The organism is Paenibacillus sp. FSL P2-0121, from assembly GCF_037975345.1.
Classification (GTDB): domain Bacteria; phylum Bacillota; class Bacilli; order Paenibacillales; family Paenibacillaceae; genus Paenibacillus_AQ; species Paenibacillus_AQ odorifer.
Genome location: NZ_CP150245.1, coordinates 3,861,537 through 4,092,222 on the forward strand (window position 1 = coordinate 3,861,537; position 230,686 = coordinate 4,092,222).

A 230,686-nucleotide genomic window follows, 5' to 3' on the forward strand; every position below is an offset into this window, starting at 1 on the left:
GAAGAGATATCTACACCCGTCATTGTTAAACCGGCTTTCGAGAGGGGGATCGTTGTTAAGCCTGTACCACAAGCAAGTTCCAACACTTCCCCAGGACTCGATCTGGCAAGCTCAAGATAGAACTGATATTTGTCCATTTCACCGTCAAATTCAAGATCGTAATTTACCGGATCTTGAAATTCTTCAAGATTGTTATGTTCAATCAATACCATTCTCCCTTTCATTCCTTGTTAGAATATAATCGAAATAAATGCTAATCGACAGCCATCGCGCTTAACAGTATTATTTTACTTTTTTTTTGATAACACGTTTGGTGATAAACGGTTATAATCAATTTTTATCAAACATACCAGTCCTCGTTAGTTCAACCCTGAACGTTCCATTTCATATTTTATAAAATATACTTTCACCATTGAGGAAGGGGCGACAATACTCAGCGCATAATTTGGGCATTCTTTCACGCATCCAGTCATGAACATGTACATTCTCTATCTGGAACACGTAATACCCAATAATAGCGACCAACATTAACCCTTCCAACTGCAGTAGATCATTCGCTGTATTTTCACACTCTCTGTAATAACCCTTTAGGAAAGTATCTCTTCGATCGGAAGGCAGCATCATAGCTCCCATGGCTACATCAAGTAAAGCATAACCTTTTCCGAAAAAGCCAAAATCGATAAAACGCACCTTTCCTTCGGTTGTGATGATGATATTACCCATACACAAATCCCCATGAATAAGGTCCGGGCCAGCCTCCCCGCCATGGTCATCTAACCGGGAGTTGATCAATTGCAGCGTTTGTTCAATGACATTAGCATCAGAAGGCGTAAATAAATTCTTTTTCACACCCGAATGAATCACACGGATCATCCGTTCATTATAAGCTTTGCCTTGACTCGGGCGAATCTCCATACCTGAATGTTCGTACTGCCGAAAAAAAGTATGCAGTTCTGCTATTTGCGATCCCAGTTCTTTTACCAGTTCAAGATTGTTAACATCATTCATATTCATGTCTCTTCCATCCAACCAGGTGAGGACGGAGCAGTTTAGCAGTTCACCTTCGTATTCAATGATCGTAATAAGTTCACCCTCATTGTTTCTTACGGGAGTCTGTATTTCGTTGGTGCTCCAGCTTCCCAGCTTCTCAAGCATTTGCAATTCTCCAAGAATGCCGCCGAATGTATGTTGCAGACCTTTCATGTCCTCTATAAAAGGTTCATGAATGCGGAGTCAATATGATTTTCCCGTTCTGTCATTAACACGATAGGTTGTACTTCTACAATATTTTCGAAATATCCTGCCTATAGCTTGACGAAGCTACCGGAATGATTTTTCGCGGCAGCTTCGTTGTGAAAGGATATTCAGCGCTCAGTTTCAATAGTCCAACCAAACTCTTTTATTTCTTAGTGATAGGCACCCATATTTCACTTTTAAAATTTGGCGATGTGATATCTTTGTGCTCATTCCATAGAATTTCAGGCCCTTTAATTAGCTCATATCCCGATGACGGAGCCCATTCCGAATATATTCGCCCCCAGATCTCTTGTAGCGCACTCGGAAAAGAGCCGACGACTGTGAATACAGCCCACATAGAGGCCGCCACTTCCAGCTGATCCAAGCCATTCCATGCGTCTTTCGTAGTGGCAACGCCAATATAATGATCGAACTCTCCTTTTTCCTCCATACGTCCTTCAGAGAAATTTGTAGAGGCGCTTATAAATCCTGAGGGCTCAACATCAGAAAATCTCTTCATCTCATCAATCATTTCCGGCGTCAACCCTTCATACATCGATGCAATCTCCGGATTAACCCCTTGGAAAATGATTGGAACCCGTTTTTTTATACCCACGATGCGAAAAGACTCTTTGTTTTCAATCCGGTAATTCATTTCATTTCCTCCTTTGATAGTCAGCTGAAACGACATCCGAGGGAATGCCTTAAGGGAATGTCCATGGACCCGAGCTTCCGAAGGACTAACCCCATGCATGCTATGGAAAGCCCTAGAAAAGGAATCCGGCGAATTATAACCATACTTCAGAGCAGCATCGATAATTTTGATATTACTTTGTGAAAGCTCGAGTGCTGCCAAAGTTAGACGTCGACGCCGGATGTATTCCGACAGAGTAATGCCTGCTAGGAAGGAGAACATACGAGTAAAATGATATTCCGAACAGCAGGCTATTTTCACAACCTCCTGATAATCAATGGGATTTGTTAGGTTCTCCTCAATATAGCTTATTGCTTTGTTCAGTTGTACCAGCGTATCCATGACGTTGCCTCCCCTCGTTAATTATAAGGTTATCAGAGATGGTTTTTATCTTCCCGACTTTATCTGCACGATTCTGTAGGGTTTTTTCATGTTTCGATGAACAGAGACTCAATACGAGGAAGTTACTCTCTTCTCACAAGAAGGACTACTTTTTTTGATTGTCAAATTATAGTTAACATAATCATAATTATGTTAACTATAATCCGAAGTGCGTTCAGAAGCTCGATCGTCCACTCACTTTCACAACCTTTTCATAGCAAGAGCAAAACGCTCGATCGTCTCTTTTGATAACCCATTTACGTTCTTATTTTTTCCTTTTACCATCCGCAGTACAAACCGGTCTAGCAAAGTTAGCTTCTCTTCATAGATCTCATCTCCAAAAACTTCTTTCGTCACCGATTGGTCATATAACACTTCTGGAAACGCAGATTTCAATTCTTGTGAGGCCTGTTCACCTGTTGCTCCTGTACAAACAAACAATCCTACTCGTTTTTTCCCTAGTTCATTTTGATATTTTGTTGTAAAATCAGTCATTTGTTTTTGGATTTTTCCATAATAAACAGATCCTCCTAAGATGACCGTATCATATCGTTCTAGTGTCGGCTCTTTAACATGCATCAAATTAACTACTTCGGTTTCTTCGCCCAGTTGAGATTTTAATAAATAAGCCGCTTTTTCCGCACACCCATATTTCGAGGTATACATAATTATTGTCTTCATTCTAATCACTCCCTGCCGCTTGCTGGTCACTTATTATCTTAAGGGTTCACGTACATGCTTTAACAAAATAACCATACAAGCAGCAATAGCTACAGTCATCGTCGGAAAAATTACACACTCGGCTATAGACACAGCCACACCGCTATAGATCATTGCCACCAGCATTGCCGTAATTGCTAGCAGTAATGTAACTCCTTTAAAAACAACGACAGTTGCCAGTAGGTACCCAAAAGGTTGTCTACGAATGACCATAATCCCCGTTACAATTGCTAATGGGACTAAGATCGCAAGATCCAAAACTTGAATTACCAACGTACTATAGTGCTCTAGCCCTTGTGGCGGTGTTCCCCCCAGTAGTGAATTCAGTATTTTCCCTAGCCAGAGCAATAAAATCATAAAAGCAATAACCATTAGGGAAAAGCCGATTCCTTTAGAAGGTAAACTGTTTTTAAAGTATGTATGAATGGATTCTTTGTCGAAGGAAAATAAGGCTAGGATGAATGCGAAAAAACTTAAAGAAAACAACAGCACATAAACTAAAAACAATGAATTGTACATCGTCAGAAAGCTGTAGGATGCGTAAGTATATAAAAAGTACCCCAGAGTACCCGTAAGGAGCATCCTCCCCTTTATCGAGCCTTTAATTGTCATGATGAGTGAACTGAGCAGTAAAGGTATGGCAAGAAATAATGTAACTCCATCCTGTGCTTTAGCTTGTGCCGCCGCAGAGACAGAATCATGGCTGTACACTCCTGACCCCTGAAGCTTTACATCCTCGCCCCATATTGACGTGAAAGTATATTTTGTTCCATCACTTATCCCATCTGAAAACAACCCAACTGCTGTTGCAAACACTGCAATAACCGAAATCAACACCGACAGCACTACGACTTTCCTTATATGTTTTATAACACCCTCCCCCTCCTCCATGAAAATATTTAGATTTCACCTGGAGGCAATAGCAACCATTGAATCCAAATGACATGAAATCAGAGCTTCGACCTGATCATTAGGCAGATCCTTTTCGACAAGCAACCGCATAATTAAACCGAACGCTGCACTCCATATCACCTGAGCTGTGAGTTCTACGAAAGCTTCTTCACGGTTTTTTTGTGCTTCAAATCTGAGCAGGCCCTGGCAGAGCATCCCAATCGCTTTACGTTCCTGTGCAGCTCCTCTAAATAGAACAGCCGTGTAACTAAGAACAGCCGGTGCATCGTTTAGCATGACATTCCGGTATTCTACACCCATAGAAAGAGACATCCTGATGAACTTCTCCAATGATCGTTTTAAAAGTGTATCTGGAGGTAATTCCTGCTGTACCTCTTGTTGCACAGACTGAAGCTCAGAAAGCATATCCGTATATTTTTGTTGCAAATAGTTCTCGATAATCTCTTCTTTGCCTTTAAAATAATGATAAATAATTCCCGGTGAATATTCGATTTTCTCAGCGATTTTTCGGATAGACAGCTTCTCTATTCCCTCTTCGGCAATCAATAAAGCTGCATTTTGCAGGATCAGATTTCTCATTTCTTCACGCTCACGTACTTTTCGTTGTTCTTTAGTCATAAATTCGTCTCCTTGTGGATTGAACACCGTTTAATATTTGAACATTGTTTAATATATATTTTGAATTATTTTATGTCAATCTCCTTAGTCACATGTATTCTCCTCCCCCAATGTACATATCGGACATAAAAAATCCGCCAGTCATTTAGACTGACGGAACCTTTAATTTGTGAAGTTAAAGGATTACAGACAGAGGGTTTTAGTAATGATAACCAACAGGATAAACAGAACCAGAATAGCTCCTGTGGAAGTGAAACCACCGTATCCTCCTGCAAATTCGCCCATTGTTGACTCCTCCTTTGTAATTGAGTACATCATAAGATATGCAATATTGCCCTCACTGACTGGGTATTTTGAACACAAAAAATAAACCAACGACCTTTTTTATGGTGAATGGTTTAATAGGTTGACATAATAAATGTTATGTTAACTACAATAGAGAGCATAAGATGCTCCCTACATCACAATTCGTATATGTTCTTAATAGCTAGCCAGTTTTATAAAAAATCACAATTTCCTGACCTTCCGTCTTGACGCTCTCTTTGTCATTCTCTACTGTCTAGCGCTCACTCGCTTAGCCCCTTTTTCAATCCATTTGCCGTTAGTAGCAAGCTCCATAGCTAAAAGAAACCAGCAATATAACGGTTTTTATTTCTTAATCCTATTAATAGTTAATGTGTTGAAGTATTGGCTGGGGTTGCCTTGCTGTGGATTAAAGCGCTCTTGAAACTCTCCATGGGTATAGTCCCCGATCACTTTATGCCAGAAATCACGAGCAGGTATATTCGCACGGACTTGTGAAACCTTCCATTCCCCAGAGTACATATCAAAGAGCTTATGCGCAGCCCATGTACCTACACCACTTCGGCGGTATTTTTGCATCACAAAAAACTCAGTCATATAAAACTGGCCTTCAGGATTACGCAATAACCTGTCCACCAAAGCAAAACCAGCAATATGCCCGTCCACCTTAAACAAATATGCGAATTTATTATTTCCGCTACTCCAATAAGCTTCTAGTCCCGGATAGGCCGGAAATACCCCGTCTTGATTGACATCAAATTCTAAATAACGGGTGAAATCATATAGGTAGAACTGCATTAATCTGCTTATAGTATGCTTACGTTCTTTGGGAACCAGCTCAATTTCAAGTTTCATTATGTGCACCTCTGACATTTATGTTTACTTCACATCATAAAGCTTAGCGGCATCAGGAGCAAGGCTCGGACCTAGTTTCCCCTTCATTCGAAGTCCAATCCGGGACAAAACATGTTAAGATAGAAGGAAGAGATTTTATGCAATCTATGGAAAAAGGTGAATCACATGAGCGTTCAAAAGAACGATGACCGTAAAAAACTTGATCAAAAGCTACCCCTCATGCCCTGGTTCGTTCAGCAGTTTATTGATTATAAACGCCCTGATCTCTCCCCTTCCACACTGCTGGAGTATATCCGGGATTATGAATCTTTTTTCGGCTGGTTGCGTGCAGAGGGCTTATCTCAAGCCGGCTCAAATACCGAGATCACACTTCTAGAATTGGAAACCCTACATATGGACAGTATTGTCGGATATCGGTTGCATCTAACTACTCGCGCCGAGGGAACGAACACTCGAGTTACTGTATCCCGTAAGTTATCTGCATTACGCTCCTTATTTCATTATTTAAGTCAAATCGCCGAGGATGAGAACTTTTATCCATTGCTTAAACGCAACATTATGGCTAAGGTTGAGGTCAAACGAACACATAAGCCAAAGGATACTGCCGCTAAGTTAAAGGGTAAGATTTTGGAAGATGAGGAATTACTGGAGTTTGTGGGGTACATTTATGAAGGTTATGGACGGGATGTGGAAGGTAACAAACAGGCTTATTATTCGTTTCAATTAAATCATGAGCGCGACGCCTGTATTGCCAGCTTAATTCTGAACTCTGGCCTGCGTGTGTCTGAGGTAGTCAATCTAAACGTAGACGATTTGGATGTTAACAACAAGCTGCTATATGTCACCCGCAAAGGGAATAATGACGAAACGTTCAAGACACCTGTCTATTTTCGAGAGCAAGCTAAAGATGATCTAGCTCTTTATCTTAGTCTGCGCCAATCTCGCTACAAAACACCCAAGAGAGAAAAAGCCTTGTTTATCTCTCTCCCTAACGGGCGTCAAGAAGGCAAACGTATGACCAAACGTGCGATTCAAGAAATGATTATTAAGTACGCTAAACGCTTTGGTAAACCGTATCTTACGGTTCATAAGCTGCGTCATTCTTTTGCAACAGATTATTATCTGCAAAATGATATTTATAAAACGAAGGAACAGCTCGGGCACGCATCCACCGAAACAACTGAGATCTACGCTCATCTAACGGATAAAACGATGTCCGAGGCGATCGAACGGCGTACCGATAATTAATCATCACCAAGGGGAGTTATACTTCGGATGAGTAGCCGCTCTTCGCTAGTGCAGAGTTGTTATCGGTCTCAGCGGACCTTAAACGCAGGATTATCTCACATTTGGGTGGCTAACGGACCCCAAGGTCGCTATTGGCCTGAAATACGTAAATATGAGCTCCATTCTATGAAATAGCGACGCTGAGGTCCGAAACCCCGCTTAAAAGGTGATAAATAAACAAATAAGATCATCTGAGTCCTTAAGCATCCGCGGGGGATTAATCTCGGCAGTGGTGCAGGCTAATAACTCCAACCAGCAGAGCAGCGACTCTTCCGATAGGAGAATTGCTATGATAGTGTCGCCTACCCGGACATTTCATTCTCGCTTTTTTTCAAATTTGAGTACAACCGGCGGGCACCCCTAACCCTTTTATTGTTGCACTAAAAACCCACTTACGGTACGCAAGTGGGTTTTCTTATTCTAGTTTCTGGGGTAAAATCTCCCTTTAAACCGGTTGTAAGCGACTATTGGGTTAGCGCGAAAACTGTTTTTTTGTTTGTCTATTGTGAATTTTTCATATGTTGAAATGTTGGAAATAATTCCGTTGACCCAGCAATTATATGTTGATTTCCGTACGTGCGTGGATATCAAATACCTTTTAATCATCGATGGCCAGAGTACCCTCCACATCTAGCCCCGAATCTCTCCTGGCAGTTTGATCACTGTTACCTTATCTCCGGCGGATAGCCCCTTTTCTTCTGGGGGTACAACTATCAAACAGTCGCTATCCTTGATCGTGACCGTTACGGAAGATTCATCAATGAGTGCCGGATAAGCAAACAGGCTGCCGTCTTTAATTTCTAACCGAGCTCGCACAAATCTAGTAAAATTATTCACTCTTTTATAATCTGTGCCGAGTGTAGCGCTCCATTCCGGTAAAAAAGGCTTAGAAGAACTTTGCATCAGTGAAATCACAGGTCGTGCAAACAGTTGAAACCCAACGAAACAAGCCCCCGGATTTCCTGATAAAGCTAACAGCAGCTTACCCCCTCTAACCGCAGCAGTAGTTACGCTTCCCGGACGCATCGTCACTTTGTTGAACAACATATTACCACTTTGTTCGCGAACCAAGTCGCCCATGATATCATAATCCCCCACAGAAACGCCACCCGTTGTAATCACAAAATCATAAGTTTCCAGCGCCATCTGTACTTTACTTCTAGCCAGCTCCAGATCATCCACAATAGAGCCTAACATTACTGGAACCCCCCCTGTTTCTTTGACTAGAGCTTCTAGCATAGGGGAGTTACTATTGCGGATTTTGCCAGGCTCCAGCGGCTCATGCACTTCCAGCAGCTCTGTTCCTGTGGCAAAGATGGCTACCTTGGGACGACGATAGACTTTCACGGTATGTAATCCAAACGCTGCAAGAACAGCTATATCCCCCGCAGAGATTAACCTTCCTGTAGGCAATACAAGATCACCTTGGCTTAATTCGAAACCTTGAGGTGTGATATTGCTGTTTGCTTCTAATTTTTTTCGAATACCAACGTAAGTCTTTCCTTCCTCTTCACGTCTCTCCGTGACCTCCAGCATCACCACAGCATCTGCACCAACCGGTACTTGTGCACCCGTCATAATTCTTGCGGCTGTTCCCGGAGTTATATCTACCGCAGGCACTGCGCCACACGGAATATTATCCACAATTTCTAACCATACCACTTGTCCATTAACACAGTTACGGGTATCCCCCGCGATAATCGCATATCCATCCATACTCGAACGATTAAACGCAGGAAATGGGTGTGGAGCAATCACCTTTTCAGCCAAATAACGTCCACAACACTCATCCAGCGATACGTCTTCTGATTCTAGCGGATTGGCATATTTGATTATTTTGGCCTGAGCTTCTTTTACTTGCAGTGCTTCACGCTGAAATTTATTATCCTTCATAAAGACCTCCGCTCTGAAACGTCGATTTTTGCAGTAATAGGTATTATTTTAACATGAGACCTCTTGAAGTAAAATTATAAACACAAAAGGCCACCATCCATGTTTATGGGCAGCAGCCTTTTCTACAATATTTTTTCCGGTATAGTGACCCGTTACTTCTCTACTAGTCTAGGATGCTCTAATTACCTTTACATCCCCAGGGATTATTTTCTCCCCTTCATAAAGCATAAACCGTCCATGTTGCCACTCTACACGCAGTAGACGTGAATCATCTGATTGATATTGCCACACATGCTGCTCTCCACCGTTCATAAATGGAGTCTGACCTGCAACAGCAACAAAACCTTCATATTCTTCCTCCAGGAAAAATGTATAGCCGTCGAGCTCAAGCGTTGCTGGAACCTCAGCAGGATTATCTAACCGCCCATCGATAGGTCTGTACAATCCATATTGCAGCTGTTCCCGCTCTTCTATATGAAGATAAGCTATCTGGCTTCCATCTCTAAGGGTCAGAACTACAGCATTACGGCCCCGATTATGTGTCCGGCCAGTAACTTCATAGGTGACAAGCGATACTTCACAAATGTCTCCGGGAGACAAATTAAGCATACTTTTTTGAACTTCCTGAGGCGCTGGCTTAGAGAAAAGGTTACCTATACGTTTCCACATACTCAACTTGATCGTTCCTCCTACATAAAGGCAGTAATAATTAAAGCACCCGTAATTTGCAGTGAACCTGATAGCAGGCCATATCCGATTTTACCAAGCTGTGTACCATGATCCAGATCCAGCTTCCCCCAATTTGCTAGTAGAAGTCGAACTGTTCTTTCTAAAATTAACAAAAGCAAAAATGATACCAACGAAATCAGCAACGCATCTAACAAACTATTAGAAGCCGCTATCGATGAAGATAAAATGAAGGCCTGAGCTAAAAGCTTCATTACAAACCGTGTAGTCACCGCCATATTTCCAGCCTTTAACTCTTCTATATCGTTATAACGAGTAAAAAGTGAATCTATATACATCAGTACAAACAGCAACACAGCGCCGCTCACCGTCCACACGACCATGGACACCAGAATATGGAGATCCATTCTATAGCCCCCGCTTAATCATTTTGCATGCCTTTCATAAGCATAGATAAAGCGAAGAAGAAACGAATTTCTGTCTCCCCTTCGCCTGTGAACACCAGCCGTGAACCGGCTAAAGATCAAATGTTATTGCTTCTCGTATTGTTTCATCAGAGCCGCCAGTTCATCTTCAACCGCTTGATCTTTGTTCAGCTTCTCGAATTCATCATCCAGAGATTTATTGCCTGAACTCATCTCATTGCTGGCTTCAGCCTGAGCTTCTGCTTGCAGCATTTTATCTTCCATACGTTTGAGTCCTGCAGACGCTGAATCGGAACTAAATCCGCTCATTGCCTTGTTGATCTCGGTTTGAGCTTTGGCAGCATTATAACGTGCAACCAATGTCTCACGTTTGTTCTTCATTTGGGTAAGCTGTTTGCGCATCTCTTCAAGCTTGCCACGAAGGTTATCCGCAGAGGCTTTGTTCTGATCAAAGCTGGCTTTGTATTCTACCAGTTTAGCTTCAGCAGCATTTTTCTCTTCCAGAGCGCGGCGAGCAAGGTCAACATTACCCGCTTGAGCTGCTGCATGAGCCTGTTGGGTACGTTTGTTAACAAGCGCTTCTTGTTCTTCATACAGCTGTTTGAATTTCTTCTCAATGGCGATTTGCGCCGCTACAGCTTTTTCTGCATCTTCTAAATCTTCGGTCATATCACGAATGTATTGATCTGTCATTTTAATCGGGTCTTCTGCTTTGTCAATAATCGCGTTCACATTAGACATGGTTAAATCGCGCAATCTTTTAAATATAGACATGGTTTCATTCCTCCAAAAGATAATTTAATTCCTCACATGCTATCTTTTACGTAGAATTGCCACTACCGTTTCATATTTGTTGCGCTAAATATTGATTTACTTTTAAATTCACAATTTCCACGACTTCCATAATACCTTCTTTCGTGAGATTGTCGTAATGAATCCCCATCACTACTGTGACCGTCTTGTTCAGCGCTTCAGCTACTCTGATCGCAATGGGCTCGCTTATCGTGTGCTCTTTATGATGAGGAACCGCTGAAGTCAGTACTTTAACCTGCTCCCCCTCCAGATAAGCAGTACTCGTCGCACCAATATGCCGAACACCTCCACTAATTAAGAGCAAGAGATCACGTCCGACAGCCGTCGCCTTCAGCTCAATATCCTCAGGATCAATCTGGTTAGTAGTCATTAGTATTCCCCTCACTACTTCACTTTATATAATGCCCCGTATTTCCTCCAGTGATTGAATATTTTCTTCAACCATAAATTGCTCAAGCTCTGCAACTAGCTGACTACCTGCACGCAAGTTCATGAAATTATAAGTTCCCACTTGGATAACTGCAGCACCTGCCATAATAAACTCGATGATATCCGTTGCTGAAGTGATGCCACCCATTCCGATCACGGGAATCGTTACGTTTTGTGCGACTTGATGCACCATACGCAGAGCGACAGGCTTAATCGCAGGTCCAGACAATCCAGCATATAAGTTATTGAATACACTGCTTCTGCGCCGGACATCAATCTTCATTCCTGAGATAGTGTTGATGAGCGAGACAGCGTCTGCACCCTCCTCCTGACACATTTGTGCCATTTCAACGATATTTTCGGCTCCCGGCGACAGCTTTACAGCGAGGGGCAGTTTAGTTGCGCGTCTAACAGCCTGTACTACTTTTTGAGCTTCTGAAGTTTGGATCCCAAACGCAATGCCGCCCTCTTTAACATTTGGACAAGAAATATTCAATTCAATCATGTCTACTGCTGTCTTACCTGCACTCGCACGAGCATCTGCATCCCGCTGAATCATCTCAGCTCCAAGAACATAATCTTCAAGTGTGCCTCCACCCAGGTTGACCAAACGAGCGGTATCGAGTGTTTCCCAATAAGGGCATTCTTTATCTAAAAATGCAGCTACACCCGGATTCTCGAGTCCCACACTATTCAGCATACCAGAAGCTGTCTCGTATACACGAGTGCCGGGATTCCCCGCTTTCGGATTGAGGGTTAACCCCTTGCCAGAGATTCCGCCCAGCAGAGACACATCATACAGCTTGCCATATTCACGGCCAAAACCAAACGTTCCAGAGGCCATTATAATTGGATTTTTAAAATGAACGCCAGCAATTGTTGTGTTCAACTTAGTCATGGAAAAGCACCTCCTCAGAAAGAAACACAGGTCCGTCTGCACAGGCCTTCTTTTGACCATCACGGCAGGATACACTGCAGACCAGACAGGCTCCAATCCCACAAGCCATTCGGTTCTCTAGAGAAAGGTATACTTTCGTTCTACTGCCTGCTTCTTCAGCAGCAATGCCTTTACGTTGAGCAGCTTTAAGCATAGGGTGTGGGCCGCAGACAAAGACATGATCATATTGGCTGAAATCCACACTATCCAAAATTAAACCGCCAACATCGACTACAAGTTCACTTGCAAGTGGGCGAAACGCTTCTGTCCGGTAAGCTTCACGGCTAAAGCCCAAAAAAATATCACTCCCCGGAAGCTGCTTCGCACAATAATAAAGCGGTGCAATTCCGATCCCACCGCCGATGAGTGCAACCTTCCCTTCGACCTGTGGAAATCCATTTCCAAAAGGGCCCTCAAGCTCTACCGAATCACCTGAACCCAGTCGTGAGAATATCTCCGTACCTTCCCCAACTACGTGATACAGAAATTCAACACTATCCTCGTGTACTTCATGTATACTTAAGGGTCTGGATAGGATGGGGTAAGCTCCCCATGCCCGTAACATGTAGAATTGACCCATTGCTCCGCCACTATTCGTCTCTACCTTAAGGTGATACACACCATCTGTCAGCCGTTCGTTACTTAGAACCGTCCCCACGTTATCAAGCTCCTTCAAATTTTATCTTTATTAAGATTGCCTTAGAAGGAGCATAAAATCTGTGACAAACTTCACACCGAAAATGGTCTAGCCTCTTTTCCAAATCCCACGTTCATAAGGTTTAGGTACATCATGTACGCCACCAAGCGCTTCTTCAGCATGTAAAGCCCAATAAGGATCACTTAACATCCCACGGCCAATAGCTACAAGCTCCGCCCTTTTTTCTGCAATGATGGACTGTGCCTCAGAATAGGCTTCAAGCCGTCCTACCGCAATTACTGGCACTTGTAATCCACTGCGAATATATTCTGCCAGATCTGCTTGGTAGGCTGGGCCCGCATTAGGTCCACCATTTGAGCCAATGGGACCTTCACCACCTGAAGACACATGGAACATATCCACTCCAGCATCCTTATATCGGCGGCAAAACGCCAGGGCATAGTCAGCATCATATCCACCATCAACATATTCTTTCGCGGAAACCCTCATGATCAAGGGCATATCTACTGGCACTACTTCTCGGATTGCTGTAACTACTTGTACTCCAAAAAGTGCTGGATCTTGTCCATATTCATCCAATCTGATGTTGGTCAGAGGTGAATGAAACTGGTGAATTAAGTAGCCATGCGCACCATGAATCTCCACAGTATCAAATCCTGCCTCCACAGCTCTACGAGCGGCAGCACGAAAGGCTTCTATCATCTCAAGGATGCCTTCCTTAGAAAGCGCCTGTGGCTGCTTAGAACGAGCATCAAATGGAATTGCAGAAGGGGCAACCGGCGGTTCAGCATCGACTGCTTTACGTCCAGCATGACCTAGTTGAATGGCTATTTTTGCCCCATAGGCATGTACACTATCTGTGAGCTTACGATAAGCCTCTATATGTGTATCACTCCAAATCCCTGTATCCCGGTTCGTTATTCTACCGTCTGGATGGACTCCAGTCATCTCGACAATGATTAGACCAGTACCTCCAACAGCACGGCTTACATAATGAACAAAATGCCAATCATTAGGAATTCCATCCTCTTTATCCACCGAATACTGGCACATAGGCGGCATAACAATACGATTTTTCAGCGTTAAACCCTTCAATTCATAAGGTGCAAACAATTCTGACATCCTTGTCCCCATCCTTCCACCTGTCTATAATTGGCCCGGGAATATCCCGTTCTATTTAGTATACACGCATTAGGGTGTGCAAGAAATCTTTACCAGAGCCCTTGAAGAAACGGCATAAATTCATCCTTCAATGGAGATAACAATGAAGAATATGGTGATGATCAGGTAGTAAAGGAGGCATAGGGGGATGTATGATCAACGGAGAGTCCAGAAACTGCTAGTAGTATTAGGATCAATCATTGTCCTGCTATTTCCAACCTCTTCAGCAGAGGTTGCTTCAGCCCCAGCTCAGAGTCAGAAACCCTCACAGGATCAAATTAAAAGCACGCAAACCACTGACGAAGACAAGGCGATATCTGCGGGAACTTCTACTACAAATAATTCAACGAGCAGCAACAATAAGAACACTAAGGGCTTGTCTCTGAGTCAGCTATTACACAAATATCCCGAGACCTTTAAGACCAGCGGTCCTCGGAATAAAGTCATCGCCTTAACTTTTGATGATGTGCCTGACCCAAGGTTTACACCCCAATTGCTAGATGTTCTTAAGAAATATCATGTCAAAGCTACCTTCTTCGTGGTGGGAAGCCGAGCTGAGAAACATCCCGCTCTAGTGAAGAGGATGATTAGAGAAGGACATGCTATTGGAAATCACTCTTATGATCATCCTCAGTTTGTGAAGCTAAAGATGCATGATTTCAGATCACAGATCATTGAGACCGAGAACATTATTCAAACCTTAGCCGGATATAAACCACGCTTGATTCGTCCACCCTATGGAGATATCTCTGAGCAACAGTTGAGATGGGCAAAAAATCATGGTTATAAGCTTGTAAATTGGAATGTGGATTCGTTGGACTGGAAGGGACTTTCCAAAACTCAAGTTAGAAATAACATCTTAGCTAATGCTGGAAAAGGAGCAATTATCCTTCAGCATGGTGGAGGTGGGCCGGGTAGTGATCTTCGCGGAACGATTCAGGCTTTACCTGAGGTTATCACGATTATGCGTAAACGTGGCTATTCTTTCGTTACCGTTCCTCAATTGCTGCAGGTCTCTAAAAATAAATAAACAAGAAACGGAGGCAGCCGCTAAGGACTCCCTCCGTTTCTTGTTTAACCTATTTAAAACCATTTCATATCTCTATATTTTTATCTAGCTATTTAACAATGTATAATTGTACATATTGATAACCAAAATCGGCTACAAAGCTTTGGCTGCCTGGGATAAAGATATCTATCCGGTTACCTTTAATGGCACTTCCCATATCGGTTGCAGTAGCCAGAAAAGCTTCTTTAGGCAATCCTGCGTGTGAATGTCCGGTAACCAATACTTTTGTTCCGAGAGGAATTACACTTGGATCAACTGCGATGGTTCCTAGCTTGAGTGGGTTCCCGAAATAATCAACGGCACCCCAGCCTCCATTCTCACTAGCCGCTGAGGAATAAGCAGAAGCCTTAACTTGTATCGATTTCTCGTAGTTAAAGGACTTGCCCCATGCTTCAACTGTTTTTGATTCTGGAGTAACATTCAGGCTTGGTGTAAGCACTGGAGTTTCTGTCGTAGCCACAGACTCTGCTTGCATTTTACTTGGGATCGTTATTTTAAGTCCATCGTAAATATTAAGAGCAGCAACGTTTGGATTAGCTTTCATTAAATCATTAACACCGACATTGTATTGCTGAGATAGAGTATAGAAAGTATTGCCTTCCTTTGCAATATGAACGCTGTCTGCAAAAGCAGGAGCGGTGTGCAGCAATGCACTAATTCCCATAACTGCAGCAAGGGTTTTAATGGTTCTGAACTTGTTCTTCATAAATGCCTCCTCTTTAGATGGGCGTAAGCGGTATGACTTCCGTATACGCTCGTGTACATTTCCTGTACTTATGTACATCTTGTGTGATGTCCTGATGTATTGTTGTCATTTGTAAAACTGACAGGACTTAATATATCACAATTTTGTAACCTATGCGTATGTAATTGTTACCATTCTGAAATAACATGTTTAATTATTGTCTTTTGTCCCTTAAGAAGTTAACGTAATTTTGATTATGTTAACTAAATAGCGACAATCACATCCTATTATATAAGATAATTAAATAATATTCTTTAAGATTTTACATAGATTTAACATTTCGTGCCTCATCCAATAGTAAAATGATAGAATATGATAAATAGATTTGAGATATAGACATCGAAGCATATTTGGAGGTCCCATGAATACAGAAGAGATTAAAAACAATCAGAGCAGTCCAGCCACTGCTTACCTCAATAGGGATTTGAGCTGGATCGAGTTTAACCGCCGCGTACTCAAGGAGGCGCAGGACCCTGATAACCCTTTAATGGAACGTGCCAGATTTCTGGCGATCGTCTCGAGCAATCTGGATGAATTCATAAGCGTTCGTGTGGCGGGAATTCAGGATCAGATCCGGGCGGGCTATACTAAAAAAGATTTCACAGGCTACACCCCTTCCGGGCTGTATAAACGCCTCATCAAACGCGTAACCAAAATCATTGCCGATCAATACCGGACGTTCCGTGATATTTCGCGGAGTTTGCATAAAGAAGGCATCGTATTTGTGGATTATGAGGATCTTACCCATGCCCAAGAGCAGTCCATAGAACAGTATTACCGGGATATCATCTATCCTGTACTAACGCCAATGGCTGTTGATCAGAGCCGGCCGTTTCCACTCGTGCACAGCCAGTTTATCTACCTAGCTGTTGTTCTTACTCGTAAGAATGGTCTTGAAGAGGAGCCTTATTTTGCTATCCTGCAAATTCCTTCGAATCTGCCAAGATGTATCCCTCTTCCCCACCGCTCTAATAGTAAGAAAAGACAATTTGTATTTATTGAAGATGTGATCCGCCATCACATTCAAACCTTATTCAGCGGTTACGAACCTGTTGCGGTTAGTGAGTTTCGTTTGACTCGTAACTCAGATCTTACGATCGATGAGGAAGGTGCAGAGGATCTGCTGGAAGAGATCGAAAAAGAGCTGCGCAAGCGTCGTCGCGGGGTGCCAGCCCGTTTGGAAGTACAAAAAGGTATCCATCCCTATGCTCTTGAGCAGCTGCAAGCGGAATTTGAGCTGGAGGACTTCGTATTTGAAATTGAAGGTCCGCTTGATCTAGGCTTTCTTCGTAATTTTGCCGGAAGCTTAAAAGGTTTTGGTTACATGAACTATCCACCTATTGAGCCGGTTTATCCTGCTGAATTTCAAGAAAATGAGGATTTCTTCGAGGTGCTGCGTGAACGGGATGTATTAGTCTACCACCCTTACGAGTCTTTTGATGCAATGACAGACTTTATCATTCAAGCTTCAGAGGATGAGCAAGTGATGGCGATTAAAATGACCTTATACCGTGTCAGTGGAAATTCTCCACTTATTACTGCACTAGCCAATGCTGCGGAGTCTGGTAAGCAAGTTACAGTGGTTGTAGAGTTAAAAGCTCGATTTGATGAGGAACGGAACATCGCTTGGGCACGCCAGCTTGAAAAATCAGGCTGTCATGTCGTTTATGGTCTGATCGGACTCAAAACGCATGCCAAAGTGACCTTGATTGTCCGCCAGGAAGGCCCTGAACTGCGCCGTTACGTGCATGTAGGCACAGGAAACTATAATGACAGTACAGCCAAGGCCTACACGGATCTCAGTCTATTCACCGCCCAAAGCGATATCGGACTGGACGCTTCTGAGCTGTTTAATCAAATGACTGGATATTCGGCTAATTTTGACTGGCATTCCTTCATTGTTGCACCGACGAATATGAGCTTATCCTTGCAAAAGCTAATGATGCGTGAAGCTGAACATGCGCGGGCAGGCAGACCCGCTCGCATAATCGCCAAGATGAACTCGCTCTCTAATCAGCAAGTAATAGACGATTTATATAGCGCAGCCCAAGCCGGTGTCTCCATTGACTTAATCGTGCGAGGGGTTTGCTGCCTACGTCCGGGAATAGAGGGCTTAAGCGAAAACATTACCGTACGCAGTATTGTAGACCGTTTTCTGGAGCACTCCCGGATCTATTATTTCGAAAATGGCGGCAAACCTGAGGTGTATTTATCCAGTGCCGACTGGATGACTAGAAACCTAACCCGCCGGATTGAGCTGATGTGTCCTGTCAGAGACAGCGGCATCCGTAAACAGATCGTCAAGATTCTAGAGTTGTCTCTAAAAGATAATGTTAAAGCCAGCTTCTTGCAGGCTAATGGATATTACGAACAACCAGACGACAAAAAGGCCCCTTTCCGGAGCCAGTTTGCTGCAATGGATGTTACACGTTGGAAGGGAAGCCGAGTTTTACCTTCACCGCCCAAGCATTCTTAAATGCTTTTATCGCGTTCTCAATGTCCTCTAGGCCAATTAGCAGTGACGATGCGCCCTCTAAGTCCAGATGAAGCGTATTGCCGTGCAGATTGGCCTTCAGGCCGCTTACAATTCCAATCTCCGTGCTGTCCAACGCAATGCTAAGCTGGACAAGCGACCCGAGCTTATGAATCCACTCTTCGTCGGATGGCAGCAAAATGTCCTTATGTTGTTGGGACAATTTCTGCTTCCGGCTTTTTGTGCTGTATGAGGCAATCATGGCGCAAAGAATAAGCTGACGGTGGGTAAGTCCACGAATTGGTGAATTCATCAACCAATACAAAGTATGTCTTTTGGATTGGTAATAGTTAATATTCGTTCCCGTACGATGCAGCATGATGGACACGTAAATTAACATCTCGTGCTCTGCTCTATTCGATTCATCTTTAAATGCGTCAAACAGGCTGAGTGCTAGCTTGTTGATATGATCTAAATACCGTTTAGAAGTATGAATATCAAAGCGAATGATCGTGTTTAAGCTATATTCCAATGCACTATCACGCACTGGCTGCTCCGGCTCCAGCAGATCATGCAGTAAGCCTTCTCTGAGCCCTTCCCCGCTGATTACCGCCTCACTCGCCCCAATATACTGATACACCGTATGGAAAATAATCAACCCGGATACAATGATATCCGCCCGACTCTTAGATAATCCATCTAAATCCTTACGTTTTTCGTAAGGCATTGAAGGTAAGGTGTTCATAAAGTGCTCGATCGTCTCACTGGTCATCGTATAGCCATGGGAGTTAGGCAATGAGTATGCTCGTGTCTTCTGATCCAGCTTCCCTAAGGAACGAACCGTCCCTCCTAAACCGAATAAAGGAAGCCCAGCTTTGGCATTTAGCCAATCATGCTCAACCAGTCTGCCGAGAACAAAAGTCTGCAGCTTGTGAATCTGCTCATCGCTCCAATTCCCACCTTGGCCAAACATTAGGTTGGTATTTACTGCCCCGAACGGGAAAGAAATGCTGTGTTGATAACGCCGCTCACAAAAAAGAGTGATTTCAGTACTCCCGCCACCAATATCAATGACATAACCATCCTCTACATTAAAGGCATTAATAACACCCAAGAAGCCATAATATGCCTCCTGGTGGCCACTGATCACCTCAATCGGAATGGAAGAGGATTGTGACAAAAAGCTTATTATTTCACTTGAGTTAGCCGCATTACGAATGGCTGCCGTTGCACCCGCCCGAATGGTTTCCACTGCAAAAGCGTTGCAGATTTCCTTAAACTGCCGCAAGACCGGAACAATCGTTTCCATGTCCTTTTGTTCCAGTCTATTCTCCTTCGTAATCTTCTCACTAAGGCGAGCGGAGTACTTACACTCCTTGATGATCTTATAGCCTCCTTCGCGCGTTGTATCATAAATTACAAGACGAATGGAGTTCGAACCAATATCAATAATGCCTATCCGGCGTAGATCATCTCTCATTATGTATGTACTCCTTTTCCTGTTGATTGACTGACCATCTATTATACATGGTTTACATAAATAAATGAACTCAGCCCCCAGCGATATATTCCCACATTACCCTCAGGACCCTATAACAAAACGGCCACTGGATACTTGTCCAGGGCCGTTTTGACGAATTCTTTATAATACTTTACTTAAAAAATCCTTAGTCCGAGCATGTGTAGGATTACCAAATACTTGTTCAGGAGTACCCTGTTCAACGATGAACCCGCCATCCATAAACAGAATGCGGTCACCCACTTCACGGGCAAAGCCCATCTCATGTGTAACAATAACCATTGTCATTCCGTCTTCGGCAAGCTTTTTCATAACCTCAAGTACCTCTCCTACCATTTCCGGATCAAGCGCTGAGGTAGGCTCATCAAAAAGCATCACATGGGGCTGCATGGCTAATGCACGAGCAATCGCGATCCGCTGCTTTTGTCCACCGGACAATTGAGCTGGATAAACATCCTTTTTATCTTCAAGCCCTACAGTCTTGAGGAGCTCCATTGCGAATTTATCGGCCACAGCCTGCTGCTGTTTTCTTACTTTAATCGGTGCGAGCGTAATGTTTTGCAGAACGGTTTTGTGCGGAAAAAGGTTGAACTGCTGAAAAACCATTCCCATCTTCTCACGCGTTGCATTGATATCATGCTTCTTTGAGGTGATCGATTCCCCTTCAAAAGTGATCTCGCCACCTGTAGGCTGCTCCAATAAATTCAAGCAGCGCAGAAAGGTACTTTTTCCCGAACCACTGGGCCCGATTACAACGACAACCTCACCCTTTTTAATCTCCAAATCGATTCCTTTGAGAATCTCCAGCTTTCCGTAATGCTTCTGCAGGTTCTTAACGGCGATCATCGGTATTCAGCCTCCTTTCGAGTCTACCTAGGATCTTGGAAAGCGTAAATGTTAGAACAAAATACATAAATGCAGCAATCACGAGTGGTGTCATGCCATCATACGAAATCGTTGTAACTGTACGAGCTTGAAACATCAAATCCGTTACTCCGATAAATGAAATAATCGATGATTCCTTGATAATGGTAATGAACTCATTACCGATTGCCGGAAGAACACTTTTAAGTGCCTGAGGAAGTACAATATGACGCATGGTCATCCCTTGTTTCATTCCAAGTGAACGTGCGGCCTCCGTTTGTCCACGATCGACACCCTGAATCCCGGCACGAAAAATTTCTGCCAGATAAGCAGAACTGTTAATGGAGAGTGTAATCGCCCCGGACTGAATCGGAGTAAACTCAATCCCAAATGTCGCCAGCCCGTAATGGATGAGAAACAATTGCACAAGCATTGGAGTGCCCCGCAAAAATTCAACCCAAGCTGTGGCTAAGAAACGTAACACTCTCCATTTTGACATGCGTAGTAGAGAGACGATAATCCCAAGGATGAAGCCAAATAATACACCAAGAACAGCAAGTAGCAAGGTATATTGTAGTCCAGTCAAGAAAAGATCACGATAATCATAAGCCATTCTAAATAAAGTAATATCCAATATCTTATCCTCCTATCTCCAAAAAAATAGAAAATAGCAAAGTTCCGCTATTTTCTGTAATACACATACAATTTACTTCAGCAGACCTAAAACAATATACATTCCTTACTTCGTGCTTTCAGCAAGCTCGCTGGCAGCCGCTACATATTCATCAATCTTACCTTCTGATTCTAGACGTTTAAGTGTAGCATTTACTTTATCCAGAAGCTCTGTATTGCCTTTTTTAATCCCAATTGCGTATCCATCATCTTCTACTTCAGGCTTAGCATCGGTGATTACAAGACCCGCTAAATTCTTAACAAAAGATTTGGCTACAGGTCCTTCAATAATTGCTGTATCGATACGGTTAGATTGCAATTGCAGAACGATCTCGGAGATTTTACCAAGAGAGGTGATCTTTGCGCCTTCAATCTCTTTGGCGATTTCTTCTTGAATAGAGCCTGTCTGTACACCAATTTTGGTACCCTTCACCGCGTCCATAGTAGCGTATTTATCTTTATCTGCTTCGCGTACTACAATAGCTTGTTCTGCTTTGTAATAAATATCTGAAAGTTCAACCGCTTTTTTGCGTTCTTCAGTCGGGCTAAGACCGGAAATCACCATATCTACGCGTCCACTGGACAATTCGTTAAGCAGTGAATCAAAAGGCAGATCCTTAACTTCAAGCTCAGCGCCCATGTCGGCAGCAATTTCCTTAGCGATGTCGATATCAAAACCTACGATGGTATCTTTTCCGTCCACTACTTTATGGAATTCGTACGGAGGAAAATCTGCACTTGTTCCCATAATCAGCTTTTTAGTAACTGCACCGGAATTTGCATTACCACTAGCAGCGGTATCATTATCATTTTTATTTTGACCGCAGCCTGAAAGCAGACCTACCGCTAATACCATTCCTAAACTAAGTTTACCCCATTTGTTCATTTCTATATCTCCCCTATTCATATGAAAAAATCTAAGTTGACCCAATGACTGACTTATTATAAATCAGAACGCATGAATATGCAAAGGCATAATTGTGACAATAACTTCCTTTTAATGGATTTCTATGAGGGGAATTCTATAATACGCAGCTAAAAAATCACTTTTATTCACGTTGAAGCTAAATTTATACATTTTTACTATCCCCTATACTGGCTAAATCATTCGACTGTTTATTCCTAATTTCATAAAAAAAGGACTGCTCCCAGAGTATTTACCATACTCCCAGGTGCAATCCCTTATTAACCCATTACAGAATTCGTTAAACTTTATCTGGTTATATCATCGTAGATATCCATGTACTGCTGAGCGGATACATTCCAGCTATAATCTCCCGCGAAAGCATTTTTTGTGATCTTTTTCCAATGTTCAGGCTGCTTGTAAAAAGAAAGCGCCCGGCGTAGCGTAAACATCATATCGTGTGCATTATAATTGCTGAACGTAAAGCCATTGCCTTCACCGGTTTCTTCATTATAAGCGTGCACAGTATCATTTAGGCCACCTGTCTCACGGACAACGGGTATGCTACCATACCGTAAAGCGAGCAGCTGACTGATGCCACAGGGCTCAAACTTAGACGGCATAAGGAAGATATCGCTGGCAGCATATATTTTTCGTGAGAGTGCATCATTAAATAAGATCTGTGAAGACAGCTTGGTCGGATACCGCCATGCCGCTTCCTTGAACCAACGCTCGTAGGATTCATCACCTGTTCCAAGCAGCACAAATTGAATATCATCGTGATATAGCAACTCATCCAGCACTCGGGTAAGCAGATCTAAACCTTTGGAGTCCACGAGACGCGTGACCATGGCTACCATTGGGATATTAGCATCCACAGGTAATCCCAGCTCTTCCTGCAAGGCTACTTTGTTCTCCGTCTTCTTGGTCAAATTAGAACGATAACGGGTAACAAGGCTCGAATCTGTCGCTGGATTATAACTTTTAGTATCAATGCCATTCACAATCCCACTTAAAACATCTGACCGTGCGTTCAACAAAACATCCAAACCGTAACCATAATAAGGTGTGCGAATTTCTTCTGAATAAGTCGGACTGACGGTCGTGACCCGATCACTGAATACAATCCCGCCTTTTAAGAAATTCACATTACCATAGTACTCCACACTACCAAAATAGCTGCTATCCAGACCTAACAGCTCTCCAAGTACCTCATAAGGAAACACCCCCTGATACAACAGGTTATGTATTGTAAATACACTCCGCATTTCACTGTAAAATGGATTGTGGCGATAATGCCCCTGTAGCAGCATTGGAATTACGGCCGCGTGCCAATCATGGCAATGCAGTACATCAGGCTGGAAATCAATGGCTGGCAGACACTCCAGCACTGCACGATTATAGAACGCAAACCGTTCACCATCGTCCATATAACCATAAATTCCATCACGGCCAAAATAATACTCGTTGTCGATAAAATAAACGGGGATACCCTCATAGATAATGCGTTCAATTCCACAGTATTGTTTTCGCCAGCCAATTGGAACATACACTTCCGTTAAATGCTCCATTTGAGCGGTGAACTTGTCAGGAATCCCACGATATTTAGGCAAAATCACTCGTACATCTACCCCGGCAGCCTTCAGCGCTTTAGGTAATGCTCCAATGACATCGGCCAAACCACCCGTTTTGACAAAAGGATGGGCTTCAGCTGCGGCAAATAAAACCTTCATGATTATTTCCCCCTTAAACTGTACGGATTCTCTATTCGTACTTAGATCTATAACTCTTTTGCCTCTTTATTCTTACCCATTCGTGACGTTTTTTTAAACACCAGAAAGCTAAGGGGCGGAAGAGTCAGCTCTATGCTGTTCACCTGATTGTGCCATTCCAGCTTAACGCTCTTTTGAGGGACATTGTGCAATCCGGAGCCACCATACTCTACATTTTCTGAGCTAAAGAGCTCTTCATAAGTCCCGGCCCGTGGCACGCCTATACGATAATTGTGCCGTTCTACCGGTTGAAAATTGATGACTATAAGCAGCGTATCTCCTGGTTTCTTCCCTCGGCGTATATACGAAATCACACTTTGATCATTGTCATCCGCATCAATCCACTGATAACCCTCTTGAGAATGATCCAGCTCCCACAACGCTTTTTCGGAGCGATACAGTTTATTAAGTGCAGCCGTGTAGGCAAGCATACGACGATGGCTCTCATAATCCAACAGCAGCCAGTCCAGCTGCTCCTGATCCTTCCACTCGATAAACTGACCGAATTCCCCACCCATAAACAGAAGCTTTTTACCGGGATGAGAGATCTGATATCCCAGCAGCTGCCTGAGACCTGCGAACTTTTGTTCATAAGCACCCGGCATTTTGTCTAACAAAGACTTCTTGCCGTGAACAACCTCATCATGCGATAGCGGCAATGCGTAATTTTCGGCATAAGCATAACATATTGGGAACGTAAGTAAATTATGATGATAAGGGCGCCCACCAAAATCATGTTCTATGTAGCCTAGCGTATCATTCATCCAACCCATATTCCATTTGTAATTGAAGCCAAGGCCCCCTTCATGCACTGGTGCAGTAACCCCTGGCCAAGCACTGGACTCCTCCGCCATCATCAATGCTTTTGGGAAATAATGAAAGATAGCCTTGTTCAGATTCTGGATAAATTTGATGGCCTCCAGATTCTCCAATCCACCATTAACATTCCGCCGATATTGATGATCCCGCTTTTCGAAATCTAATCGAAGCATACTCGTAACCGCATCTACACGCATTCCGTCGATATGATAATACTCGAACCAAAACAGCGCATTAGAAATAAGAAATGAAGAAATCTCCGGCTTACTGAAATCAAACGAAAGTGTCCCCCAGCCTGGTTTTTCAGCTAACATTGGATCGGCATATTCATAAAGTGGCGCTCCATCAAACATACGTAATCCGTGTGCGTCTTTGGCAAAGTGAGCGGGAACCCAATCTAAAATCACACCGATACCTGCCTGATGCAGCTGATCGATCAAATACATCAACTCATGGGGTTCGCCATAACGGCTGGTTGCCGCAAAATACCCCGTCCCTTGATAACCCCAGGATAGATCATATGGATGTTCTGCCAGCGGCATAAATTCCACGTGTGTATAGTTCATCTCCACCAAATAAGGAATCAACAGCTCGCTCATTTCCCGGTAGGTGTAGAACTCTCCATCCTCTTTTTGACGCCAGGTACCGAAGTGCATTTCATAAATGTTCATTGGTTGTTGATATGGAGCTTTGCTTTTCCGACGCCATGCTGCATCTCCCCAGCGGTAGCCATCCAGTTCTGCTACTACCGAAGCCGTTGCCGGTCGAACCTCAGCTTTAAAAGCAAAAGGATCCGCTTTAAGGAAACTTGATCCATCTGAGGCAAGAATCCTGTATTTGTAAAAAGTTCCCGGCTGTATTCCCGGAAAAAAACGACTCCAAAATCCTGAATCGGGTATCTTATATAACGAGTCCACGCCCTGTGTTCCGTCCCAATCATTATGATCACCAGCTAGTCCTACATATGTCGCATGAGGAGCCCACACGGTAAAGCGCACACCGGTAACGCCTTCTTCAGCGGCAGTGTGTGCACCCAGCATAGAATAGCTGCGATAATTGGTGCCCTCATGGAACAGATAGATATCAGCAGCTGACGGAAGGGTCTCGATTTTTGCTTTTTCAGCCAATTCTACACCACCTTTTTCAATGTGCTTGTACCTATTACCTTACCCGAATATTACCATTTTGAAAATGTTTTGATGTTAAAAGAAAAGATTTTCTGATAAAGAAATATTAATTGTAATTTTTCTGTTTACAAAGCAATATATTTCACCTATGTCGTTTCAAGCGCTTGTCGTAAGTTTATATTACAAGCATTGACAAAATAATGGGAGGGATAACAAATGAACAACAAAAAAGATTGTATCGCCATGTTATTGGCAGGAGGGGAAGGCCGCAGATTGGCTCCCTTGACTTCCAGTATGGCTAAGCCTGCAGTCCCTTTCGGTGGACAGTATAAAATTATTGATTTCCCGCTAAGTAACTGTGTAAATTCGAACATTGATACAGTAGGTGTTCTAACACAATACGAAGCTGACTCTTTGCATAATCATATCGGTGAAGGTGAGCCTTGGGGCTTAGTTAGTCAAAAGGATAAAGGTGTCACACTGCTTCCTTCAGGTGTTGAGGGCAGAGACAGTTATACAGGGACTGCTGATGCGATTTATAAAAACATTGACTTTATTGATAGCCGCAACCCAGAACATGTGCTCATTCTATCCGGTGACCATATTTACCATATGAATTACCGTAAGATGCTGAATTATCATATTGAAAAAGGAGCAAAAGCAACCATCTCCGTAATGGAGGTTCCTTGGGATGAGGCTAGTCGTTTTGGAGTAATGAACGTAAACGATGATCTGAAAATTTCCGAATTTGCGGAAAAACCTAAAGTACCAAAAAGTAATCTTGCTTCAATGGGTATCTACCTGTTCGAGTGGGCTTATCTGAAGGAACACTTGTTGCGGGATGCAGCTAATCCTAATTCCAGTCATGACTTTGGCAAAGACGTAATTCCTACCATGCTGGATCAGAACGATGATTTATTCGCTTACCGTTTCAAGGGTTACTGGAGAGATGTAGGTACAGTCGGCAGTCTCTGGGAAGCACATATGGACCTTCTGCAAAAAGACAATGGCATGAAGTTAGACAAGACTCATTGGCCTATGTATAGTCGGGTTCGCCGGACTAAGCTTGCAGTTCATAAACCACGTGTACAGAACCCAGCAACGGACTCTCTCGTGAATGAATCCTGCTCCCAAGAAGGTAGTCTACAACGTTCTGTAGTCTTTAATGGGGTAGAAATCGGTAAGATGAGCCAGATCAAACAAAGTGTTATTATGCCTGGAGTTCGCATTGGCCGTGGAGTGCTGATTGAGAATGCCATTATTGGTGAAGGGGCAATCATTAAGGATGGAGCAGTCATCAAGGGAAGCATAAATAATATCGTTGTCGTTGGACCACATGAGACTGTGGCTGCCAAGCCGGCGGTCCGAAACCAACCTTCCCGTCTGTTTCAGGATGTGTATGAGAAGACAGGACGTTTGCGTGAAGTTCTTCCTTCATAACAACCATTATATAGAAAAATACTTTATATAAAAAGGGGCTGTTGTCCTGGTCGATCATGACCAGAGCAACAGCCCCTTCGGTTGTAAAGAATTAGTGATTTTATGAATTACGGCTAGCCGTCCATTCTCTATCTAATATGCTCATTTCCACACAATCTACATATTGCTCACCGAATAAAGCAGACTCACGTTGAACACCCTCCCGCTTAAAGCCAACAGCTTCATAAGCTTTCAGGGCAGCCGTATTGAAATCGAAAGCACCCAGAGACAGACGATGCAGGTCCAGACCTTCAAATCCGATTCGAAGCATTTCTTGCATCATACGTTTGCCAATGCCTTTACCTTGAAACTCAGGATCTACTACTACCCTGCCGATACGTGCAGAACGATTAACCCGGTCAATGACTGAAAAGCTAATATGGCCCACTACCTGCTGCGTAGCTTCTTGAATTGCACAGAAGATAAGGCGATCGGATAAGCCTGGATGATTAGCATCCTTTAAGTATTTAACAAGCTGCTCATCATCTAAGGGATAAGTTAACGAAGGTCCTGCCCACTGCTTCAGATACTCTGGAGAAACACTCCAGCGCTTTAAGTGTTCAAAATCAGATTCCGATATAAACCTTAGGATCAGACGGTCTGACTCAGCACCTTCCTCAAAATGTTCATATAAGTTCACTAAACGACCATTTCCCATATCGTTAGTGCCCATGTAGTGAAAACCCATGCTCTGATAATAACGATTAAGCTTAATGTTATGTGCCACAGTGTCAAACCTAAGACTATTACAGCCTAGATCTTTGGCTAGAACTGCTGCATATTTAAGCATTTGCTGTCCAAGTCCTCGGCCGCGGTGGGAGTCTTTCACAGCCAATCGGTGCAAATAAGCGTAGGACTCATCATTTTTACTGCCCCAGTACTGTGGATCACTGAATTGCAACGTGAACATGCCAACTACAGCCCCATCGTCAAGGGCTAAATAAACATGTCTGTCAGCGAAATATCCTGCAATATCGCTCTCATTAAATTGTCCGGGTGTCCATTGGTTAATCCCGTTACGCTCCATCCATCCTGCCGCTTCTTGCAGTAGCCTCAAGATGTCGCTAACCCGATCTGGCTCTCCACGAACTATACGGATCGAATTCTTCGTTACCCCCATCTCACGTTAGGCCTCCCAATCATCTAATTCAGGAAAGGTAGCTGTCACTTGAGTTACCTCTTCTGTGATAACTTCCGGCTGTGGTTCTGTAAGAGGCAAGATGACGGTAACTTCCGTTCCTTTTCCAAGCTCACTTACCATATCAAGTGTCCCATTATGAAGTTCTACAAGTTGCTGTGAAATCGCTAACCCCAAGCCTGTTCCTCCATTAAGTGCATCCACTTGAAAGAAACGGTCCTTCACTCTGGATATATGTGCTTCACTAATCCCTATCCCGCTGTCTCGAACCATAATCGCTGTTTCTGTAGCAGACAGCCTCTTTGCTGACAGTTCAATACTGGAATCTTCATGTGAGAACTTCACTGCATTGTCTACCAAGTTTAAGAATACCTGTTTTAGCCGATTGGCATCCCCTTTAACAAAGATCGCATCTTCACATTCCAGCAACAGATGAATTCGTTTCTTTTCCGCTTTAGCCCAAACATTCAGTATGGTCTCTTGTAGCAGCACCTTTACATCTACAACCCCAATCGACAGCTTCATTTGGTTCTGCTGCAGCTTAGAAAAGTCGAGAATTTCCTCCACCAGCCCAATCAGACGTTCACTTTCTTTGGAGATGATGCTGACTCCAAGTTTTGTCTCCTCCGGATCATACCCGCCGGAAACCAAGGTTTCGCTCCAGCCCTTGATACTTGTAAGAGGTGTCCGCAGCTCGTGAGAAATGGACGAGATAAAATCATCCTTGATCTGATTACTGCGTACAATCTCCTGAGCCATATAATTCAGCGTTGAAGCCAAATCACCAATCTCAAATTTATAGTCTCCCTTAATCCGTACGTTGAATCTCCCCTTGGCCATCTGGGCTGAAACTGCCGTAATATTATTCAGCGGCTTCACAATCGAATTGGCCAATCCGAAGCTAAACCCAACAACTACAGCCATAACAGCTGCAGCAATAGCAGTAGACAATAAGGTAAGATTAAGCAAATCATTATTGATTTCTTCTAGTGAAGTAATATACCTTAGGACATACTTATCCTGTCCATGAATCTGCAGCATTTTGGAAACCGCCATTACGCTCTCATTCGTGCCTGCCTGACGCCCTACCCAGCGTCCAACGCTGCCGCCAACGGCTTCTGGTACATCACTGGTCGTAATGGTCCGATCCGGCTGAAAGCCAGTGGAACTAGTGATGATATCCCCATTTAGCGATAAGATTTCCAGCTCCGTCTTGCTCAATGAGAACCTCTCCAGTACTTCTTGTAGCAGATAGATGCTATTATCGCTGGGTATCATGTTCTTTTGAAAAAACGACTCTGAAACAGAAATGTGATTTTTAATCTTGCTGTATACACTGTCATAATAATATGTTCTGATGGCCAGCAGGAAGATAACTTCTACGAGGAGAAGCGCCAAAAAAACTACAAGAATGTAGTGCAGAACAATCTGTCTGCGCATCCCCTTCTTAATCATTGTCCTTGGCCTTTCCATCTATATCCGTGCCCCCATACAGTCTGCAAAAATTCCGGCTCCGAAGGATTGTTCTCAATCTTCTGGCGTAAGCGCCGGATATTTACATCTACAATTTTGGGATCACCCATATACTCCTTGCCCCACACATGATCCAACAGAAGATCGCGGCTAAGTGGAGTGTTTTCTTTTTCAAGAAAGAATTGAATCAGAGAGAACTCCGTAGGCGTCAGTTCAATGGCTACATTATCACGTTTGAATTGTTTGGTAATAAGATCCAAGCTGAAAGGCCCCGAATGAAAAGAAACCTTGGCCGACTGTTCACGATGCACATTTACACGGCGCAGCAAAGATTGAATACGCGCAATTAGCTCCGTTGGGCTAAATGGCTTACTAACATGATCATCTGCACCTACGGACAAAGCGTAAACTTTATCCTGCTCCTGAACCTTGGCGGTAAGAAAAATAATTCCCAAGCGTTCATTAGTCTCCCTAATCCGTCTACAAACTTCAAATCCATCAATGCCGGGAACCATAACATCCAATAACGCAATATCAATATCAGGTATAGTGGTTAATTTATGCAATGCTTCATTCCCGTCAGCAGCCTCCAGCACTTCGAAACCATTACGCTTCAAATTAATGACTATGAAACTGCGAATGGACTCTTCATCTTCCAATATCAGAACTTTACTCATCTATTCCCTTCCTTTCAATAGGGGAGGCAATCTTATTGCTTCCTTCTTTAGTTGTACTTTGTTCTAGCTCACCACGGTAGCCGATGACTTTATCTAAATCCCGTCCAAGCAGCTCCCAGCCTTCATTCTTAGCCTTATCCCATTCCGAAGGAGAAAAGAAGGAAACCTCAGCAAAAGTCTCTCCGGTATCAGTCATGATGAACTTAAGGTTTTTATCCAGAACAGATTTCGTATCAATACTTACCTTTCCATGCAGCTCTGGATCAAAATTAATAGTAAAGCGATCCGATGGATCACGATATAGCTGGACTGCAAAGGTTAGGCCATCTTTTCCATCCCATTTATAATAGGAGGTGAAATAAGGAATATCTGCGGGGTCGAAATACTCCCATCCTTTTGGCGCTTCAAGCAATCCAACTTCAATAATGCCATCATGATCGATATCTTCGCTTGCAATCAGACGATCTTTGTAAGTCCTCGTATCACCTGGCAAAACCACACGCAGCTTGTTATGCTCCATAAGAACAATTAAACTGTAGGCGGATTGGAAATCCACCGAAGCGTCCAATACGATTCCTTCTTTATCCTTGGCAATCTTTCCTGCGACAATATTGTAATAATTAAAAAAATACGGATCGATATCCTCAATCTTATCGAGCACCTTAAAGCCATCATTGTACTGATAGATCGAAATGGTTGCAAATTCATTTCTTTTAAAATAAACTACGGTGATGTCTTCAATTCCATCCTTGTTAAGATCATCAAGCATATATTTGGTGTAAGGAAGTGAAAGCACTTCTTCCAATGATCCGCTGGAATAGCTATACACGACGAGGCCTTTTTCTTCCCCGCGTGAATAACCTGTAATGATATTCAGCTTCCCGTCACCTGTCATATCTTTCAGATCGACGGACTCCAGCATAGTTCCATCCCCATCAAAAACAAGCTTTTTGACCCAGGCATCTCCTTGCTTCTCTAAGATCATCCCGTGAATCTCTACAGCTTCGCTTGGCGTTCTATAGAACACCAACGACTCCATAATTCCGTCGTTATTAAGATCCTCTGTGAAAATTGAGCTCTCATCATTAACCGGACGGATCAACTCCGTACCCGCTGGAATATGTGAATTAATAGCAGCCATAAGTGTTGCTTTGTCAGCAGACAGCTGCGGAGCTTTCATCTTCGAAACGGGATCACTGATGAAAGTACAACCCGAAAGTACGGATAACGACAGTGTTGCAGCTGCCAGGCACCTAAGACTTTTTATACTCAACCTCATCACTCTTTTCCTTATCCGTGTCCGAACTTTACAAATTCGCGCGTTCCTGAGACGTTAATCTACGTCCCTTTATATCATGCTTAATTCGTCCATCTTCTAGTACCCATATACGTGAAGCGAAACGTTCAGCCAGTTCAATAGGCAGCACCGTCACTACGGTAAGACCCGTCTCTTTACACAGTCTGCGCAAAGTTTCCAATACACTTTCTGCCGATTTGGGATCCAGACCCGTAACCGGTTCATCCGCTAGAATAACTTTTGCACCATGAGTTAATGCTCTAGCAATCGCTACACGCTGACGTTCACCACCGCTTAGCTGGCTAGTCTTCATCTTCGCTTTGTCAAGAAGTCCAAGGGCATCTAATTCATCCATCGCACCCATATAATCATCTGAACGAACCATCCCTGTAACCATACGCCACATTGGCGTCTGTGCGGACTGGCCGATCAGCACGTTTTTCAGCGCTGTGCGGTTAGGATTGAGCTCTGCATTCTGCTCCAGGTAAGCCCACTCCCGGCGAATTTTTCTTTTTCCGGAAAAGGCACTCGCCATAATATCCGTACCGTCCACTCTAAAATTCCCTCTGTCCCACTTCTCTCGCAGCGCTAAACAGCGTAATAAAGTGGTCTTACCGCTCCCACTCGCTCCGAGTATGGCTACGAGCTCACCCGACTCTAATTGAAATCCTATATCCTGCAGGACCGGATTTTTGTCTTCCCCAACTGCCTTGGCTAAGTGTTCAACTGTGATCATAGTTCAGCCTCTCCCTGTCTTCATCTATAATCTATAGTGTACTCTGAATGTGAGTTCAATTTCCATGCGAGCACTCGTTCTTATCTTACCTCAATTTCTAGGTTGTGGCGAGAATAATAACCCCAGCAAGCCGAACACGATATATAAACCACCCATCAGGGCGAAAATACCGCCGCTTAAGCCCACTTGCAGCAACAAACCACCAATGCCGGGGCCGATAATACTGCCAATACTAAAATGGAAAGAAGCAACCACATTGGCAGCAGGCAGTAGATGTCTTGGTAAAATATCCGCAGCCAGACTTAGACCTAAAGAGAAAAAGGAACCTACTAGTCCTCCTGCGATCATCAGAAGCACCATTGTCAACGTAAAATGATCACCTGCCAGCGGCAACATCGCAAAGGCGATCCCGCCTCCGATCCCGGCAATAATCAGTACCCGCTTGCGGCCAAACCGGTCGCTCCACAGACCTAATGGAAACTGCAGAAGTAGTCCTCCGATCCCTGCAAAAGGCAATAACGCTGCAATTTGATCTGTGCTGTAACCGATACGCAGACCATATACCGGAAAGCTGCTATTTAAGCTGGCTTCCATAAAGCCATATAAAAGGGCTGGAATTAAAGCGAACCAGGCTAAGCTGTAACAACGACCGAAACGGCGAACCTGGCTTTCACCACTCTCCGCTTTATCTGGCCGGGAATCCGGCAGAATTGTAGTCACAAGGATTAAGACTAACAAAAATAGAAATGCGAGAACAATAAAAGGCACGGCCTGTCCATAACGCAGCAGACTAATCCCAAGTGGTCCCAAGCTAAAACCCAGACCATAGGACATGCCATATAGTGAAAGATTACGCCCGCGATGCTCGGCAGGTGTCATAAGCAGAACCCAAAGCTGGGCCCCGTAATTAATCGCAGCATCGCCCACACCCACAAGCAGACGCAATACAAACCATACCTTGATCCCTGTAAAAAAGGGAAACATGAGCAAGCTTACTAAGACTAAACTAATCCCACCAGCTATCAATTTTTTAAATCCAACCGCTCCAAGAACACGTTCAGCAATCAAGGTCATTCCAAATGATCCTATGTATAGTGCAGCAGCATTCAATCCGTTCAGTGACGAGGAGACTCCTTTTTGCTCCAAAAGAATGGATAGAATAGGCAGCAACAGCCCTTGGCTAAGCCCTGCGGCTATAGTAGCGGTAATAAGAATCATGAAAGTCATTTTGCTATTACTTCGTATAGATACTTTAAGCCGGTCTGACACGGATGATATCCCCCTATAATAAAAACAATGATGTGATCTAACGCCAATTGGCAAACACCGAACATTATAGTGGACAACCCTCTTCAAAACAAGAGATAATATGAGAAGTTACGGATTTCTGGGGGTGCATGTTACATGGATTACGAATTAAAAATCGACGTATCGCCGGTTTATGAACTGTTGGACAGTTTTATGATATATGTAACCAGAAAATGGATCTCCAATTTAGACCTCGGTCCCCACTGGGTTAGTGATGTGGAAGATCGCATTACTCCTCATAAAGTAACAGCTCTCATGCAAGCTGCCGAGTGGCCATTTACAGATTATGATGTGTTATATGCTTGGGTTTACAGCCGGGGGCCCGCAACATCAGTGCTGCATTTCCTGGATGATCTGGATTCAGCTTCTAAAGAAGAGTGTTATCAGCAGATCGCACCGTTAATTCATGATTTCACCATAGATGAAGCTTCCCGGATCAAGAGCAGCTATAGTCCGCTTCTTAGACTCTGGTATGAGCAATATTTTCGTCATGTAGAACACAAGATTTTACCGTTATTAATTGAAGATGCCTCTGAGAAAAAAATGCTGGAAAGCAAAATGGACCCTATTTCTTTAATTGAATATGCATCCGGTGGTGTAGTTTTCGAGGATATACGGGATCTTAAGACTATAGTATTATTGCCTACCGTTCATAATCGACCAATTAACACCTACTGCTTCTACAAAACTATGGTGATTGTACAGTATCCTGTAGATGTGCCATTGGAAGATGAAAATGAACCCCCGATGGTGCTATTGCGCATGACCAAGGCACTGTCAGATCCAACCAGACTCCGATTGCTTCGGTATGTCGCCCATGAACCCAAATCTCTATGGGAGATGCAGTCCGATCTAAATCAATCCAGAGAAATGCTTATGCATCACCTAATGATCCTACGCGTAGCCGGTTTACTCCGTATCCATCTTCGCGGGGAACAAGACGAGCGCTTCAGTATCCGTCCAGACGGCGCTTCTGAGCTTCAAATGTTTCTAGAATCTTATATTCACCTATAGAACACTATACAGATACAGATCCAAGGAGTGAGAGATATGAAATACACAACTCAACAAGTAATTTTCGATCTAGATGATACGCTGGTTCATTGCAACAAATATTTCGATTTAATTTTAGGGCAATATTTCGAGCTCATGACTGATTGGTTTAATGAATTTGGTCCAAGCACCAGTGAATTACGCAGCAAGCAAATAGAAATTGATGTTGATACCGTCAACACAAGTGGCCTGGCCAGCGACAACTTTCCCAAATCCTTAATCGCCACCTACCGTTATTTCTGCGCCAAATATAACCGTCCGACAGATCGCTTTCAAGAGCAGCAATTACACAAGCTCGGCCTAAGCGTCTATGACCAAGAAATTGAAGCTTACCCTGGCATGGTTGAAACACTCGATACGCTGAAGCAAGAGGGTCACCATTTATTCTTGTATACTGGCGGGGACGACACCATTCAGCAACGTAAAATTGAACAAATGAAGCTGGATGCTTATTTTGACGATCGTATCTATATTCGGAAGCATAAAAATGTTGAGGCGCTTGAAAATATTTTGGCTACCCAAAGCTTTGACCGCAAACGTACCTGGATGATTGGCAACTCGTTACGTACAGATGTACTTCCCGCAGTTACCGCAGGCATCAACAGTATTTACCTGAAGCAGCAAAATGAATGGAGCTATAACCTTATCGAGCTGGAGCAAGAGATGCAGCAAGCCGTGATGACTATTTCGTCCATCCACGAGGTGCCCCCTGTCATTCGCTCAGCCGCTAAATTCAAAAACTAATAACTAGCTACAACGTTACGTAGCATTGTTACAAATGACATATCTTCACTACCTACTGGATGATTATACTATTTTTATAGTATTCCTATATTGTCTAGGAGGTGAGATATGAATAAGAAAGTGTCAGCTAAACAATCTCAGACCAAAAGACCTTTGCTTCCCATGATATTAGGTGTCGTTGTTGTAATCCTTCTCGCTGTAATTGTTTTCATCTTAAGCAATAAGACTGATGATACAGCAGATCTACCCAACTACACCGACGTAAAGGGAAGCATTGTTGTTGATGGGCTGAAATATGAGAAGCAACCTCATCTTGGAAGTCCTGATGCCAAAGTTAAAGTTATCGAATTCGCAGATTTCAAATGTCCCGCCTGCAAAATGTGGACTGAAAAGTATCTGGATACTTTTATTAAAGACTACGTAGATACCGGAAAAGTGGAACTTTTCTTCATGAACTTTGCATTTTTGGACCGGGACTCTTATCTTGCCGCTAGCGCCGGCGAAGCCATCTACAAGCAAAGCAACGAGAAGTTCTGGGAATACCTTCATAAGCTGTACGCTAATCAAGGCGATGAGAGTCAAATTTGGGCCACTCAGAAATTCATTTTAAAATTCGTTAAGAATAACATCGAGGGCATTGATTACGCCCAATTTGAAACAGATCTCAAGAATCATACCTATATGTTCGATGTAAAAGAAGACTTTAAGATCGCTGGTTCCTACGGAGTCAACGGTACTCCTAAATTTATGGTGAACGGAGTGCTGCTTCAGGATTCTTCGTATGAAGGGTTAGCAGCAGCGATTGACAAGCAGTAATCAGTCTTTAAACTGCGCCCTATAAGCTGTTCACTTTGAAAAAAGTGACCTTCTTACAGGGCTTTTTTGTGTGTATGAATTAAAAAAGATGACTTCTATGATATACAGAAGTCATCTGCTGATTACTTAATTAAGCCACTACTTATTCTACCAAATGACACACGGCACTATGGCCTTCTGACACGATTTTCCGTTCAGGCTTGACAGCCATACATACATCCGAGGCATAAGAACACCGCGGATGAAAAGTGCAACCACTTGGTGGATTAAGCGGTGATGGCACCTCGCCTTGAATCGATACCATCTGCTGCTTCTGTTCCACACTATCCGGAATCTTCAAAATCGAATTTAGCAGGACCTGCGTGTAAGGATGCGTAGGTTTCTTGAACAATTCATCCGCCGGAGCTTGCTCAACCACCTCTCCTAAATAAAGAACCGCGATATCATCACTCAAATACTCCACTACTGCCAAATTATGCGAAATAAAGATATAAGTCAGGTTAAACTCCTTCTGCAAATCCTTTAGTAGTTGAATGACTTGAACCTGAATAGATACATCCAATGCGGACACCGGTTCATCACAAATGAGCAATTTGGGATTCAGTGACAACGCTCTGGCAATCCCAACCCGCTGCAATTGTCCACCTGACAGTTCATGCGGATAAGCGTATTGGACTTCAGAAGGCAAACCGACCCGCTCAAGTAGTTCGATCACACGCTCATGCCGGCTTACTTTAGTTCCGATTTTGTGGATAGCCATTGCATCTTCAATAGCGTCTCCTACCGTCATTCTCGGACTGAGGCTCGCCTTGGGATCCTGGAAAATAATTTGCATATCCCGGCGCATCGCCCGCAGCTTCTCTTTATTTGCCTTTGAGAGCTCCACGTCCTCAAAAAATATCTTTCCTTTGTCAGATTCGAGTAGACGCAGAACCATTCGCCCTAAGGTTGATTTTCCTGAGCCACTTTCCCCAACAAGCCCCAGTGTTTTCCCCGCTTCCAGGGTAAAAGAAACATTCTCGATGGCATGCAGCTTTTTTCCTTGTACACGAAAAGTTTTCGAGACATTTTCTACGCGCAAGAGCGGATTATTGGGCACAGGAAGCGACCTCCTCAGCATGATGGCAGGCGATCTGATGATCGGTGCTAAAATCACGAAGCTTGGGAACTTCATTCTGACACCGTTCAGTTGTATAGAAGCAACGATCGGCAAATGGGCAGCCGGTCAATGTTTGTGTAAGTGTCTTTGCCGTCTTTGGAATAGGCATTATTTCTTTTCCCTTGTGGCCCACTTCGATAATGGAGCGTTTCAATCCAAGTGAATAGGGATGCGCCGCCTCACTTATGAACTTGTCCGTAGTGGCTTTCTCCATGATTTGGCCCCCGTACATCACGATGATTTTGTCACAAAAGTTGGTCGCAAGGCCAAAATCATGCGTTACCATAACTACGCTCATCCCATGTTTTCTGCGTAATTCCTGCAATAGTGCAAGAATCTGCATCTGCACAGTGACATCAAGCGCGGTTGTTGGCTCATCGGCAATCAATAATTGCGGTTCACATGCCAAAGCAATAGCAATCATGATACGTTGGCGCATACCACCGGAAAATTCGTGAGGATAACTTTTAAACCGTGATTTAGGATCCGGAATCCCCATTTCATGCAAGAGCTGAATGGTTCGGTCAAAAGCTTCCTTCCGGTTTGCATATTGATGTGTCAGCATGGCTTCCATTATTTGATCCCCGATACGCATGATCGGGTTCAAGCTGGTCATCGGATCTTGAAAAACAACGCCGATGTCACGCCCACGAATATCTTCTAATTGTTTGGGACGCATTTTAAGTAAGTCCTTACCATTAAACTGAGCTGTCCCCGATGTTATTTTTCCATTTTCACGGATGAGCCCAATTGATGACATCAATGTAACAGACTTACCGGAGCCACTTTCACCAACAATCCCCAAGGATTCATTTTCATTGATCGAAAAACTGACGCCGTTTACGGCATAAACTTCATCTTCACTGCGGGAGAACTTCACATGAAGGTCATCAATAGAAAGTAGCGGTTCACCCATATTAATTGCCTCCTTTCGGACTGAATGCTTCCTGGAGACCGTCTGCTACAAACAGAAACGAAAGCAAGGTTATTGCAAAGATACCTGCCGGAAAATACAGCAGCCATGGAAAGCCGAGAATATTCTCACTGGCTTGAGCAATCATACTCCCAAATGAAGGGATTGGCGGCCGAAGCCCCATGCCAAAAATACTTAAGCCTGCAATCTGGATGAGATCACCGGGAATCCCGAAGGCGAGAGAGACACCCATACTGCCGATAACATTCGGCAACATATACCGTCTGGCAATATGCGCCTGAGATGCGCCTAACGCTCTTGCCGCTTCTACCATCTCCCCGTCCCGCATACTTAGGACCAGACTTCGGATCAAGCGTGCATATCCCGCCCAACCCGGAATTCCAATTGCTAGAATCAAAGATAAATACCCACGTCCCAGCATAATGACTAATATCAAGGCGAACAAAAACCCCGGCAAGGTCATCATAAAATCCACAGCACGCATAATAATCATATCGGCGATTCCGCCGCGCAATCCGGCCCACAAGCCCAATATAATCCCGATAATGAAGCTGACCAAAGTCGCGCCAAAAGCAATAATCAGAGCGCTTCGAACACTGAACAGAATCTGGCTGAACATGTCATGCCCCACATTATCCGTACCAAAAATATGCTGCCAGGTCGGCCCTTGATTGATGGCCAAAAAATCTCCCGTGCGATAGTCATATGGGGCCACCCAAGGTCCAATGATCCCCGCGATCAAAAAAAGGATAACCCAGACCAAACCAATAACGGCAAGACGATGTCTTTTAAATCGCTTCCAACCTTGATAAAACTGGGATCTCTGAAGATTCTTTTTTCTCTTCAAAGCTACATCCGATTGAGTTGCTGCAACTGTGCCAGCCAATTGCTCCCCCTCCTAGGTTCGTATAGTCTGTGCCGCTTATAATCTGACACGCGGATCAATAAAGGCATAAATAATGTCAACGAGTAAATTCATAATCATAATCATGGATCCCAGCAGAAATACAGATGTGATGGCGAGCGGATAGTCGAAACTGGTAAATGCCGTCTGCATCACCTGACCAAGCGCTGGAATGGCGAAAATTTGCTCCACCCAGATCGTGCCCATCACGGTAAAAGCAAATTGTGGTCCGATGACGGTTATCATCGCAGTCAGCGAGTTTTTGACACCATGCTTAAAAATCATCGGCCAATATTTGACACCCTTAGCTTTTGCGGTTCGCATAAAATCCGACCTCATGGTTTCGATCAGACTGCCCCGCATATATCTGGCAACAACACCGACATTCGCCGCAGATAAACAAATAATCGGCAAAATTGCTTGCCTCCAGTGACCCCATCCCGTTACGGGCAGAATCCCTTGAAACACAACACCAAATAACAAAACCATAATCACCGCGAGAACAAATGCCGGAATAGCCTGACCCGTCAATGAGATGGTGCTTACCACATAATCAATCCAAGTGTTACGTTTGAGTGCTGCAATAATGCCAAGCGGAACCCCGATAATTACCGAAAGAACAACAGATCCAAAGGCCAAAAGTGTACTGATCGGCAAAGCCTGCTTCAGTTGAGTCGCAATTTGCAAAGACGGATTCTGCATCGAATTACCGAAATCGAAGGTTAATTGATGCCAAATATACTTCATGATTTGTTGCCACAGCGGTAAATTCAAACCATACCGGCTTTGAAACTGGTCCATGACTTGTTGATAGAGAACAGGGTTTTGCCCTTGCAGCGGAGCCAGTGCCGTAGCCATGGTATTCGTATTCATGAAACCGCCAGGTGAATAATACATCATGGTATAGCTAACTGAAATGACCAAGATTAAAGTGATAATAATTTGTAAAATGCGCTTTGAAATAAATTTCAATATGGTCAAATCCGACCCTCCTTTACCGATTCACGGGCACCATAATTGGCGCCCGTGATTGGTAATTATTCAACCCATTTAGGATTATTCTACAGATAAAAGATGTAGCCCATAGAAGTTGCCCCATGCCCAAGGATTTGATTGCACTCCTGTAATGCCGGGTTTTACCAAGAAGTATTGCTGTTGATAATACAACGGAACAGCATAAGCTTCTTCGAGCAGGTTATTAACTACCTTAGCCGCGATAGGAGCAGCGTCTTCGACGGTCAGCGCATTTACGAATTGCGCTTGCCACATTCTCAAATCTCTTAAGGTATCAGATTGATAACTGTTGTAATATACCTGTACATCAAGTGCATTTTGATTCAACTTGCCACCTGGCGCGTTTGGTGCTACGAAGGTCCAAGCGGTTACAAAGGCGGCATGTTTTTCATCGTTATTTTTAGCATTTTTCCAAAGGTCTACAATCTGTTGCCATTGTTCAGCGGCCGTTGGAAGCCCCGGTTGTTTCAAATAAGGCTGCCAATCTGCAGGCTGCTCTGCTGTCCATTTATCCAAAAAGGCGATATCCTCATTAGCAGCTTTTTCTAATGCTGCCCATTCGCTCCATTCCACACCGGCGTTCTTATTATCCGGATCCCCATATTTTTCAATGGCCGGTTTATAATAAGTTTCCTTGGTCCAATCCACGAATTGTTTCGTAGCTTCTAGCGGGGCATCCAGTGTTCCTATGGAATATAGTTGCTGCGTTGCACCCATGTCCAAACTTCCTGGTTCACTCCAGTTGGTTGCGCCCGACGCCAGAATAAAGCCTGGTTTTGCATCGCCCTGAGGTCCGCTGTACTGATAAGCGTTAAACTGCGCCTCATTGAGCTGAACTAGCTCTGTTTTGATACCAAGATTTTGTTGCAGTAATTGACCTAACGCCAAAGCGATTTGTTCACCCTGAGCATCTACTTGCTTGACCCCAACATACAACGATAGGGTTGGCAGACCTTTACCGCCTTCATAACCAGCATCCTTCAATAATTGTTTGGCTGCCTCGAGATCTTCCGGAAGTCCTTGCTCCAGTTTTTCCGTTGGCCAACCTGGTGAAGCAAAGATATTGGTCGCCCCGCCCATGCCGTTCAGCACCGATTCTACGATCGGTTTACGCTGGATCGCTTTGGCGATAGCCTGGCGCACCTCTTTTTTGTCATATGGAGATTCCGTTGTCGGGTTGCTCCAGAGCAAATATTTGATCGCATAAGTCGCTGCAGTATACAGCTGGGACTTTAGCTCCTCCGTTTTCTTCACGTATTGTAAATCAGACGCGCTTTGGATTAGAACGACATCTGCATGGCCGGACATATAATCCTCCACCGGCACGGTTGTCGCCGGAAGAACATGGATGGTCTCTACATTGCCGTGATTAAGCTGGCCGGCTGCACCTACATAATTCGGATTGCTCACCATGACGAGTTCACCGTTAGGTGTAAAAGATTTAACCATGTAAGGGCCATTGCTCACAAAATTCCCCGGTTCAAACCACTTACCAGGGTTCGCTTCGACCGCTTTAGGATTCATAGGCATCGACCCGGAAAGAACCATATCCCCCAGAATAGCGTGAGGCAGCGTGGTCGTAATTTCCAGCGTGTAATCATCAACTACTTTTAGACCAACTTCTTCTTTACTTACAGATCCGGCATGGTATGCATATCCGTTCTTCACAAAATTAAGTACGCTTAGCCAAAGTTGTGCGGTTGTGTTAGCTGGATCCAATTGATACATATAAGAAAAATAAAAATCATGGGCGGTTACTGGATCGCCGTTTGACCATTTGGCATCTTTACGGAGGGTAAATGTCCAAGTTTTTTTGTCATCGGAAACGGTATAACCTGTCGCAATTTTCGGAACGATTTCATTATCCTGATTGTAGCCATAAAGCCCTTCGAGCAAAGTTCCTTGCCCTACCAGAATTTGTCCTTGCCATTGTGTAGGATCGAGCGTCGGGATCTTTGGATTGAAAACGGTTACCGAACTTCCCGCTTTAATTTCAAGATCAGAAGCGCCCTCATTCTTAACTGCCGTTTGACCCACATCACTGGTTGCTTTTACCGAAGTATTGCTATTACCTGCAGCATTTTTACCGTTCTCATTGGCACTATTAGAGGAATTACTGCAAGCAGTCACAGATAACAAAGAAAATGACAGAAGTAGAGCTAAGAACGCGTTCTTTTTTTTCATCCTCAAGTGAACCCCCTCATACATAGTCTTGAAACAAAAAAACTAACATTTTATTATCTTGTTATCTATGATGTTATCCTTCACCTTTTCATGCTTTGCCCCCCTAAATTTAAACTCCGATGTTTGTTGGTGAACTTACGAATATCTTCTTTTGAATATCACTCAGGAAACTAAGAGTAATCGCTTACATTCTAAAATTTTCCACAAAGATTGTCAAGAAAAAATGTTACGTTAGTTAGCATAACTAGTTATTATTAATATAACTTAATCTTATAATATGAATTTTTCGTTAATTTTTTATTAGCTTTTTTAGTGTTATTTCGTAAATAACACTAACTTATTGACGAATTTTAGCTTATTTCTTGTAATGCTGATATAAATGCTATAGAAGAACTAGTTCTATGAGTTGAGTTCCTTAGGACATAATAAAAAGAGTGCATCCCGGCAGTCATTTTATGACCTTTGGGATACACTCTGAACCATTTAGATATGGGAATCGGAATAAAATACTGTTATCGATACAAATATCAGAATAGGTGGACTCTGCCTCTACCGGAAATTATCTACACACTCATGTAGAAAGGCGTCTAGTGTGCGTGGATCTCTGCCGAGTAAACGCTTCACAGTGTCATTTGGACTTTCTGGCACCATCCTAGACATGGTTTGAATTTCCACAACGTGGTTCGCGAGCCAAAGAGGCAGATTCCCATGCTCAATAAGATTACGGAGTAGTACTTGAGGGTCCATGTTGATGTAACTTATCGGCCGATTAAGCAGGGCAGATAGTCGACTCGCGATCTGGGGATAACTGAAAATCTCCGAACCAGTAAGCGTATATATATGGCCTGATACCTTGTCGTTGGTCAGAACTTCTGCGGCAACGTCTGCAATATCGCGACAGTCAATAAAGTTACACGGTGAAACGCCCATAGAGCCGAAGAAAACATTTTGGGTTGTGATCGTTGGTGCAAAGCGCATTAAATTTTGCATGAACGCATAAGGGCGCAATACGGTATGGGTGATACCCGATACCCTCAACGTGTTCTCAATTTCTTGATGCCAGCCCGCCACTGCCACTGGAGCGCTATGCTCAAAGGCTGGACTGGATATTTTTACGATATGTTTGATTCCAGATTCGGTGGCAATCTGAATGATTGAGGTTTCCAATTCGATTTGTCTTGGACTGTTGGACATGGCAAGGAAGAGCTGGCTAGCACCTGTAAACGCGCGGCGCACCGATGTAGGGTCAGAAGCATCCACAAAAGCGACCTCGATAATTGATCGGCTTTTTTCTCCGATTTGATCACGCAACTTCTCTGGCTCTCTGCTCAGCGCCCTGACAGGTACACCAAGATCAACCAAACGTTCCAAAAGCGCACTTCCAATCGTACCTGTTGCTCCCATAATAACTATCATTTTTATCTTCTCCTTTTGGATGAAAAATCAGTTGTGACGGCAAGTCGCCACCGCCATGTCACTATCGTGCTCGCTATGAATCCAGACAACGGGAAATCGATCCAGACACGATTTACCCAGACCAAGTGATTACTCGGAATCATAATTTCTACTACAACAGATGTCACCCATGCAGCGTATAGCCCAAATGAGGACCCGGCCATTGCGAATACCCCTACCACAACCAAGTGAGGTGCACCGATGACCCATCGCAAATGGCCCACTCGACTATGCAACAAAAGTCCAATCATCAAGGCCATCAAGGCGGATGCACCGCCAATAGTGGTCAATGCCGCTATTTGAAGCCCCCTATCTGCAGTAACCAATCCCCCGATACCTGCCATAATGGCAGGAGCAGCATAGGCCATTACAACTTCACGCCATAGTACAAAAGTCTTTTTCTTGGAACCAACAGCCTTGATGCTGTAAACATCATCTGTCTGATTCGGGTTTTTCATCTGGTTCATTTACTTGCTCCCTTCTTCTTTGAAATAGTTCAACGATTGATTTCAGCGAACTATAATTAGGCGCCTAACTATATAAGAGTAAAAATAGGCTAGCTTCACTAGCCCAATTCTACTCATTACTGATGTTTCCCCTTTGGTTTCGAGCCTAATTCGCCCGTAAGTGCTGAAATGCCTTGTGTAACTCGACCTAGCAAGTCGAGAAATACGCTGCGTTCTTCGATGTTGAGCAACCCCACCATAGCTTCCAGCCGAGCGAAATGCTCAGGAGCCATTTCACGGAGCTTCTTCGCTCCTTCTTCCGTTAAAACAACTGATTTCTGACGGCCATCGTCTGAGCTTAATCGCCGAGATACTAGCCCATCTCGTTCAAGAATGTCGATAAGACCAGTCACTGTAGCACGTGTAACTCCTAGATGCTCCGCTAATTGCGAAGGCAACTCTTCTCCTTCGTTATCTTCAAGATCTGCCAATAAACGATAACGCCCTGTTGATAAACCGAATCTAGAGAAATGAATCTCCGAGGCGTGTCCAAGCATGGCTCCCGCTGCCATTAGCCTAGACGCGACGAGTATAGCCTGTGCGTCTATGTCTAGGTTATAGCGATCAATCTGACGCTTGGATTGTACAAGCGAGGGAATAGCCTCAATGTCGTTTATTTTTTTATTATTGTTGTTCATATATGTAGTATGGTCCCTAACTACTTTTATGTCAACTCATTTTTTTATACCTCGGCAACCCTGGAGTTAAACAGTTGCATTTGGTTGTAACTCTATATTTCTCCCAAAGCTTGATCAATCGACCTTCAAGATCTTCAATCCGTAGTGAATATTCTGCTCTTATTTTCTAAAGTAGTAGAAGTTCTGTCCGCATCATTCTACTATTCAAATTTTAACTGAAGCGAATCACAGATTGGCATATAGCCTATCTTTTGATAAATGCTATTAGATGTGGGATTTGCTAAGTCGGTATATAAGACGCATCTAGTAAACCCTTTATCCAATGCAAGTTGGCTTATTTGCGCCACAATTGAAGTTGCGTAACCCTTTCCGCGCTCATATGGAGGGGTATATACAAATGCTACGCCAATAGCCGTCTGCATCTCCCTTGTATATCCTGCCATAGAAACGGGTATCCCGTTGTCCTCTAAAATATATAGTTTTTTCGATGCTATTCGGTAGAGGTAAGGGTCTGCATCTTGCGGGATGGACATTTCTGTTTTACCATAACTCCCCGCTGCATAAAATGCTTCAGCCCAGTAAGGGAAAAAGTGAATATCCTTTTTATCTAATAATCGAACGATACCAACCTTTTGAATGTCTGGGTTTACTGCCGTAAGTTCATATATACGTTGGGTCATGATTGTTTTAAAGGTTGTTCCCTTGCGCAAGGTATATTCTTTGGCAAAATACTCTGCCAAGGTTTTTTCGGTCATCACACCTGGAATTTCACGGTCTTTCAGCCCATCTATCAGACAGTTTATAGCTTCTGGGTTAATTATGTTGTCTGTTGCATAAAGCGTAATATTGTGTGGCGGTGTCATTATGGCGGTAAGTTGTATGCCCCTAGCATCCGAAATCGTTACCATAAGCCAATTTACAGGGTCACGCCAGTCTGTTTTGTCTTTTCCTTCATGTCCAATTATGATATTGCCAAGAGGAATCAAATTTTGTGCTTCATGACGCATCAGCATACCATAGGTATCATTGTAAAACTCATACACATCCGTATACAACTTGAATTGCATTGCAATATCCCCCTTTCATCTGCTCAACGTTTTACCGGATTTTCCGAACTAATCGTTCTTCTTACAGTTTGTTGATTTTTCGCCTGCCAATTTAATAATTAATTAATGAAGACGCAAAAAACCCCATCCCATTAGGGACGGAGTTGCTCCGCGTTACCACCCTGATTGACGTTTATAATAAACGTCCTCTAAGCCATCGTCCAACAACGATGCTTCTTTGTAACGGTAGAATCCCGGTCCCATCTACTATAATTCGGGGGACAGCTCTGAGGTGATTTTTGGATTCGGATATCCGCTGCCTCGCACCAACCGGCAGTTCTCTGAACGGCTTTTCCAGATCTATCTGTCAATAATTCAAACAACAATAAGGACCTTTAAACTTATATTGCTTCTAAAGCAGATAATCTAACTAATCATGCGACGATATGAATGCGGAGACTACACTCCAGTCTGCTTATTTTCTTCATCAGCACATAGCACCAACCTTTTACTTACCTGCTTAATCTGTTTCGATTAGCTTAGAGGTCAACTTCACTACTGGCCTGATATACTTCAAAAACCGCTCCGGATCGTGATAAACGTAAATGATTCTCCCAGCGGAAGTATCAAAGCAGTAACCAGTGTCTGCAAAATTAAAAGTTGCCATTGCCCTTTCCATCTTTTCCTCTACACTACGATTTTCCTGCTCATAATTGAATGGCCCATGTTCAAAAACAATATACTCGGCTTCGAGAACATCAATCATAAGCATTTGTGGAGGTACTTCACCTTTATAATCAAAAGGAAGACGTACACCAAAACACTCTGTACGTGGAATACCCCAATCGCAGAGTCTGCCATCCGGGTCATTAATGTAAGCCATAATCTGACCGCTGCCACCGTTAGATTCACTCCCGCCCTCGTCATCCAATTTGCCCTTGATACTATCGAGTAAGCCGCAAATTGTTTCGCAGTCCTGTCCTGTAATAAGACTTTGCTTTTGCCAAAAATCCCAATACCCATTACTCTCATAGTTTTTAATGTGCAAAAATTTGTGAGTGGGAATGGTTACAAAATAAATGTTAAGATCATCTGTAGATTTCATCATACCAATCTCTCCAAATCCGAAAAAGTAGCGGTCGAAAGAGTTTATTTTTGTACGAAGGGCGACAGGCATAGGCTTTTTCCGGTAATCACTTGGAGTTACACCATATGTTCCCTTGAAAGCCCTGGTAAAAGCTTCATGTGATGAAAAACCATAATCAAAAGCAATATCCAAAATGCTCTTTTCACTATCCCGAACCTCTTTTAGTGCAAAGGCTAATTTTCTATGCCGTAGATAATCCCTAAATTGCATTCCCGATATTTCCTTAAATTTTCTCGTAGTATGAAATTCGGAATAACCTAACTTGTGAGAAAGAAATCGTAGCGTTATTGCTTCACTGTTACGATTCTTAATACACTCGTCAATTTCATTAACGATTATTTGGATTTGCTTGTGCCACTCATACAATTGGTCTGTTCACCTCGTTTCAACCACTCTATAGTCATTGTAGAGTAATGGAATTTGCATTGCTTGATTCTACTTGCGGAAAAGAGATGACAATTCAAACGTTTTGGTCCTACTATTTCGGAATCTCATCATGAAACGGTACCACTATTTCGTTTGTATCGTTAAGGAATACATATTGAATCTCAGATTTCCTCTTTGCATTTAGTGGTCGGTGTATAACCCTATCGTTCTGTCAAAGTTATTTCCGCAAGCAGCTTAAGCGTGTCATGCATTCGCAGGATGGACAAGAAGCATGGAGTATCGGGAGGCATTAAACAAAAGGGCTCGGACCCGTTGAGACATGGGAGTGAAAATGACATGCCCCTACAGTTGTTCCAAGCCACCGCCTCCTCAATTTCCTTCTTATCTCACATTTAGCTAAAGGGTTAAATCCTACGAATTCATGAGCCTGCATGAGTAAACTAAATCATTTCGGAGGAGTTCAATGCCCATCTCATTCCGGGTAATGGTGATGATTAGGCCCTGTTAGAGTCTGGCGAACGTGATGTAATCGACTTGGACAGGTTCTGCCAATTCCATCCGAAGTGCCCGGTTGATCTGTCCCCGGTGATATTGCCCATGTAAAATGACCTGCGACAAGATATCCCGGACGGACGTTTGGAACGGGACTCCGTTCTGGTTCGCATAATCGACCATCACGTCCAAATCAGATTCCTCGAGCCCTTCGATATACACACGATATTTCTCGGCGTTTTCTTCGAACATCGTTCGGATCGCCGTCAGGTCCTCCGCTTCCTCCCACAACGAATATTGCGCACTACCCTTGCCCTGCAATCGGGACAGCCAGACTCGTTCCGCAACCGCAACATGCCGAACCAGCTTCAGAAGGTCCTTGTTCTTCATCTCACTCTCCTCGAGCGCTTCTAAGATTTGTGCGTCCGCCCAGTACAGGTGGTCCATCATACACTTGATCGTCTTCATTTTCGTTTCCCCCTCTTCGTCTCATTGATTAATTGAACCTACCGTTTCCCGTAATTGGTCATTTATTTCACAAATCATCATAATCTTCATCAGTCAAAGGTTCTATTTTTTATCGCGCTCAATGGAATCAGGAGACGTGTGTCGTCTTTTGGTTAGAATCAGAAAATATAAAAGATGAGACCTTTGCCCTCGGCTACAGTTTGGCTGTAGAAACGCCGGATTTCGTTAAAATGCTGTAGCAGGTAGGCAAAGAACGCATCCTTATCCTCGTCTGAAACAATATCAGGTTCAAGAGGATATACTTCTTCCTTAACCATGGCCGGGAAATCATACCGCAAGCGGAGCTGCGCTTCATCCAGCTCAGAAATAACCTGATGAGCTTCTGCAACTTGCTTGGCACGTAAGGAAAACGCCCCGAATGAGCCAAAATCGATGCCTTTGTCTGATGTCAGCGGAACAACATAACTAAGAGGGGCATCTCCATCGGAAATAACTCCACAAAGCAAGTAGTGAATCGCCTCCCAGGATCTATCAATGTCCAGTCCGGGATAATCGTCTATTTTCAAGCTATTCAATGCAATGTCGCCTGTAACAATTTGTTGCACTAGGTTGTCATCCATAGCAAAGTAATATCCACGCATTCCCATGTTGTCATCCTTCCTTCCATTCTAGTAGTGACTATACTGCCCTATCATAATGTAACCTCTGGATTTATCCCGCAGGATAGAAAAAGAGTGAAGATCAGCCCCCTACGTAATCATAATATCTTGTGCGCACAAGTTACTACATCCCGTTTAAGATAGGTATGTCCTACACTCTTTAACTAATGAATTTTATGTGTAAAATATATAGTCTCCCACAGCTGTCACCGAAACCATATCCCATATACGGCGAGTCCGACTAATAGTCTTGACTACGGACCCAGCTGACGCTATTGGCGAATTTATAGCCCTTGGAGCAAGTTTGCGGACTCCAGCGCTGCTATTCTCTCGCAAGCGGTGCATATATAGCCCTTTTCATGCAAATAACGACTATGCGGTCCGATAGCAGTCCAAAAAGGACGTATTCCCGCGTTTAGGGTCATCTGTGTCCGCTAGCGGCTTCGTACATGCAAATGTGATGTAATCACCCATGATCCATACAAACTTCCAGTTAGACTATGACTCCACTGTTAATTGACCCGTATCCATATTATTAAGCACAAGTTTCCCTTCCAGCGGGGTGCCATCTTCGCTCGCAAGCTTCAGCTTACCCGTACGGCCCTTTTCAATCAATGCCTTTACTTGTGTATCTGTAAGGGTACGCCCGTGGTTCTCTTTCCAGATCACGAACTTGCAGCCTTCTTTGTAATGAGAGCAGCCGTAGCCTTTTTTACCCATAAAAATCATCCCGCCACAGCCAGGACGCGGGCAGTTTCCGATAATTTTCGGACCTGAATTTGCTGATTCTTCTTCGTTAGCTGGTTTACGTTTTCTTGGCGCGGCAGGTTTATCGCTGGTTTTACGAGATGTACCTCCACCACTCCGACCTTTAGCCCCTGTGTTCACAGAAGGAGTTTCCCCTTCAAAAGAAGTTTTGGACGCCCGAGACTGCACACGAACCTTGTCCACGATCATGCAGGCAAATCTTTTTACATTCTCCATAAATTGTCCGTCCGACGCCGTTCCTCTTGATATTTCGTTCAAGCGACGTTCCCACTGGCCGGTCATTTCAGGTGAAGTCAACAGCTCGATGCCCGCTCCACGTATCAGTTCAATAGCCGTTCGTCCTTTTTGCGTGATGGCGATTTTTTTGCCTTGCATTTCAATGTATCCGACATTCTTAAGCCGTTCAATGGTTGCAGCACGGGTGGCGGGAGTACCCAGCCCTGAATCCTTCATAGCATCCCGAAGCTCTTCGTCTTCAATCTGCTTTCCGGCACTTTCCATCGCTCTAAGCAGCGTGCCTTCCGTATAGTGTTTTGGCGGCTGTGTATCTTTCTCTTTAACGATTGCGTCACTACAGATCACCTCATCTGCCGGAGCGATTGCGAACGGTTCATTCACTTCAATCTCTTCGTCTTCCTCATCATCCTTGTTTTTTCCCTTGGACGACTTCGCTTTATCTTTTTTCTGGTCCGCGTAAATGACCTTCCAACCGAGACTTAATAATTCCTTAACAGTAGTTTTGAACTTTTCGTCCTCTACATCAGTCATAACCGTATGCACTTTATATTCCGCAGCCGGATAGAACTGTGACAAAAAGCGCCGCACAATCAAATCATACAGCTTTCCCTCATCCGCACTAAGCCCTGTTGCTTTCCGATATGTAGGCAAAATCGCATGGTGATCCTCTACCTTGGAGGGATTGCAGATAAATTTGTTTCCTTTATGAACGAGATTACGATTCGCACCCTTCACCCATTCATCATAAGCCGTCCCTTGGAGCGCAGATAAAGTCTTATGCATCTCCGGAATATTTTGTTCTGTAACATAGTTAGAATTCGTCCGCGGATAGGATATCACCTTATGCTTTTCATATAAGGCTTGTGCGATATCGAGTGTTTTTTTAGCGGAAAAAGCGTACTTCCCATTCGCCTCCCGCTGCAACAGCGTTAAATCATACAGTTTATTCGGGTACTCTTTCGTTTCCTTAACCTCATAAGATTCAATACGTCCCGGTTTTCCTTTGACCTTGGCAGCCAGCGCCTCCGCCTTCTCACCATCAGTGAGGCGGTCACCCTGCCACATACCTTTATAAGTCATTTCATTTTGTGTAAAATGGCCCTCCACCTCAAAAAACTTAAGGGATGAGAACGCCTCAATCGTCTTCTGGCGATCATAAATAAGTGCAAGTACTGGGGTCTGAACTCTCCCCACAGACAGCAGAACATTATGTTTCGTAGTAAATGCACGTGATCCGTTCATACCGATTAACCAATCGGCTTCACTGCGCGCTTTTGCCGCTTTAGTTAGATTCTCGTACTCCGCCCCATCCTTTAGCTCTTGAAAGCCTTTGCGGATTGTCTCTGGTGTCAAATCGGAAATCCACAGCCGTTTCACAGGATGTTCAAGCTTCAAATGCCGCTGAATGAGCGAAAATATATGCTGGCCTTCTCGCCCGGCGTCACAAGAATTTACCAGCAGATCGCTTCGTTTAGCCAGCTCTCCGATTACCTTCAGCTGATCAATGGTCCGCGCATTAGGAACCAGCTTGAATTGGTCCGGAATAATGGGAAGATCATTAATATTCCATTTTTTGTATTTTACATCATATGCATCCGGCTCAGCCAATCCGATTAGATGCCCTATTGCCCATGTAATAATGTACTGCTCCCCTTCAAGATAGGAACGGTAATTTTTAGCCTTTGGTTCTATTGCGGCGGCGATATTCCGCCCCATGTCCGGTTTCTCCGCAATAATAAGTGTCTTCAAAAACATTCGCTCCTTACCTTCTCGTTCTTAAGTCCAAAACAGGTCCAGTACTCTATTATAACATTAACCTCGCTTTTTTTTAATCGACCGGACTTTTCATAATCTTTCGTTTGATTTAAAATAAGTTGGTATAAGCGTTCATATATCGGAGGGAAACAAACCTTGTATGAGAATCACAGATTTACAGAACCTTTTTCAGATCGAAACCTCGCCGCCCTGAAGGCGGATTGTGAGCAGTGCTTTGGCTTGTGTTGTGCCGCATTACCTTTTGCTGCTTCCGTAGATTTCGCTAGAGACAAAGACGCTGGACAGCCCTGTCACAATCTACAGTCGGACTTTCGCTGTGGTGTACATACAGAGCTAAGAGAATTAGGATACCGTGGTTGTACGGTCTATGACTGTTTTGGAGCTGGGCAAAAGATTTCTCAAGTCACTTATGCTGGAGAAGACTGGAGGAAAAATCCGAAAACTGCGAAGCAAATGTTCGAGGTATTTCCGATCATGTGGCATTTGCACGAGCTGCTCTGGTATTTACATGAATCTTTAAACTTAGAAATAACCCGTACAATCCATACGGAGCTGCAAACAGCTCTCGATGAAACGGAACAGCTCACTTTACTTAATCCTGAAGCACTTGCAAAAGTGGATGTTGCCGCTCATCGAGCAAAAATCAATATGTTACTGTTGCAGGTCAGTGAGCTTGTACGAACTGAGGCTCGCCGTAAACTAAAGAAATCAGCGAAGAATTTCAGTCGAGGTGCCGACCTTATGGGAGCTAAGCTCACAGGAGCCGATCTCAGAGGCGCCAATTTGAGAGGAGCCTATTTAATAGCCGCAGACCTTAGGGACGCTAATCTCAGAGGTGCAGACCTTATTGGGGCAGACTTTCGCGATACTGACCTCAGAGGTGCTAATTTAGCAGAAGCTCTCTTTCTCACTCAGGCACAGATCAATGCGGCAAAAGGCAATACTCTCACAAAATTACCAGCAACACTCTCCTGCCCTGATCATTGGCATTCCCATTAAATGAAAAAAGATCATTTATATCAGCTGTGAATAGAATTGTTTGATCCGAGACACAGCTTCCATAATTTCTAAGACTTCTTTCCCCGCTGTGTTTCGGTTCAGATACTCTACTCTTCCCTGTGATGCTTCCTTGCCCACAACAATTGATAGAGGTATCCCGATCAAGCTTGAATCTTTAAATTTCACGCCAGCGCGTTCATCCCTATCATCAATCAGCGTCTCAATACCAAGCTTGGTTAGTTGATCATAGAGATCTTCGGCAACCGTCCGCTGCTCACTATCCTTGACGGACATTATCAAGATATGAACCTGATAAGGTGCCAATGCTGCTGGCCACATTAATCCATCCTCATCATGATGCTGTTCAGCAATAGCGGATAAAAGCCGTGAGATACCAATTCCGTAACAGCCCATAATCATAGGTTGACTTTTGCCTGAAGAATCTAAGTAAGAAGCGCCTAGCTTTTCACTGTATTTAGTACCTAATTTGAAGACATGACCCACTTCAATCCCTTGATGAAAATGCAAAATACCCTCCAAACAATGCGGACAAACTTCACCTTCTGCTACATTCCGAAAATCCCCCACATGCCCAAGCGAAAAATCTCTGCCGGGTACGACATTACGGAAGTGATAATCTTTTTCTCCCGCCCCTGTAATCCCTTGAGTCATATCAGCTACTGCCGCATCTGCTAGGACAGTAAGCGTTAAGCCTACAGGTCCTACAAATCCACTTTCAACGCCCGCTAAGGATTTCACAGACTCGTAGTCAGCAAGCTTAATCTCATTCGTTCCTAAATATTTACTTACCTTTATTTCATTGACTTCATGATCACCCCGGACCAGTACAGCAAAAATCTGTCCGTCACCTTCATAGATTAATGTTTTGATAATCTGGTCTGGCCGGATATCTAGCTCCTGCTCTAGTTGCTCAATTGTGCGCAAATCAGGAGTGAGGAATTTCTCTATCTCCGGTACTTGTATGACAACTTCATTTTTTACAGGCCGCACGGACTCTGCCTGTTCCAGATTGGCCGCATAATCACAAACGGTGCATGCAGCAATCGTATCCTCCCCAATATCAGCCAGCGCCATAAATTCATGACTGCCGCCCTCGCCTCCAATCGCACCGGAATCCGCATGGACAGCACGGAATTTCAATCCACATCGCTCAAATATCCGGTGATAAGCCTCGAACATTTGGATATATGATTTATCTAGACCTTCCAGGTTTGTGTCAAAAGAGTAAGCATCCTTCATCAAAAACTCTCTGCCTCTCAGCAGTCCAAAACGTGGTCGGCGTTCATCTCGGAACTTGGTCTGAATCTGATATACGGTAATAGGAAGCTTTCGATAGGAGCTGATCTCATTCCGTACGAGTGTGGTTACTACTTCCTCATGTGTAGGACCTAGTATGAATTCCCGCTCATGACGATCCCGCAGCGTCATCAGCTCCTTACCGTATACCTCATACCGGCCTGATTCTTTCCAGAGCTCCGCAGGCTGCATAGATGGCATCAATACCTCCTGAGCCCCAGAGACATCCATCTCATGCCGCACAATCGCTTCTATTTTCCGTAAAACTCGTCTGCAAAGCGGTAAATAAGTATACACACCCGCTGCTAATTGGCGGATATATCCCGCACGCAGCAGTAGCTGATGACTGCTTGTCTCCGCCTCTGAAGGTGCCTCACGCAGAGTTGTTAATAAAAGATTACTTTGACGCATATTTGTACCCTCCCTAAAAAATGAACGCTCTAAACGCAAAAAGACACATTCGTCAGGGACGAATGTGTCGTGATACCACCCTTATTTAACCGCCAGCCCGTACATAGTCTACACTTGATTTGGCGATCCTCGATCGAATAACGGCCGATTCCGGCAGCGGTTATACGCTGCAGCTACCCAGGCAGGATACCATCCACACGTATTTGAGGAACCTTTCAGCCGGTGAGTTCCCTCTCTGTTCTAACGCTACTAGGATCGTAAGTCCTTGGTCAATGCTTTTGTCATTTAAATATTGTATTAAATCTATATGAAAATAATATTTCCGTCAAGCGTCAGCTCCAAAAAAAGCCGCTTCTCCAGCAGGTAAACTGCTTTTGAAACGGCTTCTTGAATTAATGCCTAGACAAGAACGCTTGAGCCCATCAGGTATTTATCCACTTCACGTGCAGCTTCGCGCCCTTCATTGATGGCCCAGACCACCAAGCTTTGACCACGACGCATATCGCCAGCAGCAAACACTTTATCCACGTTCGTATTGAATTTGCCGTAACGTGCTTTCACATTGGTACGACGATCAGTCTCCAGGTTAAGCTCCTCAACAATATCTTGCTCCGGTCCATCGAAACCAATAGCGATGAGAGCGAGTTGAGCAGGATATACAGCTTCCGTTCCAGGAACGGGCTGGTAGATTTTACGACCTGTCTCATCCACGATCCGGCGGATCTGCACCGTATGAAGCTCCTTCAAGTTCCCCTCTTCATCCCCAACAAATTTAGTGGTCATGATAGAGAATTCACGCGGATCATCGCCAAAAATAGCTTTCGCTTCTTCTTGCGCATAATCCAAGCTGTACACATTCGGAAATTGTGGCCAAGGATTAGCAATCGGATCCCGTTGCAGAGGCGCTTTTTCATGTGTACCAAATTGAGTGATACTGCCGCAGCCATGACGAAGCGCTGTGGCAACACAGTCAGATCCTGTATCCCCGCCACCCAAGACGATTACATCTTTACCTTCAGCGGATACATAGTTACCATCCTCCAGATTGGAATTCAAGTAACTCTTGATCGTGCCATTTAAATAATCCATGGCATACATAACGCCCTTAAGCTCACTGCCTTCAATGTTGAAACGGCGTGCTTTAGTAGCTCCACCACACAGAACGACCGCATCATACTCATCAACAAGCTGCTGAGCCGGAATGTCTTTACCAATCTCAGTGTTCACTACGAAGTTAATCCCTTCAGCAGCCAGCAAATCTACACGACGTTGTACAACTTTTTTATCAAGCTTCATAGTAGGTATTCCATATGTCAGCAGTCCGCCAATGCGGTCACTGCGCTCAAATACAGTTACAGAATGTCCAGCCTTGTTAAGCTGTGCTGCTGCGGCAAGTCCAGCAGGTCCAGAGCCTACGATTGCAATTTTTTTGCCAGTCCGTTTCTCCGGTGGATTAGGTACAACCCAGCCCTCTTCAAAACCCTTATCAACGATCGCAAGTTCAATTGTTTTGATGGTTACCGGCTGTCCGATCAGGCCCACTGTGCAAGAGCCTTCACAGGGAGCGGGACAAATACTGCCTGTGAATTCAGGAAAGTTGTTTGTCTTATGCAGACGTTCCAGTGCTTCTTTCCAGAGTCCACGATACACCAAGTTATTCCATTCCGGAATTAAATTGTGTACTGGACAACCTGAGGTCCCGCCAGCCATATCAATACCTGTATGGCAATAGGGGGTTCCGCAATCCATACAACGTGCGCCCTGTGTCCGAAGCTCGTCCTCGGATAAATGATGGTGGAATTCTTCCCAGTCCTTTACCCGCTGCTCAGGATCCCGATCACCTGGGAGCTGCCGTTTATACTCCATAAAACCTGTAGGTGTAGACATGTTTACGTTTCCCCCATCCGTTCTCTTCGTGTTGAAGTATAGTACATTGTAGCATATTGCGGCTTCGTATGGTTGTCAGCAACGCAATGAAGTACCTGCACATTCTATTCTATACCTATACATAATCATTTCTAATTTTAATTATAGTAACATTCATCACTTTTGCACAGTAATGGATAAATCTACTGATTATTTGTACTATTTCACATGTTATGTCAGAGAAAACGTTTTATTGCTATTCCGTACGTTCATAAACAAGGAATCGGTAATCATACGGATTCTTCTCATCACGAATTCCCTTGATATTGGAGACCTCTTTCCACATCCTCCAGTCAATCTCAGGAAACCGGGTATCTCCTTCAAAATCCTGTTCGATCTGCGTCAACATCAACTTGTCAGCATACGGCAACATCAACCGGTAAATTTCCGCACCACCGATTACCATCAGCTCATCTTCTTTTCTACCCTCGCTGAGAGCCTCTTCAAGCGTGTGTAGAACCTCTGCACCTTCAGCTGAATAATCAGTATCTCTAGTTAGAATTAGGCTCGTTCTGCCCTTCAAGGGCTTGCCTCCGAGCGAATCCCATGTTTTGCGGCCCATTAGCATTCTTTTGCCCAATGTTTCTGCTTTGAAATAAGCAAAATCCAGCGGCAAATGCCAAGGCATATCGTTATCTTTTCCTATGACATGATTGGCACCCATTGCCCATATTAAGCTAATACTCATGAAGTTCTCTCCTTCCTCCATACTAAAGTAAAAAACTATACTGCCAGAAATAATATTTGCGAATCTTCATTTACAATTACGTTATACTGCGATCGGCGCTTTTATCGAAGGATGCGGATTGTACCCCTCAATGACCAGATCTTCCAGTTCAATATCAAAAATTGATTTCTTCTGTGAATTAATAACCAGTGTAGGCAGTGCTCTTAATTCTCTTGATAATTGCTCTTTCACTTGCTCAACATGGTTTGAATAGATATGCGCATCACTAATGCTGTATACAAACTCGCCTACTTCTAGCCCACATTCGTATGCGATTAAATGCGTAAGCAAAGAGTAAGATGGAATATTGAAGTTTGCCCCGAGAAAAGAGTCCGCACTGCGTTGCAGCAAGTGACAGCTTAGTTTACCATTTGCAACGTAGAACTGGAACATAACGTGGCAGGGCGGTAACGCTGCTTTGCTTCCTTTCGTCCCAGCATTTATAACATCTTCCGGGTTCCATGCGCTGACAATTAAACGCCGAGAATCAGGATTTGTTTTGATCTGATGAATAACGTCTTGTAATTGGTCAATTGATTCGCCAGTTGAAGATGTCCAATTCCGCCATTGCTTACCGTAAACGTTTCCTAGCTCGCCATATTTCGCAGCAAACTCATCATCTTCTAAGACACGATCACAGAATGATTTCATCTCTGCTTGATATAATTGATTAAAATCTTCATCAACTAAACAACGATTCCCGAAGTCTGTCATATCCGTGCCTGCATATTCGTCCGATTCAACCCATCTTTTAAAAGCCCATTCATCCCAAATATGATTATTATTTTTCAATAAATAACGAATGTTGGTATCGCCTTTAATAAACCACAATAACTCACTTGCAATTAAGCGAAACGGTGTACGTTTTGTTGTAAACAGCGGGAAGCCTTTTGATAAATCAAATCGCATCTGATAACCAAATACACTAATTGTACCAGTTCCTGTACGATCTTCTTTTTTCACACCATGATCCAAAATATATTGTAAAAAATTCAAATAGGTTTGTTCTAACTCATTCGTCAAAGTATTGCACCTCCGTAATATTTCACCTCATATATTATATCTGAAAAATCCGATTTTTGTAGAAGGTAAGATAATTTTTAAATATATTTAATAATCGGGTTACCTATTCAATTATAAAGGATTGATTCAGCAATTGTATCTCTACTCTGCTATCCTAAGCTCCACTCTTGCCCCATAAGCCCGAAGGCTTGCTTGTCCACCCACAGGAAAGGTAATCATCGGCGATGTATGTCCAAAGTCCACGTCTGCAATCACAGGAATATCGGATAATTCTTCTTTTGAGCGGATAATTGTGGTAAGTAGCTTCTTTGACATACGCGATTCTTTTTGGAACCTGCCGATCACCAACCCTTTGACCTCTTCAAACTCAGGCTGATGAATTAGGGATTGCAGATCTCGATCAAAGGTTGCAGGTGCTGACTCATAATCATCCTCAATGAACAAGATAGAATTTTTTAAACTTGGCATATACTCTGTTCCCTGCAAAAGATTTAAAGTGCATAAATTGCCACCAATAATCGTTCCTTTCGCTTCCCCATCATTGATAATGAACGGACCTTCATTTTTAATAAATATCCGGTTTTCCTGATCCAGATACCACTCATCATCACTCCAATGCCTGGAAGGCTGCACTAGAATTTCTTTATTGTCCATCATCAGCTTGCGGAAATATTCGATGGTATATTCATTATCGTGGAGCATCGCAAATGTGGAAAAATGCGGTCCGGAGTATGTAACTAATCCTGTTTGAGCATAAATCGCATTACTTAGTGCAGTAATATCCGAATAACCACATAAACGCTTTGGATTCTCTGCAATGATTGAATAATCGATATAACGCAGGAGCTGGTTACTATTGAAGCCCCCAATGGTCGTTAATATTCCTTTCACTTTGGGGTCTAAAAAGGCTTCGTGCAAATCCTCAATTCTCGAATCAATAGAAGAGGAAACAAAATCATCCGTCTCAAAAGAATTTGTTGAAATGGATATCCGAAAACCTAACCGTTCAAGCTGCTCTTTAGCGATTTTTCTTTGCTGAGCATCGATTAATGACAAACTTCTGGAAGGAGAGATAATACGCAGCTCATCTCCAGGCTTTAATTTATCAGCTCTCATCATTGAACCTCCCTATATTTATAAAATACAGATTAAGTAATTGCTCTTCCTCCCAGTATATCTCTTTTCAAAAAAGTGGAAAACACAAAAAAAGGCGGAACGCATTTGCGTCCGCCTTTCTGTTGCCTGCTAGAGCAATTTTTGGAGAAAAATTATTTCATTACATGAATTGGGTGACCTTCAACCAATTCAGCAGCTTCCATGACGATTTCGCCAAGGGTTGGATGCGCATGAATAGTCAAAGCGATATCTTCAAGCGTTGCGCCCATTTCGATTGCCAAACCAAGTTCAGCGATCAAGTTAGAAGCTTCGATACCAACGATTTGAGCTCCCAGTACCAAATTATTCTCGGAGTTAGCAACAATTTTGATGAAGCCTTCTGGGCTGTTCAAAGATACTGCGCGACCATTTCCTGCGAATGGGAATTTGCCGCTTTTCACTTTGTAGCCTTTGTCTTTTGCTTCTTTTTCAGTCAAACCAACGCTTGAACACTCAGGATCTGTAAATACAACAGCTGGGATGACTTTGTAGTCAACAACAGATGTAAGTCCTGCAATTGCTTCAGCAGCGATTTTACCTTCGTAAGAAGCCTTGTGAGCCAAAGCAAGACCTGGAACAACGTCGCCGATAGCGAAGATGGTAGGAATGCTTGTGCGTCCTTGGTGATCAACTTTGATCAATCCGCGCTCGTCGAGCTCAAGACCGATCAGATCCAGACCAAGTTCACCGTCAGTGTTAGGACGACGACCTACAGTAACAAGCAAGTAATCTGCTGTAACTTCTTTGGACTCGCCACCAACAGAGTATTTCACGGTTACTTCTTTGTCGTTCTGAACAGCACTTTCAGCTTTAGCGTTAGTTACGATTTCGATGCCAGTTTTAGCCATGTTTTTCGCAACAAGACGAGTCATATCTTTATCGAAGCCTGGAAGTACAGTATCCAAACCTTCGATGATTGTTACTTTAGTGCCAAATTTAGAGTACATTTGACCAAGCTCGGCACCGATGTATCCACCACCGATTACGATCATGCTCTTCGGAATTTCTGGAAGTTCCAGAGCTTCAGTCGAAGACAGAATACGTCCGCCGAATGGGAAAGGTTTAAGTTCAATTGGACGGGAACCTGTAGCAATGATGCAGTGTTTGAAGCGGTAACGTGGAGATTCATGATCATTGAACACACGTGCTTCTGTGTCGCTGATAAACATGCACTCGCCGTTAAATACTTCAATTTTGTTGCCCTTCATCAAGCTAGTCACACCGCTAGTCATTTTTTTAACTACGCTGTTCTTGAATTCTTGAGTTTTGGCAAAATCCACTTTAACATTCTCAGCTGTAACGCCGAAAACTTCACCATGCTGTGCGGATTCAAATTGATGCGCAGCAGCGATCAAGGCTTTAGAAGGAATACATCCACGGTTCAAACATACACCGCCGAGTTCCGATTTATCCACGATGAGGACTTTTTGGCCGAGCTGGGCGGCACGAATTGCCGCCACATACCCACCAGGACCTGCACCAATGACCAATGTATCAATATCTAGTGAAGCGTCTCCTACTACCATAATTATACCTCCATAACCAGCAGCTCAGGATTATTGAGCAGCGATTTAATGTAGTTCATAAAGTTTTGAGCAGTCGCACCATCGATAATACGGTGGTCAAAGCTGAGTGACAACGCCATTACTGGAGCAACTACGATTTCACCATTTTTCACAACTGCTTTTTCACTGATACGGCCAGTTCCGAGGATAGCCACTTCAGGGAAGTTGATGATTGGAGTAAAGAACATACCGCCAGCAGAACCGATGTTACTGATGGAGATCGTGCTGCCCTTCATTTCGTTAGCAGACAATTTACCGTCACGGCCACGAACGGCCAAGTCAGTGATGCTGCTAGCAATCATCCAAATGCTCTTACGGTCAGCGTCTTTGATAACTGGAACGATCAAACCGTTTGGTGTATCAGTAGCGATACCGATATTGTAGTATTTCTTGTAGACAATTTCGCCTGCTTCTTCATCAATCATAGCATTGAGTGCTGGGAATTGACGGGAAGCTGCAACAAGTGCCTTAACGATGAATGGAAGGTAAGTAACCTTAACGCCTTTTTTCTCAGCAATAGGTTTCATACGTGTACGGAATGCTACCAGTTCAGTAACATCTACTTCATCCATGATGGTTACGTGTGGAGCAGTGTAAGCCGATTTAACCATTGCGTTGGAGATCGCCTTACGAATACCCTTGAATGGTACACGTTCTTCTTCAAGACTAACGTTACCGCTAGCTGCTGCAGGTGCTGCTTTAGCTTCGGTTTTAGCAGCCTTAGGAGCTTCAGACGACGCTGCTGCTGCAGGAGCTGCTGGTGTAGAACCACCTTTCAAGAAGGCTTCTACGTCTTCACGAGTGATTTTACCACCTTTACCAGTTCCGTTCACTTTGGAAATATCCACTTTTTGCTCACGAGCAAATTTGCGAACGCTTGGTGTAGCCAAAACATCGCGGTCAGGAGCTGGTGTTACACTTGCAGATCCGCCTTCTTTAGCATCAGCAGGGCTTGTTGCTGCAGGGGAAGAAGTAGTGTTTGCACTTCCTTTTGCTGCATCGGCTTCAGCAGATGCATGACCTTCTTGTTCAGGAACGTCGCCTTCAGCAGCGATAATAGCTACAACTTCGCCTACGCGGCAAACTTGGCCATCTTTAGTCAGAACTTCCAATACAGTACCATTCACTGGACATGGAACCTCAACTACCGCCTTGTCATTTTGAACTTCCATGATGATGTCATCATCCGTTACCTTGTCACCGGCTTTGATATGCATTTTGATGATTTCACCTTCATGCAGACCTTCACCCAGCTCAGGGAAGCGATATTCAAAATTCGATGCTTTGTTAGATGCTGGAGCAGCTGGTGCAGCTGGCGCTTGAGCAGCAGGAGCTTCAGTAGCAGTACCCTCTTGATCAGGCACGTCACCTTCTGCTTCGATAATAGCCACTACTTCACCGACACGGCATACTTGACCGTCTTTAGTAAGAACTTCCAATACAGTACCGTTTACTGGGCAAGGCACCTCAACTACCGCCTTGTCATTTTGAACTTCCATTACGATATCATCATCCGTTACCTTGTCACCGGCTTTGATATGCATTTTGATGATTTCACCTTCATGCAGACCTTCACCTAGTTCAGGAAATCGGTATTCAAACTTTGCCACTTTGAAAACCTCCTCGTGAAATTGGGACTAACCTTATGATTTAAACTTTATAAGATGAAACAACGTTGTCATCCATATGGATGACAACTGTTTCTCGTAAAAATATTTAGAATTCCAAAACTTTCTTTACGCCTGCAATAATACGTGCAGGGTTTGGAAGCCATGTATCTTCTATTTGTGCGAATGGATACACAGTATCAGGACCTGCGATACGAAGCACAGGTGCTTCCAAGTGCAGTAGTGCTTTTTCATTGATTTGTGCGATAACTTCAGCAGCTACACCCGCACTCTTTTGTGCTTCTTGCACCACGATAGCACGGTTAGTCTTCTTCACAGACGCTACAATAGTATCGATGTCGATCGGACTTACAGTACGAAGGTCGATAATTTCAACATTAACGCCTTCTTTTTCGAGTTGCTCGGCTGCTTTGGTAGCTGTATGTACCATCAGCCCGTAAGTAATGATCGAAACGTCAGAACCTTCACGTACTACGTTCGCTTTACCAAGTTCAACTGTATATTCACCTTCTGGCACTTCAGCACGGAATGCATGATAAAGGTTCAAGTGCTCCATGAAGAAGACAGGGTCATTGTCGCGAATAGACGCGATTAGAAGTCCCTTCGCATCATATGGGTTTGAAGGAATTACAACTTTAATCCCTGGGCTTTGTGCGATCAAACCTTCGAGTGAGTCAGTGTGAAGCTCAGCAGCCTTAACTCCGCCACCAAAAGGAGTACGGAATACTACTGGAGCGTTATATTTACCGCCAGAACGCCAGCGCAAACGTGCTGCTTGAACAACGATTTGATCCAGTGCTTCAAAGATAAAACCTACGAATTGAATTTCAGCAATCGGACGGAAGCCTTGTACACCAAGACCAAATGCCAGACCGCCGATCGCAGACTCAGCTAGTGGTGTATCAAAAATACGATCTTCGCCAAATTCCTTTTGCAGACCTTCAGTTACACGGAAAACGCCACCTACATTACCAACATCCTCTCCGAAGATAAGAACGTTAGGGTCACGATTCAGTTCAACGCGCATCGCGTCGCGAATCGCTTCTTTCATATTCATTTGTGCCATTGCCTGATATCCCCCTTATTCAAAATCGGCTTTTTGCTCTTCCAGATGTTTAGGTGTTACTTCGAACATGCTGTCGATCAAGCCAGGTATTGTCATTTTTTCGGTTTGTTCAGCTTTTTTGATCTGCTCGTTAACAGTAGCTTTCGCTTCATCCTTCACGCGCAGTGTATCTTCTTCAGTCCAAAGACCTTTCTTCTCCAAATACTTGGCAAGACGGGCGATTGGATCCTTTTCACTCCATTGTCCTTCTTCTTCTTTCGAACGATATTTACTTGCATCGTCAGAAAGGGAGTGTGGACGGAAACGGTAAGTTACAGCTTCGATCAATGTAGCACCTTCGCCGTTACGTGCACGTTCTGCAGCATCACGTACAGCACTGATTACTGCAAAGATGTCCATACCGTCAACCTTAATCCCTGGAATACCAGCTGCAACCGCTTTGTGAGCGATCGATTTGGAAGCCGTTTGTTTAGCGAACGGAGTCGTAATCGCATACCCGTTGTTTTGAACAAAGAAGATTACAGGCAGTTTAAAACGACCAGCAAAGTTCAAGCCTTCGTAGAAGTCACCTTCTGAAGAACCGCCATCACCAGTGTAAGTAATTGCAACATTCTTTTGTTTTTTCAATTTGAAGCCCATAGCAATACCAGTAGCGTGCAGGATTTGCGCACCGATGATAATTTGTGGCATCAATACATTAACCCCGTCAGGAATAGCTCCACCATGTTGGTGACCGCGGGAATATAAGAAAGCTTGGTACAATGGAAGTCCGTGCCATACTAGCTGCGGAATATCACGGTAGCCTGGGCATAAGAAGTCTTCTTTCTCCAAAGCGAACTCACTACCAATCATGGTAGCTTCTTGACCGGATACCGGTGCGTAGAAACCAAGGCGACCTTGACGGCCAAGGTTTACTGCACGATCATCCCAAGTACGGGTAAATACCATACGATACATAATTTCTTTCAGTTGATCGTCGGTTAAATCGGGCATCTTATCCTTATTGATAATTTCTCCATCCGGGGAAAGTACCGATAGAGCCTCGACGTCCTCTGTATACACTTCATAAGGAACTTTACTCATTATCTTCACCTCAATAAAAAAATTTGAATATCAGCTGCCTCTGTTATAATATTATTATACACCTGTTTAGTTACTTTCGTCAAAGAAATACTTATAAAATTTATATTCCTTCAAATTTTGTATGTATAACAGGTGAGAAAATTTTATATAACAGTTTAACACTTTTCCAACAAGTAAATGATTAATAACACAGTTACACATTTAATAATTTTAGCGTAACCCTGTGTGTATTGCAAAATTCGACAAGAAAGGTGACGTGACAACGATGAGCGATTCTGTTTTTCTGAAACGCACAATTGTAAAAGAAACGCTTTGGAGTGAACATCTGCAGGAGGAACGTAAATTACGTATCTATCTGCCCCCAGGCTACAATGAAGTTCTGAGTTACCCCGTGGTGTACTGCCAAGACGGAGAAGAATTTTTCAACTTTGGACGCATTGCTACACTTGCTGGACAACTTATTATAGAAGAAGATGTCGAGCCCTTCATTATCGTTGGTGTAGAAGTTAACGTCGCTGTTCGGACTCAAGAATACGCTCCGTTCGGCAGCCGATTCAAGGAGTACCTATCTTGCTTTTCCGAAGAGATTATTCCCTTCATTGAAAAAAATTATCCCGTACGCCGTACACCCGACGAACGAATCTTAGCCGGTGATTCCCTTGGAGGCAGCGTCTCCCTCCATCTCGCTCTTGCTTATCCAGCTATCTTCACACGTATCATCAGCCTATCCGGTGCATTCTATCCCGAATCACAAGCCATGCTGGCTAAAGAAGAAGATCTCTCCTGGCTCAACATTAATATGGTCGTTGGACTGCAGGAAACAGATTACCAGACTGATACAGGGACCTATGATTTTGTTCAGATGAACAGAGAAACAAAAGCATTGCTTGAAGCACGTGGAGCTACCGTATCCTACCGGGAGAAAGACGGTCGTCATCTCTGGGGCTTTTGGCAAAAGGAACTCCCTGAATCTCTACTCTATTTTTTAAACACATAATGCCTTATTGATAGAAGCAAAAAATGAACATCTAAAGAACGTATGTAGATTTCAGCCGTGTTTACGCTTACAGTTTAATCCAGCAAATTTCCTTAATTTACTTTAATACTAATCAGAGAGGCTGGAACCCAACCGGGTTACAGCTTTTCTCTTATCACCATTTCTAGCAAAACATCACAGCCTGCATTGATCAAATCATACACCTGTTCAAAATTACCTGTAAAATAAGGGTCTGGTACTTCTCTCAATTCTTCCTCAGGCAATAAACCCATGAAGAACAAAAGCTTAGCCTCTTCCCCACCAGGAACCTTTCGAACATTCTCTCCATTAGACTTGTCCATGCAGACGATATAATCAAACTTCTGAAAATCCTCGCTACTGACCAAACGCGCTGCCATATTTGCATAACTAATCTTGTTTTGATCAAGTATACGTCTAGTCCCTTCATGCGGTTCCTTACCTATATGCCAATCTCCAGTTCCTGCAGAGTCAACCAGAATCTTATGTGAAAGCTCTCGTTCATCAATCTTATGGCGCAGAACGGCCTCCGCCATTGGTGAGCGACAAATATTACCCAGACAGACAAATAGCACGTTTACGATTTCATTCACCTCCCAATTGTTAAAACATTAGTAAATATGAATTTATGCACATAAAAAATCGCACACTATCATTTTAGCGTTGTCATGGTCAATTGTGCAACTTTTCGATCTGCATTATACTGGGACAGGATAACCAACTAGAGTTTTAGAGGAGGAATGGATGTTATGCCATCCAAACGAGTCGTTATTTTTGCCGGTGGAGAACTATCTCCGGATTATTTCGCTCTATTAGATGAAGAAGATTTTATTATCGGTGCGGACCGGGGTGCATTATTCCTCATCTCACATGGATATATACCAGATATTGCGGTAGGTGATTTTGATTCTGTATCGCCTGAGGCTTTTCAGGATATTCAATCCAAAAGTAAAAAAACAATCACTTGTGACGCCGTGAACAAGGATTTAACCGACAGTGAGATGGCACTCGATATTGCAATGAATCAACAACCTGATTCTATTTTACTATTAGGAGTTACAGGCACTCGAATTGACCACTCTTTAGCCAGCATTCAAATGATGACAAGGGCTCTGCAACGGCAAATCAATTGCTACGTGATGGATTCTAATAACTATGTGACACTTACCGGATCCCAAACAGTCATTGAAGATTTGGGCTACACCTATGTATCTTTGCTTCCATTAACTCCTGAAGTAACAGGGATTACATTAGAAGGATTTCAATATCCTTTGAATGATGCTACTTTAAAGCTAGGGCAATCTCTAGGTGTAAGCAACAAACTGATTTCCTCCACTGGAACAGTTAGAATACGTAGTGGATTATTGCTGATTATTCAGAGCAAAGACTAAATACATAGTGATATAGAAACATCCTTGTAACTTTTGTTTCAAAATTAAAAAGCCGTTAAATCCTTTATATATCAAGGGGTTTACGGCTTATTTTATTGCTCAAAATATCAAGTTATTAATTTTTTGTAACTTTTAATGAATTTTTAATAAAACGTTTACAACCCAGGCCCAGCCTCACTTTATTGCTGCTCTACCAAATTTTATGACATAGATAACCTGCTATACTACGAATCAGGCAAGCAAGACAAGCCAAGCAAGACAGATTGATATACTAACTTTGGAGGTACTTACAACATGAATAAACAACAATGGATAAAAAAAGCGATTGTTATAGGAATGGTTACTACAATGGGCTTAGGAACAATGATGGCAACTGGTGTAGGTGCAACTAAAGTTGAAGCCGCTACGGTGTCCAAAGGACAAAGCGTTGTCAATTTCGGAAAAAACTTTATGGGAACTCCATACAAATTCGGAGCCTCTACTTCTACTACTAAGGTTTTTGACTGCTCTTCCTTTATGAAACATATCTTTAATAAATATAATGTATCATTACCCCGCACAGCTGCGGCTCAATCAAAAGTAGGAACTGCTGTATCCAAAGCTAACCTTCGTGTCGGCGATCTTGTATTCTTCTCCAGCGGCAGCAGAGCAACTGGTAAAAATGTAACTCACGTAGCTGTTTACGCTGGGAACGGTAAAATTCTGCACACTTATGGTAAACCAGGTGTTACGGTTTCTGATCTTAATTCTGGTACATGGAAAAAGACTTATCTAAAGGCTCGCCGCGTACTGTAAACAACAGCTCTATAGTAGAGTCTTTTCTATAAAAGAGAATTAGTCTCAGGATGTGGTGCTGCCTTCGGGCACCCTCATTACATATCCTGTTCCGCGAACAGTATGAATCAACTTGTTCCGGTACCCTTTATCAATTTTTAAGCGGATATGCCTGATGTATACATCTACAACATTGGTATCTGCATGGAATTGATATCCCCATACTTGTTTGAGTATTTCCTCGCGGGAACATATAATCCCTCGATTCGCAGCGAGATAATATAGAAGATCGAATTCTTTATGCGTCATCTTAAGCTCGATCCCTTCACGGGTGACCAGCCTGCGGCTGGGATCGAGCATTAAACCATCTACCTTTAACAGATGTTTTAAATTTCGACGCCGACCCGTGAGGGTTAATAAATTTAGAATTCTACATTTAAATTCACCGGTATGTAGTGGTTTTGTCATGAAATCATTCCCTCCGGCTAAAAAGGCCGCAACTGCTCCGTTACCAGATAATTCTTCGGAAATCACCATGACCGGAAGAATCATTCCCTCATCTCTTACTGCGGAAATGATTTTCCATCCTTCCCATGTTCCCACCTCGCCTAAATCAGCAAGCAGCAATACCGGTTCTACTTCAGAAATGGATAAGCGAAGATCTTCGGGATCTTCGCTTTTTGTTATTTGCAGACCGATATCATTAAACACTTTCGCAATAGCGTCTAGTTCTTCCTCTCCTCTTCCGTTTCCCGCAGACATGTACCATATCATTTGCTCACTCACGAAGATCCCCCGTATCCATCAGACATGCATCAGCATCCCATTAATAGATATAGAATCCCCGGAAAACAAAGAGACCATTCCTATGAAATGGCCTGAAGATCTGTTTATTATGCTTTTTATCCAAAATATCGATGATAAAAGCTACGGGCAGCGGCAATATCCTTCGTTCCATGGATCAATGCCCGGCCATCTGCGAAGATCACCATCCGGTAAGGACCTTCCTTAAAGGAAATTAGATAAGGATTGCTCTCTACCTCACCGTCTCCTAAACGAGACAGACGACTGGCTGTTTCCTGCAAGTTAAGTTTCTGCGGCCGGGCAGGGCGGATCTGTACGGTATCCCTGCCACAAAGCACATCACTTCGTTCCGTATTTAAGGCTGTTAGATAAGGGTAGATCGGATGAGTCCCACAAGATGGACAATTCTCCTTTTTAGCACTTTTCACGCCAATTTCTTGATGTTCATTACGCCATACATCGAAAGTCAGCAGTTTATTTCGTAATTGGTCCTTATGGTTACCGAGAAGCTTTAACGCCTCAGCTGTAGCATTTGCAGTGACCAATTGTACGGCCTGGGGAAGAATACCCGCTGTATCACAGGTATCTCCCCCTAGTGGAACTGTACCTAAAAGACAATGAAGACATGGCGTTTCTCCAGGCAAAATCGTATATGTAATTCCATAGCTTCCTACACAAGCTCCATAAATCCAAGGGATATTATTCTTTTGGGCAATATCATTAATGATGAGACGTGTATCGAAATTATCAGTCCCATCCATAATCAGGTCCACCCCTGAGATGAGTCCTTCCAGCTCTTCCTTCCGCACATCCATAACATGCGCTTCTATGACAACCTCAGAATTAATCTGCTGCAGTCTGTTCTGGGCTGCAATGGCTTTTGGAGCTCGCTCCTGCGCATCCATCTCGGTATATAGCTGTTGGCGCTGCAGGTTACTCCACTCTACATAATCGCGGTCAACGATAAGAACATGCCCAACCCCACAGCGGACTAATGTCTCTGCAATCCCTGTACCTAACGCACCCGCACCAACTACAAGCACTTTTGATTTTGCGAGACCCTGCTGTCCTTCAGTTCCAAACGGCGCGAAACGTATCTGTCGTGAGTATCGATCTTCTCGCCCAGCGTTATGAAACATACATTATCTCCTCCCCATATCCAAAAAGCGGAGAACAGCAGGATGTCTGCTATTCTCCGGATTTATGATTATTCTATACCTGTACAGCTGACCACTGCTCAACATCCCAAATTTTCGTAACCCAATCTTCATAAAAATCAGGTTCATGAGATACAAGCAGGACTGTGCCTTTATATTCTTGCAAAGCGCGCTTCAACTCTGCTTTAGCAATAACGTCAAGGTGATTGGTAGGTTCATCGAACAGTACCCAGTTGCTTTCGCGCATCAAAAGCTTACAAAGTCGCACTTTCGCTTGCTCCCCACCACTCAGCATACTAAGCGGACGTGTAATATGTTCATTTTTTAGGCCACAGCGTGCCAGATGCCCACGAACTTCGTTCTGAGTTAAACTGGAGAATTCATTCCAGACATCCTCAATGGGTGTAAGACTAGCTGCTTTCACTTCTTGTTGGAAATATGCAGGGTTCAGATAATCCCCAAGATAGGTTTTGCCGCTGTATGTTGGGATCACTCCCAGAATTGTCTTCAGCAGTGTCGATTTACCCACACCATTGCAGCCAACAATAGCAATCTTCTCTCCACGTTCAATGACCATGTTTAGCTGTGGCAGCAGCGGACGATCATAACCAATCTCAAAATCAATTCCTTCGAAGACGGTTTTGCCGCTTGCCCGGCTCTCTTTAAACTTAAAGGTCGGCTTAGCAGCTTCTTCAGGACGATCAATTCGGTCCATACGATCAAGCTGCTTCTCACGGCTTTTTGCCCGGCCTGAAGTTGAAGCACGCGCTTTATTCCGCTGGATGAAGTCCTCTTGTTTTTTGATAAAATCTTGTTGCTTCTCATAGGCATCGATATGCTGGTTTTTATTCATCTCCGCCATATCGAGGAATTTCTCATAGTTCGCCGTGTAACGGGTCAATTTACCGAACTCTAAGTGATAAACGACATTAACGACTTTATTCATAAACTCAGTGTCATGGGAAATCAATATAAATGCATATGGGTACTGTTTCAAATAGTTGGTCAGCCAATCGATATGCTCAACATCCAAATAGTTGGTAGGCTCATCAAGCAATAGTACATTGGGTTTCTCCAGTAGCAGCTTCGCCAGCAGCACTTTGGTTCTTTGACCACCGCTGAGAGAAGCAACATCACGATCTAGCCCAATCACGGACAGGCCTAAACCATTGGCCATTTCCTCTACTTTTACATCAATCAGATAGAAATCTCCGATATCCAGTTGTTCCTGAATGTCTCCCATCTGCTCCAGTAGTACTTCTAGTTCCTCAGGCGAAGCATCACCCATCTGCTCTGTGATCTTCAGCATTTCCTGCTCCAACTCAAGCAGTGGCAAAAAAGCGTCCTTTAGAACATCGCGAATCGTTTTGCCCGGTGTAAGAATCGTATGTTGGTCCAAATAACCGTAACGCACCCGAGGGGTCCACTCTACTTTACCATTATCCTTCAAAAGCTTTCCTGTCAAAATGTTCATTAGCGTCGATTTACCAACGCCATTTGCTCCAACAATTCCAACATGTTCTCCTGGTAACAACCGGAAAGACACGTTCTTGAACAATGTCCGATCCCCAAAATTGTGGGAAACGTCTTCTACAGTAAGTAAACTCATAAATTCTCCGCAAGCTCCTGTCTATACTTAAATAATGCGTAAATCAAATCACGTATAAATATATATTTTATCACACTTTAGCGGAACACTGAATTAAATGTTAGTCCCAATAGCCTATCTTAAGAAAAAACCACGGCGTTTTCCATCGTTTCGTTCGCCCTTAATGTCCCCTAACAGCTCAGCAATTACATCTGCCAACTTCCCTTTTTGTAAAAATGGATCTTGCTGACATGGTAAATTATAAACCCTATCTATACCTAAAGAATTTCGCAACAGTTCAACAGATTGGTGTTCAGCAAGTGGTAAACCCACTCTCCATTCCCGTTCAGGCTGCAGCCCCCTTCTCCTAATCCATAATAAAGATTCCTCCAATCGCCAATCGGCGCCAGAAGCAATTAGAATGGGAATATCGCTATGCTTGATTTCTTCCAGCGCTCCATCAAATCCACCCGTGCCCAGATCTAAGACAACAAATTGATAAGCTCCTCTCATAAGCTCTGCTACATCCCCATGGTGAGGTCGCTTCCAGTAATGAACCTTCCTCCAAGAAAATACAGACTCAGAGCTCTCATCAGGAACTGAAGCGCTCTGCACATCAACCATATTGTGCATGCGCTCATAAACCGATGAATCCGGTGATAGATCAACCCAAGCTGTTGAACCGATCTGTGCCAGATAACTGCTAATTGCAAATGAAGTATGTGTTGTTCCAAGTCCCGGCCCTACTCCAAGTAAGGCGATCACTTTAGCCTTCCGTTTATCAACCACTAGGGGCACAGACACTGCTAAAGAATTACCTTCATCCATATCATTCTCCACATGAACCAGTGCTTGAATAACAGCTGTTGCGTCCTGATATCTTTCCTCCGGATGTGGCCGTAATAAACGTCTAATTATAGGAATAAAAGCTGCGGGAACATGGTCACGCAACTTATTTTCCATTCCTGACTCCCAGTGGCTGCATAAGCCTCCGGTAGCCATATATAAAAGCAATGCACCAAGACCATATAAATCAGAAACCGGCTGACTCTGCCCGTTCCCATACTGCTCAGGAGCCGCAAACCCAACTGTACCAAGCTTCACCGTATCTTCAACGATTCCTTTTCTATAATTTCGAGCGATTCCGAAGTCGATTAACATCAATTCTTTTTGCTTAGTTAACATAAGATTAGAGGGCTTTAAATCACGATAAACAATGGGCGGATGATGACCATGTAAATATTGCAGGACTTCTAAAAGCTGTTTAGCTATTTGTAGGATGAACTCACAAGGTAAAGGTCCGGGATTATCCTTCATCAGCTGACTTAAAGTTATCCCTTCAATATAATCCATAACTAAATAAGAATACCCTTCTTTATCCGAAAGATAGTAATCAACAATACGTGGAAGCCGCGGGTGATCCAGACCCATTAGCATCTCCGCTTCCGCCTCAATGTCTGAAGGTAGTTCTTCTGAGCTTACACTTTCTTTTACAGCCCAGCGTTTCCCCTTTAAACGCAGATCCTCCGCAAGATAGACAATACTCATTCCACCTGTTCCAATCTGATCAATAATTCTGTATCTGGCGTCCATTATCTGCCCTACCCCAAGCTTCGATGCAAAATCCACCTGAACTTCCCCCTTTTTCACATAAAAAAAGAGAAAGCTTCCGCCATTAACGTTGTTACCGCAGATTACGATAACGTTAATAACGGGATGCTTTCCCTTAAGATTTTTAAATTAGGATCTAACTTAGTATTTAATCATATAAAGTGTTATTTCGTCACGATTATGAAACAGCTGCTTGGCCCGTTGAATCTGCATACGTTCGCCCTCAAACATTGCAATGATCTCTTTGATCATCGCTAGAGGTTTCTTATGCATCAGCTTTACGGTCACAATCGCTGTTCCGCCTGGGGACAGGCTGTGCAGCAGCCCGGTTACAAGCTTCGCCATCAGCTTAGGACTCCAGCTCATATCACATACAAGCAGATCAAATTCATTATCGCGGAATTTCACTTCTCCGGCATTTTTGCGCAGGATCTTCAGACCCGGGTAATTACGCAGCGATTCATGCATCAAAGCAGGGTCAACCGCTGTTACCTTCATTCCACGCTCCAGCAAGAAAGAAGTCCAGCCCCCTGGAGAGGCACCGATATCAAGCGCATTACGGAAGCTGTAAAAAGGAATAGCGAACTCCTTCTCCGCTTCCATCAGCTTGAACTTAGCACGTGAGATTTGTCCGTCTTCCTTGCGGAAACGGATTGCACCGCCATTCCAGCCGGACAGATTCTCTTCTGGTCTGGACACTCCTGCATATAAGGCATTCCCGTCTGCGTAGACAGAAATGACCCATGCCGGATCTTGTACTGTAAATTCTGCACCCAAGCTCTGCAATTGCTCCTGCAGCCATTCCCGAAGTTCGCCCGGACTTTCCTGCCAGAAGGAAGGATCCCCTTTACGAACATTTAGGGATACTTTCTCCCCCTCTAGCTCACTGCGGCGGCTTAAATACACAGCCAAACGCTGTAACGCATCCATGGTTCCTTCATCCTGAAACTGCACAGGCTGTATATGACGAAGGAAAATGGGCAGATTCTGTGTGAGCAATCGTGATACTTCCTCGGGTTCAGACTGCAAGGTGGCTAGAAAGATTTCTCCCGGCAGCAGCAGCGTACTCTTCACTGCGCCGAACAAGCGCCGAAGCTCTTCCTGAGCATATGGCGCAAAGCCGTGATTAGCTGTACAAATATATCGGGAGTACACCATTTCTTCCGGAGCAGTGGTCTGCTCTTCGTTATCATGTCTTAATTCGTTCAAATCGTTTTGCCTCCAGGTCTAATTTTAATCCAGGGACGACCGCTATCCCATTCTACATCAACAGGAATATCATAGGTGGCCAAGATCATTTCTTTGGTTAATACTTCTTCTTTCGGTCCGGAACCAGCTAGCTTACCGTCGCGAATTAAAGCAACATGTGTAAAAAGCGGGACAATTTCCTCCACATGATGAGTTACATATACAACGGAGACATTACGTTGTCTCAGCTTGTCTACTTCAGCCAGCATTTTTTCTCTTTCGTACAGATCAAGACCTGCACAAGGCTCGTCCATAATCAGTAGTTTGGGGTCAGCCATAAGACATCTTGCCAGCATTGCTTTTTTTCGCTCTCCCTGTGACAAGGTTCCAAAAGGATGAAGTGCCATATTGCCCAGATTCATATCCTCTAGCAAGCGGATTGCCTTCTCCTTCACTTCGTGTGGAATGCTCTCGTAGAAACGCAAATAAGCGTAAGCTCCTGTAGCTACAACCTCCCACACCGGATCATTTAAAGACATTTTCTCCATTAAGGAAGGACCAATATAACCAATCTCTTTACGAACCTCGCGTAAATCACATTGACCATATTTATTCCCCAATACCTCAACAGTTCCTTTGCTAGGGAATAAATAACCTGTCATAATCTCCAAAATTGTTGTTTTGCCCGAACCATTTCGTCCCAAAATGACCCAGTTTTCGCCTTCCTTCACTTCTAACGATACATCGTCCAAGATTAGGCTTTCTTCTCTGCGCAGAGATAAATGTTGTAATGAAATGATCATGATATAACACTCCTTATGTATTCCAGAATCCGCTCAACTGAAACCATTGAATAATAAATATGCGGATTCTCTATCCGGTCAGCAGAAGCCACAAGTAGAGCAGGGACACTGGTAATACGGTATTTTTGGACCAGATTAGGCAACATGTTCACATTTCCGGCAACCATTTGGAGTTCAGCAGGCAATAGATGTGCCGCTACTTCCAACATGCGTTCTGTAGCCTTACAGGTACCACACAGCGGAGTATGCAAAAATACTACCAGCGGTTCTCCAGGTCTCGTGAGTATCTCCAGTAAATCCGCTTCATTCATTTCCTTCATTTCAGACCCGTCTCCCCAGCGATATCATAAAGCTTATCAGAACTTAGGGGACCATTAAACAAGATCATCCCCTCAGGTTTAGCCGCGTATAAGATTTCATACATTTCTTTTCTCCCTAAAACACTGGAGGTGTGTAGATAGATTTCACGGGGGTACAGTCCTTCCAGAACAATCCGTCTAGCCACTTCCCCACCAGAATAATCATCCGGTCCCATATCATAATCTAACGATAAAATACCAACCTCACACTCACGCAGCATCAGAAGACATTCTTCTGTTGTCCTGGCTAAAGCAAATCCAAGCGGACCTTTACGGAGATCGTCCATATAGATATGAGTCACTTTCTAGCCCCCGCTTCAAACCAACTGCGAACAGTAGCTATTTCATTCCGATGACTGCCATCTGAACCCTTTTCAGTTTCCAAAACAACAGATTTTTTACGTAATGGATCAGAAGTTATTAAGCGCTTAAGACCCTCTTCGCCGATATAACCTTTTCCTATTCCAGCATGCCGGTCCCGTCTCGAATCAAAGGGAAACTTAGAATCATTTAGATGAACAGCTACAAGATGCGGCCAAAATCCAAGCTGGTTTCCTCGTTCAAGCAAGTCTTCCGTATGCTCAGGATTCCAAATTCCCGCCGCAAAAGCATGACAGGTATCCAGACAAAATCCAATCTTCTCGGGAAACTGGCTAAGCTCACGAACCTTCACCAATTCTTCAAGTGTAATCCCTTCGGTACCATGGTTGCCCGCTTGATTCTCGATTAGCAGCTTGGCGTTACCTTCCCAGGACTCCAGCGTCTCATTCATACATTGTATAATATTTTGATATCCTTGTAACGGCTCCATTCCAGCAAAATGTCCAAAATGAACAACAATGCCTAAGGAACCGCAGGCTTCAGCAATTTCCAGATCATTAAGTAGGGAGTCTACATACACCTTTCGCGGGGTAGCGTCATCCCTATTCGCAGCCATATTGATTGCATAAGGGGTGTGGGCGATAGAGGTGATCCCTTTTTCTTGGCAAAAGAGTGCACAATCCCTTGTATCTCGAATATCAACCGTCTTTAACTTCAGACTGCGCGGATTTTTCGGAAAATATTGAAAACTTGTTGCACCGCTCTCCCAAGCAAATCGGGCAGCTCTCCCATATCCACCACGAATGCTGACATGAGCCCCTATTTTGGGTTTAGGCTTCATGCTGACAGTCTGGGCAATAAAATACTTTGCGTCCAGACAGCTCTGTTTTGATAATCGTTCCCCCATCGCGTAGGCAGGGTTCACCCTCACGGTCATAGACTTTACATTGGTCATTATAAGAACCCGTAACCGTATCACCGGTCATAAAAGGCATTTCCATGTATCCGCCAATCTCTGTCGCATCAGTCAATACTTTTTGAATGCTTTGATACAGGCGGGAAATGGCTTCCGGTGATAAATTCTGCACTAAAACTGAAGGCAGAAGCCCTGCGTCAAAAGCAATCTCATCCGCATAACAATTTCCAATACCCGCCATTACATGCTGATTCACTAACAGACTTTTTAACGCACCACGCCGCCCTTTTAATATTCCTGCAAAACGTTCCGGCGTCATCCGTCGATCCAGCAGCTCAGGTCCAAGCTTACCCATCGTTGCTTCGCTTTCCTTCACGGATACTAAATGTAAGAACCCTAACCGCAGGCCCATAAAATAAAGGATCTGATCACCAAATGCGATTTCTACTTGCGTATTACGATCCGGCCGTTCTTCTTCTGAACCATAAAAAAGCAATCCACCCAGCATTAAATGCAATAGTAATCTTCGTCCATCATGGAGATGAAACAAAATATACTTGGCGCGCCGCTCTACAAAAACAACACGCGCACCGATCAAGGCATTAATGAAAGCTTCTGTTTCCATGTTAATTGTTTTTTCTCTGTTCACAATTACATTAGTTATCGGAACATTTATAATACGCTGGCTAAGCAGCTGTCTATAATTCTCCATTTCCGGCAATTCTGGCATACTCATCGTCCCCTCTAAGTTGGTGAAGTAATAAGACCCTAGCTATTATACACCGAGAAACATTTTAAGTTCAGCTAAATCGGCACATATTTCATCGGGAGTGATCCCTGTGATGCTTTTATAGTGCTCCAGGTTCTCTGTAGTGGTTAAACCGGTAAGAACAAGGATTGTACGACAGCCCGCATTAACACCGGCAGCGATATCCGTACGCATATTATCCCCAACAACAGCAGCATGTTCAGGTTGAATGTTCAGAAGATCTGTCGCATATTTGATCAGGTGGGATTCAGGTTTACCGATCACTACTGGCTTCACTCCACTGGCAGCCTCAATTGCTGCACCAATCGTACCCGCACCCGGCATAACCCCATCATCTGATGGTAACATTAAATCTGGATTGGTGAGCACAAACTTTGCCCCGCTCAAAATCCAACGCGAAGCTTGAGCTAACGAAGCATAATTAAAAGAACGATCGATACCTTGCACCACATAATCAGGGGATTCTGTGACGATTTGGAGCCCTGCCTCAATGCAAGCCATACGCAGTCCCTCTTCTCCAAGTATCGCCACTGTAGCCCCAGGTGATTCCTCAGCTATGTAACGTGCGGCTGCCATAGAAGAGGTACATACCTCCTCAGCTTTCGCCTCAATTCCCATTCCACTTAAGTGGGCAGCAACGTTAGCTGCCGTACGCGATGAGTTATTAGTAACAAATAAAAAAGGGATATCCGCTTCACGAAGAGCTTTTATCAGCAGATCAGCACCGGGAATCATTTTATGCCCATGGTACAATGTACCATCTAGATCAATCAATAATCCTTCAATTTGTTCCATCACTAACCCCTCAGTTTCCACAATAAATTTAATTAATATAATAAATAAATAATAGTATTAACAAACTTGTAGCCTTTGCCCTGCTTGGATTTACAGAAAAACTCAATCCCTTTAGGTGGAAGATATCACCTACTGATTTTCGGCAATATGTCCAGCCATTCGTTCGTCTTTTACTCCGTGATTACTTTAAATCTAACACACTTCGTCGAATGAAATCGAACAACCGTCCCATCCAGCATTTTTTAGCATAGCACTGTCATTTCCTGCGCTTTCCCGGAAAATAATCATTCCCCCTATTGCCCATTTAGTCTGCGAGGTACCGGATATGCATTAAATTCCTCAGCTAATAATGTCTCTGGGAATAGGAGTTCAGCTTCCTCAAGCAAAGGAATTAACTCTTCATGCGAGCTGTAACGAGAACTGAAATGAGTCAGCAACAGCTGTCCTGCTTTGGCTTCTTTTGCTAACTCTGCAGCCTGACGGGCTGTACTATGATGATATTGATACGCCATGTCAGCCAGATCATGGGCGAAGGTTGCTTCATGAACGATAAGGTCTGCATTAAGAGAGAGTTCTAAGGCTCCCGAACAAGGTCTTGTATCTCCAAGGATAGTAACAATACGTCCTCGTTTGGGTTCCCTGACAACATCAGCAGCACAGATTCGCACACCTTCATCCGTAACAACATCTTCACCTTTTTTTAATTTCCCATAAATCGGTCCCGGTTTTAAACCATAACTCTTAAGCAATTCCGTATTGAGGCTTCCGGGACTATCCTTTTCCGTTACCCGGTAGCCATAGCTGTCAATCCGGTGCTCAAGTAATGCAGCCTCAACTTTAAAGCTATCATCCTCGAATATAATTCCTCCTGAATGCTCTACAATCTCAATCTTATAAGGAATTCGGGATTGGCTCACAGCTAAGGAGATCTCTAAGTAAGCTTTTAATCCAGGGGGTCCGTACACCGTTAACGGCGCTGTCCCTCCCTGATAACCACGACTTGATAATAGACCTGGAAGACCAAATAGGTGATCACCATGCAAGTGGGTAATGAATAGCTTTTCCAGCTTTCCTAGCCGAATCGGTGAACGAAGAACCTGATGTTGTGTACCTTCCCCACAATCGAACATCCAAATACTGCGACGTTCTTCCAGCAGTCTTAATGTAACGGACGTTACATTGCGTTGTAGCGTTGGCACACCTGCATTAGTACCTAAAAAATATAAATCCATTCTTTTTCCTCCCTTCTGCTTATTGGCTCAACCATCTCTTTTCAATTCTAAACGACCTTCTTCCAGCAAAAAACCCCCCAGTTACGGGAGGTTCCGCTGAAAGGGATACAATCCCCTACAGACCAGGTATATAAATGAAAGAATTACAGCTTCTCTACATTAAAATACTGCGCTTCTGGATGGGCAAATACCATAGCCGAAACGGAAGCTTCGGGCTCCATCATAAAGCCTTCTGTAAGGTGAACACCGATATCCTCCGGAGATAACAACTTAAACAGTGGACCTTGATCTTCTAAATCCGGGCATGCAGGATAACCAAATGAAACACGGATTCCTTGGTATCTTGCCCCATGTCTTTGCTTCATCGTCATATCCGCCGGATCCGGGAAACCCCAAGTATCGCGCATCATATGATGGACGCGTTCCGCCAGTCCTTCTGCCACTTCAAGTGCAACCGACTGCAAGGCGTGTGAACGCAGATAATCTCCGCTTTCTTTCAGCTGAGTAGACAATTCACGTACACCGTGACCTGCTGTTACAACTAGGAATCCAACATAGTCCATAATACCACTGTCAACAGGTTTCAAGAAGTCCGCCAAGCACAGATGAGGCTCTACCCCTTGTCTCGGGAAAGTAAAGGTATGCAGGATCTCGGACGTATTCTGTGGATTATACACTATAATATCATTCCCTTGCGATTGTGCAGGGAAGAATTGATACATAGCATGTGGAGTAATGGTACCCTCTAGCATTGCTTGATGGAGAATATCGTCTACGGTACCTTTCAGTTCAACAGTCCGCTGATCTCCAGCAGCTAATTGGGCTTCTACAGAACCCCGTAACCCCAAATGATGACCCAGCAGCATTTGCATATTCACATAGGGGATAATATGCCCCAATGGATAGTTACGCAGTACGTGGCGTTCTAAATCCGGTGGAACAAATACAGGTGCATCTGGAGATATTTTGGAACGCACTGCTCTGGTTAGTTTCGGCAGTTCTTGCTTAGGCGCCACCGCAACCGCTGCTTCTGCCTCCACACGAATTTCCTCGGCAATCTTCTCCCGTTCTTCAGGGTTCATAAGCCGATTGGCAATATCCAGCCCGTCCATAGCGTCCTTAGCATACAATACTAGACCGTCATATTCTGGACGAATACGGGTCTTCGTAAATTTACGGGTCAAAGCTGCGCCGCCAACCATAATCGGAACATCGATACCTGCTGTACGTAAATCCTGAGCGGTGAGGACCATCTGCTGAGCAGATTTCACAAGCAACCCGGACAATCCTATCGCATCAGCTTTTTCTCGACGGAAGGCTTCGATAATGGTCTCTGGTGGTACTTTTATACCCAAATTAATGATCTGATAACCATTATTGGAGAGGATGATCTCCACTAGATTCTTACCAATATCATGCACGTCCCCTTTTACGGTTGCCAGCATAATTTTTCCTTTAACCGCTGTCTCATCCTTCTGCATAAACTGCTCTAGATGATTGACAGAAGCCTTCATCACTTCAGCGCTTTGCAGCACCTCAGCAACAATCAATTCATTATTATTAAATAACCGGCCGACTTCCGACATCCCTGCCATCAGCGGTCCATTGATGATCTCCAGCGGACCAGATTTAGTCAATGCTTCATTAAGGTCAGGAATGAGTCCTTCCTTCGTACCTTCAACCACATAGGAAGCTAAACGTTCTTCAAGTGACAGGTTGGAAATCTTCTCTTTTTTCTCTACTTTTTTACCACGGAAAGCAGCTACAAAAGCAGAAAGCGTCTCATCATTCGTATTATAAATCAGTTCCTCAGCAAGATGACGTTCTTCAGCAGGAATGGAAGCATACCGCTCCACTTTTTCTGTATTTACGATCGCATAATCTAATCCAGCTTTTGTACATTCATAAAGGAATACGGAGTTCAACACTTCACGACCCGCTTCCGGCAATCCAAAGGAGACGTTGCTAATGCCCAAGATCGTATGAACGCCTGGAAGTGCTTCCTTGATCAAACGAATGCCGTCAATCGTTTCTTTTGCTGAACCGATATATTGTTCATCTCCGGTTCCTACAGGGAACACCAACGTGTCAAAAATAAGATCTTCTCCTGCTAAACCGTACTTATTCACTAGCAAGTCATAGGAGCGTTTAGCCACTTCCAGTTTATCTGTCGCCTTAATGGCTTGTCCCGTCTCATCGATGGTACCCACAACAATAGCTGCACCATATTTATGAATGATCGGCGTCACCAGCTCGAATTTTTCTTCACCATCTTCAAGGTTAATGGAGTTAATTATCGCCTTACCTTGACAGTACTGCAAAGCCAAATCGATAACCTTAGGATCGGTAGTATCGATCATCAGGGGTACTTTAACCTTTTTCACAACCAGTTCTAAGAAAAGCTTAATATCTTCAATCTCATCACGGTCAGGGTCTTGTACACACACGTCAATAACCTGTGCCCCACTCTTCACCTGAGCACGGGCAATTTCTGAGGCTTCCTCATATTTACCTTCGACGATAAGACGTTTAAATTTACGAGAGCCAAGTACATTCGTACGTTCACCAACCATGTATGGACGGTTGTCGTTCTCAATATAGATAGGCTCGATGCCTGAAAGTGCAGGCGGATGATTACCTGTCAGCGGGCGTGGAGGATATTCAGAAAGTGCTTCCTTCATCGCACGGATATGCTCTGGTGTCGTTCCACAGCACCCCCCCGCAATGTTCAGCCAGCCTTTTTCGGCAAAGGCTGCAATCTTGCGAGCTAAAGAATCTGGAGATTCATGATAATGTCCGTTCTCATCCGGCAATCCTGCGTTTGGATAACAGCTCACGGCTGCGGAGGAGATCTCCGAAAGCGAACGAATGTGATCCCGCATGAACTCAGGACCAGTCGCACAGTTGAGGCCCATAGAGATAGGCTTCAGATGTTCTAATGAGATATAAAATGCTTCAATATTCTGACCCGCCAATGTAGTACCCATTGGTTCAATTGTTCCTGAAATCATAACCGGCAATGTGATGCCAGTCTTTTCAAAAGCATTACGAATACCAATACTTCCAGCTTTAACGTTAAGTGTATCTTGAGAGGTCTCCAGCAGCAAAACATCTACTTTACCGTCGATCAATGCCACTGCTTGTTCCTCATAGCTATCAACTAACTCTTGGAAAGTAACGCCTCCAGTTACTGAGAGCGTTTTTGTTGTTGGACCCATAGCCCCCACGACGTATCGCGGACGGTCAGGTGTGTCATATTTGTCTACTGCTCTGCGAGCCAACTCTGCTGCCGCTAGATTGATCTCACGTGCCCGCTGAGGAATATCATATTCAGCTAGCACAACAGAGGTTGCACCAAATGTGTTAGTCTCAATGAGATCAGCCCCTGCTTCGAGGTACTGCTCATGAATCGTCTGAATGACTTCTGGACGTGTTAATACCAGCATTTCATTACAGCCGTCCAGCTCATCGCCTCCAAAATCTTCTCCAGTAAGAGGCACCTGTTGGATCATCGTGCCCATTGCGCCATCAAGGATCAAAATCCTTTGTTGTAAGCTTTCCTCAAGTGTATATTTAGCCAACTAATAGTCCCCCCAGTAAAACATTAGAGTAAGTTTAGCAGAATAAAGGAATTTCGAAAAGCCTTCCTTTCCACTCTGCTTTATCTGTTATTGCTCAGTAAGCGTTGCGAACCTTTGAATCATGGTTTCACAGACAGCTCTTTGCTAGGCATAGAGTGCTGTGTCCGGGCTGTCACATGTGAAGTGACATTATATTGTCCTTCCTTTTCAAGGGTCCCTTCTGCTTGATAGACTCCTTTACCAATTAGCTTTCCCTTAAGCTCTATTTTCTGTCCCTCATCATTTTTATTCACAATTTCGAACAGAACCTCTTTTGCATCATCTACTGCCTCGTTATCTTGGGTCACCACAGCTTCAAAGGTTACCTTTTGATTTACAACAACTTCTTCAGGACTCCATTGTAGTTCGACTTTGATAGGTTCCATAGACATGTTCATATTCATGTTATGTATTTCTGAATGCTTGGTTCCATTTGAAGAACATCCACCTAGTACTAGAAGTGTTGCACCTAATAATACAGCGACTAATTTCTTCGATCTCATCATTTGGAGCCCTCCCAATCATTATCGAATAATAAAAATCTACCAATTCATGTTATACATCTCCATCTATTATACACATTATTATTGGTTTTTCAGTATTTTGCGTCAATTCCGCATTAGTCTTGTGACTTAAATCATTTACTTAAAAATCTAATGAATTCCTTATGTTAGTATGTATGTACAGAAAAGCAGCGAGTTTCTTAGGATCTCAGAAACTCGCTGCTTTTATAAAGTCTTTATGTTGGAGCTAATAGCTCTGTATATCTTACAAGGATTGAACTAGTGGAAGAAGTTCCTCAAGGTGATTGATTTCATGATCCGGATGAATATCAAGACTAGGTGCTCTACCTTTTCTATTAATCCAGACCGTGGTCAACCCTGCTGCCAGCCCCCCACGGATATCCGTTGTCAGCTTATCGCCGACCATAACCGCTTGCTCAGGCGTTACATCAAGAAGCTCTAAAGCATGCAGGAAAATTTCCTTATCCGGTTTGCCTTTACCAAAGCTTCCGGAAATCACAATATGATCAAAGAAAGGAATTAACTCGGGCACACCATCTAGTTTCTCTTGTTGCAGTGCAGGACAGCCGTTCGTAAGTAGCAGAAGCTTCACTTGACCCCGTAACTGCTCCAGTACATGCATTGTTTCTTCATAGATGTATGGACGTTTTCTGCGCTCTGCTGCGAATTTAGTTGCCAAGGTCTCAGCTAGTGCTTCGTCTTCCACCCCTAACGCTGCAAGTCCGCGACGCCAAGACTCTTTACGATATACCGGTGCAAGCTGCTCCAATTGACGGAATTCTGGCTGTTCACCTGCCGTAAAGTTAGCCCAGAGTGCTTCATATGGATTAATTCCGATCATCTTTGTAAATGGGAACGTCTCATAAGATTCATATAAGCTACTTGCTTCCTTACGAACTGCAACTTCTAGTTCTTGTGGATCGATCGTATCCCCGGCGGCTTCACAAGCAGAACGAAATGCTTCTTCGACGCTCCGATCATCCCACAGCAATGTATCATCAAGGTCAAATAGTACAGCAGAAATTGGCATTACAGGTCTCCCTCTCCCTTTAACTGGTCTAGTTCTATTCGTGAACTACTTCAATGTTGTGAGCTTTAGCAAATGCTTCTAATCGTGTACTCATCGCATTAGTATCATAGCGATTCATAAGTTTTGTGAAAATCCATTTCGTACGTTTCCCTTTATGCTTAATGACTACAGCTCCACGCGAAAGGGTGATTTTCTCAATATCTGCAGCTGGAAGTCCGCGTTCGCGATTGAATTTAATAGTGGACAGTCTTGCTTTTTCCACCTTTAAGTACGGACGACGGAAGAACAATAGCGCTGCCAGCAAATAGTACAGTACTACTCCCAGCCAATTAGCCAGCATGCCATTACCTTTGGCCTGATCAATAGAACCAACTACCCAAAACATAGTGCCAAGTATCACTAACACTACCGGAAATGCAATGTTGCGACCTTTAAAGACTTCGGCATTCTGGGTAGGAGATTTAGAGGCATAAATCGTATCCTTGCCTTGTTTCTTTCTTTGCTTGTTGATTTGCTGTGTGTTGCGTTGAACCATTCTTTCCCAAGAACGGGCCATGTGCGTTCCCCCTAGTCATCCTGAAATATCTATGAAAAGGAACAGCGAGCTAATGTTTAAGCCCCTTGTTACCTTGTTCATGCTCATCGTTATCTACTACTTCAATAGTATTTAATTGTGCTCGGAAGTTATTACGGATATTCCCCAGGTAAATTTCACGAAGCTTGGCGCGTTCCGCCACTTCCTCTTGATTAAGGCCTACGCTCTTCTGTTTGCGTGCCAATTCGTTAATTCGCGCGACCAACTCATCAATATTCAATACTTTCCCTCCCCCTATAAATTAATTCTAACTCTGCCATGAGAAAAAGAGCTTGTCAAGGTCTACTCCCTGCAAGCTCTACTGGTCATTCTATTATGTTCTCAGAAAATTAATAAATAGGTAAAGTAAGTATGTCTCCAGCGTTAATTTGACTACTCTTAATCCCACTTGAACGTTTAATTCCTTCTATATAAACAACTGTCTTCATATCAGCTGGTTTATTCTTAAGGGCAATACTCCATAGTGTATCTCCACGTTCAACCACAATCCGCTTCTCTTCCTTCATTATAGTCGTCGATCCTGCAAATACATTTCCCACTACTGTTAGGCCAGATAATACTAGCACGAAAATCAATATTAACTTAATAAAGAAATCTTGACGGAACAACGAAATCATCCCTCCAAGCAAACGTTCCGTTATCTCTTTCACCTTAGCGGAATTACGGGCAACGTCATTATGTCCTATAGATTCAACCACTGGGGCCTTATCGTAGATGCTGCGGTATGTACTGTATTTTAGCATAATCATCATCCTCCAAACACTTGTTCTTACTTTCGATTTTATAATAACACGAACATGTGTTTTGTTCAATACTATTTCAGAACAATTGTTCTCTTTTTTTCGAGAGACTCAAGCGGTTCATTTTATTATCATTTGTCTACCATTTTTTAACTCTAGCAGATTAATATTTATAATAGTTAGAACTTATGTTTGTGCGAACGGTAGTTCTATGTTATAATTTTCCCAAACATTACTATATGGGGTTGATTCCAATGTCAAAGATTTCAAGTCGCCAGCTGGCGATCCTGGAATTTATACGAAGCGAAGTCCGCAGCAAGGGTTATCCACCTTCCGTCCGGGAAATTGGAGAAGCTGTTGGCCTTGCTTCCAGCTCCACAGTTCACGGTCATTTGGACCGGCTTGAGAAAAAGGGACTTATTCGTCGAGATCCAACGAAGCCACGTGCAATAGAATTACTAGGCCAAGAGGATTCAGAGAATGTTCACCAATTCGCGCAGACCATCTCACGGATTCCTGTCGTAGGTAAAGTTACCGCCGGGGTACCTATCACTGCTACAGAGAATATCGAAGACTACTTCCCACTTCCTACTCACTATGTAGGTGACAACAAAGTATTTATGCTGTCTGTCATGGGTGATAGTATGGTGGACGCAGGCATTATGAATGGTGACTATGTGATTGTTCGCCAACAACAAACAGCGGACAACGGAGATATCGTTGTAGCCATGACCGAAGAAGATGAAGCAACCGTTAAGACCTTTTACAAGGAACGTGATCATATACGGCTTCAGCCGGAGAATCCAGCTTATGAGCCGCTTCGCCTTAATCGCGTAACTATTCTCGGAAGAGTCATCGGATTGTTTCGAGATATCCACTAAGTATGCACTTCTAACATAAAAGGCTGTTCCGCATATGCGGAACAGCCTTTTTTCTACGTTTTTTTTGCTTTTCCAACCACTTACGAACATTTGTTCCCAATGGCTAAAATGGCCATTTTCTATGAATAACCCTTTAGGCGTTCTGCTCATATCCTAATTAGGAAGGAGTGTTGCGTATAATGCCCAACTACCGAATTATTGTAGATCTGACCCAACGAATGTTATATCTTCTGGACAATGATATTGTGATTAGAGGTTACCCTGTCGGCATCGGTAAGATGTTAACCCAATCCCCAGTGGGTGAATTCACTATTATTAACAAACAACCCGACCCAGGGGGTCCCTTCGGTGTGTTTTGGATGGGACTGTCTAAACCACACTACGGAATTCATGGAAACAATGACCCTTCCTCCATTGGGAAAGAGGTGTCCCACGGCTGCATCCGGATGTACAACGAGGATGTGTTAGCACTCGCTGCTATTGTCCCTATAGGCACACGAGTAACGATAAGAAATTAAATTCGAATGGAGGCTCGGCAACCCCCAAATCACATTAAAAAATGGGGGTCATTACATAAGTAAGTATTTTTTCATTAGCATACTAGGAGTTTGGTGATTATATGTCGAATATTGTTAACAGGATTGCAAATTGAAAAGGATGTGTTTAGTTTGAATAATTCAAAAATTAGAACCCTCGTCGATTTTAAAGTCGATGCACTGGGTAAGCTGTCCGGTTTACTTTTAAATGATGAACAAGCTAGTGGAAAAAAAGTGAATTTGCTCACCTCTTTTGGCAGCATTCAGGGAATCGTCTCTCCAACCGTCTCCAACAAAGAGGATGTATTTGATTTAAAATCTTTGATGGATGATGTAATTGTAGACGAATACATATCTTATTTGGGAGCAGAACACCCTGATAAAAATTTCAGCTATAACTTTGTTGTCCTCAATGACGTTACTGTAAGACCTTATGCTAGTTATGGGACTCCGATCGAATACAAACAGCTGATTGTTTATACCGATCATATCACTGCCTTCAATTTTCTATAGGTTTTCATAATCATCTTAAAAAGCACCCTTGTAGCAACCCCCAATTTTGCATCATTTGCAGAATCGGAAGGTTTCTCTGGGTGCTTTTTTTGGGTTAATCGTGAAGCCGATCCTATAATTCCACGAATTTCCCTTTTAAAAGATACTAGTGGAGATCATTCAGGCATATCTTTCAATAAGCAACAATTTGAGTCTAATGAGATAACTAGGAGGTGTGATTATATGCTGATTATCTTGATGTACTTATTTGCTATTTTAGGAGTTGTTTTAATTCTAAGTGCCGCCATTATAAAATTGAAAACGCTATCTGCTTCATCTGAAATTTCTAAGCTAGTTAATGCGACCTCATCTTTTAACATCAGCTTCACCAAAACATTCATTCCCCCCAATCAATCTCACTTGATCGCACTTAACGAGCCTAATAAAAAATTGGCAATCGGTACCAAAAATCCGAAGAGTAACAAAAAAGCAGTAGCAAAGCTATACTCTTTTGATAATGTAATGGGATCCGAGATTGTGGTTAACGCACTTACCCTTTCAAAAGTATCCAAAAGACATCAAAACAGCAAAACTACTGCAACAAGTGCAGATATTAACGTCCTTAAGGAAGCTGATGAAGAAGCTAATGTGATTGAAGAGCTTACGCTTAAAATATATATGAACAGCAAAGAAACGCCTGTGTATTGTATCTCCTTCTTGCCGGGTTTATTGCCTATTCAACAATCCGACAACCAGTACAAGGAAGCTTACTCCCAAGTACAACAATTACATGCACTGTTCAGGTCAATCGTATCTGAATAATTAAGTTGTTTTTTGCGCAATAAGATGTGTGAAAATAGCAACGTCCTTGTATGGAGATAAACTGCTTAACTTAAGCTCTAGCTCCACCATTTCTACATGCCATTGCTCATCCATTTTTATTTCATTATCCACAATATATCCGTAGATATTATGTATTCCGTATATACTTCTAATCTCATAACCACACTCCGCGAGCCATTCCACTAATTGATCTTTTGTATAGATGGTAATGTCTGTTTGAATAATGCCGCTATATTCCTGCGTGTTTCCAATACTGTCTATAGCCCCCATAGGATCTTTATTCATAACGGCTTTTTTCATCACTTTTGCCACTGGATTATGAGTTATAAGAGAAAGCATTCCGTTTTCATTTTGTTTTTTACTAATGTCCATTAACAATTGTTTTGGATCATCGAGATATTCAAGCACATTATGGCAAAAAATCCAGTCATATCCGTCCGCTAATACATCTGCATCTTGTAGCGTTGCCGATCTAAAGGCTATGTTAAGACCGTCTTTACATGCAGACTCTTGCGCAATGACTATCATCTCTGGAGTCGGATCTATCCCTGTAACTGTATAACCTTTTTTTGCGAATTCACGACTGGTTATCCCAAAACCACAGCCGATATCTAAAATAGATTGAACCTCTTCAGAGCTGCAGTGATTGTCAATTTGCTGCCAAGCGGAATGATAAAACAATCTCCCCCAAGGCATTTTAATGTAGTTTAAATAAGAATCCATTGATCTAGCAAAAGCCTTTGATGTAGACGCCATATCGCCATACCCCCATTTGTTTTCGACATAAAAATCTAAAATTGCACACTAAACCCATCAAACTGGTGAATGCCCGTACCATGTGCTACTACCTTTTGCTCACGTAACTCACGAACCGCTTTTTTGACCTCTTGTAAAATAGATGGATCTAAACCCAGTGTATTATGAGAACCGAATACTTGGGTAACTCCTGGAATTTCCGTAATCTTTTCTAAGGAGGCCACTAAATCAACCGGACTAGTCGAAGGGTAAAAGGCATAGATTGGCGTAACGTCATACAATAAATCACCTGTAAACAGATATCCGTTGGCATGATCAAAAAAGCTGATATGACCTGGCGAATGACCTGGTGTGTGGTATATTTCTATTTTACGCCCGCCTATGTCGAGCACATCCCCTTCTTGTAAAAGAGCTGTTGGCTTCCCTTGAAAAGGTATGTAGGTGTTAGGATCAAAGGTTTCAGGAACAGGAAGGGTGATGTCCCGGCTCATATCTTTTCGAATCTGGGCAAGGGACAAGCCTTTTATTCCGTTAATCAGCCAATCCTCATCCGCTTTATGAACATAGATTGTCTCGAATTGCCCATGACTGCCAATATGATCTGCATGCACATGCGTAGTTATGACAGCGATAGGTAAATCCGTTAACTGATCCGTTATTCTTTTTATATTATCAATACCTAATCCCGTATCAATTAACGCGGCTTGTTTTTGCCCCAAGAGTAAAAAAGAATGCACCTTTTCCCAATGTCCATATTCACTGATTGCATAGGTGGTCGGATCAATTTCCGTTACTGTAAACCAACGATCTTTAATCAATTACGCTCCCCCATTCCATTTTTCCCTTACATGCTCTTCTCCCTTACAATAATCCGCCTGTTCATCTGCTTGATAGATTTCTTGATAGGGCAAAATGTTGATTTTGCCTGAGTCTGGATATTCGCAAACATCTATTCCCTGATTCGTTCGGAGATCCAGATACCTGCATGGTGCATCGGAATGATTATAAAGCTGGTGCGCCCCTTCCGGTCCCATTTCAAAAAATATTACATCCCCTTCAGTAACCTCCGTAAAACCCTCGGGTGTTCTTAACATCGCTTTTCCCGCTAAAATCACAAATATTTCTTCAGCATTTCTATGAAAATGATAAGGAAAAGAATATTTATCAGGATCTAAAGATCTGATATCAAAAACTAAATGCTTGGAGCCCACCATTTCAGCTAACCTTTCACTCGTATGCCAAGCAAAATCTGGGATCGGGGACTGTTTTTGTGTAAAAGAGACCGTATTTTCATTAAAAATCTTCACCATCTGCAACACTCCTCCTTATGTTGTGCGTTCAATTACAACAAATAAAGAATCCCAGCTACAGCTAATGAAATAAGACCACCTAAAGCGGACCAATTCGCTACTTTGTTTTTAGCTTTACGGTCTTGCTTAGATTCCGAATAAAAGTTACCTCTTTGTTGTGTACCTGTCGTGAAGGCTCCAACACATATACCTGAAATTATAAAGAAGCCCAATCCTATGTAAATAAAAATTTGCATGAACTTACTCCTTCCCAGGAAAGAATTAGTTATCTATATATAAGATATTTTAACATTAAATCCCTCTACTACGTGCCATGACTTTCGGACCCAGATGACGCTATTTGCTAATTTTCAGCCTTTGGAGCATGGTTTCGGACTCCAGTGACGTTATTCCTAAAAAAGAAGCTCATATTAGGTCTTTTTAATGCCAATTGCGACTATGGAGTCCTTTATTATCCCAAATGTAGGGTAAAGCTTCGTATAAGGTCTGCTGGATCCTATAGCAGGCTCATACGCGAAATTTGCAACCTCAGCAAACGAAAATTGGCGTTCGAATGAAGTAAGGTACCAAAAAGAAGAAGAAGTGTGCCAACAACCATTTTTTTGATTATGGTTATGGCACACCCCTTCTACTCCGCACAACTCCTACGGCTCTGATCACACTTAATTCCTTTCAAGTTCAAGTGTTGCCAGTGAAACCATCACCCAAGGTGCAAACTTCGACGAATCCCCCTTAGGATTGTGTATCCGAAAAAGAAAAGCTTCCCCCGCCTGATTCTTCCAGACCATATAATCTTCTATCCCTTTATCACCGGTTGCCTGCAGATATAGTTCAGCAAAACCTAGAGGATGTTCAATTAGTTCCCCGCTATGGTCGTTGGCTTTGCCAATTGCAGAAAGCTCGGTTTGTCCCTGTTGCTTCAGAGCGGTGAGCTCGTAACCGGCAGGCAAGTGTTCAATTTCGGCATAATAGGTTGGATCCTCAGTTAATGATAAACGACCAGACTGTGAGTCTAGTGTGAAATCCTGAAAAACATACAGGGAATATCCATCACCTTGCTCAAGTGTACCTTCTTGCCCTGAGACCCCTCCCTCCTGTTCACCAAATGCTTTGGTCTTTGGCCGATCGGATGTTAGAGGATCAGTGGCCTCCGGACTGGCGGACTCCTGCGCCTCCATAGAAGGAGTAGCAGAAGGTTCAGGAGTGCTTGTAGCTTCAACAACTGGCATTGTCGCTGCACTTGACGCTGTAGGTTTTGCCTCGTCTGTTGTTTTATTGTTACTACATGCACCGAGAATTGAGGAAGACAGAAGAATACTAGTAACTGTAGTTAATAATATTTTTTTCATTACGCACCTCCTTATTACTATATTAGTTATTACCCACATGAGTGACGTGTCCTCTTATTCTTCAAACCTTTTCTCAATTTTATTGCTACGGATTGAAAAATTTCAAACAATCGACTCGTTCTTATTTACAGCTATGGAGTTGTGCTCGAAATTCAAATTGTTCCCGGACGATTCGGGCACCTACTATCTTAATTAATGCCACCAGATTCCATAAAGTGACCCATGAGATCTTAGTTCTTCTCGGTTTCATAAGGTTAATTGGACTGAGCAAGAGCAAGGTAGACGATACAACAATTAAAGTGAAAAAACTTACAATCACTTTTACTTTAACACTTTTAGAATATACAAAAATAATAAAATAGCGACTCACAGCCAACCGCGGGGGGTTCTGTAAATCGCCATTCTTAATGGTCTGTAACTCAGGTCTTGTGTCAATACTCTTTGATAAATTCTTTTATAGTCAGAGCGATGCGGGAATATAACCAATGACTGACCATGACTATGTATAATCGTCTATAGAGTTATTTTTTTGATTTATAACTTCTTACTAATAAACTAATACCTTTAAAAATCAAAACCACTAATATCCCGAAAATTATCAAAGTTAATATTAAGTTTGACCAAACTATATCCAAATTCACTCCTCCGTCTCTGCATTTAATTCTTCTATCTCCAATGATATCCCATTATTTATGATAAATGAACAACTTCTTACACATCAAAATTATTAGCCTGTATAATATCCTCGATTAACAAACTGTTTGTAGGCGTTTTATAGGTATATCATAAATGATACTCAAAAGGCCAGCAGGCTGCCTATACAAAAACAAAGTAAACCCTCAATGGCAAAGGCGTTAAAGTTTTATCAGTTTAAGATTACAGTTAGATTACAGTTACTAAAGCGGCACTTAGTCACTAAGCTGCTGATATCACTAAAAGCTAGATTAAATCCACGTTCATCTTCCCTGAGCTGCAGCTCCCACATAGCCCGTTGACTTTGTTGATTCCACAACCGGAGGAGCCCGTAAAAGCATAATAATCCCATCGCTACAAACACTTTAAACCAACAATTTAAGATTCTCAAACCCAACAGGGTTTGGGTCATTGTCATTATATATATTCCTTGCCGGGGATGTCGGTTGTATCTGGCTAGCGTAATGAATCTGTGAACACGTGAAATCATAGGATGGCGACTGGAAAATCATAAGGAAAACCAATTGTGCGCAAACGTCGATAAGGTATCTTTCACCTGCTCGTTTTGCTGAGCAATTTACTAGAAAATCTATTTCTTACCGTCCACTTTTTTGACTTTAGTCTAATTAAGAAAAAGTAAGAAGTGAGATCATACTCATACAATCAGTTAGCGAGCATATGATTGTTGATAGAATACTTATAAATTATTGGAGGTTTTTCTAATGTATATGGTGTATCCTTATTGGTTCAGATCTCAATTTGCCCCCATTTGGGCAACTTCAACTCAAGAGGCTCTTGAATTAATGAGGACTTCAGTCCAAGGTGAACGAAATGACGAACTTTTTTATGACCAACTCATTCAACTTGCTCCGAATAAAGAACAAGCTGAAGTTATTACTTCTATTCGGAATGATGAACGTGGGCATAATCTTATGTTTCGACAAATGTACAGAGAATTGACAGGACATGAAGTGACAGGAGTTAGCGACGAAGTCCCTGAACAAGTTAATTCGTATAACAATGGTTTGCAAAAAGCCTTTCAAGGTGAATTGTCAGCGGTTGAAAAGTATCGAAAGATATGGTTCGGTCTTCCGTATGGCGTTTATAAGGATACTTTATATGGCATTATTCTCGATGAGCAAAAGCATGCAGCGAAGTATAATAATTTATTGATACTAAATTCAGCTGCAAATCAGTAGTCATTGTATCGACTGCCCTTCAGAAATCACAACTTTACTTTCATAATATTAAGCGTGTCCCCTCTGCCTTCTCTCGAGTGCAAATGTAAGTCTTATCTTGTACCTGTGTCATGACGGCGCCTTCCCTAACACGTTGAACTCATCCACATTCTCGATCCAATCAAATGTCCCGCCCACGATGTGTGTGAACGATGCGTCAGCTCTATCCATACCACCATTATTCCCCGCATTTCTTTCTGATACTTCGTATATGATCGAACGTTTACTTTCCAACTGTCGAACTATGGTCTGCAGCACAATTCCTCAAAAACCATATTCTTTGCCCTCATCCTAATAATCCACTTTTCGCTATGCAGCTAAGCTAGATGGTGTTAAGCCTTCTGGCTTTTTTACATTTTAGTCAAGAACGAATTCAAAGGTAACGCATGCTTTGGATTCGCCTTTGAATTGATTATCGATAACGAAACATACGAGTGAAATTTATCAAAAGGCCGTGCTCGCAATTCAAAAATTCAATCATTTGACTGAGTCATAGCATTCTCCTTATAAGAGGCTAAGAAGTTTTACCTGTCGCGAAAATGGCTTGTCCCAAGTTGGAGAGCATTCTTATAGTCCAATTCATAAAATCGTTTAGCCAGCTTATTACCCCTTTCAAGCTTTGGAATAACACGTTTAGGTCATGGTAGCATAAGAATCACAGCGCACATACACACATATTTCAAAGAAAATAAATGAAAGCAGTATGGAGAAATTTGAAGCTCATATGAGAAGTATCCTCGAATGATCACTACATTTTTGGGGGGGCATTACGGGGGCGTCCATAAACCTCTACAATATCTCCTATCCTTACCCCCACACACAAAAAAAACTCAACACCAAAGGCGTTAAGGGTTTAAAGGTTCTAGTAAAGCGTCATATATTGGTTACTTTCCCACTCGTGAACCGAGTCCGGTTTACAGTTTGCCTTTTTATAATGGTCTGAATAGTACCTAATTCCGTTAAAATAAAGGGTTCTCTGAGAAAACGATTACGGATTTCATTGTCTTCCTTCTATTATTTGTGAGCATTTTGTGGGCGTTTATATGTGCAGGAAATATAGCCCAATTTTCAATCAGAAGAGGTACTACAAATGCAATTGAAGATTTCAATCTAGGGAATAGAATCCAGAATATCGCTATCTTAAAAGTGGCTTGAAAATCGTATTGGGAGAATCATCGCCGTTAAAATTAACTTTAGATATCGGATAACCATCGCTAATTGGCTTCGTTCCGGAATCATTGGTGGATGTATCATAGGATCCATTGCCTCCGTGAGGGAAGAAATTTAATGTATGAACAATAACCCTGCTACCATCATGGTCAGCAAGGTTTTATTATGACGCTTACTCGTAGAGTTGATTACAGATAAAACAAAATTTTTTGAGCAATAAAAGAGCAGTTCAGGTTATCCCTGTGATGACTCTTCTACATGGTACAACTCCTAACAGCAGCAATACAATGTTACACAGCTTATCTACTACTAAAGGACAAGAAAAAAGGAACCATAAAACGTCGCCCGCGCGGCAAACGAAAATAGTTTCCCGGAGACGCCACTGATGCTACCGATACAACGACAGAACCATTACTCAAATGACAGGGCTGCTTACTTTGGAATGTCCCAGAGAACTTTTGAAGAACAAGGAGCACCCCCTAAATTATGAGATGGGAAGATTTAAAGCCGGGACAGTCCGTGCGTATCTGTGACAATCACGATAGCGGATTTGGTGGAAGGTGCGGAAGTATTGTAGCTATTGGTACTTTTATTGGTATCAGCGAACGTATAGGTGCGTTGATTGACATATATGAACCGTTACTAATAATTATTGAACCAGAAGCCCTCGAAGAAGTCGACTTCGAATCACTGCCACCAGGATGGGCTGAATTTGATATAAGACACATCAAATTATAATGCCTCGTCAGCATTATCACTGACGAGGCGATTTTCACAATCGTATTAGCTAGGTGTCTCATTGAGCTATCGTTCTCCGTTAGTTGAATCCACCCGTGGAATGTAAAACTTGGCCGGTAATCCACTCCCCATCATCGGTGGCTAAGAATGCAACCAGACGAGCTGCATCCTTAGGCAATCCTACTCTACCTGTTACAAATTGCTTAGATAACTGCTGTCGTAGGTCAGGAGTCATCCAGCCGGTGTCTGTGGGTCCAGGATTTATCGCATTTACGGTGATGCCTTTCGGACCCACCTCTGCTGCAAAAGTTCGTGTGAAAGCATCTATTGCCCCTTTCGTTGTGGCATACGAGATTTCACCAGCCATGGGGCCTAGTGATTGGCCCGATGTCATATTAATAACTCGACCACCTGCCGATTGCGTAAACCGTCTAGCGAATTCCACACTAAGCATAGTTACCGCCCTAACATTAATTGCGTAGTGTGCATCCAAAGACTCTGGGGTAATCGTGGTTAAGTCATCGTTAACCGAATAACAAGCATTGTTAACAAGAATGGAAGGTTCTCCTAGCTTCTGCTCAACGTTATTTAATAAATCCACAAAGCTTTCAGGTGCAGAAAGATCCATCATTAGGTGTTCGCAACGAACGCCCATGGAACGTATTTCCTCACAAAGTTGCTTTTGCTCCTCGTTATTGCTACCCCAGGGCATCTGTTGATCGTAACTACCCCAGTGTGTAAAAAATACATCAGCGCCTAGATAGGCCAACTCTTTGCACACTGCAGCACCGATTCCTGTGCTGCGACTTGCACCTGTTACTATTGCGATTCGACCTGTTAATCTGCCAAGTGTAGTATTCATGGGTCTTTTCTCTCCTTTTTATTTTGAAGTCGCATTAAACTGCGGTGACTATTGTGCAAATCTGCCCGTTACTTCAATGAAAACAGCAGGCTACCGTAGCGCCTGCTCATTAATGTGTATTATTCAACTAAAGTTCCCGTTAGCTCAATAGTCTTATGTTTTAATTAGAGTCGCTGCTTATAGTTGTGAGGCTTGCCGAACACCTAACGCAGTGACGTCCCGACGGGCTTAGGGGGCTGGATGTGGTCACTCGCTTCTCAGAGTGACCCGGAGCGTCAATATGGTGTTAGTCGAAGGAAGTTCTGGAAGCAGCCATTGTATTTAAGGCGTTCTCAAAATAGCTATATACTTCATCTGCAATTCCCAGAAACTCTTCAACAAGTACATTACTATCCAAGTAACAAGCATACAGATAATCAACTAAAGCGGAGTCAATCTCACAATAGTTTAATATGGAATTCTTCATCTTAATAATGTCATCTTGCCATACACCTGTATCTTCTAAAACCAAAGAGTATAATGCACGAATTAATCTCTTAGAGTAACCTTTAATATATCTAGTTTTCATTGTGTTATCACTAGCATTAGAAAGTAAACTATGTATATTGGTCTCTGTATTTAAGTCTAAAATGAACTCTGGAGAAATAATTATCGGTGGTACTTTTTCACCAACGTCATGACCATATATGCAAACACAAATTATCTTTACCCAAAAACCCCACTCATTTGGTTTACTTAATACATCGTCAATCGAGCAAATTATCGTATCAATCTTAGTTACTATTGGATATTCTTCCAAAAGCCTGTCTTTAATATTTGACAATCTTTCGTAATCAATATCTTTGGGATTTACACATACAATAGTAAAGTCTGCATCTGACTTAAAAGGTTTAGCAGTTCCTTTTGGAATCGAGCCACACATATAAATGCTATGAATCTTACCTTTGAATTCGGTAAGTATATTATCTATATACTTATCAACAAAATCCTTATATTCACTTTGTATTTCAATTCTATTTATAACTTTTTCTAATATCATATAGACTCCTCCTAAACTAAGAACTTCTTTCGGCTAACGCCTTTTTGCGAACTTCGTAAATTCGTCATGACTTAAGTTATTCGCGAAATCATTCAACTATCCTGCCCCGTTAGCTTAATAAGGGATAAGTGAAAATGTATTCTGATAGACTACTCCAAGAATCAAACATTGGGGTATTTATTTTTTATGAAAAGAATTATTGTTCCAATCTTCATGTCACTTTTCTTATTATTGATGCCTGTACTTGCTGAGGCACATCCAGGACGCACAGATGCAAATGGGGGTCATTATTGCCGCACAAATTGCGCAAAGTGGGGACTGGAAAACGGAGAATACCATTACCACAACGGTGGAGGTTCAGATTCTAAACCGGCTGCCACATTTGTAAGACGTTAGATTTTTCAGCTGAGGATGAAGCAACTCTATTCGGAGATACAAAAACGTTTAATTCGCAACGAACGATAAAAATTAGTCAATCTATCATTAGCGATCTAAAGCAACACATTAAATATCAGAACCAAAATAAATTAGCTTAGAAGGGTTCCTATAAACATAAGTTAAACTTAGTTCTTTCTAGAGATGATGGTAATTTCATGCCGAAATCTTCTTTATTCAATTCTTTTTCGCGAATTTTGAAACGTATTGGTCTCCCGGCGATGCCGATTCATTCTTTTCGTCACACTCATGCAGTGCTACTACTAGAAGCAGGCAATGATATGAAGTATGTTCAGGAGCGACTCGGACACGGAAGTATTACAATTACATCTGATGTCTATTATCACATTTCCAAGAAGATTGAAGAAAGTAGTATGGAAAAGTACGAAGCCCACATGAGATCTATCCTCGAATAGCACCCACTATTTATTTGTGGGCATTTTGTGGGCACCGTCATTATAGGGGTCCCCTACTACTCCCACGCCCACACACAAAAAAAAACCTCAACACCAAAGGTGTCAAGGGTTTAAAGGTTCTAGTAAAGTGTCATGTATTGGTTTCTTTCCCACTCATGAACTTGTGTACGATAGATATCCCATTCGATTTCTTTCAGCTCGTAGAAGTGAGCCAGCGCATGTTCGCCGAGAGCTTCGGTAATTACATGGCTGCGGATCATTTCGCTTAGCGCTTCTTTCAAATCGGATGGCAAGCTTGGGATGCCTTCTTCAATACGCTCTTCCTCAGACATCACATAGATGTTACGGTCAATTGGAGCTGGAAGATCAAGCTTACGCTTAATTCCGTCTAGCCCTGCTTTCAACATAACAGCAAGTGCGAGGTATGGGTTAGCTGCCGGGTCCGGGTTACGAACTTCAACACGTGTGCTAAGCCCTCTCGAAGCTGGGATACGAATCATCGGGCTACGGTTACTTGCAGACCAAGCTACGTAACAAGGTGCTTCATAACCAGGAACAAGGCGTTTGTAAGAGTTCACTGTTGGGTTAGTAATCGCTGCAAAAGCACGAGCATGCTTCAAAATACCAGCCATATAATAACGTGCAGTTTTGCTCAGACCTAGCTTGTCACTTTCATCGTAGAACATGTTTTCTTTGCCATTAAACAAGGATTGGTGAGCGTGCATACCAGATCCGTTAATACCAAACAATGGTTTAGGCATAAAAGTTGCATGCAAGCCATGTTGACGGGCAACCGTCTTCACAACGAGCTTAAAGGTTTGAATTTGGTCAGCAGAAGTGATCGCGTCAGCATATTTGAAATCAATTTCATGCTGGCCGGAAGCCACTTCATGGTGAGAAGCTTCGATTTCAAAGCCCATTTCTTCAAGGGTCAATACGATTTCACGACGGCAGTTTTCCCCTAAGTCTGTAGGAGCTAAGTCGAAATAACCACCTTGGTCATTCAATTCTGTAGTTGGGTTACCTCTTTCGTCTGTTTTGAACAAGAAGAATTCAGGTTCAGGTCCAACATTCATCGCTGTAAAGCCCATTTCTTCGGCTTCCTTCAGACAACGCTTCAGGATACCACGTGGGTCTCCAGCAAATGGAGTACCATCCGGCATATACACGTCACAAATCAGACGTGCAACACGGCTATCAGTCACCCAAGGGAAGATTACCCAAGTATCAAGGTCTGGGAAGAGATACATATCGGATTCTTCAATCCGTACATAACCTTCGATGGAGGAACCATCAAACATCATTTTGTTGTCGAGTGCTTTTTCCAATTGGCTAACCGGAATCTCTACATTCTTGATAGTACCTAACAAATCTGTAAATTGCAGACGAATGAAACGAACATTCTCTTCCTTGGCAATGCGTAAAATATCCTCTTTAGAAAAGCTCACGTGATCCTCTCCCTTTCAAAACTCTGTATATTATTATTTATTAAAAAACCGGGATAACTCACCTTGAATAAGCGATACCTGTCCCGGTCTTTTACCGGAAACTAGTTCTTGCTTCAGCAAACGGTGAAGCTGCGAATCTGATAGCTCTCTACGTCTAACCTCTGTGTCAGGGGTAATCACAGTAGCTTCTTCGGATTCCTTCGAGACTGGGTTCATTACTTGCTTGATGCCAGCAATGTTAACACCCTTTTCAATCAAGGCCTTAATTTCTAATAGGCGCTCAACATCATTAAAAGAGAACAAACGTTGATTCCCAGAGGTACGTGCAGGTACGATTAGACTATGCTGTTCATAATAACGAATTTGTCTTGCAGATAAATCAGTTAACTTCATTACAATTCCAATAGGAAATAATGCCATATTTCTGCGGATTTCATCACCCATGACTCATCCAACCTTCCAATGATCTTTTTCTGATCTCATTGTACATTTCCTAATACAGCGTGTCAATGGTGTGTAAGATTTTCTGACAGTAATTTTCGATCACGCATACTTTGGAGTGCCATCAAAACGCCATATTTGACATGGGAGTAGGTTAATCCCCCTTGCATATAGCCAATATAAGGCGCACGGATAGGCGCATCTGCCGATAACTCTAAGCTACCACCTTGTATAAACGTACCTGCCGCCATGATGACAGGATGTTCATATCCCGGCATATCCCATGGTTCTGGAACTACATGGCTGTCTACCGCCGCAGCACGTTGAATTCCCTGCACGAAGGCAATCAAGTGATCCGGTCCATCAAAGGAAACCGCCTGAATCAAATCTGTACGAGGTTCATTCCACGCTGGTTTCGTCTCAAACCCGCAGCGCTGAAATACAGCTGCCGCAAAAATACTGCCTTTAAGGGCTTGTCCAACTGTATGCGGAGCCATGAATAGGCCTTGGTATAACCCGCGGGTAGTTCCTAACATTGCGCCTACCTCGCCACCGATACCAGGAGCTGTAAGACGGTACGCTGTAAGCTCTACTAGATCTCTGCGCCCACAGATGTATCCACCCGTCTCAGCAATTCCACCACCAGGATTTTTAATTAATGAACCCGCTACTAAATCCACTCCAACCTGCGGAGGCTCAAGCTCTTCAGTAAACTCACCATAGCAATTATCAACGAACACAATAACATCCGGTTTCAATGACTTCACTCTCGCTGTCATGTCACCTATTTCGGCTACTGTGAAGGAAGCACGCCAATCATAACCACGCGATCTTTGGATTCCAATTACTTTAGTTTTCTCATTGATAGAGAGAGTTACCTCTTCCCAATCAATCTTACCCTCTGCTGTAAGGGCAACTTCCCGATATGTAATTCCGAAGTCTGCGAGTGAGCCTGTCCCATCTCCTGCTTGGCCAATCACCTTGTGTAAGGTATCGTACGGACGACCTGTGATGTATAAAAGCTCGTCTCCTGGTCGCAGCACACCAAAGAGGGCTGTTGAAATGGTATGTGTTCCTGAAGCAAAATGAGGGCGCACCAAAGCTGATTCCGCACCAAAAACGTCAGCATAGACAAGATCCAGCACTTCGCGTCCACGGTCGTTGTAAGCATACCCCGTTGAACCCGCAAAATGATAATCACTGACCTGATGACGTTGAAACGCTTCAATAACCTTCCATTGATTCTTATCGACAATTCGATCTAGAGCTTTGACTGCACCTTCGATTTCAACTTCTGCGGACTCTGCCGCTCCTAAAATATCTTCTGCAAAAACTGCCATTAGTTCTTATTCGCTCCTTACATTTACTTGCCATCATAATGACAGAAAGCGACAGTTGCCTGACGCTTTTTGTCATTAGCTATTATTTTATACCTATACAACAAGCATTTCCACTTTAGGGGAACAAAGAAGATTACGGCTGGTCCACAAAATCAGCAAGCATGTAACCCCATTTATCATAATCCTCTTTATTAAGACGGACGTTATAGATAACATCGTTCTCGTCATAGGTAGTTTCCAGAACCTCACCCACTCTGTAAAGCAGGGAAGAAATATCGCCTCGGTCTCCAGGAATGCGAAAATTCAGCGTATCTCCAGCCAATTCATCAGAGATAATTTCAATAATCCGGGTTAAATCCTCCGGGTTAAACGCACTGATTTTCAAAAACCCTGTGCCTGTTGGCAGCATTTCCAGTTGCTCAGGCTCACATAGATCGATTTTATTAAAAAGTACTATTTGCGGTTTGCTAGCTGCCCCTAAGTCCTGCAAAATAGTTTGTACAATCTCCATCTGCTCCACACGCATTGGAGATGAGGCATCCACTACATGCAACACCAGATTGGCCTCATTGACTTCCTCCAGCGTTGCGCGGAAAGATGCTACAAGATCATGCGGAAGATTCTGAATGAAGCCTACAGTATCCGTAAGCACTACCTCTTTACCACCCGTTAGTTGAAGCACACGTGAAGTAGGGTCAAGCGTAGCAAACAATTGATTCTCAATATAAACATCCGCATCCGTAAGCTGCTTAAGCAGCGTCGATTTACCAGCATTCGTGTAGCCGACTAGAGCAACCTGCACTGCCCCTGCTTTACGGCGGCGTTCACGGTGCAATTCACGGGTTTTAACTACCTCATCCAACTGGCGTTTCAACTCCGTAATCCGACCGCGAATATGACGGCGATCGGTCTCAAGCTTACTTTCACCTGGTCCTCTGGTTCCTATACCCCCGCCTAATCTGGATAAGTTTTTGCCTTGACCGGATAACCGCGGCAAAAGATAGGACAGCTGTGCCAGCTCTACTTGAATAATACCCTCTCGCGTTTTGGCCCGCCCAGCAAAAATATCCAAAATGAGCTGCGTCCGATCAATAATCTTCAGATCCAGAGACTCTTCAAGGTTCCGTACCTGCGCTCCAGATAATTCCTGATCAAAAATAGCCGTATTAGCTCCAAGACCATCAGCGGCCATGCGAAGCTCTTCTACCTTACCTTTCCCGATAAACCATTTTGAATCCGGTGTTTCCTTATTCTGACGCAACACATCCAGGACTTCAACACCTGCTGTTTCTGCTAATTGTACTAATTCCTGCAGAGAAAGCTCTGGGTCAATACCGGTACGTTTAATTTTATCTGTGACGAGAGTGACCAATATCGCCCGATCTTGAATATCCGTTTCTGTATCATGCGTAGTTATTGCCATTTATTCATGCTCCTTATGACGGTAATAGAATCTTTGTGTACCATTTAATCAGTTTTTCACTTCTTGCTGATGTTATACAGCTGAACCTGTTCATTCACAGCGCTTCAAAACATTTTATCATAAGTTTCATTGGTAATATAGGCTGATAATGGAACGGCTCACCATTCTGTCCGCATTTACATTATGATAATCTTCAATCTTTTATAAAAGATAAACCGACTAAGCACGTATAAACTTAGCTGGTGTCAATTTATTTAAGAGATTATACTCTCCCCTTTTGAATAATCATCGACCGGAAGAACAAGGTCTCTCGGTAAGATCTCCATCAAAGATTGTTTAGAAATTTTGACATGCCTGCTTATTAATCTAACCGCTTGATGGCGGATTGCCTGTTCGAGGATATTGCGTACATAACGGGCATTACTAAAGTTTTCTTCAATAATTTTCTCATTAAGGATTAACTCTTTTAGTTTCCCGTTTGTTTCTGGAGTAATTATATAGTCTCTTTCAGCAGCCATTTTATGTGCAATCAATATCAGTTCATCTGTTGTGTAGTCCTGAAAATCGAGTTGAATTGGAAATCGTGAGGGAAGCCCGGTATTAGCCTCCATGAACATCTCCATTTCATTTGGATAACCCGCTAAGATAATGATGAGATCATCATTCCTGTCCTCCATAACCTTTACAAGACAGTCGATTGCCTCTTTTCCAAAATCCTTATCTCCGCCTCTAGCCAAGCTATAAGCCTCGTCAATGAATAATACGCCACCCATAGCCTTCTTAACAAGGTCTCTGGTCTTTTGAGCTGTATGCCCTATGTATTCCCCCACTAAATCCGCTCTCTCTACTTCGATTAATTGACCTTTACTTAATATGCCCATATTCTTTAACAGCTTGGCAACGATTCTTGCTACAGTTGTTTTTCCAGTCCCGGGGTTGCCTTTAAACAACATATGATAAACCTGATTAACTACATTTAACCCCAGTTCTTGTCTCATTTTTTCCACTTGGATAAGCGCATGAATTTCATATATAAGATCCTTCACCTTTTCAAGACCGATAAGCTCATGAAGCTCTTGCAGGATTTCTTTTGTAGATTCTAAATGATTATTTTGAGCCAGCGCGCTCTCCAATGTTTCATTCGTAATATTTGTTGGGTCTTGATTTTTGAAAGTTATATTCATTCTGGAATCATTAATGGTTATCTTTCTTAAATTTTCTTCACCCATTGTAATCACCTCGTTAGAGCATTATATGCAATAACTGAATGACATCATGCACTTGTTTTAAAGAATGGGGTTTCGACATTGGATTCCCTGCTATCTCTCGCATCTTCTACGATGGTACACGAGGATAGAATGACCGAAATGCATAAAAGTCATAAGCAGAACTTTATTTTTTTATCATTTCACAACCCCATTATTTTTGATATACAAATAACAAATAGCCCCCATTTAGAGTTTAGTCCATTTGGGGGCTGGCTTTTCTAATCAAGTCTCTTCCGGAATAGGAAGCATTATTAGAAGATTCTGATATTTGGGAACAATTACAGGAACAACTGCTGGATTTTCCATTTCGTATAGGCTAGAATTTCACGCGACTTATGCCTTGTCATCGACAGAACAGTGGATTCTGTAAGCCCCAGTTCAGGATTCACATAACCGAGCTCGTCCGCGATTTCGTGTGAACGCCATCCATGATATGTATGCGTAATAATAATTGCTGAGGACAATCCCTCACTTGTCATAATTGCTTTGCTATTCAGAAGATTCTCGTAAGTGCTGGTAGCTTTATTTTCAACAGAAATGGCGCTATCCGGAACTCCATGAGCTACTAAATAATTGCGCATGCCTTGACCTTCGGTATATTTCAGATCAGGTTTATCCAAACCTCCAGAAACTATGATATGCGGGAACATCCCCTCTTGATAAAGCTTAAGCCCGTAATCCAATCGTTCCTTCAATCCCGGGCTAGGTTCTTCTCCCCACATCGACATGCCAAGAATGATCCCTGTATCGGCTTTGAGCATAGGATCTGTCGTTGCGGCTTTATTGATATTCCTCAATGCGTACGCACACCACAACAAACCAACTACAACAATAACCATTAAAGCAATAAGCAACGTTCGTTTAGACCAAATTCGGCGTTTTTTGCGAACAATCCGAATCGGGGAAGAGTCTCTTCCATAAACGTACCATTCCATCTTTATTTCCTCCTGAATTCTCCATGATGAAATAATTCGGCACGATGTTTCAAAGAGAGTGAGAAATAAGGGAAAGCATGAGCATCGATGCCACGTAAAATAGTATGGGCAGTCTCCCAGGCTAGCTTATAATCGTTTTCTGAGATGTCTTGCCTCTCCAGTGCTTCCTCCAGTTCATCCTCATCGAGCAAAAACACCTCGCCGTTCCAAAGTACTACCACGTCCAGATACAAATCGTCAAACCAAGGCACACCTTGGTCAGTAACGCCTTGCACTTTACAGGTGTCTATGTACCATTGAACAATATTTTGTTTTTCGTCGAACATAGCCGTCACAATATAGTGACTATCTTTCGGAAAATATTGCAGCCAGGAATAACCTTTATCTGCAATACGATATGTATGTCGTCCATAGCTCTTCCACAGTGGTTCTTTCAGCCCGTAGATGGTATAAAGCGTAATATATCCGCTGAATTCCCGGCTCTCCACATAGCGGCAGGCAAAATGGCGACGCGTAATCCGGCGCCAGTTGGCCCGGTCTCCGAATTTACGTTTCATAGAAATTACCCTCTCCAGTATGGTCTATTCAGCTTAACACATTTAGAGGATACACTCAAAATATCCCGCAAAATACAAGAAATTTTTCTTCTAAACCTAATAAAAACGGCAGTCCAGCTTCGCTCTATAAATAAAGCAAAGCTGGACTGCCATGGATAAAGCTATTGTTCGAAATTCAAATTCGTTTTATTGAGTGGAAGAATCCCCGTTCACAAAACCTGTCTCTGGATCAGGGTTTGTGGATACATTCCCACTCTCATCGCCGGAACCCTCTCCACCGATAGTGGGTTCTGGAGTTGGGGTCGGCATTGGTGTTGGCGGTGGCGGGGTGATTTCAGGGATTGTAGTACCGCCGTCATTTCCGCCTCCGTTATTGCCACCATTTCCATTCTCTCCGTTGTTGCCACCGTCCTCTGGGGTCGGGGTCGGAAGATTAGGATCTATGGTGGGTTCAGGGGTCGGCATTTCATCCTGCACGGATACACTAACCACATTGGAGGGTTCGCTCTCCACTTTTAGCGCAGGGTCAGAAGAAGTTACATAATACTCGTAAACCAAACCAGGCAGTGCACTAAAATCGCCTGCGCTGGTAGTCACTGTATTTAACAGTGAGCCAAATTCAGCTTCCGATGTCTCTCTACGATAAATACGATACTCAACGCCGGCAACAGGAACTGCCTCCCAATTGAGATTTACAGTCATCGTAGAAGGATCATATGCTGCTGATAGTCCAGTAACGGTCTGAGCTGTTTCTGGTGTTTCAGTAGGCTCAGGAGCAATCTCGTTATCGAGCTGCGGGAAGGATTTCTTAGGAACATCCTTCAGCGCTTCCTCCATGACCTTACCCCAGAAAGCAGCGGCAAGCGGACTGCTGTTCTTAAGCAGATGCTTTTTACTTGGCTTGTCGTAACCCATCCAGACTGCTGCAGTCCATTCTGGCGTATAGCCTACAAACCATACATCACGGTTCGAGCTGATTCCAGAATATCCACTTTGCGTCGTACCGGTCTTACCGGCAACAGGACGGTCAATCCTAGCTTTTCTACCCGTACCGCTCTCCACGACCTTCTGCATCATCTCAGTCATTTGATAAGCTGTTTCCTTACTCATCACTCGCTCAGGCGTTGTATTCGCTTTGTAGACCGTCTCACCACTGCTGTCAGAGATGGATTTAATGGAATAAGCCTCTCTTAATTCGCCGCCATTTGCAAAAGCGCTGTAGGCTTGCGCCATTTCCAGCGTATTGGTTCCTTTGCTCATGCCTCCAAGAGCCAGCGAGAGGTTCTTATCCTCATCTTCCAATCCAATGCCTAGTTTCTTGGCAAATTTAAATCCGGTATTCACACCAATTTCATTGAGCAGCCAAACAGCCGGAATATTCTCTGATTTCTGAATGGCATCACTCATGTTGATGCTCTTAGAATATCCGTGCAGGTTGGTTGGACAATAGTTCGCGAAACATTGCTTCTCGTTGCTTAGCGTTGAATTCATGGTGAATTTCCCAGTTTCCAGCGCTGGAGCATAAGAGACAATTGGTTTGAAAGCAGAACCTGGAGAACGACGGCTGCCAGTTACACGACTGTAGCCTTTTTTCTCATAATTCCGTCCGCCAAGGAGTGCGACAATGCTGCCATTCTCCTGATTCACAATCGTCATTGAGCCTTGTACCAGCTCTTCATCTACACTCTTTTCAAAATTATCACTATCTGCAAAAGCATCTTCAACCGTTTCTTGAGCATGCTTATCCATGGTAGTGTAAATTTTGTATCCGCCGATATTCAGATCATCTTCTGACAATCCAAATTTTTCTTCCGCCTCATCTACTGCAAAATCAATAAATGCTTGATAACGCTGTTTCTTTTCTGGCGGCTTATAGTTATAATCTACGGCTTTTGCTTCGTCTCTTTCCTGCTCCGTAATGTACCCTTGCTCATACATAAGCTGAAGCACTACTGCCCGGCGTTCCTTCGAAAGATCAGGGTTACGCAGCGGGTTGTAACGAGACGGGCCTTTTGGCATAGCCGCCAATGTCGCGATTTCCCAAACCTTAAGCTGACTCAAATCACTTTTACCAAAATATCTTACTGATGCTGCTTTAATTCCGTAAATTGTACCCCCGAAGTTAATCCGGTTCAGATACATGGTAATAATCTCTTCTTTAGATTTCTGATTCTCCAGGGCTACGGCAATCGACACCTCAGTTGCTTTACGGAAAAACGTCTTGTCCCGTGTCAGGAAGATGTTTTTGGCGAGCTGTTGAGTAATGGTACTACCGCCCTCTACCATACTTCGTGCGGCTATATCCTTTACTGCTGCCCGGCCAATCGACCATAAATCCACACCAGAATGTTCGAAGAAACGTTTGTCCTCTGTGGCTACAAAAGCGTTAACCAATAACGGTGGAATTTCTTCATACTCTACTGGATCACTTTTCTCCAGTGATAATTCGCCGATTAAATTAGCATTGCGGTCATATACCTTAGTCGTTTCATTCACTGTTAGCTTATCTTGGTTCTCAAGCAGAAGCTTTTGACCATTTAGCATAATGAACAGATATCCACCTAATGCACAGAAAATGGCCAATGCCGTAGCGAAGAACAAGCTCCACAGCACACGCTTCTTCGTCAAAAATTTCTTTTTCTTTTTTGGTTTTGATTTTGGTTTTGATTTGGAACTGGACGATCCTCTATCTCTATTGTGATTCGTCCTGGATGTATCGTCTCTAGACATAATGCCTCCTGACTCCCTTTCGGAAATAAACATAAATGGTCTGCCATGAATGAAAAGAACAACCTTCACAGGTTGCTCTCTCACACTCTATTCAAACGATTTATAAACAAGAAAGGTTTCAATTCATTTTTGATAAATGTTATTCTTCACTACTGCTGTCTTGCATCAGTGATACACTACGTTGTGGTGTGAACGTGGAAATTGCGTGTTTATACACCATTTGCTGGCGTCCATCACTGTCAATGACGATTGTAAAATTGTCGAATGCTTTAATTATTCCCCGGATTTGAAAACCGTTGGTCAGATATACCGTAGCAGGGATATTTTCTTTGCGTAGTTGGTTCAAGAATGTATCTTGGATGTTAATGGACTTGTTCATATGACGTACCCCCAATGGTTCAATTAGATTGTTCAGAAGTATATTCAAGACCTGAGAGAAACTTTCCTGCTATTATACCACGTATTTTTGAGAAATTCTCAGAAAAGTTTTGTTCACCTTCGACATCGATCCACTCGATTTCCTTCATGTGGCGAAACCATGACAACTGTCTTTTGGCGAATCGGCGAGTATCGCGTTTAAGCAGTATCACAGCTTCTTCCAGCGTCAGCTCTCCCGCCAGGTAAGCGGCAATTTCCTTGTAACCCAATCCCTGCATGGACACAAGGCTTCTGCTGTAACCGTTATCCAGCAGTCCCTTCACCTCAGCAACGAGACCATCCGCCAGCATGCTATCAATTCGGTCCTCAATACGTTTATATAGTATTTTCCGGTCCATTGTCAAACCTATGAGACATAAGTCATAGGGAGATTCCTTCTTTTGAGCAGCATGAGAAGCGGAAAGTGTAGTGTTTGTCTGGTGTTGAATTTCCAGTGCACGGATAATTCTGCGACGGTCGTTAGGATGAAGTTTGGCTGCGCTGACTGGATCAACCGCCTCGAGTCTGGCATGCAGTGCAAGCGCTCCATGTTCTTCCGCAAATTGATCCTGCTCTTTACGGAAAGCTTCATCAGCCACTGCTTCCGAGAACTGAAAGCCGTAACATAAAGACTCAATATACAGTCCAGTCCCCCCTACGATAAAGGGAAGCTTCCCTCTAGCGCTTATCTCCTCGATGAGTCTAGTGCCCTGCTCTTGAAATTCAGCGGCAGAATACGCATCCTGCGGATCATGAATATCGATCAGGTGATGGGGAATGCCGTTCATTTCGGCGGGTGTAATCTTAGCTGTACCAATATCCATACCACGATAAACCTGCATCGAATCGCCGGAAATAATCTCAGCGTTATAAGCCGCTGCCAGCTCCAGACTTAACCGGGTTTTGCCTACGGCAGTTGGTCCTAACAGCACTAGAACCTTATGCCTTTCTTTAGTTGTCAATGTGTATCACCCCGTACGATGTTTTGGAGTTGCTTCGGAGCAGCTCAGTAAACCCTAGGCGTTCAAATTCGCCACTCAAAGCCTTTTCTTTTAAAAGAACAGTCTTACGGGCGACCCTAACCGCTTCGGCTACACTCTCTGTCGATAAGGCTGCACGGTTAGCGAATTGCCGCAGCGGGGAAATCGAGGCAGAACCCGTCAGAGGCACGCGAAACATAGGATCAAAGTAAACAATATCCACACTTCGATCTGGTTGAGACCGTAAATAATCCAAATGTTCACTATGCACGACATTAACTCTGCGTAAAGCCTCATTGACCTTTACTTGCCCAGAGATGTAATGAGTCATCCCTTCACTGAGCAGTGCGTACAGCGGTAATGAGCTCTCCAAAGCGGTAACCTCTGAGGACTCACCACCATGTACAGCAAACAGTAAGGAGTCAGCTCCTAATCCAGCTGTACAATCCAATACGCTATCTCCGGGAAGCATTCGAGCGGCAACAAGCATCGGCTCGATCTCACCCTTTAGAATTCGTTTAGCGCGAACGAAGCCCATGCTCGGATGAAACTCCATAGGCTCCATTCCTAAGCGGTGTAGTCGAACAGCGTCCTGAGATAGAATCAGAATATCCTCATCTCCGTAATGTTCAACCATCCTTGTAATGGAGAGCTTCTCACGTGGAGCATAACTACAACCCGTTCTCTCCGCAAGGCTTTGCGCGCGTTCTACTATTTCCATTATCGGGCTATACCCCGTAGTTATAATCATGGTGCCTCCAGTCTTGCTCTTAACAAATTTCAAAAAATGTATAATTACATAACCCGCTTGAACAATTTCTCTAAATCATAGGATGAAAAAGAGATCACAATCGGCCGTCCATGTGGGCAAGTATACGGTTGTTTGCACTCTGCCAGTCGGGACAACAGAGCCTCCACTTCCTGTTCTGTTAGTTTATGGTTGGCCTTAATCGAGGCTTTACATGAACACAGAATCGATGACTTTTCTCGTAGCTTCGCAAGATCAATCATACGCTCGCTTAAGACCCACTCCGCCATTTCTTCAACGACCGCCTTCTCATCCCCTTCAGGAAACCAATAGGGCAAAGAACGAACAAGAAAGGTCTGTCCGCCAAAGTGCTCAAGGTATACCCCGGCCTGCTGAAACCAATGTAGACGTTCACTAAGCTGACGACTTTCAGAAGGCGTGAACTCCAGTGTAATCGGCAGTAGCAGCTCCTGTGAGGCATCCTCCGGCCGACCAAATTTCTCATAGAAGTATTCGTAATTAATACGTTCATGTGCCGCATGCTGATCGATTAAATAGAGTCCTCCATCATTCTGGGCAATAATATAGGTCCCATGATGCTGGCCTATATAATTAAGCTCAGGAAAGGCCGGAAGTCCAGGCTCTTCTTGTTGTGGTGGAGCCCATAGCTTCTCAACCGAAGGGAGCTGCTTCTGCGCCATTGACGTTTCTTGCGGGCGATAGCTATTGGAATAACTAGTATTCGCATTAGTTTGGCGCCCCTGCGAAGATGAAGACGGATAGCCTGATCCGTAAGCTGGAGCTACCTCGCGAGCTACCTGATGATCCGCCTGACCATCCTTGCTAAAATCACGGGAATTACGGTCAGGGTTCGATGACTGTAGTCCACTTAAGAAGCTGGCTGATCCCGTAGGGGCTGTATCCTTCTCATCACCATTCGAAGATGACGGCGGAACAGCTCCTTTGGAAAAAGCAAATTGCTCCTGGATAAAGGAGCTGCTGCCCTTGGGTCCGATTGTTTCCTTGCTTGGACGTGGAATCAGACTTTGCCCCAGCAGTATTTTGCGGATCTCCTGCTCAACAAAGGTGTAAAGCTCATTCTCCTTACTGAATCTAACCTCGAGTTTTGCTGGATGTACATTGACATCTACCAAAGAGGGGTGCATATCCAGTTCAAGAACTAATAACGGATAACGGTTAATCGGAAGCAAGGTGTGATAAGCACGCATGATTGCTGCGTTCAGTCCATTACTGCGAATATAACGTCCACCGACAATAGTAGTGATTGCATTTCGATTGGAACGTGTCCATTCTGGACGACTAATATATCCGGAAATCCGGTAATCCAAGTCTTCTGCCGTAATCGGCAGCATTACTTTGGCGGCATTGGTTCCGTAAACAGCTGCGATGACCTGCAGCAGATCACCATTTCCGAGCGTATGCAGCAGTTGATTGCCATTATGATGCAAGGTAAAAGAGATCCCCGGATGAGCCAGCGCCATGCGGTACATGGCATCTGAGATATGGCCCAGCTCCGTCTGAATACTCTTCATATATTTCAGCCTTGCCGGCGTATTAAAAAACAATTCACGAACGGCAAGATCACTTCCCCGGCCGGAAGGAGCGTCCTCATTTCGTATGAGATTGCCACCCTCAATGTCTACTAGGCGCCCTTTGCCGTCATCGGCAGTTGCAGTTAGAAGCGATACCTTGGAGACCGCGGCAATACTGGGAAGTGCCTCTCCGCGGAAGCCTAAGCTTGTGATTTGAAATAGATCGCGGCCATTCAGAATTTTACTTGTAGCATGCCGGTAAAAGGCGGTCTCGCAATCTTCAGGATCAATCCCGGAGCCATTATCTTTAACGCGGATGCTCTGCAAGCCCCCCTCTTCTACCGATACCTCAATTCTTGTACTGCCAGCGTCAATTGCATTCTCGACAAGCTCCTTTACAACAGAAGCTGGCCGCTCTACTACTTCACCCGCAGCTATCTGGTTGGCAATATGCTCGTCCAATATATGAATTTTGGCCATTTCATTCACCTCTTATTTAGGCAATCAATTATTATAAAATCTTTATTGCAGATCCTTAACCTTCATCTTCAGCTCGTTCAACAGACTCATCGCCTGCAGCGGCGTCATATTCATAAGATCAGCGTCACGCACAGAAGAAATGAACTCTTTTAGCGCAGGATTCTCTTGGATTTCAGTTACCGCAACTTGATGTGCACTACCTTTGCGATTCTTGCGTGGTTCTTCCTCACCAAAGATAGACAACTGAACAACCTCATTTTCTACAGGTGCCTCAGTGATGACACTTACGGCTTGCGCTATCGAGGATGCGCTAGCAACTTCTCTTACAGCCGCCTGTCTTTCGAGGCTTCCCCCGTAATGAAGTTCAGAACCACCAGGATGGGCTGCCTGCTCAATGCTCTGCAAGAGACCATAAGCTCGGTCAATAATCCCTTCAGGAAGACCTGCAAGACGTGCACAATAGATCCCATAGCTGCTGTCAGCCGCTCCAGGAACTAGCTTGCGCAGGAAGTTTACTTTATCACCGCTCTCCTGAACAGCCATAGAGTAATTCCGCAGTCCTTTAAGACTCCCTTCCAAATGAGCCAATTCATGAAAATGCGTCGAAACTAGAGCTTTGCAAGAAATAACATCATGTACATATTCAATAACCGCCTGAGCGATGGCCATACCTTCACTGGTCGAGGTACCTCTTCCCAGCTCATCAATAATAATCAAGCTACGAGCTGTTGCTTTCTCTGTCATAACCTGGATATCAGCCATTTCCACCATAAATGTACTTTGTCCACCGATCAAATCATCAGCTGCTCCAATACGAGTAAAGATCCGGTCTATAAGCGGAACTTCAGCACTGTTTGCTGGTACAAAACATCCAATCTGAGCCATGATGCAGATCAGCGCCACCTGACGCATGTAAGTACTTTTTCCCGCCATATTAGGACCTGTAATTAGAAGGATATTACCTTCTTCCTTACTCAGCGTGCTTCCATTTGCAATAAAAGCAGAATCTTTAAGCACCGCCTCCACAACGGGATGACGGCCCCCTTCAAGCCGAAGATCATAACCATCCGAAAGGACTGGCTTCACAAAACGATGTTCGGCACTAACTGCCGCCAAGCATTGATATACATCAATTTCGGCAACCTTTTCCGCAAGATTTTGCAGGCGGGGAATTTGCCCGCTGATGCGATCACGCAGCTCGGTAAACAGGCTGTATTCCAAATCCGTCATTTTATCCTGAGCTTCAAGGATGAGTGCTTCCTTCTCCTTAAGCTCAGGAGTGACAAAACGCTCTGCGTTGGCAAGCGTCTGCTTACGTTCATATCTTCCTTCCGGCAGTGCAGCCAGATTGGATTTGGTGATCTCTATGAAATACCCGAAGATTTTGTTATAGCCGATCTTCAGTGACTTAATGCCAGTGGCCTGTCTTTCCTTAGCTTCCAGTTCAGCGATCCAACGTTTACCGTTACTGCTAGCTTCCCTAAGCTCGTCCAAACGTTCATGATAACCGGAACGGATAATGCCACCGTCGCGCACAGACACCGGGGCATCCTCGACGATTGCGCGGTCAATATCCTCTCGCAGCTCAGCGCATTCATCCATACTTGCACCGATCTCTCGTAAAGTAGCTGAACCGGAGGTCATACATAAATCCTTCAATGCAGGAATTTGTGCCAGCGATAATTTCAGAGCATTCATATCACGGCCATTGGCGCTGCCAAAAGCAATACGACCCACCAAACGCTCCAAATCATAAATTTCTTTAAGCGCTAAACGCAGGTCCTCGCGAACGATAAACTGATTGTACAAATAATCGACAGCCTCTAGGCGCCGTTCGATCGGAGCTCGCTGCAATAGCGGCTTATCAATTCTGCGGCGCAACAGACGGGCGCCCATCGACGTTTCCGTTCGATCTAGCAGCCAGAGCAGGGATCCTTTTTTGGAGCGTTCGCGAACCGTCTCGGTTAGTTCAAGATTCCGGCGTGTAAATGGATCTAGAATCATATAATTGCCTGGTTCATAAGGAGAAATCTGACTAAGCTGCCCTAACGAACGCCGCTGGGTCTCATTCAGATAAGAGATCAGAAGCGCCAGACATTGTCCACGTTCCTTCTCTAGACGTACCCATGCCGCTTCACCGAACTGACGACGTGCCAGCTCCTCCTCGCGTTTCTCCCAAGGGGTGTAAACTACAGGTTTGGCTAACAGCGGCGTTTCGCTTCGCAGGATCTCCAAAAGTGCAGCGTCTCCGATGATCTCAGCCGGTTCATAAATGCCAATCTCATCACGCAGCCATTCGGCTCCAGATAATACCGAAGTAACATACAGCTCACCAGTTGTTAAATCGCAGGCAGCTAATGCCATCATTCCGTCACTTTCGGTGACGCAAACGAGGTAGTTATTGCTCTTGTCAGCAATGATTTTTCCATCCATCACGGTTCCTGGTGTCACGACGCGTACAATATCCCGCTTCACCATGCCTTTAGTGACTGAAGCATCCTCTAACTGCTCACAAATGGCGACTTTATATCCTTTTTCTATCAGGCGTTGAATATATCCCTCGGCGGCGTGGTAAGGCACTCCACACATAGGGATTTTCTCCTCGCCCCCGCCTTCGCGGCCTGTCAACGTAATCTCAAGCTCCTTGGAAGCCAAAATGGCATCTTCAAAGAACATTTCATAGAAATCGCCCAGTCTAAAAAATAGGAAGGCATCCTTAGCCCCTTCCTTTACCTTTAAATATTGCTCTATCATCGGCGTATATTGTGCCATGGTCAACCTCCATGCCTATTTAATGCTGTCCCCCATTATAACAGAAAATTGATGGACAAAGTTACCCTGAAACCTCACATTAGTACAACGAAAGACTAGAATACTTATCAGACAAACACTTACATGAGGTATATTCTTCTGCTTTTAAATATTGTAAAATCTTAACACAGAGCGTCAGCCCATATAAAAATCAAAGGAGAATACAATATGATACGAAAGCTAACGAAGGATGATCAAGAGCTACTGATGGCATTGCTGCGGAAAGAGCCGGCGCTTAATTTATTTATCATTGGCGATGTGGAGAATTTTGGGTTTGAGCAGGATTTCATGGATTTATGGGGAGAGATTGATCCAGCCGACGGGCGGATAAAAGCCGTTCTACTGCGCTTCTATAGAAGTTACCTTCCTTATGCAGATGGCCCTTTTGATGTCGAGGGGTTCGCTGAGATTATCCGAAAGGATAATGACATACATATGATCTCCGGAGCCTCAGAGGTGGTGAAGGCTTTTGACGGGGAAATTAATTTCAAACAAGTAAAACAGCTGTATTTTGCTGAATTAAAAGAAATGAACAATAAAATAAGTGAGTCCTTCTCTTCAGCTGAGCCTATTAAAAAAGCTACGGTTCAGGATGTAGAAGCGATTTGCGCACTCACGGATACCATTGAAGAATTTGAAAGCAGCCGGAATGGTTCAAGAACCAGCCTGCGTAAAACGCTGGAAAGCAACACCGGCCGCACCTATTATATAGAACGGGAAGATAAGGTCATTGTCACCGCTTCAACTTCAGCGGAAAATTCCATGTCAGCGATGATTGTAGGGGTTGCCACACATCAAGCATTCAGAGAGCAAGGCCTTGCTTCGCGCGTAATGGCACAGCTATGTGCAGACCTGCTCTATGAAGGAAAGTCATTGTGCCTCTTTTATGACAACCCACATGCCGGAGTTATTTATAAACGACTTGGTTTTCAAGATATCGGTTCATGGACCATTGTTAACATGTAGACCAAATAGTAAAATCACACTTTTACTTTGCTGCACCATAACTCACGTATATCCCGTGATTCATCCCACGTCCGTTCAGCGGCAATATAGTCGAATAAAGGCTCGATATAGGGGGCGGCAATCTCGTAGCCGCCTAGGGAACGCAGCTGCGCCAGCAATGGGGGGATTGCGGCGCGCAGCGGAGATTTATCGCCGCTGTAGTAGGCGATATGCAGGTCTTCCCGGTCGAGCGGGCGTTGCGTCAGGTCCTCATAATGGCTCACGATTAGGTGAGCCAGATAGACCGCGCCTTTAGCGATGACCGGGGATACCAGGAAGCTCGGTAAGGTCCGGTACTCGAAGCCGCCATGCGGCTGAGTCCGGAAATCGCCGAGCACACCGTATCGGGGACGACGCGCCCCTGCGCGGACGTCTTCGAGCAGAAGCATGGGCAGCGCGAGATAGTTATCGAGCGCGCGCAGCAGCGGCGCCGTCAGCGTCACGCCGCTGAAGTGCAGATGGCCGCCGAGGGCCCAGCCCGTCAGCGGCATGCCTCCCGCCCGCCAGCGCAGCGAGCGGTCGGCGATGAGCCGGTCCGCCAGCGCCGCGGCGGACATCAGCTGCGCCAGCAGTGCGCGCGGTTCCCCGCGCGGCTGAGGGCGCAGCTCGGCGACCGGGAACGCGCCGCGCGTTCCCGGAGGTCCGGCGTCGCAGCCAGCGACGCCGTCCGTGGGCAGGTACCGCGACGCAGGCACGACGCGGCCGGTGGATTCCCGGAGGATGATAAACTCCGGGTCCATGCCCATCAGCAGGCCGCTGCGGCCCGGCTGCTCCAGAGCCAGCTTTCGTTCCAGCGCTAGCGCTGCGGAACGATAAGGCTCGGGCAATCGTTGCCCGGAGGTCTTTACTAGTGGAGTGACTCCCTCCACCACATACCTCCGGTTCCCCATTGCCCTCAGCAGGACCTCACCGCTATCCAGCCCCAAGCTGTACAGCGTGCGGACAGCAATCCGCTGGAGCAATTTCATCACTCCGCGAAGCTCTCCCCGCACTCGGCCTCCCGTGGTATTGCTCTCGGCATTAGCAAAGCTCACTGCTTCGCTGTAATTATCGGTGGCCGCACGCATTCCAAGACCTGCTCCAAGCAAAGAGATGTGGAGGACAGTCAAATGATAAACCAATATCTTATAACACTGCCTGTGACCCTTCTCAGTAGCATCCGAAGCATATGTATCGACAAAATGTTTTCCAGATGGCGTCAGCGTTGCTTCAACCCCACTTCTAAGCAATCTGGACTCTCTCTCTGCCACAGACAATTCTGAATACACCTTAAGACCTTCATTCATACTCTTTAGCGCCTCCATCCGAGCGTGAACCTTTTTTCATCCTAAAAATAAATAAAAAAAAGGAGGGCATTCGCCCTCTACGCCGCCGCACTCCCTACATATAATGGACCATAACCCATTGATACTCAGTTAACGGCGGCGTATCCTTCCTTACAGCTCATCATCCAGATTGTCAGGGTCCAGATCATCGTAATCGAAGCTATCACCTTCAAAATCATAATCCTTGTCTTCTGGATCATCACTTTGCTCAGTGACATACACACGGACTTTGGTCTCAGCCACCAACTCCACTTCGAATTCGCGCTCTACGCGAAGTGTCACACTGCCTCCGCCTGGCGATACGCCCGCCTCTACACAGTTGGGTTCCTGCGTTGCCTCCGCAGAGACCTCAACTGTTGAAGTGCGGTGTCTCGTGTCCAGGTAGGAAAGCGGAATGAGCTCCACATAAGAGACTGTTTCCTTTGCTACCTCGGTCTGCTTGTTCTTGTCGTACGAGTACCAGATGTTTACATCATAAGTACCAATTACTTCGATTCCGTTCCCGGCGGCAACCGCTTCGTATTGGTGGTTGATAATCCAAGCCCCCAAAATACTAGTCGGATGATGTGGCGGAGTCACGGTATGGGTTGCTGTAGAGAACTTACGACCTTTGCCGCAAATTGCCTTCGTAATGATCTCCCTTGTTTGACGTTTATGGCTTAATGACATCTTTGAACCTCCTCCATACAATCATTCACTATCAAGTGTATGCAGGTTCTAGGCATTTGTTGATTGTTAGACTATAAATAAATTTGAGTAAGCCCTCAAGAAGGCTTTTTCAGGAGACTCATAGTTCATTTTATTTCAAAATTTGTACATATATGAGTAGATTCCAAAAATGGTCCAACCTGTTCCAGAGCCATTCCTACCCCCTCAAAAAACCTTAAAACACCAGCTATTGCGGGATTACCCGCACAATTCCAAGCGATCTATGTTTGCTTAAGTCAATAAAATCCTCATCAATATTCACCAGTGGCCGCAAAGGGTCTGTAGCAAGAATCATAACAATTTTTCCTTTTCGCCCATCTGTCAATTCCACTTCGTTCCCTAGCATTGACTGCATTAACTTATTAATAAACACTCTGCAAATATAAGGGTCGAGCTTACCGAACACACTCTCCTCCATTTGCAGTAATACTTCGTATAAAGGAGCCGCTTTGCGATAAAAACGGTCGGAGGTCATCGCGTGAAACACATCAGCCACAGCAACGATTTTACTGAAATCAGTAATCCGGTTTCCAAGCACACCAAATGGATAACCACTGCCGTCCATTCTTTCATGATGCTGTAAGGCTACTAGCGCTTGGGTATGGTTTGTGCCTACCGTATCCCTGATCATCTCATACCCAAAGGTCGTATGCTTTTTCATCAGCTGAAACTCTTCGTCGGATAATGGACCGGGCTTGGTTAATATGTCATCCGGGATTCTCATTTTGCCGATATCGTGAAGAGTCGCTGCAATGGTCAACATGCTCAAATCCTCAGACTTTAGCTTCAGCCATTTGCCTAGCAAGGTAGATATTATGCCCACAGCTACATTATGTCTGTATGTATAATCATCTTTGGTCTGCAAAGCAGCCAATACTCCGTAGAAGTCATTCTTTTCGCTTACCTGCTGGATAAACGGAATCACTTCATTTCTAACTTCCAGCATAGGAATTCTTTTATTTTTGTTATGACGAATCTGTTCAAAAATATTCTCAATCGCAGCTGTACAATCATCAATTGCAAGCTGGAAAAATTCCGCGCTATCCAGCTGGACGACGTCATGAGATTCCAGAGTGATCTTATGTTGACGAATTAATCTAATATGTTCAGCACTCAATAAAGTCAATGCGGGTAAAACAAATACTCCTTTGTCATTAAAGAGGTTAGCTACAAGTTGTTTTCCGATAAATGATTCCATATCTTTGTCCATACGCCTCACCTGCCAATGCGGAAAATTCGTATATGAATTCCCTGCTTGAATTTGAACTCACCCTATAATTGTTAATCCCTTTCGAAGATCAACTTTTAGTTCATACATATTTTATCGTGATTTCAGGGGCGAATGTTAATACTTCACTTTATTAAAGCCTAATTTTAAGCTTTTTTCCGGGTGAGCAAACGTTTCTCAGGCTTATAGCTGACCGGTATTTTATGGCGTTTCGCAATTTTTAAATAAAGTGCCAATTCTCTGCAAAGCTGCAGAATCGCTGATCGCACTTCAAATTCCTCACGTGTCTCTGGCAAATCCATGCTTTCAAACTCATGTTCAAGCTCTTCCAGCAAATGTTCCGTGCGGCCTGTATATTCTTCAGCCAAAACATCTCCGCTAAGCTGGTCGAACAATTCAGCTACCATCTCTCCATGCGGTAAATGGCGATATACTTGAGAAATCAGCTGCATCATGCTTTGTATCGATTCCAGCTGCTCCTTACGCATATAGAAATAGACATTCCAAGCTTCATCAGGATGAATTACATGATTCTCCATCTCGCGAGTAGCTGCTGTCAGTCCCCGCTGCACTGCATTATCCGCATCAATTAATTCTTTGCCATCCCACATATACGCAGGCTCACGCAAAGTACGGGCCATTTGAGTAAAAATAACTGAAAAGTATCGATCCACTTCCTTGCGGATTCCATAAATAACTCCCCCAGTCTGTGGCATGTAAATTAAGTTGACCACCCCCGCTGAACCGAGACCTATGGCCAGTAGCTCTACTTGCTGCAACAACACATGTAGCGATAACTCAGCTTGTCCAAACACACGAAACACAATAACAGAGCTAGTGACAATCCCTTCCTTGTAGCCAGACTTCACAATCATCGGAAAGCCAACAAGAACGTACAGTCCAAGTACCCAGTAATGAAACCCTAATATCCAAAATAAAATACACCCAAAAAAGAGTCCCACGAGCGAGGCCAAAAAACGCGCCGTTATCGTCCGGAAACTCCTTTTCAAGGTAACCTCCACACCCAGAATGGCTAAAAGCCCTGCACTTTGTGCATTGGGTATGCCTACTGCAGACGCGAGAAGAACGGACATTAACGTCGCAGCAGCTGTTTTAATCACACGAAATCCCATAACCCTATCTCTCCTTAAAAGCACTAACCGTTAATAGGTAAAGATATAGACATGTTACAAGATTTTGTGAATGGACACAACGTTACATTAGACTTACCGCCGGTATAACAAGCGCTTCTCCAGATACACTACCAGTTGATACATTGCCGTTGCTACGGCTGCAATAATCAGCAGACTGGACATCACAAGCGTGAAATTAAACACCTGGAATCCATATATGATCAGGTACCCAAGACCGGATTTTGCTACTAGAAACTCTCCTACGATAACCCCGACCCATGACATTCCCACATTCACCTTTAGGGTAGAGACCACCGTTGGAAAAGATGCCGGAAGAATCACTTTAAAAAACACCTGAACTTTAGAAGCTCCAAAAGAGCGGACCACCTTCACCAGATTAGGATCCACACTGCAAAAGCTATTGTAAACAACAAGTGTAGTAATAATCACCGTAATCGATAAGGTTGTCACAACGATAGCGGTGAAACCCGCCCCGAACATTACGATAAAAATCGGCCCCAAGGCCACCTTCGGCATACTGTTAAAGACAACCATAAACGGATCAAGCACCGCTGATAAAAACGGAGACCACCAAATAATCACTGCCAGCAGCGTTCCTAACAAGGTTCCCAGAACAAAGCCTACCGCAGTCTCTCCTACCGTCATCCCCAAATGAGGCCACAAGCTTCCACTGATCATATCCTGCCAAATCTGCTTGAAGATTTTTGTCGGGTAGCTGAACAATAACTCATCAATCCAGCCCATTCTTGCTCCTGCTTCCCACAACACAAAGAACAGCAGCAATAGACTGCTTCTTACAGCAATAACCTGATTACGCCGGCGCTGTTTAGTTTTTTTGAAATCCACATGCATTTGCTGCAGCCACAGTTCACGGGAAGCTAAGACACCCGCTTGCTCTGTTCGTTTCATTAGCTTTCCCTCCCTGCGATCTCCATCTCTGTCCATACTTCATGAAAAAGCTCCGCAAACCCTGGCTGATCACGCGCATACAGCGGTGGGGCTGAGCGGATTAGCTCCGGAACAGGAAAAACTTTACGAATCTTCCCTGGATTTCGCTGCAATAAAATAACCCTACTGCTGACCGCAATCGCTTCTGACAGATCATGCGTGACCAAAATAGCCGTGGTTCCCCGGCTGCGTAAGGTCTCTGAGACTAAATCTTCCAGCTGAAGTTTGATCTGATAATCAAGTGCCGAGAACGGCTCGTCTAACAGCAGCAGTCCTGGATTGGTAGCTAATGTTCGTACAAGAGCCACCCGTTGCCGCATCCCTCCGGATAGCTGAGAAGGATAGGCCTGTTCTTTCCCTTCTAATCCCATCTCGCGCAGCAGCTCCAAAGTCCGTTTATGACTTTCTTCGTTTAAGCTTCCGGTAAGCTCCAGTCCAAGCACGGCATTGTCAAGAATACTCCGCCAAGGAAAAAGATAATCCTGCTGCAGCATATATCCAACCTCAGGCGAAGGGCCTAGAATGGGTTGGCCATTTACGAATACTTCACCCTCAGAGGGCTGCAGCAGTCCGGCAATAATCGATAGGAGAGTCGTCTTACCACAGCCACTTGGGCCTACTAAGCTGACGAATTCTCCTTGCTCGACATTAAGATTTAGATCCTCAACGGCCAGTGAAGCTTCCCGATCGCCGAGATAGGCATGCGTTACTCCCTTTAATTGCACTACTGGAAGCAAGGTCATCCCCTCCTTATAGTTAACAAAATCCATTTAGGATCTTATCTCTCTTATTTAGAGCCACTGCTCTTTATGGTCTTTTCAGCTTTTTCAGCAAAAGTATTATTCACGATCTTTTCTGCTGGAACACGTTCTTTAAGTTCACCTGCGTTGTCCATAACATCTAGCAGATTATTCCATTCTTCATTATCAACAACCGGATTAATGGCGTAGGTGTCCTGCTCCTTGTAGCGTTTTACAGCAGAAATCACAATGTCACGATCCGTTTTATCAAAATAAGTTATTATGGCATCCGTAATTTCTTCAGGACTATGTTCCTTCACCCAAAGCTGAGCACGCTGGATGGCATTAGTGAACTTTTGCACGGTGTCTCCATTTTTGCTAATGTAGCTGTTTTTTGACATGAATACCGTATAAGGTAAATAACCGCTCTCCACCCCAAACGATGCCACTACAGCTCCCCGGTCTTCTCGTTCGAAGATAGAGGCCTGCGGCTCAAACAGCTGCACATAATCCCCAGTACCTGAAGCAAATGCACCGGCAATATTAGCAAAATCGATATTTTGGATCAAGGTAATATCCTTCGCAGGATCAATTCCCTTTTTAGATAAAGTAAACGCGCCTGCCATTTGTGGCATTCCGCCTTTTCTTTGACCAAGGAAGGTAGAGCCCTTCACTTTATCCCAATTAAAATCTCCATCAGCCTTCCGGGCGAACAGGAATGTTCCATCCCTTTGAGTCAGCTGTGCAAAATTAATGACCGGATCATCCGAGCCCTGCTGATACACGTAAATGGAGGTTTCTGAACCAACCAACGCCACATCAATAGCTCCTGAGAGCAATGCAGTCATCGTTTTATCGCCACCGGGAATCGTCTGCAGTTCTACATCCAGCCCTTCATCTTTGAAGAAACCTTGAGTCAAGGCAACATACTCGGGTGCATAAAAGACAGAGCGGGTAACCTCCCCAATCTTCACCTTTACCGTCTCTGACTTTCCGCCGCAACCGGCAAGTACTGAAAAGCATAAAGTAATGATCATGAGCGACAATGACAGCTTTTTCCGAATCTTCATTCTTCATTCTCCTTTCTTACCGGGTCCTTCGCCCTTGCTTAAAGCATATGCACATGCCTACTGAAAGGTTAAAATCCCGAATATCGTGGGGAATTAAAAGAATATCCATGATATTAGCGGTTTTTATTGATTTTATGGATAAATATCACTGGATTTGCTGTTTTTATATCTGTGCAAACGTTTTACCTGAGGATTTGATTACAGTACTATAAGAATTAAAGCGCTTACCATTTCCTTTATAGGAAAATTGCAGCAGAAGGGGTTATTTTATATGGATAAACGAGCAACATCTATCGCCAAAAAACACACAATAAACGGACTTTTGACTCTTAGCTTAACTGCCGTTCTGCTATCCGGTTGTTCAGGAAATAATAACAATATTCCTTCCTCTGCCTCCCCTTCTCCATCGCCACAAGCAAATACAGCTCAGAATACTACAACACCTCCCGCTGCAAAAACCATTACCACTGACGAACAGCCCTCAACGGTTTATTATGAGATTTTTGTTCGTTCATTCTATGACTCTGACGGGGATGGCATCGGTGACCTCAAAGGGATTACCAAGAAATTAGATTACTTAAATGACGGAAATCCTGACACCACAGACGATCTGGAGATCGGTGGGATTTGGCTTATGCCTATTAATCCTTCACCAAGCTATCATGGTTACGATGTGACGGATTATCGTGCAATCAATCCAGATTATGGGACGATTGAGGATTTACAAGAGCTCGTTACGGAGGCCCATAAACGTGGGATTAAAGTAATTATGGATTTGGTCGTGAATCACACCTCCAAAGAACATCCTTGGTTCGTAGATTCCGCTAAAAATAAAGACAGCAAATATCGCGACTGGTACATATGGGCCGAAGATCAAGGACGCCCTGCCAATGGAGCTAGTGCCGCTGGTAGTGGCAGTGCATGGCACTCTTTACTGGGTAGTCATTATCTAGGTGGCTTTTGGGAAGGCATGCCTGATCTAAATTTTGATCATACGGAAGTTCGTAATGAAATGAAAGATATCGGCAAGTTTTGGCTGGAACAAGGGGTTGATGGATTCCGTTTAGACGCTGCTAAACATATTTACGAAGACCTTCTAAGCGACAAAAGCCAAGCCACAACCAATAAAAATGTATCTTGGTGGCAGGATTTCCGCAAAGCGATGAATGAAGTGAATCCTCAAGCTTATATTGTCGGCGAAGTATGGGAGAATTCTGCAGTCACCGTAGGGGCTTATTTGGATCAAGCCTTCGACTCTAGTTTTAACTTCGGGTTAGCTGAGACCCTTATTAATTCCGTGAAAACTGAAAAAGACAGCGGGACTGCCTTTACGCTGGAACGTACGTATAATTTGTACTCCAAAATATCTGATAGCCATTTTACCGATGCAATTTTTTTGACAAATCATGATCAAAACAGAGTCATGAGTCAATTAGACAGCAATCTGGATCATGCAAAAATGGCAGCAGCCCTGCTGTTAACCTTGCCTGGAAATCCTTTTATTTATTATGGTGAAGAAATAGGAATGCTTGGTGTAAAACCAGATGAAGGAATTCGTGAGCCCATGAGATGGATGACAGCGGATCAGGGTGAGGGGCAGACTACTTGGGAGGTCGGCAGCAATAACGCTGATGATGTTAGCATTAATGTCGAAAGCCAGACTAACGACAGCAGCTCACTGCTTAAAAGATACCGCGAACTCATTGCGTTAAGAAACGAAGTCCCTGCGCTCCGTGATGGCGGAATTCGAGACTACACTTCTGGCAATGCAGGGGTAATGGCCTACGAACGTATAACAACAGAGGATCAAGTCCTCGTTGTTCATAACCTAACTGGAGATGAACAAATCATTACGCTTCATCCAAATGTTGAGGGTATCTCTTACACCAAGATCCAAAAGACAACTGCTGACAAAGTGACCTTAAATTCAGATCAGCTTACTCTTCCTCCCTATTCAACGGTTATTGTGGACTAGGAAAAGAGGAGGAATGAAACACCCACTCTGCCACAGAACCACATAATTGTGCTTTCGATATAGGAAGAGCTACAATCCAGTCTTGGGAAGGATCGCTGCTCATTCGCAGCAACCAGCCACTTGAATGATCACTTATGAAGCTAGCATACTGAAACTTCCAGCCATTTTCACTAGAAATACAGAGTCGCAATTCTCCCTCTGCGTCGAAGCATTTCATCACTTGTGCAAGATGGTTGGAATGGACATCATCTCCTGTCTCTGCAGCTAAACACTCTGAGAGTCTGTGAACCGTAGAGGAATCAGAGCCTTTTTTCAGCTCCTCGAACCTTTTTTTTGACATTAGTAACGCCGGAATCCCGTGAGCAAAGGGCTCCATCGCTCTCTCACATTCAAACAACTCGAGACAAAAGCTCTCTGTTTCCTCTCTGTTCTTCAGCACACACGGAGGAGAGTCCGGTGTATTATTGCAGTAAGCTAGTATTTTATCCTTATGTATTTGTAAACACAGATCTTTAGTTTTCTCCTTCTCTCTATATTTGAATCTACCTATCCTTTCTGCTGTAGACGCAGTATTTAACAATTCATTTAATACTACTTGGTCGGTTACCCGATCTGGAAATAAAAATTCCGTTAAATCCGTTAAATCCGTTCGTTCTTTCTCATTCACATTATTGTATCCTTCCTGTATTACATATAAATGTATATTAAACTAGCAATCTTTATGTTATCATAAGCTAATTTTAAGGTAAAATTAAGAAACAAGGGGTATGATCATTAACATGAAATACTTGTAGCGAGGTGATTTCAAAATGAGAATGCTCATCACATTTCAGAACAAACTTGTACCTGTGTATTTCACAACAGAAAATAAACAGCCCACTCAAAAAGTACTTAGATTACTTAACAGTACGCTGGAGCTCAAAATTCAAAAGGGCAAAAGTGCCCTCCAGAAATGCCTCAATTCTCTGATTAGTATCGAAATTAAAGGCTCTGAAGCTATATTGCACAGTTACAGTGAAAATGATTCATTGGCGCTATCCCTCTATTAATGGAGGGGTAGTTTTTTTGTCACAACATTGCTGTCCTAAGCTTTCTAATAAGGAACGTCCTAAGTAGCCAAGTGGTGCTGCTTGGACTCGTTGTCTTTTTGAAGCTAAACTTGATCCAAAATGACACTCCGTTTGATTTAGATACTATTTGCGCATACATAGGTATACATAGCTTCAACTCTCAAAGTCAGGGACCTTGGTTTCGCTGGTTCTGCTTGGTTCTGCTTGGTTCTGCTTGGTTCTGCTTGGTTCTGCTAGGTTCTGCTTGGTGCTACTTTGTACTGATTTTGTGCTATTTCATGGCACGTTTGGATTGCTGCTTGCCGGCCATCCCCATAGCCGCCTGCTTTCGGACTCAGATGACCTTAATCGTAACTTTTGGGCTCATTTGGAATTCTAACGGACCCCAGGGTCACTATTGGCTCGAAAAACACTAATTATCGACCTCAAAAAGCTAAATAGCTGCGCTGGAGTCCGAAACTCTGCTCTAATGTTCATAAATTCGCACTTAGCGTCATCTGAGTCCGCGGTAATCTAAATTCGAAACTCAGTTTGCTTTAGTTGCTATTGTCGCGTACATAGTTGCTACTGTTGTAGCTTTAGTCGATGCTTTTGAACTCATAGCCACTGCTTTCGGACTCATAGATGGATGCTATCGGACTCAGTTGACCTTAATCGTAACTTTTGGGCTCATTTGGAATTCTAACGGACCCCAGGGTCACTATTGGCTCGAAAAACACTAATTATCTACCTCAAAAGGCTAAATAGCTGCGCTGGAGTCCGAAACTCTGCTCTAATGCTCATAAATTCGCAAATAGCGTCATCTGAGTCCGCAGTAATCTAAATTCGAAACTCAGTTTGCTTTAATTGCTATTATCGTGTACATAATTGCTACTGTCGTGTACATAGTTGCTACTGTCGTGTACATAATTGCTACTGTTGTAGTTTTAGTCGCTGCTTTTGAACTCATAGCCACTGCTTTCGGACTCAGATGACCTTAATCGTAACTTTTGGGCTCATTTGGAATCCCATCGGACCCCAGAGTCGCTATTGGCGCGAAAAGCACTAATTATCGACCTCAAAAAGCTGAATAGCTGCGCTGGAGTCCGAAACTCTGCTCTAATGACTAAAAATCCGCATATAGCGTCATCTGAGTCCGTTGGCCGCTGAGGATACTTGGAAGGTCACTTAGCGAGTGATTTGTTGTCTGACTTAGCCGTTAACTTGGTGTGTAGCTCAGTGAGTTACTCGGCGGGTGATTAGTTGTGTTAGTCAGTGAGGTGACTTAGCCGTTAACTTGGTGTGTGACTCAGTGGGTAACTCAGCGGGAGATTTGTTGTGTGGCTTAGTAAGTCGTTTAGCGGTTGACTTAATGTGTGACTCAGTTAGTAACCTACACGTTACTAGTTATGTGACTCAGTTAGTAACTTAGCCGTTAACTTGGCGTGTGACTGACTCAGTGTGTAACTTAGCAGTTGACTTGGTATGTAACTCAACAAATGACTTTGCATTGGTTAGCAGATTAGATGTATCAGGTGGCCTGACCCTACTATGTCACCTGCCAAAAGTGACGTTTGTCGTAGGTTGGCTTTCATTTGCTGACCCTTTATGCTGAAGCAATCTGCCAGGACTAAAAAACGCAGAGCAGTGATCCCCCCTTAACGGGAGGATCACTGCTCTGCTATATTTACGGACTTTTTTAACCCAAGGACTCTGTCTCGTTCAGCGAAAAATCTACTATTAAGAAGAGCTCAGCAATTATCAGCTGATCTTGTAATTCTTCTGCTCTGCTTTTTCAGCTTTCTGGATTCGAAGTCTAAATAGCTTCACTAAATTCTGACGCGTATGCTCTTCGTGACAGCTGTCCAATTTTTTAATGATAAACCGATCGATGGACATGTCAATCGCTCCTTTTAGATCATTCTGGAACTTATAGAGACAGGAAATTATTTCCTGTTCTCTTGTATCACCTATTAACCTTGTTTTCATTTTTTCAAACTCCTTAAACGCAAACAAATTTCAAGAACAAAAAAATAATTTACAAACAAAAGATTACATGCTATATTAAATATAGTTAATATTAAATACACACATGCAAGGGAGAAATCATAATGTCTAAAGTTCTATTTATTAAAGCAAACAACCGTCCAGCAGAACAATCCGTAAGTGTTAAGCTGTACAATGAATTCTTGGAGAGCTACAAACTCAACCACCCAGAAGATGAAATCACTGAGCTTGATCTGTTCGCAGAGCAACTTCCATACTACGACAATACCCTGATCACTGGTATGTATAAAGCCGCTCAAGGATACGAAGCAACACCTGAGGAAGCAGCTGGTGCCGCTATCGTTAATAAATATCTTAATCAGTTCATCGCTGCAGATAAGGTAGTATTCGGTTTCCCACTGTGGAACATGACTGTACCTGCTGTATTGCACACTTATGTAGATTACCTTTGCCAAGCTGGTAAAACATTCTCTTACACTGCTGAAGGTCCAGTTGGTCTTTTGACAGGTAAAAAAGCAATCGTTCTGAATGCAAGAGGCGGTATCTACTCTGAAGGTCCTGCTGCAAGTGCTGAAATGGCAGTAAACTTCATCGTTGGTAACCTTAACCTGTGGGGAATTAAAGATATTACACAAGTAATCATCGAAGGCCACAACCAACTTCCAGCACAATCCGCTGAAATCATTGAAAACGGATTGCAACTGGCTAAGGAAACTGCTGCATCCTTCTAAACCATAACCGTTTAGATTCAATTCAATAATGAAGGGCGCCCCTTAGCTGTCAAAAGCTAAGGGGCGCCCTTTTTCAATGTCTATGCCGTTATATCAATTCTTTTTAATATTCATCCAACTCTTTACGCCATCCGTATCCTCTGGTTCTGGATGAACTCACTTTAGTGGAAGCTGCGCTTTTTCTCTTAAGCTTGGCTTCTTTATTATTTTGGTACAATACTTCTCGTTGTGTTTTTCGGTAGTTGAATAGTCTCTTCTCTTCCAGTTCACCTGTTTGGACTGCTTCCAGTACAGCACAGCCCTCTTCGCGTTCATGTCTACAGTTACTAAACCGGCACTTAGAAGCTAGACCGCTGATATCACTAAACGCTAGATCAAGACCACCTTCATCTTCCCAGAGCTGCAGCTCCCGCATCCCCGGTGTATCTACGATAATCCCCCCATCCGGCAAAACAAACAGTTCACGGTGGGTAGTAGTATGACGTCCGCGGCTATCCCCTTCTCTAACATCCTGCGTAATCTGAAGGTTCTTCCCGCATAGCCAGTTGACCATTGTCGACTTCCCACAACCGGAAGAGCCCGTAAGAGCTACTGTTTGACCCTCACCAATGTAAGGCAGCAGCTTCTCGCGTCCTTCATCTTGTATTGCACTAACAGCATGTACTGATACTCCGGGAGCCGCGCTCTCCATTTCAGCGATTTTACTGTCTGCATCAGGACAAAGATCCGCTTTAGTGAGTAGAATAACTGGATTTGCCCCACTATTCCAAGCCATGATCAGATATCTCTCCATCCGGCGAACATTAAAGTCATCATTCAACGCGCTGACCAGAAATAATGTGTCTACATTGGAGGCAACAATTTGCTCATCTTGTGTATTTCCTGCGACCTTGCGTGAGATCACACTCTGCCGAGGCAATACGCCATGTATGATTCCATGCTCGCCGCCATCTTGCATCGCCAATGCTACCCAGTCTCCAATGGCAGGAAAATCACCCGAGGCTACAAATGTGTGTCTCAGCTTCCCGGCAAGCTCTCCCCACGTCTCTCCTACATCAGTTAACACCTTGTACTTACTGCCAAAGTCACCAACGATTCTCCCGGGAATAAATTGTTTATCCTCTGCATGACTCCACTTTTCATTCCATTTTGTACTCCAGTTTTCATTCCAACCATATTGCTTTATGCTATTCATTCATTTCCTCCTAAAAGATATGTTTATGTTTTTTCTTGCCCCTTGGCGTTTTCCGAGAACACAAAAAGCCGCCGGAAATAAAGACTCCGGCGGCGGTATATAGACATGTGGATTTATTACACCAAATCCAATCTTTCTACACACGCAAAAAAGCCACCGGACCCTATACGGTTCCCGGTGGCTCTAATAAGCGTAATTGAGCTTACCCGCTAAACTGCACGAATCAATTATTCGGCAGCAGCTGTTCCCGGAAGACACGTATCCACAACAGTTAAGTTCATTACATTTAAAACTGTCATAAAACATCGTCTCCTTCCGAAATTTAAGATGCTGTTATCATAATTGGTGCAGCAGTAAAATGTCAACCCCAAATTTTCCAGATTACAAAATAGCCTTTAATTCTTTCAGCTCACGGATCATTTTCCAAGGTTGGATGTCCAGCTGATCATCCCAAGGATGTTTCCTTTGCAGCCATATCCCTTCAAGGCCAGCCTTACCTGCACCCCAGATATCATTTATCGGATGATCCCCTATAAACAAGGTTTGATCCGCAGAGGCACCCAACCTGTCTAAAGCTAATTGATAAATCGCAGGATCAGGCTTCGCAATGCCAACTTCTCCAGATATAACAATAGCCTTGAAGTACTCTCGCAGGCCGAGAATATCAATTTTGGTGTTCTGGATTTCTTTTTTACCGTTGGTGACCAGCCCCAAAGTATATCCACGCTCCACGCAATACTCCAGAACCTCCAAAGCATGCTCCATGGCTGCACCATGATTGATGTAGCTCGCATCATAATACGCTCGGATATGTTCAGCCGACACAGGCTTTTCCCAAGGCAGGATCTCACTAAGTTCTAAGAAAAATCCGTCTTTATCACGGTAGCCATCAGCGTCTCTGTGGATCATATCCTCGATCACGGCCTGCGCTTCCGCAGGTTCAAGATGCCCAAGAAAATCCTGCACGAACTGAGTGCTAAAGCTGCGAAATGTATAGTCGCGATCCATTAAAGTATTGTCCAGATCAAATAAAATAGCTTGTACTTCCTTCATCAAGCAATTCCCCTTACATGCTGTTAATTTTCAAACCTAACCTACAGAATGTAATTGTACTATGCCTTTAGAGACAAAGAAAAGACTATTCAACAAAAAGGATTTGTGGCTTCCATTTTACTGAACAGTCTTTGTGAAGATTCATATCTACGTCATTCCTTTACTCGAAATGCTCTGCCCGATGGGTCAGCATCATTTCTTCATCCGTAATATACAGCGGAAAAGGAGGTGTTTCTTTCAGATAACTTTCTGTAGATAACAACCGATAATGAACCTCTGGCAACCAGGTGTCTTCAAGCAGCGGTAGCTTGCCTGTATCACTAATATAACTGTCTACAGCAGCCTGAACTAAATCCAGATAATACGGTACTAACTTGTCTTCTTCCTCGAAAATTTCATAGGTCTCTCGAGACATATAGAAATTCCGTTCGGGTATTCCACCCAAATAACGTTTCAGACGACTCATATCGATTCTTTTGTCCTCTAAGATTAATGCTGTTCTATTAATAGGTCCAGGCATATCTTCTTCGAACTTTCGAATCGCCTGTTTCACTTGAGGTAATGTGACGGTTACATGATCTGATTTGGGTTGCTTTTTTGTGCGTTTAAATAACATAACGAAAGTCTCCTTTCTAAATATGTCTCAGATAACGCTTACAATTCCATTTTATTCGAAATTCGAATAATTAATCAGTACATTTCAAATCGACACAGAATGTTAATATTTAAAAGATCATTATTTGACATATTCCCACCGAGTCCATACTTCTCGAGGATTTAGTTCATACTTGTCCTTCTCACGATACATAAACTGATGCATGATGAATTCACGACGAATAGTGGCAAAATCTTCATGAAACTGCTTAATAAACTCATTGATTTCCTTTTCCGTATAAACAACACCTGGCTCTAGCTTCTCAACCATGTATTGAAGCGCTATCAATTTCTTCTTGTATTGTGCGGGAATTTGCCGCAGCCGGCCATCTTTAGAGAAAAAATTACGAATTACAGTATCCTGGAGACTATTCTCAGGCAATTGCTCTTCCATATTCTCAGCTCCTTTCGAAAAAATAAATTGCAGTGAAGCTTCAGCCCCATTATTGATAAACTCCGGATTCAACTTAAAGTAAACTGTATTTTTGTCGCGTCTTTCCTTTATTAGAGCCGCTTCACGTAATTTAGCCGCATGATGAGTGACTGTAGGCTGCGATAAATTCAACTTCTCAGCCAGCGCTTGCCCGTGCATTTCTCCTTGGGACAAAAGCAACAATAAGCGAAGACGCGTTGGATCAGCTAAAGCTTTATGATAACTCACGATTTTCTCCAACTGCACTGGGTTCACGCTCCTAGAATTTCACAATACATTGATACATTAGATATATATCTAATTATATAATAATCAACGTTGTTCTTGCAATGGTTATTATACTCAATCTGCTCTTATGGAAAAATTCATGAATTTAGGGTAGGATTTAAAGAAAAGATAGTAACAATCAGGAGGTAACCCGCTTTATGAAAGATGTCATTATTATCGGTGCAGGTCCTTGCGGCCTCTCGGCAGCTATCGAATGCCAACGCCAAGGCCTGTCCAGCCTTATTATTGAAAAAAGCTTTATTGTGCACTCCATTTATTTGTATCCAACAAATATGCAATTTTTCAGTACGGCTCAGTTATTAGAAATCGGGGATGTTCCTTTCACTTCGACCAACGACAAGCCTTACCGTCATGAAGCGCTTGTCTATTATCGCCGAGCCGCCGAGCAATATGGTCTAGAGATCGCCGCTTATGAAGAAGCATTATCCATTGAACCGCTTGAAGATGGAACCTTTGCCGCACATACGTCAAATATGCGTGGTGAGCATCAGAAACGTATCACTGCAAATGTAGTTATAGCAACAGGTTATTTTGATCAGCCAAATATGATTGGCATTCCAGGTGAAGAACTACCTAAAGTTACTCATTATTTCGGTGAAGCCCATCCTTACACGGGAATGAAGGTAACTGTAATTGGCGGCAGTAATTCCGCAGTAGATGCAGCACTGGAGCTTATGCGTGTAGGAGCTACGGTAGATATGGTATATCGTGGTGAAAGCATCTCAGAGAATATTAAACCTTGGGTTCGGCCAATCTTTGAAGGCATGGTGCAAAAAGGGAAAATCACTCTGCACTTAGGCTCGCGTGTCACTGAAATTACTGCAAGCTCAGTAATTGTTACGGATCATAAGGGGGACAAGAAAGCATTGGATAATGATTTCGTTCTTGCCTTGACTGGCTTCCGTCCGAGCCGTACCCTCCTCACTTCAGCGGGTGTGATCATGGATGACGACATGGATAAGCCTGCTTTTAACACCTCTACCATGGAAAGTAATGTTCCAGGGTTGTATGTTGCTGGAGTAATCGCCTCCGGCCGCAATGCTAACGAAGTGTTTATTGAGACCGGAAGAGGGCATGGTAAGCTTATTGCAGATCACATTGTGTCAAAAGAAAGTTCTAATCCTAAGGAGTTGAAACATTAAGATGGACATGACCTCTTTGCTTTTGCTTGGACTTGCAGCGCTCGGAATTATCAGCAGCAATTCCCCTGTAACAATAGCAATGGTCGTCCTATTACTGCTAAGAGTACTTGGCTTACAGCAAACTTTTCCTTGGCTAGAAAAATACGGTTTAACCATCGGGATTATCATCCTGACCATCGGGGTCATGACCCCATTAGCCAGCGGCAAAATATCGCTGCAGACAGTCGGTCAATCCTTCTTGCACTGGAAGTCCTTGCTTGCTATCGCTATTGGCATTCTCGTCGCTTTTCTTGGAGGCCGCGGTGCTACGCTCATGACCAACCAACCCACAGTTGTTGCAGGTCTGCTGATTGGCACGGTGATCGGGGTTGCGTTATTTAAAGGCGTTCCGGTCGGTCCGCTGATCGCAGCCGGCATTTTATCACTTATGATCGGCAAAATGTAATAGAACAGCACAAAAAAGACCGCTTTTGGCGGTCTTTTTTATTGTGCCTTTTATACAACCATCTTTCTCTCTATTCCTCCACCTGAGAAATGGACTGCGGAATTTGCTGCACCGCTCTTTTTTCAACGACTAATAAATCTTCAACGCCATACTCTGTCTTAATTTTCTGCAACTGCTTCAAAGCCTCTTCTTCTGTATTAAAATATCCTGCTTCCACGAGATATAAGCCTTTCTCATCCTTTAACATCCGCACATCCTCTAACCCATATAACATTTCTTCAGCCATACCCAGCGCCTCACCAGAAGGCTGTGAGACCGTTCTTAACGAATATACAGAGCCCTCTTTTGCTTCGTCTCCTTTCTCTTTTAACGTAATCACTACCTGTGCTGGCTCTTTATATTCCTTTACCTCATAAGCAACCGAGTCCGTAAGCGTGACATTGAACCGAATAGCCGAATCATCTAGTGTAATTAGTGGATAAGCATCCTGAACATATCGGCTTTGCTTTAATGTCTCCAGATCTTTGACTGCTGAGAATTTTCTGGCCCCACTTACTGTAATCGTCATTGTTGCCGGATTTTCCGTAAACTTTACGTTATATGAGCTTGCTAACTGTTGTGTTTCATCTGGATTTGCAAAATTCAAAATCAATTGATCGCTATTCTTCAATTGTTTCACCGAAATAAAGTTCACATCTACTCCATCCTGAATGGTTCCACCACCTGCACTTCCTTCCGTAAATTGCAGAACACTGACCAGCTTACCTAGAACCGGTATTTGATCCATACTACTCGCAAAAGCAGGAACCGTATTTACACCCACCGTAAAAGAAATCAATACAGCCGCAGCTACTGATCCTGTCCATTTCAAGGCACGTTTTGAAGAACTATTTTTCTGTTTATAGATTTTTCCTCTTTCAATTCCTTTACGAGAAGCGAATGATAGTTCTTTAGGAATTTCAATCTCATTATAGGCTTGCTGTAGACGTTCTAGTTGCTTATCCAAAGTACTCACTCTCCTCCATACTTATTTTTAATTTTTCCAAACCTCTATAAATAACGGTTTTGACACTGCTCAGGGGCATATCGAGAACCTCTGCAATTTCCTTTATGGGCAAGTCCTCCAAATATCTCATCACAATCACCATTCTTGATTTTTCATCAAGGCCGCTGAGCGCTTCATGCAAGTCCATAACTTCTTCCCTAGATTTCGGAGCATAGCTGCCTCCCAGCTCTTGATCTATATACACGATTTTTTTAGATTTACGGATAAAGTCCAGCGCACAGTTGACAGCGATCTTGGTGAGCCAAGTTTTAAAATATTGCGGTTGCTTCAATTTATGAATGGAGATATAGGCTTTGAAGACGGTCTCCTGCACAATCTCCAGTGCATCCTCTTGATTCCGCACATAGGAGTAGGCCATTCGGTATAAACGCTCCTGCATGCCGTCAATAAGCGCAGTAAAGCTGTCTTCATCACCTGCTATCGCCTTTTCCTCAAGCGTGGTTTTATTCACGTTCCTCACTTCCTTTCATGATGTTTATAAGCTTTAGACGCACATGATCTCCGAAAAGACTCAGATTCCGTTTAGAATTTTTGCCATAGTATAAGTTACTGTGTGCCGCCACCCTGATTGGAATTCAAAAAAAGTGGCCTTCTCTTTCGAGAGGACCACTAAGATGTTCAAGTATTTTTCCAAAAAAATATTAAGCGTCTAAATGCTGTACGTTAAATAATCGCGCATAACTACCCTCTATCGCCATCAGCTGTTCATGCGTACCCCGTTCAGTAATTTCACCATTCTCAAGTACGACAATCTGATCCGCATGTGTAATCGTTGACAGTCTATGCGCTACAATTAGTGTAGTACGTTCCGAAGAAAGAGACTGCAGCGCTTGTTGAATTAAATGCTCCGATTCCAGATCCAGCGCCGAAGTAGCTTCGTCTAATATAAGAACCTTCGGATCCTTGAGAAATACCCTTGCGATAGCAACCCGCTGCTTCTGTCCTCCGGATAGCTTAACACCACGTTCTCCCACTTCTGTCTCATAACCCAGTGGCAGCTGCTCAATAAAATCATGCGCATTGGCAGCTTTTGCTGCTGAAATGACCTCTTCTTCCGTGGCATTAGGATTACCGAACAAAATATTCTCACGCACAGATCCGCTGAATAAGAAATTATCTTGCAGGACCATGCCGACAGACCTACGCAAGCTTTCCTGTGTTAATTCCTGTATATCATAACCATCCATTTGGAGGCTGCCTTTACTGATGTCATAGAATCTCGGGATCAAGCTTATAAGGGAGGACTTTCCTCCACCGCTCATTCCGACGAACGCAATGGTCTGTCCGGGCTGAATACTCAGATTAATATCTTTTAAGACCCAATCATTCTCTTCGTTATATTTAAACCATACATTCTCAAAAGCAATCTCACCACGTGAATCCTTTAGCACTTTTGCTCCCGGCTTGTCTACAATATCATAAGGCTCATTCAGCAGCTCAAGCACCCGTTCAAGAGAAGCAGAGGCTTGCGTAAGCACCGTCGAGGAATTAATCAATCTCCGCAGCGGGGAATACATCCGGTCCAGATAGCCAAAGAAAGCTACAAAGGTACCTACTGTCAAATTGCCATGAATGACCTGATAACCACCATATCCGATGACCAAAAGAGGTGCTATATCCGTTAATGTATTAATAATTGCGAAGGTCATAGCATTCCAGCGGGTTTGCGCCATCGCTTTTTTAAGAAAGTTACCGTTGATGTCCTCAAACTGCTTCTGATCCACTTTTTCCATCGTAAAGCTGCGGATGATTGATATCCCTTGAATCCGTTCATGGAGATAACCTTGAATGCCAGCCAGAGCTTGGGAACGATCTTTCGTTAACAGCTTAAGCCGCTTATACAATTTGTTAACTGCAATTGCGTAAAAAGGTAATACCGAGATAGACACGAGCGCCAGCACCGGATTTAAATAAAACATAAATCCCAAAGCAAAAACTAGTGTGAACGTGTCGAGCCATACATTCATCATGCCGACTTCGACCAAATTTTTGGTCTGCTCAACATCGTTAATAAATCTGGAGATGGCTTCTCCCACCTTGGTATTCTGATAATACCGCAGTGACAGCCGCTGTAAATGACTGTAAAGCTTATTTCGCATATCGAACAACACTTTACTTGTGATAAGCTGAGCAAAGTATTGGCGATAATACTCTACGGGCCCTCTTACGATAACAAATAAAATTAAGGCACCACCCAGAATAAGCATCAAATGTGATACCCGTTCCTCAATCCCCATGCTCGGGTTCATTAGGAGGTCATCGACCACGTATTTCAGAATCATTGGCAGTGTTAGCGGAATACTGAATTTGATCATGCCGATAAACAGCGTAAACACAATCAATTTCATATAAGGTCGTACAAAAGTAAAATATGATTTCCATTGCTTCACAGGAATATTCTGTCCCTTCTCTTTAGTGAGTTGCTAAGTACAGTTGACTTTTGCTCTCTACAGTGTTTTTATAATTTTAGATCATAAGTACAATTGCAGTACCGAACTTCAGGAGGATAACGATGTCTAGACAATTTGTGACGGAAGCCGTCATGATGGCGATTTACGGCCAGCTTCTCGTATCGAGCAGCCCTGTAGAATATATAGTGCCTTATACTACCGTGATGGAACTATACGAACTGCGAGACAGCGATGATCCGTTGATGAACCGTCCGGACGACGACAAGCATGTTAAGTTGAAGATAAGTGAGCTCATTGCTTATTTTGAAGAACCGCTCAACGCGAAGAAGATCAACCGCTGTTTAGCTGTGCCTTGGGCGAAAAGCTCAGGTATTCTCCTTGGCGGGCAATCCAAAATCACCATCATTAACAGTATGGATACCGCTGTCTACGGTGAGATGTTCGATCCCATCGAAACAGAGCTTCTGCTGTCCTCACAACGTGAGAAAGTACCTATCCTAACGGATCAATTTGAATTGATTCAACGGATCATCGAGGGTGGAGTTCCAGTTCAGGTGTACGATATTGACGACTTCGACTTCGCTCTGGAGGAAGAAACCTCTCGCAATTTGCACTGATAACACCTATGTATTTCCAACTGGAATACCCTCATTTTAAAGACAGCATTTGAAAAGCCCCTGCCTTTTGGCAAGGGCTTTTCCTGATTAAAATAAACAATCATTAAGACAACTATACCTGCACTTCGCCGGATACCGGCTTTGGTTCGTACTTATATTCAATGTCATCCTCTGACTCAGAGTATACGATAGATAGGTCATAACCTTCCATATACCATAAGTCCTGCTCCTCCATATAGAACACAATATCATCCTGTTTGACCTGAATAGCTGGACGCCCAGGTGCTTCTGTAGCAATGCCCAGCGAAAAACCGGGGTGAAGTCCACCTCCCGAGCTATAACGGGGAAATAAACGAATATAGTCTCCATTCTTAAGGTCCAATTCTCTCTTAAACCAAGCTGCCGCTGCTTGACTAATTTCCATGTTCATTTCTCTCAGCTCCTTTGTATATTCTAATCATAACGAAAATAAGTCGATATTCAAACAACTTTATGCAATTAATGATTTCCCAATCCATTTAAAATTAAGTTTGACAAATTCGCGAACCGGATGATAAACTCTGAACATAACTAAACGTCTTCTAGTTATTACCAAATTAATGAAAGGGGTGAGCGCGGTGTTTACGAAGTTACAGCCATATTATTTTACTATTGTTGGAATTTTTACTCAACCGAATACCGAAGCAGCCCAAGTGATTAAGCCATCCTGAAGTTTTTGCGAGTCTTATGGACCGTATAACTTTAGTTCTTGAAGGTCTCTCACATGCTTGGTGCTGTAACGCACCGTGCGCATGATAGCTGTAAATTACAGGCATATCGTCCGTTTTCGGATGATATGCCTTTTTTGTTTGCTGAAGAGATAATCACTTGCGCTTTTATCAGCATCACAAGCAATCATTACAACCTGAAAGGAAGGGATTTACTTGTTCTCTGTTCTTCGCGATCTCGGCTGGTTTTTTCGCCGAGAAAAAAGGCGTTACCTGATTGGACTCATATTACTCATAGGTGTGGGCGTTCTTGAATTACTCCCTCCACGTCTGCTAGGCAATGCCATTGACGACATAGTACGCGGTTCGATTACTACAGCATCGCTTGCCAAATATATCGGCATGATCTTTATTTTGCTGCTAGTTATTTATTGGATTACCTACATATGGATGCACAAACTTTTCGGAGGTTCCAACCTTGTTGAGCGCCTGCTGCGCTCCCGATTTATGAATCATCTTATGACTATGACACCTTCGTTCTTCGAAAAAAATAGAACTGGTGACCTCATGGCCCGGGCAACCAATGATATCAGAGCCGTCTCAGCTACCGTAGGATTCGGGATGCTTACACTGGTGGATTCTACAATCTACCTCACGGTTGTGCTGTTTGCGATGGGCTTTCTCGTGAGTTGGAAATTGACCCTTGCAGCAGTATTACCATTACCCCTAATTGCAATAGCTATGATTTTTTATGGTAAAGCTATTCATGATCGGTACAGCTTAGCGCAGGATGCATTCGGAGATATGAATGACCAAGTGCTCGAATCTGTCTCTGGTGTGCGCGTAATCCGTGCTTATGTCCAAGAGCGTCTTGATGAAAAACGTTTCTCGGATATTACTGAAGATGTTTACAACAAAAATATGGCCGTAGCTCGTGTCGATGCTTTCTTCGAACCAACCATCCGCTTCTGCGTCGGACTCAGCTACATTATTGGTCTTACTTATGGGATTTACCTTGTATTCCGCAATCAGATCACACTGGGTGATCTAGTCTCCTTTAATATGTACCTCGGTATGATTGTATGGCCGATGTTCGCTATTGGAGAATTGATCAACATTATGCAGCGTGGTGGAGCTTCCCTCGAACGTATCGACGAGACGTTAAACTCCAAACCCGATGTTCAAAATGCTGCCCATCCCGTACAAGTTCCCCACCCTACTCGAATCGAGCTTAACGATGTGACTTTCCGTTATCCTTCTTCGACGATAGACAATCTAACCCATGTCAACCTAACCCTGAACCAAGGGCAGACATTAGGTGTAGTCGGGCGTACAGGAAGCGGGAAATCTACACTGCTCAAACAATTGCTCCGCGAATATCCGACAGGTAATGGAGAAATCCTTATCTCTGGCGTGCCTATTCAACAGATTTCCCTGGATCAGCTGCATAGCTGGATGGGTTATGTTCCACAAGAGCAAATCCTTTTCTCCAAATCCGTTCGGCAAAACATTCAGTTTGGTTTAGACAACGCCGATGATGATAAGATTATGCAAGCCATTACAGCTGCCGCCTTCCAGAACGACCTGGGCACATTGTCCGATGGTCTGGATACTCTAGTGGGTGAACGTGGTGTATCTCTCTCCGGTGGACAAAAGCAACGTGTCTCTCTGTCCAGAGCTTTTATCGCTAATCCTGATATTCTTATTCTGGACGATGCCTTATCAGCCGTTGACGCTCGTACGGAAGCTCAGATTATCGACAACATCCGGAATGAACGTGCCGGAAAAACCACATTAATCTCTACTCACCGTCTCTCTGCCGTCCAACATGCCGACATGATTGTTGTACTGGATAACGGACAAATTGTTGAGCGAGGTACACATCAGGAACTATTGGATTTGAATGGCTGGTACCGTGAGCAATATGATCGGCAGCAAGTCGAAAATAACTTGTCAAATGATTAAACTACAACCATAAATAAACGAGCTACGACTACGCAAAACATTTTAGGAGGTGTCACGGTTGACACAAAGTACAGGCAAACGCCTGCTGGAATATGCATTGACCGCAAAGAAAACCTTTATCGCAGCCCTTCTGCTGCTTTCAATCGGGGTAGCGGCAGAGCTGGCAGGTCCATTTATAGCCAAAAGCATGATCGACAATCACATGCTGGCCATCGAGAAGCCCTATTTCAGCACCACGTCTCCCGATAAGGCGGCTGAATATAACAATAGTTTATACAAACGCGGCGATCGCTTTGAGCCCGGTGAAACTAAAGGCCAAGAAATTCGTGTTCTTCAAGCAGGGAGAAGTTTCTATTTTATTAACGAAGCTGTAACACAGCCTGACGGTGAACGAAAGTTCATCGATGGAGAGATGCATATCACCCGTGGTGATAACGAAGTTATCTATCCGGCGGTTAAGTTGTCGGCCGATGAGCTGTTCGGCTTTTACAAACCCGAGCTTCCTGGGATCTATCAGTTGGTCGGAATGTATGCTATTTTTCTTGTAATCTCCATCTTTGCTGAATTCGGAAAAACCTACTGGCTGCAATCTTCGGCGAATCAGGTAATCCGGAAGCTGCGGACAGATGTATACGCGCATATCCAGCGACTACCCGTTCATTTTTTTGACAATTTGCCTGCTGGTAAGGTAGTGTCGCGGGTTACAAATGATACCGAGGCGATTAAGGATCTATTCATTGCGGTCCTCTCCAATTTCAGCACCGGTATTATCAATATAACTGGCGTGTATATCGCTCTGTTCTTACTTGATGTCCGTCTGGGTCTGATCAGCTTGTTCATTGTACCTATTCTTGTGCTGTGGATCGTGCTCTATCGCAAAATTGCGACCAAATACAATACGATCATTCGCTCACGTCTAAGTGAAATTAACGCCATTATTAATGAATCGATTCAGGGGATGTCAATCGTCCGGATATTCCGCCGTCAGAAGCAGCTTAGTGCAGAATTTGAGAACCTGAACGATGATTACTTGAAATATCAGAATAAAATGTTAAATCTGAATGCTTTCACGTCCCACAATCTGGTGAACTCACTTCGCAGTCTCTCTTTTGTGATGGTGCTTTGGTATTTCGGACATGGCAGTATTACTGGTTCAACCTTTGTATCCTTAGGCGTTCTGTATGCCTTTGTCGATGTGCTCGGACGTTTGTTCCAGCCTATCACAGGTATGGTGAACCAGTTGGCGAACCTGGATACTTCTATGGTATCTGCAGGACGTGTGTTTACGCTTATGGATGAACCTGGAGAGAATGTTACGGACGGCTCCATGCCACGCTACAAAGGGAAAGTGGAATTTAAGAATGTATCTTTTGCTTATAAAAAAGACTACGTCCTGCGCGATATCTCCTTTGAAGCACGCCCGGGTGAAACTGTCGCTCTTGTAGGTCATACGGGTTCCGGCAAAAGCTCAATCATCAATCTGCTGTTCCGGTTCTATGATCCACAAAAAGGCGATATTACGATTGACGGTCAAAAGGTTACGGATATTCCGAAGCAGTGGCTGCGGAATCACATGGGCATCGTGCTGCAGGATCCGTACCTCTTCACGGGCACCATTGCTTCGAACGTCAGCCTAGGGGATGAACGAATTTCCCGTGAACGGGTAGAACGTGCTTTGCGTGAGGTTGGTGCGGATAAGTTACTCGCTCATCTTCCACAAGGATTTGATGAACCTGTCATCGAAAAAGGAAGTACTTTATCTGCGGGTCAGCGGCAATTGATTTCTTTTGCGAGAGCCCTCTCCTTTGACCCAGCTATTCTCATTCTAGATGAAGCTACCTCCAACATCGATACAGAAACGGAAAGCGTCATTCAGGATGCGCTTGAAGTTCTCAAAAAAGGACGCACCACTTTCATCATCGCTCACCGCTTATCCACGATTCGCAGTGCAGATCAGATTCTAGTCCTGCATCACGGAGAGATCGTAGAACGCGGCAGCCACGATGAACTGATGGCGCTTGGCGGAAGATACTTCCGTATGTACCAGCTGCAAGTAGGTGCTGCTGCTAACAGCTCTGGCGATAACGCTGGCGCAAGCAACCGTCCAGCACTCGGAAACTTGCAACCCTCTCTTGAAAAAATGTAATTTAAAACCCTGAGTCACTTCATTGTGATTCAGGGTTTTTTCCTGCTTGATCTTAGAACAGATGTTCTGTATTATGGAAATTAATACATAACCTTGGAGGAGCAAACGATGCTTACTTATAATTTGACTAAGAAACAAGCCAGGCTTTTTCTGCTATCTCATCAAAAGTTAACTGCTGGAGCTATCCCTTCTGGAAAACTTAGTATTTATGACTATGTTCGTCACGTAGGCTGCATCCAATATGACCCCCTTAATATCGCTGGCCATAATCATGAGCTGGTCCTCCAGGCAAGGATACCGGGATTCACACCAGAACTAGTCCAAGAGCTTCTGTATAAAGACAGGCTGCTCGTTGATGGCTGGGACAAGAACATGTCTATTTTTTGTTCCGAGGATTGGCCTTATTTTAAGCGGAGAAGAACTGCTGCTGCCTCCCATCATCAGGCTAATGAGCCTGTAATGGTCGCTGTAGCACAGGTTCGTGAAGAGCTTCAGAAGCGTGGTCCCCTCTCCTCTCTGGATTTAGACGGAAAGGAAAAAGTAGATTGGGCTTGGGCTCCGACAAGATTATCACGAGCTGCAATGGAAAGCATGTACTTTTGGGGAGAGATTGTTGTCCACCATCGTGTACATACCCGGCGATATTATGATTTCGCTGAACGTTTGTTACCCTCAGAGCTGCTGAATTCAGCCGATCCAAATGTCACGGAAGAACAATTTCATGATTGGTATGTGTTACGTAGAATAGGAAGTATCGGCTTGTTATGGAATAAATCTGGAGACGGATGGCTGGGCATATCCGGACTGAAGAGCAAAGAGCGTGCGGCGGCGATTCAGAGATTGCTGGAGAAGGATAGTCTCAGAGAAGTTTTGGTCGAGGGGATTAAGGTTCCGCTTTATATCCGCAGTATAGATGCTCCAACCTTGGAGTCTGTGATGCTGCAAGAATCTGAAGAGATTGGGCTTCAACCACGTGATTCATTTGCGGCCGTATTGGCTCCGCTGGATAATTTGTTGTGGGAACGTGAGCTGGTTCGGCAATTATTCGGATTTCATTACCGCTGGGAGGTCTATAAGCCGGCAATAGAACGAGAATATGGGTACTATGTACTGCCTATATTATATAATGATCGTTTTGTTGGCAGATTTGAACCGGTGATGGATAAGAAGAGCCAAACATTGAATATTAACAATTGGTGGTGGGAACCTGGAGAAAGCCTAACACCGGAGATGATTCCGGCATTAGGCGAAGCTTTAACTGCACTCTCTCGCTGTGTTAGAGCTTCTTCGGTTCATTTTAGACCAGAGGTTGTAACAGCTTGCGGATTAGAAGGATTATTACAATAAGTTTTCCTCCTCTAATCCAAGTTTCGTGAACATTTCTGTGCAGTAGCCTTGCAGTTTAACTTCAAGTCTACTTGCTTTATTTTTAAAACGTTTCAGCTCCCGAATCATTTTAGCCCTTCCGGCAGGCGTAAAGGTTTCCTGTATACGCTCTTTAAAGTAATCATGAACGATGTAATTACGTTGTTTCCACACTTCCTCCAACTGAGCGGTTTCTTGCTCCGAGAAAGGAAAATGATGTTGGATTTCTTTGATGAGTTGGCCGAGTGAATTGCTGAGTTTTCGCTGATAAAGGTCTGTCAGATCTGCTTCTGTTGGCGTTTTTCCTTGTGATAGCTTAGTAAGCAATAGCAAGTTGGTAAGCTGCTGCTCGAGGGCCTGTCCATAATAAACTGCCAGTCCAAAATAGGCGAATAACTCTTTTGATTGTTCACTCTCAGGTACATATGTATCCTTCATCTTTTCCCCCACTTCTGTATCCTTGTTCCTTTTATCTATACAAGTTATGTTTTGTTGTAATCCCTCTGTCTTGATCTGTACAAATAAAAACCGATAAGCAGTGTTATATATACTAATGCTTGTGCAAAGGAACCTAACAACTCCGCTAATGACAATGTATCAGCTTTCATCATGGCCTCCATTACAGGAGTTACTGGCGGCAACAACCAGATCAAAAAATGAAATATACCAGGCAAACTTTCGCTGATTTGTGCTCCGCCCAGTGATAGTATAACGATAGCTAACAACATACCTGTCGCATGACTGCCTTTTTGAACCCAAGAAGATTGAAAGAATAGGGCAATAGCCACACCAAGCATACCCAATAATCCATGTCCTATGAGCGCGAGAATTAACCGATATCCCCCGGGTGATTCTGCAAAATGACCCGTTACCCAAGGATAAAGGACAATCAATAGATCTAGCAGCAGCGTTAGAAATGCAAGCGTTAAGATACCACCTGCACTATGTTTAGCCGCACTTCGCATGTGAACAACTGCAATCTGCCGATGAACAGCGTGCTCATGATTCAAAAAACTAAGACTCATCCAAGCGCAGCTTATAAAGAGCATTACTGCTGTAGCGGCATAGCTATTCATAACTGGATTGGGCTTATAAGAATACAATATCAAGACTGCAATCACAATCCCTGCTAACGGGCCGAAATAACGCTGAGATCGAGTATAACTTCGCAGCATGTAAACGATAAACGGATACACGTAAGACCCCCTGTTCAACTCCTAGGATTCATCCATTTTTCTAAGTCATGCGATCCTCCGCGAGGTTCTACCGATTGTATTGAACCACCCGACTCCAAGATAACCCGCAAAAAAGTATCTGATTCTGAACTTGTTACTGTCAACGCCGTACGTTCTATGTTACAACTATCCTTAAACGTATTTATTGAAATGAAACCTGCCATTTCCTTCAATTGCTGCAGTTTCTGAATCGACAGATTAGACAATAGTATGTATGTAGAGGGTTTTATGTTTAGCTTCTCTGACCCCTGAATTGACTTTACAATTTTCCCTTCATGTATCACATGAACCTGATCCGCAAGCAATTCAATCCATTGGGGTTCATGTACAGAGAAGACTATAGCAGTCCCCTTATTTCTCAAAACGATGAGAAGATCAGCTAACTTATTCATTGAGGGGAGATCAAGGCCCGACATAGGTTCATCAAGAAGCAGCAACGAGGGACTTCCCAACAAGCTTTGAATCAAATTAATTTTTTGCAGCATTCCTTTGGAGAAATTTAGCATCGACTGCTTGCGAAAGTGCTCCAGTTTAAAAAGTTGAAATAACGTTGTTAGCTCCTGTTCGATCAGGACTGGCGCAAGGCCGCTAATCTGACCCATACTTCGTAAGTACTGTTCTGGGGTCAGCTTCAACCCTGGAAACATCTCAGGTGCATAACCAATTCTCAGATTTGGATCCTTACAACTCAGCTTTCCTGAGGAAATGTGGACAAGTCCAGCTAAGATTGACAACAGGGTACTTTTGCCGGATCCGTTTCGTCCGATCAGAGCAGTTACAGTTCCCTTTTCAATAGTGAACGATACATCCTCCAATACGGGTCGGCGTCCATACTGTTTACTGATCTGCTCTAATTCAATTAGGGAAGTAGCAACACCTATACTACCGCCGGCAAAGTTACGATCTACTAAGTTCGCCACTTAACATTCTCCCTTCATATCTACTGTTAATTCTCCGGTTCCCTACGAATTTCCTCTTCTAGGAATCAAAAAAAAGAAAGAACTGCCATAGCAGCCCTTTCTAAAATTTACTTTCAATCCAGTATTTCTCCCCTTTTTTTGTTTATTTTATATTCTGAGATAAAATCTCATCGGCTTGAAGGCGGAACTGTTCGGCAGCTTTTTCAGGAGTGATTTTGCTAAACATAAGCAGATCATATAATTGACGTAATACGCTAGTTACTTCTGAAGCACCCACCGGATCCGGTGGATCCATCGGACTGCTATTCTGCTCCACCCAGTCAATATATTCAAAAACCTGTGCAAGCTCTGGCTCTAGAAATGGCTTCATCTGCTCTTTAATAGCTGAGGACACCGGGACGCCACGTTCTCCCTTAAGCACTTTATTAGCTTCCAGATTATTGACAAAGAAATTAATGAATTTTGCTGCTTCCTCCTTTTGCTTAGAGCTTTTTGAAATCGAAAAAAACATCCCTGGTTTCAAGAATAAGCCGCGATCATTGTGCGGGCCTGGCATGGTGGCTAAAGCCAGCGGTTTTCCGTAACGCTGAACAGTGCTAATAAACTGATTAGAATATCCCCAACCCAGCAATGCTTCCCCTTTGTAAAAAGGGTCTTGATCCGGTTTGTTAACATCTAACGTCCAGATATCAGGTTCGAAAATCAGTTTTTCCTGCATCAGACGCTGCATACGTCCGAAATACTCTACAAACAAGCGATCATCGCTATAGCCAAGGGTTATTCCATCTTCCGAGAACAATGACGCTCCATTCTGCCGTAAATAATAAGCAAAAAACTGTTCTGGCGTCAGATAAGTTCCCAGATAAATTCCTTTCCCCTGTTCCTTTAAAGTAACGCCGATCTGCTCAAAATCCTCCCAGCTCCAATCCGTCCCTGGAGGCTCAATTCCCTGCTCCTTAAAAACTTCTGGATCATACACACTGTACAAAGCATTAATCCCTAGATTAAAACCATATAGCTGCTCGCCTAGTTTACCTCCGGCAAGATTGTTGTCGCTGATGCTGCTCGTATCTATAAGTCCGCTCTTAATATAAGGTGACAAGTCTTGCAATAAATTCAAAGTTCCATATTGCGAAAGGTAAGAGATATCCATTTGGATAATGTCTGGAAGAACATTGCCTGCTGCACTAGGTGCAAGCTTTTTCCAATACTCATTAAAGGCGCTGTAATCATATTCAATTTTCACCAGAGGATTCTGTTGTTCATACATTTGGATAACCTGAATTGTAGCGTTATTCCGGAAGTCACTTCCCCACCAGGCAATCCGGAGGTTAATTTTTTCTACTGCATTCTCTGGTGGAAGGTCCGTTTGTTGCCCGCAGCTTCCGAGAGTTGTAATCATGCATAGCAGTGCCAAGCTAAGTATGAATCTGCGCATCACCTACACCTCCTGCGGGAACGGCAAAAGAACACTGACTTTTGTTCCAAACCCAACCGTACTCTCAACATAAATGCCATATTCCTCACCGAAGGCAAGTCTGACCCGGTCACGGATGTTAAGCAAGCCAATACCTGTGCCTCTAGTCTCTACTTCCCCATTTAGTAATCGTTTGAGGAAATCTGCTTCCATTCCGGGCCCACGATCCTCAACTACAATCGCTAGCTTGCCATCAAATGGTTCAGCATATAATAGAATTTGACAAGGTTCAATCATCGTCTCAACACCATATTGAATAGCATTCTCCAACAGCGGTTGCAGGGTTAGCTTTGGAATAGAGACAGTATTAAAGACCTCTGGAATCTCCATATGAAAATCCAAACGTTTCTGAAACCGGTAATTCTGAATAGTGATATAATGCTTCACAATTTCTAGCTCTTGCGCGACTGTGATTACATTTTGTTTCAAGCTGATCGATGACCGAAGAAGAAAAGCAAGCGAGACAACCATGCTCGAAATCTGTGCATGTTCACTTTTTTTAGCTAACCAGTGGATCGAATCCAGTGAGTTATAGAGGAAATGAGGATTAATCTGCGCTTGCAAAGCCTTAAATTCTGTCTCTTTTATAATCAGCTGGTTGGCATAGTTCTCTTTGATCAATGTGTTAATCTGTGTTATCATCTGACGAAATGTCCGTTGTAATAACCCCACCTCATCCATTTGCTGAAGTGGAGGAGCCATCAGCTTAGTATCCATACTGTCCAGATCTCCATATTGAACCTCTTTCATTTGACTGATCAGCGAGCGAATCGGTTGTGTCAGATTACGGGCAAAGCTCATCCCTAGCGCAATTATAATCACAATCGCAATTCCAAATACAATGATCATTGTATTCTTCAGCCAAATGGTTTTTTCAAAAATATCATTATAAGAAACATAGTTGTAGTAAGTCCATCCAGAGTAGGAAGATTGCTTCTGTGATACAAAGGCAACTTCTCCATTCATCTCTTTGATTTCGTATCCAGCCCCTGATTTTAAAGGCTGTAAAACCGCTGTTACACCGTCCGCCACTTTCCGATAAGGATAAACCAGTTCCTGACCTGCTTTCAAAATAATATCGCTGTCTTCTGCGGCCACACCAGCGTAATCTTGGGCTAACCTCCCTATATTAATGCGTAAATAGAGCGTGCCCAGCTTATCTAGCGTCATTGGATCATAAGCTCTCACTTCTCGGACCATGACCAGCATCGGATCTGAATCGTCAGGATACAACCAACGTACAGCACCATTCCCCGCTTCTGCCTCTCGGGTCATTCGTGCCGATTTCTCCTCTGTGAACAGAATCGTCTCTCCGTATCTGCTGACCTTCCCTTGGGAATCGATCAAATGTACAGACTGAATGTAACGTTCGTCCATACTGATATGCGTCCATAACCGATCAGCAATCATCTGCCGTGTAACATATCCAGTAAAATCGGAATCATCTTTGCGCAATTCCTTAAGGCCTTCTTGAATTTGCCGATCAGCAATCATCGTCAAAGTCATGGATTCCAGCTTTTTAAGCTCCATATCAATCGTAGTCGAAGACAAATTAAGCAGCCGATACGACTTGTCATAAAGCTGCTTGTCATAAATAGAGTAGGCATAATATAAAGAACCGAACGCCATGGATATAATCAGAATCAGTATCAGAACAATCATCAGGAACACCTTCATTTTAATACTCAAATTCCGATAAACTTTCATCCGGGCTCTCCTTTGTCACTGTAATATAACTTGTATACCACATTATGGATAACCCGGATAGTCTTCTTAATCCGCTTATTTAGCCATGTAACGGTCATACGCAGCCTGATGGATTTTTATAGCTTCTTCAATGCCCATTCCTTTGATCGTATCCACCATTTTTTCAAATTCTGAGATTGGTTTCTGGCCATTAATGATTGCTGTCATCGTTTCATTCAGATACGTGTTGACCTGACTCATAATGGAAGTGCTTTTGCTGGCTTCGTCAACGCTCAAACGAAACGGAGGAAGCGTCAAATCAGAGCTAGCCTTCATCCAAGAAGCATTAGCCTCTCGTTGCCCCTCATCGAACAATAAAGCATCCAAATAACGGCTATCCTGATTGATGGGTCCATCCATAATCGAAAGCGCATATGAGGCTAACGCTTGATCGTAAGTCAAACCTTTAGAATTGTTGGTAATGACATCTGTGAATTTTATTCCTTCTCCTTCCTTCACATAGCTCTCACCTTCAATTCCGAAGTTGAACAATTCATGTCCTTGTGGGCTGTAATTGAAATCCATCCATTGGACAATATCCTTCAGTTTATCCTTATCCGCTCCGGTAGTGATTGCTTCACCATACGTCAATACTTTATTGTTCATATTAAAAGTAGCATAAGCTGTTCCGCTAGGAGAAACCGGCCAAGGTACACCTGTAAGATTAAAGTTCGGATCGGTATCGCGCATCAGGTTGAAGAATTTACCCATACCGCTAAAGACACCACCGCCATAAGAACCGGCTAAATTATTCGTCACTTTATAATCAAAGGCTTTGCCATCGTTGGTCATAATTTCCGGATCAATAAGCCCTTCCTTATACCATGTGGCCATCGTTTCCAAGAAGCTTGAATAACCTGGCTGAATCGGCCCGTATTCGACCTTATCCCCATTCATCTGAAAACCGCCGATTACCCCAAACCCTGGTGAGAAATCGTGCAGCTTCGTCAGGTCACCAGGACCCCAGTTTCCAGTGAACGGCAGCTCATCGGCCTTCCCGTTGCCATTAGGATCTTTTTCTTTAAACGCTTTCAAAACAGTATGCCATTCCTCAATGTTGGTCGGCGGCTTCAGTCCCAGCTTATCGAGCCAATCCTTGCGCATAATCAACCCTGAAGTGGCATTCAGCTTCAGCGCATCCAGCTTCAGAAGAGGGAACATATAGATCGTTCCATCATCCAGTGTGATTTGTTTTTTTACATCCGGGTCGGATTCAATGATTTTGCGAAGATTCGGTGCATATTGTTCTATCAGCTCATTTAAACGGATAATTCGGCCATCCTCAATTAATTTCTCCGGCCCACCAACCGCATCCGCCCAATTATAATAAATGACATCTGGAAGCTCTTTCGTAGAAATCAACAGGTTGAACTGATCCTTCTGCTGTCCAAGTGGTGGGTGCGTAAACTTCACTTTGATGCCAGTCAACTCTTCTTTCTTTTTATAGCTGGCCATATCACCAAAACTCTCCAAAGAAGCGGTAAGCTTACCATCATTGGCACGCCAGTAATTAATCGTCATTCCGTCTTTTGTAATTGGCAGTGGAATTTCTGTCAGCTTCTCCACCGGCGTATTAGTTGCGGTAGTATTCCCCTTATGATCTCCCGCCTTATTACCCGCACTAGTTCCATCATTATTGCCTGAACAGCCAGCCAGCATTGTAGAAAGAAGGACGGAACTTAACATCATGGCCCCTATTTTTCTTTTCACCCAAAATCGCCTCCATAAATAAATGTTATTTATTGTTTCACGGCACCGATTAAAGCGCCTTGAACAAAATATTTCTGGATAAACGGATACACCAGCATGATTGGTAACGTTGAGATTATGATAGTGGCGTATTTGATGTTCTCACCGATAGCGAAGCCTGTATCTACCCCAGCTCCCATTGACTCTGTACTGCTGCTAATCAGAATATCCCGCATTACAATTTGAATCGGATAGAGATCCTGACTGCGCAAATACAGCATCGGGGCTACATAATCATTCCAATGGTCAACCGCATAATAAAGAGTCATAACCGCGAGAATAGATTTGGACAGTGGCAGTACAATTCGGAATAAAATCAAGATATCATTAGCTCCGTCAAGCTTCGCCGACTCGATCAAGCTGATCGGTATTCCCTCAAAGCTAGTTTTCATTATCAAAAAATAAAAAGTACTAATCGCTCCAGGTATAATCATCGCCCAGCGGGTATCGACCATCCCGAGGTTCTGAATGAGCAGAAAAGTCGGGATCATCCCTCCGCCAAAAAACATCGTGAATGTGATTAACTTCATCAGTGTTTTTCTACCGAAAAGATCTGATCTGGACAAGGAATACGCTGCGATTGATGTCATCAATAAATTAACGATTGTCCCAACAGTTACATAAAAAAGTGTATTTAAATATCCACTATAGATTTTCGAATTTTGAAATACCGCTTTGTAAGCTTCGAGCTGAAAGCCTTCAGGCAGCAGCATTAATGACCTGGAACGCAGCAGTTCGTTCGGATCACTCACAGAGGAATTCAGCACATACAGGAGCGGATAAATCGATACAGCCATGATGCCTAACAACAGCAACACATTAATACAGTCAAAGATACGTTCACCTGCCGAACGTCGCATAGGTTCACCTCCTGTTCCTCACCAAAGACTGGTGGAGTTCACTTTTTTACTAATAGAGTTGGCAAGCAAAAGCAGTGAGAAATTTATAACCCCGTTAATTAATCCAATGGCTGTGGAATACGTATAATTGCCTTCCAGCACCCCAGAACGGTATACAAAGGTTGAGATAACATCCGAGGTTTCATAGGTTGGAGCGGTCTGCATCAGTAATATTTTTTGAAAATCGGAATTCATAACCGCGCCCAGACGCAGAATCAGCATAACGACGACAGTAGGCATAATTCCCGGCAGGGTAATGTTCAGAAGCTGTTTCCAGCGACCTGCGCCATCTATTTTGGCAGCCTCATATAATTGGGGATCAATTCCGCTAAGCGCCGCCAAAAAGATGATGGAAGCCCAGCCCGCACCTTGCCAGATGTTGGAGAGAATATAAAGTGGCCGGAACATATCCTTCTCTGCCAGAAACATCACAGGCTGTAGATCAAAAAAGCTACGAACTACGTTAAACAACCCGCCATCAAGTGCTGAGAATGTTTTTAACATACCGACAACAACCACGACTGAAATGAAATGCGGCATATAGCTAACGGTTTGAATCGTGCTTTTGAACCACTTATTCCGGACCTCATTTAACAGTAAAGCCAATATAATGGGTGCCGGAAATCCGAAAATAATACTGTAAAAGCTAAGAATCAGTGTGTTCTTAATAATCCGCCAAAAGTAGTAGCTTTCAAAAAACATTTTAAAATTATCAAACCCGATCCACTGCCCCGCCATAATCCCTTTTATAGGACTATAGGATTTCTGAAAAGCCATTAGCAGACCGTACATCGGCCCATAGCTGAAAATCAGATAAAAGAGCACCACGGGAATTAACATGATATACACATATTTATTCCGCTGCAGTTCTTTTTTCACATAAGACCATTTGCCGGGTTTCATACCGGACTTCTTGGTCAGCAGCTGATGCTTAAGCTCCATTGGTTGGCCTCCCCGTATGTAATATGACTAGCTTCCTTATGCACATAACTTTACAGGTAAAGCTGTCCTTTCCCCATGTTCATATCCGGTAATTATTTGTTCAAAACCGTGGAACCCTCTTTGTCCTCGCACACAAAAATACCCCACAGTACTTATCGATCAAGTACGTAGGGTATATGGGCTATCTTTAAATGAAACAATTATGGAGCCGTTTTTTTATATTCGGAAGGAGAAAAACCCGTGAATTTCTTGAAGGCTTTGCTAAAGTAGGATACATTATCTCCAAAACCGACTTCTTCAGCTAGAGGTCCAATCGTAAAATGTGCACATCCTTCGATGATTTCGAGCGCTTTTTGCATCCGGCATTTCATAACATAATTCGTAAACTTTTCCCCCGTTTCTTTCTTGAACATCTTACTAACATAATCAGGATTCATATAAATCTCCTGTGCAACAGTCTGCAAAGTTAATGTCTCTTCACAATAACGCCTATCCACGATACGCTTTACCTCTGCCACCATTTGCGATTGCTTACTGCGATTGCGGCTATAACGATCAAGGGTAATCTCTTCTGCAATACTCATTACAAACTGCTGAAAAGACTGGAGCGTGCTAGTCTCCATCATTCGGGGCAGCTTATCAATATATGTTTGCATCTTGTTTTGATCACTCAAACGTATAATCTCCATGAAGATCTGGATCAGATAGGATTTGGTCTTGGCAATGTCATATCTAAAATTCAGAAGTTGATGCAAAAGTGACAGCAGCTCGCATTCAGCATCTGCCCAGTGCCCCGCTTTAATGAGCATAACGAGGTGTTCGAGATCCAGTTGCAGCTCTAGACCTTCCTCATCCTCTGGAATGCTGATATCTTTTTCTGTAATTAAGCTCCCTTCCCCCAGATAAAATCTATGGCTAAGACATTCAATCGTCTGCGTGAATAAACGCCTTACTTGCGTCAGCTCTCCAGGTTCACTTAATGCGGCCGTCAGATCAATATGATAATATTTCATAAAGGTAGCGCGGATGCTGTCTATTTTCTCAAATAAAGCAGCTTCAGACAGGTCATCTTCCATTAATAACAGAACACGCCGCCCTACGGTGGAGCTTAAAATATGATGTTGAAAAATATCTCCCGCAATATTACTGACCGCGAACAAATGCTCATATTCATGTTCTCCTTCAATCTCTACCAGCAGTAGCCTAACACGTTGACTCTGAAAATTCAGTCCAAACAGCTCACCAAAATATTTCCATTCCTCCACACCATAGGTCTTGTTCGTCACAAGCTCCTTCAGGAATTGTTCTTTGGCATGTGGAAGTACACGTTCCAGTCCATATTTTATCGATAGGATAAAGTTCTCCTCGTACTGCCGTTCCTCTCGCTTCTGAACTACCTCGCTTAGCGCTTCATTCAGGCTCTCTTCGCTGCACGGCTTCAGTAAATAATGTTTAACCCCATACTGCATCGCCATCTTAGCATAATCGAATTCTGAGAAGCCTGTCAGCATAATAAAAGAGGTCTCAGGATGAAGCGCTGTAACCGTCGCCACCAGCTCCAGCCCGTCCATTCCCGGCATACGAATATCGGTAATAATAATATCAGGTATAGCTTGCTTGATTAATTCTAATGCCTCCAAGCCATTTTGCGCGGTTCCAATAAGTTCTGTGCCCAATGCTTCCCAGTTCATTACCGATGAGATGCCATCCAGGATAATAAATTCATCATCAACTAAAAGGACCTTTTGCATGATACTGCTCCTCCAATCTTTTTTGTAAGCGCTATCAATAATATGTAAAAGGTTAAATCTGTATGTATTTAGCATTCTACATGCTTGTTTCCTTTTTTTCTACCAATAGCATGAATCAAACAGACCTGGATATAAAAAACCAGACTATTGCTATATCTCTACAGCAACAGTCTGGCTATTAGTTCATATATGAGAGTTAAGTTATACGATTTACGCATATACCTCAACAGCATCGCTAATCAAACGGCATGCCTCTGCAGCTTTACGGCAGGCATTAATACATTCTTGGCAGTGATTATGTATATGCTTGCTGCTCTCATCCGCGCATGCTTCACATATTTCTGCACATAGTTTTAGAATTCCAGATACAAACGGACTTTGACGGGTCATTGCTTGAATGGCATAAGAACAAATATCCGCACATTCACGATCGAGTCGCATGCTCTCACGAAGAGATGCAAGATCATATTCTTTTAGGCTTGAGACATAGCTGTAGTTACAGGCATTCATACTTTCGAGACAAGCGTCAATGCACTCCTGATATTGAATTCGGGTCATAGCCTTCAACCTCCTGCATTTTTAATGGTATGCCTTACTATTAACCTACAAGATTAGGAATGAACCACAGCTTCTTCTGAAGCAGAACGGATTACAGGCTTCTTTTGATCGTTCCAGGCCGAACTAAAATACGTCCTTCCATCTCCAGCAGCTTCGTGCGTAACTCACTGGATGAGAAATGTTCCCCGATAAATACAGCTACGTCTGGCACTTCGCCTTGAGGTGTGATTTTCATAAAATCAGCTTCACGGTAAGCATATTGAAAAAGAAAACGACTGGAGGTGTCATTAAAGGTCACAATGCCTTTAGCCCTATAAACATCCCGCGGAAGCTCCTTGACGAACTGTTCAAAGGTCTCGCTGTTGACAGGTCGTTTGAAGTAATGTGTGTATGCCATCACGTGATCGTGGGAAGCATGGGTGCCTCCTGAAGATTGCAGAGCTTCCTCATGCACATGGCTTTCACTGTCGCCCTCTTCAAGCTGTGAATCCGTAAGAACTCCACCTGCGCTACGCAGGAGCTCCTCTGTGTCGATCTCACAACGCTCCGCTGGCATAATCGGTGCATAAGAATTCCATTTTCGCAGAACGGTTATGATCTCTTCTGCTTCATCTGCTGAGACACGGTCAGTTTTATTCAGAATCAAAACAGAGGCGCAGCGAATTTGCTCCTGCATCAGTCGATAGGTTGCGCCTTGCTGCGCACGGTACAATTCGAGCAAATGCGCGGCGTCAACGACAGTGATCAAGCTTTTCAGCTCTACTTTTTGATACAGTGAAGTTTCGGTTACGCCATCTACAATTTCCAGCGGGTTCGCCGCACCTGTGGCCTCAATAACAACAACATCCGGTGATTCCTTCTTGATAAGAGTAGTTAGCTCTGTACTGAGATCTCCTCGGATAGAACAGCAGATACAGCCGCCGAGCAGCTCTGCCATAGGAACGGTTTGCTCAACCAGCAGCCCATCCAGATTCACTTCACCCAGCTCATTCATCACTACTGCCGGGCGTAAGCCCTGATCTTTCCAATGTTCCAGCAGGCGCTGCAGCAGGGTAGTTTTGCCGCTTCCCAGAAATCCTGACAATATATACACAGGTACAACCTGTTCCATGATTCATCGCTCCTTGCAAATTACGGGTATGGTAGCGAGTTTACTACATGATGCCAAAGCACGCAAGCGGCATCCCTATAACCTCAAAAGATTAGCGCTGGATAACGAAACTTGTCTTTGCTTCCTCCATACCCTATCATGAGAACATCTCTAATTTAGGAGCTGATCTCATTGTCATCCGTTGAAGAACATCGGAAGGAAGCACCACAATCCGTATCCTGCTATATCATTACCGTCTCCGACACCAGAACTACCGAAACCGATACCGGTGGAGCTTTAATCCAATCCATGCTTGAGGCTGCCGGATATGAAGTTATAGGCCGTACCATTATCAAAGACAACTATCAAGACATTCGTGAACTACTCTATAAAAACGCTGATCACACTGGAGTTGAAGCCGTACTGCTCACGGGTGGAACAGGAATTTCTCCCCGTGATACCACCTACGAAGCTGTTTCATCCTTGCTGGATAAAACGCTGCCGGGCTTCGGTGAGATTTTTCGAATGTTAAGCTACACAGAGGATATAGGTTCGGCGGCAATCCTTAGTCGAGCAATTGCAGGTACGATTGGCAACACAGCTATTTTTTCTATGCCCGGCTCCACTGGAGCCGTTAAATTGGCTATGGAACGGCTAATTATCCCGGAGCTTCGTCATGTAATGCGAGAGATATACAAACAATAATCCCACCCATTTTTTTATAAACTAGACAAATAACCAAGCATACCTTTGTTCTGTGCGTATAATACGGTAAGTTCACACACAAAGGAGCTGAAGGAAATGTCAGAAGAATGTCCAAAATGTCCGGCCCAAACTGTCACCGACCCACCTAAGGTGGTTTATCAAGATTATTACCACCCTCAAGTTGTGAATGTTATTCACCCGGTAGAAATCGTTAGACGCCATCACTGTGTCCCAGTTCCTCGCCATTGCTACACCTATTCTGTTAAAGATATCATGTGCGATAACTCTATGATGCCTAGAGGCAGAAGATAAAACTCTACTTCATAACTCTATTAAAAGAATCCTATAAGTGAGAGGAACATCCATGTCCAACGCATGGGGATGTGCTCTCGCTTTTTTCTGCATAAAAGATTTGACAATCTTGACCATTCCCCCTATAATTTTGAACACTTTACGCGAAAGTGGTTTTTGATTAACCAAACAGTTAATCGGAAAGGAAAGAGATGAGCTCACTCCAAACTTTAAATCGAAAGATCAAAACGGTCGTCAGTCCTTTTCATGAGTTATTATGCAGTCTGCATGTCTTCCATCAACCAGAACACCATCCAACAAGATTACAATGGGCTCTGGAGCTCAAGAAAAGAATGCCTCTTGCTCTACAGGAGAACATCCACACACTTGGGCAGTTGTCAGAACGTTGGATCGCTCTGCTAGATTTACCGGACCGTATGGGTGTCCCTATTTCTTGCAATCAAGGAATCACCCTACTCAAAAAACTTCCGGATGCAGAGCTAGTGTATCTATTTATGAATCAAGAAATTGCACTAAGTACCATAGTCGAATGGCTGAATGAATCTGAAAGCAAGCGTTCGCTGATGAAGTTGAGTGGAAACGTGAAGTACCTGATAAACAATCTGGCTAGTGTTCGCAAGCTATTAATCTCAACATTAATTACATACGAACATGATTATTTCGGGCAGGAATGGGACTATATTGAACCATTTATGAACATCTCAGCCGCTCAGTTTCAAGACTTAGCCAGTCGTTCCCCGGAAAAGGCACTAAATACGCTCCACCCACGCCTCCTCTCAGAGAACGGGACTCTGACAGTACAAAAGGCTGTAACGTATTACTTTCCTTATGACCAGCTTGGACAAGTGTACGTTTTTCCTTCTACATTCATATTTCCGCATCTGCTTGTTGGCTGGTTCGAAGACACTTTATTTTTGCCTCTCACGGTGGATGTTCCCGGTCTTGCCTTTAGTGGGGGACCGCCGAGTGACCTGTTGCGCCAACTCAAAGCTTTAAGTGATGATACGCGGATGCGAATTCTGAAACTGCTGTGGAAAGGGCCGCATTGTACCAAGCAGCTTGCGCCAATATTGGGTATTTCTGAAGCTGCGGTCTCTAAACAACTAAAACAACTAAGTGAAGCAGGATTTACCCAATCACAGCGAAAAGGGAATTATTTATTTTATTCAGTGAACAAAGAAGTCTTTGATAATCTGCTCATCCTGCAAAGGCAGTACCTTGAACAATGAGGTTAATGAAAGGTGTGAGTATATATGTGGCATATCGCTATCGCAACCCTAAAAAGAAACCAAAAATCTAATCTTAGAGCCTTTCCCTGGACCTTTACATTCGGGCACATTATTGATGGAGTTTATCTAGTCATCATCTCTTATTTTTCTTATGTGTATCTAATCAAAGGGGATATAGATTCAAAATTTGCTATCTATAGTGGCAGTGAGGACTATCTGACCTATGTAATTATTGGAGGTATGCTCAGTATATTTTCCGTTAGTATGATGATGAACGTATCCAGGGCACTTATTACCGAATGGAGAGAAGGTACACTTGAGGCACTGCTGCTCTCCCCTTCAAGCCGGAGCGGTTATTTTCTAGGAAACGCAGTCCAGCAGTTGTATCGAAGTGGGGCGGAATTGCTGGTAGTTCTCTTCTTTGGCCTTTTAGCAGGACTTCGACTCCCCTCCGTTGACTTCCTATCTGTCTTCATGGGAATTTTGCTATTTTTACTATCGTGTTATGCGATGGCGCTGGTGCTAGGAAGCATTATGCTTTATACAAGGGACACCTTCATTGTGCAAAATACTCTATTTACGCTAACTGCTCTACTGTGTGGATTTCAGTTTCCAAGGCAATACTTACCTGACTACTTGCAGGCTATAGGTGAGATTTTCCCATTGACCTATGCGCTACAACTCCTTCGAGGCTCGCTGCTAACTGGAGAAACAATACGATTACCTGACATATGGCCAATCATACTGCTTAGTGTTGTATACATAACGGTTGGTCAATGGACAAACCGGCGCATAGAGCGCGGGTTGTTCGAACGATTCTAAAACCTTGGAGGGGTGAAACCATTGATTAATATGCATGAAGTTACTAAGATTTACGAGAGCAAACATAAACTGAGCTGGTTCCGTTCGGAAAAAAGATCAGTGACAGCAGTGAAATCACTATCTTTAGATATCGCTGCAGGGGAAATCGTAGGTCTTCTCGGTCTAAATGGCGCTGGAAAAACCACAACAATACGTATGCTTTCTACTCTCCTAGAGCCAACCTCCGGCAGTATTGAAGTCGATGGAATGTCACTACACAAAAATCGACAGGCCATTCAGCAAAAAGTAAATATGATCGCCGGAGGAGAACGAATGTTGTACTGGCGGCTCACTGGTAGAGAGAATCTTCAATACTTCGGTAAACTCTATGGAATGAACAGCCCTCACATCGCTAGAGAAGCAGGACGTCTTCTGGAGGAAGTAGGTTTGACCCAAGCTGCTGACCAACCTGTTGAACAATATTCTAAAGGGATGAAGCAACGGCTGCAAATCGCCCGCGGACTTATCAACGATCCACAATACTTATTTCTAGATGAGCCCACACTTGGCCTTGATGCCCCTATTGCCAGGCAGCTTCGCAGTACGATAAGAAAGCTTGCACTGGACAGTGGAAAGGGTATCCTTCTGACCAGCCATTATTTACAGGAGGTCGAAGAACTTTGTGACCGAGTTTATGTACTGAATCGAGGCGAGCTTCTGCTCTGTGACAAACCTGAGCGGATTGTCCATCAGGTTGCAGGCTCGCAAACTGCTCATTTAGAGGTTACAGGCTGGCATGAATCACTTCGTCCCAAGCTACTAGAGCATCTACGAACATTTACTCAGCCTGCGGAATTAATGGGTGTCTGCGCAACAGAAAAACTAGAACTTCAAAATGATGGACTGCAGCGCATTTCTGTAAAAACACCTTCGGCTGATAGAATCATTACAGAGCTGCTGCCATGGACTACTGAGCAGGGGCTTAGCATTAAAAGCTTCGCATCCGAAAAACCTACTTTGGAGGATGCGATTATCCTCCTTTCGGAAGGAAGGGTATCATGAACTTACATAGCTTATGGTTTACCCTTAGCGCGGAGATCACTAAGCAGCATCGAAATAGAGTTAAGGGACGCGCAGTGTTTTTTTCACTTCTACTCTGGTCGGCGCTCACCTTTTTAACCACCTACTTTACTATGCAGCCCTTTAGAACCGGAGCAGGATCAGCACTCTCAAAAGTAATACCAGATGGACGGATTCCCCTTTTTCTGCTGAGCGGATATCTCGTCTTTCAGTTATACTGGACGGTTGTGCAAGCCGCATGGTTATTCGAACAAGAACGCAAAGGGGGCACACTTGAGGTAGTGTTCCTAACGCCAGCGTCAAAAATGGCCTTCCTGTATGGACGTTCCGTATATTCACTATTTCACGGAATATGGATGTTCGCTTGCTTCTCCATTCTGACTTTCATTTTTCTTGCGGACGTAACGACTGTTAACTGGGGCGCCTTATTACCTGTATTAATACTTATCATGATATCAGCGGTTATATGGGGAGCTTTGCTGTGTGCGATATCTCTATTCTCAAGGGATTCAGGGCTACTCTATTACATCTTTCAAGCACCAATGGAGCTGTTTGGCGGGGTTCGTATTCCACCAGCAGTATTCCCAGCATGGGCAACGGGTTTATCCCTTCTGTTTCCACTCACATATAGTCTGGTTCTTGTGCGCGGGGCGTTATACGATAATATCGGTACTAGCTGGTGGTGGGCTCTCGGCGCTTTAATCGTAGGTAGTGCTTGTCTTGTCATTTGTACCCGCTATCTTCTGGTTAGAGCAGAACAACATGCAAGAGTAAAAGGAAACTGGACTTTATTCTAACTGTAAATGACCAAGTCTTTTACACATAGGACCTAAGAGACGTTATTTGCTGGTTTTTAGCTTTTTCAGAAGTTTCGCGGACTCCAGTGACACTATTCCTTCAAAAAGGGTTCATTTTGGGAGTTTTAGGGCCGATAACTGCTTTGGAGTCCGTTAGAATTTCAAACGGGAGAGAAAGCTTTGTTTAAGGTCAGTGGGGTCCGAAAACTGCTTCTTACGCGCAAATGCTCCCTAACCACACAATAACCCGGCAGACAAATCTGCCGGGTTATTTCATATTTTATATACTGGAGATAGACACAGCTTATAAGTCAGGATGTTCGTGTTTTGCCTTGAGACGATTCCAACGGCGCTCAACTTCTTCTTCGAAGCTGTGTAAAGCTGGCTCATTCTCAGGTTTCAACAAATGACGAGTTTTACCCATTGTCTTCAGCCATGCTGAGAGCTCAACACGTTTGCCCTTATCTTCAGGATTATATGTGATATTCGTAGAACCATGCTCTACTTCATATAACGGGAAGAAGCAAGACTCAACAGCTAATGATACGATGTTCGTGCCTTCCTTATCATCAGACATCCAGTTTAGCGGACATGCGATCAGGATTTTACCATACACCAAACCTTCGTTTTGTGCGTACCACTGTGCTTTTGCCGCTTTTTTCACCAGATCCTGCGGATAAGCCTCCGAACCCGTGAAGACATAAGGAATGTTAGTAGCCGCCATAATTTGTGCTGTATCTTTATGCTGAGTAACTTTACCTTGCTGCTGCTTGCCGATACTGGAGGTTGAAGTACGGTGACCCAGTGGTGTCGAATAGGACTGCTGTGCTCCAGTATTCATGTAACCCTCGTTATCGTACTCTACAATAATCATTTTGTGACCACGCAGTGCAGCTCCAATTGCCGGTCCCATCCCGATGTCCATACCGCCATCTCCGGTTACCATAACAAATGTAAAGTCCTCTTTAAGCCCTAGTCCATCCAGCTCACCGCGACGTTTGCGTTCCCAGAACATCTCTACGACACCGGACAAGGTAGCTGCTCCATTTTGGAAAAGATTATGGATAAACGTTGATTTATGGGAGGAATACGGATACCCCGTAGTCGTTACCATGGCACAGCCTGTATGATAAAGTGCGACGATATCCCCTTCAATTCCTTTGAAGAAAGTCTCCAGTCCTGAGAAAATTCCACAACCTGGACACGCACCATGCCCTGGGGAGAGCCGTTTAGGTTTCTTCGTCAAGCTGCGCAGCGGCGGAATCCGTACGCTTAATTTGCCTGTTGCTTCATCCTGTTTCACAGTGATTAAGCCTGTCTTCAGTGAGTCAAAGTCCATTGGCTTCAGAAGACGTTGCGGAGCTTTATCTGGTGTACCCGGATTGTGGCCATAATAATCAAATGGTATGTCTACTCGATCTGCAGCAACAGCATCTATTGCTAATTGGAAAAAGGCATGACCGTCTTCTGCGTAGAAGTCCTTACCACCCAAACCGTAGATACGGCTAATTACTTTAGTCGTAGTGTTGCCATATGTGAACAGGGCTGCCTTGATTTCATTGACCATGTTACCACCATGTCCGCCAACAGAATCTGCACGGTCACCAACGGTGATTGCTTTAACATTTTTCAGCGCTTCAGCAATTTGCTTCTGCGGGAAAGGACGGATCATATTCGGCGAGATTGCACCGGCTTTGATCCCTTGCAACCGAAGCTGATCCACAACATCCTTAATAATCTCAGAGGCAGAATTCATCAAGAATACGGCTACTTCAGCATCTTCCATCCGATATTCCTCGATCATTGGATAATGACGTCCGGTTAACTCAGCAAATTCCTTCGCAATTTCTTCAAAAACTTCACCCGCATTGTACATAGCTACGGACTGCTGATAGCGGTTGTTAATATAGTCAGGTTCGTTCATATAAGGACCAACCGTTACCGGATTATTGCGGTCTAAAGTATCGGTAAAGCCTGTTGGAGGCTGCGGTCCAACAAATTTATGAACATCCTCCCGATGAGTAAAAGCTTGAACGCGGCGTTTCTGGTGGGAGGTGAAATATCCATCTGAAGCCACCATTACCGGAAGACGAACTTTAGCATGTTCCGCAAGCTTCAATGCCATTAGGTTCATATCATAAACAGATTGTGGATCCCGGCACATTAAAATAGGCCAACCTGTATTCAAAGCAAAATACAAATCTGAATGGTCCCCGTGAATATTCAGCGGTCCAGAGATCGAACGGCAGATTAGATTCATAACCATAGGCATACGCGTACCAGCTTGTACAGGCAATTGCTCAAGCATGAACATATAACCTTGGGCACTGGTAGCATTAAATACACGTCCGCCAGCCGTTGAAGCGCCATAACAGATTCCAGCAGAGCTATGCTCGCCATCTGACGGAATCAGCATAATATCATGCTGGCCATTCGCTTTCATCGTATCAAGAAATTGCGCTACTTCTGTCGATGGAGAAATCGGAAAATACCCCATTACATGATAATTTATCTGATGAGCAGCATAAGCCGCCATTTCATTGCCGGATTCATATAGGAATTTCTGCTCTACTTTAGCAGAGCCTACTTCTTTTTCATAATCTATAGCCACGTGTATTCCACCTTTCCTCCGTTAATTAGGCCTCAGTAACGAGATCAAAAATATGCCGGACCGTATGACTCTCTGCGTAGCCCTCTTCCTCACGTTCGCCAGACAAGGCAGTTGTAGGACAAGCTTCTACACATTTTAAACAGCCTTTGCAGTATTGATAATCAATACCTTGCAGGAACATTTGTGGACGTCCCTTCTTATCAGGCTGCTCATCCCAAACAAAACACAGATCAGGACACACCGTATCGCACTGCGCACAATGAATACAATCCTCCTGCTTAAAATGAGGCAGCAAACCGGAGCGTGAAATGCTCAAGTTCTTTAAAAAGCTGCTGCCAGGATTCGTAATGGTACCGCCGATTGGCTGTGTTTCATAACCCAATGCGGAAATATCAGACCGCACGAACTCAGGCATTGTCACGCCCGCAGGCAGTGGAAAATGCATAAACTTAACTTCATTAAATCCACGGTCGAAAGTAGTCAGTGCTGACTGTACTGCCTGTGGATATTTTTTGCCTAGTGATTTCTCTATAACGCCTTTCATAATTTCAGGGTCTAAGAAATCACACATCCGGAACAACGCGCCTAGCATCGCCATATTAACGCGGTTTTTCTCATCTAAGGCGATCGTTGTAGCATCAACGACTGCAATAGTTCCTGCCATCATATTCAGGGAGGATTTCAATTCCTCCGGCGATTTTGCTGAGTTCACCAATACTGTGCTATGTTCATAAATTCCGCTAATTACGTTAACTGTCTTTGCTAATGCTTCGTGAAATACCCCAACAACATGCGGACGCTCAACCGGAGACGTGTCACGAATAGGCGTATTCAAATCACAAAACCGGATATGCGCTTTTACCGCTGATCCCTTCTTCTCCGAACCATATGACGAAAAGCTGACCCCATTCATTCCAGCACCGACAACACCTGCTTCTGCAAGCATTTTACCAGCCAGGTTCGCACCCAACCCTCCAATTGACTCCAGACGAATCTCAAAAAATCCGAGCTCGTTCACTTTTGGTAACTGTACCACCGACATAGCCCCTTTCAGAATGTCATCTAGTATAATATCCTTTTGACTTTTTCAACGATTGTAACTTGATTTTGCAAGACGCGAAGTGACAAATCTTGCATTTTCCAAGTGTTGCCTAAGCTTATTTATCTACTTTCATTTAGCAATAAAATTAAAAATTAAGATGTTAAATTCATCACATTCTTCATGATAAATATCACACACCGATGAAAAATCACCTCTATTTCTACAAATGTGTATCATTTATACTTTTCAACTAGTCCATTTCAGGATAAACTGATTCTTGGTGTAATTTTTTGAACCTACTTAGGAGGCATTAAATGTGAAGTCAAACGAAGCATCATTACAGAAAAAATTGCTTCCACGGCATATCAGCTTTATGGCGATGGGCGGCGTAATCGGTACGGGGATTTTTAAAGGAAGCTCTGAGACGATAAGCATTGCTGGACCAGGGGTTGTTCTCTCCTATGTATTGGCAGGCTTGCTGCTACTAGTCGTTATGGGTGCAATTGCCGAAATGGCCACGGTATACCCGAACAAAAATATGAAGGAATTCATCCGCGAGGCTTTTGGAGAACGGCTCTCCTTTATCGTGGGTTGGCTATATTGCTTCATGTGGTTGACTGTCTGCGTAATCGAAGTGCTGGCGGCAGGAAGCTTCTTGCAGTACTGGTTACCGGATGTTCCATTATGGCTACTGAGTCTAGCAAGTGGTGCTTTAATTATTGGCATCAATATGATGAGTGTAAGCGGTTATGGAGAGACGGAGTTTTGGTTAGCAGGAATCAAAATAGCTATGATTATCATCTTTATTATTCTGGGAGCTGCATTATTGTTTGGGCTATTGCCTATGTCTGAAGGGACTCCCTATTTAAGTAATTTTACGGATTATGGCGGATTATTCCCACAAGGCTGGACACCTATCTTCTCTGCCCTTCTGGTCGTCATGTTCTCCTACGGCGGATCTGAGCTGATTGGACTGACTTTAACAGAAACTCAAGATGCAGAAAAAGTGTTGCCTAGAGTTGTCAAAAGCTTCATTTTACGTGTTATTTTGTTCTACACCATTCCAATTCTGATCATCTGTGGGTTAATTCCTTGGAATCAGCTTAACGAGCATACCAGCCCCTTTGTGCAGGTATTAGCAGCTACAGGACTTAAGGGTGCTGACCATGTTATGAACTTCATACTGATTACGGCTGTGCTCTCTGCTGCTAACTCTGGTATCTACGGCGCCACACGGATGTTGCACTCTTTGGCTTCACAGGGTGAAGCTCCACGTAGCTTAGCAAAGACCTCAGCAAAAGGTGTGCCGATCAACAGTCTTAAACTTTGCGCTATAGTTCTTTTTGTTGGTTCTATGTTAGCGTACTTCGCACAGGATGGACTTTTCCGGCTGCTGATGGCTGTTCCCGGCTTCGTAGTAAGCTTGGTATGGATCAGCATCTGTCTATCACAGCTGAAGCTGCGGAAAACCTATCCTAAAGAGCCAAGCTTTAAAGTGTGGGGGTTCCCTTATATTACGATTTTGACGCTTATCTGTTTGTCGGTTATCACGATTTCCTTCCTTTTCGACACTCAGAACCGGATCAGCATAGGCACATGTCTGGGCTTCCTGCTGATGCTTACCATCTGGTCATTCGCTAAATTCCGGAAGAAGAACTAAAATATATATCTCGCACTTACATGAAAAAAGGTGTATCCATTGTTCTTGGCGATTGCGTAGAACGGGGATACACCTTTTCTTATGGGACCGTTGATTTGCTCACTCACACCGGATGCACCTCATTCTGCGGGATTTATACCGTTGATTTGCTCACTCACACCGGATGCGCCTCATTCTACGGGATTTATACCGTTGATTTGCCTCCTCGCACCGGATGCGCCTCATTCTGCGGGATTTATACCGTTGATTTACCTACTCACACCGGATGCGCCTCATTCTACGGGATTTATACCGTTAATTTGCCTACTCGCACCGGATATGCCTCATTCTGCGGTATATATACCGTTGATTTACCTACTCACACCGGATGCGCCTCATTCTACGGGATTTATACCGTTGATTTGCCTACTCGCACCGGATGCGCCTCATTCTGCGGGATTTATACCGTTGATTTGCCTCCTCGTACTGGATTTGCCTCCTCGTACTGGATTCGCCTCATTCTGCGGGATTTATACCGTTGATTTGCTCACTCGCACCGGATTCGCCTCATTCTACGGGATTTATACCGTTGATTTGCCTAATCGCACTGGATTCGCCTCATTCTGCGGGATTTATACCGTTGATTTGCTCACTCACACCGGATTCGCCCTATTCTACGGGATTTATACCGTTGATTTGCCTACTCGCATCGGATTCGCCTCATTCTGCGGGATTTATACCGTTGATTCGCCCACTCGCACCGGATATGCCTCATTCTGCGGTATATATACCGTTGATTTACCTACTCACACCGGATGCGCCTCATTCTGCGGTATATATACCGTTGATTTGCCTACTCTCACCGGATTCGCCTCATTCTACGGGATTTATACCGTTGATTTGCCTACTCTCACCGGATTCGCCTCATTCTGCGGTATATATACCGTTGATTTACCTACTCACACCGGATACGCCTCATTCTGCGGGATTTATACCGTTGATTTACCCACTCGTACTGGATTCGTCTCATTCTAGGGGATTTACTTATTCTTTTGGGGTATGGTAATTTCTCGATGTACTTTAAGTAGTGTTCTGTTGCACAAAATGCAACGAAATCCAAATCAGATATACGCGGACAAACTAGCTAAATATACTTTCAGAAAATAAACTTACGGCGTTCGAAGTTAACAAACGCAAGCTTCACCCAACGTCAGCTTCCCCCAAACGTCGGCTTCACCCAAACGCAAAAAAGCACAGGAATCTAATCTTCCCGTGCTTCTTTCCATCGAAACTACAAAATCTACTCGATCTCCGGCTGAATATGCTCCGCGATCAATTGTTGCTTGCTGGTCCAGACCTTCTCACTCAGATTCACCCGGTACACCTCTGGATTGAGCTTACGCAGATATTCCGGCCAGAACAGATCCTTCTGCTCCCGATGGTAACGGCGAACTTCATTCAGATCCGGCAAAGTATAGACCTGGAAGCCGTTCACGTAAATCGGCTCAAGCATAGGCAGCGCTTCATAACGCTCCACATACTTGTGCATGTATGGATGCAGCGGATTAAACAGCTTCACCCGACCGCCGTTTCGTGGAGCTTCCTCTTCCGGGAAGCAGATATAATCTGCTAGCGCTTTACCATTTTTCCCGATAATCCGGAATACGTCCTTGCTGCCTGGTGTGGATACTTTTTCAGGGTTAGAAGAAATCTTGATTGTCGGTACCATTTCTCCAGTTGCGGACTCAATTTCTACCAGCTTATAAACTCCACCCAAAGAGGGTTGATCCGAAGCCGTAATCAATTGTGTGCCTACACCCCATGTGTCGATGGCTGCACCTTGCAGCTTCAGATCCATGATTGTATTCTCATCCAGATCGTTGGACGCCACAATCTTCACATAATCTAGCCCCGCTTCATCCAGCATATTCCGTGCCTGCCGGGATAGATAGGCCAAGTCACCGCTGTCTAAACGGATACCGATCATCTTTTTACCTTGAGCTTCAAGCTTTTTGGCGGTTCTAATCGCATTCGGCACACCACTGCGCAACGTATCGAAGGTATCAACTAATAGTGTAACTTCATCCGGCATCACCTTAGCATAAGCATCAAAAGCTTCCTGCTCGCTGCTGAAGCTCTGAACCCAAGAATGAGCATGTGTACCTTTGGTAGGGATGCCAAACATTTTACCTGCCAGCATGTTGGAGGTTGCATCAAAGCCGCCGATATAGGCCGCTCTAGCGCCCCAGACCGCCGCATCCGCTTCTTGTGCCCGACGGGTACCAAACTCCAGGAGTATATCATTCGGAGCTACCTGCTTGATTCGGGAAGCCTTCGTAGCGATCAGCGTCTGGTAGTTCATGAAGTTCAGAATAGCGGTCTCCACCAGCTGCGCTTCCATGATCGTCCCTTCCACACGGATTAGCGGTTCATCCGGGAAAATCAACGCCCCTTCTTTCATCGAATAAACGTTGCCCTGAAAATGAAATTGCAGCAATTCTTCCAAAAAGGCAGGAGCGTAATTTTCTTCTTGCTCCGACAAGTAACGGATATCATCTTCGGTAAAACGCAAGCCGCCGATGTACCCAACGATACGCTCTAGTCCTGCGAACACGGCATAGCCGTTTCCGAAAGGCAATTTGCGGAAATAAGCTTCAAATACAGCTTTTCGCTTATGGCTTCCATTCACCCAGTGAGCATACATCATATTGATCTGATATTTATCTGTATGTAGCGCAAGTTCTCTCTTCAAGTCCTCATCTCCTAATATCCACGTTGCTGTATGTGTATGTTTTTTATAGTATTATGCCTTAACAACGTCTGCTCCTAAACTTCCCCGGAAATGATTTAGTGCCCATTTATGTCCATCCGCGTTGAAGCTGGCGACCGCATCTTCGTGCACAGTAATAGTAAAACCTTTGTTATATGCATCCACCGCAGTGTGCAAAACACATATATCTGTACATACGCCAATCAAATGAAGGTCAGTAATGCCACGTTCCCGCAGCTTAATCTCCAGATCAGTTCCACTAAAAGCGCTATATCGAGTTTTGTCCATCCAATAGATGGAATCCTGGTCAGCTTCATAAACAGTTTTCAAACTTCCATAAAGCTCCCGCTCTCTAGTCCCTCGTACATTGTGAGGTGGAAACAGTTTACTCTCGGGATGATAAGGATCATTGTCTTCATGTAAATCCACAGCCATTACAACATAATCGCCATTTTGGACAAACTCAGACGTTAATTGGCTGATTCTTGGCTCGATATCGATTGCAGGCTGCCCAACCGGTAAATTCCCATCGACAAAATCATTGGTAAAGTCAATTACTATTAGTGCTCTCATGAGAATCGTCCCTCCCCTGATTTAAGACACTACGTATAAATGGACAACAATGGCTCGTGATCTGTAAACATATACAACTGAGCCGGGCGTTGTGAGTATTGATTGGAGCTGAGTGCATTGCCCTCTTCATCTCTCACTTCTTTTAATATACCCTGACGGCTGCGTGTTGACGTGATTTTACGAATAAAATTTGGTTCTTTAAATTCTGGCACTACTGTCTGAATTACCTGATAAAGCTCACTTAGCGTAAAATGCCTAGGCAAAAACTGTCTTGCTATCGTTGTCTGCAGCATTTGCTGTTGGATACGTACGTATGCATCCTTGATGATTTCATGGTGGTCAAAAGCGAGCTCCAGTTCTTCTAACGCTTCCTGCAACGTAAATAAACCCACTTCACCCGCATCGTCGGAAGCTTGTCTTTGCTCCAGCATCCACTCTTCTACTAAAGCGAAAAAGGCATGACTGATAATCCATCCCCGAGGGTCGCGGCCAGGTGTACTATAAACCCCAAGATATTCTAAGTGACCTCCATCAACACCGGTCTCTTCTTTCAGCTCACGAGTTGCAGCATCATATATAGACTCATCTTCCTGACAGAATCCGCCTGGTAGAGCCCACATGCCTGCACATGGCCATTTTTTCCGTCTAATTAACATTACCTTCAACTCACGTAAAGGCAGCGTCTTGGTGACCGTCTTCCGCTCGCGTTTGGTAAGTGTAAACATTACAATGTCGGCCGGAACACCATCCGGTGTACGATATTTTTTGGCGTTATAGGTTAATTCCCCATTGTCGCTCATAATTGCCCCATCCTTTTCCGAAGCTGTAGTTTTACTTATTCGTATCTTTAAATGTACCAAACATGTTCTTCATAAATCAACAGATGAATTCCATTATTTTACATTATCCTACAAAAAAGACTATATGAGAAACGACGTTGTCGTTGAATTATAAGGATTATGTATTTTCATGTACTTTACTTCTACCTCTTATATTGAAATAAAGGGACGGATCTGCATCCGCCCCCTGAACTGAGTGTGGGTTATCCGCATGTGGTCGGAGGCGCTTCAGTGCCGGCTTCCACATTTATTTTTTCCGAAACGGTATCTCTAATCACGGAAATTACCAGCTGAAGCAAATAATTAATGTCGCTCTGGCTTTGCTGAAATTCGTTCACGACTGGAATACCGTCGATCTCATCTTGCAGCACTTCAATTTCACGTTCAATTTTGGCGACCATATCTTTATTATTGAAGCTTTCGAAGGCCACGATTTCTTTTTGTTTTTTCTTAATGGTCGCAATCAGTCCTTGCACACGCTCGTGATTAAGAATTTTTTGCTCAGCCTGCTGAAAATGGCGTACCTCTTCACTGGTTGAGATTAATGATGCTAGTTCTTTAGCTTTGCCCATAATATCCTCGCGAACGATCAGATCACGGGTATTATAAGTTTTCATTCCATATTTATTCAACTGTTGTTCTTCTGTACTCATTAGTCATCTCCCCATTCGTATGTGATTAATGAACAGCTGCGGCCTCAACCACAATATCCCCTTTAATGTACCATGTTTTGGTATCTGTAATTCTCACGTTCACAAATGTGCCGATAAGCTCCTTAGGACCTTCAAAATGAACCAGCTTGTTAGCGCGGGAACGGCCGGAAAGGACTTCGGAGTTATTCTTACTCTCCCCTTCAACCAGCACCTCTACAACTTCATCCAGCATTCGGTCATTAATAATCCGGCTGTTCTCTTTGATGAGATCATTTAATCTTTGCAGACGTTCACTCTTCACCGACATCGGTACATTATCTTCCATCGCCGCTGCTGGTGTGCCCTCACGTGGAGAATAAATGAACGTATATGCCATATCATACCCAACCTCACGCACAAGCGATAGGGTATCTTCAAATTGCTCATCAGTCTCCCCAGGGAAACCAACGATAATATCGGTACTTAATACAGCATTCGGCACACTTATCTTAATCTTGCGTACTAATTCCAGATAAGCTTCCCGGGTATATTTACGGCTCATTTTCTTAAGAACGGCAGTACTTCCCGATTGAACCGGCAGATGGATATGCTCCACCAAGTTGCCGCCTTTGCCCAAAACCTCAATCAATTTATCGTCAAAATCTCGTGGATGCGATGTCATAAAACGAATGCGCGGAATATCAATCAGACGCATATCATCCATCAGGTTCCCGAAGGTGTAATCAATATCCGTAAAGTCTTTACCGTAAGCATTTACGTTCTGCCCCAATAGCGTTACTTCCTTGAAGCCTTGGCGCGCAAGCTCTCTCACCTCAGCGATAACGTCCTCTGGACGACGACTGCGTTCTTTACCGCGTGTAAACGGTACGATGCAATACGTGCAGAACTTATCACAACCATACATAATGTTCACCCAAGCGCGCATGCCTTCCCGCTTCTTCGGCAAGTTCTCAATAATGTCGCCTTCTTTGGACCATACCTCAACCACAAGCTCCTTACTAAATACCGCTTCTTTAATGAGGTGTGGCAACCTGTGAATATTATGCGTACCGAAGATCATATCCACGAAGCCATGCTTTGACATAATCCGGTTGACTACGCCTTCCTCTTGCGACATGCAACCGCATACCCCTAACAACAGACCCGGCTTCTCGATCTTCAGGTTCTTAAGATGTCCTAGCTCTCCAAATACCTTATCCTCGGCGTTCTCCCGAATCGCACAAGTATTCAGCAAAATGAGATCCGCGTCATTCCGGTCAGCGACACTGCGGTAGCCCATCTGTTCCAATAGGCCCTTCATCGTTTCCGTGTCATGCTCATTCATTTGGCAGCCATAAGTCGTTATATGATAATATTTGCCCACTCCGAAATTCTGCATCTCTTCAGGAATCTCGAAATCATAATGCACTTCTATTTCTTCCTTGCCGCGCCGTTTTCCTTCTTTATAGTCAGGCTGGCTATTAATTTGCACATTTCTTCCTTTAATCCGGTAAGTAACCTTACCTTCCTCTTCACTAATTACCTTTGCATCACTAAAATCAAAATATTTCGAATAATCCTTAGAACCCTTGCCGGATTTTAAGTCCGGTGAGTTATGGTTCCCCTTTGTCATGCTGTTTTCACGTCCTCTATTGTTCAACAATTATTTTTATACTTTGCTAATTTAAAATTATAACATAATGCTGGCCTAACATAGAAGTGCCCGGTCTATTAATGATGTAATGAAGCGTTGCATATCGACAAAAAAATACCCCGCCAACGTTTGGCAGGGTCAAGTTCTATCATATTAAGGGGGGTATGCTACTATTATAAGCAGATACACTACTCTTGAAACAGTTACACAACCTCTTACCTAAAAAAATAGTCATTGTATATTCTGCTAGTTTTAGTAAAGCGTATTCGTCGCTTCAGGAGTAAATGGGATGATTTCGTCTATCGCTCCACTTTGTACTTTGGCAGGCCAAGCAGGATCGCTAATAAGCGCTCTGCCCACTGCAACCAAATCAAACTCCTCCCGATCGAACCTTTCAGTTAACTCGTCAATATTATCCTCAGGCTTCTGAGCTTTATCTTCCTCGAAGAAATCGCTTTGCAGGCCAATAGAGCCTACTGTAATACACGGCTTCCCGGTAAGCTTCTTAGTCCACCCAGCTAAATTAAGATCAGAGCCAGCAAATTCAGCTTGACTGAAGCGTCGGGTCGAGCAATGAAAGATATCTACACCCGCTTCGCTAAGCGGTGCCAGGAAACTTGCAAGTTCTTCTGGAGTCTTCGCCAGCTTCTCATCATACGCCCCCAGCTTCCACTGGGAAAAGCGCAGCACGATTGGGAAGTCTGGTCCAACCGCTTGACGGCATGCTTTAATGATCTCGACAGCGAATGTTGTTCTTCCTACCAAATCGCCACCGTAACGATCGGTACGTTTATTCGTTCTATCCCAGAAGAACTGGTCTATCAGATACCCATGTGCGCCATGCAGCTCAATGCCATCAAAGCCAACGCTTTTGGCATTTGCCGCCGCTTGAGCGAAGGCTGTTACTAAGCTTTCAACCTCTTCTGTGGTCAGCGGCTCTGTCACCGGCTCACCTGCTAAATTCAGACCCGAAGGGCCTACAGGAAGGGCTTCAACGTTAGGATACTCGCCGATTGTACGCGCCATCGCCACATGCCAAAGCTGCGGGATGATCTTGCCGCCAGCTGCGTGAACCTCTTCCACAACCTTCTTCCAGCCTTCTAAAGATGCTTCTTCATGTATATTAGGAATATCTTGGTGACTGACAGCCGCTGGATGATTTATCGCAGTACCCTCAGTAACAATTAATCCCACTCCACCCTCTGCACGTCTACGATAATAAGCGGCAACATTGCTTCCCGGCACACCCTTCGGAGACTGCGCGCGTGTCATCGGCGCCATTACAAATCGGTTCGACAGCGAAAGATTCCCCACTTGAAAAGGTAAAAATAGTTGCTCTGTATTCATATGTTACCTCCAATTTATTAATTGATTACTTTAAGTAAGCTTATTATCTACCCAAAAGATGGGAAATGCAAATTTTAAGAAAAAGACAACAAAAACCGGACCTCGCAGAATCTACGATTGCCCGGTTTCACCAAATTATAATGACTCTCTAGACTTCAAGAATCCCCGCTTTAGGTGTAACTCCAAATGCTTTAGCTAAATCCCATAGCTGTTGGTCTGTGATCTTTTGTTTGATTTCTCTACCGCCAATCAAGTTGTAGATCGTCGCAGCCTTTTCAACCGTTTCTACTAGACCAAAGGTAGCATCCATGGTGGAGCCAGTGCCAAAAATCCCATGCTGCGGCCAGATGACTAAACGGTGATCCTTCATTTTTTTGGCAGTCTCACGGCCGATTTCACTGCTGCCCGGAACAATCCACGGAATAACACTGACGCCATCAGGGAAAACAACAAGGCACTCTGTGCACATTTCCCATAACGTTTTGGTAAACTTCAGTTCGTCCAGATCATGCGTGAAGGTCATCGCGATAACATTTGTAGCATGTGTATGCAGCACGATACGGTGTGTGGGATCTACTTTCAGACGTTCAATATGACTCATAAAATGCGAAGCGAGCTCACTCGTAGGAACTGCACCATTCCGCAATCCCCACAATACTTCCACACTTTCGCCATTGCCGCTAACCCTTAACACACCCAGATTCGCTTCAGGGTCTTTAATCACATTTCTGAAATATTTGCCCGAACCTGTTACGATAAAATACTTGCCTGCTAATTCTTTTACGGGAAAGGTGAGTTTGATCGTGCGCAACGGCTCCAGTACATTAATATACTTAGCCACCTCATTCTCATCCAGTAAATAGCTGACATTCCCACCATTCAGTTCATCCCAGCCAAGCTCCCACATATGACGGGTGATCTCTGACATTTCCTGAATAAATGGAGCTTCACTGCTGGCAATATAACCTTTTGATTCTAACAAGGATGTACTCATAGTCTATTCTCTCCTTTGTATTTGCTGCTCTCCGTATCCACTTCTATCTTAAAGACAAAACGTCTTGTTCATAATTTTTCACTTCAGTAAGCCATTGCTCACGCACCGGTGTACCTTGTGATGCACAGTAGTAATCCCAGACCGCTCCAAACGGATACGATTTGAACTCTTCTACCAGAGCAAGACGTGAAGTATAATCCCCGGACCGCTCGATTTGCTTAAGTTCTTCCACTGGTTCCAGCATCGCACGCAGCAACGCCTTAATAGTGTTGCGGGTGCCAATGACCCATGCCGCGAGATGATTGATACTGCCATCAAAGAAATCCAATCCAATATTCGTACGAGGAAGTAAATCCCCGCGAACCAATTCACGGGCGATTTCCAGCAGCTCATCATCCATTGTTACCACATGGTCACTGTCCCAGCGGACAGGTCTGCTGACATGCAGCAGCAGCTGCTCACTGAACATCAGAATCGAAGATAATTTATTCGAAATCACTTCTGTAGGATGAAAATGTCCCGCATCCAAACAGATCGCTTTTCCATTTGTTAAACCATAACCCATATAGAATTCATGAGAGCCAACCACATAACTTTCAGAACCAATTCCAAACAGTTTACTTTCCAAGGCATCCATATTATAAAGCGGATCTATTTCCTGACTAAAAATCTCATCCAGCGACTCTTTTAAACGTACTCTCGGAGCTAGCCGATCTACTGGCGTATCCTTATATCCGTCTGGAATCCAAAAGTTCGTCACACAAGGCTGACCCAGCTCCCGCCCAAAATGCTCAGCGATCGTACGCGAAGCTTTACAGTGTCTGATCCAGAAATTCCGAATCTCCGCGTCCGAATGACTGAGAGTGAATCCATCGGCTGCTTTCGGATGTGAGAAACAAGTAGGGTTAAAATCAAGTCCTAAGCCCTGCTCCTTCGCCCAATCCACCCAGGATTGAAAATGTCGTGGCTCTAGTTCATCCAAATCTACAGGTTCATCTGTATCTGCGTAAATAGCATGCAGGTTAACCTTATGTTTACCAGGAATAAGAGATAACGCCTTTTCTAAATCTTGACGTAGTTCATCTGGTGTACCCGCCCGGCCCGGATAACTTCCCGTTACCGCAATGCCCCCGCTTAGTTCTTTTTCCTTAAAAAGAAAACCTTTTACATCATCACCCTGCCAGCAATGTATGGAAATTTTAATTTGCGCGAGTCGCTCCAGCACTTTATCCACATCAATACCGTGGGCTGCGTATAGTTTTTTGGCTTCGTTATAAATAGTGATAATGCTCTGATCCATGCTGTTTATCCTCCTAAATTAGTGCAACGTCTGTTTCGCTTAGATAAGCTCATTCACCTTGGACAGATGAAGGCTTCTCCAGCGATTTAGAATGTTATTAAAATGCTTGATCGGCTGCGGAATGTATGATGTTATTTCAAAAGATTGTTCGATAATAGCTCTTGCCTCAGTTATGTCTGCAATGGAATCTGTGCTAATCATCTGCACTACTATATTTCCTAGAGCAGTCGCTTCCGTTGGTCCAGCCTTTACTTCCCTGCCGATAACGTCAGCGGTTAGTTGGCATAAAAGCCGATTGTTCGCCCCGCCGCCGACAATTTGCAATCCCTCGATCCGACGTTCTGTCAGCTCCTCCAACTCTTCCAAATAAGTTAGATAGGATAACGCCAAGCTGTCAAAAACACAACGTGCTAACTGTCCAGGTGTCTCCGGAACGGGCTGCCCACTCTCCATACAGGCACTGCGGATTTCTTCTATCATGTTCGATGGATTAAGAAACCTTGGTGCATTACAAGGGATCAGGCTGCGAAACCCCTCTTCTCCCTGTGCAAGCTCTGCAAGCTCCGCAAAACTATAACAATTGTTCAGTAATCTGCGAACCTCTTGAATAAGCCATAAGCCCATTACATTTTTGAGGAATCTATAAGTTCCGTAGGCTCCCCACTCATTGGTGTAGTTAGCCTGCATGGCTTTTAGAGAATTTAGAGGCTCCGTTCTTTCTACACCGAGTAAAGACCAAGTTCCACTGCTGATATAAGCTGAGCCTTCTTGAAGTGGAGCACCTAGCACTGCTGAGGCCGTATCATGGGAAGCCACACAGATCAGCTGGCATTCAGGCAGGTCATATTGTTGGATTAAAGCTTCGTCAAGAGGACCAACCACTACACCAGGCTCAGTTAATTTTGCAAATTGATCTTTCCTGATATTCAAAAATTCTAATAGGTCATCGTCAAAATCCCGGCTTTCCAGATTCAACAGCTGTGTTGTAGATGCAATCGTAACCTCGTTGATTTTACGGCCAGTCAGTCGGTAATATAGATAATCTGGTACAAGTAAAATCTGATCCGCTTGCGCTAGCTCTTCTTCTTTATGAACATATAACTGATTCAAGGTATTGATGGATAACTGCTGGATTCCTGTCTTTTCATAGACGGTTTGTGGTGAAAGCTGCTGTGCCACCTGATCCACAGCCAGATCCGTTCTGCGGTCCCGGTAGGCGTATACTTCATGAACACGATTCCCGTCCGCATCTACCAGCACATAATCTACACCCCATGTATCAATACCGAGCGTACAGGTAGTAATTCCATCGGTTTTAGCCTTCCGAAGCCCGATCATAATCTGCTCTACTAAATAATCAATGTCCCAGAAACAGGAACCCTCTTGTTCCGTAAAGCTATTGCTAAAGCGATGAAGCTCTTCTAAGGAAAGAATACCTTCTTGCAATATTCCGCGCACCAGCCGCCCACTTGAGGCACCGATGTCAACGGCGATGTGATTATTCATAAACAATCTCCTATGATAAGGGGTGATTTATAATATTTTTTTGAACAGTGTAATAACTTCTTCTTTAGTAGGAATAAAAGGGTTCCCTGGTGCACAAGCATCCTTCATCGAATTTTCAGCCAAAAGATCAAGATCTACTTCTTCTACACCAAGCTCGGATAATTTGGCTGGAATCCCTACTTCTTTAGACAACGCCTTGATCGACTCAATTACGAAATCTGCGCATTGTTTATCCGTTTGGTTCTCTACATTAAGTCCAATCGCTTTAGCAATGGATCTGAATTTCTCAGGCACATATTTGGCATTTTCTTCTTCCACAAAAGGCAGCAGCATCGCGTTACATACGCCGTGCGGCAGATCGTATACGCCGCCCAGCTGATGCGCCATCGCATGCACATAACCAAGCCCCGCATTATTGAAAGCCAATCCGCCAAGGAATATCGCGTATACCATCTGTTCACGCGCTTCGATATCATGGCCATTCTTCACAGTACGAGCCAGATTAGCAAAAATAAGCTCCACTGCGGCTAGTGCCGTAGCATCGGTTACCGGATATGCTCCCGGCGTCACCAGCGCTTCAATCGCATGAGTCAATGCATCCATACCCGTAGCCGCGGTAAGTGCAGCGGGTTTATCAACCATAAGCTCAGGATCGTTGACTGAAATCGTCGCAAGGCTGTTCTTATCTACCATAACCATCTTCACTTTGCGTTCTTCGTCTGTGATTACATAGTTAATGGTCACTTCAGCCGAAGTACCAGCAGTGGTATTCACGGCGACAATCGGCAGTGATTTATGCTTAGACTTGTGTACACCTTCATATTCTTTGATATGACCGCCATTTGTGGCAATGATACCAATGGCTTTGGCAGTATCCTGTGGTGATCCACCGCCAATGGAAATCAGATAATCACAATTCTGCGCTTTGAGATAATCAACGCCATCGTGGACATTTTTACAGGTCGGATTGGGTTTCACTTCATCATAGATGGCATATTCAATCCCCGCTTCGTCCAATACCGTCAGCAATTTACCAGCAATGCCACTTTTCATAAGGAATTTGTCCGTAACAACAAGCGCCTTTTTTAATTTAAGCTCTTGGATGTATGGACCAATCTCCTGCAAGCATCCCTTGCCCATAATATTGATCGATGGAACATAATACACATGCGTGCTCATGCTTGACCAGCCTCCTAAAGTTAATTTATCAACACCAAAGTTTTACACACAACTCTGCAAGCTAGAGCGTAGTATTCCGGCTGCAGCGCCTCAGGCTGGCCTCTAAATCGCAACTGGGCCGGCTCTGGTATCTTTCAAATCTAATTACCACTACAGGACTTCTTTTCTCCTTCATCGTATGCCCGCAAATCTTTGTTGTCAACATTTTAAATATTATTTATGTTGTTTTTATTTGTTTTATATCCGTTTCGTGAATATTATTGGAAAACAAACATGATTTTACGTTGATTTTATTGCAAAACACAGATATTTGGAGCTATGATTAAGGAATATAAAGATTTCGGAAAGGTGATCCCTATGCTTGCAGCTGAAAGACGAAAAAAAATAATCGATCTTGTTCATCAGGATAAACGAGTATTAGTCTCTGATCTAAGCCGGATGTTTGAAGTTACAGAAGAGACGATACGCAGAGACTTGGAGAAGCTGGAGAAGGATGGAATTCTAAGCCGAACCTATGGCGGGGCCATGCTGAATCGTCACACGAACGAGGATTTGCCTTTTGTTACACGCAATGCGCTGAATACAGATATCAAACGGGGAATCGCCCTTAAGACGCTAGATTTAATCAATGATGGAGATACGTTAATGGTGGATCCTAGCTCCACAGCCTTTGAGTTTCTAAAACTGCTTGGCAATAAAAACAATCTGACCATTATCACGAACTCAATTAATATCTTGCATGAGTTCTCGAATTCTGGGATGGATATCATCTCTACCGGAGGTTCTTTACGTTACCGATCCATGTCACTCGTGGGTCCTGTAGCACATGACACCATTCAAAGATACAATGTGGACACTGCGGTTATCAGTTGTAAAGGAATAGATATGGAGCGAGGCATCACAGATTCTAATGAACCGGAGTGTGAGCTCAAGAAATATATGCTACGTCAAGCTAACAAGGTCATACTCCTGGCCGATCACACCAAATTCGATAAGACCGCCTTTACGAAGCTGATCGAGCTTGGCCAAATCGACTTTTTGATCACAGACCGCCAGCCTTCTGAGGTTTGGTTGAAGCGCCTGAACAAAGAGAATATTGAGCTTCTCTATTAATCGGGCTCAAACGCCTTCGCAGCCCTTTTAAAAATGCCGTTCCCCAATGAGTAATGGGTGACGGCATTTGTTGTATGGAGATGATTATCTTTTTGTATAAACCTGAGAGATTGGGACTACGTTGACTGTTGATTTGGGATTTTCGCGTTGCACTTGCGTTGTAGTTTTTTTCCTGCAAATATATATAAGCGCTGGTGGAAAATTCAGCAGCACCCACTTCGTGTGTAGGATCTCAAAATGCTGGCTCAACTCTGTTTTCATCCGCGGAAAATATTCATAGGTTATAAACCACCCTCCTTCTTTTAAAGAAGAAATGATCTGTTCCATAAACCTAGTGCGGTCTGGCTTCGAGAAATTCATCAAAGACAAACTACTCACGATACAATCCAGCTTCTCCAGACTGCTGTTATGAAGCGCAAGACGCAGCCGGAGACAATCGTTGTTGCAGAAACATCCGGGGAATTCCTCTCTTAACTGACTGCGAAAATCAGGATCTATTTCAAATAGAAGAACATTCATACCGGTCTTTTCTCCACGCGGAATAAACCTTGTGATTGCACCAGTCCCCGCACCCAACTCAGCCATAGAATGCACTTGGTTCCAAGGCACTGGATCAAGCAACGTCTGGGCCAGCCAATGTGAACTGGGAGTTACACTACCATATTGTCGGGGCGCATGCAGAAATTTATTTAGAAAATGAAGTCGCTCACGAATTCCACTTTGCATGAAATCTCCCCCTTGCTTCCTAACTTACCCTTCTACCCCTAAAATATGTAAACTGCATTAAATTCGTACTCCATCTATACTTCCCATTATCTATTCCCCTTAAAATAAAAAGCCCAAATTTCTCCGCAACATAAATTGCGGGAAATTCGAGCTTGTAAACACTCAATTCAGAGTCGGCCAATCTTATTTAGTTTCCACAGCGTGTCCGCCGAATTCGTTACGCAGTGCAGCAACTACTTTTCCAGTGAATGTGTCGGTCTCAAGGGAACGGTAACGCATCAATAACGCCATAGCGATAACCGGAGTCGCCGCTTGTAAATCAAAGGCGGTTTCAAGCGTCCATCTGCCTTCACCAGACGAATGCATAATGCCCTTAATCTCATCTAGTTTAGCGTCCTTCGAGAAGGCGCGTTCCACAAGTTCCATCAGCCACGAACGGATTACAGAGCCGTGATTCCACACCCGAGCTACTTCCTCAAAGTTGTAGTCAAATTCACTCTTTTCCAGAACCTCAAAACCTTCACCGATAGCAGCCATCATGCCGTATTCGATACCGTTATGCACCATTTTTAGAAAATGGCCGCTACCTGCTTTACCAGCATATAAAAAGCCGCTTTCTACAGCTGTATCACGGAAAATAGGCTCCACAACTTCCCAAGCTTCGGGATCTCCGCCAACCATGTAACAAGCGCCATTACGCGCCCCTTCCATACCGCCAGAGGTACCTGCATCCATAAAGTGAATTCCGTGCTCCTTCAATTCCTCATACCGACGAATCGATTCCTTATAATGCGAGTTTCCTGCTTCAATAACGATATCACCTTTAGACAACTGTGGAGTAAGTTCAGCGATTACAGAATCAACGACCTGATGCGGAACCATGATCCAAATGATTCTTGGTGTTTCCAATTGCTGTACCAATTCTGGAAGCGTTACTGCTCCACTAGCGCCTTTAGCTTTCATTTCTTCTACAGCAGGTGCATTCAGATCAAAAGCAACAACCTCATGTCCATGATCCAGCAAATTTTGACCCAAATTAAAACCCATTTTTCCTAACCCAACTAATCCTACTTTCATGTAAATTCCCTCCGATTTATAGATTCTTGTGATGTATTTTAGCTAAATTGGCAAAAAAAACAGGCAGGGGCTTAAGCCCCTGGCCGTATAGATTCCTGCGCTGCTGCAACTTCTGCTTGAGCGTCGAGAAGATCTGACTCCTGATCTGTATCATCAAACCACCAGCGGTCTTCACCCAAAAGCTCCATAGCCGCATCTGGACCATAAGAACCTGAAGCATAGGTATGAAGTGGCATTAGCCCCTCTTCCATAGCTTCCTGGATTGGTGTAACCCATTGCCATGACAGCTCGACTTCTTTCCAATGAGCGAAGAAAGTGGCGTCACCACGAAGTGCATCAAAGATCAGATTTTCGTAAGCTTCTGGTACGTCTGAAGTTCCGGCTTCATAAGTAGCGAGGACAGGTTCAAGTTTCCCTTTTTGCAGCTGATCCTTCGTATTCAACTGAAGCGTAATGGCTTCAGTTGGACCGATCTCGATGATGAGCAGATTTGGAACGTCATTCCCTTTATTTTTGTTATTGTTATCATTAAACGGTTCTTTAAATTCTATAACGATTCTTGTTGATTTCTCTTTCATTCTCTTGCCAGTACGGATATAGAACGGAACTTCATTCCACAATGGATCATCTATAAACAAACGCGCTGCAATAAACGTCTCATTTTGTGAGGATTGGCTAATTCCGGGTTCATCCAAGTAGCCTGCAACAGATTTACCTTTAATTTCACCTTCAGCATATTGTCCGCGGACAACATATTGATTAACTTCGTCTTTACTTAGCGGAATGAGGCGCTCCATGACATATCTTTTCTTCCCACGGATCTCTTCAGGTGTACTGCCTTTTGGAAGCTGCATCGCCATCATCATGAGCAATTGAAGCATATGGTTCTGGAACATATCACGAAGTGCCCCAGCTTTATCATAATAGCCTGCCCGTTCTTCAACGCCAACAATCTCACTCGCCGTAATTTGCACATTTGCGATATACCGATTTTTCCACAGTGCTCTAAGCACAGGATTTGAATATTTTAGAACTTCCAGATTCTGAACCATCGGTTTACCCAAGAAGTGGTCAATTCGGAAAATCTCCTCTTCAGTAAATACGGCATTCAAGCTGTCATTTAACTCTCTTGCTGTTTGCAAGTCTGTACCAAAAGGCTTCTCAATAATCAGACGCTTCCAGCCCTTCGTAGATCCCAGACCACTGGAGTGAATATTGGCGGCAATTTCCTTGAAAAACTCAGGACCCACCGATAAATAGAACATCCGATTCTCCGGAATGTTAAAAAATTGCTCACGACGTTTAACATGCTCCAGGAGCTTCAAATAATCCTCTGTATTACCTACATCTAGAACGCTATATTCAAAAGCTTCCAAGAAAACCTGCAACTGTGGAGATTCTACTGCCGGCTGTCTAGAAAATGTCTGCAAAGATTGCAGGACTTGCTTACGGAAAGCTTCAGTTGAAACTTCTCTTCTTCCTAATCCAATCACTGAGAGAGGACCTGAAATTTGACCATCTAAAAAGAGGTTATATAGTGCAGGATAGATTTTACGTTTTGCTAAATCTCCTGTAGCGCCAAAAAGCACAAATGTTGATGATTCCACTTTCATTCCTCCCGCTATTATATATTATTTATTAACTTACTTTTAATTACTAGCATACTCAGTAGAATCAATCATACGACTGATATTTTTATTCGTCAACCTCATTTCGACATTTACGAAAAGTTATTATTTTCACAAAGCTTCGAATTGGTAATTATGATTAATGTCACACCAATTATCTTATTGGATTATTCGTATTAATTTACTAGGAAATAATCCGCAAATAAGATAACAATCCGCTCCCAGCATGGCTTTTGGCGTTCTGAATTTACACACTCTGATTTAAAATTCTTCATCCAAAGCTGTTTACAACATAAACAAAATTCCCAGTCGCTTAAATAAGCTCATCCTTCCACTGTGTTTCAAACTAACTTTTAGTAATGGAGTGGTTTGGTCTCGCGCGCCTCGAAGAAGACTATGCGATTTGATACCAAGTTTGGGAATTAAGCATAAAAAGTGACTGCTTCGAGGAATATTACTTGAGAATACTTCGAAGGAATTTTCGCTGAGCACATTGGAGTGATTTGGAGTCTGTGAAGAGAACGATTGGGGATGAGATGACGTTTGCAAAGAGTACCATTGGGGATAGGTTAAGCGAACCTTGTGAAATGAAGTGAACCATTAGGATTGTCCTGAAGTTTGCTAGGTGAACCGTGTGGATGTCTTGAAGTTTGCTAAGTGAACCCTGTGGATGTCTTGAGTTTGCTAGGTGAACCATTGGGAATGTCCTGAAGTTTGCTAAGAGTACCCTGTGAGTGTAGTTTGCTAAGTGTGCGCTTTGGGGGATCACTTAAAAGTTCGCATAGAGCGTCTTTAGATCCAGTTTGGAGTAACATTTATGTTTACCCGCATCTCCGGCTGCGGCGAGATCAGACCTTGGAGACCTTAGACGTCGATTCTTACTCATCTGCGGTGGTTTTATGTCCACACCATGGAGGAAACGGACTCAGGTGCCCTCAAACGTCGATTCGTTCTCGTCTGCCGATGCTTTATGTCCACACTAACTATGGGTTCGGACTCAGGAGACGTTATTTCGCAGATTTAGCCCATTTCGCCATGCTATCGGACCCAGATGCAGCTATTAAACCTAATTCGCTCCTCTCTGGAGCAAAAACTTGGCTATAAGAGCTATGCAGTCCGATAATTCTGAAAAATGCTCCAAAAACACCAAATAGCTGCAATACAGTCCGAACGGTAATGTAGTATCTTCAATCTTGCTAGTCCGGACTCAGATGACCTCAGACGTCAATTCGTTCTCGTCAGTTGAGGCTACATGTTTTCACTAACTATGGGTTTGGACTCAGGTGACATTCTACTTCGATACTTACTCGTCTGCGGAGGCTTCGAGTCCTCGCCATCGATAGTCCGGACTCAGGAGACGCTATTTCGCAGATTTTGGTCATTTCGCCATGCTATCGGACTCAGATGTAGCTATTGCACCAAATTCACTCTTCTTTGGAGCAAAAACTTGGTAATAAGAGCTATGCGGTCCGATACTTCTGAATAATGCTCCAAAAACACCAAATAGCTGCAATACAGTCCGAACGGTAATGTAGTATCTTCAATCTTGCTAGTCCGGACTCAGATGACCTCAGACGTCAATTCGTTCTCGTCAGTTGAGGCTACATGTTTTCACTAACTATGGGTTTGGACTCAGGTGACGCTATACGTCGATACTTACTCGTCTGCGGAGGCTACATGTTCTTGCCATCGATGGTCCGGACTCAGGAGACGCTATTTCGCAGATTCAGGTTATTTCGCCATGCTATCGGACTCAGATGCAACTATTCGACCCAATGTACTCCTCTTTGGAGCAAAAACTTGGCTATAAGAGCTATGCAGTCCGATAATTCTGAAAAATACTCCAAAAACACCAAATAGCTGCAATACAGTCCGAACGATGATGTAGTATCTTCAATCTTGGCTAGTCCGGACTCAGATGACCATAAACATCGATTCATACTCGTCAACCTAGACTGGATGTCCACACTAACTATGAGTTCGGACTCAGGAGACGTTATTTCGCAGATTTAGCCCATTTCGCCATGCTATCGGACTCAGATGCAGCTATTGAACCAAATCCACCCCTCTTTGGAGCAAATACTTGGAAATAAGAGCTATGCAGTCCGATACTTCTGAATAATACTCCAAAAAATCTAAATAGCTGCAATACAGTCCGAACGATGCTGTAGTATCATCAATCTTGGCTAGTCCGGACTCAGCTGACCTTAAACGTCGATTCGTTCTCGTATACGGACGCTGCAAGTCCTCGCCATCAATAGTCCGGACTCAGGAGACGCTATTTCGCAGATTTAGCCCAGTTCGCCATGCTATCGGACTCAGATACAGCTACTCGACCAAAAAGTGACCTCAAACGTCGATTCGTTCTCGTATGCTAAGATTGCAAGTCTTCACCATCTAGGGATCGGACTCAGGAGACCTTACACGTAGATACCTCGTCATCCCCATGGATCAATTAGATCCGGAAGTCCTTATAACGCAGATTCAAACCACCTCACAATAGACTAGTTACCAGCCAAGTTTACAATGCCATTTGTTTAGAGCCGGTACATTAAGTGTTATAGTTAATGAACATAAGATTTTTCATTCAGTTCACGAAAGGAAGGAGTATTTTCATGAATATGGAGCAATGGGAACGAATTCGGACGGGACAGGGATTTATAGCTGCCTTGGATCAAAGTGGTGGCAGTACACCAAAAGCGCTGCTGCAATATGGTGTTGCAGAGGACAGTTACTCTAATGAAGATCAAATGTATGGGTTGGTTCACGAGATGAGAACGCGCATTATCAAGAGCCCTGCATTTGATTCAAAGCATATACTGGGTGCAATCTTATTTGAGAACACAATGGATCGTTCCATAGACGGGCAATATACTGCCGATTTTCTATGGGAGAAAAAAGGGATTGTGCCTTTCCTGAAAATCGATAAAGGTCTTGCCGACCCTGAAGACGGAGTACAACTAATGAAGCCTATTCCCGGCTTGAGTGATCTTCTGAAGCGGGCCAACGAACGTAACATCTTTGGTACAAAAATGCGCTCGGTGATTAAAGAGGCTAATCCTTCCGGTATCAAAAAGGTGGTTGAACAGCAGTTTGAAATCGGTAAGCAGATTTTAGCAGCGGGACTCGTACCTATTATCGAACCGGAAGTTGATATCCACAGTGCTGATAAAACGGCTTCAGAGAAGCTGCTAAAAGAAGAACTATCGGCCCAATTGTCTGCGCTGGGCAAAGACGTGAAGGTCATGCTTAAGCTCTCCATCCCAACGGAGAATAATTTCTACCGTGAATTAATGGAGAATCCTCATGTTTTGCGAATTGTCGCTTTGTCCGGCGGTTACACACAAGCGGAGGCCAACGATAAGCTCGCCCATAATCAAGGACTGATCGCCAGCTTCTCACGTGCGTTATCGCAGGGACTAAGTGCTGGGCAGTCAGAAGAAGAGTTTAACGCGCTCCTCTCCAAATCTGTAGAAGCGATTTATGCAGCCTCTATTAAATAAGATCCTCATTTAAACCATCACATAAAAAGAGCTGTTTCCCTGACAGGTGTTCCCTGCTGGGTAGCAGCTCTTTTTTTATGATGAGAATTTACTTTAAAAGTCTAGAACTTTCAGATTAAACGCCATTCTGTCTACTCATTCAGCCCACACAAGCATGCAATGGGTTTGTTAAAGTCCCTTACATCTTATCTAAGGACCACACCTGTAGCTAAAACACATTAATCAACCACTTCTCTGTTGTTTCTTGGTACACCATCCATAATTCCTGTTTTTAATCCAGTGCATTTCTTTACCCAATAATTTCTTGATCTTACGCAAAACAGGCTTCCACCACGCATGTAGGCGAGATAGAAACCTAATCGATTACTTCTATGTTATCTTAAATCGAAACCACGAGGATTAATGCAATTAAAGCTGGCAGTCCTTGCATAAATAAAATAGACTTTTTCACCGTCAGTCCTCCATATAACGCTGCCACTATAACAGTTGATAAGAAGAAGATTTCAATTTGATGGCCGAAATTTACATTCGGATGAACCAATCCCCAAATTAAACCTGCCGCCAAGAATCCATTGTATAACCCTTGGTTCGCTGCCAGTGTTTTAGAAGCATCCGCAACTTCCTGTGTCATTCCAAAGACTCGAAGCCCTTTTGGCTTTGACCAAGCAAACATTTCTAAATAAACAATATAGATATGTATTAACGCAACAACACCGACCATAATATTAGCTACCCATACCATCAAAATAACCACCTTATTTTAATTTGTGTACAATTTAATTGTATCACATTAAAACTCAAAAGTGTATACAACATCTCATAAACAATTCGACGCTAAAAAAGAATAGCCATAATCTTCAAAAAAAAGACTACCGCTATTCCATACGTAATGTTTTATGAAATTCTAAAATACTTTTGCAGCAATATAAACGGTTACGCTATTGTAAAAACCATAAAGAGAGCCATTGCTCCAGACGAAATTGCTAGGATCTGAAATTCCCGTATTTTGAGACGCTTGATGTCCATGTTTCTCTGACCATAGACCTGAGCTATTTTGAAGCATGAAGTGGTAATCAACGTTATCCTCAGGAATATCGACTTTACCATTACCATTTGAGTCGATCCATCCCACTCTTAGTGCAATTCGATGTTCATCGGAATTAATCGCTGCAGTTCGGCCCGGAAGTATCCGCCAACCCGGTTTAAAGTATAAAGGATTCGTATTGCCATCTTGAACCACAAGACCAGCAGTATAATACACGTTAGTAAAATAGGCAGGATCTCTGACATTTGAGACCCCGTCTCCATCACCAGGGTTGATTGCCCCTGGAAATCTTAAGGCATAACCATAACAGTTAATCCCATAACTATTTTCGGCTGTATACGGCCACGCATGACCATAAGCGGAAGCTAGAGTTGCTTGCGGAGCATCAGGTTCAAAAGTAGGTGTTATTAGCTCCGGTGCTAACAATTCATTATTAATAAGATTGTCATCTGCCGGGGGTACAAAGCTTGATGACTCTTTGAGTTCTCCAACTGTAGTAACATTTCCTTGTGTGTCCACAATAATCGTATCGTCGCCCTTCCATTCTCCAACCCAAACCTTTTCCGGTCCAGAAGTTTGGACTTCTTTCAAATTACTCACGTCGACGTCGATGGGTGCGGCCATTGCAGCAGAGGACAGGGCCAGATTCAGTAAGAGCGTGCAGGTTATTGCGACTTTATAAGTCTTTTTCAAAATCATAAACATCCCTTTCTATGTAAGATAAGTAAAAATTAACATTTTATCCTAAAATAGACTATGAAGAATGTTATGGTTTTTCCGAACACCTATAAAGCTTTATATTCAAAATAGTCAAAATAAGCCGGCTTCGCTTGCTGATCCAAATCCTGAGCACATACCCCGACATAGGAACCGGTAAAGCCAAGCTTGCCGCCATATTCATCCGAAAGCGTACCAAAATCTAAGGGAGTACAGACAGCTGTCCAATTCACCCCGTCTGATGAAGCATAAAACAACAGATCACGTCCATGGATATCCACCTTCAGGTAATAACGATCCCAATCTTTCACAGATAGCTGCATAGAGGAAATCTCATCGTATTTGCCACCTCTACACAGCACAACTCCCAAACTAGTTCCACGAATCTCATCTGCGGTAACACGCAAATAATAGTAATCACTGTCATCATAATAGAGGACTAACCCAGCCATTTGCAGGAAGCTATTCGGCTCGAATTCCAGACAGGTTGTAGCTGAGCATTCAAAATGTTGAATCGGCCGGGCAATTAAACTCTGATCATGCAGTGAAGCTAATGACTCTCTGCCGCGCAGACGAAGAAAACCCGGACGTTCCTTCAAGCTAACCCAAGATTCATCAAAAGGCACACGCAAGCTTTGGTATGGAAATCCAAGAACCTCTCCATCAAATTCATCTCTGTTTGGCAGCTCCTCAAAAGTGAATATCGGCAGGTCAGGAGCCATGGTCTCCAATGCAGGCAGCTTCCCTCCGTGGGCCAATCGCAACCAGCCATCCTCTGTCCATTCACAGCGTTGAATAGCAGTTTCCCGGCCTAACGGATTCATCGTTGACGTTCCCGGAATCGGACGTGTGCATAAATGCGCCATGTACCAGTCCCCATTCTGAGTCTCTACGAGCGATCCGTGCCCTGCTTGCTGAAACGGGTAGGTCAGATCATGCGCCGTGGTCATAATCGGGAAATCCGGATCAGTCTCATAAGGACCTGTGAGGCTTCTGCTTCTAGCTAAGGTGACCATATGGTTGATGCCAGTGCCTCCTTCAGCTGTCAGTAAGTAATAGTACCCATCCTTCTGGTACAATTGCGGACCTTCGGTCACTCCGATAGGTGTCCCTTTATAAATTTCATGGATAGGTCCCGTTAATTTGCCAGTCTCCGGGTCATATTGCTGCATAATGATGCCAGAGAAGTTATTGTGATTTTTACGGAAATCCCAACGCATATTAAGCAGCCATTTGGTCCCATCCAGATCATGGAATAAAAATGGATCAAATCCGCTGCCATTAAGTCTAACCGGCTCACTCCACGGGCCCATGATATCCGTCGCTGTAATTAAATAATTATGCAGATCTTTATATACACTTTTGCGAGATTTCACATCTGTAAATAGCAGATAAAATACGCCTTGATCATAAGAAAGCGCTGGTGCCCAAATGGAACCAGAGCTTACGTTACCACGCAGATCTACTTGTGAGGCTTCTGTCAGAACACGTGAAATGGAATGCCAATGAACTAGATCCTTGGAATGATGAATTTCTACACCTGGAAACCATTCAAAAGTAGATGTTGCGATATAATAATCATCCCCTACTCTAATAAAAGACGGATCTGGATGAAAACCTGCCAACACCGGATTAACAATTTTTTGCGTCATAATGTTACCCTCCACTACCGGATTTTTCATAGTTTAACGTATTTATTGTATCGCTTTCATAACGATTAAAGTTATAATGAGATATAAGAAAATGTTTGTATTTTGTCATCTTGGAGGGCCTATGAAGCAGCTGTTCGAACCTGTTGTTTTTGAAGAACATAAGACCTTGATTTGGGATTATAAAATATATACCGACGACTATTACAAAGGTTATTATCACTGGCATCAATGCTGTGAAGTCATGTTCGTGTATGGCGGACAAGGAAACGTTGTTGTGAATCAGCAGATGTACGATATCCGCAAGGGAATGTTATTCTTTTTCCAGCCCTATCAGCTGCACCGGATCTATTCTGAGGTTTCTCCCGAATGTCCTTTTGAACGAACTATCTTCTACATTGATCCACATGTTGCTGAACACCTGCTGGAGGGTTTTACGAAAAGGAAGGCTTTATTCACAGCGCTTTGGCAAGGGAAAAATACACATTGTGCCTTTGATCTTAAGGATCACGTTGAGTCTGTGGAGTGGATTCTGGAGCAATATAATCACAATAAAAAAGTCAGTCTGACTGAGGATACCGAAGACATTTCACTGTTAATTCTTCAATTATTGAGCAATATAGGAACTGAAGATCAGCATGTATTCCAATCCGGAGAACGGCGAACCTTGCGCTATTCTGAGAAAATCATGAGTTTTATCGAAGAGCATTATCATGAGGAGGTTAATCTGGATCAGTTAGCTGAGGAGATTCACTTGTCCAAATCCTATATCTCTAGAATCTTTCATCAGGAAACCGGAGGAAGGCTTGTTGATTATCTGACTGCCCGCCGGATCAAACAGGCCTGCCGCTTATTAGGAACGACAGACCTGCCTGTGGAGCAAATCGGAATCACTGTTGGTTTTCCAAATGCCTCTTATTTCAATCAACTGTTCAAAAGAGTCCTAGGGACGACGCCATTAAAATATAGAAAAAGTAATTAGATCCAATCTACACAACCGTATTTTTTTCAGTAACGAAGAGTATATTTTTAGCAAAATGATTAATATCTATCAGCTCTGGGCGGGGGGCGTCCACCAGTTCACCATTGATCCTTAAATTGACAAAGGTCACATTTTCAACAGCTCTCTCTTCGTCATATCCATAAATTCGTGAAGGGTTGGCCGTCCCGCTATAGCTGATGTCGCGAAATGTAATGTTCCGGATGCTTGTCCCCGGCTCTGGATTGTAGTCCTTGTTATAGACCACCCGCACATCAATTAGCTGCCCCTGCTCAATACGCTCCACACGTATATTTTCATATAGAACATTACATACCTTATTTCGATCCCCGGCATTAATCGCCAGTGCCCCCCAATAGTTCTCTTGCGGTTCGTGATGATTCAAGATATCAAGATTTGCAAAAACAATAGACTCGATGGTGTCTCCGTTCCGTTCATGATCCCCATGTGTACCAATCATCAATGGATGAGCGACATCCGCCCACAGAATGGAATCACGAACGCTAATATTACGGGTATCCCCATAAAAATCCCATCTCGAGCCGTAAATAGCAATACAATCATCCGAATTACGCATAAAAACATCCTGGATCCTAACCTCGGAACTAGACATAATATCAATGCCATCAGACCACCCCCGAGTGCTAAACGATTTGAAATTATCAATCACAATCTGCTCAGACTGCCCGATGAAAATGCTGTAATGTGGCGGATCAATCACGGTAATACCTTCCACATTTATAGATCGTGAAAAAACAATTCGTATCCCTCGAAAGGCCGAGAATCGATGAAAATCCGCAAGATAAATTATACCGCGACCACGAATGGATACATCATGAACTCCCTCGCATACCAAGGAACCTACAAGCACTGAACCTCCGGCAAGATACACCGTGGTTTCCGAAGGGACCGGCAATACTGTTTCTTCTATATAATGTGTGCCTGGAGCGAAATAAAGCACCTTCCTTTTTTCACGAGGATCAGCAGCGGCATTATCCAGCAGCCGTAAAAGATCAGGTTTCCGGTGTATACCCGGTTGGACTACTAGAACATTAGCATCCTCTGGTTGAGGGGCATCCTTCTCCTTAGGGTTAGCAAATAAATGCAGATTCCGAAAAATATCACCGTTGATCTCAATCGATAACTTTTGCGGACCTGTTAGCTTAAACAAAATGGTATTTCCATGATATTCGTAAGAGATCCCTCGCGAAGCCGGAGCAATGTTCACACAATCAATCTCCGTATAAAGACAGGTGACTTCAACTTCTACTGTACCTTCCAGATCAAAATAAGCCATGGATGCAAGACGCACCTCATGCATATCTACCTTAACCTCGTAAATAAACAAGCTATGCCATTCTCCTTCAGGCTGCCGTACTCTAACCTTATAATCCTCACGTCCCGGGATATCTTTAGGTGCTTTATATACTTGTAAATCATCCACTTTACCATCCTCCTGTTCATTTCGATTGTATCGCTTCCAACACCGATAAAGTTTTAATGTGTTATGCAGAAATGTTTGTATTTTGTCAGTTTTAAATTATAAGCCAACTTCAACATGACAATAATCAAACATTTCCTTATATCAAAACACAACTTTCCTGAGCTTTAGAAAGCTATACTCATAACATCCTAATTACACTGGAGGCAATAATAATGACACACCCTTATTGGCAGGAAATCATGGGTAGACTTGATACAAAAGTGGAACGTATGGTAGAGCAGATCGGTGACAAGTGCCCGCATTTCGCCGGGAAAGATGGCAAATTTGATGATATCGGTTCAGACTGGTGGACTACAGGGTTCTGGCCTGGACTCCTCTGGATCATGCATGATATGACCGGAAAAGATCTTTACAAGGAGGCTGCTTGGCATTGGGACGGTACCTTGGAGGAATGGTTTGTTAAACCAACGGTTGAGATGCATCACGATGTGGGATTCCAATTCCTTCCGACAGCTGTAATCAAACATACAATTACAGGTGACGAAGATGCCCTGCGCAGAGGAATTGAAGCTGCGAATTTCCTCGCTGCCCGCTATAATCCTGTAGGCAAATTCATCCGCGCATGGAATGAAGATAAATACGGCTGGGTAATTATCGACTGTATGTTAAATATCTCCCTGCTGTTCTGGGCCAGCAAAGTGACAGGTGATCCCCGCTATAAGCATATTGCAATTAGCCACGCCGAAACGACAATGCAATATGGCATACGTGAGGATGGATCCACCAAACATATTATTTCTTTTGACGCAGAGACAGGTGCTTATCTTGAGAATTTTGGCGGTCAAGGCTACTCGGCTGAATCCTCTTGGAGCCGAGGAACAGCTTGGGGATTGTACGGGTTTATCAATACTTATCGCCACACTGGTGATGAACGTTTCCTGAACACTGCTAAGCGGATCGCACATTATTTCATCTCTGCTTTGCCTGAGGATCAAGTCCCTTATTGGGATTTCCGCCTAGAGGATGATACCCGGATGTTCCGAGATAGCTCCGCAGCCTCTATAGCCGCTTCAGGATTATTAGAGCTTGCAGATATCGTACCCTTAGGCGAAAAAAGTCTATATGCAAATGCAGCGGAGCGAATTCTGCGCTCACTGACGGAAAATTACGCAACCTGGGAGCTGCCGGAGCATGAAGCGATTTTATTGCACGGAACTGGCAGTGGCAATTCCTTCATTGATGTATCCCTGATCTATGGAGACTACTATTATATTGAGGCTATCGCTAAATTAAATGGCTGGAAACATCGGATTTTCTAATTGCAGATAGTTAATTTAAACAACAAAAAGACACCTCTCTTGAGGTGTCTTTATATATTTCAGGCTATTCGTTCACCAGTGCCGCAGCACCCTCCAGCAGCATCAAGCCGCTGAGTTGAATACTCAGCTGAACCGGAAGCTCCGGTTTCACTTCCCACGATGAACTGCACAGACCCAGTTGTTTATCCAGACCTTTTTCCCACAACTGCATTACATTGGCCAATATAACCTCGCGAATACGGATATTTACAGGAGATATTTTACAGAGCTGAACCAAATAACGAATCAGAATGCCCTTGAACAATCCAGTATCATCAATGCCTTCATCAGGCAACATCAGATTAATTGGATCGCATAACCGATCAATACATGTATTAGCCGTTTGATTCGCATCTTCTAAGTAATGAACATCACCCGTATTCTTGTAAAGCTCTAGGCCAGCGCCTAGAAACACCCCCTGACAGTAAGTAAACTCCCAATCGTAATCGATCTGGCCATCCCCGAGTCTATTCATCCCATCCCACACAAAACCAGTCGTAGAATCCATCAAATATATCTTGTTCCATTCATAGATACGGAGCGCCCACTCCAGATCCTCTTGCTTATGAAAAAGTTCATATAACCGGGCTGCAAGAATGACGGCAGGTGCATTGGCAGGTGTGTTTTTATAATCTAGCTGATCCTTCTTCCACGCCAGACCTCCACCCAACTGTTCATTCCAAGCCGTCTTAATATCCTCCCATAGATCAAGCACAGCATTTAAATAGGCTTCATGTCCTGTTACCCGATAAGCACGCAGCAACGCCAATGCTGTCCATTCCATATCATCATAGTAATTATGCCTGAAAGTCCCCCCGTTATAAGCTTGCAGACTCTGACTTAGCTCCTTAATTTTCAAGGAATACACAGGATCTCCACTACGCTCATAACCATCTACTAAAATATCAATGACATGAGCCTGCCACCAATAATAAAAGTTTTCCCCCGCAACGTTGTACGCTCTGGGATACCATTGGTTCATGATCCCCGTCTCAGCATTATAATAATTACGTAGTAGACATTGTTGGAACCACTCGGACTTTTCCTGCCAACTGACTGCTTCTATGGCTTCCTTTGCTTGTGTCATTAAGAACTCACCTCAACCCTGTTCCTTAGTTAATTCAGCCATCTTCTCCAGCAGCTTGATCGCACTAAGCTGGGAGCTGAGCTGAATCACACCAGCGGAAGTCGAAGTCCAATCTGTGCCAAACAACACTTTATCCTCTGACTTTCCTTGTTCCCAGAGACATTCTGCATTCGCTCGCAGGAAATCTACAGCTTTAACTGCTGCGGAATCAGCTTTGACCCATTCAGCTGTATAGCGAATCAGGATTCCTTTAAACAGTCCCGCATCACCATTTCCTTCATCTGGCAGCACACCTCCCTCAGAGTCAGCAAGTTCATGGGCTGCGGCGGCAAAGGTTAGACGAGCATCCTCTAAATATTCCTGCTCTTTAGTGATACGGTACAGTTCAACTGCTGCGCCAATGAAAACACCTTGGTTGTAGGAGTATTTCCAATCTTTATCGATCTTTCCATCGCCAGTGCGATTCATGCCATCCCATACAAAACCCGTTGCCGGATCTACTAGATGCTCTTTTTGCCATCTGTATATTTTTAACGCCCATTCAAGATGGCCAGCTTCACCAAAAGCTTGATACAAGCGTGCCGCAAGTATAGCTGCCGGTGCGTTGGCTGGTGTATTTTTATAATCCAACTGTGATTTCTGCCAAGCAATTCCACCGCCCATATGCTCGTTCCAACCTGTCTGAATGTCGTTCCATAAAAGAAGGGCTGTATCTTTATAACCTTCCACTCCTGTTGCTTGATAAGCACGAAGCCACGCGAGAGCCATCCATTCCATATCATCATACAACTCATTTGGCCACATACCACCATTTCGTTGTAGCAGACCTTCATGAAGTGCGGAAAGCCTTTTGGCATACCAGTTCTCTCCAGTCCGCTGTAGTCCATCTACCAATACATCCACAGCATGGGCCATCCACCAATAATGAAAAATCGTGTTGCATTCTCCATTTGGACAAGGTGTTTCTATATTGTACATTTTGATCGCTTCATTCCAGAAGAATGAATCCAATGCAGCTTGTGCTTGATTCGCCCGTTCCTCCCAAATCCCTATCTCCAATTGATTCATATAGACTCTCTCCCTGGTTCGATTTTTATTGCATTAACCCTTAATACCACTGAAGGCTATCCCCTGTACAAAATAACGCTGAAGAGCTAAAAACAACACCAATATCGGCAAGATTGCTACTAGCGCTCCAGCCATCATTGGACCGTAGTCTGTTTGAAAATTATAAGAAAAAGCTTGAAGTCCCATCTGAATCGTTGCTTTGTCGGGATCATTCAGCACAATCATTGGCCACAAGAAACTGTTCCAGCCCGCTTGGAAGGTAAAGATACTTAAAGTAGCCAGCGCTGGTTTAGTCAACGGCAAATATATCCGCCAAAATATTTTAAACTCTCCACAGCCTTCGATCCGGGCCATTTCCATCATGTCACTAGGTAAGGTGAGAAAGAATTGCCGCATAAAGAACACAGCAAAGGTTCCAGAAGCGCCCGGAAGAATAATCCCCCAGAATGAGTTCATCAGCCCGTTACCCCCGCTACCTAAAATATCATTTCCTCCAAAAAGAGGAATATGGCGCATGACATAAACCGTGGGGATCATCGTCACAATGCCTGGTATCATCATCGCCGCAAGCAGCACGCGGAATATCGGCTTATTGAGCTTAAAATTCAATTTTGCGAACGCATAACCACTGATAGAACCAAAGAACAGATTCGCCAATACACCCGCTACTGCAAGTACAAGCGAATTCCAGAAATAGAGCGCAAACGGAACCGTAGTAAATGCCTTACGATAGTGTTCTAAGGTCAAATGTGAAGGAAACCACCGGATGGGCATGGCGAAGATCTCTTCGTCAGGCTTCAAGGATGTAAGAACACTCCAATAAAAAGGTAGAAACATTACGATAGCAATAACTATGCACGCTATATAATAGATTGATTTGCTTAAGTTTCTTTTTAATAACGAACTTCCGCTAGTATCCATACCTCTATCCCCCTTCTGCATGGCAAGCCCGGCTTATACAATGGACTCCTCCGCCTTTGTGATCCGCATGTTTATTAGTGAGAAAATGAGAATCGCCACAGCAAGCACAAATGCTTGTGCAGACGCATACCCCATTTGCAATTGATTAAAGCCCTGCTGATAGATCAGATAAACTGGAGTCTTTGTCATATTCGCCGGACCACCCTGCGTCAGCACAAAAGCTTGGTCGAACAACTGCAACGCACCAATGATTGACATCGTACTGACAAGAAAGGTTGTTGGTCGCAGCTGCGGCCAAGTAATAAACCGGAAACAAGCCAGCTTATTAGCACCGTCCAGCCGTGCAGATTCATACAAATAGTCGGGCACGCCCTGCAGACCTGCCAAGTAGATAATCATATTAGAACCTACCGATTGCCAGAGGGTAAGCATAATAATGGATAACATCGCCGTTCGGGTCTCGGATAACCAAGCTGGACCCGTAATCCCAACATAAGACAACAATCCGTTAACCAAACCAAATTCAGGATGCAAAAGCCAGATCCAAACGGTAGCAGCAGCAACGGCGGATGTAAGGGTAGGCAGATAATTCAATGTGCGGAACAACTTTACCCCACGCCAGGATCGACTAAGCAGAATCCCGAGGAGAAGCGAAATCAGAATATTAAATGGAACGAAAATGATGGAATACAGAAATACATTTCGGAATGTTTTCCATAACAAACTGTCCTCTATCAAACGGCGATAGTTATCAAAACCGATCCAATCGTTTCTACTAAGTACATCGTAGTTGGTAAAGCTTAAATATAGCGCCATTACCACAGGGATGACTGTGAATACTGTAAACAGCAATACCGTGGGTGTAATAAACAGATAAGCCGTCCGCGCCTGATGTTTCTCTAGTTTTCTGATGGAAGCCATTTCAGCTACCCCCTCCTAAGCAAAAGGGAGGCGAAACCTCCCTTCACTTCAAATGTCTTACTTATTATTTCACTACTTCATTATCCTTCAGCATTTTGTCGCCCTCTTCTTGCGATTTCCTCAAGGTCTCATCAATGCTCATCTTGTTTTGCTGGTTAAGCTGCAAATTAGGGGCCAAAGCATCAGTCTCCATCACGGAATATCCAGGATGGTTCGGACGAACCTTGGCGAACTCCAACGTTTCCAGAAACGGCTGCCACTTTGGATCATCCTTGAAAAATGGATCTTCCATCGATGGCTTATAACCCGGCAGATTTAGACTCGTCTTTGCCCAGAGCAACGCGTTATCCTTGTTCGCTGTCCACCATTTGATGAACTCCCATGCTTCTTCCTTATGTTTGGAGCCTTCTGGAATCACTAGCCCAAATCCACCCATGACACTACCTTTATCACCATTTGGTCCGGCTGGAGGAGGAACGATTCCATAATCCAGGTCTTTACCATATTTGTTATAGGTGCTGAGCATCCACGGACCGGAATACAGCATAGCCACTTTACCTGTGACAAAAGCATCTTGCCCTTCACCAAGTCCAAGTTCGAACCCCACTTTATACACTTTGTCCTTGTTCATTAGGCGATCCCAGAACTCAAGCACCTGCTTGCCCTGCTCATTATTAAAATTGGTCTTTCCATCCTCTGTAAGCATGGTGCCGCCAGCCTGTTGGAGATACATATTAAAAAGTCCCAAATCTCCCATAGAAAAACCTGCAGTCTCCAATTTATTGCCATTCCATTTCGTTAGCTTCGTAGCCGCTGCCTCTAACTCATCCCAAGTTGTTGGAGGCTGAAGTCCTGCTTCTGCAAGCAGCTTCTTATTATAGAAAAGAGCACGGGCATCTACTGTAAGCGGCAGCCCATATAATTTGTCATCGTATGAAAGCTCCCGTAGGGATTCACTGTAGAAATCATCTTCGGAAATACCGTCACGCGTTAAGTATTCATCCACCGGATGCAGTACATTTTTCGGGGCATACAGCGAAGTTCTCCAACGGTCCCAAAACAGTACATCAGGAGTGCCGCCATTGGTCGCAGAAGTTAGGAATTTCGTGATCATATCCTGTTGCAGCACATATTTTACGTGAATTTTATCCTGCGATTTATTAAAAGCATCCACCATGGTCTCGAATTGCTTCTGCCCCTCACCGCCCCAATCTCCCCAGAAGGTAAGCTCTGTCTTTTTCCCGGTACTGCTCCCAGCTTTGCTTGTGTTTCCGGTCTCTTTGTCCGCAGATCCGTTATTGCCACCGCAGCCCGCAGCAAGTGCAGTAGTCATTACTAAAACAATTGAGGTAACCAGCCATTTTTTCATGTTCTCTATCCCCTTTAGAGTCGATTATTCAAACCTTGTTGGTCTCAACCGCGCTTAATCTGCTTACCACAGCGCATGAGTACAAGCTCACAGAACATCATATTTGCCCAAGAGAACCATGGACGTGTAAATTCATCAGGATTATCCACATGAAACCCTTCATGCATAAATCCAGTTCCTGCATCCGTCTTCTCCAGCAGATGAAGTAAGGCTTCCTGTTCCTCAAAGCGGGTAGATGTCATTCCCTGCATCGCTAAAGCTATGGGCCAGATATACCGATTTGGCGTATGCGGACTTCCAATGCCAGCAGCCGCTTTTCCTGCGAAAAAATAAGGATTAGTGCTACTTAAAATAAGTTCACGGGTATTTTTATAAATAGGATCATCAGCAGTCACATAACCCAAATAAGGGATAGAGAGTAGACTAGGTACATTTGCATCATCCATAAAATTCACCTGTCCCAGACCATCTACTTCATAAGCATAGACCGCTCCAAACTCTGGATGTTCTACAATTCCATACTCACTTATTCCCTTATTAAGCTGGTCAGATAGTTTTCTAGCTTTCTTTTCCAGCTCCTGATCACCTAAAATCTCACGAGCAATTTCACACACATATCGTAAAACAACCACCGCGAACATATTGGCCGGAACCAAATACCCATATTTACAGGCATCGTCACTAGGACGAAATCCAGACCAAGTCATTCCGGTATAAGCCGTCAACGTCCCTTTGCCTTCTCGAGCTAACGTATCCGTGGGCGGACAGTTCATCCGTTGAAAAAGATATTTTGAATCGCGCTCATGGTTCTGTTCGGTAGTCCATAATGTTATGATTCTTTCTACGCCTGTTACAAACGACTCATTAAACTGACTAGTACGGCCCGAATTCTTCCAGAGCAGATAACTCAGTTGGATTGGATAACATAACGAATCAATTTCATATTTTCTTTCCCAGACTCCCGGGCTCATCTCCGTCAGATCCTCTTGGTGGCCATGCCCACTTTCTTCTTCATTGAATGCGTTAGCATATGGATCAAGCTGGATGTAAGTAAATTGTCTACGTACAAGTCCCTCAATCATGTCTGCAATTTCTTCATCTTCGGAGGCAAGGATTAGGAAAGGTCTGACCTGTGCGGCGGAATCCCGTAGCCACATCGCTGGAATATCTCCGGTAATAACAAAAGTGCTTCCGTTTGGCATTCGTTTTAAGGTTGTGTTCCAGGTGTTGGCCATACATTTCTCGAACATTTCGGCTAATTTCGGGCGATCACTCAGCTGTGCTTTTACGCTAGATGCCAGTTTATGCATTGACTCGGGTATTTCTCTAGTTGCTTTCAGTTATAATACCCCCTTTTTCTTTTTAAATTTGAAGCGCTTTCATTGATTAGTATATTGTCATGTGATTAGTATGTCAATATGTTTATTTTATTATAATGATATATCAATACATCTATAATGATAAATACATATCTAAAACAAATAAAAAAACCCATCCAAAAAGATAGGTTTTTATAACAACTAATATATGTTTAATTTGGAGAATAAGCCAAAATTTTATTTAGAGATAGATTGTTTAGCGGAGCTTGTGGATTCACCAGAAATTAACTCAGCTTCCAGCATTATCTTATTGGACACACTCTGCCCGTTCATAATTCGCAATACATTTTCTACTGCAAGCCGCCCCATCTCTTCTTCATTTTGCCGTAAATGGGTAAATGCATAACCCGAACCAAGTGGAGTTGGCGGACTATCAAAGCAAATGATCGAAATATCTTCTGGAATTCGTAGCCCAAGTCGTTGGACCGCAGTTCTAGCCAGCAGCGCAATATTATATTCCACAGCAAAAAGCGCCGTTATTGTTGGATTCTTTTGCAAATGAGAAATTAGCCGCGAAATGTCATGTTCAATATTCTCATCGTTGAAGGAATCCGGTAGTGTTGAGGTCAAATCACTGACCCACAATCCCTTGTCTACAGCTATTCCCCGTTCCGCATGCGCTTGAATAAATCCCTCTACCCGCTCTTCAAGAGCTGTGGTATCCGCTGGAGGTGGAGAGAGAAAGGAGATATGAGTATGCCCGAGATCAAATAAATACTCCGTACCTTTGAGTGCAGCCTGCATATTATCAGTACTGATCGATGCTGCTGCCACTCCTTTTAAATGGCGATCTACCAGAACTAGCGGGAACCGCCCTATCACCAATTTTAGAATCTCCGCATTAAAAAATTCGCCTTGAGCCGGAAAAATGATCAGACCATCTACACCTAAGCTGAGCAACTTCTGAATAGATTTCTCTTCGTTCTCCGGCACCCCAAACGTTCTTCTTAAAACCAGAAAACAATCATTATCACGTGAAGCCTGCTCCATGCCATAAATTAAGCCTGTGCCATAGCTGTTGCCAAAGTCGGTAATAACCAGACCGATCGTCTTTTCCTCATGGTTAAAGGAATTGAAAACAGTTCCGTCGGAGACCGTCCCCGGAGATATCGCTGATTCCATGTAATCGACTGCTGGATCTGCCACAAATGAACCTCTCCCCGGTTTTCTCACAATTAATTGTTCCGCGGCGAGCATTTCCAGAGCTTTTTTACTCGTAATCCGACTAACATTATAGGCTTCAGCCAGTTCTTTCTCAGAGGGAACCCGTTCCCCTTGTCCATAGGATTTATTAACGATAAGCTGCTTCACTTCATCAAATATTTTTTCATACATCGGTTTGGATGATGTTGTCTCACTCATGACTTTCGTTATCTCCTGACTCTAATTTTTTCATCTTATACATAATAATATATCATGATATATTAAGTTTGTCGACAGTTGTGCGGCTACAGCAAAAAAAGAGGGAGGAAGGATGTAAAGTGGAAAAATACAAAACTTCGTATATAAACAGAGATAACCCGTATTCAGTGAATGCTGGTTAAATAAAGGCTAAATAATCGCTATAAATATCATTTCTACTATATTCTTAGATAATATCAAACCGTATTTCATCTAACAAGTTTTTACACTTTTGTCCATTTGTTCTTTTTTTATTCAAAAACAGCTAACACAGGTCTATCGTAAATTGCTGTTCAGAATATATAATAGAGACTATCTGGTATAGAAAGGAAGTTGAATAGTTAATGAAATTTAATGATTATCGCTATGAGCGCCAGGATGTAGAGAAGTTCAAACAGGATTTTAACAACCTGCTTAAAGATCTCAATGACACCGAGCCATTAGAAGTGCAAAAGGCTTCCGTTACCGCTATTAACAAGCTTCGCAATGAGTTTGACACCCTGCAGACATTGGTTAGCGTTCGCCATTCGATCAATACAACAGATGAATTCTACAAGGCTGAACAGGAATTCATGGACGAGATTGGCCCTATCGTTCAGGAATACATAACGGACTACTACAAAGCACTCGTCAATTCCAAATACAGAGCCGAATTCGAACAAGAATGGGGCACGCAGCTGCTTCAGCTTGCAGAAGTAGCTCTGCGTACTTTTAGTCCAGAAATCATCGAAGATTTACAATTGGAGAACAAACTCTCTACAGAATACGCTCAGCTTATCGCGTCCGCCAAGATTCCATTCGAAGGCGAAGAACGGACACTGACTCAGCTTACTCCTTTTGAATTGTCCACGGACCGCGATATGCGCAAACGTGCTTCACAAGCCAGATATGATTTTATGTCTGAACATGAGAGTGACTTTGATCGAATCTATGACGAGCTAGTTAAAGTCCGTGACCGCATTGCTAAAAAGCTTGGTTACAGCAACTTTGTTGAGCTAGGTTATGACCGGATGATGCGTACCGATTATAACGCCGACATGGTAGCCAACTTCCGGAAACAAGTTCTGGAGCATATCGTACCCGTCTCCCAACAGCTTAAGAAACGGCAGACTGAACGCCTAGGTCTGGATGCCTTGAAGTTTTATGACGAGAACTTCAGCTTCAAGACTGGCAATGCCACTCCTAAAGGAGATCCTGACTGGATTGTAGCTAACGGATCCAAGATGTACAAAGAGCTCTCTCCGGAAACTGATGAATTTTTTACTTTTATGTTGGATAACAATCTAGTGGATTTAGTAAGTAAAAAAGGTAAGCAAGGCGGTGGCTATTGTACTTACTTCAGCCAATACCAAGCACCTTTTATCTTCTCAAATTTCAATGGAACCTCAGGGGATATTGATGTCTTGACCCATGAAGTGGGGCATGCCTTCCAGGTGTATGAAAGCCGAAATATTAATGTACCTGAATATGCTTTTCCTACTTATGAAGCCTGTGAGATCCATTCCATGAGCATGGAGTTTTTTGCTTGGCCATGGATGGAATTGTTCTTTGAAGAGGATGCAGACAAATACCGTTTCAATCATTTGGCAGATAGCCTTCAGTTTATTCCTTACGGAGTTACTGTAGATGAATTCCAGCATTTTGTTTACAGCAATCCTGAAGCAACCCCTGCTGAACGTAAGCAAGCATGGCGAGAAATCGAGAAAAAATATTTGCCGCACCGCAATTATGAAGGTAATGCTTATCTGGAACAGGGTGGATTTTGGCATAAGCAAGGCCATATCTTCGCCTCCCCGTTCTATTACATTGACTATACACTAGCACAGCTATGTGCCTTCCAGTTCTGGAAACGTTCAAATGAAGATTTTAAATCCGCTTGGAGTGATTATTTAGAGTTATGTCAAGCTGGAGGAAGCAAATCCTTTATCAAGCTGGTTAAACTTGCGGGCTTGACTTCACCTTTTGAAGATGGCTGCATTAGTTCGGTCATTGGGGAGATTGAAAGCTGGTTAAACAGCATTAATGATAAAGAACTTTAATAATACCTTGCAATACCGATAAAAAAGCAATCCCTGCTTCTTAGCTGGGATTGCTTTATTTTCATATTAAGGTTATTTAGCGATAACGAATCAACAAGTCCAGTGGATAACGACCTGCATTACGGCCATACAAAGCTAGCCCGCCGTCCTCTGCTTGCAGCTCCAAACGGAAAACACGATTGCGATCCAGCTTCGCTGCTAACTGCCCCGGTACACTTGCCTTGCATAGGTAGCCATAAGATCCAGCCTCATCCAGCTTATTCGCTATTGGCTGATAATGCCAAGACAAAATCCCTCTGCTATCAGCCGGATCATCCGGTAAATAGAAAGTACCAATCCGCTGCCCATCCACCAGAACGTTCACTCGGGAAGGATGACGCTCTTCATCCGTCATATAATACGTATTCGGATTATATTCCACCCTCGCATCTGCCCCATGCATAAGATCAAGGCCCATATCATTAAGCTTCGTACCTTCAACATGCCGCGCCAGCAATCGTTTAGCACTTGCTTCGAACATGATTTCGATCTCACCAATCATTGATTTATCTGCTGCATCTGGCAGTGTAACCTCGTATACATACTGACCTTGCCCAGCACCATTGATCTTAGATCCTTGGATAGCATCCCATTGATGCTTAAAGTTATGATCGGTATAAGCTCCCACTGGAATTTGAATAAATTCTCCTTCACCTTTAAACAATACAGTGTTATTACCGCCTCTTACATCAAAAGTAATGAAATTCCGCGTGATCGCTTCACCCTTCTCATTAATCAGAGAAACAGCAAGTATTGCAGCCGCCTCCTGACCAGGCATTGTAATGTTCAAAGAAGGAAGTATAGTGTTTCCAAAGTTATCCCATTTCACAGACATATGTCCACTTTGCGCAGTGACCCGAGTCCCCAAATTGTCGTACCACAGTTCCCATCTCAGCTTCAAATTATGACCGTGATAGCTGTCCGCGAAGCTGGAACCTAGCAAAGGTACTTTAACACTCTGCCCTGCTTCTACTGTCTGGCATGGAGGAGCATCTAACACGATAAAATCTGGGGAATGCAGATCCGCAATCGTCATCCCGGGAACAAAATCCCCATATCCAAAATCCTTATCGCTCCCGTCTAGCCGGTAATAACCATTGAACTCATTCGTAACATCACGGAATTCAGTAAATACGAATCCACATAGCTTATCATGCCGCCTGAATTCATTCATCATATAGCGGTAATGCCATGCCAAATCACTGTCCCCTGCACCACCTTCTATCCCCCACACGTTACCGCATTCGCTGTTCATTAGAGGGGCATCAGACTGTACGTTGCCGCCAATACAGTTAAACTCCGATCCCGGGAATGTTTTATCTACAACCTCATTTAAGTGGGCTTGCAGCTGCTCGTAACCATTAATGTAAAAGTGCCATGTATTAATATCCGATTCCACATGATCATAATTACACGGCGAGTTATCCTCAACAATTCTAGTCGGATCAAGCTGCTTCGCCCAGCGATATTTCTCCCGCACCCATTCCTGTGTCTCTTTAAGATAACTACTCTGCTGCTGTACATCACTTGTGAGGCTAGCCTCCTGAGCATCTGTCTTCAAACCCCAGGTCTCGTTGAACATAACCCACGAAAAAATAGATGGATGATTATAATCTCGTTCAATCACCTCAAGGGCTTCACTCTCATAGGAGGCTCTGGCCTTGTCATCCGGATTACCCCAGAAACAAGGCATATCTTCCATAACAAGAATGCCAAGCTTATCCGCCCAATACAGCTTACGGGGTTCTTCGGGCTTGATATGAATTCGCACCATGTTTAGCCCTAAACGTTTCATTAGATAAATTTCATCCCGCATGTCTTCATCCGTTGGATAGGTGAAAAACCCTGTCTTGTGATAGGACTGATCAAGAGTACCGTTCAAATATATCGGCTTACCATTTAAGGTGATCCACCGATAATCACGATCTTCAAAGCGGGCAGTCTGAATTTCGCGAATTCCGAAATAAGTGCTGACTGTATCTGTACCAAACGATCCACTAAGCTGCAATTCACCTTCATATAAATAAGGATTTTCTGGACTCCACAAATGCGGATTGGGAACATCGATAGACAGCTTACATTCGTTCACCCCTGCTATAAGCTGCAGCTTCTCTGTATGAACAACAGAATGATCAGCGAATTGCAGCGTAAACTCTGCCGAACCCGTTTCATGCGCAATTATTCTTGTAGTTACCTTCACCTGTCCATCTATACGGGTCACAAACTTTGCATCTTTCATATAAGTTTCGGGACGTGCTTCAAGCCATACAGGCTGCCAAATTCCACGGATTTCTCCATATCCTTGTTTGCCCCGCGCTTGATAAGCATGATCGAAATCCTCAGCTCTTACGACAATATTATTCTCACAATTAGCTGCCCAGTAAGGTGTAATATCAAATTCAAATGAACCATATCCACCTTGATGTGAACCTACATGTTCTCCATTTATCCACACATCACATGAATAATCTACTGCCCCAAAACGTAAAAACAATCGTGTTTGTTGGTCAACAGCCTGCCCATTCACGGTGCGGCGATACCAGCCTATTCCTTGTTGATCGCAGCCAATTCCGGATAAGGGACTTACCCAAGAAAAAGGTACAGTGATCATTGAGTCGTAAGCGATTTCAGGATTGGAGTACCATAACGCCTTCATACCTTCATTGTTCGGATCAAACTTAAATGACCATTGCCCATTCAAATTCATCCATTCATGACGTTGCCAATGTGGATGAGGGTGTTCAGAACGAGGAATCGCAAGTGTCTCAGAAGCTAATATAGAAGTTGTCATATGGCGAGCACAGCCTTTCAAAATAAGAAGTTGAGCCCATTTTAGCACCAGTATATGTTTTTCGCAATGTTTATTATGATTTTACAATACTTGTTCTTCATTGTACAATAACCTCAACCCATCCTATACGAAAAGGAAGAAATAAGATGAATGATATTTCACAAGAAACGATACGTTATCCCGCGTCACGCATTTTAGATGTAGCTAAAGCACTGTCTGGTGACGTCCGCGTCCGCATTCTTGAAGCCCTTGGAGAGAAGCCTATGAGTGTCAGTCAATTAGCTGAGACGTTAGGTGTAGCTCAGCCAACGATATCTATCAATGTGCAGACGTTAGAACAGGTTAATCTTATCTCGTCTACACAAGGTGCAAATCGCGAAAAAATCTGTGCGGTCACCTGTCGCTCTATTCAACTCGATCTCCCTTCAAAGCTAGGGGATGGGCTGCATCAAACTGAGGAAATACATATGCCCATCGGAATGTTCTCCCACTGCTCCATACAACCGTCCTGCGGGATGGCCGGAAAAGATGGTGGCGTCATTGGCTCCCAGGATGATCCAAGAGCATTCTACATGCCTGAACGAGTCGATGCCTCTCTCTTATGGTTCGCAGAAGCCGGTTATGTCGAATACTATTTTGCCAACCCCCTGCCTCCAGGCGTCGAGTTGGACGAAATCCGCATTTCGGCAGAAGTATGCTCAGAAGCCCCTTCATTTCGAGAGGATTGGGCCAGTGATATCAGCTTATCCATCAATGACCAGTTAGTCGGGACGTGGACCTGTCCCTCAGATTTCGGGAACCGCAAAGGGAAACTGACCCCTGAACGTTGGAGAAGTGGAACTGAATATGGAGCTCTTACTACATGGAGTGTCTCGGAATCGGGCAGCAGCTGTAATGGTTCTTTCTCATCTTCCACTACAATCAGCTCTTTAAAGCTGGCGTTTAATGAACCTATTCGTGTACGTTTTGAAATTCGGGAGGATGCACTCAATAAACGAGGACTAAATCTGTTCGGAAGTGGGTTCGGGGACTATGCCCAGGATATCATACTGGCGTTTGTACGACGTCCGAAATGAGGAAAAAGAGGCAGGAGTGCCTCGGAAGTGGATCCAATGTTCACCAGCATCAAGAAGAACATCAACAATGGATGCACACTTCCAGCCCTGACCAGATGGACCTCTCTATTTCATACCAGTAGAGACCTTATTTTGCTTCAACTTTTTTTAGATTCTCAGCGACTCTGAAGGTTACAATCTTGCTAATTAATTCATAAGGCATAGGCTTATGAATAGGGAATTGAACGGAACCTTTAGCACCTTTATAGCCAGATAATTCATCTTTAAAAGCATTAATTCCACTTGGAGTTGGATAGAATCCAATATGCTTGGGATAAGCAGCGAAATGCACCAAATTTCCGTGTAATGCAAAAGTAGGCATCTGATAGCTTATTTTTTCCTCTGCTTCCGGTGCCGCCTCTTTTATCACCTTTCTTAACGTATTAAGGATTTCCTGAACCTCAAGCGAAAACCCGGAAATATAGGCATCGATCGATTCATATGTGATTTTACTTTCATCCATGATATAACTCCTCTCTGGATCATCTCCACGATTTGCATAAATGTAGGGCCGCTAAAGCCTCAGCTTCAGTACTTTTGAACAACATTTTATCGCCTTGATTGCATTCGTAAATAAAATCATTCAGACTTTTGCTGTTATAGCTTGTAAATTCTCCTACGATAGCAACTCTCATCTGATAGTTTGTATATTTTTGTGCAATCTCACCAGCAACTCCAGACTTTAGCTCGAAAAAATCATCCGTAATCTGTTCCTTCCTCAGAAGCATTTTATCGCATCCTTGGTATTTCACATTCATCATTAAGTCTAAGGCATCCCTTACATTATTGATTATGATCTCCTCACCAGAGATTATAGCTACCGTTGAATCATTCTTATCATCCACTGTGATTTTCATTCAAGACTACTCCTTTTCCGCAAAGAATTTCTGCAACATTTTGATTACTCTGCTTAATCGCAACCAACCATGCAGATTCACCACTTTTTATTTTAGCAGAAATGTCGGCGCCATGTTCGATTTACAACTCTATTAGTTCTACATTATCCGTATGAAAAGCAGCAGAATGTAAGGAAGTATAACCATCACTATCGAATATATTATTCTCCATATTCGCAAGGTGCGGATGAGCTTTCAGGATTTCTTTCAGCCGTTCTGCATAGCCTGATTGTGCTGCCTGAAATACATCATTAATGATTAATTATCGTATAAACGAGCTAAGTTATTTTTTCTGGATAATTAGCCATTCTCCAGCTTGGCTAACCATAAAAAGAAAAGAGGATTCGTTCAATGTTCTTTGAACGAATCCTCTAATGATCACAATTCTGGAGCTCAGTAGATTAGATTAAATCCGACTTTTCAAGTAGCCGCTTCACGATCTCTGCAACCTCAGCTCTGGTCATATCATCTTTCGGAGCAAGCCCTTTACTGCTTCTTCCCATGATAATGCCTGCCTGCAAAGTGTCAGTAACTCCACTGATTGCCCAGTTAGAAACCTTACTACTATCTGTAAATGGAGCTAACAAAACGTCAGCCGATTGAACAGAAAGCTTAGTCTGTAGCGCTGTAATTTTCATCGCTTTAGCAATAATTAACATCGCTTGTTCACGGGTAATATGTTCATCAGGGCGGAACATGCCATCTTCAAAACCATTGATTAATTGATAAGCAAATGCCGTGTTGATCGCACTGTTATACCAATCCGTGGTCTTTACATCTGAGAATGGTGTTGCAGCTTGTTCCATCTCAAGTCCCAGACCGCGCACAACAATCGCCGCAAACTCTGCACGGGTAATGGCTTGATCCGGAGTAAATTGACCATTACCTGTTCCCTCAATGACTAATCGGGAGCCCATATCGTTCACTGCCTCTTTTGCCCAGTGATTAGCCACATCACTGAATTCAAGCGGATGCCAGATTACGGAGTAAGTACCACCGCTTAAGCTGTTGATAGTAGCAAAATATTTGCCATCAATTACAACCACTTTAGTAGGAACATGGTGTACCGAACCTTCGGAATCAACGTACACTCCCGTTGTAATCTTGTTCGGGTCCATCCCCTCAGGAATGGCTATGGTACGTTTAACATACGTATTGAATTGGGAAAGTTCAATACTCTTATCTCCGTAGATACCTCTAGCCGTAAAATTAACTGGCGCGGAAACTAATGAGAAGGATCCTTTTTGCGCAGCTGCTTCTAAAGCTTTAACTTTATCGGCTGTAGGAGCACTAATTTCAATCTGTATCTTAATATCTTGCAAAGCTACCGACTTGCCGATTTGCTCGTTCAAAGCGTCAATATTAATTTGTTGAGCAGGCAGTGTAAATGTCGCATTTCCCGCTTTAATCTCAAGAATCGCTTGATTACCCTGCATATTTTTAACCATTTGTCCGTTTAGTTCGCCAACTATAACATCAGATTTACTATTTGCACCGATAGAAACTACCGTACCTTTACCTTCAGTGGCGAGCTTGTCCTCTAGCTTCTTCTGATCTAACACAATGGTGGTTAACGTTTGCTCATTCCGTTTACCATTCGTTGCGGTTCCCACTATTTCCGCTTTACCATTGATTAGAATGGAAGCAGCATTTACCACAGGTGCCGGAGTTGGTGATGGGGTTGGTTGCGACGGAACAACAACATCACCACCAGATGGAGTGCTAGGAACAACTGCATTGGACTCAGCAGAGGATTCGCTGATGCCAGCTTTATTGATTGCCTGTACCGTGAAGGTATAGCTTGTTCCATTCGTCAAACCACTGATTGTCAGAGGACTTCCAGTTCCTGTAACCGTCAAACCTCCCGGATTAGCAGTTACAATATATCCTGTGATTTCGCTGCCTCCATCGTTCACCGGCGGGATAAAGGTGATGATTGCTTGACCATTCTCTGCAGTTGCAGTTACGGATGTTGGAATTCCAGGTGCTGTAACTGGTTTAACAGGTGCCTTCACAGTAACGGTTGTAGAAGCCGTATAACTTCCATCTTTCGTCGTTACCGTTATGATGGCTGTTCCTTCACCAATCGGCGTTACTACTCCATAAACAACCTTAGCTACTGTCTCATCGCTCGAGCTCCAGATCATACCTTTATTTGTTGCATTAGCAGGTGCTACTGTCGCTTGTAGAGTTCCCTCGCCTTCACCCACCGTTAAGTTAAGTTCTGTCTGGTCTAAAGTCACCCCAGTTACGATAACGTCAGGTGGCTTAGGAGCGGCTACATTAACTGTGGTTGTAGCTGTAAAACTTCCATCTTTGGTCGTTACCTTGATAACTGCTGTCCCCTCTCCAACCGGAGTTACTACTCCGTTCACAACGGTCGCTACAGTTTCATCGCTCGAGCTCCAGATCACGTCTTTATCTGTTGCATTCGCAGGCTCTATTGTTGCTTTTAGAATTCCATCAGCTTCACCAGCTGTTAAATTCAGTGTTTCCTGATCTAACTTCACTCCAGTTACGTCCACAACGGGCGGGATTGGGGCACTCACATTTACTACAGACGAAGCTGTAAAACTTCCATCTTTCGTCGTTACCGTAATAACTGCTGTCCCCTCTCCAACCGGAGTTACTACTCCGTTCACAACGGTCGCGACTGTTTCATCGCTCGAGCTCCAGATCACGTCTTTATCCGTTGCATTGGCAGGCTCTATTGTTGCTTTGAGGAGTCCATCAGCTTCACCAGCTGTTAAATTCAGTGTCTCCTGATCTAGCTTCACTCCAGTTACATCCACAACCGGCGGGATTGGAGCACTCACATTTACTACAGACGAAGCTGTAAAACTTCCATCTTTGGTCGTTACCGTAATAACTGCTGTCCCCTCACCAACCGGAGTTACTACTCCGTTCACAACGGTCGCGACTGTTTCATCGCTCGAGCTCCAGATCACGTCTTTATCCGTTGCATTGGCAGGCTCTATTGTTGCTTTGAGGAGTCCATCAGCTTCACCAGCTGTTAAATTCAGTGTCTCCTGATCTAGCTTCACTCCAGTTACGTCCACAACGGGCGGGATTGGGGCACTCACATTTACTACAGACGAAGCTGTAAAACTTCCATCAGTAGTCGTTACCGTGATGATCGCTGTTCCAACGCCAACTGGAGTTACCACCCCGTTTACAACGGTTGCAACAGTCTCATCACTAGAGCTCCAATTTACTGTTTTGTTCGTGGCATTAATAGGTGCTATTACGGCACTAAGCGTGTCTCCTGCTTCTCCTTCCGTTAAACTGAGTGATGGTTTATCCAGGGTCACTCCGGTTACGATTACATCCCCCGTATTGTTCACGGTCACATTAAAAGTGTAGGTGTTGCTTAATGCTCCATCACTTACCTTAACAGAAATCACACTGGTGCCAAAAGCATTCGCTGCGGGTGTTATTTCTAAAGTTCGTAACTCACCACTTCCACTTATTTTCAGTCCATTATTCGGAATTAAGAGCGTATTCGAGGAAGTAGCTGATACTTGTAGGTCATCTCCATCCACATCGAGGACCTTAAAGGATCGTGAGACCGACTTGTTTTTATCGGTTGTAGTATTCCCCATAAAACCTGTGTCCTGCTTCCAGGTTGCCCCAGTAATTGTGCCGTTCTTAAGGGGAAGACCAGAGGTATTAATAGCGACATTCCCATCATTGCTATTCGCTAATTTATAGTTTAAAGCCAGATTAGGCTCCGAGCCTGTCAAGTCGACATTCATTTCTCGAACAATATCACTTTGGGTCTTGGCTTTACTCCAGAACCTCACGTCTCTCATTCCACCGTTATAATCTCCGTCCTGTCTCCACGTGCTTTTTCCAAGCCAGTTATTCGGACGTGCAACGTTTCCTACTGTACTTAAATCCATGGCCCCTTCTGCCTTAAGTACACCATCCCAATAAATCCGTCCCTTTTTCTGACTGTGATCATAAACAATTGCGACATGAACCCATTTAGAAATCGGGAAATCCTCAGTGACATTAATATCTCCCTTATTAGTGTAGGCAGTGAAATTCATCCGTTTACCGTTAAAACCTACAAAAATATTGTGGTTCTGCTCTGCGATCGATGATTCAAAAAATCTCATCCATGTCTGAAAAGCATCTACCTTCAAAAATCCTTCAACTGTAAAAGAATTCCCATAAATCCGTTGATCCGGGAAGGTCACATAATCCCCGTTACCGTCAAAACTAAGATAGTCCCCACCATTTAGTTCTGTCAGATAAGGTGCATCGTTCACTGGATTTACAGTAATTACGGCTATACCCGGATCTGAGCTGAACGCGGCAGATACTGTGGTATTCGCATTTTTTTGATAATTTTGATAACCGGATGCTGTTGTATCCCATAGCTTAAAGCTAATGGATGCCGTTCCGTTCCAGTCTTTCGCCGGGACAAAACGGATTTTCTCCGATTTCAGCAGCAGAAAAGCATTACTGTTCGACACCGGCTCGATATTATACCAAATTCGTCCCACCGTGTTGTAATACTGCCAGGCCCCTTTGGTATTATCTAAAGCTACTACAGCAATCCCTGTTGACGCTGGATCCGATACTTTTCCTGTCAAAAAGCTGGCTACCTCAACTCCTGCGTTGGAATAGTCATCTTCATTGATGGACGTTATTATAGCTGGGCTATTCTCGAGCCAACCGAAACTAGCTTTTGCACTTATGATTGGAGTTTGCATAGGACCCACCCCCTGCACCACAAGTCCAGTACATAACGAAATACTAATGCCTATTTTCATAAATGATGGCTTCAAACTCTATTTCCCCCTCTAGCATAAATCATGTCCTTAATTCGACAATAATCGAGAGTATTATACAAAATTAAGATAAACAAAAAATAAACAAAAAAAGAACCCTCGATAGCCATCCTTTCGAAGGTTCCTTCCATTACAATAACTTCTGTTTCATTAACGCTTTAAGTTTAGGATCGGGTGTTGTTCCGAGCTCTTGCTGCAGCATCTCTTCCAATTGACCAAATTTCCGCTGTGCTTCATTCATTCGCCCTAATTCAATTAATAAGTTGATGATTTCATGATAGATGTCCTCTCGCAAGGAATCTAATTTTAATATTTCTCCAAAATAATGCAGTGCTTGCTGCTGCTGATTCTGCTCCAAATGAAATCTTGCAGCCAGCTCCAGCAATCCTATATATTCATGCTCGAGTCTGCGCGTCCTGCCACTGGCCCATTCATAGGCTTTTCCTTTGAGTAATGCTCCTGTGTATAAAACTTCTGCTTGAATCATCCATTCAACATGTCTTTCAGAGGTTTGCCTGATTTGCTTTAACAATCGCCTAAATTCATACAGATCACAATAAATGCTGCTTTCTACTACATGAATTTCATTCCTGCTAGCTTTTATATAATTGGCGCCGATTGCTTTTCGAATATAATACAGCGTCGAGTTCAGATTCTTCCATGCTTTTTCAGGCTCCAATCCGCTCCACAACGTGTCGATAATTTCCTCCCGGCTAACCGTCCCTTTACTAACCAGAAAAGCAAATAATTCTTCTGTTTTTGGACTTCTCAGCTTGATTAGCTCTCTGTTCTGCGTTCTGCGGTACACTTTTAAACCATTAAATAAAAAAACTTCTAACGTAGGCTCAGCCGTTGTATTTCGATTTATTTTTTTGAGTTTCTCTAACGTCTTAGACAACCGCTCCGCAGTTACAGGCTTCAAAAGATAATCCACTGCACTCAGGTCAAAAGCCTGCAGCGCATACTCATCAAATCCGGTTACAAAAACCACATCTATCGATTCATCCAATTCTTGCAAAAGGCTAGAAAGCTTCATCCCATTCGTCTCAGGCATAGAAATATCCAAAAAAGCTACATCTATCGGATTGGCCTTCGCAAAAGCATAGGCTTCCGCAGGATTCAAAAACGTCTCATAGACATCAATCTCTCCGCTCTGCGATAAGATCCGCTTCAGGCGTTTTACCGATAACTCCTCATCATCTACAATAATCGCTCGCAGCATGCCTCAACCTCCCATCCGCTTAAGCTGCTGTATTGGAATTTCAAAAGATACCGTTGTGCCTAATCCTTCAGCACTTTGAATATGAATATTTTTTCCATATAATAGCTTGATGCGCTGACTGATATTCCACAGCCCCACCCCTCTTTTATCTACATCTGACTGCATTACTTCTTTCAATTTATGCTCACTCATTCCAGATCCATCATCCTCCACAATAAAGCTAATCACAGAATTCTCTAATTCTTTTACAGATATAATTACCGTGCCACCCCGCAAATTGGACATTAGGCCATGCCTTATTGCATTTTCGACCAAAGGCTGTAGAATCAGCGGAGGAATCCGGTAATCCGTATTCACTCTCACATCATATTCCACATTTAATCTGGCACCGAAGCGTGCTTTTTCAATATTGATATAAGCCTCTACCAGCTCAAGCTCATTCTCCAGACTCGTTAGTGAATCCAGTTGTTTGAAATCAAAGCTGCTTCGCAAATACTGGGACAGCTGCAGTGTCAACTCTTCGGCCTTCTCAGGTTCCTCCACACATAGTTCAGCAATTGAATTCAGAGCATTGTATAAGAAATGAGGTTTGATCTGGGATCGTAAAAAAGCAATTTCGGCGTCTTTGGCAGTCTTCACGGAAGCTCTCAATCGGGTCAGACTTTTAACACGTGCCATTAGCTCTTCAGCTTCAAAAGGTTTTCCCACATAGTCATTTGCACCGTTATCCATGGACATCTTCATATCGCTCACCCTGTTCTTGGCCGTCAGCATTAACACAGGCAGCTCAAAAGGAGTAAATCTCTCTCTAATCTTTTGCAGAACCTCGTAACCCGAAATGTCCGGCATGGTAATATCCAGTACCACCAGAAAAAAGTCTGTGTTTTTCGCTAGCTCCTCAAGTGCCATCTGCCCGCGATTGACAACCACAATAGAATATTTCTCTAGCTTAAACAGATTGATCATAGATTGCAGATTGGCAAAATCATCGTCCACTACTAAAATGGGCTCATCGATCTCGCCTTTGATATAAAGGGGATAACTACCATGGGAGAAACTTAATTCTTTATAAGAATGTGCCGCCTTAAGGGTTGGCCTCGAGATTGGCTTAACCGCTTTATCCCACCGTGGAAGTGTAAAAATAAACACCGAACCTTTTTCCACTGTAGATTCCACAGCTATGTTCCCACCATGCAGTTCTACTAGCTTCTTAGTAATACTTAATCCGAGCCCTGTTCCACCATGACTATGAATCTCCGCCTCATCCACCTGCTCAAAAGCTTTGAAAATACGCTCCTGCATATCCGGTGAGATTCCCAAACCTGTGTCTGCCACACGTACTTCCACCCACTCCTGAATAACTCTGGCACTAATCTCTATTTCACCCTGTTCCGTAAATTTAATCGCATTATCAACCAAGTTGTGGAAAATTTGAATCAGACGATTGCCATCTGCATTCACCATAGGAAAATTCGAAGCGACTCTGTTAACGAGCAGGATCGACTTTTCTCCGAGCAAAAAAGAATGAATACCAATGACGGAATCAACAACGGCTTTCAAATCCAGGTTGCTTTTGTATAATGTGATGTCTCCATACTTCATTTTGGAATAATCAAGTAGTTCATTTACCATATGTGTTAATCTTCTGCCGCTCCCTATTACGATCGCTAGATTCTGCGCTTGTTTTTCATTAACTGGACCCTCAACCCCATCCAGCAGCGTAGCTGTAATGTTCACTATGGCATTTAGAGGTGTTTTTAGTTCATGTGAGGTGTTGGAAAGGAATTCATCTTTAATTTTATCCAGCCCGATCAGCTGGTTTTTCATCTCGTCTATGGTATGGTAGGCTTCAAAAAAACGTAGAACAATCAGCACGATCATGATGATATTAAAAGCCACAATGTAAAACTGCCCGAGCCAAAGGTTCTCTTTTATAGAAAGAGCAAACAAAATAATGTCTATGGAATATAGATTAATAGCTAGAATCGCCATAAACATCAGCAGCAATTTGATTCTATTTACTTCTGCGCTTCTAATATATAGGGTAGCCACTCTACATAACATCCAAATTAACATCAGCTCATATAAAATAATCACATACGGATAAATGACCGTGTAAGAACGAATCGGCAGGATGGCGACCAGAATTATAAAGCTGCCTAAAACAATCGTTATGGCTTGAGTAAATTTTAAAGATATTATGCTTTTGTGCATTTGGTAAAAAAATATTGCGAGCACAATAAAGCAGGAGATGGAGCTTATATCCTTTACTTTGTAGAGCACTATGAACGAAAGTTTAGGGAAAAAGAGTAAGAGTGAACGCTCGCCGATCAACCCATGATATATCGCAAACAGCAAACAAATAGTAGCAAATACAAGTAAAGAGTAATCCTGCTTACGGTATAAGGACGCTGCCCCAAAGCAGATAAAAAAGATAAGGGCAAGTGTGCCTAAAATAGCAACGGTGCTAAATTCACGGGCCGTACTCTTCTGCTGCACCTCCATCATTGCTGCTTCCTCACCAAAGGATAAAGAAACCGGAATGCCCCCATTTACATAATCGAAGTTGGAGACTTGAATTATGATTTCTACATCTCCCTTATCAGACGAAAAAAGCCCAATCAGCGGGATATTCCCTGACCGATAATCAGCTTCATTAGCAGCAGGATTACCATCCTCAATAACTGACTGTCCATTAACAAAAATCCTGCTTGAAAAGCGGATATTTGTTTTTTTCAAGGCGAATACCCCGCTTACGGGCAGGTTTTTTAGAACCATCCGATAGGTGGCGGAACCGAAGGCGGGTAAAGGGCTTCCATTAACGATGTTGCCGTTCCACCGGGAGGGCACCTCCATCCAAGCTGTAGAATCAGGTATATCTGCGCTACCCGCCCTAAAATGCTCAGGAGTTAATAAGTGATTCCAATAAAACTCCCATTCACCGTCTAACTTGATAATCTTATCCTGTTCGTAATCCCAAGCTGCGAGATCCATGACTCCATGCTGCACTTGCAGGTGACTCCCTTGTTTATCGTGACCCATAAGAATGGATAGAGGAATCGCAGATAATAAAATTAAACCAATCAGATAGATAAGTAATGTCCTTTTGAGCATCGTATCGGCCCCTTTTATGGAAGAGTAAAGCTGCAGCAATCACCAGGGCCATCCTGCAACACGTGATGTAGAGTAAAAAGTTTAGATGAACATAGATAATTCTATAAAATTTTCTAATTTCCTTCACAATTCGACAAAGTAACGGACCTATATTAGGATTTTTTTCGGAAAAAGCGGGACTTGTATGAAAAGAGGGTCTGATATGACCATGATGAGTAGGATGACGGTAGGAGCATGATGAGTTTAATGACGAAATGAAAGGACCAGTTGGGCGACTTGTGCTACTTTGGCGACTCGAATGCATCTGCCGCGCGCTTGCGGACTCAGGAGACCTTATTTTCTGAAAAATGAGGTTTTTGAAACGCTATCGGACTCAGTTGCAACTATTCGCTCATAACTACCCCATTTTGAGTCGATATGCAGCTAATAAGAGCTATGCAGTCCGTAACTTTTGGAATACGAGCGAAAATGTACGAATAGCTGCAATACTGTCCGTTCATCCCGGAGTTACATGACTTTGGTGACATAGACAACATGTATAATCTGACGACTTGGACTAGATAGACAATTCTGACGTCGTTGGGAACTCTGAATGCTTACGCCGCACGCTTGCGGACTCAGGAGACCTTATTTGCTGAAAAATGAGGGTTTTGCCACGCTATCGGACTCAGTTGCAACTATTCGCACATAACTGCCCCATTTTGAGTCGATTTGCGGCTAATAAGAGCTATGCAGTCCGTAACTTTTGGAATACGAGCGAAAATGTACGAATAGCTGCAATACTGTCCGCAACGTTCGAAAATGAATAATGATATTGCGCAGAGCACGTAATCCATTTTTGCGGATCAGTAACCACATGATGTTCGTCCTAGAAAAGCCATGCGGCCGCGCGGGGGAAGAATCCGCTTTTAGAGTAACTATTAACTTCAGCAAATTCAGCTCGTTCACCATGCTAGCTTCCTTCATCTAAAACCTATTAGAATTCGTCATCTTTATACACAGTAACTCATTGAAGAAATCCCCAGCACTCGTTATAATAGCAACTATAGGTCGTGAAGAACACGCCGCTTTTATACAATCTCTATCCTGGGTTAAGCTCAGGAGGAATTGTATGGGAGCGGCTTTTTCTTTTTTCAAAAAATTACTTAAGGAGGATATACAAAATGTCCAGATTCGAACAGCAACTAGAGGAATGGTTACAGATCAACTTGGATAAGGAGAACAATCCCCGCAGACAGGAGCTTCTTGCAAAAGGGTTGGGCTATGGAACAGTCGAATTTCTGCGTGCCGTATGGTTTCCTGCTGTAGGAAACTTCAACTACTTGTTCCCCGAATGGGAAGTGCGCGATTTCAACAATGGTTATCGTTATCTTGATCTGGCCTATATGCCAGGTGGAGCAAAGGGTGGAATTGAGATTCAAGGCTACGGTCCGCATGCTAGAGATCTTGATGTACGACGATTCAAAGATTTATGTAGACGCCATTCCTTATTATCGCTAGACGGTTGGACCTTCCTATCCATCGCCTATCCCTCAATCACGGACGAGCCTCAGCTATGTCAACAACTAGTACTCGCATTCATCGGCAAATTCATGGCTTCAGACGCGCCCTCTTCATTAACTTGGTTAGAAGCTGAAACACTTCGTTTCGCAAGACGTCTTCTGCGTCCTTTCACACCTGTTGAACTCACCCATCATCTTAGAGTCACTAATCGCCATGCCCGACGTGTTTTACATGAGTTAGTTGAACAGCAGCTACTAGAGATCGTCGGTGGAAAAGTACGCAATCGAACCTATCAGCTTAGAATGTGATGACTTGACTAGTTTGGTTTGATTAGTTTGGTTTGATTAACAAAGTTACGTTCGGACCGTATAGCTCTTATTTCCCAATTATCTTCGTTTTCGCCACGCTATCGGACTCAGTTGCAGCTATTTACTCAAAAACACTGCTCTGACCTAATTTTTCAGCTCAATAAGAGCTATACAGTCCGAAACTCAGGGAAAATGAGCGAATTAGCTGAAATAGCTGCATTATGGTCCGTAACGGCAACTCTAGGGTCATACCAGCAAGGCTCATACAAAAAATGATCCTGAATCTAATCCGTTGCACCCCCGCATTGTCCTTCCAAAATCTAAGTCTTTTTCAATACTACCCATTACTATTACTAATCATTATTCAGAAAAAAAGTGCTCTGCTTAGTCCGTATTTTAATCAACACTTGACCTTAGGTCTGACCTAAGGTTTATAGTTATTTTATCAAATAACTTACAGTTAGGAGCACCGCCCTTGAATCCGTACCTTACAATTGGCGAACTATCAAAACTTATGAATGTATCTATCCACCAGATTCGATATTTTGAAGAAAAAGAAATCCTGTTTCCATCCTATATAGACAATAATCAGTACCGGATGTACGGCATCGATGAGATCTATCAATTGGCACATATCCTGTTGCTCCGCAAATTAAACATCCCTGTCAGCACCATTAACCAAAGTATGAATAAATCCGCAACGAATGACTACCAACTGCTGTTAGAGAAATCGTTAAACAAAATCAACTCAGAAATAAACCAATTAATAATGCTGCAACAATTTATACAAAAGGTACTAAAAGAGCATGCAGATTATGGCAACATGAAGGGGGATTATCAAATTAAACATGTGGACAATCGTTATCTGAAAAAGTGGTTGGTGCTAGAGGATAACGAAACAATAACTGCACGAAGTTTATATGAAAAAAGACCGCAATACCATCATTTATTTGAAACAGATTTGCATTATGTATACGATTCTGAACAAGTAACCTTATGCTTTGAAACCATTGAAACCACTCCCGCCCCTGACATTGTTTTAGAAAAAGGGTGTTATCTCTATAAAGCATTTTTTGTAACAGACGATCAGGATGTAGATCATGAGATTGCCAAGCTGGAACACTTTTTAAATGGGCATCACTACATGGTATTGGGACCAATCATCATTTTGGAGAAATCGTACCTATCCATGTTTAACAACGACAAGCTTCATTATGAGCTTCAAATTCAAATCGAGCATGCCTTAGATGATACCACTAAATGAGTACAAACGAGGTTATCATCGCCCATTACCAGGAACAAGATCGTGAGGCTGTAAGCAGGCTTTTGGTAGATGCATTTCACGGGAAATTTCACTCTCTCCTCTCTCTCGAGGACAATGAAATTGCTGATCTACTTATAAGACTTTGGGAACAAGATTCTTCTTCCTTATCATCTAAACAAATAATCGCTTATGAAAACGGAGAAGTGGTTGGCACTATCTACTTAAAATGGCAGGATACAATCTCCCTTAAAAAAGGATCAATTAAACCACTGAATCGGGCTCCCTTTTTGCAGCTATTCAAGAAATTTGGATACTTAAATGTTTGTAAGTTAATCCTTGGGTTATATTTTTTGGATTATCAACCTAGAGCAAAAGAGTGTTATGTGGCTCATTTGGCTGTTCGGTCCAGTCACCGTAATAAGGGAATTGGCAAAGAGTTGCTGGGTTGGGCGGAAGATTTTGTAAACAGTCATTCTGAAATTGAAAAATTAACGCTACATGTTGCTAACAAGAATAAACGTGCCATTAATATGTACCAGCAGTTGAACTTTGAGATCCATAAATCTGACTATAGCGCGGTAAGACATTTACTTTTTAAAGAGCCTGTTTGGCATTACATGATAAGAAAAACATCGCTACAATCTGGGGGATCAATGAATGAAAAAGAAAATTAAGCTAACTGTCTGGATGATTACCATTTCGTTGTTGATTGCAGCGGTCCTGTTCGTACTACAGCAACATTCTTTTTCAATGACTGAGCAAAAAATTGAAATAGATACGCCTCAAGGTCAACTAACAGGAACCTTAGTTCTGCCCAAAAGCTACTCTGGAACCGTCGGACTGGTAGTTTTTGTTCATGGGGATGGCCCAGTTAATGATACTTACGATGATGGATATAAACCTTTGTGGGAAAAGCTCGCCTCTGCCGGATATGCTTCCTTATCTCTTAACAAACCGGGTATTGGGGGTTCTTCAGGGAACTGGCTAGAGCAAAGCATGGAGGATAGAGCGCAAGAAACTATATATGCGATTAACTGGGCTAAAGCCTTACCTATGATTGATGATCAAGCTATTGGTTTGTGGGGAGCAAGTCAGGCGGGCTGGGTGATTCCTAAGATTGTTAAAAAAGTGCCTGATCTCGCCTTCAGTATTCTTGTATCCCCCGCCATTCAATGGATTTCTCAAGGACACTACAATACCAGACAAGAGATGATTTTAGAAGGTTTTTCAGAACAGGAGATAAAAAAGAGAGAAGATTATAACGCGCAAATCCTACTGCTACTTAAAGAACAGGCGTCGTATGAAAGTTACTTGCGAATTGCACAATCGGACGATTTAATTTCCAAAGAAAAATGGGGTTTTTTCGCTAAAAATTATCAGTCAGATGCGAGCGGGGATTTAAAAAACTTCACTACACCTATCCATTTAGTTCTTGGCGGGCAAGATATAAATGTAGATGTTGAGGAAACCGAACGTGTTTACCGTGAAAAAATTCCTGAAAATCTGCTTTCAGTCTTCTATATTCCTGATGCTGATCACTCTATGCTCTCAAAAAAGAATGCCTCATCACCATTAAGAACATATTTGACCGCTGTCTTTTTTCCACGACATATTGTTGTTGAGCCATATTTAGATGATTTGGTTCACTTTGTAAGCCAGTTTTAATCTGTTTGCCATCCATTATGCACTCTCGCCAGCTGAACTCCCTACGTTCGGACTGTATAGCTCTTATTTTCCAATTATCTTCGATTTCACCACGCTATCGGACTCAGACGCAGCTATTTTCTCAAAAACACTGCTCAGATCCACTTTTTCAGCTCATTAAGAGCTATGCAGTGCGAAACTCAGGGAAAATGAGCGAATTAGCTGAAATAGCTGCGTTACGGTCCGTAACCACAACCGCGGAAGTAATTAATGACTGCCCAAGCCCGTGTATTGGCTTTGATTTCCCCAGAATCTACGTATCTTATAGAATACCTAGGTCTATCACCAATGCACTCCATACGTTCGGACCGTATAGCCCTTATTTCCTGAATTTCCTCGTTTTCACCACGCTATCGGACTCAGACGCAGCTATTTACTCAAAAACACTGCTCTGATCCACTTTTTCTGCTCATTAAGAGCTATGCAGTCCGAAACTCAGGGAAAATGAGCGTATTAGCTGAAATAGCTGCGTTACGGTCCGTAACCACCACGCGGAAAGTACTTAACAACAGCACAAGCCCGTGTAAAGGCTTTGATTCCCCAGAATCTACGCTTCTTATCAGAAATACCTACGACTATCACCAATGCACTCTATACGTTCGGACCGTACAGCCCTTATTTGCTGAATTTCCTCGTTTTCGCCACGCTATCGGACTCAGTTGTAGCTATTTACTCAAAAACACTGCTCTGATCCACTTTTTCTGCTCATTAAGAGCTATGCAGTCCGAAACTCAGGGAAAATGAGCGAATTAGCTGAAATAGCTGCGTTACGGTCCGTAACTCCAATCGCGGTCATAATTTTTGCTCAAACGGTCGCGGACTTCCACTGCGAACGTACTTATCGGCAGCTTAGGTTCACTAACGACAACCGAGTATGTAATTTTTGCTCAAACGGTCGCGGACTTCTACTGCGAGCATACTTATCGGCAGCTTCGGCGCCCGTAACCACCACGCCAGCGTACTAACCACCAGCAACAGACTCCGAAAACTCCACGTAAGTAGCAGAAGCAAAGGCATAAACTGGGTGTCATTAACTCAGATTCTCCCTCTCCTGCTGCATAAACAGCGTTATATGGCGTATTGATTATAGCTGTACGCTTTAGTGATAACGTATAATTTCGGATGATCAAGCTTAGCTTTGGTCAAAATCGATCATATAAGGAGAGGTTTTAATCATTGAGAAAACAACAACGTTTGTTAGCCATGCTCGTAACCTTCCTGCTTTTGTGTTCCTCTTTTCCGTTATCGATGTTTGCAGAGGAAGCACCTGATCCTTATGAAGGAATGATTAACATTCAAAGTGAATGGCAAGGTAGCGTATTTGGTGATGTTGGGGGGCAAGACAAGATTACTGCGGCCAACTTTGGCATTACGGAGAACACGGATGGATCAGCAACACTGCGAAGCTCGAACGATAGAGGTAAAGTATCGGGCAGCACGGAAGGTATCGCTTATTACTTTAAAGAAGTTGATCCAAGTGTTAATTTTGAATTGAAGGCAACGGCTCACGTGGATGCTTGGACAGCCAATAACCAAGTTTCCTTCGGAATAATGCTGCGCGGCAATGTGTGGCATAACCAATTCGGAGCCTACTCTGGCGATTATGTCGCCTTGGGTGCTTTGGATCAAGAAATGAAAGCGTTTCACAAATTGCAAAATACAAGCCTACAGAAACTTGGGTACGTGTTTGATAACGCTAATCGCCCTGCCCAAGGAGAGAATTACGAATTAAGCATCAAAAAGACCGGAAATCTGTATATTGTCCGCATCGGCAATGAAACCAAAACGATCGAAAGCTTTGACGGCTCCATTCAATATGCGGGCCTTTATACTGCTAGAAATACTACGGTTACGTTCCAAAATATTCAATTCAGTCAAGAAGGTCAAATCGAGCTAGGACCTTGGGGCTTCAGCGCCTTCGGAGGCAATACTAGCCCAGCAAAGAACCCCGAACCTATAATTGAAAGTCCAACCTCTGTAACGATGACGACTTACGGCGGCAAAATCTCCAGCAGCGATGAGGGATTATCTTTTTATTCGAAAGAGATTCCTGTGGAAGCGAACTTTGAACTGAAAGCGACCGCTTCAGTGATTGCTTTTAATAGCAATAGCACTGTCAGCACACCTAACCAGAAATCCTTCGGTCTTATGCTCCGCGACAGTATTGGGACGAACGGAGATACAAGCACAACCACTTCTAACTATGCGGCGGTGGGTGCTTTGGATCAGGTAATGAAAGGTTTTTATAAAAAAGACACCCAAGTGAAGTTAAATCCTTTTAGCGATATCCAGGCTCCGTCCGCAGGAGCTGTATATTCGCTAAGTATTAAAAAATCAGGAGATACTTATCGATTAAGTGTGGGTGATCAGACCGAAATCATAACACTGGACGATACGTTCACAGATACTCTTTTTGCCGGAATTTATGTAGCTAGAGATGCAACTGTTACTTTCAGTGACATAGACATCCAGCTTGAATCCAAAATCGTAACCAGCTTAACCGCTGATACGAGCGCAATGACGAAAACCACTTATCTGGTTGGTGAACCCCTTGATTTGACTGGATTAGTCGTTAAGGCTATTTTTTCTGATGAGAGCGAGGCAGTTTTATCTTCTACGGATTATATTGTTACAGGCTTTGATAGCAGCAAGGTAGGAGAAAATATCATAACCATTAACTACAACGGTGCTTTCGTGAGCATTCCTTTGCAAATCGTTCCATTATCTATGACCTCATTATCAGTGAAGTATTATCCAGCTAAAACCGTATATTACCCAGGGGATACCTTCGATCCAGAAGGTCTTGTTCTTGTTGCCAATTATAACGACGGCTTCCTGACCAAAGAACTGACAAGTGATCTTTATTCCCTCTCCATTAACGGACAACCGGTCAGCGATTTATTACCGTATCTATTTACGCAATCAGGCTCCACAGCGGTATCCGTTACTTCAACAGAGGCGCCGGCAATCACAACGACCTTTAACGTGGAAGTAAAAGCAGCGACGTTATCCGCTTTAGAAATTCGAAATGAACCTAAACAAACACTCTACTATATCGGTGACTCCCTCAAACTAGAAGGACTTGTGGTTTATGCTCATTACAGTGATGGTACACAGATTCGGCTGTTGAACAATGAATACAAGGTCTCTCTTCTCGACACCACGACATCTGGGGATAAAAAAATCACAATTACGCATAAAGGCTTAACAACCTCTTTTCAAGTTAAGGTCAACGTTAAAAAACTACTTGGCATCGAAGTCACCAGCTATCCTAAAACTACCTTTTTTATTAACGAAAACTTTGACAGCAAAGATCTCTTCGTATCCAAAGTGTATGATAATTCAGATAGAGAGAAGCTAAACAGCTATACGCTCGACACTTCCAAGTTCAACAATCAGGCAGCTGGAGTGTATGAAATTGGCATACTCCCTACCGATTCTTCTATTATGCCCATTACGTATTCCGTTACAGTAAAAGAAAAGATGGATCCCGTTTGGAAAAGCATTCAATTCGGTCAGTCCACTTCAGCTACTAACAATCAGACGATTGTCAACGAGGATGGATCCGCCCAACTGATCGCTTTGGAAGGCGGCGGTAAAGTCACCGAAGATCATGACGGCATTACCTTCTATTACACCGAGCTAGATGCTGCGGAAGATAATTTCGTGCTGTCTGCGGATATCCAAGTGTTGGCTTTTGCAAAAAATCCATATGACGGGCAAGAATCTTTTGGCATTATGGCACGTGACGTCATCGGCACACAAGGAAATTCTAGCGTCTTTGCATCCAATATAGCTGCCATCGGTGGTTATAGCGGCGGGACGAAAAGCGATCTGGGCACACAGCTTTTTGTCCGTACGGGAGTTGAAAAAACGGATGGGACTGGCAGTAAAGGGATTCAAACCATCATGCTTCAAAAAGAACGTCCTGCACCTGCCAATACTGTTCCAGCAGCACCTTACCATTTAACCTTAGCAAAGACGAATAGTGGTTTTACAGGACAGCTCAATAATGGCCAACAAGCTATTCATTTCACACCAGACATTCTAAGCGTACAGGATTCAAAAATGTATGTCGGATTCTATGCTGCTCGTTTAGCCACAATTAATGTAAGCAATATTCAATTAACTGTCACTTCAGCAGCTACAGATTCTCCTAAAATAGAACCACCTGCGACTCCCGTCACACCTAGCTTAAATATACTTTCACTAAGTAAAACCTCAGATCCAGCTTACCAAATGATTGTGCGCTCTAATGTCAACGGAACGGTGACGTTGAAGCAAGGTTCTACGATCATCGCTCAGCATATCGAGGCAATATCTGGTAAACGTCTTTCTATTCCCACGAGACTTCTTGATCAAGGAGATACGAACTTCAGCATTACTTTTTTACCAGATGATACTCAGTATTTGACCTCTTATGAGAAGATCATCAGCAACTTTACCGTCACCCTAAAAAGTTATAACGAAGATGATGATATCTACGTATCGCCCACCGGATCAAGCTCCGGAGATGGAACAATCAATCTCCCACTTGATATCGATACTGCGATTGATTTCGTTAAACCAGGTCAGCATATTATTGTGCTTGAGGGTCGTTATGTGCGGAAATCACCACTTGAGATTAAAAAGTACAATGATGGCAAAGCCTCCGCCAAAAAGTATATAGAAGCAGCACCAGGAGCAAGACCTATCTTTGATTTTGACAAAAAAACAGAAGGCGTTCTCTTGAGCGGAAACTATTGGCATGTGAAAGGACTTGATTTCACTCGCTCAGCTGGGAATACCAAGGGCTTTACGGTGGGAGGCAATTATAACATCGTTGAAAATAGCCGTTTCTATGCGAATGGTGACACTGGTCTACAAATCAGCCGAACTGATGGTACCGCGATAGAAATCAATGAATGGCCTTCCTACAACTTAATTCTCAACAGTACCTCCTTCGACAACCGTGATCCATCTGATAATAATGCCGATGGCTTTGCGGCAAAATTGACTGCGGGTGTTGGTAATATTTTTAGAGGTTGTCTGGCGCATAACAATATCGACGATGGCTGGGACTTATATACGAAAGCAGGCTCAGGTGCAATAGGTTCAGTGCTGATTGAGCACAGCGCCGCCTTCAACAATGGGTTCTTAACAGACGGAACCGTAGGTGCCGGTGATAAAAATGGCTTCAAGCTTGGTGGCGAA

At 43.5% G+C, this 230,686-nt stretch carries 196 protein-coding genes and 3 pseudogenes (2 of these 199 only partly in view); 48 read left to right on the forward strand and 151 right to left on the reverse strand.

The features are described from left to right. From MKY54_RS17100 to MKY54_RS17135, 8 genes are all read right to left on the reverse strand, one after another. Nucleotides 1–206, reverse strand: partial view of a class I SAM-dependent methyltransferase gene (locus MKY54_RS17100; protein ID WP_081392544.1) — the start only. Its footprint begins 535 nt before the window's first position; the window shows 206 of its 741 coding nt (coding positions 1–206); it begins with the start codon at nucleotides 204–206; its stop codon lies off the left edge, out of view. A gap of 178 nt (nucleotides 207–384) precedes the next feature. After that, on the reverse strand, nucleotides 385–1,203 hold the full coding sequence (locus MKY54_RS17105) for an aminoglycoside phosphotransferase family protein (RefSeq protein WP_339187249.1): 819 nt from the start codon (nucleotides 1,201–1,203) through the stop codon (nucleotides 385–387). A gap of 196 nt (nucleotides 1,204–1,399) precedes the next feature. After that, a complete protein-coding gene (locus MKY54_RS17110; RefSeq protein WP_076220205.1) occupies nucleotides 1,400–2,272 on the reverse strand; it encodes an AraC family transcriptional regulator in 873 nt (290 codons plus the stop codon). A 240-nt stretch (nucleotides 2,273–2,512) separates the two neighbouring features. Next, nucleotides 2,513–2,992: a flavodoxin domain-containing protein gene (locus MKY54_RS17115; protein ID WP_339187251.1), complete on the reverse strand. Its 480-nt coding sequence runs from the start codon at nucleotides 2,990–2,992 to the stop codon at nucleotides 2,513–2,515. A 33-nt stretch (nucleotides 2,993–3,025) separates the two neighbouring features. Beyond that, on the reverse strand, nucleotides 3,026–3,877 hold the full coding sequence (locus MKY54_RS17120) for a hypothetical protein (RefSeq protein WP_339187252.1): 852 nt from the start codon (nucleotides 3,875–3,877) through the stop codon (nucleotides 3,026–3,028). Between the two features lie 60 nt (nucleotides 3,878–3,937). Then, nucleotides 3,938–4,561, reverse strand: coding sequence for a TetR/AcrR family transcriptional regulator (locus MKY54_RS17125; RefSeq protein WP_076277031.1), 624 nt, complete (start codon nucleotides 4,559–4,561; stop codon nucleotides 3,938–3,940). 183 nt (nucleotides 4,562–4,744) lie between these two features. Then, complete coding sequence (locus MKY54_RS17130; RefSeq protein ID WP_197069683.1) at nucleotides 4,745–4,846, reverse strand: sporulation protein YjcZ; 102 nt, start codon at nucleotides 4,844–4,846, stop codon at nucleotides 4,745–4,747. A gap of 363 nt (nucleotides 4,847–5,209) precedes the next feature. Further along, on the reverse strand, nucleotides 5,210–5,719 hold the full coding sequence (locus MKY54_RS17135; RefSeq protein WP_076184408.1) for a GNAT family N-acetyltransferase: 510 nt from the start codon (nucleotides 5,717–5,719) through the stop codon (nucleotides 5,210–5,212). A gap of 165 nt (nucleotides 5,720–5,884) precedes the next feature. On the opposite strand from MKY54_RS17135, the gene xerS reads away from it, so the two are divergent. Next, nucleotides 5,885–6,967: a tyrosine recombinase XerS gene (gene xerS / locus MKY54_RS17140; RefSeq protein WP_076190208.1), complete on the forward strand. Its 1,083-nt coding sequence runs from the start codon at nucleotides 5,885–5,887 to the stop codon at nucleotides 6,965–6,967. A gap of 669 nt (nucleotides 6,968–7,636) precedes the next feature. Here xerS and glp read toward each other — a convergent pair. The 8 genes from glp to MKY54_RS17180 all read right to left on the reverse strand — a co-directional run bounded on the left by glp (nucleotide 7,637) and on the right by MKY54_RS17180 (nucleotide 13,970). After that, on the reverse strand, nucleotides 7,637–8,899 hold the full coding sequence (gene glp, locus MKY54_RS17145) for a gephyrin-like molybdotransferase Glp (protein WP_339187253.1): 1,263 nt from the start codon (nucleotides 8,897–8,899) through the stop codon (nucleotides 7,637–7,639). Nucleotides 8,900–9,067: 168 nt separating this feature from the next. Beyond that, nucleotides 9,068–9,574, reverse strand: coding sequence for a DUF4178 domain-containing protein (locus MKY54_RS17150; protein ID WP_076130052.1), 507 nt, complete (start codon nucleotides 9,572–9,574; stop codon nucleotides 9,068–9,070). 14 nt (nucleotides 9,575–9,588) lie between these two features. Further along, nucleotides 9,589–9,993: a DUF350 domain-containing protein gene (locus tag MKY54_RS17155; RefSeq protein ID WP_036687618.1), complete on the reverse strand. Its 405-nt coding sequence runs from the start codon at nucleotides 9,991–9,993 to the stop codon at nucleotides 9,589–9,591. A 123-nt stretch (nucleotides 9,994–10,116) separates the two neighbouring features. Next, nucleotides 10,117–10,785 carry a PspA/IM30 family protein gene (locus tag MKY54_RS17160; RefSeq protein WP_036687619.1) on the reverse strand — a complete coding sequence of 223 codons (669 nt, stop codon included), beginning with the start codon at nucleotides 10,783–10,785 and terminating at the stop codon, nucleotides 10,117–10,119. A 70-nt stretch (nucleotides 10,786–10,855) separates the two neighbouring features. Beyond that, nucleotides 10,856–11,194, reverse strand: coding sequence for a hypothetical protein (locus tag MKY54_RS17165; protein ID WP_076218215.1), 339 nt, complete (start codon nucleotides 11,192–11,194; stop codon nucleotides 10,856–10,858). 24 nt (nucleotides 11,195–11,218) lie between these two features. Further along, complete coding sequence (locus MKY54_RS17170; protein WP_076098788.1) at nucleotides 11,219–12,151, reverse strand: dihydroorotate dehydrogenase; 933 nt, start codon at nucleotides 12,149–12,151, stop codon at nucleotides 11,219–11,221. Beyond that, the gene (locus tag MKY54_RS17175; protein WP_076098787.1) at nucleotides 12,144–12,848 is read right to left on the reverse strand and encodes a dihydroorotate dehydrogenase electron transfer subunit; all 705 of its coding nucleotides are present in this window, start codon (nucleotides 12,846–12,848) and stop codon (nucleotides 12,144–12,146) included. Before MKY54_RS17175 ends, MKY54_RS17170 begins: the two co-directional genes overlap by 8 nt. Before the next feature lie 87 nt (nucleotides 12,849–12,935). Next, nucleotides 12,936–13,970, reverse strand: a complete 1,035-nt coding sequence (locus MKY54_RS17180; protein WP_076130049.1) for an NADH:flavin oxidoreductase/NADH oxidase — start codon at nucleotides 13,968–13,970, stop codon at nucleotides 12,936–12,938. A gap of 187 nt (nucleotides 13,971–14,157) precedes the next feature. On the opposite strand from MKY54_RS17180, the gene MKY54_RS17185 reads away from it, so the two are divergent. Next, the gene (locus tag MKY54_RS17185; protein ID WP_076130048.1) at nucleotides 14,158–15,039 is read left to right on the forward strand and encodes a polysaccharide deacetylase family protein; all 882 of its coding nucleotides are present in this window, start codon (nucleotides 14,158–14,160) and stop codon (nucleotides 15,037–15,039) included. Between the two features lie 88 nt (nucleotides 15,040–15,127). Here the strand turns inward: MKY54_RS17185 and MKY54_RS17190 are convergent, their stop codons facing one another. Further along, complete coding sequence (locus tag MKY54_RS17190; RefSeq protein ID WP_076130047.1) at nucleotides 15,128–15,784, reverse strand: 3D domain-containing protein; 657 nt, start codon at nucleotides 15,782–15,784, stop codon at nucleotides 15,128–15,130. Between the two features lie 400 nt (nucleotides 15,785–16,184). Here MKY54_RS17190 and ppk1 point away from each other — a divergent pair, with 400 nt between their 5' ends. Further along, the gene (ppk1, locus tag MKY54_RS17195; RefSeq protein ID WP_076130046.1) at nucleotides 16,185–18,299 is read left to right on the forward strand and encodes a polyphosphate kinase 1; all 2,115 of its coding nucleotides are present in this window, start codon (nucleotides 16,185–16,187) and stop codon (nucleotides 18,297–18,299) included. Here the strand turns inward: ppk1 and MKY54_RS17200 are convergent. The 5 genes and pseudogenes from MKY54_RS17200 to glgB all read right to left on the reverse strand — a co-directional run bounded on the left by MKY54_RS17200 (nucleotide 18,247) and on the right by glgB (nucleotide 25,973). Continuing rightward, entirely contained in the window at nucleotides 18,247–19,776 is a 1,530-nt protein-coding gene (locus tag MKY54_RS17200; protein WP_076130045.1) for a Ppx/GppA phosphatase family protein, read from the reverse strand. The two genes, ppk1 and MKY54_RS17200, sit on opposite strands and share 53 nt — an antisense overlap. Nucleotides 19,777–19,938: 162 nt before the next feature. Continuing rightward, nucleotides 19,939–20,661: an amino acid ABC transporter ATP-binding protein gene (locus tag MKY54_RS17205; protein ID WP_076130044.1), complete on the reverse strand. Its 723-nt coding sequence runs from the start codon at nucleotides 20,659–20,661 to the stop codon at nucleotides 19,939–19,941. Further along, nucleotides 20,648–22,111 (reverse strand): annotated as a pseudogene (locus MKY54_RS17210) (ABC transporter permease subunit); the annotation flags it as partial. The gene MKY54_RS17205 and the pseudogene MKY54_RS17210, both read right to left, overlap by 14 nt. Nucleotides 22,112–22,563: 452 nt before the next feature. Continuing rightward, on the reverse strand, nucleotides 22,564–23,988 hold the full coding sequence (gene glgA, locus MKY54_RS17215) for a glycogen synthase GlgA (protein WP_339187258.1): 1,425 nt from the start codon (nucleotides 23,986–23,988) through the stop codon (nucleotides 22,564–22,566). 47 nt (nucleotides 23,989–24,035) lie between these two features. Then, nucleotides 24,036–25,973 carry a 1,4-alpha-glucan branching protein GlgB gene (gene glgB, locus MKY54_RS17220; RefSeq protein ID WP_339187259.1) on the reverse strand — a complete coding sequence of 646 codons (1,938 nt, stop codon included), beginning with the start codon at nucleotides 25,971–25,973 and terminating at the stop codon, nucleotides 24,036–24,038. A 216-nt stretch (nucleotides 25,974–26,189) separates the two neighbouring features. On the opposite strand from glgB, the gene MKY54_RS17225 reads away from it, so the two are divergent. After that, complete coding sequence (locus tag MKY54_RS17225) at nucleotides 26,190–27,413, forward strand: glucose-1-phosphate adenylyltransferase (protein WP_076130041.1); 1,224 nt, start codon at nucleotides 26,190–26,192, stop codon at nucleotides 27,411–27,413. 100 nt (nucleotides 27,414–27,513) lie between these two features. Here MKY54_RS17225 and MKY54_RS17230 read toward each other — a convergent pair whose 3' ends face one another. The 6 genes from MKY54_RS17230 to MKY54_RS17255 all read right to left on the reverse strand — a co-directional run bounded on the left by MKY54_RS17230 (nucleotide 27,514) and on the right by MKY54_RS17255 (nucleotide 34,018). Next, complete coding sequence (locus tag MKY54_RS17230; RefSeq protein ID WP_339187261.1) at nucleotides 27,514–28,572, reverse strand: GNAT family N-acetyltransferase; 1,059 nt, start codon at nucleotides 28,570–28,572, stop codon at nucleotides 27,514–27,516. Between the two features lie 6 nt (nucleotides 28,573–28,578). Further along, on the reverse strand, nucleotides 28,579–30,045 hold the full coding sequence (locus MKY54_RS17235; RefSeq protein WP_175618929.1) for a HAMP domain-containing sensor histidine kinase: 1,467 nt from the start codon (nucleotides 30,043–30,045) through the stop codon (nucleotides 28,579–28,581). Next, complete coding sequence (locus tag MKY54_RS17240; protein ID WP_036687642.1) at nucleotides 30,042–30,740, reverse strand: response regulator transcription factor; 699 nt, start codon at nucleotides 30,738–30,740, stop codon at nucleotides 30,042–30,044. The genes MKY54_RS17235 and MKY54_RS17240 overlap by 4 nt, the downstream gene beginning before the upstream one ends. Next, nucleotides 30,733–32,013 (reverse strand): hypothetical protein, encoded by a 1,281-nt coding sequence (locus MKY54_RS17245; RefSeq protein WP_248548717.1) that lies wholly within the window; start codon nucleotides 32,011–32,013, stop codon nucleotides 30,733–30,735. The genes MKY54_RS17240 and MKY54_RS17245 overlap by 8 nt, the downstream gene beginning before the upstream one ends. Nucleotides 32,014–32,047: 34 nt before the next feature. Continuing rightward, entirely contained in the window at nucleotides 32,048–32,773 is a 726-nt protein-coding gene (locus MKY54_RS17250) for an ATP-binding cassette domain-containing protein (protein WP_339187264.1), read from the reverse strand. A gap of 90 nt (nucleotides 32,774–32,863) precedes the next feature. Beyond that, nucleotides 32,864–34,018: an MFS transporter gene (locus MKY54_RS17255; RefSeq protein ID WP_076130060.1), complete on the reverse strand. Its 1,155-nt coding sequence runs from the start codon at nucleotides 34,016–34,018 to the stop codon at nucleotides 32,864–32,866. A 159-nt stretch (nucleotides 34,019–34,177) separates the two neighbouring features. On the opposite strand from MKY54_RS17255, the gene MKY54_RS17260 reads away from it, so the two are divergent. From MKY54_RS17260 to MKY54_RS17270, 3 genes are all read left to right on the forward strand, one after another. Beyond that, complete coding sequence (locus MKY54_RS17260) at nucleotides 34,178–35,095, forward strand: helix-turn-helix domain-containing protein (RefSeq protein ID WP_339187266.1); 918 nt, start codon at nucleotides 34,178–34,180, stop codon at nucleotides 35,093–35,095. Nucleotides 35,096–35,131: 36 nt separating this feature from the next. Further along, nucleotides 35,132–35,878: an HAD hydrolase-like protein gene (locus MKY54_RS17265; protein ID WP_076098782.1), complete on the forward strand. Its 747-nt coding sequence runs from the start codon at nucleotides 35,132–35,134 to the stop codon at nucleotides 35,876–35,878. 108 nt (nucleotides 35,879–35,986) lie between these two features. After that, nucleotides 35,987–36,694, forward strand: a complete 708-nt coding sequence (locus tag MKY54_RS17270) for a DsbA family protein (RefSeq protein ID WP_076218221.1) — start codon at nucleotides 35,987–35,989, stop codon at nucleotides 36,692–36,694. 142 nt (nucleotides 36,695–36,836) lie between these two features. Here MKY54_RS17270 and MKY54_RS17275 read toward each other — a convergent pair whose 3' ends face one another. From MKY54_RS17275 to MKY54_RS17335, 13 genes are all read right to left on the reverse strand, one after another. Then, the gene (locus tag MKY54_RS17275) at nucleotides 36,837–37,793 is read right to left on the reverse strand and encodes an ABC transporter ATP-binding protein (RefSeq protein WP_076184417.1); all 957 of its coding nucleotides are present in this window, start codon (nucleotides 37,791–37,793) and stop codon (nucleotides 36,837–36,839) included. Beyond that, a complete protein-coding gene (locus MKY54_RS17280; protein ID WP_339187272.1) occupies nucleotides 37,783–38,769 on the reverse strand; it encodes an ABC transporter ATP-binding protein in 987 nt (328 codons plus the stop codon). Before MKY54_RS17280 ends, MKY54_RS17275 begins: the two co-directional genes overlap by 11 nt. Nucleotide 38,770: 1 nt before the next feature. Next, on the reverse strand, nucleotides 38,771–39,673 hold the full coding sequence (locus tag MKY54_RS17285) for an ABC transporter permease (protein WP_081383373.1): 903 nt from the start codon (nucleotides 39,671–39,673) through the stop codon (nucleotides 38,771–38,773). A 36-nt stretch (nucleotides 39,674–39,709) separates the two neighbouring features. After that, a complete protein-coding gene (locus MKY54_RS17290; protein ID WP_036687660.1) occupies nucleotides 39,710–40,672 on the reverse strand; it encodes an ABC transporter permease in 963 nt (320 codons plus the stop codon). Between the two features lie 75 nt (nucleotides 40,673–40,747). Further along, on the reverse strand, nucleotides 40,748–42,889 hold the full coding sequence (locus tag MKY54_RS17295; RefSeq protein ID WP_076302598.1) for a peptide ABC transporter substrate-binding protein: 2,142 nt from the start codon (nucleotides 42,887–42,889) through the stop codon (nucleotides 40,748–40,750). A gap of 549 nt (nucleotides 42,890–43,438) precedes the next feature. Beyond that, on the reverse strand, nucleotides 43,439–44,305 hold the full coding sequence (locus MKY54_RS17300; RefSeq protein WP_339187274.1) for an SDR family oxidoreductase: 867 nt from the start codon (nucleotides 44,303–44,305) through the stop codon (nucleotides 43,439–43,441). Between the two features lie 2 nt (nucleotides 44,306–44,307). Continuing rightward, nucleotides 44,308–44,811, reverse strand: a complete 504-nt coding sequence (locus tag MKY54_RS17305; RefSeq protein WP_179089435.1) for a hypothetical protein — start codon at nucleotides 44,809–44,811, stop codon at nucleotides 44,308–44,310. Nucleotides 44,812–44,927: 116 nt separating this feature from the next. After that, nucleotides 44,928–45,488, reverse strand: a complete 561-nt coding sequence (locus tag MKY54_RS17310) for a MarR family transcriptional regulator (protein WP_076279322.1) — start codon at nucleotides 45,486–45,488, stop codon at nucleotides 44,928–44,930. Between the two features lie 200 nt (nucleotides 45,489–45,688). After that, nucleotides 45,689–46,555 (reverse strand): GNAT family N-acetyltransferase, encoded by an 867-nt coding sequence (locus MKY54_RS17315; RefSeq protein ID WP_339187277.1) that lies wholly within the window; start codon nucleotides 46,553–46,555, stop codon nucleotides 45,689–45,691. A gap of 499 nt (nucleotides 46,556–47,054) precedes the next feature. Further along, complete coding sequence (locus MKY54_RS17320; protein ID WP_339187279.1) at nucleotides 47,055–48,047, reverse strand: helix-turn-helix transcriptional regulator; 993 nt, start codon at nucleotides 48,045–48,047, stop codon at nucleotides 47,055–47,057. A 525-nt stretch (nucleotides 48,048–48,572) separates the two neighbouring features. Then, nucleotides 48,573–49,028: a DinB family protein gene (locus MKY54_RS17325; protein WP_339187281.1), complete on the reverse strand. Its 456-nt coding sequence runs from the start codon at nucleotides 49,026–49,028 to the stop codon at nucleotides 48,573–48,575. A 158-nt stretch (nucleotides 49,029–49,186) separates the two neighbouring features. After that, entirely contained in the window at nucleotides 49,187–49,675 is a 489-nt protein-coding gene (locus MKY54_RS17330) for a YfbM family protein (RefSeq protein WP_076130031.1), read from the reverse strand. Nucleotides 49,676–50,185: 510 nt separating this feature from the next. Then, on the reverse strand, nucleotides 50,186–52,441 hold the full coding sequence (locus MKY54_RS17335; protein ID WP_339187284.1) for a DNA topoisomerase 3: 2,256 nt from the start codon (nucleotides 52,439–52,441) through the stop codon (nucleotides 50,186–50,188). Between the two features lie 162 nt (nucleotides 52,442–52,603). On the opposite strand from MKY54_RS17335, the gene MKY54_RS17340 reads away from it, so the two are divergent. After that, nucleotides 52,604–53,467 (forward strand): pentapeptide repeat-containing protein, encoded by an 864-nt coding sequence (locus tag MKY54_RS17340; RefSeq protein ID WP_339187285.1) that lies wholly within the window; start codon nucleotides 52,604–52,606, stop codon nucleotides 53,465–53,467. A 15-nt stretch (nucleotides 53,468–53,482) separates the two neighbouring features. Here the strand turns inward: MKY54_RS17340 and MKY54_RS17345 are convergent, their stop codons facing one another. From MKY54_RS17345 to pdhA, 9 genes are all read right to left on the reverse strand, one after another. Further along, complete coding sequence (locus MKY54_RS17345; protein WP_339187287.1) at nucleotides 53,483–55,195, reverse strand: proline--tRNA ligase; 1,713 nt, start codon at nucleotides 55,193–55,195, stop codon at nucleotides 53,483–53,485. A 399-nt stretch (nucleotides 55,196–55,594) separates the two neighbouring features. After that, complete coding sequence (locus tag MKY54_RS17350) at nucleotides 55,595–57,082, reverse strand: glutamate synthase subunit beta (RefSeq protein WP_076130028.1); 1,488 nt, start codon at nucleotides 57,080–57,082, stop codon at nucleotides 55,595–55,597. Nucleotides 57,083–57,317: 235 nt separating this feature from the next. Beyond that, a complete protein-coding gene (locus MKY54_RS17355) occupies nucleotides 57,318–57,809 on the reverse strand; it encodes a dihydrofolate reductase (RefSeq protein WP_076130027.1) in 492 nt (163 codons plus the stop codon). Nucleotides 57,810–57,890: 81 nt separating this feature from the next. Then, nucleotides 57,891–58,871 carry a thymidylate synthase gene (locus MKY54_RS17360; protein ID WP_076279318.1) on the reverse strand — a complete coding sequence of 327 codons (981 nt, stop codon included), beginning with the start codon at nucleotides 58,869–58,871 and terminating at the stop codon, nucleotides 57,891–57,893. A 141-nt stretch (nucleotides 58,872–59,012) separates the two neighbouring features. Further along, complete coding sequence (locus MKY54_RS17365) at nucleotides 59,013–59,987, reverse strand: S66 peptidase family protein (protein ID WP_076279317.1); 975 nt, start codon at nucleotides 59,985–59,987, stop codon at nucleotides 59,013–59,015. A gap of 152 nt (nucleotides 59,988–60,139) precedes the next feature. Next, nucleotides 60,140–61,552: a dihydrolipoyl dehydrogenase gene (gene lpdA, locus MKY54_RS17370; RefSeq protein ID WP_036687684.1), complete on the reverse strand. Its 1,413-nt coding sequence runs from the start codon at nucleotides 61,550–61,552 to the stop codon at nucleotides 60,140–60,142. A gap of 2 nt (nucleotides 61,553–61,554) precedes the next feature. Further along, nucleotides 61,555–63,201 (reverse strand): 2-oxo acid dehydrogenase subunit E2, encoded by a 1,647-nt coding sequence (locus MKY54_RS17375; protein WP_076309790.1) that lies wholly within the window; start codon nucleotides 63,199–63,201, stop codon nucleotides 61,555–61,557. Between the two features lie 106 nt (nucleotides 63,202–63,307). Further along, nucleotides 63,308–64,285, reverse strand: a complete 978-nt coding sequence (locus tag MKY54_RS17380; RefSeq protein ID WP_038571553.1) for an alpha-ketoacid dehydrogenase subunit beta — start codon at nucleotides 64,283–64,285, stop codon at nucleotides 63,308–63,310. A gap of 15 nt (nucleotides 64,286–64,300) precedes the next feature. Continuing rightward, entirely contained in the window at nucleotides 64,301–65,368 is a 1,068-nt protein-coding gene (pdhA, locus tag MKY54_RS17385; protein WP_038571556.1) for a pyruvate dehydrogenase (acetyl-transferring) E1 component subunit alpha, read from the reverse strand. Nucleotides 65,369–65,633: 265 nt separating this feature from the next. Here pdhA and MKY54_RS17390 point away from each other — a divergent pair, with 265 nt between their 5' ends. After that, nucleotides 65,634–66,365, forward strand: a complete 732-nt coding sequence (locus MKY54_RS17390) for an alpha/beta hydrolase-fold protein (protein ID WP_076279314.1) — start codon at nucleotides 65,634–65,636, stop codon at nucleotides 66,363–66,365. 137 nt (nucleotides 66,366–66,502) lie between these two features. Here MKY54_RS17390 and MKY54_RS17395 read toward each other — a convergent pair whose 3' ends face one another. Next, complete coding sequence (locus MKY54_RS17395) at nucleotides 66,503–66,967, reverse strand: low molecular weight protein-tyrosine-phosphatase (RefSeq protein WP_339191221.1); 465 nt, start codon at nucleotides 66,965–66,967, stop codon at nucleotides 66,503–66,505. A gap of 165 nt (nucleotides 66,968–67,132) precedes the next feature. Between MKY54_RS17395 and MKY54_RS17400 the strand changes: the two genes are divergently transcribed. Both MKY54_RS17400 and MKY54_RS17405 read left to right on the forward strand, forming a co-directional pair. Then, on the forward strand, nucleotides 67,133–67,774 hold the full coding sequence (locus tag MKY54_RS17400) for a thiamine diphosphokinase (RefSeq protein WP_036687693.1): 642 nt from the start codon (nucleotides 67,133–67,135) through the stop codon (nucleotides 67,772–67,774). Nucleotides 67,775–68,068: 294 nt separating this feature from the next. Continuing rightward, nucleotides 68,069–68,569, forward strand: coding sequence for a C40 family peptidase (locus MKY54_RS17405; RefSeq protein ID WP_076128433.1), 501 nt, complete (start codon nucleotides 68,069–68,071; stop codon nucleotides 68,567–68,569). Nucleotides 68,570–68,614: 45 nt separating this feature from the next. On the opposite strand, the gene MKY54_RS17410 is transcribed toward MKY54_RS17405, so the two are convergent. The 18 genes from MKY54_RS17410 to MKY54_RS17495 form a co-directional block, all read right to left on the reverse strand. Then, the gene (locus MKY54_RS17410) at nucleotides 68,615–69,334 is read right to left on the reverse strand and encodes a response regulator transcription factor (RefSeq protein WP_076128431.1); all 720 of its coding nucleotides are present in this window, start codon (nucleotides 69,332–69,334) and stop codon (nucleotides 68,615–68,617) included. Between the two features lie 116 nt (nucleotides 69,335–69,450). Next, a complete protein-coding gene (locus MKY54_RS17415) occupies nucleotides 69,451–70,491 on the reverse strand; it encodes a ThiF family adenylyltransferase (RefSeq protein WP_339187292.1) in 1,041 nt (346 codons plus the stop codon). Between the two features lie 73 nt (nucleotides 70,492–70,564). Then, a complete protein-coding gene (locus MKY54_RS17420) occupies nucleotides 70,565–72,118 on the reverse strand; it encodes an ABC-F family ATP-binding cassette domain-containing protein (RefSeq protein WP_036687697.1) in 1,554 nt (517 codons plus the stop codon). Nucleotides 72,119–72,232: 114 nt separating this feature from the next. After that, nucleotides 72,233–73,726 carry a serine/threonine-protein kinase gene (locus MKY54_RS17425; protein ID WP_339187295.1) on the reverse strand — a complete coding sequence of 498 codons (1,494 nt, stop codon included), beginning with the start codon at nucleotides 73,724–73,726 and terminating at the stop codon, nucleotides 72,233–72,235. A gap of 123 nt (nucleotides 73,727–73,849) precedes the next feature. Further along, nucleotides 73,850–74,866, reverse strand: coding sequence for an SAM-dependent methyltransferase (locus MKY54_RS17430; RefSeq protein ID WP_076184506.1), 1,017 nt, complete (start codon nucleotides 74,864–74,866; stop codon nucleotides 73,850–73,852). Nucleotides 74,867–74,913: 47 nt separating this feature from the next. Next, complete coding sequence (locus tag MKY54_RS17435; protein WP_036687827.1) at nucleotides 74,914–75,696, reverse strand: ATP-binding cassette domain-containing protein; 783 nt, start codon at nucleotides 75,694–75,696, stop codon at nucleotides 74,914–74,916. After that, nucleotides 75,696–76,019 carry a thioredoxin family protein gene (locus tag MKY54_RS17440; RefSeq protein ID WP_076184431.1) on the reverse strand — a complete coding sequence of 108 codons (324 nt, stop codon included), beginning with the start codon at nucleotides 76,017–76,019 and terminating at the stop codon, nucleotides 75,696–75,698. Before MKY54_RS17440 ends, MKY54_RS17435 begins: the two co-directional genes overlap by 1 nt. Then, nucleotides 76,016–76,360, reverse strand: a complete 345-nt coding sequence (locus MKY54_RS17445) for a cyclic-phosphate processing receiver domain-containing protein (RefSeq protein ID WP_076184432.1) — start codon at nucleotides 76,358–76,360, stop codon at nucleotides 76,016–76,018. The genes MKY54_RS17440 and MKY54_RS17445 overlap by 4 nt, the downstream gene beginning before the upstream one ends. Further along, complete coding sequence (locus MKY54_RS17450) at nucleotides 76,357–77,220, reverse strand: deoxyribonuclease IV (RefSeq protein ID WP_076217982.1); 864 nt, start codon at nucleotides 77,218–77,220, stop codon at nucleotides 76,357–76,359. The genes MKY54_RS17445 and MKY54_RS17450 overlap by 4 nt, the downstream gene beginning before the upstream one ends. Next, the gene (locus MKY54_RS17455) at nucleotides 77,210–78,025 is read right to left on the reverse strand and encodes a DNA-formamidopyrimidine glycosylase family protein (RefSeq protein WP_076133771.1); all 816 of its coding nucleotides are present in this window, start codon (nucleotides 78,023–78,025) and stop codon (nucleotides 77,210–77,212) included. Before MKY54_RS17455 ends, MKY54_RS17450 begins: the two co-directional genes overlap by 11 nt. A gap of 45 nt (nucleotides 78,026–78,070) precedes the next feature. Next, complete coding sequence (locus MKY54_RS17460; RefSeq protein WP_076128417.1) at nucleotides 78,071–78,859, reverse strand: TIGR01457 family HAD-type hydrolase; 789 nt, start codon at nucleotides 78,857–78,859, stop codon at nucleotides 78,071–78,073. 293 nt (nucleotides 78,860–79,152) lie between these two features. Further along, nucleotides 79,153–80,091 carry a ribonuclease Z gene (rnz, locus tag MKY54_RS17465; RefSeq protein ID WP_076281714.1) on the reverse strand — a complete coding sequence of 313 codons (939 nt, stop codon included), beginning with the start codon at nucleotides 80,089–80,091 and terminating at the stop codon, nucleotides 79,153–79,155. 143 nt (nucleotides 80,092–80,234) lie between these two features. Beyond that, nucleotides 80,235–83,672, reverse strand: coding sequence for a methionine synthase (metH, locus tag MKY54_RS17470; protein WP_076128413.1), 3,438 nt, complete (start codon nucleotides 83,670–83,672; stop codon nucleotides 80,235–80,237). A 119-nt stretch (nucleotides 83,673–83,791) separates the two neighbouring features. Then, nucleotides 83,792–84,217 (reverse strand): FixH family protein, encoded by a 426-nt coding sequence (locus tag MKY54_RS17475; protein ID WP_038571571.1) that lies wholly within the window; start codon nucleotides 84,215–84,217, stop codon nucleotides 83,792–83,794. Between the two features lie 262 nt (nucleotides 84,218–84,479). Next, nucleotides 84,480–85,265, reverse strand: a complete 786-nt coding sequence (locus tag MKY54_RS17480) for an HAD family hydrolase (RefSeq protein ID WP_036687714.1) — start codon at nucleotides 85,263–85,265, stop codon at nucleotides 84,480–84,482. Nucleotides 85,266–85,299: 34 nt separating this feature from the next. Then, nucleotides 85,300–85,821: a hypothetical protein gene (locus MKY54_RS17485; protein WP_076128411.1), complete on the reverse strand. Its 522-nt coding sequence runs from the start codon at nucleotides 85,819–85,821 to the stop codon at nucleotides 85,300–85,302. 49 nt (nucleotides 85,822–85,870) lie between these two features. Further along, nucleotides 85,871–86,080, reverse strand: a complete 210-nt coding sequence (locus MKY54_RS17490; RefSeq protein WP_036687717.1) for a DUF896 domain-containing protein — start codon at nucleotides 86,078–86,080, stop codon at nucleotides 85,871–85,873. Between the two features lie 109 nt (nucleotides 86,081–86,189). Further along, entirely contained in the window at nucleotides 86,190–86,603 is a 414-nt protein-coding gene (locus MKY54_RS17495) for a LysM peptidoglycan-binding domain-containing protein (protein WP_076128409.1), read from the reverse strand. 251 nt (nucleotides 86,604–86,854) lie between these two features. On the opposite strand from MKY54_RS17495, the gene lexA reads away from it, so the two are divergent. From lexA to MKY54_RS17515, 4 genes are all read left to right on the forward strand, one after another. Further along, the gene (gene lexA, locus MKY54_RS17500) at nucleotides 86,855–87,481 is read left to right on the forward strand and encodes a transcriptional repressor LexA (RefSeq protein ID WP_036687720.1); all 627 of its coding nucleotides are present in this window, start codon (nucleotides 86,855–86,857) and stop codon (nucleotides 87,479–87,481) included. Between the two features lie 179 nt (nucleotides 87,482–87,660). Further along, nucleotides 87,661–87,999 (forward strand): L,D-transpeptidase, encoded by a 339-nt coding sequence (locus MKY54_RS17505; protein WP_076217985.1) that lies wholly within the window; start codon nucleotides 87,661–87,663, stop codon nucleotides 87,997–87,999. A gap of 150 nt (nucleotides 88,000–88,149) precedes the next feature. Next, entirely contained in the window at nucleotides 88,150–88,530 is a 381-nt protein-coding gene (locus MKY54_RS17510) for a hypothetical protein (protein WP_139329870.1), read from the forward strand. 222 nt (nucleotides 88,531–88,752) lie between these two features. Then, nucleotides 88,753–89,331, forward strand: a complete 579-nt coding sequence (locus MKY54_RS17515) for a hypothetical protein (RefSeq protein WP_076217986.1) — start codon at nucleotides 88,753–88,755, stop codon at nucleotides 89,329–89,331. Here MKY54_RS17515 and MKY54_RS17520 read toward each other — a convergent pair whose 3' ends face one another. The 5 genes from MKY54_RS17520 to MKY54_RS17540 form a co-directional block, all read right to left on the reverse strand. Beyond that, nucleotides 89,332–90,108 (reverse strand): methyltransferase domain-containing protein, encoded by a 777-nt coding sequence (locus MKY54_RS17520; RefSeq protein ID WP_076279302.1) that lies wholly within the window; start codon nucleotides 90,106–90,108, stop codon nucleotides 89,332–89,334. A gap of 35 nt (nucleotides 90,109–90,143) precedes the next feature. Further along, nucleotides 90,144–90,926 (reverse strand): MBL fold metallo-hydrolase, encoded by a 783-nt coding sequence (locus MKY54_RS17525; protein ID WP_339187301.1) that lies wholly within the window; start codon nucleotides 90,924–90,926, stop codon nucleotides 90,144–90,146. Further along, the gene (locus tag MKY54_RS17530; protein WP_339187302.1) at nucleotides 90,927–91,418 is read right to left on the reverse strand and encodes a cupin domain-containing protein; all 492 of its coding nucleotides are present in this window, start codon (nucleotides 91,416–91,418) and stop codon (nucleotides 90,927–90,929) included. Between the two features lie 32 nt (nucleotides 91,419–91,450). Further along, nucleotides 91,451–91,654 (reverse strand): DUF5316 domain-containing protein, encoded by a 204-nt coding sequence (locus tag MKY54_RS17535; protein ID WP_076184440.1) that lies wholly within the window; start codon nucleotides 91,652–91,654, stop codon nucleotides 91,451–91,453. 426 nt (nucleotides 91,655–92,080) lie between these two features. Next, nucleotides 92,081–92,767: a hypothetical protein gene (locus MKY54_RS17540; RefSeq protein WP_076304082.1), complete on the reverse strand. Its 687-nt coding sequence runs from the start codon at nucleotides 92,765–92,767 to the stop codon at nucleotides 92,081–92,083. Nucleotides 92,768–94,182: 1,415 nt separating this feature from the next. On the opposite strand from MKY54_RS17540, the gene MKY54_RS17545 reads away from it, so the two are divergent. Next, the gene (locus MKY54_RS17545; protein WP_339187305.1) at nucleotides 94,183–94,659 is read left to right on the forward strand and encodes a ferritin-like domain-containing protein; all 477 of its coding nucleotides are present in this window, start codon (nucleotides 94,183–94,185) and stop codon (nucleotides 94,657–94,659) included. 108 nt (nucleotides 94,660–94,767) lie between these two features. On the opposite strand, the gene MKY54_RS17550 is transcribed toward MKY54_RS17545, so the two are convergent. Further along, complete coding sequence (locus tag MKY54_RS17550; protein ID WP_076279296.1) at nucleotides 94,768–94,956, reverse strand: hypothetical protein; 189 nt, start codon at nucleotides 94,954–94,956, stop codon at nucleotides 94,768–94,770. Nucleotides 94,957–96,354: 1,398 nt separating this feature from the next. Between MKY54_RS17550 and MKY54_RS17555 the strand changes: the two genes are divergently transcribed. After that, complete coding sequence (locus tag MKY54_RS17555) at nucleotides 96,355–96,606, forward strand: hypothetical protein (protein WP_076302614.1); 252 nt, start codon at nucleotides 96,355–96,357, stop codon at nucleotides 96,604–96,606. A 79-nt stretch (nucleotides 96,607–96,685) separates the two neighbouring features. Here the strand turns inward: MKY54_RS17555 and MKY54_RS17560 are convergent, their stop codons facing one another. Together MKY54_RS17560 and MKY54_RS17565 are read right to left on the reverse strand one after the other, a co-directional pair. Next, nucleotides 96,686–97,468 carry an SDR family oxidoreductase gene (locus MKY54_RS17560; protein ID WP_339187308.1) on the reverse strand — a complete coding sequence of 261 codons (783 nt, stop codon included), beginning with the start codon at nucleotides 97,466–97,468 and terminating at the stop codon, nucleotides 96,686–96,688. 286 nt (nucleotides 97,469–97,754) lie between these two features. Continuing rightward, nucleotides 97,755–98,507, reverse strand: coding sequence for a nucleotidyltransferase domain-containing protein (locus tag MKY54_RS17565; protein ID WP_339187310.1), 753 nt, complete (start codon nucleotides 98,505–98,507; stop codon nucleotides 97,755–97,757). A gap of 186 nt (nucleotides 98,508–98,693) precedes the next feature. Between MKY54_RS17565 and MKY54_RS17570 the strand changes: the two are divergent. Together MKY54_RS17570 and MKY54_RS17575 are read left to right on the forward strand one after the other, a co-directional pair. Then, nucleotides 98,694–98,855 (forward strand): annotated as a pseudogene (locus MKY54_RS17570) (YHYH domain-containing protein); the annotation flags it as partial. A gap of 227 nt (nucleotides 98,856–99,082) precedes the next feature. After that, nucleotides 99,083–99,358, forward strand: a pseudogene (locus tag MKY54_RS17575) (tyrosine-type recombinase/integrase); the annotation flags it as partial. A gap of 119 nt (nucleotides 99,359–99,477) precedes the next feature. On the opposite strand, the gene glnA reads toward MKY54_RS17575, so the two are convergent. The 13 genes from glnA to mutS form a co-directional block, all read right to left on the reverse strand. Next, nucleotides 99,478–100,806: a type I glutamate--ammonia ligase gene (gene glnA / locus MKY54_RS17580; RefSeq protein ID WP_036687730.1), complete on the reverse strand. Its 1,329-nt coding sequence runs from the start codon at nucleotides 100,804–100,806 to the stop codon at nucleotides 99,478–99,480. 33 nt (nucleotides 100,807–100,839) lie between these two features. Further along, nucleotides 100,840–101,250: a MerR family transcriptional regulator gene (locus MKY54_RS17585; protein WP_019910684.1), complete on the reverse strand. Its 411-nt coding sequence runs from the start codon at nucleotides 101,248–101,250 to the stop codon at nucleotides 100,840–100,842. A gap of 62 nt (nucleotides 101,251–101,312) precedes the next feature. Then, on the reverse strand, nucleotides 101,313–102,587 hold the full coding sequence (locus MKY54_RS17590) for a methionine gamma-lyase family protein (protein WP_036687732.1): 1,275 nt from the start codon (nucleotides 102,585–102,587) through the stop codon (nucleotides 101,313–101,315). Nucleotides 102,588–102,720: 133 nt separating this feature from the next. Continuing rightward, the gene (hflX, locus tag MKY54_RS17595; protein ID WP_339187313.1) at nucleotides 102,721–104,010 is read right to left on the reverse strand and encodes a GTPase HflX; all 1,290 of its coding nucleotides are present in this window, start codon (nucleotides 104,008–104,010) and stop codon (nucleotides 102,721–102,723) included. A 254-nt stretch (nucleotides 104,011–104,264) separates the two neighbouring features. Then, on the reverse strand, nucleotides 104,265–105,239 hold the full coding sequence (locus tag MKY54_RS17600) for an AAA family ATPase (RefSeq protein ID WP_076098759.1): 975 nt from the start codon (nucleotides 105,237–105,239) through the stop codon (nucleotides 104,265–104,267). Nucleotides 105,240–105,556: 317 nt separating this feature from the next. Beyond that, nucleotides 105,557–106,213 (reverse strand): YdcF family protein, encoded by a 657-nt coding sequence (locus tag MKY54_RS17605; RefSeq protein ID WP_339187315.1) that lies wholly within the window; start codon nucleotides 106,211–106,213, stop codon nucleotides 105,557–105,559. Between the two features lie 2 nt (nucleotides 106,214–106,215). After that, complete coding sequence (locus tag MKY54_RS17610) at nucleotides 106,216–106,770, reverse strand: DUF402 domain-containing protein (RefSeq protein ID WP_076190185.1); 555 nt, start codon at nucleotides 106,768–106,770, stop codon at nucleotides 106,216–106,218. Between the two features lie 186 nt (nucleotides 106,771–106,956). Beyond that, nucleotides 106,957–109,500, reverse strand: coding sequence for a PBP1A family penicillin-binding protein (locus MKY54_RS17615; protein WP_339187318.1), 2,544 nt, complete (start codon nucleotides 109,498–109,500; stop codon nucleotides 106,957–106,959). A 139-nt stretch (nucleotides 109,501–109,639) separates the two neighbouring features. After that, a complete protein-coding gene (gene hfq / locus MKY54_RS17620) occupies nucleotides 109,640–109,879 on the reverse strand; it encodes an RNA chaperone Hfq (RefSeq protein WP_036687741.1) in 240 nt (79 codons plus the stop codon). Nucleotides 109,880–109,898: 19 nt separating this feature from the next. Next, a complete protein-coding gene (gene miaA, locus MKY54_RS17625; RefSeq protein WP_175619957.1) occupies nucleotides 109,899–110,879 on the reverse strand; it encodes a tRNA (adenosine(37)-N6)-dimethylallyltransferase MiaA in 981 nt (326 codons plus the stop codon). Further along, the gene (locus MKY54_RS17630) at nucleotides 110,869–111,648 is read right to left on the reverse strand and encodes a class I SAM-dependent methyltransferase (RefSeq protein ID WP_248548858.1); all 780 of its coding nucleotides are present in this window, start codon (nucleotides 111,646–111,648) and stop codon (nucleotides 110,869–110,871) included. Before MKY54_RS17630 ends, miaA begins: the two co-directional genes overlap by 11 nt. Before the next feature lie 44 nt (nucleotides 111,649–111,692). Next, nucleotides 111,693–113,678, reverse strand: coding sequence for a DNA mismatch repair endonuclease MutL (gene mutL, locus MKY54_RS17635; RefSeq protein ID WP_339168177.1), 1,986 nt, complete (start codon nucleotides 113,676–113,678; stop codon nucleotides 111,693–111,695). A gap of 42 nt (nucleotides 113,679–113,720) precedes the next feature. Next, nucleotides 113,721–116,450 carry a DNA mismatch repair protein MutS gene (mutS, locus tag MKY54_RS17640; protein WP_076184448.1) on the reverse strand — a complete coding sequence of 910 codons (2,730 nt, stop codon included), beginning with the start codon at nucleotides 116,448–116,450 and terminating at the stop codon, nucleotides 113,721–113,723. 207 nt (nucleotides 116,451–116,657) lie between these two features. Between mutS and MKY54_RS17645 the strand changes: the two genes are divergently transcribed. Next, nucleotides 116,658–117,455 (forward strand): GNAT family N-acetyltransferase, encoded by a 798-nt coding sequence (locus MKY54_RS17645; RefSeq protein ID WP_076277322.1) that lies wholly within the window; start codon nucleotides 116,658–116,660, stop codon nucleotides 117,453–117,455. Between the two features lie 14 nt (nucleotides 117,456–117,469). Here the strand turns inward: MKY54_RS17645 and MKY54_RS17650 are convergent, their stop codons facing one another. The 7 genes from MKY54_RS17650 to MKY54_RS17680 form a co-directional block, all read right to left on the reverse strand. Beyond that, complete coding sequence (locus MKY54_RS17650) at nucleotides 117,470–118,780, reverse strand: hypothetical protein (RefSeq protein WP_339168180.1); 1,311 nt, start codon at nucleotides 118,778–118,780, stop codon at nucleotides 117,470–117,472. A gap of 150 nt (nucleotides 118,781–118,930) precedes the next feature. Further along, entirely contained in the window at nucleotides 118,931–119,488 is a 558-nt protein-coding gene (locus MKY54_RS17655) for an outer spore coat protein CotE (protein ID WP_036687755.1), read from the reverse strand. Nucleotides 119,489–119,714: 226 nt separating this feature from the next. After that, nucleotides 119,715–120,737, reverse strand: a complete 1,023-nt coding sequence (locus MKY54_RS17660; protein WP_051491532.1) for an HD-GYP domain-containing protein — start codon at nucleotides 120,735–120,737, stop codon at nucleotides 119,715–119,717. A gap of 164 nt (nucleotides 120,738–120,901) precedes the next feature. Beyond that, nucleotides 120,902–121,888, reverse strand: a complete 987-nt coding sequence (locus MKY54_RS17665) for an aromatic acid exporter family protein (protein ID WP_076128366.1) — start codon at nucleotides 121,886–121,888, stop codon at nucleotides 120,902–120,904. A 93-nt stretch (nucleotides 121,889–121,981) separates the two neighbouring features. Continuing rightward, a complete protein-coding gene (locus MKY54_RS17670; RefSeq protein WP_076128364.1) occupies nucleotides 121,982–122,818 on the reverse strand; it encodes an ABC transporter permease in 837 nt (278 codons plus the stop codon). After that, nucleotides 122,818–123,594 (reverse strand): ABC transporter ATP-binding protein, encoded by a 777-nt coding sequence (locus MKY54_RS17675; RefSeq protein ID WP_076142119.1) that lies wholly within the window; start codon nucleotides 123,592–123,594, stop codon nucleotides 122,818–122,820. The genes MKY54_RS17670 and MKY54_RS17675 overlap by 1 nt, the downstream gene beginning before the upstream one ends. A gap of 50 nt (nucleotides 123,595–123,644) precedes the next feature. Next, nucleotides 123,645–124,667, reverse strand: coding sequence for an ABC transporter substrate-binding protein (locus tag MKY54_RS17680; protein ID WP_038571597.1), 1,023 nt, complete (start codon nucleotides 124,665–124,667; stop codon nucleotides 123,645–123,647). Nucleotides 124,668–124,938: 271 nt separating this feature from the next. Here MKY54_RS17680 and MKY54_RS17685 point away from each other — a divergent pair, with 271 nt between their 5' ends. Then, on the forward strand, nucleotides 124,939–126,642 hold the full coding sequence (locus MKY54_RS17685; RefSeq protein ID WP_339187321.1) for an alpha-amylase family glycosyl hydrolase: 1,704 nt from the start codon (nucleotides 124,939–124,941) through the stop codon (nucleotides 126,640–126,642). Here MKY54_RS17685 and MKY54_RS17690 read toward each other — a convergent pair. After that, on the reverse strand, nucleotides 126,629–127,309 hold the full coding sequence (locus MKY54_RS17690) for a hypothetical protein (protein WP_076128355.1): 681 nt from the start codon (nucleotides 127,307–127,309) through the stop codon (nucleotides 126,629–126,631). The two genes, MKY54_RS17685 and MKY54_RS17690, sit on opposite strands and share 14 nt — an antisense overlap. Before the next feature lie 142 nt (nucleotides 127,310–127,451). On the opposite strand from MKY54_RS17690, the gene MKY54_RS17695 reads away from it, so the two are divergent. Next, nucleotides 127,452–127,691, forward strand: coding sequence for a hypothetical protein (locus tag MKY54_RS17695; protein ID WP_036687997.1), 240 nt, complete (start codon nucleotides 127,452–127,454; stop codon nucleotides 127,689–127,691). Between the two features lie 1,761 nt (nucleotides 127,692–129,452). Here MKY54_RS17695 and MKY54_RS17700 read toward each other — a convergent pair. Then, nucleotides 129,453–129,680 carry a hypothetical protein gene (locus MKY54_RS17700; protein WP_038571602.1) on the reverse strand — a complete coding sequence of 76 codons (228 nt, stop codon included), beginning with the start codon at nucleotides 129,678–129,680 and terminating at the stop codon, nucleotides 129,453–129,455. Nucleotides 129,681–129,802: 122 nt separating this feature from the next. Here MKY54_RS17700 and MKY54_RS17705 point away from each other — a divergent pair, with 122 nt between their 5' ends. Further along, nucleotides 129,803–130,429 carry an FMN-dependent NADH-azoreductase gene (locus tag MKY54_RS17705; protein ID WP_076128352.1) on the forward strand — a complete coding sequence of 209 codons (627 nt, stop codon included), beginning with the start codon at nucleotides 129,803–129,805 and terminating at the stop codon, nucleotides 130,427–130,429. 103 nt (nucleotides 130,430–130,532) lie between these two features. On the opposite strand, the gene rsgA is transcribed toward MKY54_RS17705, so the two are convergent. From rsgA to MKY54_RS17725, 4 genes are all read right to left on the reverse strand, one after another. Next, nucleotides 130,533–131,624, reverse strand: a complete 1,092-nt coding sequence (rsgA, locus tag MKY54_RS17710) for a ribosome small subunit-dependent GTPase A (RefSeq protein ID WP_076133795.1) — start codon at nucleotides 131,622–131,624, stop codon at nucleotides 130,533–130,535. A 381-nt stretch (nucleotides 131,625–132,005) separates the two neighbouring features. Beyond that, entirely contained in the window at nucleotides 132,006–132,677 is a 672-nt protein-coding gene (locus MKY54_RS17715; RefSeq protein ID WP_339187323.1) for an HAD family hydrolase, read from the reverse strand. 160 nt (nucleotides 132,678–132,837) lie between these two features. Next, nucleotides 132,838–133,293 carry a DUF3939 domain-containing protein gene (locus tag MKY54_RS17720; protein ID WP_036688004.1) on the reverse strand — a complete coding sequence of 152 codons (456 nt, stop codon included), beginning with the start codon at nucleotides 133,291–133,293 and terminating at the stop codon, nucleotides 132,838–132,840. A 120-nt stretch (nucleotides 133,294–133,413) separates the two neighbouring features. Next, on the reverse strand, nucleotides 133,414–134,010 hold the full coding sequence (locus tag MKY54_RS17725; protein ID WP_036688006.1) for a metalloregulator ArsR/SmtB family transcription factor: 597 nt from the start codon (nucleotides 134,008–134,010) through the stop codon (nucleotides 133,414–133,416). Nucleotides 134,011–134,189: 179 nt separating this feature from the next. Here MKY54_RS17725 and MKY54_RS17730 point away from each other — a divergent pair, with 179 nt between their 5' ends. Both MKY54_RS17730 and MKY54_RS17735 read left to right on the forward strand, forming a co-directional pair. After that, the gene (locus MKY54_RS17730) at nucleotides 134,190–135,194 is read left to right on the forward strand and encodes a YpdA family putative bacillithiol disulfide reductase (protein WP_339187325.1); all 1,005 of its coding nucleotides are present in this window, start codon (nucleotides 134,190–134,192) and stop codon (nucleotides 135,192–135,194) included. Nucleotide 135,195: 1 nt separating this feature from the next. After that, entirely contained in the window at nucleotides 135,196–135,639 is a 444-nt protein-coding gene (locus tag MKY54_RS17735) for a DUF441 domain-containing protein (protein ID WP_036688009.1), read from the forward strand. Between the two features lie 70 nt (nucleotides 135,640–135,709). On the opposite strand, the gene MKY54_RS17740 is transcribed toward MKY54_RS17735, so the two are convergent. The 3 genes from MKY54_RS17740 to MKY54_RS17750 form a co-directional block, all read right to left on the reverse strand. Further along, entirely contained in the window at nucleotides 135,710–136,645 is a 936-nt protein-coding gene (locus MKY54_RS17740) for a DUF4179 domain-containing protein (protein ID WP_076184455.1), read from the reverse strand. Next, nucleotides 136,638–137,156: a sigma-70 family RNA polymerase sigma factor gene (locus MKY54_RS17745; protein ID WP_076128340.1), complete on the reverse strand. Its 519-nt coding sequence runs from the start codon at nucleotides 137,154–137,156 to the stop codon at nucleotides 136,638–136,640. Before MKY54_RS17745 ends, MKY54_RS17740 begins: the two co-directional genes overlap by 8 nt. 190 nt (nucleotides 137,157–137,346) lie before the next feature. Next, on the reverse strand, nucleotides 137,347–139,095 hold the full coding sequence (locus tag MKY54_RS17750; protein ID WP_076128337.1) for an ABC transporter ATP-binding protein: 1,749 nt from the start codon (nucleotides 139,093–139,095) through the stop codon (nucleotides 137,347–137,349). 122 nt (nucleotides 139,096–139,217) lie between these two features. Between MKY54_RS17750 and MKY54_RS17755 the strand changes: the two genes are divergently transcribed. Continuing rightward, nucleotides 139,218–139,733: a hypothetical protein gene (locus MKY54_RS17755; RefSeq protein ID WP_038571616.1), complete on the forward strand. Its 516-nt coding sequence runs from the start codon at nucleotides 139,218–139,220 to the stop codon at nucleotides 139,731–139,733. 112 nt (nucleotides 139,734–139,845) lie between these two features. Here the strand turns inward: MKY54_RS17755 and MKY54_RS17760 are convergent, their stop codons facing one another. After that, entirely contained in the window at nucleotides 139,846–140,163 is a 318-nt protein-coding gene (locus tag MKY54_RS17760; protein ID WP_036688019.1) for a HesB/YadR/YfhF family protein, read from the reverse strand. Between the two features lie 493 nt (nucleotides 140,164–140,656). On the opposite strand from MKY54_RS17760, the gene MKY54_RS17765 reads away from it, so the two are divergent. The 3 genes from MKY54_RS17765 to MKY54_RS17775 all read left to right on the forward strand — a co-directional run bounded on the left by MKY54_RS17765 (nucleotide 140,657) and on the right by MKY54_RS17775 (nucleotide 145,898). Beyond that, the gene (locus MKY54_RS17765; protein ID WP_076128334.1) at nucleotides 140,657–142,405 is read left to right on the forward strand and encodes an ABC transporter transmembrane domain-containing protein; all 1,749 of its coding nucleotides are present in this window, start codon (nucleotides 140,657–140,659) and stop codon (nucleotides 142,403–142,405) included. A 58-nt stretch (nucleotides 142,406–142,463) separates the two neighbouring features. Continuing rightward, nucleotides 142,464–144,551: an ABC transporter ATP-binding protein gene (locus MKY54_RS17770; RefSeq protein WP_076128332.1), complete on the forward strand. Its 2,088-nt coding sequence runs from the start codon at nucleotides 142,464–142,466 to the stop codon at nucleotides 144,549–144,551. 108 nt (nucleotides 144,552–144,659) lie between these two features. Continuing rightward, the gene (locus MKY54_RS17775) at nucleotides 144,660–145,898 is read left to right on the forward strand and encodes a winged helix DNA-binding domain-containing protein (RefSeq protein WP_076128330.1); all 1,239 of its coding nucleotides are present in this window, start codon (nucleotides 144,660–144,662) and stop codon (nucleotides 145,896–145,898) included. Here the strand turns inward: MKY54_RS17775 and MKY54_RS17780 are convergent. From MKY54_RS17780 to MKY54_RS17830, 11 genes are all read right to left on the reverse strand, one after another. Then, entirely contained in the window at nucleotides 145,890–146,354 is a 465-nt protein-coding gene (locus MKY54_RS17780; protein WP_038571625.1) for a hypothetical protein, read from the reverse strand. The genes MKY54_RS17775 and MKY54_RS17780 overlap by 9 nt on opposite strands. Nucleotides 146,355–146,398: 44 nt before the next feature. Further along, entirely contained in the window at nucleotides 146,399–147,112 is a 714-nt protein-coding gene (locus MKY54_RS17785) for a hypothetical protein (RefSeq protein WP_076128327.1), read from the reverse strand. 14 nt (nucleotides 147,113–147,126) lie between these two features. Next, on the reverse strand, nucleotides 147,127–148,071 hold the full coding sequence (locus MKY54_RS17790; protein ID WP_076128324.1) for an ABC transporter ATP-binding protein: 945 nt from the start codon (nucleotides 148,069–148,071) through the stop codon (nucleotides 147,127–147,129). Between the two features lie 142 nt (nucleotides 148,072–148,213). Beyond that, nucleotides 148,214–149,509 (reverse strand): extracellular solute-binding protein, encoded by a 1,296-nt coding sequence (locus MKY54_RS17795; protein WP_076128322.1) that lies wholly within the window; start codon nucleotides 149,507–149,509, stop codon nucleotides 148,214–148,216. 3 nt (nucleotides 149,510–149,512) lie between these two features. Beyond that, a complete protein-coding gene (locus tag MKY54_RS17800) occupies nucleotides 149,513–151,255 on the reverse strand; it encodes a sensor histidine kinase (protein ID WP_076128319.1) in 1,743 nt (580 codons plus the stop codon). Nucleotides 151,256–151,330: 75 nt separating this feature from the next. Next, complete coding sequence (locus tag MKY54_RS17805; RefSeq protein WP_076128317.1) at nucleotides 151,331–153,004, reverse strand: extracellular solute-binding protein; 1,674 nt, start codon at nucleotides 153,002–153,004, stop codon at nucleotides 151,331–151,333. 29 nt (nucleotides 153,005–153,033) lie between these two features. Further along, nucleotides 153,034–153,903: a carbohydrate ABC transporter permease gene (locus MKY54_RS17810; RefSeq protein ID WP_076128315.1), complete on the reverse strand. Its 870-nt coding sequence runs from the start codon at nucleotides 153,901–153,903 to the stop codon at nucleotides 153,034–153,036. Nucleotides 153,904–153,921: 18 nt separating this feature from the next. Then, nucleotides 153,922–154,884, reverse strand: a complete 963-nt coding sequence (locus tag MKY54_RS17815) for an ABC transporter permease subunit (protein WP_076184463.1) — start codon at nucleotides 154,882–154,884, stop codon at nucleotides 153,922–153,924. A gap of 200 nt (nucleotides 154,885–155,084) precedes the next feature. Beyond that, nucleotides 155,085–156,635, reverse strand: a complete 1,551-nt coding sequence (locus tag MKY54_RS17820) for a response regulator (protein ID WP_339187333.1) — start codon at nucleotides 156,633–156,635, stop codon at nucleotides 155,085–155,087. A gap of 210 nt (nucleotides 156,636–156,845) precedes the next feature. After that, on the reverse strand, nucleotides 156,846–157,193 hold the full coding sequence (locus tag MKY54_RS17825) for a four-helix bundle copper-binding protein (protein ID WP_036688030.1): 348 nt from the start codon (nucleotides 157,191–157,193) through the stop codon (nucleotides 156,846–156,848). 91 nt (nucleotides 157,194–157,284) lie between these two features. After that, nucleotides 157,285–158,304: a GTP-binding protein gene (locus MKY54_RS17830; RefSeq protein ID WP_339187335.1), complete on the reverse strand. Its 1,020-nt coding sequence runs from the start codon at nucleotides 158,302–158,304 to the stop codon at nucleotides 157,285–157,287. A gap of 165 nt (nucleotides 158,305–158,469) precedes the next feature. Between MKY54_RS17830 and MKY54_RS17835 the strand changes: the two genes are divergently transcribed. From MKY54_RS17835 to MKY54_RS17855, 5 genes are all read left to right on the forward strand, one after another. Then, nucleotides 158,470–158,988 carry a molybdenum cofactor biosynthesis protein B gene (locus MKY54_RS17835; protein WP_076128304.1) on the forward strand — a complete coding sequence of 173 codons (519 nt, stop codon included), beginning with the start codon at nucleotides 158,470–158,472 and terminating at the stop codon, nucleotides 158,986–158,988. Between the two features lie 503 nt (nucleotides 158,989–159,491). Continuing rightward, nucleotides 159,492–160,529, forward strand: coding sequence for a metalloregulator ArsR/SmtB family transcription factor (locus tag MKY54_RS17840; protein ID WP_339168210.1), 1,038 nt, complete (start codon nucleotides 159,492–159,494; stop codon nucleotides 160,527–160,529). Between the two features lie 24 nt (nucleotides 160,530–160,553). Next, nucleotides 160,554–161,351, forward strand: a complete 798-nt coding sequence (locus tag MKY54_RS17845; RefSeq protein WP_339187337.1) for an ABC transporter permease — start codon at nucleotides 160,554–160,556, stop codon at nucleotides 161,349–161,351. Nucleotides 161,352–161,381: 30 nt separating this feature from the next. Next, nucleotides 161,382–162,392 (forward strand): ABC transporter ATP-binding protein, encoded by a 1,011-nt coding sequence (locus MKY54_RS17850; RefSeq protein WP_282579861.1) that lies wholly within the window; start codon nucleotides 161,382–161,384, stop codon nucleotides 162,390–162,392. After that, on the forward strand, nucleotides 162,389–163,207 hold the full coding sequence (locus MKY54_RS17855; protein ID WP_339187339.1) for an ABC transporter permease: 819 nt from the start codon (nucleotides 162,389–162,391) through the stop codon (nucleotides 163,205–163,207). Before MKY54_RS17850 ends, MKY54_RS17855 begins: the two co-directional genes overlap by 4 nt. 304 nt (nucleotides 163,208–163,511) lie before the next feature. Here the strand turns inward: MKY54_RS17855 and MKY54_RS17860 are convergent, their stop codons facing one another. Both MKY54_RS17860 and MKY54_RS17865 read right to left on the reverse strand, forming a co-directional pair. After that, the gene (locus tag MKY54_RS17860) at nucleotides 163,512–165,818 is read right to left on the reverse strand and encodes a thiamine pyrophosphate-dependent enzyme (protein WP_076128294.1); all 2,307 of its coding nucleotides are present in this window, start codon (nucleotides 165,816–165,818) and stop codon (nucleotides 163,512–163,514) included. 25 nt (nucleotides 165,819–165,843) lie between these two features. Continuing rightward, nucleotides 165,844–166,854 carry a 2-oxoacid:acceptor oxidoreductase family protein gene (locus MKY54_RS17865; protein ID WP_038571642.1) on the reverse strand — a complete coding sequence of 337 codons (1,011 nt, stop codon included), beginning with the start codon at nucleotides 166,852–166,854 and terminating at the stop codon, nucleotides 165,844–165,846. A gap of 322 nt (nucleotides 166,855–167,176) precedes the next feature. Here MKY54_RS17865 and MKY54_RS17870 point away from each other — a divergent pair, with 322 nt between their 5' ends. The 3 genes from MKY54_RS17870 to MKY54_RS17880 are packed head-to-tail and all read left to right on the forward strand — an operon-like array spanning nucleotide 167,177 to nucleotide 169,534. Beyond that, on the forward strand, nucleotides 167,177–168,520 hold the full coding sequence (locus tag MKY54_RS17870) for an amino acid permease (RefSeq protein ID WP_036688050.1): 1,344 nt from the start codon (nucleotides 167,177–167,179) through the stop codon (nucleotides 168,518–168,520). A gap of 20 nt (nucleotides 168,521–168,540) precedes the next feature. Continuing rightward, a complete protein-coding gene (locus MKY54_RS17875) occupies nucleotides 168,541–169,041 on the forward strand; it encodes a hypothetical protein (RefSeq protein WP_339187342.1) in 501 nt (166 codons plus the stop codon). Then, entirely contained in the window at nucleotides 168,992–169,534 is a 543-nt protein-coding gene (locus tag MKY54_RS17880; RefSeq protein WP_339187344.1) for a hypothetical protein, read from the forward strand. The genes MKY54_RS17875 and MKY54_RS17880 overlap by 50 nt, the downstream gene beginning before the upstream one ends. Nucleotides 169,535–169,799: 265 nt before the next feature. Here MKY54_RS17880 and MKY54_RS17885 read toward each other — a convergent pair whose 3' ends face one another. The 10 genes from MKY54_RS17885 to MKY54_RS17930 all read right to left on the reverse strand — a co-directional run bounded on the left by MKY54_RS17885 (nucleotide 169,800) and on the right by MKY54_RS17930 (nucleotide 181,293). Further along, nucleotides 169,800–171,251 (reverse strand): nicotinate phosphoribosyltransferase, encoded by a 1,452-nt coding sequence (locus tag MKY54_RS17885; protein ID WP_076128292.1) that lies wholly within the window; start codon nucleotides 171,249–171,251, stop codon nucleotides 169,800–169,802. A 51-nt stretch (nucleotides 171,252–171,302) separates the two neighbouring features. Continuing rightward, nucleotides 171,303–171,842, reverse strand: coding sequence for an isochorismatase family cysteine hydrolase (locus MKY54_RS17890; RefSeq protein ID WP_339187346.1), 540 nt, complete (start codon nucleotides 171,840–171,842; stop codon nucleotides 171,303–171,305). 29 nt (nucleotides 171,843–171,871) lie between these two features. Beyond that, nucleotides 171,872–172,642, reverse strand: coding sequence for an NUDIX domain-containing protein (locus MKY54_RS17895; protein ID WP_036688055.1), 771 nt, complete (start codon nucleotides 172,640–172,642; stop codon nucleotides 171,872–171,874). A 242-nt stretch (nucleotides 172,643–172,884) separates the two neighbouring features. Further along, nucleotides 172,885–173,334, reverse strand: coding sequence for a YlbF family regulator (locus MKY54_RS17900; protein ID WP_076128288.1), 450 nt, complete (start codon nucleotides 173,332–173,334; stop codon nucleotides 172,885–172,887). A 25-nt stretch (nucleotides 173,335–173,359) separates the two neighbouring features. Next, entirely contained in the window at nucleotides 173,360–174,946 is a 1,587-nt protein-coding gene (gene miaB / locus MKY54_RS17905; protein ID WP_076194685.1) for a tRNA (N6-isopentenyl adenosine(37)-C2)-methylthiotransferase MiaB, read from the reverse strand. 273 nt (nucleotides 174,947–175,219) lie between these two features. Further along, nucleotides 175,220–176,314 (reverse strand): NADH:flavin oxidoreductase, encoded by a 1,095-nt coding sequence (locus MKY54_RS17910; protein WP_339187348.1) that lies wholly within the window; start codon nucleotides 176,312–176,314, stop codon nucleotides 175,220–175,222. A gap of 148 nt (nucleotides 176,315–176,462) precedes the next feature. After that, nucleotides 176,463–177,308, reverse strand: coding sequence for a rhamnulose-1-phosphate aldolase (rhaD, locus tag MKY54_RS17915; RefSeq protein ID WP_036688060.1), 846 nt, complete (start codon nucleotides 177,306–177,308; stop codon nucleotides 176,463–176,465). A gap of 43 nt (nucleotides 177,309–177,351) precedes the next feature. Then, on the reverse strand, nucleotides 177,352–178,608 hold the full coding sequence (rhaA, locus tag MKY54_RS17920) for an L-rhamnose isomerase (protein WP_076281686.1): 1,257 nt from the start codon (nucleotides 178,606–178,608) through the stop codon (nucleotides 177,352–177,354). Nucleotides 178,609–178,647: 39 nt separating this feature from the next. Beyond that, nucleotides 178,648–180,114 (reverse strand): rhamnulokinase, encoded by a 1,467-nt coding sequence (rhaB, locus tag MKY54_RS17925; protein ID WP_076281685.1) that lies wholly within the window; start codon nucleotides 180,112–180,114, stop codon nucleotides 178,648–178,650. A 27-nt stretch (nucleotides 180,115–180,141) separates the two neighbouring features. Continuing rightward, nucleotides 180,142–181,293 carry an iron-containing alcohol dehydrogenase gene (locus MKY54_RS17930; RefSeq protein ID WP_076219347.1) on the reverse strand — a complete coding sequence of 384 codons (1,152 nt, stop codon included), beginning with the start codon at nucleotides 181,291–181,293 and terminating at the stop codon, nucleotides 180,142–180,144. 357 nt (nucleotides 181,294–181,650) lie between these two features. Between MKY54_RS17930 and MKY54_RS17935 the strand changes: the two genes are divergently transcribed. Beyond that, the gene (locus MKY54_RS17935) at nucleotides 181,651–182,406 is read left to right on the forward strand and encodes a DeoR/GlpR family DNA-binding transcription regulator (protein ID WP_339191226.1); all 756 of its coding nucleotides are present in this window, start codon (nucleotides 181,651–181,653) and stop codon (nucleotides 182,404–182,406) included. A gap of 84 nt (nucleotides 182,407–182,490) precedes the next feature. On the opposite strand, the gene MKY54_RS17940 is transcribed toward MKY54_RS17935, so the two are convergent. From MKY54_RS17940 to zwf, 3 genes are all read right to left on the reverse strand, one after another. Then, nucleotides 182,491–183,132: a methyltransferase gene (locus MKY54_RS17940; RefSeq protein ID WP_076194673.1), complete on the reverse strand. Its 642-nt coding sequence runs from the start codon at nucleotides 183,130–183,132 to the stop codon at nucleotides 182,491–182,493. A 183-nt stretch (nucleotides 183,133–183,315) separates the two neighbouring features. Continuing rightward, nucleotides 183,316–184,209 (reverse strand): phosphogluconate dehydrogenase (NAD(+)-dependent, decarboxylating), encoded by an 894-nt coding sequence (gene gnd, locus MKY54_RS17945; protein ID WP_036688068.1) that lies wholly within the window; start codon nucleotides 184,207–184,209, stop codon nucleotides 183,316–183,318. A 71-nt stretch (nucleotides 184,210–184,280) separates the two neighbouring features. Further along, complete coding sequence (gene zwf / locus MKY54_RS17950) at nucleotides 184,281–185,816, reverse strand: glucose-6-phosphate dehydrogenase (protein ID WP_339187351.1); 1,536 nt, start codon at nucleotides 185,814–185,816, stop codon at nucleotides 184,281–184,283. A 2,636-nt stretch (nucleotides 185,817–188,452) separates the two neighbouring features. Between zwf and MKY54_RS17955 the strand changes: the two genes are divergently transcribed. Then, on the forward strand, nucleotides 188,453–189,340 hold the full coding sequence (locus MKY54_RS17955) for a fructose bisphosphate aldolase (RefSeq protein WP_076309256.1): 888 nt from the start codon (nucleotides 188,453–188,455) through the stop codon (nucleotides 189,338–189,340). Between the two features lie 379 nt (nucleotides 189,341–189,719). Here the strand turns inward: MKY54_RS17955 and MKY54_RS17960 are convergent, their stop codons facing one another. From MKY54_RS17960 to MKY54_RS17970, 3 genes are all read right to left on the reverse strand, one after another. Next, nucleotides 189,720–190,082 (reverse strand): DUF1304 domain-containing protein, encoded by a 363-nt coding sequence (locus MKY54_RS17960; RefSeq protein ID WP_076128270.1) that lies wholly within the window; start codon nucleotides 190,080–190,082, stop codon nucleotides 189,720–189,722. 162 nt (nucleotides 190,083–190,244) lie between these two features. Beyond that, the gene (locus tag MKY54_RS17965) at nucleotides 190,245–191,078 is read right to left on the reverse strand and encodes a hypothetical protein (protein ID WP_339187354.1); all 834 of its coding nucleotides are present in this window, start codon (nucleotides 191,076–191,078) and stop codon (nucleotides 190,245–190,247) included. 92 nt (nucleotides 191,079–191,170) lie between these two features. Continuing rightward, nucleotides 191,171–192,754, reverse strand: coding sequence for a glycoside hydrolase family 43 protein (locus MKY54_RS17970; protein WP_339187357.1), 1,584 nt, complete (start codon nucleotides 192,752–192,754; stop codon nucleotides 191,171–191,173). Between the two features lie 121 nt (nucleotides 192,755–192,875). Between MKY54_RS17970 and MKY54_RS17975 the strand changes: the two genes are divergently transcribed. After that, on the forward strand, nucleotides 192,876–193,733 hold the full coding sequence (locus MKY54_RS17975) for an AraC family transcriptional regulator (RefSeq protein WP_339187360.1): 858 nt from the start codon (nucleotides 192,876–192,878) through the stop codon (nucleotides 193,731–193,733). 7 nt (nucleotides 193,734–193,740) lie between these two features. On the opposite strand, the gene MKY54_RS17980 is transcribed toward MKY54_RS17975, so the two are convergent. Further along, the gene (locus MKY54_RS17980; RefSeq protein ID WP_339187362.1) at nucleotides 193,741–195,195 is read right to left on the reverse strand and encodes a glycosyl hydrolase family 28 protein; all 1,455 of its coding nucleotides are present in this window, start codon (nucleotides 195,193–195,195) and stop codon (nucleotides 193,741–193,743) included. A 212-nt stretch (nucleotides 195,196–195,407) separates the two neighbouring features. Here MKY54_RS17980 and MKY54_RS17985 point away from each other — a divergent pair, with 212 nt between their 5' ends. Then, a complete protein-coding gene (locus tag MKY54_RS17985) occupies nucleotides 195,408–196,514 on the forward strand; it encodes a glycoside hydrolase family 88 protein (protein WP_076306115.1) in 1,107 nt (368 codons plus the stop codon). A 64-nt stretch (nucleotides 196,515–196,578) separates the two neighbouring features. Here the strand turns inward: MKY54_RS17985 and MKY54_RS17990 are convergent, their stop codons facing one another. From MKY54_RS17990 to MKY54_RS18020, 7 genes are all read right to left on the reverse strand, one after another. Further along, nucleotides 196,579–197,640 (reverse strand): glycoside hydrolase family 76 protein, encoded by a 1,062-nt coding sequence (locus MKY54_RS17990; protein WP_339187365.1) that lies wholly within the window; start codon nucleotides 197,638–197,640, stop codon nucleotides 196,579–196,581. A 12-nt stretch (nucleotides 197,641–197,652) separates the two neighbouring features. Beyond that, the gene (locus MKY54_RS17995) at nucleotides 197,653–198,708 is read right to left on the reverse strand and encodes a glycoside hydrolase family 76 protein (protein ID WP_076128256.1); all 1,056 of its coding nucleotides are present in this window, start codon (nucleotides 198,706–198,708) and stop codon (nucleotides 197,653–197,655) included. 33 nt (nucleotides 198,709–198,741) lie between these two features. Then, nucleotides 198,742–199,629, reverse strand: coding sequence for a carbohydrate ABC transporter permease (locus MKY54_RS18000; RefSeq protein ID WP_076128254.1), 888 nt, complete (start codon nucleotides 199,627–199,629; stop codon nucleotides 198,742–198,744). A 33-nt stretch (nucleotides 199,630–199,662) separates the two neighbouring features. Then, nucleotides 199,663–200,550 (reverse strand): sugar ABC transporter permease, encoded by an 888-nt coding sequence (locus tag MKY54_RS18005; RefSeq protein WP_036688088.1) that lies wholly within the window; start codon nucleotides 200,548–200,550, stop codon nucleotides 199,663–199,665. Between the two features lie 64 nt (nucleotides 200,551–200,614). Then, nucleotides 200,615–201,919: an ABC transporter substrate-binding protein gene (locus MKY54_RS18010; protein ID WP_076280054.1), complete on the reverse strand. Its 1,305-nt coding sequence runs from the start codon at nucleotides 201,917–201,919 to the stop codon at nucleotides 200,615–200,617. Between the two features lie 44 nt (nucleotides 201,920–201,963). After that, nucleotides 201,964–203,229, reverse strand: coding sequence for a glycoside hydrolase family 125 protein (locus tag MKY54_RS18015; protein ID WP_339187370.1), 1,266 nt, complete (start codon nucleotides 203,227–203,229; stop codon nucleotides 201,964–201,966). Between the two features lie 246 nt (nucleotides 203,230–203,475). Further along, nucleotides 203,476–204,660: a GntR family transcriptional regulator gene (locus MKY54_RS18020; RefSeq protein WP_076194647.1), complete on the reverse strand. Its 1,185-nt coding sequence runs from the start codon at nucleotides 204,658–204,660 to the stop codon at nucleotides 203,476–203,478. Between the two features lie 383 nt (nucleotides 204,661–205,043). Between MKY54_RS18020 and MKY54_RS18025 the strand changes: the two genes are divergently transcribed. Beyond that, on the forward strand, nucleotides 205,044–206,738 hold the full coding sequence (locus tag MKY54_RS18025) for a M3 family oligoendopeptidase (RefSeq protein ID WP_339187374.1): 1,695 nt from the start codon (nucleotides 205,044–205,046) through the stop codon (nucleotides 206,736–206,738). A gap of 76 nt (nucleotides 206,739–206,814) precedes the next feature. Here MKY54_RS18025 and MKY54_RS18030 read toward each other — a convergent pair whose 3' ends face one another. Continuing rightward, nucleotides 206,815–209,568, reverse strand: coding sequence for a sugar-binding domain-containing protein (locus MKY54_RS18030; RefSeq protein WP_339187377.1), 2,754 nt, complete (start codon nucleotides 209,566–209,568; stop codon nucleotides 206,815–206,817). Nucleotides 209,569–209,714: 146 nt separating this feature from the next. On the opposite strand from MKY54_RS18030, the gene MKY54_RS18035 reads away from it, so the two are divergent. Further along, nucleotides 209,715–210,644 (forward strand): helix-turn-helix domain-containing protein, encoded by a 930-nt coding sequence (locus tag MKY54_RS18035; protein ID WP_076184491.1) that lies wholly within the window; start codon nucleotides 209,715–209,717, stop codon nucleotides 210,642–210,644. A gap of 127 nt (nucleotides 210,645–210,771) precedes the next feature. Here MKY54_RS18035 and MKY54_RS18040 read toward each other — a convergent pair whose 3' ends face one another. The 6 genes from MKY54_RS18040 to MKY54_RS18065 all read right to left on the reverse strand — a co-directional run bounded on the left by MKY54_RS18040 (nucleotide 210,772) and on the right by MKY54_RS18065 (nucleotide 221,662). Then, complete coding sequence (locus MKY54_RS18040) at nucleotides 210,772–211,146, reverse strand: DUF1801 domain-containing protein (RefSeq protein ID WP_339187382.1); 375 nt, start codon at nucleotides 211,144–211,146, stop codon at nucleotides 210,772–210,774. 19 nt (nucleotides 211,147–211,165) lie between these two features. Next, the gene (locus MKY54_RS18045) at nucleotides 211,166–211,540 is read right to left on the reverse strand and encodes a DUF4180 domain-containing protein (RefSeq protein ID WP_076128242.1); all 375 of its coding nucleotides are present in this window, start codon (nucleotides 211,538–211,540) and stop codon (nucleotides 211,166–211,168) included. A gap of 440 nt (nucleotides 211,541–211,980) precedes the next feature. Then, entirely contained in the window at nucleotides 211,981–216,375 is a 4,395-nt protein-coding gene (locus tag MKY54_RS18050; protein ID WP_339187385.1) for an Ig-like domain-containing protein, read from the reverse strand. Nucleotides 216,376–216,508: 133 nt separating this feature from the next. Beyond that, nucleotides 216,509–217,600: a response regulator gene (locus MKY54_RS18055; protein ID WP_339187388.1), complete on the reverse strand. Its 1,092-nt coding sequence runs from the start codon at nucleotides 217,598–217,600 to the stop codon at nucleotides 216,509–216,511. Nucleotides 217,601–217,603: 3 nt separating this feature from the next. Beyond that, nucleotides 217,604–220,714, reverse strand: a complete 3,111-nt coding sequence (locus tag MKY54_RS18060) for an ATP-binding protein (protein ID WP_339187391.1) — start codon at nucleotides 220,712–220,714, stop codon at nucleotides 217,604–217,606. A gap of 717 nt (nucleotides 220,715–221,431) precedes the next feature. Continuing rightward, nucleotides 221,432–221,662, reverse strand: coding sequence for a hypothetical protein (locus MKY54_RS18065; RefSeq protein WP_076281670.1), 231 nt, complete (start codon nucleotides 221,660–221,662; stop codon nucleotides 221,432–221,434). A 215-nt stretch (nucleotides 221,663–221,877) separates the two neighbouring features. On the opposite strand from MKY54_RS18065, the gene MKY54_RS18070 reads away from it, so the two are divergent. The 5 genes from MKY54_RS18070 to MKY54_RS18090 all read left to right on the forward strand — a co-directional run. Beyond that, entirely contained in the window at nucleotides 221,878–222,525 is a 648-nt protein-coding gene (locus MKY54_RS18070; RefSeq protein ID WP_076182320.1) for a transcriptional regulator, read from the forward strand. A 475-nt stretch (nucleotides 222,526–223,000) separates the two neighbouring features. Next, nucleotides 223,001–223,789: a MerR family transcriptional regulator gene (locus tag MKY54_RS18075; protein ID WP_076305730.1), complete on the forward strand. Its 789-nt coding sequence runs from the start codon at nucleotides 223,001–223,003 to the stop codon at nucleotides 223,787–223,789. Further along, the gene (locus tag MKY54_RS18080; RefSeq protein ID WP_339187396.1) at nucleotides 223,786–224,463 is read left to right on the forward strand and encodes a GNAT family N-acetyltransferase; all 678 of its coding nucleotides are present in this window, start codon (nucleotides 223,786–223,788) and stop codon (nucleotides 224,461–224,463) included. Before MKY54_RS18075 ends, MKY54_RS18080 begins: the two co-directional genes overlap by 4 nt. Then, a complete protein-coding gene (locus MKY54_RS18085; protein WP_339187398.1) occupies nucleotides 224,447–225,454 on the forward strand; it encodes an alpha/beta hydrolase in 1,008 nt (335 codons plus the stop codon). The genes MKY54_RS18080 and MKY54_RS18085 overlap by 17 nt, the downstream gene beginning before the upstream one ends. Before the next feature lie 1,215 nt (nucleotides 225,455–226,669). Beyond that, nucleotides 226,670–230,686 carry the 5' portion of a bacterial Ig-like domain-containing protein gene (locus tag MKY54_RS18090; protein ID WP_339187401.1) on the forward strand. Its footprint extends 1,827 nt past the window's final position, so only the first 4,017 of its 5,844 coding nucleotides appear in the window; it begins with the start codon at nucleotides 226,670–226,672; its stop codon lies off the right edge, out of view.

Excerpts from the sequence above, each read along its gene's own strand:
- MKY54_RS17105 (WP_339187249.1), bottom strand. The coding sequence starts at position 1,203 with ATGAAAGGTCTGCAACATACATTCGGCGGCATTCTTGGAGAATTGCAA.
- MKY54_RS17110 (WP_076220205.1), bottom strand. The coding sequence starts at position 2,272 with ATGGATACGCTGGTACAACTGAACAAAGCAATAAGCTATATTGAGGAG.
- MKY54_RS17115 (WP_339187251.1), bottom strand. The coding sequence starts at position 2,992 with ATGAAGACAATAATTATGTATACCTCGAAATATGGGTGTGCGGAAAAA.
- MKY54_RS17125 (WP_076277031.1), bottom strand. The coding sequence starts at position 4,561 with ATGACTAAAGAACAACGAAAAGTACGTGAGCGTGAAGAAATGAGAAAT.
- MKY54_RS17130 (WP_197069683.1), bottom strand. The coding sequence starts at position 4,846 with ATGGGCGAATTTGCAGGAGGATACGGTGGTTTCACTTCCACAGGAGCT.
- MKY54_RS17135 (WP_076184408.1), bottom strand. The coding sequence starts at position 5,719 with ATGAAACTTGAAATTGAGCTGGTTCCCAAAGAACGTAAGCATACTATA.
- xerS (WP_076190208.1), top strand. The coding sequence starts at position 5,885 with ATGAGCGTTCAAAAGAACGATGACCGTAAAAAACTTGATCAAAAGCTA.
- glp (WP_339187253.1), bottom strand. The coding sequence starts at position 8,899 with ATGAAGGATAATAAATTTCAGCGTGAAGCACTGCAAGTAAAAGAAGCT.
- MKY54_RS17155 (WP_036687618.1), bottom strand. The coding sequence starts at position 9,993 with ATGGATCTCCATATTCTGGTGTCCATGGTCGTGTGGACGGTGAGCGGC.
- MKY54_RS17160 (WP_036687619.1), bottom strand. The coding sequence starts at position 10,785 with ATGTCTATATTTAAAAGATTGCGCGATTTAACCATGTCTAATGTGAAC.
- MKY54_RS17165 (WP_076218215.1), bottom strand. The coding sequence starts at position 11,194 with ATGACTACTAACCAGATTGATCCTGAGGATATTGAGCTGAAGGCGACG.
- MKY54_RS17170 (WP_076098788.1), bottom strand. The coding sequence starts at position 12,151 with ATGACTAAGTTGAACACAACAATTGCTGGCGTTCATTTTAAAAATCCA.
- MKY54_RS17180 (WP_076130049.1), bottom strand. The coding sequence starts at position 13,970 with ATGTCAGAATTGTTTGCACCTTATGAATTGAAGGGTTTAACGCTGAAA.
- MKY54_RS17185 (WP_076130048.1), top strand. The coding sequence starts at position 14,158 with ATGTATGATCAACGGAGAGTCCAGAAACTGCTAGTAGTATTAGGATCA.
- MKY54_RS17190 (WP_076130047.1), bottom strand. The coding sequence starts at position 15,784 with ATGAAGAACAAGTTCAGAACCATTAAAACCCTTGCTGCAGTTATGGGA.
- ppk1 (WP_076130046.1), top strand. The coding sequence starts at position 16,185 with ATGAATACAGAAGAGATTAAAAACAATCAGAGCAGTCCAGCCACTGCT.
- MKY54_RS17200 (WP_076130045.1), bottom strand. The coding sequence starts at position 19,776 with ATGAGAGATGATCTACGCCGGATAGGCATTATTGATATTGGTTCGAAC.
- MKY54_RS17205 (WP_076130044.1), bottom strand. The coding sequence starts at position 20,661 with ATGATCGCCGTTAAGAACCTGCAGAAGCATTACGGAAAGCTGGAGATT.
- glgA (WP_339187258.1), bottom strand. The coding sequence starts at position 23,988 with ATGAAGGTTTTATTTGCCGCAGCTGAAGCCCATCCTTTTGTCAAAACG.
- MKY54_RS17225 (WP_076130041.1), top strand. The coding sequence starts at position 26,190 with ATGAACAACAAAAAAGATTGTATCGCCATGTTATTGGCAGGAGGGGAA.
- MKY54_RS17230 (WP_339187261.1), bottom strand. The coding sequence starts at position 28,572 with ATGGGGGTAACGAAGAATTCGATCCGTATAGTTCGTGGAGAGCCAGAT.
- MKY54_RS17235 (WP_175618929.1), bottom strand. The coding sequence starts at position 30,045 with ATGATTAAGAAGGGGATGCGCAGACAGATTGTTCTGCACTACATTCTT.
- MKY54_RS17240 (WP_036687642.1), bottom strand. The coding sequence starts at position 30,740 with ATGAGTAAAGTTCTGATATTGGAAGATGAAGAGTCCATTCGCAGTTTC.
- MKY54_RS17250 (WP_339187264.1), bottom strand. The coding sequence starts at position 32,773 with ATGATCACAGTTGAACACTTAGCCAAGGCAGTTGGGGAAGACAAAAAT.
- MKY54_RS17260 (WP_339187266.1), top strand. The coding sequence starts at position 34,178 with ATGGATTACGAATTAAAAATCGACGTATCGCCGGTTTATGAACTGTTG.
- MKY54_RS17265 (WP_076098782.1), top strand. The coding sequence starts at position 35,132 with ATGAAATACACAACTCAACAAGTAATTTTCGATCTAGATGATACGCTG.
- MKY54_RS17270 (WP_076218221.1), top strand. The coding sequence starts at position 35,987 with ATGAATAAGAAAGTGTCAGCTAAACAATCTCAGACCAAAAGACCTTTG.
- MKY54_RS17280 (WP_339187272.1), bottom strand. The coding sequence starts at position 38,769 with ATGGGTGAACCGCTACTTTCTATTGATGACCTTCATGTGAAGTTCTCC.
- MKY54_RS17295 (WP_076302598.1), bottom strand. The coding sequence starts at position 42,889 with ATGAAAAAAAAGAACGCGTTCTTAGCTCTACTTCTGTCATTTTCTTTG.
- MKY54_RS17300 (WP_339187274.1), bottom strand. The coding sequence starts at position 44,305 with ATGATAGTTATTATGGGAGCAACAGGTACGATTGGAAGTGCGCTTTTG.
- MKY54_RS17305 (WP_179089435.1), bottom strand. The coding sequence starts at position 44,811 with ATGAACCAGATGAAAAACCCGAATCAGACAGATGATGTTTACAGCATC.
- MKY54_RS17310 (WP_076279322.1), bottom strand. The coding sequence starts at position 45,488 with ATGAACAACAATAATAAAAAAATAAACGACATTGAGGCTATTCCCTCG.
- MKY54_RS17315 (WP_339187277.1), bottom strand. The coding sequence starts at position 46,555 with ATGCAATTCAAGTTGTATACGGATGTGTATGAGTTTTACAATGATACC.
- MKY54_RS17325 (WP_339187281.1), bottom strand. The coding sequence starts at position 49,028 with ATGAAGACGATCAAGTGTATGATGGACCACCTGTACTGGGCGGACGCA.
- MKY54_RS17330 (WP_076130031.1), bottom strand. The coding sequence starts at position 49,675 with ATGGGAATGCGTGGATATTACTTTGCTATGGATGACAACCTAGTGCAA.
- MKY54_RS17345 (WP_339187287.1), bottom strand. The coding sequence starts at position 55,195 with ATGCGTCAAAGTAATCTTTTATTAACAACTCTGCGTGAGGCACCTTCA.
- MKY54_RS17350 (WP_076130028.1), bottom strand. The coding sequence starts at position 57,082 with ATGTCTACACCTACAGGTTTTATGGAGTATAAACGGCAGCTCCCAGGT.
- MKY54_RS17355 (WP_076130027.1), bottom strand. The coding sequence starts at position 57,809 with ATGAGTATTAGCTTAATATGGGCAATGGGTGCCAATCATGTCATAGGA.
- MKY54_RS17365 (WP_076279317.1), bottom strand. The coding sequence starts at position 59,987 with ATGAGAGCTGATAAATTAAAGCCTGGAGATGAGCTGCGTATTATCTCT.
- lpdA (WP_036687684.1), bottom strand. The coding sequence starts at position 61,552 with ATGGTAGTAGGAGACGCTTCACTAGATATTGATACATTGGTCATTGGT.
- MKY54_RS17380 (WP_038571553.1), bottom strand. The coding sequence starts at position 64,285 with ATGGCACAAATGAATATGAAAGAAGCGATTCGCGACGCGATGCGCGTT.
- pdhA (WP_038571556.1), bottom strand. The coding sequence starts at position 65,368 with ATGAGTAAAGTTCCTTATGAAGTGTATACAGAGGACGTCGAGGCTCTA.
- MKY54_RS17390 (WP_076279314.1), top strand. The coding sequence starts at position 65,634 with ATGAGCGATTCTGTTTTTCTGAAACGCACAATTGTAAAAGAAACGCTT.
- MKY54_RS17400 (WP_036687693.1), top strand. The coding sequence starts at position 67,133 with ATGCCATCCAAACGAGTCGTTATTTTTGCCGGTGGAGAACTATCTCCG.
- MKY54_RS17405 (WP_076128433.1), top strand. The coding sequence starts at position 68,069 with ATGAATAAACAACAATGGATAAAAAAAGCGATTGTTATAGGAATGGTT.
- MKY54_RS17415 (WP_339187292.1), bottom strand. The coding sequence starts at position 70,491 with ATGTTTCATAACGCTGGGCGAGAAGATCGATACTCACGACAGATACGT.
- MKY54_RS17420 (WP_036687697.1), bottom strand. The coding sequence starts at position 72,118 with ATGAGTTTACTTACTGTAGAAGACGTTTCCCACAATTTTGGGGATCGG.
- MKY54_RS17430 (WP_076184506.1), bottom strand. The coding sequence starts at position 74,866 with ATGGTGTACTCCCGATATATTTGTACAGCTAATCACGGCTTTGCGCCA.
- MKY54_RS17440 (WP_076184431.1), bottom strand. The coding sequence starts at position 76,019 with ATGAAGGAAATGAATGAAGCGGATTTACTGGAGATACTCACGAGACCT.
- MKY54_RS17450 (WP_076217982.1), bottom strand. The coding sequence starts at position 77,220 with ATGAAGCCTAAACCCAAAATAGGGGCTCATGTCAGCATTCGTGGTGGA.
- MKY54_RS17455 (WP_076133771.1), bottom strand. The coding sequence starts at position 78,025 with ATGCCAGAATTGCCGGAAATGGAGAATTATAGACAGCTGCTTAGCCAG.
- MKY54_RS17460 (WP_076128417.1), bottom strand. The coding sequence starts at position 78,859 with ATGGAACAAATTGAAGGATTATTGATTGATCTAGATGGTACATTGTAC.
- rnz (WP_076281714.1), bottom strand. The coding sequence starts at position 80,091 with ATGGATTTATATTTTTTAGGTACTAATGCAGGTGTGCCAACGCTACAA.
- MKY54_RS17475 (WP_038571571.1), bottom strand. The coding sequence starts at position 84,217 with ATGATGAGATCGAAGAAATTAGTCGCTGTATTATTAGGTGCAACACTT.
- MKY54_RS17480 (WP_036687714.1), bottom strand. The coding sequence starts at position 85,265 with ATGCCAATTTCTGCTGTACTATTTGACCTTGATGATACATTGCTGTGG.
- MKY54_RS17485 (WP_076128411.1), bottom strand. The coding sequence starts at position 85,821 with ATGGCCCGTTCTTGGGAAAGAATGGTTCAACGCAACACACAGCAAATC.
- MKY54_RS17495 (WP_076128409.1), bottom strand. The coding sequence starts at position 86,603 with ATGCTAAAATACAGTACATACCGCAGCATCTACGATAAGGCCCCAGTG.
- lexA (WP_036687720.1), top strand. The coding sequence starts at position 86,855 with ATGTCAAAGATTTCAAGTCGCCAGCTGGCGATCCTGGAATTTATACGA.
- MKY54_RS17505 (WP_076217985.1), top strand. The coding sequence starts at position 87,661 with ATGCCCAACTACCGAATTATTGTAGATCTGACCCAACGAATGTTATAT.
- MKY54_RS17515 (WP_076217986.1), top strand. The coding sequence starts at position 88,753 with ATGCTGATTATCTTGATGTACTTATTTGCTATTTTAGGAGTTGTTTTA.
- MKY54_RS17520 (WP_076279302.1), bottom strand. The coding sequence starts at position 90,108 with ATGGCGTCTACATCAAAGGCTTTTGCTAGATCAATGGATTCTTATTTA.
- MKY54_RS17530 (WP_339187302.1), bottom strand. The coding sequence starts at position 91,418 with ATGGTGAAGATTTTTAATGAAAATACGGTCTCTTTTACACAAAAACAG.
- MKY54_RS17535 (WP_076184440.1), bottom strand. The coding sequence starts at position 91,654 with ATGCAAATTTTTATTTACATAGGATTGGGCTTCTTTATAATTTCAGGT.
- MKY54_RS17540 (WP_076304082.1), bottom strand. The coding sequence starts at position 92,767 with ATGAAAAAAATATTATTAACTACAGTTACTAGTATTCTTCTGTCTTCC.
- MKY54_RS17545 (WP_339187305.1), top strand. The coding sequence starts at position 94,183 with ATGTATATGGTGTATCCTTATTGGTTCAGATCTCAATTTGCCCCCATT.
- MKY54_RS17555 (WP_076302614.1), top strand. The coding sequence starts at position 96,355 with ATGAGATGGGAAGATTTAAAGCCGGGACAGTCCGTGCGTATCTGTGAC.
- MKY54_RS17560 (WP_339187308.1), bottom strand. The coding sequence starts at position 97,468 with ATGAATACTACACTTGGCAGATTAACAGGTCGAATCGCAATAGTAACA.
- MKY54_RS17565 (WP_339187310.1), bottom strand. The coding sequence starts at position 98,507 with ATGATATTAGAAAAAGTTATAAATAGAATTGAAATACAAAGTGAATAT.
- MKY54_RS17585 (WP_019910684.1), bottom strand. The coding sequence starts at position 101,250 with ATGGGTGATGAAATCCGCAGAAATATGGCATTATTTCCTATTGGAATT.
- MKY54_RS17590 (WP_036687732.1), bottom strand. The coding sequence starts at position 102,587 with ATGGCAGTTTTTGCAGAAGATATTTTAGGAGCGGCAGAGTCCGCAGAA.
- hflX (WP_339187313.1), bottom strand. The coding sequence starts at position 104,010 with ATGGCAATAACTACGCATGATACAGAAACGGATATTCAAGATCGGGCG.
- MKY54_RS17600 (WP_076098759.1), bottom strand. The coding sequence starts at position 105,239 with ATGGGTGAAGAAAATTTAAGAAAGATAACCATTAATGATTCCAGAATG.
- MKY54_RS17605 (WP_339187315.1), bottom strand. The coding sequence starts at position 106,213 with ATGGAATGGTACGTTTATGGAAGAGACTCTTCCCCGATTCGGATTGTT.
- MKY54_RS17610 (WP_076190185.1), bottom strand. The coding sequence starts at position 106,770 with ATGAAACGTAAATTCGGAGACCGGGCCAACTGGCGCCGGATTACGCGT.
- MKY54_RS17615 (WP_339187318.1), bottom strand. The coding sequence starts at position 109,500 with ATGTCTAGAGACGATACATCCAGGACGAATCACAATAGAGATAGAGGA.
- hfq (WP_036687741.1), bottom strand. The coding sequence starts at position 109,879 with ATGAACAAGTCCATTAACATCCAAGATACATTCTTGAACCAACTACGC.
- MKY54_RS17630 (WP_248548858.1), bottom strand. The coding sequence starts at position 111,648 with ATGATTATAACTACGGGGTATAGCCCGATAATGGAAATAGTAGAACGC.
- mutL (WP_339168177.1), bottom strand. The coding sequence starts at position 113,678 with ATGGCCAAAATTCATATATTGGACGAGCATATTGCCAACCAGATAGCT.
- mutS (WP_076184448.1), bottom strand. The coding sequence starts at position 116,450 with ATGGCACAATATACGCCGATGATAGAGCAATATTTAAAGGTAAAGGAA.
- MKY54_RS17645 (WP_076277322.1), top strand. The coding sequence starts at position 116,658 with ATGATACGAAAGCTAACGAAGGATGATCAAGAGCTACTGATGGCATTG.
- MKY54_RS17650 (WP_339168180.1), bottom strand. The coding sequence starts at position 118,780 with ATGAATGAAGGTCTTAAGGTGTATTCAGAATTGTCTGTGGCAGAGAGA.
- MKY54_RS17655 (WP_036687755.1), bottom strand. The coding sequence starts at position 119,488 with ATGTCATTAAGCCATAAACGTCAAACAAGGGAGATCATTACGAAGGCA.
- MKY54_RS17660 (WP_051491532.1), bottom strand. The coding sequence starts at position 120,737 with ATGGACAAAGATATGGAATCATTTATCGGAAAACAACTTGTAGCTAAC.
- MKY54_RS17665 (WP_076128366.1), bottom strand. The coding sequence starts at position 121,888 with ATGGGATTTCGTGTGATTAAAACAGCTGCTGCGACGTTAATGTCCGTT.
- MKY54_RS17670 (WP_076128364.1), bottom strand. The coding sequence starts at position 122,818 with ATGAAACGAACAGAGCAAGCGGGTGTCTTAGCTTCCCGTGAACTGTGG.
- MKY54_RS17680 (WP_038571597.1), bottom strand. The coding sequence starts at position 124,667 with ATGAAGATTCGGAAAAAGCTGTCATTGTCGCTCATGATCATTACTTTA.
- MKY54_RS17685 (WP_339187321.1), top strand. The coding sequence starts at position 124,939 with ATGGATAAACGAGCAACATCTATCGCCAAAAAACACACAATAAACGGA.
- MKY54_RS17695 (WP_036687997.1), top strand. The coding sequence starts at position 127,452 with ATGAGAATGCTCATCACATTTCAGAACAAACTTGTACCTGTGTATTTC.
- MKY54_RS17700 (WP_038571602.1), bottom strand. The coding sequence starts at position 129,680 with ATGAAAACAAGGTTAATAGGTGATACAAGAGAACAGGAAATAATTTCC.
- MKY54_RS17705 (WP_076128352.1), top strand. The coding sequence starts at position 129,803 with ATGTCTAAAGTTCTATTTATTAAAGCAAACAACCGTCCAGCAGAACAA.
- rsgA (WP_076133795.1), bottom strand. The coding sequence starts at position 131,624 with ATGAATAGCATAAAGCAATATGGTTGGAATGAAAACTGGAGTACAAAA.
- MKY54_RS17715 (WP_339187323.1), bottom strand. The coding sequence starts at position 132,677 with ATGAAGGAAGTACAAGCTATTTTATTTGATCTGGACAATACTTTAATG.
- MKY54_RS17720 (WP_036688004.1), bottom strand. The coding sequence starts at position 133,293 with ATGTTATTTAAACGCACAAAAAAGCAACCCAAATCAGATCATGTAACC.
- MKY54_RS17730 (WP_339187325.1), top strand. The coding sequence starts at position 134,190 with ATGAAAGATGTCATTATTATCGGTGCAGGTCCTTGCGGCCTCTCGGCA.
- MKY54_RS17735 (WP_036688009.1), top strand. The coding sequence starts at position 135,196 with ATGGACATGACCTCTTTGCTTTTGCTTGGACTTGCAGCGCTCGGAATT.
- MKY54_RS17755 (WP_038571616.1), top strand. The coding sequence starts at position 139,218 with ATGTCTAGACAATTTGTGACGGAAGCCGTCATGATGGCGATTTACGGC.
- MKY54_RS17760 (WP_036688019.1), bottom strand. The coding sequence starts at position 140,163 with ATGAACATGGAAATTAGTCAAGCAGCGGCAGCTTGGTTTAAGAGAGAA.
- MKY54_RS17775 (WP_076128330.1), top strand. The coding sequence starts at position 144,660 with ATGCTTACTTATAATTTGACTAAGAAACAAGCCAGGCTTTTTCTGCTA.
- MKY54_RS17780 (WP_038571625.1), bottom strand. The coding sequence starts at position 146,354 with ATGAAGGATACATATGTACCTGAGAGTGAACAATCAAAAGAGTTATTC.
- MKY54_RS17795 (WP_076128322.1), bottom strand. The coding sequence starts at position 149,509 with ATGCGCAGATTCATACTTAGCTTGGCACTGCTATGCATGATTACAACT.
- MKY54_RS17800 (WP_076128319.1), bottom strand. The coding sequence starts at position 151,255 with ATGAAAGTTTATCGGAATTTGAGTATTAAAATGAAGGTGTTCCTGATG.
- MKY54_RS17810 (WP_076128315.1), bottom strand. The coding sequence starts at position 153,903 with ATGCGACGTTCGGCAGGTGAACGTATCTTTGACTGTATTAATGTGTTG.
- MKY54_RS17815 (WP_076184463.1), bottom strand. The coding sequence starts at position 154,884 with ATGGAGCTTAAGCATCAGCTGCTGACCAAGAAGTCCGGTATGAAACCC.
- MKY54_RS17820 (WP_339187333.1), bottom strand. The coding sequence starts at position 156,635 with ATGCAAAAGGTCCTTTTAGTTGATGATGAATTTATTATCCTGGATGGC.
- MKY54_RS17825 (WP_036688030.1), bottom strand. The coding sequence starts at position 157,193 with ATGACCCGAATTCAATATCAGGAGTGCATTGACGCTTGTCTCGAAAGT.
- MKY54_RS17830 (WP_339187335.1), bottom strand. The coding sequence starts at position 158,304 with ATGGAACAGGTTGTACCTGTGTATATATTGTCAGGATTTCTGGGAAGC.
- MKY54_RS17840 (WP_339168210.1), top strand. The coding sequence starts at position 159,492 with ATGAGCTCACTCCAAACTTTAAATCGAAAGATCAAAACGGTCGTCAGT.
- MKY54_RS17845 (WP_339187337.1), top strand. The coding sequence starts at position 160,554 with ATGTGGCATATCGCTATCGCAACCCTAAAAAGAAACCAAAAATCTAAT.
- MKY54_RS17850 (WP_282579861.1), top strand. The coding sequence starts at position 161,382 with ATGCATGAAGTTACTAAGATTTACGAGAGCAAACATAAACTGAGCTGG.
- MKY54_RS17855 (WP_339187339.1), top strand. The coding sequence starts at position 162,389 with ATGAACTTACATAGCTTATGGTTTACCCTTAGCGCGGAGATCACTAAG.
- MKY54_RS17875 (WP_339187342.1), top strand. The coding sequence starts at position 168,541 with ATGAAAAAAGGTGTATCCATTGTTCTTGGCGATTGCGTAGAACGGGGA.
- MKY54_RS17890 (WP_339187346.1), bottom strand. The coding sequence starts at position 171,842 with ATGAGAGCACTAATAGTAATTGACTTTACCAATGATTTTGTCGATGGG.
- MKY54_RS17895 (WP_036688055.1), bottom strand. The coding sequence starts at position 172,642 with ATGAGCGACAATGGGGAATTAACCTATAACGCCAAAAAATATCGTACA.
- MKY54_RS17900 (WP_076128288.1), bottom strand. The coding sequence starts at position 173,334 with ATGAGTACAGAAGAACAACAGTTGAATAAATATGGAATGAAAACTTAT.
- miaB (WP_076194685.1), bottom strand. The coding sequence starts at position 174,946 with ATGACAAAGGGGAACCATAACTCACCGGACTTAAAATCCGGCAAGGGT.
- MKY54_RS17910 (WP_339187348.1), bottom strand. The coding sequence starts at position 176,314 with ATGAATACAGAGCAACTATTTTTACCTTTTCAAGTGGGGAATCTTTCG.
- rhaD (WP_036688060.1), bottom strand. The coding sequence starts at position 177,308 with ATGAGTACATCCTTGTTAGAATCAAAAGGTTATATTGCCAGCAGTGAA.
- rhaA (WP_076281686.1), bottom strand. The coding sequence starts at position 178,608 with ATGGATCAGAGCATTATCACTATTTATAACGAAGCCAAAAAACTATAC.
- rhaB (WP_076281685.1), bottom strand. The coding sequence starts at position 180,114 with ATGAATAATCACATCGCCGTTGACATCGGTGCCTCAAGTGGGCGGCTG.
- MKY54_RS17930 (WP_076219347.1), bottom strand. The coding sequence starts at position 181,293 with ATGAGCACGCATGTGTATTATGTTCCATCGATCAATATTATGGGCAAG.
- MKY54_RS17935 (WP_339191226.1), top strand. The coding sequence starts at position 181,651 with ATGCTTGCAGCTGAAAGACGAAAAAAAATAATCGATCTTGTTCATCAG.
- MKY54_RS17940 (WP_076194673.1), bottom strand. The coding sequence starts at position 183,132 with ATGCAAAGTGGAATTCGTGAGCGACTTCATTTTCTAAATAAATTTCTG.
- gnd (WP_036688068.1), bottom strand. The coding sequence starts at position 184,209 with ATGAAAGTAGGATTAGTTGGGTTAGGAAAAATGGGTTTTAATTTGGGT.
- MKY54_RS17955 (WP_076309256.1), top strand. The coding sequence starts at position 188,453 with ATGAATATGGAGCAATGGGAACGAATTCGGACGGGACAGGGATTTATA.
- MKY54_RS17960 (WP_076128270.1), bottom strand. The coding sequence starts at position 190,082 with ATGGTATGGGTAGCTAATATTATGGTCGGTGTTGTTGCGTTAATACAT.
- MKY54_RS17970 (WP_339187357.1), bottom strand. The coding sequence starts at position 192,754 with ATGACGCAAAAAATTGTTAATCCGGTGTTGGCAGGTTTTCATCCAGAT.
- MKY54_RS17975 (WP_339187360.1), top strand. The coding sequence starts at position 192,876 with ATGAAGCAGCTGTTCGAACCTGTTGTTTTTGAAGAACATAAGACCTTG.
- MKY54_RS17985 (WP_076306115.1), top strand. The coding sequence starts at position 195,408 with ATGACACACCCTTATTGGCAGGAAATCATGGGTAGACTTGATACAAAA.
- MKY54_RS17990 (WP_339187365.1), bottom strand. The coding sequence starts at position 197,640 with ATGACACAAGCAAAGGAAGCCATAGAAGCAGTCAGTTGGCAGGAAAAG.
- MKY54_RS17995 (WP_076128256.1), bottom strand. The coding sequence starts at position 198,708 with ATGAATCAATTGGAGATAGGGATTTGGGAGGAACGGGCGAATCAAGCA.
- MKY54_RS18000 (WP_076128254.1), bottom strand. The coding sequence starts at position 199,629 with ATGGATACTAGCGGAAGTTCGTTATTAAAAAGAAACTTAAGCAAATCA.
- MKY54_RS18005 (WP_036688088.1), bottom strand. The coding sequence starts at position 200,550 with ATGGCTTCCATCAGAAAACTAGAGAAACATCAGGCGCGGACGGCTTAT.
- MKY54_RS18010 (WP_076280054.1), bottom strand. The coding sequence starts at position 201,919 with ATGAAAAAATGGCTGGTTACCTCAATTGTTTTAGTAATGACTACTGCA.
- MKY54_RS18015 (WP_339187370.1), bottom strand. The coding sequence starts at position 203,229 with ATGCATAAACTGGCATCTAGCGTAAAAGCACAGCTGAGTGATCGCCCG.
- MKY54_RS18020 (WP_076194647.1), bottom strand. The coding sequence starts at position 204,660 with ATGAGTGAGACAACATCATCCAAACCGATGTATGAAAAAATATTTGAT.
- MKY54_RS18025 (WP_339187374.1), top strand. The coding sequence starts at position 205,044 with ATGAAATTTAATGATTATCGCTATGAGCGCCAGGATGTAGAGAAGTTC.
- MKY54_RS18030 (WP_339187377.1), bottom strand. The coding sequence starts at position 209,568 with ATGACAACTTCTATATTAGCTTCTGAGACACTTGCGATTCCTCGTTCT.
- MKY54_RS18035 (WP_076184491.1), top strand. The coding sequence starts at position 209,715 with ATGAATGATATTTCACAAGAAACGATACGTTATCCCGCGTCACGCATT.
- MKY54_RS18040 (WP_339187382.1), bottom strand. The coding sequence starts at position 211,146 with ATGGATGAAAGTAAAATCACATATGAATCGATCGATGCCTATATTTCC.
- MKY54_RS18045 (WP_076128242.1), bottom strand. The coding sequence starts at position 211,540 with ATGAAAATCACAGTGGATGATAAGAATGATTCAACGGTAGCTATAATC.
- MKY54_RS18055 (WP_339187388.1), bottom strand. The coding sequence starts at position 217,600 with ATGCTGCGAGCGATTATTGTAGATGATGAGGAGTTATCGGTAAAACGC.
- MKY54_RS18060 (WP_339187391.1), bottom strand. The coding sequence starts at position 220,714 with ATGCTCAAAAGGACATTACTTATCTATCTGATTGGTTTAATTTTATTA.
- MKY54_RS18070 (WP_076182320.1), top strand. The coding sequence starts at position 221,878 with ATGTCCAGATTCGAACAGCAACTAGAGGAATGGTTACAGATCAACTTG.
- MKY54_RS18080 (WP_339187396.1), top strand. The coding sequence starts at position 223,786 with ATGAGTACAAACGAGGTTATCATCGCCCATTACCAGGAACAAGATCGT.
- MKY54_RS18085 (WP_339187398.1), top strand. The coding sequence starts at position 224,447 with ATGAAAAAGAAAATTAAGCTAACTGTCTGGATGATTACCATTTCGTTG.